The following is a 228,076-nucleotide window of genomic DNA, read 5'->3' as shown; positions in this document are numbered from 1 at the left end:
TGGGATTGATACGTCGAAGTATATTTTTGTGCTGCATGGGGTTGATGCGGCGGAGCAGGTGGTGCTGCGCAAGAAGCTGTCGCGCAAACAAGTGCTGGAGTTCTTCGCCAAATTGCCGCCGACTGTGATCGGGATGGAGGCCTGCGGGGCTTCGCAACATTGGGCGCGTCAGCTTTCCAAGCTCGGTCACGAGGTGAAGCTGATGGCACCGCAATTGGTCAAACCCTACGTGATGCGGAACAAGAATGACGGGCGGGATGCAGAAGGCCTGTGTGAAGCGATGAGCCGGCCGAGCATGCGCTTCGTGCCGGTGAAGACGGCCGAGCAGCAGGCCGCGCTGATGCTGATGGGTGTCCGCGACGGATTGATCGTCCGGCGCACCCAGCTGACCAATACGATACGCGGCCACGCGGCGGAGTATGGCCTGATCGCCCCCAAGGGACTGGACGCGATCGAACCCCTGCTGGTGCGGATTGCGCAGGACGAGACGCTTCCGGTTCTGGCGCGCGAGCTGTTTGTGGTGCTGGGCCGGGAGCGCGTCAGGCTCGAGGGTGAGTTGGAGGCGGTTGAGGCCAAGCTGATGGCCTGGCACCGCGCCGATGCCACGGGCCGGCGCTTGGCTCAGATCCCCTCGGTCGGTCCGATCGTTGCAACCGCGCTGGTGATGAAGACACCTGATCCGCGCACGTTCCGTTCTGGTCGTCATTTTGCGGCCTGGCTGGGATTGACACCCAAGGACCACTCCACCGCTGGCAAGACCAGGCTTGGCAAGATCACGCGGGCTGGCGATGAGAACTTGCGCCGTCTGCTGGTGGTCGGGGCCACAGCGGTGATCCAGCAGGCCAGGCGGGGACGCGGTCATCACTCGCGCTGGCTGCTGGCCCTGATCAAGCGCAAGCCGCCGAAGCTTGCGGCCGTGGCGCTCGCCAACAAAGTGGCCCGTATCGCCTGGAAGCTGATGGCAACGGGCGAGAGTTACGAGGCGGCACGGATGAATCCCATGACAGCCGCCGCCTAATCGATTAGCCGGCGGGCTCGCTCGCCGGCCGACCGGAGCTGCAAGAGCAGATGGAGCGATCGATCGAGCAACGATGCGAGACAGTCCGCAGGACCCATCGGCCGCCAACAGGCCGCGTGGTTGTTTGGAACTCGCATCGCGCAAACCATCTTGGCCAGCGATCCATTCGATCGCACCCAACAGGCCGGACATATGGATGCAAGCGATCCGATCTCACCAAACAGCTCTTGTGCCACGGGGGCCGTCCACATATGGGTCCTGGCTTTCGCCAGGACGACATTGGTGAATGCGGCGCAGCTGGCGGTCGGTCGCGAGCGATACCCCTTGTCACTCACCCCGCGACCCCGAAGCGCGCGCTTCGGGCTACCCATTGCTGGTCCGATCTTCTATGGTGAACCGTTCGGGTCGCATGGAGCGAACTCGATAATTCCATGATATCAAAGGCTTAAGGCTCGGATCGAAGCCTTTGGAGGGCGGTTTGACGCGGTATATTTCGACCAGGGGTGAGGCCCCGGTGCTTGGCTTCTGCGATGTGATGCTGACCGGGCTTGCCCGTGACGGCGGGCTCTACGTGCCCGAGACCTGGCCGCAGCTGTCGCCCGAGACCATCGCTACCTTCTTCGGCCGTCCCTATTGGGAGGTCGCGGTCGAGATCATCCGTCCGTTTGTCGCCGGCGAGATTTCCGACGCCGAGCTCGGCCGCATGGCCAACGAGGCCTATGCCACCTTCCGCCATCCCGCGGTGGTGCCGCTCGACCAGGCCGGGCCGAACCAGTTCCTGCTCGAGCTGTTCCACGGGCCGACGCTGGCGTTCAAGGACGTCGCGATGCAGCTGATCTCGCGGCTGATGGATCACGTGCTGGCCAAGCGCGCGCAGCGCACCACCATTGTGGTCGCGACCTCGGGCGATACCGGTGGCGCCGCGGTCGAGGCTTTTGCCAATCTCGACAATGTCGACCTCGTCGTGCTGTTCCCGAACGGCCGCATCTCCGAGGTGCAGCGCCGCATGATGACGACGACCGGCGCCGCCAACGTCCACGCGCTCGCGATCGAAGGCACCTTCGACGATTGCCAGGCGCTGGTGAAGGCGATGTTCAACAACCATCGCTTCCGCGACCAGGTGGCGCTGTCGGGCGTCAACTCGATCAACTGGGCGCGCATCGTCGCGCAGGTGGTCTATTACTTCACCTCGGCGGTCGCGCTCGGCTCGCCGCAGCGCACCGTCGACTTCACGGTGCCGACCGGCAATTTCGGCGACATCTTCGCGGGCTATGTCGCCAAGCGGATGGGGCTGCCGATCCGGAACTTGCGCATCGCCGCCAACGTCAACGACATCCTGGCGCGCACGCTGAAGACCGGCATCTACGAGGTGCGCGAGGTACACGCCACGACGTCGCCGTCGATGGACATCCAGGTGTCGTCGAACTTCGAGCGGCTGCTGTTCGAGGCGAGCGGCCGCGACGCCGATCAGGTCCGCCGCCTGATGGCCTCGCTGAAGCAGTCCGGCCGTTTCGTGCTGCCGGATGCGACGCTGGCCGCCGTGCGCCGTGAGTTCGACGCCGGCCGCGCCGACGAGACCGAGACGGCGGCCGCGATCCGCGCCGCCTGGCGCGAGGCGGGCGATCTGGTCGATCCCCACACCGCGGTGGCGCTCGCGGTCGCCGACCGCGACACCTCGGATTCCAGGATCCCGAACATCGTGCTGTCGACCGCGCACGCGGCCAAATTCCCCGACGCGGTGGAAGCCGCCTGCGGGGTGCGTCCGCAGCTGCCGGTCTGGCTCGGAGGCCTGATGAGCAAATCCGAACACATCACGGTCATGAAGAATGATTCCGCCGAGGTCGAGCGCTTCGTGCTGTCGGTCAGCCGTGCTGCCAAGCAGGGAGTTGCCTGATGGGCGTTGAAATCACCAAGCTGCCGAGCGGACTGACAATCGTCACCGACACCATGCCGCATCTGGAAACCGCGGCGCTCGGGGTCTGGGCCGGCGTCGGCGGGCGCGACGAGAAGCCGAACGAGCACGGCATCTCGCATCTGCTCGAACACATGGCGTTCAAGGGCACGGCGCGGCGCTCCTCGCGCGAGATCGTCGAGGAGATCGAGGCGGTCGGCGGCGACCTCAATGCCGGGACCTCGACCGAGACCACGGCCTATTATGCGCGGGTGATGAAGGCCGACGTGCCGCTGGCGCTCGACGTGCTGTCCGACATCCTCGCCAACCCGTCCTTCGTGCCGGACGAGCTGGAGCGCGAGAAGAGCGTCATCGTGCAGGAGATCGGCGCGGCGCAGGATACGCCCGACGACGTCGTGTTCGAGCATCTCAACGAGCTCTGCTATCCGGAGCAGCCGATGGGGCGCTCGCTGCTCGGCACCGCCAAGACGCTGAAGGTCTTCGATCGCGACATGCTGCGCGGCTATCTCTCGACGCATTACCGCGCCCCCGACATGGTGGTCGCGGCCGCCGGCGCGGTCGATCACGCGCGGATCGTCGAGGACGTCACGCAGAAGTTTGCGAGCTTCGACGCCACCCCGGCGCCGAAGCCGCAGGTTGCGATGTTCGGCAAGGGCGGCTCGCGGGTGGTGCATCGCGATCTCGAGCAGGCGCATCTGACGCTGGCGCTCGAAGGCGTGCCGCAGACCGACCCGTCGCTGTTCTCGCTGCAGGTCTTCACCAACACGCTCGGCGGCGGGATGTCGTCGCGGCTGTTCCAGGAGGTGCGCGAGAAGCGCGGGCTGTGCTACTCGATCTATACCTTCCACGCGCCCTACACCGACACCGGCTTCTTCGGCCTGTACACCGGGACCGATCCGGCCGATGCGCCGGAAATGATGGAAGTCATCGTCGACGTCATCAACGACGCGGTCGAAACCCTGACCGAGGCCGAGGTCGCCCGCGCCAAGGCGCAGATGAAGGCCGGCCTGTTGATGGCGCTGGAAAGCTGTTCATCGCGGGCCGAACAATTGGCACGCCATGTGCTAGCCTATGGCCGGCCGCAGACGGTGGAAGAACTGGTGGCCCGAATCGACGCGGTCAGCGTCGAATCGAGCCGCAACGCCGCCCGTGCCCTGCTGGCGCGCAGCCGGCCCGCCGTTGTCGCGCTCGGCAGCGGCAGGGGTCTGGACACGGCGGTGGCTTTTGCGGAAGGATTGACGAATTCGAAGGCAAAGACGCTGCTGCATTAAGAATTCTGCTTACCTCGCCCCGCGCTTGCGGGGAGAGCATAGGCCGCCTACCGGCGGCCGTTGACGGACATACGCCGAGGCGGAGCCTCAGCTATGGCCGAAGGCTTCGGGTGAGGGTAGAGCCGCAAGACCGAATCTGCGGTAAGACCCCTCACCCCGACCCTCTCCCCGCAAGGGCGGGGCGAGGGAGAAGTGGCGGGGAGTGTTGGGCCATGGCCCTGTTTCGTTTGCCGTCCAATGGACCCGCTGCACTGATGCCGCGCGGTCACGGGCTCTTGCTGCGCGCGCCGCAGATGTCGGATTTCCCGCAATGGGCGCAATTGCGCGAATTCAGCCGCGCCTATCTCACGCCATGGGAACCGATTTGGCCCTCCGACGACCTGACCCGCGCCGGCTTCCGCCGGAGGCTGCGCCGCTACACCGAGGATATCGCCGCCGACCGCTCCTATCCGTTCATCATCTTCCGCGAATCGGACGGGGTGATGATCGGCGGCATCACGCTCGCCAATGTGCGGCGCGGCATCGTGCAGGCCGGCACGATCGGCTACTGGGTCGGGCTGCCGCATGCCCATCGCGGCTACATGACGACGGCGCTGCGGGTGCTGCTGCCCTCGCTGTTCGGCGAGCTCAATCTGCACCGCATCGAGGCGGCCTGCATTCCCTCCAATGCCTCGTCGATCCGCGTGCTGGAGAAGTGCGGCTTCACCCGCGAGGGCCTGGCGCGGCGCTATCTCTGCATCAACGGGATCTGGCAAGACCATCTGCTGTTCGGCCTGCTGCACGAGGATTTCCGCGGCTGATCCGTAAGCCTTTTTGTGGATGGCGGTGCCACCCTCGATGCCTTGGGTTCGCCGCCATTGCCTTGCTATAACGGCCGCAACACAGGGAACCCCGGTTGGGAAATTTGAGGATATTGATGGGTGAAAGGGTGATCAGGTTCGCGCTCGCAGCGGCGGTATCGATCGGTCTCGGTGCCACTTTGTTGCCTTCGGCAGCTCCTGCGCAGTCGCTGAGCGACCGCTTCAAGAGCCTGTTCGGCGGCGGCTCGTCCGACCAGGACAAGCCGGCGACGCCCGCAGCGCCGCAGCAGCTCAACGATGCCGACGCCGAACTGACCTGCCCGCCGGTGCAGATCCGCTCCGGAGCCTCGACCTATTCGGTGGCCGCGAACGGCAAGGAAGCGGTCGGCAACGACGTCAAGTTCCTGGCCTCGATCACGCGCACGGCGCGGCAATGCAATCTGAACAGCGGCCAGATCACGGCCAAGATCGGTATTCAGGGGCGGATCATTGTCGGTCCCCAGGGCGCGCCACCGAGCATTCAGGTGCCGCTGCGCGTTGCCGTGGTGCAGGGCGGCGTCGGCGAGAAGACCATCATGACCAAGGCCTACACCACCACGGTGCAGATGGACGAAAGCGGCAGCGTGCCATTCAGCTTGGTCGCCGAGGACGTCGTCTATCCGGCGCCGTCTCCGGCCGACAACGACAATTACATCTTCTATATCGGCTTCGACCCGCAGGCCCTGAAGCCGGAGCCCAAGGCCCGCGCGCCACACAAGAAGAAGTAACAGCGCGTTTTCGAGCGAAGTGGACGCCGGTTCGCGTGAAGAAAACGCGTCAAACGGACGAATTTGGACAAAACAAAAGGCCGGCGCGATGAGCTCGCGCCGGCCTTTTTTAAGGAGTTCAGATCGCGTCAGTTCAGCTTGGAGCGGACTTCGGCGATGCCCTTGCCGACGAGGTCGTCGGCAACCGAGCCCTTGACCGACTGCGACAGGATGGTCGAGGCGGCCGTCACCGCGGCGTTGGCCGCGGCGGCGCGGACATCGGCCACGGCCTGGGCCTCGGCCTGGGCGATCTTGCTCTCGGCGGTCTTGGTCCGCCGCGCGACAAAATCTTCCATCTTGGTCTTGGCCTCGGCCGCGATCCGCTCGGCTTCGGCCTTGGCGTTGGAGATGATCTCCTCGGCCTCGCGCTCCGCGCTGGCGCGGCGCGCCTTGTACTCGCCGAGCAGCTTGTTGGCCTCGTCCTTCAGACGGCGGGCGTCTTCCAGCTCGGCCTTGATGCGCTCGGCGCGGTGGTCGAGCGCCGTCAGCAGGGTGCGATGAACGCCGAGATAGCCGAACACGACCAGCAGAAGGACGAAGGCGATCGCAACCCAGGTTTCCGGTTCGTAAAACATCGTCTATCCCTTCAACGACGCGTCGACGGCGCTGTTGACCGCATTGGCGTCCGGCGTGACGCCGGCAAGTTGCTGGACGATGGCGCCGGCCGCATCCGCCGCGATGCCGCGGACGTTGCTCATGGCGTTGGTCCTTGTCGTTGCGATCTGCTTCTCGGCGTCGGCGAGCTTTGCCGCCAACTTCTCTTCCAGCGCCTTGCGCTCGGCTTCCGAGGCCGCGTTCAGCTTCTCGCGGGTCTCGATGCCGATCGCCTGCGCGTTGGCGCGCGCATTCGCCAGTTCGCTCTCGTAGGCCTTCAGCGCCGCGTCGGACTCGTCCTTCAGCTTCTGCGCCTCGGCCAGATCGCCCTCGATCTTGTTCTGACGTGCATCGATCGTCCCGCCGACGCGCGGCAGGGCGATACGCGACACGATCAGGTAGAGCGCGACAAATGCAATCGCCAGCGACACCAGCTGCGAGGCGAAGTTGGACGAATCGAACGGCGGAAAGGCTCCGCCGTGATGTCCGCCGTCGGTCTCGGTGTGGGCGCCGGCTTTCTGGCCTTTTGCCTCGCCATGACTCTCAGCCATGGTGTTCTCCTGTTGCTGTCATGCGCGCCGCCCTTGGAACGAACCTTGGGCGGCGCGAAGGGGTTACCGCAAAGCGGAACCGGGTTACCGCAGAGCGGAACCGGCGTGCCGCTCAGAGCGGAACGAACAGCAGGAGCAGCGCGATCAGCAGCGAGAAGATGCCGAGCGCTTCGGTCACGGCGAAGCCGAAGATCAGGTTGCCGAACTGGCCCTGAGCGGCCGACGGGTTACGCACCGCAGCGGCGAGGTAATTGCCGAAGATGATGCCCACGCCGACGCCCGCGCCGCCCATGCCGATGCACGCGATGCCCGCGCCGATAAGTTTTGCTGCTGCCGGTTCCATATGTAGCTCCTTGAGAAAGATAGACAGATTGGTGGGTGGAGATTCCCCGGACCGCTTAGTGTCCCGGATGAATGGCGTCGTTGAGGTAGATGCAGGTCAGGATCGCGAACACGTAGGCCTGCAGGAACGCGACCAGCAGTTCGAGGGCATACAGCGCAATCGTGAGCGCCAGCGGTAGCACGCCGCCAACCCAGCCGAGCGCGCCCAGCGAGAAGCCGAGCATCGCGACGAAGCCCGCGAACACCTTCAATGCGATGTGGCCGGCCAGCATGTTGGCGAACAGACGAACGCTGTGCGAGACCGGCCGCAGGAAGAACGACAGGATCTCGATGAACATGACCAGCGGCAGGATGTAGATCGGAACGCCGTGGGGGACGAAGATGCTGAAGAATTTCAGGCCGTTCTTGTAGACGCCGTAGATCAGGACGGTGAAGAACACCAAAAGCGCAAGCGCCGCGGTGACGATCAGGTGGCTCGCGATCGTGAAGGTGTAGGGGATGACGCCGACCAGGTTCGAGACGCAGAGGAACATGAAGAGCGAGAAGATCAGCGGGAAGAACTTCATGCCTTCCGCGCCGGCCGTGCTGCGAATCGTGGTGGCGACGAACTCGTAGGAGATCTCGGCGACCGACTGCAGCCGTCCCGGAACCAGTTCCCGGCCGCTCGCCAGCATCAGCAGCGCAATCAGCAGCACCGCGATGAGCATGAAGAGCGAGGAATTGGTGAAGGCGATCGTGTGATTGCCGATGTGGCCGAGCGTGAAGAGGGGCTCGATATTGAACTGGTGGATCGGGTCGATTTTCATCCGCGCGGCTCTTGGTCCACCGGCTATCGTGCCGGTAATCGAATTTCAAATGTCGTGACTTCCCGCCAGCGCTCAGCGCTTGCCCGAGGCCACGCCCGCGGACCTCACCACGTTGACCACCCCGGCGACGAAGCCGAGCAGCGTTAACACGATGAAGCCGAATGGCGACGTCGACAGCAAACGGTCGAACCCCCAGCCAATCGCCGCTCCGACGGCAACGCCCGCGATCAGCTCCGAGGAAAGACGAAAACCGAGCGCCATAGCCGAAGCTCTGGCCGCACTGTCCCCGCTTTCATTACCGGATTGATCAGTCTTGCTCCTGCGGCTGTCGCGAATTTCTGACAACCGATGATCGAGACTTCCGAGCCTTGCGGAAAGCGCAGCTTCGTCAGGAGGCGATTGATCGCGACTTCCATTTGCGCCGTCGTTGGTGTTCTCAGCCATGCTGGAAACACTAACCGATGCCGCGGATGATGGAAATTGCGCCCGTCCCCGTCAAAAGCCGCGCGGACCATACTTACCGCGTCTAATCAAGTCAAGATTGCGTCGTAACCAGTTATTGCTTTGATTCTGCTGGTTTTATTTGGAGATATTCAAGGTCAGAGTGACGCAGTGATCGCAGTGCAACAGCTTGCGTGGCATTGAGCGATATTGCGTGGCTATTCCCGCTCTGCTGGGATCGCCGAAAGTCCCGTCCTCTCACGCAGTCAGGTTCCGCATGTCGCGCCAGATCGATTACTACTTCTCGCTGCAATCCCCCTGGGCCTATATCGGCCACAAGCCCTTCGTTCGACTCGTAAGCACTTACGATCTCAAGGTAAATTACCGGCCTGTGCTGCTGGTCGATCTGTTCTCCGAGACCGGCGGACTGCCGCTCGCCAAGCGCCATCCGGTGCGGCAGCGCTATCGGATGATCGAGTTGCAGCGCTGGCGCGACAAGCGCGGGCTGAATTTTCATCTGCAGCCGGCCAACTGGCCGTTCAACGGGCGCCTTGCCGATGGCGTGGTGATCGCGATGCTCGAGGCCGGCCTCGACCCCGAGCCGTTCCTGCAACGGGCCTATCCCGCGGTGTGGGAGCAGCAGCTTAATCTTGCTGATCCTGCGACGCTGGTGAAGCTCGCCGACGATGCCGGTTTGCCCGGCCGGCAGCTGGTGGAGCGCTCCGGCACTGAAGCGATCAGCGCGGCCTATGAGCAGAATCGCCAGAATGCATTGGACGCCGACGTGTTCGGCTCGCCCGGATATGTGCTCGATGGCGAGGTGTTCTGGGGCCAGGACCGGATCGAATTGCTTGAAGACGCGTTGAAGTCGGGCCGCAAGCCCTATAGCTCTGTGGTCTAGGGCAGGAATCAGGTTGAGGCGGAGCAAGCCATGCCCATCGCGATGTCGCCGTCGAAATTGTCCATCGCAATTGCTGCTATCCTGATCGCAAGCGGCGGCGCGGCGATCGCGCAAACCGCGCCGGACACCGAAAATGGCCGCTACGCCTTATCACCCGCCGGCGATGGTTTCCTGCGGCTCGACACGCGCACCGGCGCGGTGTCGACCTGCACCAATTCCAGCGCCGGCTGGGCCTGTTACATGGTGCCGGACGAACGGGCGGCGCTGGACGCCGAGGTCGGGCGCCTGCAAGCCGACAATGACAGGCTCAAGGGTGAGCTCGCCGCGCGCGCACCGTCCGCCAAGACCGACGAAGCGTTGCCGAAATCCGATCAGCTGAAGAAGCCGGAGCCCAAGAGCGAGCCCAAGGTCGCCGAGGGCGAGCGCAAGATCGAGATCCCGCTGCCGAGCGACCGCGACATGGATCGCATGATGTCGTTCCTGGAACGGGCCTGGCGGCGGCTGATCGAGATGGCCAACCGCGTGCAGCGCGACGTCAATGGCGGCAAGATTTGATGTTGTGCTGGCGCTGTCTCTCCAGCGTCGTCCCGGCGAAAGCCGGGACCCATACGCCGTAGCCTCTCGATTTCGACGACTCGGAGTTGATATCTCGCGTAACCAATGAACATCGGTGGTTATGGGTCCCGGCTTTCGCCGGGACGACGGTCTAGAGGTAAGATGAGTTCATCGAAGCAAATGTCGCACTCGGCGCCATCCTCCGTCGCGGCAACCAGCATCGTGTCGTCGCGCCTGGCGGTCGAAACGTCGGGCGCCGGCTTTACCGACATCACGCGCGAGGTCGCCAAATTCCTGCGCGAGGCGCGTGCCGGCGAGGGTGCGGTCACGCTGTTCATCCGCCACACCTCGGCCTCGCTGACAATCCAGGAGAATGCCGATCCGACCGTGCTGGTCGATCTGAAGACGGCGCTCGACCGCGCAGCGCCCGAAGACGGCGGCTGGCGTCACGACACCGAAGGCCCTGACGACATGCCGGCGCACATCAAGACCATGCTGACGGCGACCTCGCTGCAGGTCCCCGTGCTCGACGGCGAGATGGCGCTCGGCACCTGGCAGGGCATCTATCTGATCGAGCATCGCGCCCGTCCGCACCGGCGCGAGATCGTGCTGCAATTCATCGGCGCCACGCGCTGACGCGCGCGACCTGTCTTTCAAGACGTGGCCTCCAAATGACATCGGCCGCGGATCGCTCCGCGGCCGATGCAGTTTGATTTGATCGCGATGTCGACGGTCAGGTCTTGGTGATGTCGACGTCCTTGGTTTCCGGAATGAACAGCGCGCCGACCACGACGGTGATTGCGGCGAAGATGACCGGATACCAGAGACCGGAGTAGATATCGCCGGTCGAGGCGGTGATCGCGAACGCGGTCGCCGGGAGCAGGCCGCCGAACCAGCCGTTGCCGATATGATAGGGCAGCGACATCGAGGTGTAGCGGATGCGGGTCGGGAACAGTTCGACCAGCATGGCGGCGATCGGGCCGTAGACCATGGTGACATAGAGCACCAGGATGAACAGCAGGCCGATGACCGAGGCCACCTGCGGACGGAAGACATCGAACGGGTGCGACATCTTCACGATGCCGGCGTCACCCGGCTTCGGGTAGCCCGCCGCCTGCACCGCCGCGAGGATTGCGGGGTTCGACGTCTTGGCGTCGGTGTACGGCACTTCCTTGTCGTTGATCAGGATCTTTACCGGCGAGCCGGCCGGGCCCGGCACCGTCGAATATTTCACCGACGATTGGGCAAGGAAGGCGCGGGCGGTGTCGCAAGGCGCGCTGAAGACGCGGGTGCCGACCGGGTTGAACAGATCGCCGCAGCCGGCCGGATCCGCAACCACCTGCACCTTGACCGTCTCATAGGCCTTCTCCAGCGCCGGATTGGCGTTGGTCGTGATCATCTTGAAGATCGGGAACAGCGTGAGTGCGCCGATCAGGCAGCCGGCCAGGATGATCGGCTTGCGGCCGATCTTGTCCGACAGCGCGCCGAACACCAGGAAGAAGCCGGTGCCGAGCAACAGAGACCAGGCGATCAGCAGGTTGGCGGTGTAGCCGTCGACCTTCAGGATCGATTGCAGGAAGAACAGCGCGTAGAACTGGCCCGTGTACCAGATCACCGCCTGGCCCATGGTCAGGCCGAGCAGCGCGAGGATCACGATCTTGGCGTTGCTCCAGGTCGCGAAGGCCTCGGTCAGCGGCGCTTTGGAGGTCTTGCCCTCCTCCTTCATCCGCTGGAACACCGGCGATTCGTTCAGCCGCAGCCGGATCCAGACCGAGATGCCGAGCAGCAGCACCGACACCAGGAATGGAATGCGCCAGCCCCAGTCGGCGAAGTCCTTTTCGCCGGTGAGGGTTCGCGTGAACAGGATCACCAGCAGCGACAGGAACAGTCCAAGCGTTGCCGTGGTCTGGATGAACGAGGTGTAGTAGCCGCGCTTGCCGGGCGGGGCATGCTCAGCGACATAGGTCGCGGCACCGCCATATTCGCCGCCGAGCGCGAGGCCCTGCAGCAGACGCAGCGAGATCAGGATGATCGGCGCCGCGATGCCGATGGTCTTGGCGTTGGGCAACAGGCCGACGATGAAGGTCGACAGACCCATGATCAGGATGGTGACGAGGAAGGTGTATTTGCGGCCGACGATGTCGCCGACCCGGCCGAACACGATCGCGCCGAACGGGCGCACCAGGAAGCCCGCGGCGAATGCCAGCAACGCGAAGATGTCGCGGGTCGCCGGCGGATAGTCCGAGAAGAACTGCGCGCCGATGATGCCGGCCAGCGAACCGTAGAGATAGAAGTCGTACCACTCGAACACGGTACCGAGCGACGACGCGAGGATGACGAAACGCTCATCCTTTGTCATGCCGGCGGGCCGCGCCGAAGTTGCAGTCATAGTGGACATCTGGATTGCTCCCCCCGAAATATTGCTGCCATGCTCGCCCCCGGCTGGCGGGTGAGGCCCGAATAGGCCCTCGGCTTGAGATGAAGGTAACATCGCAGTGAAACCCGCCCCAATAAGACTTTTGGCCTTTTCAGGATCGAACCTATCTTCTGAAGGAAGAGCAGGATGGAACGCCTCCGCAGGCGTCTATTGCGGCGCACAAGCTGCGCGGGTTAACCGCGTTGGCATCTGGTATTATCAAGCGCTTGCGTGATACTGCCGCGCGGGCGAAAACCGAGCGACGCGGGTTTGCCTAAAGCCCGCTTGTGGGACTGAGATGACTGCTGCTGCCAATACTCATCTTGTCATCGCCGACGACCATCCGCTGTTCCGCGATGCGTTGCGTCAGGCGGTGTCGAGCGTCGTGAGTTCGGCCACGATCAGCGAGGCCGGATCGTTCGAGGATCTGACCGCGCTGCTGGAACGGGACTCCGAGGTCGACCTGATCCTGCTGGACCTGAGCATGCCGGGGATCAGCGGTTTCTCCGGCCTGATCTATCTGCGGGCGCAGTATCCGGCGATCCCGGTGGTGATCGTATCCGCCAGTGACGATGCCGGGACCATCCGCCGCTCGCTCGACTTTGGCGCTTCCGGTTTCATCCCCAAGCGCTTCGGCGTCGAGACGCTGCGGGATGCCATCATGAAGGTGATGGAGGGCGACGTCTGGGTGCCGCCGGACACCGATCTGTCGGCGGCCGGCGATCCCGACATGACGCGGCTGCGCGACCGGCTGGTGACGCTGACCCCGCAGCAGGTGCGGGTGCTGATGATGCTGTCCGAGGGGCTGCTCAACAAGCAGATCGCCTATGAGCTCGGCGTCTCAGAAGCCACCATCAAGGCCCATGTCTCGGCGATCCTGCAGAAGCTCGGCGTCGAAAGCCGCACCCAAGCCGTGATCGCCGCCGCCAAGATCGCCGGCGGCCAGTGGCGCCAGGGCACGCCGCCGACGTAGTCCCGAGCAACTCCAGCTGTGATCGCCGGGCTCGGGCCACGGCATTGAAAAAAGGGGCGCGAAAGCGCCCGATGGCACGCTTTCGCGAAGCCATCCAGATCCCATTCAAACTGCGCATCGGTCGAAAACCGAGTATCCTGTCCGGCATCGGCCCGTGAGAGGCCGCGTGCTTTTGGGGAGAACGCCATGATTTCCGTCACTCGCGTCGCCGGACTATCTCTGGCTGCGGCAATCCTTCTCGGTACCAGCTCTTTCAATTGCGCTCAGGCCAAGCCCTTCATGATCGTCGGCCTGGACGAGAAGCTGTTGTGGGACGACGACGGCAAGCCGGTGCTGTCAGCGCCCGGCAAGGATCAAGTGCTGATCATCGATCTCGCCGATCCCGAGAACCCGAAGATTGCGGCTTCTCTCCCATTGAAGAACTCGGTAGTCGGCCCCCCGGTCAACGTCGCTATCGATCCGACCGGAACGGTGGCGCTGGTCGCTGATTCGGTCGACGTGGTGAAGGAAGGCGACGCTCTGAAGCAGGTGCCGGATAACAAGATCTATGTGATCGATCTCAAGGCGACCCCGCCCAAGCTGGCAGCGACCATTGCCGGCGGAAAGCAGCCATCAGGGTTGAGCTTCAGTCCCGATGGCAAGATGGCGTTGGTTGCCAACCGCGGGGACAATTCGATCAGCGTGCTTTCGGTCAACGGCACTGACGTCAAGATCACCGACACGATATCGATGCCAGACAGTGTCGCACATGTCGCGTTCGCGCCAGACGGCAAGCACGCGCTGGTCGCGCGTTTTCCCGGGCACAAGATATCGGTGCTCGATATCGCCGGCGACAAAGTCACCTACGCCAAGATAGACCTGCCGGCCGGCCAATGGCCTTACAACGTCGCGGTGACCCCGAACAGCAAGATCGCGTTGACGTCGGACAATGGCAACTCAGGCGCGTCGGACGGCAGCGTCGACACGGCCAGCGTCATCGATCTCGAAGCGAAGCCGCCGCGCATCATCGATCGCGTGGTGGTCGGCGATGGACCGGAGGGGCTTGGCGTCAGTCCGAAGGGGGATCTCGCAGTCTCGGTGATCCTGCGCGGCTCGAACATGAAGAATGCGTTCTTCCATGAGAAGAACGGCAGCGTCTCGGTCCTGAAGATCGACGGCAAGAAAGTGACCAAGACCGGAGATATCGAAGTCGGCGGACTGCCTGAGGCCGCGGTCTTCACGCCTGACGGAAAATACATCCTGGTCGGGAACTACCTCAGCCAGGATTTCTCGATCCTCAAGGTCGACGGAACCAACGTCACCGACACAGGCAAGCGCTTTCAGGTGCCAGGGCACCCGGCGTCGGCCGGAATGGGACCGAACTGAACCGACGCTTGGCGATCTTGCTGGAGCATGTGATTTTCAGTTGAGCCGGCCACTGCGCAGGCTCGCTTCACCTCACGCGCTTGCGGGAGGGAGCGCCGTGTCTTTGCCGTGCCTTCATGATGCGATTCGATCCAGTCGCATCATGATCCAATGCGAGATGCGCGCCCGGATTGCGCCGCCGCGCGCTACTCCGCCGCCACCATCTGCTGGGTGCGCCATTGTCCGAGCAGGGCGCGGAGCGAGGCGGGTTTCACCGGCTTGTTCAGCACCGCGATGTTTTCCTCGCGCGCGGCGGCGCGCACCGCAGGGCTGCGGTCGGCGGTGATCAGGATCGCCGGAATGCCGTCGCCGAAGCGGCGGCGGATCTCGCGGATCGCGGCGACGCCGTTGCCGCGGTCGAGATGGTAGTCGACCAGGACGCCGGTGACGCGGCCACCGGCGGCCTCGATCGCGCTGATCGCGCCGTCGGCGTCGAGCACCGCGATCACCTCGGCGTCCCACGCCGTCAGCAGCGTCTTCATGCCGTCGAGGATGGCGGGATCGTTCTCGATGCAGACAATCAGCGAGCCGCTCATCGGCGTCTTCGACAGGGGCGTGGCGGTGGTGACGGCCGCAGTATGGTTGACCGCGGTCGCGACCGGCACGGTGACCGAGAACGCCGAGCCGCCGCTGACATTGGCCGAGATCGCGATGCGGTGGTTGAGCACCCGCGCCAGCCGCTCGACGATCGACAGGCCGAGGCCGAGGCCGCGGGCGATCCGGGCGCCCTGCTCGAGGCGGTGGAACTCCTTGAAGATCTCGCCGCGCTTCTGCACGGGAATGCCGACGCCGGTGTCGAAGATGCTGATCTGGAGCGTGGTGCCGCGGCGGCGGCAGCCGATCAAGACGCGGCCGCGCGGGGTATATTTGATCGCGTTGGAGATGAAGTTCTGCAGCAGCCGGCGCAGCAGCGAGCGGTCGGATTCGACCGGCAGCGAGCACGGCACGAAGCGCAGGTCGAGGCCCTTGTCGCGGGCGATCGGCATGAACTCGATCTCCAGCGAGCGCATCAGGTCGGCCATCCGGAAGCTCGTGATCGCCGGCGTCATGGCGCCGGCATCGAGCCTGGAAATGTCGAGCAGCGCGCCCAGGATGTCCTCGATCGCCTCGAGCGAGTCGTCGATGTTCTCGACCAGGCGGGAATCCTCGCCGCCGTTCTGGCGCTCGACCAGGCTCGTGACGTAGAGGCGCGCCGCATTGAGCGGCTGCAGGATGTCGTGGCTGGCGGCCGCCAGGAACCGCGTCTTGGAGGCGTTGGCGTCTTCCGCGATGCCCTTGGCGAGCGCGAGCTCCGAGTTCAGCCGCGTCAGCTCCTCGGTGCGGTCGCGCACCCGCTTTTCCAGCGTCGCGTTGGCGCGCTCCAGCGCCTCCGCCGCCTCGAAGCTCGGCGTGACGTCGGAGAAGGTGATGACGAGCCCGCCGCCCGGCATGCGGTTGGCACGCACCTCGATCACCAGATGGCGGTCGGTGAAGCGTTCCAGATAAGGCTCGCCCTCAGTGGTGTAGGCGCGCAGGCGGGCCTGCAGCAGGCTGTCGCCGTCGCCGGACGCAGGCGGACTGATCGCGCCCATGAATTCGAGGATTTCGGACAGCGGGATGCCGAGCTGCACCAGATGCTGCGGCAGCCCCAGCAATTCGGAGAACTGGCGGTTGGAACAGATCAGCTGCAGATCGGCGTCGAACACCGCGATGCCCTGGCGCACGTGATTGAGCGCGGTCTGCAGGATCTCGCGGTTGAAGTGCAGGGCGGCGTGGGAGTCGTCGAGCAGTTTCAGCGCGGCCTTGGCCGACACCGTGCGCCGTTGCAGCAGCAGCGACATCACAAGGCGCGAGGACGCGGCCCCGATCGAGGAGGCGATCAACCGCTCGGCATGCTGCAGCAACTCGAAATCGGCCGGAGCCGACGCCAGCAGCACGATGTTGCGGTCGACGGCGAAGGAGGCGAAGGCCTCGCGGGTGCGGTCGGGGCCGAGATATTGCGTCACCGTGCTCTGGATATCCTCCACCGTCACCGTGGTGCGCCAGCGCCGGAAGCTGGGCGCGATCGGGGCCAGCGCGTTGGGCACGAACACGTCGGCCTGCAACAACTCGATCGAGGACGGCGCGCGCGCCAGCGAGAACAGCACATAGGTGAGGATGTTGAGCGCAAGGCTCCACAGCACGCCGTGCAGCAGCGGCGGCAGGTCGGCGCCGAACAGCGCCTGCGGCCGCAACGCCTCGATCCCGAACGGCCCGTGCTGCAGCAGCATCAGGCCGGCGGTCGAGGTTTCCAGGAAGCTCGGGATGAACAGCGTGTAGAGCCACGTCGCGAAGCCGACCAGCATGCCCGCCATGGCGCCGCGTGCGGTGGCTCTGCGCCAGAACAGGCCGCCGAAGAACGCCGGCGCCAGCTGGGTGATCGCGGCAAACGACAGCAGGCCGATCGCGACCAGCTGGGTGTTGCCGAGCGCGCGATAGTAGAAATACGCCAGCACCATGATGGCGAAGATCGAGAAGCGGCGCGCCTTCAGCAGGAAATCGCCAAAGTCCTTCTGGCCGGCGCTGGCGTCGTCGCTGCGCGGCAATACCAGCGGCAGCACGATGTCGTTGGAGACCATGATCGACAGCGCGACGCATTCGACGATCACCATCGCGGTCGCCGCCGACAGCCCGCCGACGAACACGGCGAGGCTGAGCAATTGCGAATTGCCCTCGATCGGCAGCGCCAGCACGAACATGTCGGCATCGACCGCGCCGAACGGGAAGATGACGAGGCCTGCGATCGCGATCGGAATCACGAACAGGTTGATGGCGATGAGGTAGAGCGGGAACAGCCAGCGCGCCCGGGTGACTTCGGCGGGCGTCGAATTCTCCACCACGCTGACATGGAACTGGCGCGGCAGCAGCATGACCGCGCAGAACGACAGCAGCGTCATGATCAGGAAATTGCCGATCGACGGGACATATTCGATCGCGCGCACCGCCTCCGGCGTCTTCAGGGCGCGCTCGTAGAGCTCGACCGGCGAGAACATCCAGAAGGTGACGAAAGCGCCGGCGGCGATGAAGGCGACCAGCTTGACGATGGACTCGGCCGCTATCGCGAGGATCAGGCCGTGCTGGTGCTCGGTCGCGTCGGTGTGGCGGGTGCCGAACAGCACCGCGAACACCGCCATCGCCAGCGTGACCATCAGCGCGATGTCGCCGATCACGGGGATTTTCGAGAACGCCTGGTCCTCGCTCAGGATGGTCTCCAGCGACGCCGCCACCGCCTTGAGCTGCAGCGCGATGTAGGGCACCGAGCCGATGATCGCGATCAGTGCCACGGTCGCCGCCACCGCCTGGCTCTTGCCGTAGCGCGCGGCGATGAAGTCGGCGATCGAGGTGATGTTCTGCGACTTGGCGAGCGCGATCACCCGACGCAGCAGCGGCGTGCAAAGCCCGACCATCACGATCGGGCCGACATAGATCGCCAGGAAGTCGATGCTGGTGCGGGTGGCAAAGCCCACTGAGCCGAAGAAGGTCCAGGAGGTGCAGTAGATTGCCATCGACAGCGGGTAGATCCACTGGCTGGCGCGGCCGCGCTCGCCCGGCGAGCTGCGGTCGCCGCGGCTGGCAATGAAGAACAACAATCCGATGTAGGCGAACGCCGTGGCGATTACGCCCCAGTCGTGCAGCATCGCTGCTCATCTCCTGTCCCGGCCGCTGGGGAAGGGCCGGTTGTCAGGATTATAACGCAAAGGGCCGGCCGCGCGATGCACGGCCGGCCCAAATTCGGGGTCGGAAACGGATAGGGTTACTCGGCGGCCAGCGACTTCTGGTGCAGGGGCAGGCCGAGCCGGTCCCAGACCTGGAGCAGCGCCTCGGCCAGCGCGTCGATCAGGCCGTCGTCATGGTAGGGCGAGGGCGTGATGCGCAGGCGCTCGGTGCCCTTGGCGACCGTCGGATAGTTGATCGGCTGGATGTAGATGCCGTGGTCCTCGAGCAGCAGGTCGGAGGCCCGCTTGCACTTCTCGGGATCGCCGACGAACAGCGGCACGATATGGGTGTCGCTCGACATGACCGGCAGGCCGGCGGCGGTCAGGATCGCCTTGGTGCGGGCGGCACGGTCCTGGTGGCGCTCGCGCTCCCAGTTCGAGGTCTTCAGGTGCCGGATCGCAGCCGTCGCGGCCGAGCAGATTGCCGGCGGCAGCGCGGTCGTGAAGATGAAGCCCGGCGCATAGGAGCGCACCGCGTCGATGACCTCGGCGCGGCCTGCAATGTAGCCGCCGAGGCAGCCGAAGGCTTTTGCCAGCGTGCCCTCGACGATATCGATCCGGTGCATCACGCCGTCGCGCTCGGCGATGCCGCCGCCACGCGGGCCGTACATGCCGACCGCATGCACTTCGTCGAGATAGGTCATGGCGCCGTATTGCTCGGCGAGATCGCAGATCTTGCCGAGCGGTGCGACGTCGCCGTCCATCGAATAAAGGCTCTCGCAGACGATCAGCTTCGGCCGGTCGGGACCGGCGGCGATCAAGAGCTCCTCGAGATGCGCGACGTCGTTGTGGCGGAATATCTGGCGTTCGCAGCCGGCCTGGCGCACGCCTTCGATCATCGAATTGTGGTTCAGCGCGTCCGACAGGATCAGGCAGTTCGGGATCAGCTTGGCGAGCGTCGAGATGCCGGTCTGGTTCGAGACATAGCCCGAGGTAAACAGCAGCGAGGCTTCCTTGCCGTGGAGGTCGGCGAGTTCCGCCTCGAGCTGCACCAGCGGATGATGGGTGCCCGCGATGTTGCGGGTGCCGCCGGCGCCGGTGCCGACCCGGGTCGCGGTCTCGACCATGGCACCGACCACCTTGGGGTGCTGGCCCATGCCGAGATAGTCGTTGGAGCACCAGATCACGACGTTGCGGCTGCCCTTCGGCGAATGCCAGGTGGCGTGCGGGAAGCGGCCCGCGATCCGTTCGAGGTCGGCGAACACCCGGTAGCGCCGCTCGTCGTGCAGGCGGTTGAGGGCGGTATTGAAGAACTGGCTGTAATCCATCGGCAAACCCAGAAAGCGGAACCTGACCGGAATGACTGCTTCTTCTTAGAGCTTTTCCAGCTCTAATGTCCATGCATTGACCCACATCTGGGCATGCGTCGCAGTTGGGCAAATTGCCCTAGCCGGGGCCGTTCGGCTCGATTTCGGTCAAATCGCCGGGCGCCGCTTGCCGCCCGGCCGGGTTCAGGTGGTCCTGAAGCGCAGCATGCCGTCGGCGTGCATCTCGGCCGTCAGGCGGCCCTCGACCAGCATGTAGTTGACATGGGCGACCAGCTCGCCGGCGGCGAAGCCCATCTGGTGCTCGTCCAGCACGTGCTTGTGGAACACCACGGGCACCAGCTCCTTGGAGGTCTGCGGCACCTCGCGGCAGGCTTCGGCGATCAGCCGGCAGCGCTCCTCATGGTGATCGGCGAGCTGCTTGATCCGGGTCTTCAGCCCGTAGAACGGCACGCCGTGGCCCGGCAGCACCATCACGTCGTAGGGCAGGGTGGTGGTCAGGATTGCCAGCGACGCCAGATATTCGCCGAGCGAATTCTGCTCGGGCTCGACCGCCCAGACGCTGACATTGGGCGAGATCTTGCTCAGCACCTGGTCGGCGGACAGGAACAGCTTGTCGGCCGCGCAATACAGCATCACCTGGTCGAGCGCGTGGCCGCCGCCGGTGATCACCTTGAAGCGCCGCGTGCCGATCACGACCTCATCGCCATGGGTGAGGCGATGATAGGACGGCGGCAGCACCGACACGCGCTTCAGATAGTCCTGGCCACGGCCGAGCAGCTTCTCGGTGAGGTCCTCGTCCATGCCGTGGCGGCGGAAGAACAGCCGCTGCGCGTTGCGTCGCTCCTCGGTGCCGCGGTTCTGGTGATAGACCGACTGCAGATATTCCACCTGCGACATGAACAGCGGACAGCCGAAGCGCTCGGTGATCCAGCCGGCGAGACCGACATGGTCGGGATGCGAATGCGTCACGATCAGGCGGGTGACCTTGACGTGCTTCAGCGGCCCCTCGAACAGCGTGGTCCAGGCCGCGATCGATTCCTCGTTGCCGAAGCCGGCATCCACCATGGTCCAGCCGTCGCCATCGGCGAGCAGATAGATGTTCACATGGTTGAGGCGGAACGGCAGCTTCAGCCGCGCCCACAGCACGCCGGGAGCCACCTCCACGACCTGGTCGTGGCCGGGATGATTCTCCCAGGGGTATCGCAGTGCCTCCGCCGAGGAGTGCACGGGGTCGGTCTTCGTATGCATGCTACCGGCTTAGCGGCACACGGGCCGCCGCGCCAGCCGAAAAATCAGATAGTCGTCCGGAGAATGGGACGGGTAGTCCGAGAATTCCGTAACCCGTATGATATGAACGGGCGCGCGAACAAACTTCCGTCATTCCGGGGCGCCTCGAAGAGGCGAACCCGGAATCTCGAGATTCCGGGTTCGGTCCTGCGGACCGCCCCGGAATGACGATGGCACCTCAGGCCGCGCGGATGTTCGACAGGAAGCCGTCGATCTCCGAGCGCAGCACGTCGGCCTCGCGGCGCAGTGCGTCGGAGGCGCTCAGCACCTCGCCGGCGGCGGTGCCCGCCTCGGCCGAGGCGGTCGAGACGCCGACGATGTTGCTCGACACCTCGCTGGTGCCGCCCGCCGCGTGCTGGATGTTGCGGGCGATCTCGCGGGTCGCCGCGCCCTGCTGCTCGACCGCGGCGGCGATCGCGGTGGTGACGTCGTTGATCTCGCCGATCGTGCTCGAGATGTTGCGGATGGCGGAGACCGCCGTCGTCGTCACCTCCTGCATGCTGACGATCTGCTGGCGGATTTCCTCGGTCGCCTTCGCGGTCTGGCTCGCGAGGTTCTTCACCTCGGAGGCGACCACGGCAAAGCCGCGGCCGGCCTCGCCGGCGCGCGCCGCCTCGATGGTGGCGTTGAGCGCGAGCAGATTGGTTTGCGAGGCGATGGTCTGGATCAGGTCGACCACGACGCTGATGCGTGCGGCATTGTCGGCGAGCCCCTGCATCGTGCTGTCGGTGGCGCTGGCTTCCTCCACCGCCTTGCGGGCGATCTCCGCCGAGGTGACGACCTGGCGGCCGATCTCCTGGATCGAGGACGACAGCTCCTCGGTGCCGGCCGACACCGTCTGCACGTTGACCGAGGTTTCCTCGGCGGCCGACGCGACGGCGTTGACCAGCGCGCTCGACTGGTCCGCGGTCGCCGACATGCTCTGCGCGGTCGACTGCATCGAGTTTGCCGCGGTCTGCAGGCTGTCGAGCGCGCTGCGGACGTTGGATTCGAACGTGACGATCTGCGCTTCCATGCGCGAGGCGCGCTCCGCCTTGGCGCTGCGGTCCTTGTTCTGGTTTTCGGTGAGCTCGCGGCTCTCGACCATGCTCTCGCGGAACACCTGCAGCGCGTCGGCCATGACGGCGATCTCGTCGCGCTGGCGGCTCTGCGGGATCTCGGTGTCGAGGTCGCCGTCGGACAGCAGCTGCATCGAGCGCTGCAGGCCGCGGATGCGGCGCAGGATGTTGCGTCCGACATAGAGCCAGACGAACAGGAACGAGCCGACCAGCGTCAGGGCGCCGAGGCCGATCATCACCATGGTGGCAAGCGAGATCTGCTGCCGCGCCTGGAAGGTCGAACTGTCGGTCTCCTTCTGCACCGCGTCGACCAGCTGCTGGACGCTGATGCCGAGCCCGACATTGAGCTTGCGCGTCTCTTCCAGGATGGTCTGGCCGTAGTCGATCGCGTCGAGCTCCTTCTGGCGAATCTTGAACACGCCGGTCTTGCCTTCGCCGAGCACGAGCAGCCTCGAGGCGGTGTCGCGCACCGCGACGATCGCGAGATTGTTCGGCAGGTCCTCGAGGTTGGACTTGACGCGTTCACGCGCGGCCTTGAACTCGGCCTCGATCGCATCGAGCGTTTCGCTGGAATTGGCCGACAGCGCCGCGGTCATGTCGGCGGCCATCAGATTGCCGGCGGCGAGCACGTTGCTGATCTGGCCGACGGTGCGGGCCGCTTCAGTGGCGTCGTCTGCGGACACCTCGGCCGCGGCGAGGATGGCGTTGAGCCGGGTCTGCGCGTCGAGCATCGCGGGACTTGCGGCGGAGACGAACGCCGCCTGCGCCTTGCGCAGCGCGTTGTACTGCTTGTCGCGCAGCGCGCCGACCTCGAGCCGCTCGCGCGCCGCCGAGATCAGGCTCTTGGTGGCCTCGTCGGTGTTCTTGACGTTCTCCTGCAATGCGCTGACCACGGATTTGTCGGCGCCGAGCTCGATGATCTCGCCAAGCTTGGCGTTGGTGAGCCGTGCGACGTCCTGCACCTTCTTGGTGCGATCGTTCAGCGCGTCGTCGCTCTGCACGGCGAGCAGGCCGGGACCTTGCGCCGCAAGCGAAGCGCTTTGCGCGGCAAGTTGCAGGCTCGCGGCAAGCCGCGGAATGTCGCGGCCGGAGAGATCGGTCATGGTGCCGCCGAGCTGATGCAGCACGATGCCGGCGCCTGCGCTGATCACCAGCGCCATGCCTGCGATCACAGCGAATGCCGCGAACAGGCTGCCCCTGACGCCCATCTGCGGCAGATGGATACGCTTGAGATTTGGTTTGCCGAGCTTGAACCGAAACGCCATTGCCCCTGTGCCCCCTGGCCCACTACGCTTGGCCACTATCCTTGGCCACTACTCTTGGATGTTTCCCCGGCGCGGGAGTATCGGTGCGGCCGGTTAACAAAATCGGGAAAATTGCGACGATCTGCGGGATTTTTCAGGGCTGCCGCGCAGTGGCGACGTCTCGGTTCGCCGTGCGGAATCGATGCACGCGATCGGATGCAAAAAGGCCGGCTTGCGCCGGCCTTTTCCACTGTTGGTTGTGGGCGTGCTCTCAGTAGCGGCCGTAAGCAGGGCCGCCGAGGTTGCCGAGATTGAAGCGGTAGTTGAGGCCCGCCTTCACCGTGTGCTCGTCATTGTGGAAGCTGCCGACCGGCACCAGCGCGCCCGGCGCGGTGAAGCGGCTGTCGCCGAAGTCGTAGTACTGGTACTCGACCTTGGCCGACCAGTTCGGCGCGAACATGTATTCGGCGCCGCCGCCGATGGTCCAGCCGTTGTTGTGGTTGTCGCTGAGCGTGAAGCCGACCGGCGCGCCGCCGAGCGTCACCGTTTCGTTGTTGTCGGAATAGGCATAACCGCCCTTCACATAGATCAGGCCCGGACCCCAGGTGTAGCCGACGCGGCCGGTGATCGAGCCGATGCCGCGCTGGTTGTTGTTGTAGACGTAGCCGCCCGGGAAGATCGCGTTGAGCTGATGGCCGCCGACCCAGGAATACTGGCCTTCGAGGCCGATCACCCACATCGGCGACAGCTGCCAGTCGTAACCGGCCTGCACGCCGCCCATGAAGCGGGCGTCGGAGTCGGACAGCGCGAGGCCGTTGAAATTGTTGTTCTGGGAGAAAACGCCGCCGAGATGGCCGCCGAGATAGAAGCCGGTCCAGTTGTAGAGCGGAGCGGCGTAAACAGGCGCGGGCGCCTTCTGATAGTAGCCACGGTTGAAATCGGCGGCGTTGGCGGTCGCGCCAAAGGCAGCGACGGCCGCCGCGACGGCGGCGGTTGCGAGCAGGAACTTCTTCATGGGGGCAGTCTCCGGACAAGTCATGAGGCGCAGCGTGAATGGCGCCATCCACGGCGATGGGTTAGACCGCATTTGAATAAAATGCAGTCACCGGAACGCTGCGCGGAGCGTTAAGTCGCAGCCTTTGCGGCGAAACGTTTTGTTGTGCCTAACGAACGCTTAAGCCGAAATGAAGCAAGGCTTAACGCGGTGCGCGTGGCGCGCGTTTCCTGTTAACCAAGCCGTCGGCTAGAGCATGATCCGGAAAAGTGCAAACCGGTTTTCCCTCGCGACAAACGCGGAACGCGTTTGCGCGGAGATCATGCTCAAACAAAGAGATTGGATCGTGATGCGATTCTGTGGAATCGCATCACGATCTAGCCAGTCGCTTGCGCACGTCGTCGCGCATCTGCTCGCGGAATGCCTCGCGGCGCGCGGCGCGATCCCTGACCGGAACGTCGTGGCGGTCGAACACGTCGAACTTCTCCAGGATCGGATAGTGCTCGCTCGCCATCGCCAGCACGCGCAGCACGGCGGCGACCTTCGGGGTCGGGCCGCTGACTTCCCATCTGCGCAGCTTCTCGGCGCCGCCGGCGGCCGATAGCCCGCACAGCTTTGCCATGTCAGCCGCCGTCAGCTCGCGGCCCAGCGCCTCGCCGAGATGTTCGCGCAGTTTCTTCAGTTCTGGGCCGGTCACGCTTGGTCCGCTCCGCGATGGCAAAATGTGAAGTGAGTCACATGACGTGCTCGAGGCGCGGGTTATACGCCACGCAGGCGAGTTCTAAAGGAAACCATCATGCACGGCATCATCGAAAGCCTCAGCCCCGAACACGATCAGATCGATTGGAAATGGGTCGGCAGTGTGTTCGCCTTCTACGTCGTGCTGACGATCGGCGGGATGGGTGTGCTGCTGGCGCGTTGATTCCAGCGCACGCGGGCGCACCGCGTGCCTGCGACTGCCATCGTTTGCGAAGATCCTGGTGCTGCCAGACAGGATTGAACTGTCGACCTCTCCATTACCAATGGAGTGCTCTACCGTTGCTAGGTGTATGTCTCGTCACGATTATTTTGGACTTGAGCACTACATCTGCACGGATCTTGCCCCGAATAGGGGAGCGCTCATGAGTTGACTTAATGATCTGAAATCATTGTTATATTTGGCGGCTATTCCACGCTGATTCGGTTAAGCAAATCTTAGAGCGCGCGCCGCCATCCTTGGATTTTGAGAATGGTGAGCACTGCCATTGCGTGTTTCGTTGATATCTGTGCCCCGGATGGATTTGGGGCCCGTTGTCGCCATCCCATCCGATGGAGGGGAATGAACCTTGGTCAGTAGGAAGTTGAAAGAGCCGGTAGAAGAAGCTCTGAACGCCATTAATCAAGCCCTCAAGATAGCTGACGGCGACGAGCGTCGTGAACAAGCAAAGCTCATGCTTGATGTCACCGCTATTTTTACAGAAGCGGGATGGGAAGTTTTGCAACTACCGGCGAAGGGTCGAACAGCGTTTTCGGCTGACTTAATCGTTTCGCGGATCGATCTTGGGCAGGAACGACGGTACGGAATTGAGTGCACTCCTACGATTGACAAAGGGAAGATCGAAGAACATCGCAGGCGTTTTCGGAAGTGGGTGCGCGAGGTGACGTATCCGCGCCAGATGTTCGATGACTATTGGTTGGTTGGATATGAGTACGCCGATGCTGTAAACCGACGTAACCCTGATAACGATAGACACTTTCGAACCTTTGATCTGCGAGAGTTGCGCGCGCTTGTCGCGACGCCACGCAAGAAGGCAATTAAATCGCGCACAAAGATTGGGAAGGCAGTAGAAGCAAACACAAAGGCGATCCAAGTAGCTATTGCCGCGCTAATGCTTCAAATCGAAGGGAAGCTCGTAGTTTTGCGCGATGATCGTCCCAACTCCCTTGAGGCCGTCGCAACGCGAGACGCGCAAATTGCTGAATATGATGCCATGCGCGTTGAGTTGGAGAACATCCGAATAGCGGTTATTGAGTACGTTAAAGGCAAGGGGAAAGAGACGGAGGTTGTAAAGTCGGTTGTGACCTTCAAGCAGGGGTTGCAAAGCTGGTGGTCGAAGCGGCACGATAATATCTGCGATAATGCATCCGCTGGTGGCCTCTTCTTGGGATCGGCAGGTCTGCTTCACCTAATGAACGCCGACTCAACTATTGCACTTGCAATTGCGGGCACAATCATTGGAGGCGAAGCGGTAGTTAAGGCACTAAAGGCGCTCCCAAGGAGGTTGTTTTAAGTCAGGCAGCCTGGCTGCATTGTGTGGAGTGGCCCTAAGTGGAGCGTTGGATACAGAAATTCACGAATGCGCTGCATGCAACGATCATGAATTTTGCTTCTGCCTCATCGAGGTCCTTTGCCTCCAACAAGGAATGGCGGATTCCACCTTCATCGCTAGTGTAACCGTAGAGCTTGCTCATTGCGTCGCGCAACGCGGAATGAATAGGCATCTTCTCGTTTATTGATTTGAGTGCATCCCCTAGCGTCGCCTTGGGATTGCCTGTGATAACACGCGCGACGGACTCGACCGCGCTGATAGATTCTTTGACTGAGTTGCGGTAATCAGGTTGTGGTTTGCGCGAGAATAGCTCGATGGCGGCCCGAATGTGTTCCCTTGCGCCTGAATATTTATTCGATGCCACAGCAGCTTCTGCGACGGCAGCTGTTTCGTTCGGATCGGTGATGGGTACAAGGCGATTATCGACCACCCGGTAGCCGGACTTTTCACGCTCTAGAAAAAATGTAACGCGCTTAACGAAATCCTTGGACTTATAATTTTCAATGAGAAACTCGATGAAGTTGTAGACTTGATACCAAGGCGCCCCGAAGAATATACTCCGCAGCTCTTCAATCGGTGCCTCATGCCCATAGGGAATGGTGTCCGCCGGCACCTTTAGGAAATCGACGTAGATCGTGAATACGTAGGTCTGAAAAACATGATCGTCACTGTAGTGCCGATCAAACTTTCGCAGATACCACTCAATGCAGGCTTGCCAGAGGCCGTTGCGTAGGTCTTTGTCCATCGACTCGACCTGCAATATTGATCTCGGCTGCGTAATGCCGAGGCGATCCGAAAAACTCATTGTGCATCTCAAACTGTTGGTCGGAAATAGCGTCGCTCCGAATTTCTATCTACCATGAGTCGTTTGAGCGGCGCGGTAGCGAATTCCGTTGAGCGTCGGAATTACGGTGACAGTGCACTCAACTAAGACGCTTCTCGCTACCAAAAAGCGCGGCCAGCCAGGCCCAAAGCAACTTGGTTGATCGAAATACTTCGGCGCAGGTCGATTCCTACCAACTCCCGCCAGTGCAGCATCGCATCGGCCGGTACGGTTTCGGCCAATTCGGGAACTGGGATTCCTGCGGCAATTTCGCGGACCCGATTTTCCCGGCATTACCCCGATAGGGTGCCGGCGCTACTTTGCATGGGGTTGTTTTTCGATTTTTGGTTTGGAGAGACCACGCCGGTCTCGACCGATGCTGGCCACCGGACGGCATGCTAAGCCGTGGCTCGCGAGTCCAGTTCTTTGCGCTGGGGCTGCGCCACGGGCAGTCTGAAAGGGGGAATGCTTCCTGGTGCTGCCAGACAGGATTGAACTGTCGACCTCTCCATTACCAATGGAGTGCTCTACCACTGAGCTACGGCAGCATGCCCGGGAAAAATTGAATCGGCCCCGAGGGCCCGTCCAAGCGGGCGGTTCTTGCCACAGGCCTCCCTTTGGCGCAAGCGAAACAGCGCCCTTGTCGCCCTTGAAATCGGCAGAAATCGACCGCCTCGCCGTTGATTCCGGCCAATCTGGCCGATTTCGGCCGGATTGGGTTCCCGATCGCGCCGAAACTATCCCGATCCGCGCTTGCCGCCGAATCATATCGCCGCAACTGGCCGACCGGGCAGGGTGCGCGGGCACCCGCCATTGGCTATGCTCGCCTCGCGCGCAGGGCGGCGGCGGTTCGAGAGTTTTGCAATGACAGGCGATCAGGACAGAGGCGGCGGGCAGGCCGGAGCCGGCGTGAAGGATTCACGACAGGATCGTCTCAAGCTCGCGCTGCGCGAAAACCTGAAGCGGCGGAAATCGCAGGCGCGCGGTCGCGAGGATGTGGCTTCCGAACCAGCCGATGGCTCGCTAGATGACGCCGGCGGAAACGAGCCGCGCCGTTAACCCGGTTCGTGCTGTCATAAGGAAGCGGGTCGCCGAGATGGCTGTAGATGAGACGACGATCGATCGGCTGAGCGCAACCGCCTACGCCTTCCCGCGCCATGAGCAGACCTTTCCGACCCTGACCGCGCACGAGATCGAGCGGATGCGCCGCTTCGGCGAGCCGCGCGCATACCAGGACGGCGAGGCGCTGTTCGAGACCGGCAAGCCCGGGCCGGGCATGTTCGTGGTGCTGTCGGGCAATGTCTCGATCACCCAGCGCGACGGCCTCGGCCATGTCGCGCCGATCATCGACCAGGGACCGGGCCAGTTTCTCGCCGAGATCGGCCAGCTCTCCGGCCGCCCGGCGCTGGTCGACGGCCATGCCGATGGGGTGGTCGAGACGCTGCTGCTGCCGCCCGACCGGCTGCGCGCGCTCTTGGTTGCGGAGGCCGATCTCGGCGAGCGCATCATGCGCGCGCTGATCCTGCGCCGCGTCAGCCTGATCCAGGGCGGCGCCGGCGGGCCGGTGCTGATCGGCCCCGCCTCGGTCGGCAACATGGCGTCGCTGCAGAATTTTTTGGCGCGCAACGGCCAGCCGCACCACCTCCTCGACCCCGCGACCGACAAGGATGCCGCCGACCTCGTCGCGCGCTATTCGCCGACGCGCGCCGAGCTGCCGCTGGTGGTCTGTCCCAACGGCACGGTGCTGCGCAATCCGTCCGAGACCGCGCTTGCGATGGCGCTCGGCATGATCGGCAACAGCGCGCATGAAAAACTCTACGATGTTGCCGTGGTCGGCAGCGGCCCGGCCGGGCTTGCCACCGCGGTCTATGCGGCGTCGGAAGGCCTGTCGGTTGCGGTGTTCGATTCCCGCGCCTTCGGCGGCCAGGCCGGCGCCAGCATGCGCATCGAAAACTATCTGGGCTTTCCGACCGGCATCTCCGGCCAGGCGCTGGCCGGGCGCGCCTTCAACCAGGCGCAGAAATTCGGCGCCGAGATGCTGATCCCGGTCTCGATCAAATCGCTCGACTGCACGAAAGCGTCCGGCGCATTCGTGCTCGACACCGCCTGCGGGCATACGCTGCGCGCGAAATCCGTGGTGGTCGCCAGCGGGGCGCGCTATCGCCGGCCCGAGATCGACAATCTCGATGCGTTTGAAGGCCGCGGCGTCTGGTACTGGGCCTCGCCGATCGAGGCGCGGCTCTGCGCCAACCAGGACGTCGTGCTGGTCGGCGGCGGCAACTCCGCGGGACAGGCGGCGGTGTTCCTGTCGGCGCATGCCCGCAAGGTCAACATGATGATCCGCGGCGGCGGGCTCGGAGCCAGCATGTCGCGCTATTTGATCGAGCGCATCGAGGCGACGCCGAACATCGAATTGATGTTCAACACCGAGGTGATCGGGCTCGACGGCGCGGAGACGCTGCAGCGGGTGCGCTGGCGCAGCCGGCTCGCGCCCGACGAGTTCACCATGGATATCCGTAATCTCTTTTTGTTTGTCGGCGCCGATCCCGCGACCGGCTGGCTCGAGGGCTGCGGCGTGCAGGTCGACCGCGGCGGCTTCGTGATGACCGGCGTGCAGACCGGCGAAGGCGCGCGCGCCGTGCCGCTGCTCGAGACCACGGTGCCCGGCGTGTTCGCGGTCGGCGACGTCCGCTCCGGATCGGTCAAGCGCGTCGGCGGCGCGATCGGCGAGGGCGCGCAGGTCGTCGCCGCGCTGCACGGCTATCTCGCTGACGCGGGCAGTCCGACGCTGTAGCTTTTCCCCCGTCATCCTGAGGAGCCGCGAAGCGGCGTCTCGAAGGATGAATCGGCCACAGTGCGGGCCGTGCATCCTTCGAGGCTCGCTCCGCTCGCACCTCCAGCGACAAAGGCGAAGCTTTGCGCGGGGATAACGGGTTAAAAGAGACGCACAAGTAAGGAAGCCAGAATGACAAAAGGCTGCACCCATATCGCCGACATCCAGGATGTCACGCCGAGCGCGCTCGGCTGCGAGGAATGCCTGAAGAGCGGCAGCCGCTGGCTGCATTTGCGCATCTGCCGCACTTGCGGCCATGTCGGCTGCTGCGACGATTCGCCGAACCGGCATGCGACGGCGCATTTCCACGCCACCGGCCATCCCGTGATCGAGGGCTACGATCCGCCGGAAGGCTGGGGCTGGTGCTATGTCGACGAGGTGCTGTTCGACCTGTCGAAGCGCAAGACACCGCATAACGGACCGATCCCGCGCTATTATTGATTCAGCTTCTTACACGGCGCACGTGCCGCATCGTGTGACATGCGTGCGAAAATTTTCAGCAGTCGCCGGCGCCGGCAATTTTTGATGGGATGTCGGCCGTCCTGCCATCGAAGCATGTAGCAATTTTCCGTCACGCATCGTAACCTCGCACGCGGGTCTCAACGGGGAGTGCGCCACATGACGACATTGGTGCTTGTGCACGTCATTATAAGCCTCATTGCAATCGTCGCCGGCGTGCTCGTGATGTTCGGGCTGCTCGGCTCGCGCGCGATGCCGGGGCTGACCGCGACCTTCCTCGCGCTCACGATCCTGACCAGCGCCACCGGCTTCGTGATCCCGCCTTTGGTGACCGAGAAGCTGTTGCCGTCGCACATCATCGGCGGGCTTTCGCTGGTGCTGCTCGCGATCGCCTGCATTGCGCTCTATGCGATGCAGCTCAAGGGTGTCTGGCGTCCGATCTATATCGTGACCGCGATGGTCTCGCTCTATCTCAACGTCTTCGTGCTGGTCATCCAGAGCTTCCTCAAGGTGCCGGCGTTGCAGGCGCTGGCGCCAGCCGTGCCGCCGAACCCGCCATCCGGGCCGGTCTTTGCCGTGGTGCAGGGCATCGTGCTGGTGTTCTTCGTCCTGGTGACCATCGGTGCCTGGCGCCGGTTCAGGCCGGTCACGTTCGCCTGATCTGACAACACCTCGTCATTCCGGGGCGACGCGCAGCGTCGAACCCGGAATCTCGCAATCTAATCTCTAGATTCCGGGTTCACGCTTCGCGTGCCCCGGAATGACGCATTGGCAACAAGAGGAGCAATTCAAATGCCCACCATCACCACCAAAGACGGCGTCGAGATCTTCTACAAGGATTGGGGCTCGGGCCAGCCGATCGTGTTCAGCCATGGCTGGCCGCTGTCGTCGGACGACTGGGACGCGCAGATGCTGTTCTTCGTGGGGCACGGCTTTCGCGTCGTCGCCCATGACCGCCGCGGCCACGGCCGCTCCGCCCAGGTCGCCGACGGTCATGACATGGATCACTATGCCGACGACCTCGCTTCCGTCACCGCGCATCTCGATCTGAAGAACGCCGTCCATGTCGGCCATTCCACCGGCGGCGGCGAGGTGGTGCACTACATCGCCCGCCACGGCGAGAGCCGGGTGGCGAAGGCGGCGATCCTGAGCGCGGTGCCGCCGTTGATGGTGCAGACGGCGAACAATCCCGGCGGCTTGCCGAAGTCGGTGTTCGACGGACTGCAGGCCCAGCTCGCCGCCAACCGCTCGCAATTCTACCGCGACCTGCCGGCCGGGCCGTTCTATGGCTACAACCGGCCCGGCGCAAAACCGTCGGAAGCCGTGATCCAGAACTGGTGGCGGCAGGGCATGATGGGCGGCGCCAAGGCGCATTACGACGGCATCGTCGCGTTCTCGCAGACCGACTTCACCGAGGATCTGAAGAAGATCAACGTGCCGGTGCTGGTGATGCATGGCGACGACGACCAGATCGTGCCCTACGCCGACTCCGCGCCGCTCTCGGCCAAGCTTCTGAAGAACGGCACGCTGAAGACCTATAAAGGTTTTCCGCACGGCATGCCGACGACGGAGGCCGCGACGATCAACGCCGACCTGCTGGCGTTCATCAAGGGCTGAAGGTGAGAGCGGCTGCGCTCTGCGCCGCGCGTCTCAACATTGCGCAGCCTCAATCCACCTCGCCCGGTGGCTTACTCCTCTCCCCACAAGGGGCAGGGCAATCGCATATGGAATGAACCGATTCTTCCGCGCCGTCATGGCCGGGCTTGTTGTTTAGTCCGGAGACATGGCTGACACCTGTTCGGACACATCACTGACAGGTTGGCCATTGGTCAAGTCGATCGATGCGACCTGCCAGCTGGCGAAGAAGATTCCGTAGTGACCGTCGCGATCCAGCGGCCGGATGGCAAGCTGTTCGCGCGCGAAGGCCTGTGGAACCTTCCAGAAGCGTCCCTTGAAGGAGATGTAGGGTCTCGTCGATGAGACCCTGCGCACGATCTCGCCGCTGTCGTATTCGACGTTCGGGACGCGGGCCGGCATGGCACGGATACTCGGTCGGAAGCGATCGGCGGGAACGTGCATATCGAGGCCCTGGTGGGGACGCTGCAGATTGTAGACCGGCCGCCAGGCATCGAAGGCACGCTGGACTTCCGGGAGGGTGCGGAAGCGGCGCATTGCAAAGACCTCGGCCTTCAGGGTGCGATGGAAGCGTTCGTTCTTGCCGCGGGCCTGCGGGTGGCAAGGCCTGGCATGCACGACCCTGACGCCCAGCTTGAGCAGCCACACCTTCAGTCCGGTCCAGCGAATGCCGGACGTATCGCCCCAGGGTGAGCCGTTGTCGGTGTAGAACGCCTCCGGCAGGCCGTAGCAGCGGAACGTCGTCGTCAGGTGGTCCTGCACGGTGAGACGCTGCTCGTCGGCGCAGGCCTTCAGGCACAGCACATAGCGCGAGTGATCGTCGACGACCGTCAGCGGATGACACCGCGTCCCGTTGGCGAGCGGCAGGTGGCCCTTGAAGTCCATCTGCCACAGCAGATTGGGAGCCTCCTTCTCGAAGCGATGCCCTGGATTTGGCGGTGCATTCTCGCTCGGTTTGACCCGCCCGTTCCGGCACAGGATCCGGTGCACCGTCGACGGCACAGGCACCGTCTGCCCGCTCCGCTTCAGGCAGTGGGCGATCTTGCGTGCTCCCCAAGCCGGATGCTTGTCGCGCACAGCCAGGACCCCTGCCTCGACCGCGGCCTCGCTGCGCTTGGGCATCGCATGCGGGCACCGGGAACGGTCGGCCAGCTCCCGATCGCCGGCCTGCCAGCGCCGCAGCCACTTGTAGCCGACGTCAGGGCTGATGTTGAACCGACGGCAGAGCTCGCGCCGGTTGGCCCCCTCTTGCAAAGCAAGCCGCACAAACTCATGGCGCTGATCCATCACTGACACCTCACTCCAAGGCATGGACGGCCTCCCGAATCGGACCAATCCAGCCAATGTTGATGTGTCAGCTATGTCTCCGAACACCCGTCAGTGATCTGTCCGGGCTAAACACTTGTCCCGGCCATCCACGTCTTCTCTTCGCGTGGAAATGAAGACGTGGATGCCCGGGACAAGCCCGGGCATGACGAGTTTGTGGGAACTCCGATCGCCTCAAACGGCCATATGCGATTGCCCTACCACAAGGGGGAGGAGTCCGAAGCATGTGCTCGCCTTACGGAGACGATGTTTCGGAAGCGCCGTGATCGGCTGGCTCACTCGAAAATCGCGCGGATCGCTGCGAACAGGCGCTTGGCGACCAGGTCCGGCTTCTCGCGGGCGCCATCGTCGGCCCAGAGCTCGCTGCCGACGCGCATCGCGCCGGTCGTGATCATCGCGACCAGCCGGGCTTTCATCCGGTCATTCTTGTGGTTGGCGCGCTTGAGCAACGCGTTGGCGAGTTCGCGCTCAAGCCCTTCATATTTGGCCTGATCGCGCGCCTGCAGCGCTGGATTGTCGCGCTTCAGCCGCGCCAGCGCGACCGCCTCGCGCGGGTCGATCTGCTTGACCATGTCGGCGATGGCGTTCTCGGCGGCCTGCAGCATGGATTCAGTGGCCGGGCGCGCCGCAACGGCTGCGATCAGTGCCGCGGTACCGTCCTCCTGCCAGGCCAGCACCACGTCTTCCTTCGAGGCGAAATAGTGAAAGAAGGTGCGGCGCGAGACGTCGGCGGCGGCGACGATGTCGTCGAGCGTGGTCGCCTCGAAGCCGCGCTCGAGAAACAGCATCATCGCCGCCTTGGTCAGCCGTTCCCGGGTCTCCTGCCGCTTGCGTGCGCGCAGGCCCGCCGCCGGCGGCGCCGGATTCGCTTTGGATTGCACCGACTTGACCGGTCTTTTGATCGATTTCCTGGCCGGTTTTCGCGCGGGCGCCGGACGTTGCAATTTTTCACCCCTTGCAAAAATGCACTTAGTGCACATTTCGTCGGATGCGGCTGGACCCGCAGGAACCCGACGAGAAACCCGAATCGTGTTGCAAGGAGATATAAGCATGACCGGCTGGAGCACTGCAGACATTCCGCGGCAGGGCGGCAGGACCGCCGTGATCACGGGCGCTACCGGCGGACTCGGCTACGAGACCGCGCTGGAACTGGCGCGCGTCGGCGCCAATGTCGTGCTCACCGGCCGCAACGGCGCCAAGGGGCAGGACGCGCTGGCGCGGATCCGCGCGCAGCTTCCCGATGCCGCGGTGACCTATGAAACGCTCGACCTCGCGAACCTCGCATCGGTCGCCGATTTCGCCGGGCGCTTCGCCGCCACGCATACCGCGCTCGATCTCCTGATCAACAATGCCGCGGTGATGTCGCTGCCGAAGCGGCAGGTCACCGCTGACGAGTTCGAGATGCAGTTCGGCACCAACTATCTCGGCCACTATGCGTTGACCGCGCTGCTGTTGCCGCAGCTCCGCCGCGGCCACCAGACCCGCGTCGTCAATCTTTCCAGCCTTGCGCATCGCTCCGGCGTCATCAATTTCGACGATCTGCAGGCCCGCCGTTCCTACGCGCCGTGGCGCGCCTACTGCCAGTCGAAGCTTGCGATGCTGATGTTCGCGCTCGAATTGCAGCGTCGCAGTGCGATCAACGGCTGGGGACTGATGAGCAATGCCGCGCATCCCGGCTACGCGCGCACCGAGCTGATCCCGAACGGTCCCGGCACCGACAGCCTGTCGTGGCGGTTCGGTCGATATTTGCAGCCGATCATGAGCCACTCCGCGGCGGCGGGCGCATTGCCGACGCTGTTTGCGGCGACGTCAGCCGCGGCCCAGCCGGGCGGCTACTACGGCCCCAACGGGTTTTACGAGTTGAAGGGCCCACCTGCGCCGGCGCGCTTCATGCCGCACGCCAGGGACACCGCGGTAGCGCAGCGGCTATGGGATATCTCGGCGGCGCTGACCGGTGTATCGTTTGACCAGGTCGCAACCGCCGCCTGAACGGATCGGGCGACAGCGGGGCAATCGAGATGAAGGTCATCCTGTTCGGCGCGACCGGCATGGTCGGGCAGGGCGTGCTGCGCGAATGCCTGCTCGATCCCGGTGTCGAGCGCGTGCTCGCGGTTGGGCGCAGCCCGACCGGGCAGCGCGACGCCAAGCTTGTCGAGTTGATCCACGACAATTTCGTCGATTACAGCGCGATCGAGCCGCAGCTTGCCGGCTACGACGCCTGCTTCTTCTGCCTCGGCGTCTCCTCGATCGGCATGGACGAGGCACGCTACCGCCATCTCACCTACGACATCACGCTGGCCGCGGCGACGGTGCTGGCGCGGCTCAATCCCGGCATAGTGTTCACCTATGTCACGGGGCGCAGCACCGATTCCACCGAGCGCGGCCCGTTGATGTGGGCCCGGGTGAAGGGCAAGACCGAGAACGATTTGCTCAAGCTGCCGTTCAAGGCCGCCTACATGTTCCGGCCCGCCGGGATCCAGCCGCTGCATGGCGTCCGCTCCAAGACCGGCTGGGTGCAGGCGATCTATCTCGCGACCTCGCCGCTGCTTTCCTTTCTGGTGCGGGTCGCCCCGAGCTACATGACGACGTCGGAACAACTGGGCCGCGCCATGCTGAAGGTCGCCCGCGACGGCTACCCCAGGCCGGTGCTGGAGAGCGAGGACATCAATCGCCTCTGAAGCGCGGTGGCCGGTTCCCTCGATCGGCGATTTCGCTAGGTCTCTTGGTACCTCCCGGGCCGCGAGGCGTTATAACCACCGTCATGTCCCCACCCGCGCCGCTGAAGCTGATTGCCCTCGATGCCGATGACCTCGCGGTCATCTCGACCCATGTGCAGGACGCCCACGTCCAGCCCTCCGACATCGTCTGGCGCCAGGACGAGAAGCGGCTCGTGGTCGGCCTGAACCGGCTGGACTGGGAGCAGACCCTGTCGGGCGGCACCTGCTCGCGCCGGCTGATCGCCGCGCTCAGGTTCGACCGGGTGCTGGCATGCAAGTCGCGCAATATCGACCTGGAGGCCCCGGAAGCCACCCTGGAACTGCTCGGGATCGAGTTCTATGCCTCCGACCCGCCGGGCGGCAGCGCGCTCCTGATGTTCGGCCATGGCGGGGCGCTGCGGCTGGATGTCGAGTGCCTGGAGTGCGAATTGACCGATCTGGGCATCGACGATCTCGGCGTGGCGCCGGGGTGATTGGGCACGTCATTCCGGGGCGGTCCCAACGGGTCAGCGCAAAGCGCGGCCCGATGACAGGCTCCGGACCGAACCCGGAATCTCGAGATTCCGGGTCTGGTCCTTGGGACCATCCCGGAATGACATCCCCCAAGGGTTGACGGCCATTATCCGTCGCGCCATTGAGCAGGGACCCGAATTCCTCCTAAGAAAGCCGTCATGCCCGTTCGCCTGGACCGACAGAGCGCCGATTTCGAGCAGCGATTCCGCGATTTCCTGGCGGCCAAGCGCGAGGTGTCGGCCGACGTCGAGCGCGCCACCCGCACGATCGTCGACGACGTGGCGGCCCGCGGCGACGCGGCGCTGCTCGAGGCGACCAAAAAGTTCGACCGCCTCGATATCGAGGCGGCCGGCCTGCGCATTACCGCAGCCGAGATCGACGCCGCGGTTGCGGCCTGCGACCCCAAGACCGTCGAGGCCCTGAGGTTCGCGCGCGACCGGATCGAGACCTTCCACCGCCGCCAGTTGCCGAAGGACGAGCGCTTCACCGATGCCGCCGGCGTCGAGCTCGGCTGGCGCTGGAGCGCGGTCGATGCGGTCGGGCTCTATGTGCCCGGCGGCACCGCGGCCTATCCGTCCTCGGTGCTGATGAACGCGGTGCCGGCCAAGGTCGCCGGCGTGCCGCGGGTGGTGATGGTGGTTCCGGCGCCGGACGGCAAGCTCAACCCGCTGGTGCTCGCCGCCGCCCATCTCGGCGGCGTGTCGGAAATCTACCGGGTCGGCGGCGCCCAGGCGGTGGCCGCGCTGGCCTACGGCACCGCGACGATCGCGCCGGTCGCCAAGATCGTCGGCCCCGGCAACGCCTATGTCGCCGCGGCAAAGCGGCTGGTGTTCGGCAAGGTCGGCATCGACATGATCGCCGGCCCCTCCGAGGTGCTGGTCATCGCCGACGACACCGGTAATGCCGACTGGATCGCGGCCGATCTCCTGGCGCAGGCCGAGCATGACGTCAGCGCGCAGTCGATCCTGATCACCGACAGTGCACGGCTTGCCGCCGACGTCGAGCGCGCAGTCGAGGCGCAGCTTGCGACGCTGCCGCGCGCCGAGATCGCCCGCACCTCGTGGAACGACTTCGGTGCCGTGATCAAGGTGGCAAAACTCGACGACGCCGTCGAGCTCGCCAATGCGATCGCGGCCGAGCATCTCGAGATCATGACCGCGGATGCCGAGGGCCTGTCGAACAAGGTCCGCAACGCCGGGGCGATCTTCCTCGGGGCCCATACCCCGGAGGCGATCGGCGACTATGTCGGCGGCTCCAACCATGTGCTGCCGACCGCGCGCTCGGCGCGGTTCTCCTCGGGCCTCGGGGTGCTTGACTTCATGAAGCGAACCTCGATCCTGCGGTGCGGGCCGGATCAGCTGCGTGCGCTCGGGCCCGCCGCGATGACGCTCGGCCAGGCCGAGGGTCTCGATGCCCATTCACGTTCCGTCGGATTGCGCCTCAACCTCTCATGAACAAGCCACTAGACGACGAGGATTCCAACAATCGCATCGTCGCGGTGACGCTCGACGAGGAATCGATCGGCCGTTCCGGGCCCGATATCGAGCATGAGCGGGCGATCGCGATCTACGATTTGATCGAGCAGAACCTGTTCGCGCCCGAGGGCGCCGCCGGGCCGGGGCCTTACACCCTGCATATCGCGATCACCGGCAACCGGCTGATGTTCGATATCCGCAAGGAGGACGGCGCGCCGGTGGTCGCACATCTGTTGTCGCTGACCCCGTTCCGCCGCGTCGTGAAGGACTACTTCATGATTTGCGACAGCTACTATCAGGCGATCCGGACCGCGACGCCGGACAAGATCGAGGCGATCGACATGGGCCGCCGCGGCATCCATGACGAGGGCTCGCGCACGCTGCAGGAGCGGCTCAAGGGCAAGGTGCGCGTCGATTTCGAGACCGCGCGGCGGCTGTTCACGCTGATCACTGTGCTGCACTGGAAGGGTGAAGGCGCATGATCCCGAGAAGTGGATACCGGTTTTCGGATCAGATTATGCGCCAATCGAAGTGGCGCATGATCGGTGAAGCGGTGATTGACGGGGGCGTACCCCGATCGAAAAAAGCCTGATCGCATGGAAGCGCCGCGCGCGCGCAACCCCCAGGCCGTGCTGTTCGCATGCGGCCTGAACAGCGTGCGGTCGCCGATGGCCGAAAGCCTGCTGCAGCAGATGTTTCCGCAAGGCCTCTATGTCCGCTCGGCCGGCGTCAAGAAGGGTGAGCTCGACCCGTTCGCCGTCTCGGTGATGGCCGAACTCGGCCAGGACATTTCCAGCCACAAGCCGCAAACCTTCGAGGAGCTCGAGGACTGGGAGGGGCTGAACTTCGATCTCATCATCACGCTGTCGCCGGAGGCGCACCACAGGGCGCTGGATCTCACCCGCACGCTCGCCGCCGATGTCGAATACTGGCCGACGCAGGATCCGACCGGCACCAGCGGCAACCGCGAGCAGAAGCTCGCCGCCTACCGCGAAGTCTGCGACGGCCTGTTGCTGCGCATCCGCCGCCGCTTTGCCAAGGCCGGCGCGGCAAACCTGTGAGGCTCGGCGAGGCGAGGGGACCAGCTTGTTCCGATTCGCAGAACCGCCGCCTGTCGCCAGACTGACAAACAGCTGTGCTTATGGGGCCTGGTCTCCAGGCGGGGCGCGATTCGCGGCCGGTTCCAAGGTTGTGCATCCATGCCCCATCCGATAGGTTCCGCCCGCGTCTGTCCCCCCGATTCAGCCCAAAAGCCCGCATGCTAGGCCGTCCCAAATTCGTTCTTGCTTCCGGTTCGCCGCGACGGCTGGCCCTGCTCAACCAGGCCGGCATCGAGCCCGATGCGCTGCGCCCGGCCGATGTCGACGAGACCCCGCGGCGGGGCGAGTTGCCGCGCGCCTGCGCCAACCGCCTGGCGCGTGCCAAGGCCGACGCGGCGCTGAAATCGGTGCATCTTGACGACGACCTGCGCGGATCCTTCATCATTGCCGCCGACACCGTGGTCGCGGTCGGCCGCCGCATCCTGCCCAAGGCCAATCTGGTCGACGAGGCCGCGCAGTGCCTGCGGCTGCTGTCGGGCCGCAATCACCGCGTCTACACCGCGATCTGCGTGGTGACGCCGCGCGAGGCATTCCGTCAGCGCCTCGTCGAAACGCGCGTACGCTTCAAACGGCTCAGCGAGGACGACATCCAAGCCTATATCGGCTCCGGCGAATGGCGCGGCAAGGCCGGCGGCTACGCGGTGCAGGGCATTGCCGGATCGTTCGTGGTCAAGATGGTCGGCTCCTACACCAATGTGGTCGGCCTGCCGCTCTACGAGACGGTGACCTTGCTCGGCGGCGAGGGCTTTCCGATCCGCCACGGCTGGCTCAACTCCGTCGCGGTGTGAGATATCCACTGAGGTCGTATCGCATCGAAGATGCGATACGGGTGGGCTCTTTCCTCCTGAACGACTCGCGGTGAGACCCTCCACCCCAACTGCTCCACATCGTCATGGCCGGGCTATGGAACGAGGCCGATAGCCGGACGCGATAGCTTGCCGCAGGGGGGCGCTGCCAAAATATCGAAAACAACCCCATGCAAAGGAGCGGGCTTCCAACAGCGCTCGATTGACGGTGTCCGTAGCGGGTGAAGATGTCGTGTTTTTGTAGCTCGTGATCTGTCGCCTTCGTTTCTGATTTGCAGGGGAGCCGGAAGGCGGGGACGGCTTTCCCTGATTGATCATGCCACGGCTGTTGTGGCGGTTTTAGCCCTGTGGGTGAGTTTCTTTGTTCGACTTGAAGCCCGTTTCTCCGTCCCGCCCCGCGCTTTCTCGACGGCGGCGCGCGCAGGAGCGGTCAAGGACGCGCGCTTGCGCGCCCGCCAGGGCTTGTCCTTGACGGCTCCGAGCACGCCGCCAGGCTGAAGCGCGTCGGGGCTGATCTGCTGTCCGTCAGGCGCAAACCTCGCCAATCGATGCGGTCCAAGGAACACGCTGACGGTGCCATCGGGATACTCATGTAGCCGCACCAAGGCCTTGACGAAGTGAGGTCTTAGCCGGCTCTCCGGCAACTGCAGCCGCCGACCGTTCCATGCAACGGTATTGTCGTTGGCGACGGTTCGCTCCTCGATCACGCACAGCGCCTCGCGCCAGGCCTCATGCCGGTCGGCCACGAATGCCGAGCCTTCCTGTTCGGGCTTGATCGCAAACGCGGCGTTGTGCCCGGGGATGTAATGCGCCTTCAGCCACGCGTTGGCAGCCTCAACCGTCGTGATCCCGGCAAGCCGCAGCTCCTTCGGCAGCCGATCCTGCAAGGTGCCGAATACCCGCTCGGAGCGCCCGCGCGCCTGCGGCGAATAGGCTGCGATATGCTCGATCCCAAGATGCGACAAAGCCCGTCCCACCTGGGTTTGTTGCGTCTTCGAGACCTTCTCGCCAGCTTTTGGGGTCAGGAAATAATGGCTGCCGCGGTCGGTGTAGAGCGCGCAGAACAGGCCATGCTCGCCAATCACTTCGCGCAAGGCCTGGAAGGTCGAGGCCGTTCCTTCTTCCTCGACCAGCACCATCGAGTAGATCTCGCTCGTCGCATCGTCCATCGTGACGATCAGGTCCCTCGCGGGCAGGCCTTCGATCCAAACGTGGCGCGATCCGTCCTGGTGCAGCAGCATGCCCCGAAGCGGCCGCCGCGGCCGCTTCTTGCGGTGCGCCGAACGCTTCGGAGCCTTCCGCACCAGCCCTGCCGCGTGCAGCGCCAGCTTCGTCACCGTATAGCCCAGCACATAATCATGCCGCTTTTGCATCTGCTCGTGGAAGTGCTTCACCGTGAAGTCCGCGTACTTGTCCCGGTACAGCGCAAGCATCCGTTCCAGCTCCTCCTCCGGCGCCCGCCGTGGCGAACGACGCCCCAGCCGGCGGTCGACAAGCCCGTCGTCGCCCTCCGCCTCATAGCGCTCCGCCCAGCGTTGAAACGTCCGAACACTGATCCCAAGAACCTCCGAAGCTGCCTCCTGCGTCAGTTCCTTCGCCTCCGTCCGATCCAGCAAATCTGAAAACCGCATCCGTCGTACACCCTCGTGAATGGATGCCGTGCCCATCGTGCCCCCCTTGTTCCGGAGCACCGAAAACACGACACTTCACGAGCTACAAACAGGCGACAGATCACGAGCTACTGACACGTTCGACACGACAACTTGACTCGTCGGGCAAATCAGCGGCATTCTTCCATTATCCAGAAATCGCGGAGACGCCCCTCGCTCCGAGGCTATCGCCCTGCGCTTGCGGGCGAGGTCGCCGTCTCGAGCCACGAGGCCAAGCACCTGCGCGGCCGGCGAAGACGCATATGCGATTGCCCTACCCGCAAGCAGAGGGGGAGCGCAGCGGAACATGCGGCAGATGATGTAAACTCCGGCCCAGCCATGACCGACCAAGCCCGAACGCCCAAGGCCATACCCTCTGCCACCCCGCGCGCCTGCCCGATCTGCGGCAAGCCCGTCGAGCAGGCCTTCCGCCCGTTCTGCTCGGCGCGCTGCCGCGACGTCGACCTCAACCGCTGGCTGACCGGCCGCTATGTCGTCCCGGGCCGCGAGGACGACGCTGAGGACCCGGAATAGCCAAGATTTCCCAACAAGTTGGGGAAAGAGTGCCGGTCGGGCTCGCCGCGCCGAAGCCTTTGGCGAAGGCGGGTGGACACGGCGCTCCGACCTCTCTATAAACCGCCCGCTCGCTCCGGCCTTTCGGCCCCGCGGGTATGCCCAGGTAGCTCAGTTGGTAGAGCATGCGACTGAAAATCGCAGTGTCGGTGGTTCGATCCCGCCCCTGGGCACCACTCCTGAACAGATTTATGAAACCAGGTTTGGGTTGACCCTTTCGGCCGAAAACGGACCGGATGTTGTCATTTGAGCCGACGGTCCTCCGACGCGATGATCGCGTCGACCACGCTTGCGAGATAGGCCTTCCGAGCAGCGACGTCGCCCGACACGAGTTGCTGACGCATCGGGCGGGTGAACCGATCGATAGCGAGCCACAACGGCCCTACCCCGGCTTGCCATCAACGCGGCGATCCGGTTCTTGAGGGATCCGGATCCATCGGTACCATCGATAGCGCCGGTCTCAATGGCCGCATAAAGGCGCTCCAGCCGTTCCTCGGCCTCGGAAGCTTGGCGTGCTAGCTAGGCCTATCGCGCGAAAGGATCTTCATAAAGAGTCCGTCCAGCTGTCTCCGGCATGAAGCGCAGCGCGATCAGCCCAACAACGCATGTAGCCATCATGTAATAGGCCGGCATCAGCTCGTTCCCGGTAACAGAGATAAGGCCGCTGTTGATTGCCGGCGCCGTGCCGCCAAAAATGGATGTCGAAATGTTGTAAGCGCCGGCGAAGCCGGCGAAGCGCACATGGGTGGGAAACATGGCCGGGAAAGTCGCCGAAATGGTCGCGAGTTGCGGTACGTAGAGCAGCCCGAGCAGAATGAAGCCGACACAGGCGCCGACGAGGCCCGTGCCCATGAGCATGTAGAGAGGGGCCACCAGCAGAAACAACCCGATCAGGGAGAAGCTCCACATCGGACGGCGCCCGATTCGGTCCGAGAGCCGGCCAGCAAATGGCAGGAACAGCATCATGAACAGCATGCCGAGGAGCGGCACCGCAAGCGCCTCATCCGGCGACAGGCCGATGCGGCTCTGAAGATAGGTTGGCATGTAGCTGAGCAGCGTATAATTGACGACATTGAGCGCAACCACCAGGCCGCCGACGACGAGCATAGGACGCCGGTGACGTGCCAGAAGGGCGATCAGGCCTGGTGAGGATCGTGCCTGGCTTGCGGTTTCGTGGGCACGGAAGACCGGCGTATCTTCCATTCTCGCGCGCAGATACGCGCCGACGAGGCCCATTGGCGCGGCGACCAGAAACGGAACGCGCCATCCCCAGTCGTGCATCGCCTGATCACCCAGAAAGAGCGAGAAGGATAACATCAGGAATGCGCCCAGCGAGAAGCCGGCCAGCGTTCCGAACTCCAGGAAACTCCCATAAAAGCCGCGTCGGTCATCGGGAGCGTACTCGGCCATGAACGTCGCGGCGCCGCCGTATTCGCCACCGGTCGAAAAGCCCTGTACGATGCGGAGAAGAACGAGCGACAGTGGCGCCCAGAAGCCGACGCTGTTGTAGGGGGGAATAAGCCCGACGCACAGCGTCGCGCCCGACATCAGCAGTATCGTTAGCGCCAACACGGATTTTCGGCCCACCCGGTCTCCCAGCGATCCCCAGAATATCCCGCCTAGCGGCCGTATGAGGAAGGAGATCGCGAACGTGGCCAACGCAAAAAGCACCGCTTCCCCGACGTCGCCGGGAAACAGTGCCGCGGAAATGTACGTCACGCCATACGCATAAATGCCGTAGTCGAACCATTCCGTCGCATTGCCGACGGCAGAGGCGGCAATCGCACGGCGCAACGTGGCGCGATCAGCAGTTGGATCAGGTGCGGAAACGGGGGCATTCACGATTGCTGTTCTCCGATCACCGCTGCGTCGGGCGTATTGGGGTCAAGCAGCGATGCAATCGGCGTCGTGCGTGGAAGAATCTGAAAGTCCTGCTGCTCGGGTGCAGGAACAGGTGGGGTTGCCGTCTGCCGCCACATGCCGAACGCGGCCGCGCCGCCGGCGCAAAGGGCGATGAAAAGGAAAAGCCCGCCGCTGCTCCAGCCTGTCATGAATATCGCTCCACCGATCGGCCCGAGCGCGGCGCCGACGGAATACAGCAGCACCAGCCGTCCACTTGCGGCGATACGTTGTGCGGCGTGCAGACGGTCGTTGCAATGGGCCACGCAGAGTGGATAGAGCGCAAAGCTGAGGCCACCAAACATTGTTCCGAGAATCAGCAGCCACGGGCCGACCGACGAGAGAAAGGAGATGACCAAGCTGATACACAGGGTTGCCGTGAAACTGAGCACGATGACCTGGCGACGATCATAGCGGTCGGAAATGCGTCCGAGCGGCCATTGCAGGATCACGCCGCCAAGAATCACGATCATCATGAAGTGGGCTGTCTGCGATAAATCGAACCCTAGGCGTCGAACCTGCACTGCGGCCAATCCGTAAAATGCCCCTAACATCAAGCCGGTCGTCATTACTCCGACAGCACCGAGGGGAGATGCGGCAAAGAGTGTTCGGGTTCCGAACGCCGCGGCTTCGGCAGGCGGCGGCGCCGAGTTGCGTGTGAGACAAAGTGGAATGATCGCGAGCGAGATTAGCATTGAGGCTAGTTGAAACGGAACAGCAGGCAAATCACCGCTGGCTCCTAGCAGCAACTGTCCCACCGCCTGTCCGCAATATAGTGCAACCATGTAGGCCGCTAGAATGCTGCCGCGCGAGGCCGCGTCAGCGCGTTCGTTTAGCCAGCTCTCGAGACAGACGAAGACGCCGGCGACGCAGAAGCCGTCGATCAGCCGCAGTCCCGACCAGAGCAGAGGATGGATGATTTGCGCGTAGCCGAGCGTGCTCGCGGAGAGAAGCGCAACGAACGCCGCAAAGGCGCGGATATGTCCCACGCGCCGGACGATACGCCCCGAGCGCAGGGCTCCGACGACCAGCCCGGCAAAATAGGCGGTCGCCACCGCGCCGATCACGATCGTGCCCTGTCCCGCCCGCTCGAGCCGCAAACTCAGGAGCGTCGCCATAAACCCGCTTCCCGCCATGAGCATAAAGATGGCGAGCAGCAGGCTACGAACCGGGGAGATTGCCGCAAGCATGACGATTGCGACGCGCGCCGTCAGGCCGCGCGCCGGCCTTCCGCTTCCCCGTCGGCCTCCACCGGGACACGATCCAGAACCCTAGCGCTAGCATCGAAGTGGCAAACGGTCACGACGAACTGAACGTCAGCATTGCGAATCTGATGCCGCGTCGCAATCACGTCGATTCGTGCGTTATCGAGGGCTCGCAGCGCATCGAACACCAAGCCTGGCCAAGCGATGTCGCTGTCGGCCATCGCTTGACGCCATCCGTCCGCGCCGTCATCGGCAACAAAGCGTGCATGGATACCAGGCTCGCAGGTTTTCTTGTGCTCCAGCAGCACGTCAGTCATCCCGGCATAGGCGGAGACGACAAAGGCGCGATTGTAAAGGTCCTCGTCCTTGCGCTCCGCGATCGGAACGTCGTCGAATAGCGTGCCAGTCGCGGCCATCGATGTGCCGCCGATCTTCTCGACACTATGAAAACCGCTCATGCGAGAGCATCCTCCATCAACGGGCCGTGCTGAGGCACGAGAGCTTTCGGGTCGCTGCGCGCGGCAACGAAGCTCGGCCGCGGTTTTTTGACGCCGAATGGCGCCTGCAGCCGGTTGCTCACGGCGTTATAGACGAAGAACGCGTTAGCGCGTGGAAATGGCGTGATGTTGCCGTTCGATCCGTGCATCGTGTTGCAATCGAAGATCACCACCGTGCCCGCCTTACCGGTCGGCGCCACGATGCCGTGGCGGTGCGCCAACTCGGTCAGACTTTGCCGGTCGGGCACGCCATACTCCTGCTTCTTCAGTGACGTGCGATAGTGGTCTTCCGGCGTCGCGCCAATACAGGTCAGGAAGACGCGGTGCGATCCGGGCATCAGCATCAGGGGGCCATTGTCCGGCGTATTTTCCGCCAGCAGGACTGACATGGAGAGTGCTCGCATGCGCGGCATGCCGTCTTCCACGTGCCAAGTCTCGAAGTCGGAGTGCCAGTAGAACTCCTTGCCTTCGAAGCCGGGCTTGTGGTTCAGGCGTGACTGATGGATGTAGACCTTGTCGTTCAGCAGGAACTGAGCGATGCCTGCCAAGCGTGCGTCGGCGGCGAGGCGCCCGATCACTCTACTCTGAGAGTGGATCTCGAAGACCGAACGGATTTCTTGGCTGTCCGGCTCGGCGATGATCGTTTCCGGATTGAGGCCGTTAGGGCTCGATAGCAGTTTCTTTGCCTGCGTCTGCAGGTGGTCGACTTCCTCGGGAGAGAGGACATCCTTGAGCACGAGGAAGCCATCGCGATCGAACTGCTCGGCCTGCTGCCGCGTTAGCGGTGCGCTCTCGCTCCAGTCGCTATGAATAACGGGATCGAGACGCGGAAGCATCTGGGCCTCCGAGGTGAGACGGGATGGGTAAATGTCTGTCAATGCCTTTCCCTCTTTCAGTTGTTTCAGGAGTTAACGGCCGCCTCGCGTGGCGCTTCGACATCAGTCGGATAGGCACCAGTCTCGTCGTGCACTTCCTGGCCGGTGACCGGCGGGTTGAACACGCAGGCCGTCAGGAGGTCGGTGTCCGGGCGAACGATATGCTGGTCGTTCTTGTTGAGTGCGTACATGATGCCCGGTGCGAGCTTGTGCGTTTCGCCGGTCCCGAGGTCTTCGATGGTCCCGGTTCCCTTCAGTATGAAAACCGCCTCGAGATGGTTCTGGTAGTGCATCTTGAGTTCTTCGCCCGCGTACATCGTCGTAATGTGGAAAGAGAAGCCCATGCCGTCGCTCTTGAGCAGAAGGCGGGCACTGTCCCAGCCCTTCGATTTGACGAGACGATCGGTCTTTCGAATGTCGCGGAGTTGACGAACGATCATTGTTCTTTCCCTTCGTTATTCGGCTGCAATGCCGTAGCTGCCGGTCCGCACCGCGCGGACCGACTCCTCGATGATGTCGAGGCCGGCCGAGAGAGCGGCGTCGTCGATAATGAGAGGTGCAAGCACCTTGACGATTTCGTCGTGTGCGCCGCTCGTTTCGATGATGAGTCCGGCGGCAAAACAGGCGCTGGTGATGGCATCGGCAGTTTCACCGGACCCGACGTCGATGCCACGCATCATGCCGCGGCCCCGTGTCGAAAGGCCGAATCCAGAAGCGATGGCATCCAGGCGTCGTGCGAGCAATCGTCCCTTGCGCTGGACGTCCTGCTCGAACTCATCATCCTGCCAGAAGTTCCGCAGAGACGCGGTTGCCGTGATGAAGGCGTGATTGTTGCCCCGGAACGTGCCGTTGTGTTCGCCGGGCAACCATTGATCCAACTCGGGTCGGAACAGTGTCAGCGCGAAGGGAAGCCCCATGCCGGACAGCGATTTTGCCATGGTGACGACGTCGGGCGTAAAACCCATGCCTTCAAAGCTGAAAAACGGACCGGTGCGCCCGCATCCGGCTTGAATATCGTCGACGATAAGGAGTGCGCCGTGGCGTTTTGCGATATCGGCGATTGCACGCAGCCAATCCGGCGATGCGGTGTTGAGACCGCCTTCGCCCTGAACCGTCTCGACTAGAATCGCGGCCGGCGCATCGAGCCCGCTGGAAGGGTCGGACAGCCGCCGTTCCAGTAGCGCGGCGGTGTCGAGATCCGGGCCGTGATAGCCATCGTAAGGCTCGTGGCTGACATGGCTGAGTGGTACGCCCGCGCCGGTGCGCTTGGCGGCATTGCCGGTGCAGGCCAGCGCACCGAGGGTCATGCCGTGGAAACCGTTCGTGAAAGCGATCACCAGTCCACGGCCGGTCACCTTGCGGGCCAGTTTGATGGCGGCCTCGACCGCGTTAGTGCCGGTCGGTCCGGTGAACATGACGCGGTAGTCCAGCCCGCGTGACTTCAGAATCAGCGACTCGAATGTTTCGAGGAACTCCGCCTTGGCGTCGGTATGCAGGTCAAGCCCGTGCGTGATGCCGTCAGTCGAGATGTAGTCGATCAGCGCTTGCTTCAGCGCGGGATGATTGTGTCCGTAATTAAGCGTCGAGCATCCCGACAGGAAGTCCAGATAGCGTCCGCCCTGATTATCATACATCCAGACATTGTCAGCTCGGCTGAACTGGCGCGGCATGGTGCGCGCATAGCTCCGCACGACCGACTCCCGGCGTTCGTAAATGGATCGGTCCGGGATATGGCTGGTCGGCCTGGGTCGTGTATGGCGACCAAGTGTGGTTGTTGTGGTCATGTCGTCAGTTCTCCTGATCTCTGGCTCCGGGCTGTCGGTTTGGCAGGGGGCCAATGCGGGCCAGCCACTCTGTGGCGTGCTTACCGGCGAAATGCGCGTCGCACTCGAACATCACACTGCGGATCAGCGGAGCGCCCCACGCGCGGGCCAGTCCGTTGAACAATGCCCAGGATGGAGCGTTGTCGTCGGTCACTGTGGTGAGGAGATACTTGGCACTTTCGGCGGAAGGGCGATCCAGCAGCGCGTTGATCATGCGCTGAGCAAGGCCTTTGCCGCGCGCCGCCTTCGCGACCGCGACCTGCCAGACGAAGAAGCTGTTCGGTTCCGAAGGCGGGCGATAACCTGAAACCCATCCTAGAATTTGCGCGTGACGTTCCGCAACGAGGCAGGAGTCCGTGAAGTGCGTGCACTGGAGGAGGTTGCAATAGGCGGAATTGGAGTCCAGCGGCGCGCAGGCTGCGACCAGGCGGGTAACCGCGGGGCCGTCAGCGGGCGACGGCTTTCTCAACTGGAACGCTTCGCTGACATCCGGAGCGGCGTCGAAAGCCACTGGCGAGAATCCACCGAAAGCGTCGACCCGACGGCCGGCTATTGTTTCAGATTTCGAATTAATCGCTTCATTCTCCGAAATATATAGCGCTTTACCTTATAGGAAAATAAGTGGCGAAATCTTGAAAATTGGCTTGAGATCTCACATCAAAAGCTTCGTAGATATTTCGTTATACGAATAAAATTTGAAGGGCTGACTTGGAACCGGTTACGATTCGCCTCGGCGCGGCCGTAGCTATAAGAAAAGCCACATGAAATCAGAGATCGCCTCACTGACGCTGCGCGCCCTGCGAAGAGTGCTGCGGGCAACTGAGATCGGCAGTCGCCAGCTGGCCATTGCGACCGGCCTTACGACATCGCAATGGCTCGTGTTGCGAGAGATCGACGCGCGCGAGAAAACCACGCCGGGTGTCATTGCGCAGGCGCTTCAGTTCGGTCAGGCAACGATCACGACGATCGTCGATCGGCTTGTGGCGCTCGATCTAGTGCAGCGCCAGCGTAACGCAAACGACAAGCGCCAGTTCCTTCTGACGGCGACGCCGGCAGGCAGGGACATCGTGGCCAACGCACCCGACTTGCTTCACCTGACGTTTACAGATCGCTTCGTCCAGTTGCCGCAATGGGAGCAAGCCATGATCCTTGCTGCAGTAGAGCGGCTGGCCATGCTGATGGACGCGCACAACATCGATGCCGCGCCATTGCTGGACAGCGGGGCCATCGATCGATCCCAACCCAGATAGGTCGATTGCCTCGACTGCGTGGACGGCTCGACAGAGCCGGATCTTCCCGCGCAGGTCACTTCCCCGGCTGAAGCAATTGCCGGGTGCGGGCGTGAATCTCCGTGGCACCTTCCTCGCTTGTCGAGCTTCTTGCCGCGCGGCAGCGGAGGCGCCATCGTCAATATCGGCTCGTTGGCAGGGCTGGGTGGCATTCCGGTTCCAACGGGTACGGCGCTTCTAGGGCAGCGATCGCGCATCTGACGCGAAATCTTGCCTGCGAGTGGGCCGCGAAAGGCATTCGGGTCAGTTGCGTTGCACCTGGCTATATCGAGGCGCCGATGTCGGCGGAGATGTTCGCCGATTCACGCGTCGAACCGCGGCCGGATCGAGCAGCGATTGCCAATGCGGCGGCTTGGCGCCGCGGATGAAATCGCGGCTGCCGTCGCTTTTCTCGTGTCCGATGATGCGTCCCACGTGGGTCGGGCGTCGTGCTCCCGGTTGACGGGGGGTACTTATGGCGGGCCGTAGGAGTTGCCGGCTGGTAGTGGCTACAGGCATCTTTTGACGGCGAGTCAAGCGCCAGGCGTGGCGGCCTTGGAAACTACATGGATATTTCAATGACATACGAGTTCGCAGGTTTGTTCTGAATGGCGCACCATTTCCGTTTGACAAGCGCCCGGTGCTCCCCGCTGCGCATCAACTCGCGTACAGATAGTTCGGCAGCCACAGCGTCATGCCCGGCCAGAGATACATGATCACCATGCACAGGATCACGATCAGCATGTAGGGCATCATGCCGGCGAAGATCTGGTTCAGCGTAACGTGCTTCGGGGCGACGCCCTTGAGATAGAACGCCGACATCGCGACCGGCGGCGACAGGAACGCGGCCTGCAAGTTCACGAACACCAGCGTGCCCCAAAGGATCGGATCGATGTTGAAGTGCTTCAGCATCGGCAGGAAGATCGGCACGAAGATGATGATAATCTCGGTCCATTCGAGCGGCCAGCCCAGCACGAAGATGATCGCCTGCGACAAGATCATGAACTGCACGGGCGTCATGTTGAGCGACAGCACCCAGCTTTCCAGCAGCGCCTGACCGCCGAGAATGGCGAACACCGCCGAGAACAGCGCCGAGCCGACGAACAGCCAGCACACCATCGCGGTCGTCTTTGCGGTCAGGAACACCGCTTCCTTGGTGCGCTTCCAGTCGAGCGTGCGGGCGTGGAAAGCGAGGATGAAGGCGCCGGCGGCGCCGACGCCGGCGGACTCGGTCGCGGTCGTGATGCCGAACAGGATCACCCCTAGTACCACGACGGTGAGGATGCCGAGCGGCATCACCGACGACGTCAAGAGCTTCAACACTTCGAAGCGTTCGCCGTCCATGCGCAAGTAAGAGCGCGCCGTCCACGCAGCCAGCACGGCGGCTGATATCGCGAACCAGACGTAGAACTGGGTGTCCGGTCCCTTTTCAGCGGGCGACAGCTCCTTCGGCTCGACCGGGCTGCCGAGCTGCTGCAGGCCTTCGACGGCTCCGCTCGCGGCGCCGGGCTGCTGGTGGATCACGACGTACCACCAGACCGTGCCGAGCGCGGCTGCGGTCGTCAGGAACGGCACCAGCGAAATGAGGAAGTTCTGCACGATCGCGCCATAGCCCATCGGCTTGCCGTCGATCCGGAGCGTCTTCGCCTTTGCGGGCGAGAGCAGTGCCTTGAACAGGCCGACGAACAGGTTCGGCGAATACAGCGACGCGAAATTCCTGATCCATTCGGGCACGTTGACGCGGGTCTGTTCCTCCGGCAGCGGCGGGGCGATCTTCGGGTTGATCATCGCCCAGCCCACGACATAGACGAGGTAGAGGAACGCCAGGAAGAAGCCGGGAAGCATCGCCGCCGCATAGAGCTTGACCACGGACTGGCCGGCGACCGCGGCATAGACGATAATCATCACCGAAGGCGGGATCAGGATGCCGAGCGTGCCGCCCGCGGTGATGACGCCGGAGGCGAGCTTCACGTCATAGCCGGCGCGCAGCATCGGGTTGAAGGCGATCACGCCCATCAGCACCACCACCGCGCCGACGAGCCCGGAGGCGATGCCCCAGAACGTGCACACGATCAGGGTCGCGACCGCGAGCGAGGCGGGCAGGCGGCGGAAGGCGAGCTGGATCGAATAGAACATCTTGTCGACGAGGGCGCCGCGCTCCATCACATAGCCCATCAGCACGAACAACGGGATGGAGATCAGCACGTCGTTGGTCATCGCGCCGTAGGTGCGCTGGACCATCAGCTCGAAAACCTTGTTGTGCGTCCAGTTCTGCGACGGATCGTAGAACGCGATGAAGCCGAAGAACATGCCGAGGCCCATCAGCGTAAACGCCGTGGCAAAGCCCATCATGATGACGACGACGATGAGCGCCAGCATCAACAGGCCGAGCGCGGGATCGCTCATGTGTTCAGGTCCCCGCCCATGCCGCGCTGCCGCGCCATTTCATCGATGCGCGCCGCGCCCTCGATGGCGAGCTTGCGCGATTCCTCGTCCACGAATTCAGAGTGCGCGAGCTGCTCCCCGATAACGTCGGTCTCGGCGACGTCGGCAAGCCTGCTCGGCCATTCGCCGGTCTTCAGGCAAACGATGCAGCGGATGATCTCGCCGATCCCCTGCAGCATGATCAGCGCGCCCGCGATCGGGATGACGGTCTTGAAGTGGTAGACCGGCGGGCCGTCCGCCGTAACGTTGGAATGCTCGTTGATGTGCCAGGAATCCGCGGCGTAGAAATAGCCTGCATAGATCAGCGCGGCGATGCCCGGGATGAAGAAGACGAAGTAGAGAACGAGATCGAGCGTGGCCTGCGTGCGCGGCCGCATCGAGGAGTACAGGAAGTCGCCGCGGACATGGGCGTTCTGCGCCAGCGTATAGGCGCCGCACAGCATGAACAGCGACCCGTACAGCATGTTCTCGGCGTCGAAGATCCATGCCGTCGGCATGTTGACGGCATAGCGCTTGAACACTTCGATGCAGACAACGCTCATCAGGAGGATCATCAGCCAGGCGGTCGCCTTGCCGACCCAGGTCGAGATGCCGTCGATCTTGTACAGTAAACTCTGGACGCTCATATGATATGGTTCGGCATAAAAACGATCCCAACGTAACACAAGGCACCGTCCGGAGGGTGGTCCGGACGGCGCCCGTGCCGGGTTTATTTCGGCATCAGAGTTTCTTGGCCGCGGCGTTGGGCCCGAAATAGTGGTCGTAGGCCATGCGGCGGTTCACCACCGTGTCCTGCTCCCATTGTGTCGCACGCTTGGCGAACGCGATCTGCGACTGCACGATCTCCTTGAACAGCGGGTTCTCGGCCGCCTTCTTCTGCACCACGCCGTCATAGATCTCGAGCTGCTGCTTCAGGATGGTATCGGGGGTCTTGTAGAACTTGACGTTGTCCTTGGTCTGCAGCTCCACATAGTCCTTGGAATAGCGGTCAATCGCCTTCCAGGACATATCTGCCGAGGCTGCGTCCACCGCGTTGGCGATGATCGCCTTCATCTTGTCCGGCAGCGCGTTGTACTTGTCCTTGTTGAAGGTGATCTCGAACTGCTCGGCGTTCTGATGATAGCTCTGCAGCATGCAGACCTTGGAGACGTCGGGGAAGCCGAGCACGCGGTCGGAGGTGGCATTGTTGAACTCCGCCGCGTCCAGAAGACCGCGGTCCATGGCAGCCACGATTTCGCCGCCGGGCAGCGCGTTCACGGCAGCGCCCATCCCCGAATACACATCGATCGAGATGCCGACGGTGCGGAATTTCAGACCCTTGATATCCTCGGGCTTGGTGATCGGCTTCTTGAACCAGCCAAACGGCTGGGTCGGCATCGGACCGTAGGGGAACGAGACGACATTGGCGCCGATCGATTCATAAAGTTTTGCGAGCAATTCCTTGCCGCCGCCATAGCGGTGCCAGGCCAGCAGCATGTTGGCGTCCATCGCAAAGCCCGGTCCCGAGCCCCAGAGCGCCAGCGCGGTCTGCTTGCCGTAGTGATAGACCAGCACGCCATGGCCGCCGTCGAGCACGCCCTTGGAGACGGCGTCGAGCAGGCCGAAGGCGGGCACGACAGCGCCTGCCGGCAGCACTTCGATCTTGAGCTCGCCGCCGGTCATGTCGTTGACCTTCTTGGCGTAGTCGAGGGCGTATTCGTGGAAAATGTCCTTTGACGGCCAGGTGCTTTGCCAGCGCATGCTGATCGGCCCCTGGGCGCTGACGACGCTCGGCGCGGCTACCGTCGCGGCGGCCCCCGCAGCAGCGACCTTGAGAAAGCCGCGGCGGCTCGAAGTTCTGCCCCTGTTTGATTTGGTCATGGCTGCCTCCTCCCCCTGGAATAGCGATCCTTTGCGGATCGGCCTTTTTTATTGGGACAAGTCAAAGTCTTGCGCCGGGGTTTGGCAAGAATGTTCCGAATGATGCGACGCTACGACGCGGACTGCAGTGATGACGCGCCGCAAGACGACCAGACCACGGAAGCGTAGCCGCCTTTCGGAAGAGCAGATCATCGGAATTTTGAAAGAGCATGAGGCCGACGTTTCGGCCCGCCGATCTGCCGCAAGCATGGCGTCAGCGACGCCAGCATCTACAAATGAAGAGCGAAGTTCGGCGGGATGGAGGTGTCGGAGCCAAGCGGCTGAAGACGCTGGAGGACGAGAACACGGCTGAAGCTGTTGCTGGTCGACGCCATGGTCTGGTCGGCATGTGTGGTCCACCCCGTCCATGCATGGTGTCGTGACGTCGTCGGTGACGCGACCTGCAGCGGCGCCCGACGCTGCCGCTAGCGACAGGGCAAGAGAAGCAGGCGGCCCCTGCGGGCCGCCTGGGTAGATTAGCCTGAGGGCAGAAGAGCCCTATTGGCAGGGGTGCTGGAGTCCGTCGGATCCCTTGAAAAAGGTGCCGGGCCTGCAGACGATGCCGTTGTGCGACGCGTAACTGTTCCAGTCGCCGTTCCACGCATAGTAGTCGCCATACGCGGCGGGCCGATCGTAGGTGCCGTATGCGGCGTAGGAATTGCGCCAGCCGCCGAAGGGAGCGGTCGCGATCGCCGCGGCGGTTCCGACGGCAGCGCCGGCCACGCCGGCAGCGGCCCCCACCGGCCCCACGGGTTCGCGATAGGCGGTTCGCCGCTGATAATAGCCCCTCCTGCTGTCGTACGGGCTCCCGGCTCCTCGGTTGAGGCAGTTGGCGCTGGCGAATTGAGATGAACAGGCGGCCGGGTTGGAGAAGACCGCTTGCGCCGATGCGGGGCTCGAAACTGCCGACGCCACTATCACAGCCGCGCCAAGAACTCTTAGACTCATCATGGCTTGCTCCCTGGATTTGGTTTGCTTGCGAGCCTTGCGAAGCTTGGCAATGACCGAATGCCAGGTCTGCAAGTTCCCGTTTTCTCGCACCTAACCAAATGCAACCTCCGGAAGTGGTTCCTGTGCATCTCGTGCGCGGCATCAAATCGACGTGACTTGCCGATCGATTTGGAATGCCGACTTCAGCAGAGGCGGCATGGGTGCGGCAGGGAGTCGCGGCGAGCAAGGATGCCGCCGGCAATTCCATTCGTCAGGCGACCCCGGAGGGAGAAGCGAGAATGCAAATTGATGAAAGGTTGCGTCATCGCGGAACTGCCCGATGACTACGCCGAGATGCGTCGGACGTGCGCGCGACGTTTGGCACGAACTGCACAAGTTGTGTGATGCGAAAGCATCAACTGCCAACAAACGGCAGCACGCGTTTCGGATCGCCACATTCGAGTTTGATCTTCGTCCTGATAGTCGGATGATGATTTGCGATCTTGAATTGTAGCCGCTCCTGCTTTTTGCACCGCGACCCAGCAACCCGTTCTTTTCAATTTGACGTTGTTGAGAACGACAGGTTTGGAAGGCGGCGCAAATGAAGTGCTTTACCGGCTCGACTCTCCTTGGATCTTGCGCGCGCAATCGCATGGAACAGGCGTCGGCGCGCGCCGCCCTGCAATCATTGGTCCAGTTCTTCAGGAATAAGCCGAGACCATGTGTCGCGGCCTGTCGGAGCCGGTTCCGGCTCGCCGCGCTTGCCTTGATTGCGTCGGCCGCTCTGGTTGATGCGGCCTCGGCTCAGTCCTGCACCGTCGCGCCGGATTCGACTGTCTCAGCAACGAGTGGGAAGCTGCTCGATCGACGCGAATACGACGTTGACCGGAACGCCTGCCGTTCACGCAAGTACGAGCGCTCAGATCACGACCAACAACGTCAACATCAACCCATTCAATGGCGGCAGTATCGGCGGTTTGGCGGACGCTGCAGGTACGATCATCTTCAGTTCCGGGGCGAGCATCAACGGCAACTGGAGCACTGCCGCGTCGGCACAAAGCGGCGGCCAGATCATCTTTCAGTCGGGTTCGATCATCAATCCGGCCTTCGGCGGCGGAGGAACTGCGCTGAGCGCTGATGGAACGGGCAGTCAGATCAGCGCGACGGGACTCACCGTCAGTCTCAACGGCGCCGGCAACAACGTCGCTGCGAAGGCGACCAACACGGCGACGGTCAGTCTGCTCAACAGCTCAATCGCCTATGCGGTCGGCGGTGGCGGCAACACAGGCCTGTGGGCAACGGGCACCGGCAGCCAGATTAGCTCGACGGGTACAACCATTTCGATGCCCGGCGGCGGCGGCAACGACGTTGGCGCGCGCGCGGACACCGGTGGTGCGGTCACGCTGACCGGCGGCACCGTCAACGTTGAGGGGAACGGCGGCGGCGAAACCGGCCTCTTGGCGCAATCGTCCGGAAGCACTGTCACGGCAAACGGCGTTGCGGTCACGGTTTCCGGCGGCGGTGGAGATGTCGGCGCCAAGGCGCTCGACGTCGGCGCGATCATCTTGAGGGGAGGCAGCGTCGCCGCGACGGGCAGCGGCGGGGGCGGGATCGGCCTGCAGGCGAGCGGTGCCGGAAGCACGCTCACCGCGAGCGGTGTGACGATAACGGTTCCGAACAGCAGCGGAGGCCGCGGAGTGCAGGCCGACAATTCGGGCAGCGTCACGCTCGACGGCAGCTCGACGGTCACCACCTCAGGCGCAGGCACCCATGCGGCCGGCGTGACAAGCGCCGGTACGCTGAGCATGACCGGTGGCTCACTGACGGCCAATGGAGCCGATGCCAACGCGCTCAACATAAGTGGCGGTGCAGCGACGCTCTCCGGAGTCACCATGACCAGTCCGAACGGTGCGTCGATCGCCGCCCGGGCGGCACCAGCAGCGTCAACCTGACCGGCGTGACTGCGGTCGTGAACAACAATCAGTGGCTGAACGTCAGCGGCGGCTCCACGCTCAACCTCGTCGCGGACAGTTCGACCCTGCAGGGCGTTGCGCTCACCGACTCCGGCAGCACCTCCAGCGTCGCGCTGAGAAACAATTCGCTCTGGACCATGACCGGCAACTCGAACGTCACCAATTTGATCAACGCTTCGAGCATGATCCAGTTCACATCTCCTATCGGCGATCCGACGCAGCTGTCGAGCTACAAGACGCTGACGGCAGTGAATTATGTCGGCCAGGGCGGCACCATCGGGCTCAATACATATCTCGGCACGGACGGTTCGCCGTCGGACAAGCTCGTCATCAATGGCGGCACCGCAGGCGGCAACACGTTCCTGAAGATCAGCAACACCACGGGCGGCGGCGCGCTCACCACCGGCAACGGCATCCTCGTCGTCGACGCGATCAATAGTGCGACGACGACGCCTGGTGCCTTCAGCCTGTCTCACCCGGTCTTGGCCGGCCCTTACCAATATTCGCTGTTCCGTTCGAGCGTAGACTCCAGCAACCCGCAAGCCTGGTATCTGCGCGACACCCTCGACTGTGTCGCGCATCCCAATCTGCGTGCCTGCGGCGGTGGCGGTCTTGTCAACTGCTCCAATCTGCCCAACGTGCCTAGGTGCGGCGGCGGAGGTGGAGGCGGTGGAGGCGGCGGCGGTGGAGGAGGCGGCGGCGGTGGCGGTGGTGGAGGCGGCGGCGGCGGCGGCGGCGGTGGCGGTGGAGGCGGAGCCGACGGTGGCGGCGGCGATATTCCCGACTACCGCGAGGAGACTTCGCTCTATGCGGCAATTCCGTCGATGACGCTATTATACGGACGCAGCCTGCTCGACACGCTGCATGAACGCGTGGGCGAGGAAGAGGACGAACGCTTCCGCGCCAATCCCGAGAACGCCAGGGTCGGATGGGGCCGCGTGCTTGGAGTCAACGGCGTGCATCAGGGCGACAGCTTCGGCGTGTTGGGCGGCGAAGCCGGACCGCACTTCAGCTATGATTTCCTGGCGCTGCAGGCGGGCATGGATGTCTATCGACACGACAGTCCCGACGGTTCGCGCGACCAGGCTGGGGCGTATTTCGCGATCGGCGGCGCGCGCGGGCGGGTCACCCATTTCGATGGCAGCCAGGGTGACAACACCTTCTCCGCCTACACGCTCGGTGGCTACTGGACGCATTTCGGGCCGACCGGCTGGTACATCGACTCGATCCTGCAAGGCACGTTCTACGACATCACGAGCAGCGCAAATCGCGGCATTCCGGCGCTGAAGACCGGCGCTCAGGGTGGGGCTGCGTCGGTGGAGGGCGGTTATCCCTTCAAGTTCGCTGGCGGCTTCTTCATCGAGCCGCAGGCGCAACTGGTGTATCAGAACATCCACATCAACGACGCCAGCGACGTCGCGGCGCAAATCCGCTTTGCGGACGTGGATTCGCTCGCAACCCGGATCGGTGCCCGATTTGGCCGAACATGGGCGGTCGATGACAGTCCGCGTACGCTGACCGCCTGGATCCGTCCGAGCCTGTGGAACGAATTCTTCGGCAACCCGAAAACGTTGTTCTCGTCGGACACCGGCTTCGTTCCATTTCAGGCCAGCCTCGGCGGCCTGTGGGGCGAGATCAATGCCGGCATCAGCGGACAGGTCACGTCGACCACGTCGCTTTATGCCAACGCTTCCTATCAGAGCCGGTTCGACGGTGGCGGCTTCTCTTACAGCGGAAAAGCCGGACTGCGCGTTAACTGGTAGCGCGCGAGAGCGTGAGGCCGGCCCAGACGGGGTCGGCGAAACGCACTCGCGCAGGCATAGCGGACGAGGAAGTGCCTAACAGACCCTCACGCTTTGCTGAACATACGCGTAACCGTTCCACACGTTTCGCGTCTGATAGCAGGAGTTGTAGGCCGTCGCGGCTCCGATGGCTGCACCGGTCGCCAAACCGGCTGCGGCAGCTCCGGCGCCCCAACCGCCTCGATAGTAACCGCCACCGCGATAATAGCCGCCGCCGGCCCAACGTGCGCGGCCGCCGTGCCAACCGCCGGCATGCCATCGCGTGCCGCCGCCGTGCCAACCAGGCCGCATTCCTCCGCCGTGGAAGTGAGCCGATCGAGCGCCGGCTCCTCCGCGCCGGGCTTGGGCGTCATAAGGAAGTATCATTGCTGCAGATGCGATGAAGCTGAGAACCAGCAAAGCCTTGGTTGGTCGCATATCCGGACTCCTTGCAAGGGTGTCCCGATCAATCCCGCCGCACGAGCTTCGTTCCGTTGGTTCAACTACGTGTCACGCTGGCACAAACTGCATGTTCAGAACCGAATGCACGTCCAAAGCAGCGCGTCGCGGCTTCGGAGGCAAGCGCAGCGAGCGGTAATGCCGAGCTCGATCCTTCGGACCTCGGCTGCGCAAGGCAGGTACGCAAGGCAGGTACGAACGTGTTCGTACCTTGATGACCTCCCCGCGTGAAACGATGCTGATGCTCACGTGCCGGCGCAGCAGGATTGGCGGGCCGGTACGGCAGCTGGTCCACTACAGGGAGACGACCATGTGGAAGACAGGAGTGCTTGGCGCGCTGGTTTTACTCGTCGCGGTTCCGGCAAATGCGGCTCCGAAGAATAGTGGCAAGAATGTCGATTCAATTCGTGCTGAATGCTTCAGGCAGGCGAATGAAGCCGCTGCCGCCGGCGGTGCGAACATGACAAGCGGGGCGACTGCCGCCCGAAACTCGGCGGGCTATTCCGCCTATCGGGATTGCGCGCGAAAGAACGGCATTCGCCCGTAAGCATCGCTTTGGTTTCCGCTAACCCATGGAAGGCCGCCTTCGGGCGGTCTATTCCATGCGCAGTGAAAAACGGCGACGGCGGGATGGCGTCGAAAGCCGAAGATGCCGGCTGAGCGGCGCCGAAACTGCAGGGAAGGTCAGCTTGCGACGAGAGCCTGGGCTTTGCGCAATCCGGTCATGAGAGTGTCGACAACTTGATCGGCGGCTCCGTTGCGGCGCAAGAAGCCGGCCGGATCATCGGTCAACGCTTTGTACCGCGACATTCCTTTCAAGGCCGTTTGGGTCGCATCGCGGCGCCCCAGCTCTGTATTCGCTATCGCAATCAACAGTTGGCTGAATCCGGAATCGCGCAACGATGCCGTCTCGGCCACGTCGAGCATCTGCTTGTATTCACCCTTCAAGTAAAGGTCGACCGCGATGAAATGAAGATACCAGGCTGGCGGATGCAACGTGCGCTCGATCGCGCGTTTGAGCATCGGCACGCCTTCCGAGAAGTTCCCGCGGATGGCAAGACGCCAGCCGAATTGGGCAAGTATGTCGGGATCGTTGGGGTTGAGGTCGATCGCCAGATGGCTGATGCGATCACTATCGGCGTAACGTCCCGTGAAATGGTAGGCCGCAGCCAGGGCCTTCAGCGCCAGGGGACTGTTCGGCTGCAGGGCGATGGCGCGCGACGTTGCTCCAAGGGCCTTGTCATACTCCGTTTGCGGATTGCCGTCGGCCGAATAGCCCAACCGTCCGGCGTCGAGATGCAGCCAACCAAGCATGGCCCATGAATCGCTATACTGCGGATCCCGCTGAACGGTTTGCTGAAGACACTGCATGGCCGGATCGAAGTCGACGCGCCGGAAAGTGCTGCGATAGGCCTGAGCGCGCAGGACGCAGAGATAGCTTTCCATATTCCTCGGTGGATCCGCGCGAATGTCGTTTCTGACCACGCCGTAGGATTGGCCGACGACGGTTGCGATTTCGCTTGCGAGCTCGCGCTGGACATTCATGAGCGACTGAGGATCGAACGGTCGAGCATATGTCCGCATCCATACGATCTCGTCGTTCTCGGCGTTGAAGACAGTCGTTGTGACTTGCACTTCTTCGGCACTCGTTTGAACGCTTCCACGGACGACATAGGAAGCACCGAGAGGGCGACCGGGTTGGGGCGCTTCGTCGCCTTTTGCGGAGGACCCGTTCGGGGGCGACGTGTAGAGCCGCAATCCTCCGAATCGAAACAGATTGCTGGTCAGTTCCTGTCCCATGCCGATGGCGAAGAGCCGCGTGTTCTCCCCAGGAGTTAGCGGCTCGAATGGCATCACCAGGACCGCGGGTTCGCGTGGCGTCATTGGGGACGGAGGCGGTCTTGCTGCAAGCCATATCCAAGCCACCACGCCGGCTGCCAGCGCGGCAGCGACGGGCGCATAGCGCCTGATGCCAGGCTTGGTCGTCCAATTCGCACGTGTAGCAGCAGCAGTTGTCGAACGATCGTGCAGTTCGAGGGCAGGTTCGCGAGGGGAAGCGTCGGCAATATGCATTTTGTGCCACTCAAAATGAGGCACATAGGAGCCTTTTGGAATTGTGATGCGTACCGGATCATCCCGGCCCGAATCCACGTAGTAGCTATCGAGGTCGCGGCGCAATCGTCGAGCTTCAAGACGGACGACAGGGTCAGCCTGGGGATCGAAAGAATGGTCGCGCCGAAACACGGCCAAGGCAATTGTGTAGCCTTTCAGGCTTTCAGCGCGACCTGCAAGCGTCTCGTCGACAATGAAACGAAGGAAAGCTTGCCGCCGTTCGCTCGCCTGGAAATGCGGACTCGAGAGGATGCGGTCCAGCTCTTTCGCTACATGCGCCGGCGGCACCGCGGAATCATCACAACGCGGGATATCGGATGAGCCGCTGACGGCATCGTGAGCGAAGGGTACATCAGGCATCAACCGGCAACCCCAATCGTCGGTCGACGGTAGGCCTTCCTAGTACATGTTGCAACTCGTAAGCGAAACAAGCAGCCGGCGCTGACGCGACAGCTTTCAATCATCGGAACAACGAGTTCCCGACTGCAGCGACAGCTGGTCGCATCGGCCTTGAAGCCGTCGCGCCCGAGACGACGCGCTCAACGAGCGTCGCGCCGTGTACGAACATGTTCGTACCTTGAAGCCTCGATGAACCAGCAGCAAAGGTCACGTTGGCCACAAGCGAGTTCATCATGGAGGAGTTCCGCGCGATTGTGACCCGCTTTCCGCTGCGCGAACTTGACATTCGGCGCTGCTTCAATCGCGACGCGCAGTTTAGAGCCATTTGCGCAGATTATGACGAAGCTGTGAAAGCGCTTCGTCGTTGGCAACAAGCGGCAAAGCAAGGAGACCGCGAAGGAAGTCGGAAGGCCGCGGATTACGAACGGCTCGTTGCCGAACTGGAAGCCGAGGCTCTGGTTCACCTGAACCGGCCGTGATCGAGGGGCGTTCGCACAACTGGAGCAGTGCGTGAACAATACGATTCTTATCAACCTTTCGATATCAGGCGTGCTTGCCGCGGACATGATGCGTGGTGCGATCGGTCAGACGCAGAACCTGCGCAGCGAGGCCGCCGAACCGACCAAGCACGCAATCGGCCGCAACGAGTAACTGGAGGCAACCTTCTTGAATATTGCCGAGAGACCGGTCGCGAACGTGGACGAAACCGGCGCGTCAGACAGCATCTTCATTCCCGGCGGCACGTTTCGCATGGGATCGGATCGGCATTATCCGGAAGAAGCGCCGTCCCACATGGTGAGCGTCGACGGGTTCTGGATGGACCGCACGCCGGTGACGAACCGGCAATTCAAGCAGTTCGTGCGTGCCGCGGGCCACGTCACCTTCGCCGAGGTCGCGCCGGATCCCAAGGACTATCCGGATGCGCTCCCGCACATGCTCTTCACCGGATCGCTGGTCTTCACGCCCCCGGATTATCCGGTCGATCTGCGCGACTACAGCCAATGGTGGACGCTGCTCAAGGGCGCGAATTGGCGCCATCCCTATGGCCCGAAAAGCAACATCAAGTCGCTGGACGACCATCCCGTGGTGCACGTCACCCATGCCGACGCGTTGGCCTACGCCCGATGGGCCGGCAAGGACCTGCCGACCGAAGCGGAGTGGGAGTTTGCTGCGCGCGGCGGCCTCGATGGTGCCGAGTATGCCTGGGGCGATGAATTCGTGCCAGGCGGCGTGCATCAAGCCAATACGTGGCAAGGTCACTTTTCGTTCGAGAACCGGTGCGAGGATGGCCATGCGCGCACCTCGCCGGTGACGACCTATCCGCCGAACGGCTATGGCGTTTTCGACATGATCGGCAATGTCTGGGAGTGGACCAGCGACTGGTGGGCTCCGAAACACCGCGCCGATGCAAGGAAGGCCTGCTGCATTCCCCAGAACCCGCGGGGTGGCTGCGAGCATGACAGCCACGATCCGACGCTGCCGCTCAGCAGGATACCGCGAAAGGTGATCAAGGGCGGCTCGCATCTCTGCGCGCCGAACTATTGCCGGCGCTATCGACCGGCGGCGCGCCATGCCGAGCCGATCGATACGTCGACCAGCCATCTCGGATTTCGCTGCATTACACGTTCAGGGAGAAAGTGATGACTGAGAAGACAACGACAGACACCTTCAGCCGCCGCAACCTGCTCGCGGCCTCGAGTTCGCTCGCCACCATCGCCGCCTTCTCGGCGATGGCGCCCATCCAGACCGCCCAGGCGCAAGGGACCACGCAACCCTCGAGCGCGGCCGGCGGCGCAAAGCCGAACATCATCCTGATCCTGTCGGATGATTTTGGCTACGGCGATTCCGGGCCCTATGGCGGCGGCGAAAATCGCGGCATGCCAACACCGAACATCGATCGCCTCGCGAATGAAGGACTGCAATTCATGTCCTTCTACGCGCAGCCGAGCTGCACGCCTGGACGTGCCGCGGTGCAAACCGGCCGGATTCCAAATCGCAGCGGCATGACGACCGTCGCGTTCCAGGGCCAGGGCGGCGGCATGCCGGCGGCGGAATGGACGCTTGCCTCGGTTTTGAAGACCGGCGGTTACAAAACATTCTTCACGGGCAAATGGCACCTCGGCGAGGCCGACTATGCGCTGCCGAGCGCGCAAGGCTACGACGAGATGAAGTATGCCGGCCTTTATCATCTCAATGCCTACACCTACGCCGATCCGACGTGGTTTCCCGACATGGATCCCGAACTCCGGGCGATGTTCGAGAAGGTCACAAAAGGCGCGCTCTCCGGAAATGCCGGGCAGCCGGCGAAGGAGGATTTCAAGATCAACGGCCAGTACGTCAACACGCCGGACAAGGGCGTGGTCGGCATTCCCTTCTTCGACGACTACGTCGAGAAGGCCTCGCTCGAGTATCTGGACCGCAACAAGTCATCGGGCCCGTTCTTCATGAGCATCAACTTCATGAAGGTGCACCAGCCCAACATGCCGGCGCCCGAGTTCCAGGGCAAGTCGATGTCCAAGAGCAAGTACGCCGACTCCGTGGTCGAGAACGACACGCGTATCGGCCGGATCATGGACAAGGTGCGGTCTCTCGGGCTCGACAAGAACACCTATGTGTTCTGGACGACGGACAACGGCGCCTGGCAGGACGTCTATCCGGACGCCGGCTACACACCGTTCCGCGGCACCAAGGGCACGGTTCGCGAGGGCGGCAACCGCGTCCCGTCCCTTGCATGGGGCCCAGGCATCAAGGCCGGCACGAAGAATTCCGACATCGTCGGCGGCCTCGATTACATGGCAACCTTCGCAAAGCTCGCGGGCGTGAAGCTGCCGGAGAACGATCGCGAGGGTAAGCCTATCATCTTCGACAGCATCGACATGTCGCCGATCCTGTTCGGAACCGGCAAGTCCGAGCGCAAGAACTGGTTCTATTTCACGGAGTCCGAACTCTCGCCTGGCGCCGCCCGTGTCGGCAACTACAAGGCGGTGTTCAATCTGCGCGGCGACAACGGCGCAAAGACCGGCGGTCTGGCGGTCGACAGCAACCTCGGCTGGAAGGGACCGGAGTCCTACGTGGCGACCGTTCCGCAGGTCTTCGATCTCTGGCAGGACCCGCAGGAGCGCTACGACATCTTCATGAACAACTACACCGAGCATACCTGGTCCTTGGTTTCGATCAATGCCGCGATCAAGGACCTGATGCAGACCTACGTGAAGTATCCGCCACGGAAGATTCAGAGCGAGACCTACGCGGGACCGATCACCATTCAGCAGTACGAGCGGTTTGCGTTCTTCAGGGATCAACTTGCCAAGGACGGCTTCCAGATCGGCTTGCCGACAGGCAACTGATCGATGCAAATGGAGCGGCCCCCACTCTCGGGGGTCGTTCCTCTCTGAATGGCTGAACTGGAGGACGGAGATTCGTGAACGGAAGCTTGGTTGACCGCCGTACGATTCTGGCCGGTCTGCTGGTGTCGGCGGCCACGCTGTCGGTCTCCGGCCGTATCGCACGCGCGCAGAGTGATCCTCTTCCTTCCTGGAATGACGGCCGGGCGAAGCAGTCGATCCTGGACTTCGTCGCCGCGGTGACCAAGGAAGGAGCGCCGGATTTCGTGCCGGCGCCGGAACGCATCGCGACATTCGACAACGACGGCACGCTCTGGTGCGAGCAGCCGATGTATGTGCAGCTTGCGTTTGCGCTCGACCGGGTGAAGGCCCTCGCCCCCAAACATCCGGAGTGGAAGCAGAAGCAGCCGTTCAGGGCGGTTCTCGACAACGACATCGCAGCGCTGGCCAAGGCCGGCGAGAAGGGCCTGGTCGAACTGGTCATGGCGACCCATGCCGGCATGACAACGGCCGAGTTCGCGCAGATCGCCGGCGACTGGATCAAGTCGGCACGTCACCCGAAGTTCAACCGGCCTTATACCGATCTCGTCTACCAGCCGATGCTGGAACTGCTCGCCTGTCTGCGGGCCAATGGCTTCAAGACCTTCATTGTCTCGGGCGGCGGCATCGAGTTCATGCGGCCATGGAGCGAGCGGGTCTATGGCATCCCGCCGGAGCAGGTCGTCGGATCGAGCATCAAGACGAAGTTCGAGATCGACAAGGGGAAGCCGACACTGATCCGGCTGCCGGCGATCGATCTCGTCGACGACGGACCCGGCAAGCCGGTCGGCATCAACTCGCATATCGGCCGCCGGCCGATCGCGGCCTTCGGCAATTCGGACGGCGACTTCCAGATGCTGCAATGGGCGACGCAATCATCGGGGAAACGCTTCGGCCTGATCGTGCATCACACCGATGCCGAACGAGAATATGCATACGATCGGAAGTCCTCATTCGGCAAACTCGACAAGGCGCTCGACGCGGCGAACTCCAATGGCTGGATCGTTGTCAGCATGAAGGACGACTGGAAACGCATGTTCCGTTTTGAATAGAGGCCGAAAGATTGCGTAGGCATCGCTGACGCCCGGCGCCGCGGAGCACGGCAGCGCCGCCGGTGATGCAAAGCGAGAGGAAGAACGAGGAGGCATCATGACAAAACTTCTTCCGGGAATGCGCCGGGTTACCTTCGCGAGCGCGGCGCTGGCGGTTGGTCTGATGCTGGGGGGCCCGGCATACGCGCAGACACCCGCGGACCAGAAGCCAGCCCAGGACCAGGCCGCCGCGCCGCCGCCGGCCCCGACAGCCAGCAAGCTTCCGAACGGACAGATCGAGCAACTGGTGGCGCCGATCGCGCTCTATCCGGACGCGCTGCTGTCGCAGATCCTGATGGCGTCGACCTATCCGTTGGAAGTCGTCGAGGCGGCGCGCTGGTCGCAAGACAACAAGACCGTCACCGGCAAGGCGCTCGAAGACGCCATGCAGAAGCAGTCGTGGGATCCGAGCGTCAAGGCCCTCGCGGCGGTGCCGCAGGTTCTTCAGATGATGAACGACAAACTCGACTGGACCCAGCAGCTTGGCGATGCCTTCCTCGCGCAGGAGCAGGACGTGATGAGCGCCGTGCAGACCCTGCGCCAGCGTGCCGAGGCCGCGGGCAATCTCAAGTCGACGCCGCAGCAGAAGGTGATAAAGAGCGCGCCTCCCGCCGGTGTGACCGCGCCCTCCGGCATGCAGCAGGCGATCTCGATCGAGCCGGTCGATCCCGACCAGTATTACGTCCCGGTCTACGATCCCGGCGTCGTCTACGGGGCCTGGGATTATCCCGACTACCAGCCGTTCTATTGGTCTCCGCCGGGCTATGTCGCCGCGGGCGTGATCGGCTTCACCGCCAGCGTGGCCGTCGGCGCTGCGATCTGGGGCGGCTGCAACTGGTGGGGCCGCAACGTCTACGTCAACGTCAACCGATATAACCAGTTCAACCGCACCAACATCAGAAACGCCAATTGGGCCCACAATCCGGCGCATCGCGGCGGTGTTGCCTATCGCGATGCCGGCGTGGCGAGGCGGTTCGGCAGCGGCAATACCCCCGCCGCGCGCGAGGCTCTGCGCAATCGCACCGGTGGTCCCGGCGGCAGGATCTCGAATGCGGGTGCCGGCCGAGCCAGGACCGCGGTCTCGCAACGCGCCGGCAATCGCGGCGCAAGCGTATCCCGCCGGGCCAGCAGCCGTAACGTCACCCGCGCCCATACGCGCGCGGGTAATCGCGCTGCGGTCTCGCACAGGAGCGTCACGCGCTCGCGCGTCAGCGGACGTGTTCACGCAGGCGGCCGGCCGGCCGCGATGCGCGGCGGCATGCAGGCCGGCGGCTTCCACGGAGGCGGCCGCGTGGGCGGTTTCCGCGGAGGTGGCGGTTTCCATGGAGGTGGCCGGCGGCGCTGATCAGAGTGCCTGGGCTCGCGCGTCGACATCTGCGAGCCCAGGTTGCTGCATAATTACAATACATCTTCCACGAAGAGAGGTAACGTCCAGGCAGATTTCAGCGGCACGTTTCAAATGATTGGTTGGATCAATGATTTTTTCATCGACCTACGCAAGTCCCAGGTTATTCGCCATGGCCTTCGCAACCGCCGCCGCCGTCGTCGTGGCAGAAAAATCAGCCAGGGCCGATCCACAGGTCCTGGCGCTGCCGTCCCTTAAGGTCTGGGAGGGCGACTTCGATGGCATGCTGAAGCGCAAACTCGTGCGCATTCTCGTGCCGACCGACAGGACATCGTTCTTCGTCGACAAGGGCGAGACACTCGGCTTCGAAGCCGAACTCGGCGTCGAGTTCGAGGGCTGGCTGAACAAGCGGTACGGCAGGAAGAAGCAGAGGATCTATGTCGGCTTCGTACCCACCAGGCGCGACAGACTGCTGGGTGACTTGATCGCCGGAAAGGGCGATATCGCCGCCGGCCTGCTCACGGTCACGCCGGATCGGAGCAAGTTGGTTGACTTCGCTGATCCTTGGGCATCCGGCGTTCGCGAAGTGCTCGTGACGGGATCTGCGGCGCCGAGCATCGGCTCGCTGAACGAGCTCGGTGGAAAGACGATTTTCGTCCGGGAAGCCAGCAGCCATTTCGAGCACCTGAACGCGCTCAATGCGGACCGGGCAGCCAAGGGGCTGGAACGCATCGTCGTCAAGCCAGCCGACAAGAACCTCGAGGACGAGGACTTGCTGGAGATGGTGAGCACCGGCCTGTTGCCCTGGGCCGTCGTCGACCGCTTCAAGGCGCAGGCGTGGGCGGGCCTCCTGAACGGGCTGACGGTGCGCGACGATATTGCGATCAACGAAGGCGGCGACATCGCCTGGGCGATCCGGAAGGACAGTCCGGCGCTCAGGAAGGAGCTCGCTGAATTCGTCAGTACTCACAAAATCGGAACTGAATTCGGCAACGACCTGCGTGCACGCTATTTCAAGACGGCGAAGCCTCTGAAGAACGCCCTCGCGCACACCGAGGCGGAGAAGTTCAAGACGCTGCGCGGATCTTTCGAAAAGTACGGGGTGCAATACTCCATCGACCCCGTCCTGCTCGCTGCACAGGGCTATCAGGAGTCAGAGCTCGACCAGGCCTGCCACAATGCCTCCGGCGCCACCGGCATCATGCAGATCAAGCCCAGTACCGCGAAGGAGAAGCCGATCGAGATCACCGGCGTCGCGGCCAGTGCCGACACCAATATCCACGCCGGCTCCAAATACCTGCGCTACCTGGCGGATACCTATGTCGACGCTTCGGTCACCGATCCGCGCGAGCGCGTGTTCATGGCCCTGGCGGCGTATGATGCAGGCCCGGGAAACCTGAAGCGTTTCCGGGACTATGCGAGCAAGCACGGCTTCGACTCGACCGTCTGGTTCGACAATGTCGAGAACGGCGCGGCTGCGATCGTCGGGCAGGAGACGGTTCAGTACGTCGGCAAGATCTACAAGTACTACATCTCCTACGAGTCGCTTCGCTCGCCCGCTCCGGCGAGCGCAACGGCCGACCCATCGCAGAAATGATCGGTTTGTTCAAAGTGTTCGCTGGCTTGGGTGGTGGACCAAAATCAAGAGGAGACTAATCATGAAACGCAAATCCTTCATGAACCAGATTGGGCTCAGCCTTGGCGCCCTCGTCATCTCGATTGCTTCTGTTCATGCCCAGGTCCCGCTCTCGACCTACATGGACTCGAAAGGGTTCATTGATGTGCAGGCTTTGACCTGCGCGCAACTCGCCAACACTTATCAGGAGGACGCCGACTTTCTCGCGATTTGGTACAGCGGCTGGTACAACGGCCTCGCGAAGAAGCATTTTGCCCATATTACGCGGACCAAATCTGGCGAGCACGAAGTCATTGTGTATTGCAAGGCCCACCCGGAACTCAAGGTGGTGATCCAGGCCATCGACGTTCTCTTCAAGAACGAGAAATGATCGGCGGCTCCCCGAGGCAACCGGTGCGGCGAGACCGGGATGTCTCGCCGCACTGCCCGTTCACTCGCCAAGCATCGCAATGATCCGCATCAGGACGCGATGGTTGTGGCGACGTGGGCGGTCTGTTGACGCTCGATGCGCCATGGCCGTTCTTGTCGATCCGGGCGAGTTCTTTCGGCTGTTGGCGAAAGGCGCGGTTTCAAACGGCGTGTGCAAATGGAGAGGCCGTGGCAATGAAGGAGTTTTTGAAAACGACTTTAATCGGAGGCGCACTGTTTCTCCTGCCCGTCGCTCTTGTACTGGCGATTCTCAGCCACGCGATGCGTCTGGCGGTGAAGGCCGCGCTTCCGGTGTCTCATGCCCTTCATTTCGACCAGATCGGAAAGGTCGCAGGCATTGGAATTGTTACAGTCGTGGCAGTGGCTTTATTGATCCTGGTGTCGTTCCTCGCCGGCATCGTCGCGCGAACCAAAACCGGCTCTCGGATTAGCGCGTGGGTCGAAAAATCATTTCTTGGCAGCCTTCCGCAGTACCAGATGGTGAAGAGTATGGCTCAAGGCCTTGCTCAGGCCGAAGGCGCCAGCGATGAGTTCAAGCCAGTGCTGGTGAACGTCGAGGGTGGCTGGCAGCTCGGATATCTCCTCGAGACACTCGAGAATGGCTGGGTGGCTGTCTTCGTCCCGCAGGCGCCGACGCCGTTGGTCGGCATTGTCAGATATTGCTCGGTCGATCGCATTCGTCCTCTGAGCATGTCGATGTTGCAGGCGAGGGCAATCGTGACCAATGTCGGCATTGGATCCGCGGCGGCCCTCAAAGGAGAAGATCTGAGCAGGGCAGCAACTTGATTCCGCGGATCCACGTAAGTGACGAGGGAATCTGACCGAGCTTTCCGTTAGGCTTGCGCGTTGAGCCATATAACTTGTGACTTGCTGTATCCGTTGCCGGTATCGCTTCGTCAATCAATCCCGCTATCGAATTCGGGACGGCGGCGGCAAGCTTCCGGGATGCCGCAACCAGACCATCAATTTGCGGGTGAACCCCCAATGCGAGGCAGGAACTTGGCCGGCTGTGAGCTCGTTTGCTCCGGCGGGCTTTTTTAGTCCCGTGCCGTCGATTGGCGGCGTATCGTACGATCAATTTCGCGTCTGAAGGAGCCTGCAACGATGGCCAGGAAATTCAAGGTCGGCGATCACGTCAGCTGGAATTCCGAGGCCGGCCGCGTCTCGGGCACCATCATCGCGGTTCACACCAGCGATTTCGACTACAAGGGGCACACCCACCGCGCCTCGGAGGCCGATCCGCAGTACGAGATCAAGAGCGACAAGACCGATCATGTCGCGGCCCACAAGGGTAGCGCGCTGCATCATGCCTAGCAAAGACGTGGCGCTTCCGTTCTTCACGATCGGTCATTCCACCCGCAGCCTCGAGGATTTCATCGCTCTCCTCGGCGCGGCCACGATCGAGCGTATCGTTGACATCCGAACGGTGCCGCGGTCGCGAACCAATCCGCAGTTCAACAAGGATACGCTGCCCAAGCCGCTTAAGGCCGCGGGCATCTCGTATGAGCATCTGGCCGATCTCGGCGGGCTCCGCGGCAAGGCGCGAAGCGTGGCGCCGTCCGTCAACGGGTTCTGGAGCAACGAGAGTTTTCACAACTACGCCGACTATGCGCTGTCGCCGCAGTTTCATGCGGCGCTCCAGCATCTGCGCGACGAGGGGCGCCGGCAACGCTGTGCGATGATGTGCTCGGAAGCCGTGTGGTGGCGCTGCCACCGCCGCATCGTCGCCGACTACCTCATCGCGTCCGGCGAGACGGTCGTCCACATCATGGGGGAGGGGCGCCTCGAGCCCGCCCGTCTTACCGAAGGCGCCGTCGTCCAGGGCGACGGCACGGTGGTCTATCCGGCTACGGGTGAACTGGATTTATGAAAGGAGTGAGGCTTGCGGCTGCACCGTCGCGCCGCGCCCACTCACTCCACACTGCGCTTCCAATAGCCGGTGCCGAGCTTGCCGGTGATCACGGCAATGGTGTCGCGGACCTCGTAGGAGCCGCCGTCGCTGTAGTTCCTCAGTCCTCTCAGCGCATGCAGTGTCCAGCGGCCGTTGGCAAAGCTGACGGTGCCTTCGTGCGGGCGCGCGGCGCGGGAGGGCTCGGCGTGGAATTGGTAGGTGCCGTCGGCCATGATCCGCCAGATCCAGCGCGACTGGCCGCGACCACCCGGCACCATGATCTCCCAGGTGCCGACCAGCGCGGGATCGATCGCGCCGGCTGCTGTCGCCGATGGCGCTGACAATGCGGCGGCTGCCGGCGCAGCGTTCGCCTGTTTCGTGGCGGCGGCGTCGGCGGGCGGAGAGGCCACGAGATAGATCGCCTTGCGTGACAGCGAGCCGTACACAAACGGCTGCTGCGCGTTGCGCGTCGCCTCCATCACATCGTCCCGGACGTTGCGGAACATGAAGGTGACCTCGACGCCCGGCGTCTCGATGTTGTGGAGCAGCGCCGCGGCGAACGGGCTGTTGCGGCCGTCGCCGTCGAGCGCAATGGTGCCGTCGCGTGCGGCATAGGCGACCAGCACATTGCCGACCGGCTCGATGCGGCCGAGCCCGCTGCCGGCGGCGGCGCGGGTGGCGAGCGAGCGGCTCATCTTCGCCGCGAACGGATTGTTGCGACAGGCATCGAGGATGACGAGGCCGAGGCTTGTGGTGTTGGAGACCTGCAGCATCACGCTTTGCAGGCTGATCGCTTCATTGGCGGCGTCGGTATCGCGCTTCAGCTCGGCATCGACCGGGATAAGCCAGTTGTCGCCGTTGATCTCCATGCCGTGGCCGGCGAAGTACACTGCCGCCATGTCGGCGCCGGCGGCATTGCGTCCGAAGGCGATCAGGCCGCGCCGCATCTCGTCGAAGCCGGCATTGGTGATCAGCGTCACGGCAAAGCCGAGGCGCTGCAGCGCGGCGGCGATATCACTGGCGTCGGTCGGGGGATTGGACAGCGCCGGCACGCTCTTGTAGGCGCCGTTGCCGATCACCAGCGCCACCCGCCTGCCGTCGGCCGCAGCCGGCGCGGCGAAGCCCGCCAGCGCCGCGGCAACGGCCAGTCCCGAGACAAACGCGCGGCGATTCATGCTGGCCCCGATCGGAGGTGACGGGTGCATGGTAGCGCAGCCGGCGCGAGCCAGCCACGGAAATGGCGCGCGATCAGGCCGCCTGCTTCGGCGTCCAGACGCCGGCTGGCACCGGCTCGGCCGGCAACAAACTGGCGCCGGCGGCGCCCGCGATCGACATCGTGATCTCGTGGATGTCCTGCACCGACCGCTGCATCGAGAAGCGCGGATAAAGCTCGCGCAAGGTGGTCGCGGCCGCCGCCTGCGCTGCCGAGGGATCGGCAAGCACGGCCTCGACGGCGGCGGCGATGCTCATCGCGTCCTGGCCGAAGCTGAAGCGGGCGAGATGCGGCATCTCCGCGGCCGAGAAGCGGTTGGCGTCGAACACCGGCACGGTGCCGGCGCCGAGCGCGAAGAACACCCGGTCATGCACCGACAGGTCGATATTGGGATTGAGCGAGACCGCGGCAAGGTAGCTGCCGAGGCCTTCGCGCATCGCATCGAAGGTCATCGCGCCGAGCACGCGGGCCGGACGCCCGCTGACGTCGAGATCGCTCCAGCCGCCGCCGATGAAGTCGACCGGATAGTCGGCGAGCACCGCACCCACCTCGCGGGTGCGCACGCCTCGTGTGTAGTTGTCGAGCCGGGTCAGGATCACGTTGAACAGGTCGCCGCCGGGCTTCAGATAAACCAGGTGCTGCTCGGCGACGTCGACGATGATCTTCGGAAATGCGCCGCAGGTCTTGCCGCGCGCCTCGGCGATCGCGTCGAACAGCAGCGCGAACAGCTTTGGCGGCATCGTCTTGCGCCAGCCGCGCTCGAGCGCCACCGGATTCCAGCCGGACTTGGCGAAGATCAGCCGGCCGTTGCGCTGCTCGGGCGGCAGGCCGCCGAAGAAGCCGGGATCGGGAATGCCCATATGGGTTGCGAACACGGCGTCGTTGGCCCCCAGATGATCGCGGTTGAATGCGGCGTGGTCCGGAAACACGTAGCCATGCGCGGTGTAGCGGCTCTCGAGCCCGTGACGCCTGGCGAAGTAGCAGGGGTGATCGCAGAACCAGGTGAAGACGGGAATCTCGGCGACGTCCCAGAACAGCCTGCCGTCCTTGGTGTGGATATCGAGCCCGATGCCGGAGAAGCCGAGCGCCATGGTCTCGGCGCGCCGCGGCAGCAGGGCGTTGAGCCGGGCCGAGAAATCCGGCGCCAGCAGATCGAGCATCCTGACCTCGTGCCCGAGCCGGTCGAGCTCGGCGGCAGCCATCGCCAGGATGCCGCGCAGCGAATCATAGGTGGTGTTGCTGGAATACAGGACGCAGATCACGGACATGGGACCTCCGCGCTTGACGGTGTTGCTGCTCGCGCGGGCATTTCCGTCGCCTTGCATGCTGTCAGTTGAACGGCCGAGCCGGCCGTTCCGGGCTCGGAATTATCCTGATGGGCGGATTTATTTCGCCGGAAACGGTCGTGCCGGCACGTTGAAGCTGCGTCGGGCGCCGTCGCGATCCGACATGAGGGCGAGAGCGCATGCAGCTTGATGGCTTCGACGTCGTCGTGGTGGGGGCGGGCTTCTTCGGCGCTGTGATCGCCGAGCAGGTGGCGAGCAGGCTCGGCCGCTCCGTCTGCGTGCTCGACCGCCGTCCGCATATCGGCGGCAACGCCTATTCGGAGCTCGACCCCGACAGCGGCGTCGAGGTGCATCGCTACGGCACGCATATCTTCCACACCAATTCCGAGACCGTCTGGCGCTATCTGCACCGCTTCACCGAGTTCACCGGCTACCGTCACCGCGTCTTCACGGTGGCGAAGGGCCGCGTCTATTCGATGCCGATCAACCTTGCGACCGTGTGCGCGGCGTTCGGGCGCGCCATGACGCCGGACGAGGCCCGGGCCGTGATCGCGGCGGAGGCAGCCGCGCATGGCGCCGCGGGGATCGGCAATCTCGAGGACAAGGCAATCGCCTCGGTCGGCCGCACGCTCTACGATCTCCTGATCCGCGGCTATACGCAGAAGCAGTGGCAGACCGATCCGCGTGAGCTTTCGGCCGACATCATCGGCCGCCTGCCGGTCCGCTTCACCTTCGACGATCGCTACTTCGCCGATCGCTATGAGGGCATGCCGCTCGACGGCTACACCGCGATCTTCCGCCGAATGCTCGATCATCCCGCGATCGACGTCCGGCTCGGCGTCGACTATTTCGACGTCGCCGACCACATCAATCCGTGGCAGCTCGTGGTCTATACCGGTCCGATCGACCGCTTCTTCGGCTATGCCTGCGGCCATCTCGGCTGGCGCACCGTCGACTTCGCGCGCGAGGTGCACGACGTCGCCGACTACCAGGGCGCCGCAGTCATCAACTATGCCGACGCGGAGGTGCCGTACACCCGGATCCACGAGTTCAGGCATCTGCATCCGGAGCGCGCGCATGCGCAAGGCCGGACGACGATCTACCGCGAATATTCCCGCTTCGCGGGCCGCAGCGACGAGCCGTATTATCCGATCAACACCGCCGCCGACCGCGCCATGCTCGCCTCCTATCACGCCATGACGGCGTCGCGGCCGAATGTCATTTTCGGCGGCCGGCTCGGCTCCTACAAATATCTCGACATGCACCAGGCGATCGGCGCGGCGCTGAAGACGTTCGAGCTCGAGGTCGAGCCGTTCTTCGGCCGGCAAGGCATGCACCCGCGTGATGCGGCCGCGCGCCGCGAAGTCTTGTCGCCCTTGCCGGCGTGATCTAATCCTGCGAGCTGCGGGCAACGAACGCCATAACAAATCGCCCGCGGTCCCCGGTGAGGAAACAATGAGAAAAACCGTTATTGCCGCGGCTGCCGCCGCCACTAGCCTTGCTTTCAGCATCGCCCACGCCGCGCCGCTTCCGGAAACGTCGGCGCACCAGGCCGGTTTCTCGGAGCAGGGGCTGGCGCGGCTCGACGACTTCTTCGCGCGCGAGATCGCGGCCAAGCGCGTGCCCGGCGCGGTGGTGGCGATCGCGCGCGACGGCAAGCTCGTGCATTACAAGGCGTATGGCCAGCTCGATCCGGTGAAGGGCACGCCGATGCCGATCGACGCGGTGTTCGCGCTGGCGTCGATGACCAAGCCGATGGCGGCGGTTGCAGGACTGACGCTGATGGAGCAAGGCAAGCTGCCGCTGCAGGCCAGGGTCGCCGAGTTCTATCCGGCGTTCGCCGACATGAAGGTCGGCGTGCAGCAGGCCGACGGCTCGCTGAAGATGGAGCCGCAGACGCAGCCGATCTTCATCCACGATCTCTATCGCCACACCTCCGGCCTGATGTATGGCGGCCGGCCCGACAGTTCGAGCGTGCTGGCGCGGCTCTATCCCGACGGCACCGCGCCGGCGGTCGAGGGCGATACCCAGGCCTTCATCGACCGCATCACCCAGCTGCCTCTGGTGCATCAGCCCGGCACTGAGTTCGAATACGGCTTCTCGATCGACGTGCTCGGCGCCGTCGTCGAGAAGGTCTCCGGCCAGCGGCTTGGCGATTATCTCGCGGCCAATGTCTGGAAGCCGCTCGGCATGAAGGATGCGACGTTCCACCCGGCCGAGGCGCAGCGCGCGCGGCTGGCGCGTCCGTTCCCGAACGATCCGCTCACCGGCAAGCCGCAAGCCATCAAGCTGCTCGATACGCCGACCAGGTTCGATTGCGGCGGCGCCTGCTCGTTCGCCACCGTCGGCGACTATCTGCGCTTCGGGCAGATGCTGCTCAATGGCGGCGAGCTCGACGGCAAGCGCATCCTCAGCCCCAAGACGGTGCATCACATGACGTCGAACCATCTCGGGCCCGAGATCAAGAACAACGTCGCCGCGGTCGAACCGCATCGCGGCGGCTTCGGCTTCGGGCTGTCGGTCGCGGTGCGGACCAGCGAGGGGCTGTCGTCGGTGCCGGGCAATCCCGGCGAGTTCACCTGGAACGGCGCTTACGGCACCCAGTTTTTCTGCGATCCGAAGGAGCGCCTTGTCGTCGTTGTGGGAACCGCAGCTCCGGGCGAGCTGCGCAAATATTATCGCGAGAATGTGCAGGACATCGTCTACGGCGCGATGGTGAAGTAACGCCTCAGCAGAAAAATCGGACCTCACGTTGCCACGTTTGCATACGTGGAACGTGGAACAGCAAAAAGGCCCGTCGCTCAAGCCGAGCGACGGGCCTCAAATTCGCGGGCCTACCAGCGCCTGTACACGCCGGTCAGCGTACCGTTGTTGTTCCCTTCAGGACCCACGTCGCCCTGGGTCGAGCTCGGCGTCGGGTGGTTGGTGCCGTTGAATGAACCGTACCAGCCCGGCTCCGCTGGAGAGTACATCACGTCAGGCTGCACGGCCTGATAGCGGGGGCCGCCGTAATATCTCGGACCAGGGTTCCCGTAAGGATAGTAGCCTTGTGCGAACGCGCCTGCCGTTGTTGCGATCAGGGACGCCGCGGCGAGGGACAATATCTTGGTCTTTCGTTGCATTCACACTCTCCTTGCTGGTGTCCCGACCAACGACCGCCATGGAGCGGCGTTCCTGATCTGCCATGCATCTCGCAAAGGCAAATCTGCGCGAGCGTGGGATCAGGTTCTTGTGAAGGGGCTTGTGTTCCGGGAGGGCACTGCCGGGCTCTGCCCGGCAGGATGCATCTGTCGCCGGCCCGTTATGCTTCTATGGCTATAACGGCGGATGCGCGAGCGGCGCCTCGAAAAGCCGGGGCGGTTCGTAAAAGGAAGCCCGCCACTGCGGCGGGCAAGGTCTCAGGGAGGAAAGCGCCCTGACAAGGGAGCGTGCAGCCAGTCTCCCCGATTCGTGCGCGGCTGCGAAGATCGTATAACTACTGTCATCAGGGCCGGCATTATGCGAATGCTGCTGCGGGCCGCGGCCGGTCGGCAAGGGAATGACAAGGCGCGCTAACACTGCGCAATTACAGGGGAAGTTTCATGAGCACGTCTGGAGTTTTTGCCCGCGTCGTCGCGGCGATCGGGGCCGGCGCCCTGGCGTGGCGGCGGATGCAGGGCACGCAGCCCGCGCCCGCCTGGGGTAGCGCGCCAGAAATCCCGCAGGCCAAACCGCAGGGCGCGATCCCGACGCTCAAGATGCCGACGGCGCGGGGCTGGGACAACGACCAGAAGCCAGTCGCCGCGCCCGGGCTCAAGGTCAACGCCTTTGCCGCCGGGCTCGATCATCCGCGCTGGATCAATGTGCTGCCCAATGGCGATGTGCTGATCGCGGAGGCGACGCAGATCGCAGGAAAGCCGCGCAGCGTCTTCCACTACGCGATGCAGGCGACGATGCGGCGCGCCGCGGCGCTCGGCGTCAGCGCCAATCGCATCACGCTGCTGCGCGACCGTGACGGCGACGGCGTCGCCGAAAGTCGCGGCGCCTTCATGGAGGGGTTGAGTCAGCCGTTCGGCATGGCGCTGGTCGGCGACACCTTCTATGTCGGCAACACCGACGGCGTGGTGGCTTTTCCCTACATTGCGGGCGCCGATCGCATCACCGCGCCGGGGCGCAAGCTCGTCAGCTTCAAGCCCGACGGACACTGGACGCGCAGCCTGCTGCCGAGCGCCGACGGCAAGAAGCTTTATGCCGGCGTCGGCTCGCTCAGCAACATCGCTGAAGGCGGCTTTGCGGTCGAGGAAGGCCGCGCCGCGATCTATGAGCTCGATCTCGCAGGTGGCACCAGCCGCATCTTCGCCGGCGGCCTGCGCAACCCGGTGGGCATCGCATGGGAGCCGACCACCAATGTGCTGTGGACGGTCGTCAATGAGCGCGACGGTCTCGGCGACGAGACGCCGCCGGACTATCTGACCTCGGTGCGCGACGGCGGCTTCTACGGCTGGCCCTATTGCTACTGGGGCAAGACCGTCGACGATCGCGTGCCGCAGGATCCGGCGATGGTCGCCAAGGCGATCCAGCCGGACTACGCGCTCGGCGGCCACACCGCCTCGCTCGGCCTGTGCTGGATGCCGCAGGGCACGCTGCCGGGATTCCCCGACGGCATGGTGATCGGCCAGCACGGCTCGTGGAATCGCTCGACACTGTCGGGCTACAAGGTGGTGTTGGTGCCGTTCGCGGACGGCCGTCCCGCGGGACCGGCGCGCGACGTCCTGTCGGGCTTCCTCGCGCCCGACGAGAAGGTGTCGTACGGCCGCCCGGTCGGCGTCGCGCTCGGCCCCGACGGCTCGCTGCTGGTGGCCGACGACGTTGGCAACGTGATCTGGCGCGTGACGGCGGCGTAAGCGCCTGCACTTGCGGCAAGACGACTTGAACGGCGCGGCTTCGATCGGAGCCGCGCCGTTTCATTTGGAACAGAGCGTTAGCCTTGACTTACCGTAAGTGTAGTTACTTACGTTAAATCCGACAACGGACGATACGATCATGATCAGCGCCGAACGCGCGCTCGACGCGCTGGGAGACCCGACCCGTCGCATGGTGTTCAAGCGGCTGCGTGAGGGCAATCGATCGGTGCAGGAGATCGCGGACGGCCTCAAGGTGAGCCGTCCGGCAGTGTCGCAGCATCTTCGGGTGCTGAAGGACGCCGGCCTTGCCGTGGTGCGGATCGAAGGCACGCGGCGGCTCTATGCCATCGACACCCGCGGACTGGAGAGCCTGCGCGGCTGGCTCGACGGATTCTGGGACAAGACACTGACCGCCTTCAAGCACGCGGCCGAACGCGAAGCCGCCAAAGAGAGGAGATCCCGATGACGATGCAAGCGACCTCCGACAATTACGATCCCTACAGCGTCCGCAAGGTGATGAATGTCGAGGCGCCGCCGGCGGTGGCCTGGCGCGTCTTCACCGAGCAGATGGGCACGTGGTGGCCGCTCGCGCATTACAAGATCGGCAAGACCAATGCGATCGATGCAATCATCGAGCCGCGCGTCGGCGGCCGCTGGTACGAACGCGGCGACGACGGCAGTACCTGCGACTGGGGCAGCGTGCTGCTCTGGGAGCCCCCGTCGCGCCTCGTGCTGTCGTGGGACATCACCGCGGACTGGCAATACGATCCAAACCTGAAGACCGAGATCGAGGTGCGCTTCATCGCCGACGGCAAGGACGCCACCCGCGTCGAGCTCGAGCACCGCAAGCTCGACCGTTACGGCGCCCGCGCCGCCGAGATGCGCCGCATCTTCGATACCGAAGGCGATTGGGGCCGGCTGCTCGCGATGTTCGCGGCACGCGCCGCGCAGGGGCCGAAGGGATGACCGCGCGCGGATCGGCAACAGCGCGGCGACCTCACACGGTCCTGATCTCGCCGCCATCCATGCGCAGCACGGTGCCGGTCATCCAGCGCGCCGGCGGCGACACGGCATAGGCGACGAGGTCGGCGATCTCCTCCGGCGTGCCGAACCGCCTGATGCCGGCCTGCCTGAGGAAGCCGGCCTTGGCGGTGTCGACATCGACTTGCCTGGTTGCCGCGGCCTTCTCCAGCATCGCGAGGCGGCGTCCGGTCATCACGGCGCCCGGCGACACGCAGTTCACCTGCACGCCGTCGTCGATGCCGCGCTCGGCGAAGGCTTTTGCAAGTGCCTCGATCGCGGCGTTGATCGTGCCCACCGCGGCGGTGCCGGCGCGGGGCAGCACGGCGGCATTGCCTGAGGTGAAGATGACAGCGCCTCGCGACGCTTTCAGCGCGTCCCAGGCGCGGATCGTCAGCCGCCTGGCGCCGTGTAACTTGAGCGCGAGGCCGGCGTCCCATTGCGTATCAGTCATCTCGAACAGATCGAGCCCGGGCACTGAGCCTGCGACATTGACCAGCCGTCGATGCGGCCGAATCGATCCAGCGTGGCCTTGACGATTTCATCAGCGGCATCAGGCGCGGCGAGATCGAGCTCGAGCGCCAGCGGCGTGCTGCCGCGTCTTTCGATCTCCTGAGCGGCCTCGCGCAGCCTCTCGCCGCTGCGCGCGACGAGGACGATGGCGGAAAAATCCCGCGCGAGCCGCAGCGCGGCGGCGCGTCCGATGCCGGAGCTGGCGCCGGTCACGATGGCGACGGATGTAGTCATGTGTACTTCCTTGCAGTGGTCGGCGCGACTGAGTGGATGTGAGCCCGTCATTGCGAGGAGCGACAGCGACGAAGCAATCCATCCTTCCGTTGTGCGGAGCTATGGATTGCTTCGCTTCGCTCGCAATGACGCGGCTGGAGTTGTGGGTGCCGACATCCTTGAGTCAGCGGCTCAGGAATTCGCGGATGGCCTGCGCGATTTCGGCGGCATGCGTTTCCAGCGCAAAATGGCCGGTGTCGAAAAATTTGACCACCGCCTTCGGATTGTCGCGCTTGAACGCCTCGGCGCCCGGCGGCAGGAAGAACGGATCGTTCTTGCCCCATACCGCGAGGAACGGCGGCTGGTGGGTGCGGAAGTAAGTCTGGAAGGTGGGGTAGAGCGCAACGTTGCTCTTGTAGTCGCCGAACAGATCGAGCTGCACGTCGTGCGCGCCGGGCCGCGCCATGTAGTAGTTGTCGAGGTTCTGGCCGTCCGGCGACACCGCCGCCGGATCCGAAGTGCCGTGGGTGTACTGCCAGCGCGTGGTGTCCGGCGTCAGCAACGCACGCAGGGCGTCGCGGTTCGCCGGCGAGGGATCCTGCCAATAGGCCTTGATCGGGGTCCAGCCGTCGCTGAGGCCTTCTTCATAGGCGTTGCCGTTCTGGGAGATGATCGCCGTGATCCGCTCCGGATGCTTGACCGCCAGGCGGAAGCCGGTCGGCGCGCCATAATCGAACACATAGACCGCGAAGCGATCGAAGCCGATCACCTCGGTAAAGCGATCGATGACGCCGGCGATGCTGTCGAAAGTGTAGTTGAACTTGTCGCGCGGCGGCATGTCCGTCTGGCCGAAGCCGGGCAAATCCGGCGCCACGATGTGGAATTTGTCCGCGAGCTGCGGGATCAGATCGCGGAACATGTGGCCGGCGCTCGGGAAGCCGTGCAGCAGCAGCAGCTTTGGCGCGCCGGGCGAACCGGCTTCGCGAAAGAAGATGTTAAAGCCGTCGACATCGACGGTGCGGTATTTGACCTGAGACATCTGTCGCTCCTTGTGGTCGTGCGTTGGTGAGTTCCGGGACTTAGGATTTGATTTGCTTCGCGAGCCCGCTGATCGCTTCGGGACGCAGATAGAGCAGCAGGGCGCAGCACACCGTGGCAAAGCCCAGCAGCGGCATGAACGGCGCGATGGCGGCGCCGGCCGCGAACACCAGCACGGCGAGCAAGGTGCGACGCTGCGTCCATGTCCGCACGCGCTCGGAGATCAGGCTCTGGTCGGCCTGCGCCAGCACCGCGCGCTCGAAGGCGAGGTAGGCGAGGTCGATCAGCAGGAAGATCACCGCATAGACCACCACCGGCGCGGCGGCCATGTGCGATCGCGCGACCCATGCGGTGGCAAACGGCAGCAGCGAGACCGCGAACAGATGCACGAAGTTCAGCCAGATCAGCCGCGGCGTCGGCTGCCGCACCAGATGCAGCAGATGGTGATGATTGACCCAGATCACCGCGATGAACAGATAGCTCGCGGCGTAGCTGATCGCGGTCGGCCACAGCGGCAGCAGGTCGGCGAACCGCGAGCCCTCCGGCGCCTTCAACTCGAGCACCATCACCGTGATGATGACGGCGATCACCGCATCGGAAAACGCGCCGAGCCGGTCGGCCGAGAGACGTTTCTCCTGCATGGCAGCTCTCCTGTCCGAAATCGTGGGAAGAGGTCAGTGCTCTGTAACGTTCTCGACCGCTTCCCGGATGATGTCGGTGACGAGCTTCGGTGCGGTGACGATCGGGGTGTGATCGACGGGATGTGAGCGCATGGTCGCCTGCATCCGCGCCGCCATGCTGCGCTGGGTCTCGGGCGCGATCATCCGGTCGTCCTCGGCAATCAGGAACCAGCTCGGGACGTCCTTCCAGAGCGGGCGGCCGACCGGCACGGTGATGCAGGCCGGCGAGATCGGCCGCTGCACCGCGGCGAGCACCGCGAGGTCCTCGGACCGCGCGCCTTGCGCAAAGGCCGCTGCGAAAGCGGACTCCGGGAGCCAGATCAGGCCATTGGCGTCGGGCGCGAGCTTCGGCGCGAACGGATGCGGCGGCAGGCGGTAGAATACGTCGGCGACCGTCTCGCCTTCATCCGGCGCCAGCGCCGCGACATAGACCAGCGCCTTGACGCGCGGCGAGCGGGTCTCGGCGATCACGGCGCCGGCATAGGCATGGCCAACCAGCACCACCGGGCCCGCGAGGCGGTCCAGGGTGCCGTTCAGCGCGGCGACGTCGTCGGCGAGCGAGGTGAGGGGCAGCGGCGCCGCCACCGCCGTGATGCCCTCGGCATCGAGCGCCGTGATCACGCGCGCCCAGCTCGAGCCATCGGCCCACGCGCCATGCGCAAGCACCACGCTGACATCCTTGTTCGACATTGTCCGCTCCCTCGTTTCAGGCCGGTTTTGGCTGTAACCGCTAAAATGCATTTAGTTAGGTTACTGCGGTTATGATCCGGTGCACGTAACTTGTCAAATGGATTTTAACAGGTTACTATTTTGCGACTGAGGAAGCCGTCAGAAAGCCGCCAGGAGGGCGTCACCGTGCAATCCCATCCGCCCGCGATGTTCATCGCAGACAGCCTGGGCATCGATTTCATCAATTCGATTGCGACCCCGGTCGATACGCCGGTCGACTGGATCGGCGATGGCGACGGCCTGCTGCGCTGGCTCGCGCAGGCGCAGCTGGTGCCGCCCGATGTGCTCGACGAGCTCAAGGCGCGCGCGACGCCGGGCGAGCTCGACGACGTCGCCGGTCAGGCCCGCGATTTGCGCGAGTGGTTCCGCGGCTTCGTGCGCAAGCATATGGGCCGGCCGCTGGCGCCGCGTGCGCTCAAGGAGATCGAGCCGCTGAACCGGCTGCTGGAAAGCGATCAGGCGTTCAGCCGGATCGTGGCGCATCGCCACAAGGACGGCGATGGCGGCCATGACGGTTTCGCGCTGGAGCGGACGCGGCGCTGGCGTTCGGCCGAAACATTGCTGCTGCCGATCGGGGAAGCGATGGCCAGGGTCGTCTGCGAGGAAAGCTTCTCCGACATCAAGGCGTGCGAAGGCCCGGCCTGCACGCTGATGTTCGCCGACCACACGCGGGCGCGGGCGCGCCGATGGTGCAGCATGGCGATCTGCGGCAACCGCGCCAAGCAGGCCGCGCACCGCAGCCGGATGAAGGACAGGGGCTGAGAACCAAACCCAACCAAACGGAGAAAAAAATGGCACTTCCCTTGATCGTGTTCGACGTCAACGAAACCCTGCTCGACCTCGAGACCATGGAGCCAGTGTTCGCGCGCATCTTCAACGACAAAAGCGCGATGCGGCTGTGGTTCGCCAACTTCATCATGTACTCGGCCTCGCTCACCGTCGCGGGGTGTTACGTGCCGTTCACCGATATCGGCGCCGCGGTCATGAAGATGCTGGCCGACACCCGCGGCATCAGGATCGACGATGCCGACAAGCAGGAGCTGACCGAGAAATTCTCCACCATGCCGCCGCACGGCGAGGTGCCCGGCGCGCTGCGCAGGCTGCGCGCGGCGGGTTTCCGCCTGTTCACGCTGACCGACAATCTGCTCGAGGTGCAGACCCGGCAGCTGACCCATGGCGGCATCGTCGATCTGTTCGAGCGGCGCTTCTCCGCCGACGGCGTCAAGCATCACAAGCCGTCGCGGCAGGCCTATGGCTATGTCGAGAAGGAGCTCGGGGCAAAGCCCTCGGAGTTCTGCCTGATCGCCTGCCACACCTGGGACACGCTGGGCGCGGTCGCGGCCGGCTGGGAGGCCGCGCTGATCAAGCGTCCCGGCAACGATGTCCTCGGCGTCGGCCCGCAGCCGCAGGTCGTCGGCAATGATCTCGACGATGTCGCCAATCAGTTGATCCGCCGCTACGGCGCCAAAGGGTAACGACGCCTGACGGATTCCCGCGCGGAGAAGAGGGCAAAACTCCCCTCCAGGCCCGATCGCTCGGAAGCGCATAAAACCGGAATGAAATCCATAGCGGTTTTCAACCATGCCCCTTGAGCTTTCCTCAACTTCCCCGGCCGATGCTGCATCCGCCGCAGGGATCGAAGGAGCTCACAGCATGCCGGCCAAGGGACGAGCGACCGCAACCAACGCCACCGCGCAAGGGCGCGAGGACATCCTTAACGCGCGCGCCATCAGTACGCTGGGCGCCGGCGTCGTCAGCGCGATGAGCGCGGTCGGCGCCGCCGTCATCAAGAAGAACAAGCCGGCACTCGGCAAGAATGCCGATTGGTTCTGGCACATGTTCGCGAAATGCGAGGCCAGGGCCGCGCGCATCGCCGAGCAGGCCGCGCGCGATCCGGAGGCCTGCGGCGATGCCACCTTCATCGAAATCTATGCCGCGCAATTGCCGAAGCTGATGACAGCGGCGCTCGAGAGCCACGAGAAGGCGCTCAAGGCGAAGTGATGCCGCGTCCAGGGAGTCCCGCAACGGTGCTCGTCCCGTTCTCGTCCCTCTTGACCTCTCAAATGCGCCAAGGCGGCAAGTAGCGGCGGCTTTCGCCGATCGGAGGGTCTTGCGGATCAGGCGAAGCCGTCACCCGCCATCGCGCTGACCGGCCCTACGGCCCCGATCGGGCAGCCTGCCTGATCCGGGCGCCAGCTTTTCTGCGACGGGGGCATGGCGATTTGGCGCTTCTTGGCGTAAAGCACCCCAAATCGTCATGCGGCTGTGCCGCCTGCCGGGTACGCAGCTCCAGGTCGTCCCGCTCGACGTTCTGCGCCCGGACCAATCAAGGTTTCCCATCTCGTGCCGTTCCCGACCACAAGTTCGCCGCTCGCCCGCGCCTTGGCCGAGCGCAACTACGATCAGCCAACCCCTGTCCAGCTCGCCGTGCTCGCGGCCGACGCTGTCGACCGTGACCTCCTGGTTTCGGCCCAGACCGGCTCGGGCAAGACCGTTGCCTACGGCCTGGCGATGGCAAAGGACCTGCTCGACGGCGCCGAGCGGTTCGAGCCGGCCGCCGCCCCGCTGGCCCTGATCGTCGCGCCGACCCGCGAGCTCGCCTTGCAGGTCCAGCGCGAGCTTGCTTGGCTCTATGAACACGCCGACGGCCGCGTCGTCTCCTGTGTCGGCGGCATGGACCCGCGCCGCGAGCAGCGCGAGCTTGCCGAGGGCGCCCACATCGTGGTCGGGACGCCCGGCCGGTTGTGCGACCATTTGCGGCGCGGCCGTCTCGACATTTCGGAACTCAAGGTCGTCGTGCTCGACGAGGCCGATGAAATGCTCAATCTCGGTTTCCGCGAGGATATGGAATTCATCCTCGAGACCACGCCGGACACCCGCCGCACCCTGCTGTTCTCGGCGACGTTTCCGCGCGGCATCGTCGCGCTTGCCAAGCAGTATCAGGAGCAGGCGTTCCGGATCGAGGTCGCGGGTGACGAAGGCGGCCATGCCGATATCGAGTACCGCGCCATCCGGGTGGCCGCCGACGATGTCGAGCACGCCGTCGTCAACGTGCTGCGTTTCCACGAGGCGCCGAGCGCGCTGGTGTTTTGCAACACCCGCGAGGCCGTCAGGCATTTGCAGGCGGCGCTGCTCGAGCGCGGGTTCTCCGTCGCCGCGCTGTCGGGCGAAATGACCCAGAACGAGCGGACCCAGGCGCTGCAGGCGTTGCGCGACGGGCGGTCGCGGGTTTGCGTCGCGACCGACGTCGCGGCGCGCGGCATCGACCTGCCGAGCCTCGATCTCGTCATTCACGCGGATCTGCCGAAAGACCCGGAGGTCATGCAGCATCGCTCGGGCCGCACCGGCCGCGCCGGCCGCAAGGGCGTCAGCATCCTGCTGGTGCCGCCGGCACGGCGGCGGCGCGCCGAATTGCTGCTGGATCTCGCCGGCATCGACGTGGTCTGGGGCTCCGCGCCGCAGGCGGAGGAGATCCGCAAGCTCGACCATGATCGCCTGCTGCAGGATGCAGTGTTCTCCGAAGAGGCGACATCAGACGATCTGGCACTGGCGCAGGTTTTGCTCGCCGAACGCGCGCCCGAGGCGATTGCCGCAGCGCTCGCCCGGCTCTACCGCGCGCGGCTGCCTGCGCCCGAAGACATCCTCGATCCCGGCGAGGGACGCGGTCGGGATCGCGACGATCGCCGCGGCGAGCGCGCCTCGCGCCGCGATGATCGTGCCGCCGGGCCGCGATCGAAGACCGGCAAGTCCTCCGCGCGTCACGGCATGGAGGAGGCGACCGTCTGGTTCCGGGCCGCGATCGGACGCCGGAAGAACGCCGAAGCCCGCTGGCTGCTGCCGATGATTTGCCGCCGTGGCGGCATCGACAAGCGCGACATCGGCGCGATCAAGATCATGGACACGACCACCGAGTTCGAAATCGCCGCGCGGGTCGCGGATTCCTTCGCGGTCAAGATCAAGCGTCCGGACAAGGAAGACAGCATCCGCATCGAGCCGTTGGCGGGCGCGCCGCAGGGAGAGGTGCGCGAGAAGCCGGCGCGCAAGCCCTGGCGCGACGATGGCGACGGCGGATACGGCGCGCCGCGCGCCGAGGGGGCGGGAAAGCGGCGCGGCAAACCGGATCGAGAGGCCAGAGCATTTTCGAGCGAAGGCGCGAGCGGTTCGCGTCAGGAATACGCGTCAAAAAAGGAATCCAGGGATTCGTTCCGATCCGATCGGGACGGAAAAGGCTTCAGGCCGAAATCCGGCGACGAGCCGCGGTTCGGAAAGAAAAAGAAGCACCCGGGCAAGTCCAGCCACGCCGGACCCACGCAGTGGCCGGACGTGTCGGCGAAGCCGAAGTTCGGCAAGAAGCCGAAGAAGAAGCGGCGGGGCTGAGGCGGCGGCAGCGGCGGGGCAGCGTTCAGAATGCCGATGTATGAGTTTCGACGCCGCAACAAACTCAGTGTCGTCCCGGCGAAGGCCGGGACCCATTACCCCAAATGCTCATTGTTGCGCGGCGCTGGGGCCGCAGCTCGCTTCGACGACGAGGGCCTGTGGTTATGGGTCCCGGCCTTCGCCGGAACGACGATGCGGAGAGGGCTTCGCGTCTAACTGATTGCCCGTGAAGCCCGGCATTTTGCAGCCGCTTGGCCCCTCACGCCACCAGCGCGATCTTCGGCACGGTTGCGAGCACCGACTGGTCGCGGCCGTTGGCCTTGGCGGCGTAGAGCGCCTTGTCGGCGGCCTCGATCAGATCGGACCATTGCTGGCCCGCGGTCGGCCGCATGCTGGCGACGCCGATGCTGACTGTCGTGATCAGTTCGCCCGCGCACCATTGCTGGACCTTGCGGCGGATGGTCTCGGCCAGGTTGAAGGCCTCGAGCGCGGTCATGTTGGGCAGCAGCACGGCGAACTCCTCGCCGCCGAAACGAGCCGGGCAATCGCCGGCGCGGCGCACCGCGTCCGAAATGCAGATCGCGATCCCGACCAGCACCTGGTCGCCGGCCTGATGCCCATAGGTGTCGTTGTAGGCCTTGAAATGATCGGCATCGATCATCAAGAGCGCGACCGGCTGGCCGTAGCGGCCGGCACGGCGCCATTCGCGCTCGATCTCGCCGTCGAACTTGCGCCGGTTCTTCAGGCCGGTGAGGGCGTCGGTGGTCGCCATCTCCTCGAGCTTGTCCTCGGCGTCGGCCCGGCGGACGATCTCGCGGGCGAGCACCAGCGTTGCGCTGAGCACGAACAGGATCAGAAACGCCATGATCGCGCCGATGCGAATGGCCTCGGTGCGCCAGAGGTTGAAGACGGCTTCGAGCGGCTTGCCGACCACCACGTAAAGCGGCCCGGAGCTGCTGCGCCTGACATAGAGCCGCGGTATGTCGTCGACCGGGCCCTTACCGGAGAAGGCGCCGCCCATCTTCAGGTTCTCGGCCTTCCAGTCCAGCTGCTCCGCGAGGTTCTTGCCGATCACGTCGAGATCGAACGGCGTCCGCATGATGATGGTGCGGTCGTTGCGCAGCACGGTGATGGTGTCGCCCGGCATGAGGTTCAGCCGCCCGAACAGATCGTGGAAATAGCTGAAGCGGATCGAGCCGACCACGACGCCGAGGAAGCGGCCCTCGTCGTCGACGATGCGCCGGCTCAGCACGATGGCGTAGGCGCCGCGATGCAGCATCGGCCGGCTGATGTAAAGGCCGGCATCGGGATTGTCGCGCTGGACCGTGAAATACTCCTCGTCGCTGCGGTTCTCCGGCCGTGGATCGAGGCTCGCCGCGTCGATGGTCAAATTGCCCTTGGTGTCGAACACCTGGATCGCGCCGAAATGTTTTGCGGTCGCGGCGTGATCGAACAGGATCAGCTGGCGCAGTTCCTTGCTGATATTGCGGATCTCCGGCATCTCGAGATTGCTGGCGACCGCGCGCAGCGACAGGTCGTAGAGCTCGATGTTGCGGCTGATGTCGGCCTCGATGCCCGACGCCAGATTCTCCAGGGTGCGGCGGGCCAGTTGCTCCTCGCCGCGGCGCATGTCGAACATCACGCCGGCGCAGACCGCGGAGAAGCCGAGGACGGTCGCAACCGACGCCGCGATCAGCAGCTTTGCCGATAGCCGCCAGCGCCGCCTTGCGTCGTTTCCCCGTCGAAATGACATGTCCCGCTCCAATGCGCCGTCATGCAACGGGAAATCTTGTTGTCGCCTTAAATGGCGACAGCAGCCGCCGAATGGGTTAACGGGTGGTTGCCGGACTTTTGTCATCGAGGACGTTGTGAACGACTACGACGCATTGCGGGATTATCTGAAGAAGCAGCATCTGCCCGAATTCGTGCTGACCTTCGAGGAGATCGAGGCGATCATCGATGCGGCGCTGCCGCGCGCCGCGCACCGGGCGTCGTGGTGGGAGACGTTGCGCAGCCCGCAGGAGAAGATGCCGCAGCGCGAGGCCTGCCTCGAGGCCGGCTACATCGCCACCCGCCAGGCCGACGGCAAAAGCGTCAGGTTCAAGCGCATGCCCAACCGTCGTCCCGGCGAACGCCGGGACCCATAACCACAGGGCGTTGTTGTTACGAAGGCAACCGGCCCCAGCGCGTCATGGATGGGCCGCGGCGTATGGGTCCCGGCTCCGGTGCGCAATTGCGCACGAGGCCGGGACGACAAGAGTTAGCTCGCGGCTTCCAGCCGTTCCTCGGTGAGCAGCCGGGTCGCCGCATCGGCGTCCATCGGCTCGCCGAAGGCAAAGCCCTGGGCGTATTCGCAGCCGAGCTGGTAGAGCTCGACGGCATCCGAATCCGTCTCGGCGCCTTCCGCCACCACCTCCATCCCGAGATCGTGGGCCAGCGCGATGATCGATTTCAGGATCACCGGGCGGGTGCCGCGGCTGGTGGTGCGGACGAAGGACTGGTCGATCTTGATGGTGTCGAACGGGAAGCGCTGCAGATAGGACAGCGAGGAGTGGCCGGTGCCGAAATCGTCGAGTGACAGCCCGGTGCCAAGCTCGCGGATCCGCGCCAGCATCTGGGCGGCGTGCTCCGGATTCTCCATGACCAGCGATTCCGTCAGCTCAAGCTTCAGCGTGCCGCGCGCCACCGAGGAGCGCGACAGCACGGTGCGGATATCGTGGATCAGATCGTGGCGCAGCAGCTGCCGCGACGACACGTTGACCGAGGCGAAGATCGGCTCGCGGGCGCGCATCGCGCGCTGCCACACCGCGAGCTGGCGCGCGGTCTGGTCCATCACGAACATGCCGAGATCGACGATCAGGCCGGTCTCCTCGGCGACGTTGATGAACTCCGACGGCGACATCCGGCCGAGCTTGGGATGATCCCAGCGCGCCAGCGCCTCGAAGCCGGCGATCGCGCGATCCTCCAGCCGCACGATCGGCTGGTACAGGATCGTGATCTCCTGCCGCTCGATGGCGCGGCGCAGGTCGCTCTCCAGCGTCAGGCGGTCGGTCTTGCGCGCCCGCATCGCCGGCTTGTAGACGTCGATGCGGTCGCCGCCGATCCGCTTGGAATGATACATCGCAAGCTCGGCGTCCTTGATGATCTCGTCGGTCAGCGGCGCCGCCGGGTCGGACAGCGCAAGGCCGATCGATGCGGTCAGGAAGATCTCGCGGTCGTTGAACGCGATCGGGGCGCGGATGGTCTTGCGGATGGTCTCGGCGAAATTGGTGATCCGCGCCGGGTCCTGCTCCGACAGCAGGATCAGGCCGAACTGGTCGCCGGCCATGCGGGCCAGCGTGTCCTGCGGCTTGAGGATGCGGGTCAGCCGCCGCGCCAGCGTCAGCAAAATGGAATCGCCGACCGCGATCCCGACGGAATCGTTGACCTGCTTGAAGCGGTCGAGGTCGATCACCATCAAGGTCGGCCGCAGGTTCGGCATGGTCTTGGCGAGATTCGCCACCGCGCCGAGGCGGTCCATGAACAGCCGGCGGTTCGGCAGGCCGGTCAGGTTGTCATGGACGGAGTCATGCAGCATCCGCTCTTCGGAGTTCTTGAACTCGGTGACATCAGTGAGGGTGCCGACCACGCGCGAGACCTCGCCGTCGGAGCCGACCACCGGCCGCGCTTTCAGCGCGAACCACATGAAGTGGCCGTCGGGCGTACGCAGCCGGAAATCCTGCACCAGGCGGCCGCGGCGCTGGTCGAGCACGCTGTCGAGCGCAGCGCGGAAGCGGTCCTGGTCGAGCGGGTGCAGTACCTCGAGCCATTTCGCCGCCGGGCCTTCCAGCGTGCCGCGCTTGAGGCCGAGCAGGGCCTCGGTCTCGGGGCTGGTGAACACCTTGTCGGCGGACACGTCCCAATCCCAGATCAGATCGCCGGAGCCGGTCAGCGCCAGCGCCCGGCGCTCGACATCGGAGACGACGCCGGTGGTGGCGCCGCCGCCGGCGAAGGCATGCTGCATCACCGTGAATCCGATCAGCATCACGATCAGCACCAGGCCGCCCAGCAGCGCCGGGCCGACGATGTCGTTGGTGACGGAGCCTGCGACCGTCATGCCGGCCGCGACCACCCAGACCACCAGCAGGAACCAGGTCGGTATCAACAGCACCGCGCGGTCGAAGCCGTGGGTCGAGAGATAGACGATCAGCGCGAAGCCGGCGAAGGCGATCATCACCAGCGACATGCGCGCGATGCCGGAGGCGACCGCGGGGTCGAACAGCGCCAGCGCGACCAGCGAGCCGAGGAAGACCAGCCAGCCGATCGTGATGTGCGAGTAGCGGACGTGCCAGCGACTGAGATTGAGATATGCGAACAGGAACACCAGCAGCGTCGCCGCGAGGATCGCCTCGCCCGCCGCGCGCCAGACGCGCTCGGCGTTGTTCGACATGTCGAGCACCTTGCCCCAGAAGCCGAAGTCGACGCCGATATAGACCAGCACCGCCCAGGCCAGCGCCGCGGCGGCCGGGAACATGATACTGCCCTTGACCACAAACAAGATCGTGAGCACGAGCGCGAGCAGGCCCGAGATGCCGATCACGATGCCCTGGTACAGCGTGAACGAGTTGACCTTGTCCTTGTAGGCGTCGGGTTCCCACAGATACAGCTGCGGCAGCTTGTCCGTGCGCAGTTCCGCGACATAGGTGACGACGGCGCCGGGATCGAGCGTGATGCGGAACACGTCGGCGGTCGGGCTCTCCTGCCGCTCCGGACGATCGCCGACCGACGGCGTGATGGTGGCGATGCGCGACAGGCCGAGGTCGGGCCACAGCAGGCCGGACGACACGATGCGGTAGTGCGGCGCAACGATCAGGCGGTCGAGCTGGTCGTCGGTGTTGTTGGCGAGCGCGAACACCACCCAGTTCTGGCCGCCTTCGCGGGCGCGAACCTCGATGCGGCGCACGATGCCGTCGGTTCCGGGTGCGGTGGAGACCTGGATGCGGTCGGCTTCACTTCGCTGATGGTCGAGAACCGCCGTCAAATCGATCGCCGGCGCATCGCTGCGCACGCTGACCGCGTCGATCGCATACGCGGCAGGCGCGGCGGCAAACATCATGAGGCCCAGCGCGAGCAGCGCAAGGCACCTGATCAGACGCAATGTCAGTACTCCGCGATCGACAAACTGACCGGACCCGGCGACCGGCCCGGCGGTGGCGCGATAAATGACACGAAAGCGAAGGGAATCAAAGGGTTTCCGCCCCTGCTTCCGTCGCGAGGGTTAAACCGCCAACACAATTTTGCCAATATGTTCGCTGGTCTCCATGCGCCGGTGCGCGTCGGCGGCCTTTTCCAGCGGGAATGTGCTGTCCATCAGCGGTTTGACGCGGCCTTCGCGCAGCAAGGGCAGCACCTTTGCCTCGATCGCGGCGACCATCGCCGCCTTGTCCGCATTACTACGGGGGCGCAGGGTCGAGCCGGTGTGGTGCAGCCGCTTGACCATCAGCTTGGCGAAATTGGCCGTGGCCTTCGGTGTTCCCGACAGGAACGCGATCTGGACGATGCGGCCCTCGACCGCGGCGGCGTCATAGTTCCGGTCGATATAATCGCCGCCCACCATGTCGAGGATGACATTGGCGCCGTTGCCGCCGGTGGCCTTCTTCACCGCCTCGACGAAATCCTCGGTCTTGTAATTGACCGCGTGATCGGCGCCGAGCTTGAGGCAGGCATCGGCCTTGTCCTGCGAGCCGACGGTGACGATCACCTTGGCGCCGAACGCCTTGGCAAGCTGGATCGCCATCGTGCCGATACCGGACGAGCCGCCGTGGATCAGCAGCGTCTCCCCGGCCTGGAGCGCGCCGCGCTCGAACACATTGTGCCACACCGTCATCAGCGTTTCCGGAATCGCGCCGGCTTCCTGCATCGACAGCGAGGGCGGCACGGTCATCGCCTGCGCGTCCTGCGCGATGCAATATTGCGCGTAGCCGCCGCCGGCGACCAGCGACATCACCTTGTCGCCGATCTTGTGCTTTGCGCCTTCGCCGAGCGCGACCACTTCGCCCGCGATTTCGAGGCCGGGCAGGTCGCTGGCGCCGGGCGGCGGCGGATAGGAGCCGGAGCGCTGCGCGACGTCGGGACGATTGACACCGGCGGCCGCGACCTTGACCAAAATCTCGCCGGCCTTCGGCACCGGCACCGCGCGGGTCTCCGGCACCAGCACCTCAGGGCCACCCGGCTTGCTGATGGCAACGACGGTCATTTGCGCGGGCAGATTTGGCATGGCTGGTCCCTGGTCAGTGGAGAGGATCGGCGGATGGCATACCGCCTTTTCCACCGAAGCGAAACGCCATTAAGCCCCGAACCGCGCCGTGAGCTGGCTGGCTCTCTCAGGCGTGATTTTCTCGACCAGCGGGCCGAGCCTTGCGACCGGCGTGCCCGCGCCACGATCGAGCAGCGGAACGAGTGGGCCAGTGGGCCAGCGCGGTACGGCATCGCTCTGACCGAGCGCGCCGAGCACGCGCGCCGCGAGGTGAGGCACGATGCTCCACGCCAGCGTGGCGCTGAGCGCGACAAGATTGAGCCCGGTGCGGGTGATGACTGCCGCGCGTGCCGGATCGGACTTGATCGCTGTCCAGGGTGCCGCGTGTTGCAGATAAGCGTTCGCGGTGTCCCAGATCGCGCGGGTCGTGGCCGCCGCTGCGCGAAATTCCAGCGCCGTGTGATGGCGGTGCAGCGCTGCGATGCGCTGCTCTAGTTCAAGCGCGAGTTGTCGCTCGGCATCGCCGGGAGCGCCACCATCCGGGATGCGGCCGTCGAAGGCGCGATGCGCGAAGCTGATGATGCGGTTGGCGAGATTGCCGAAGACATCGGCGAGATCCTTGTTCACGTCGGCGACGAATCTGGCGACGCCAAAATCGGTGTCGGCGCTATCCGGCGCGTTGGCGATCAGCCACCAGCGCCAGAGATCGGCAGGCAATTCCGCCAGCGCCGCATCGGTGAAGATGCCGCGCTTCCTGCTGGTCGAGAACTTGCCGCCCTCGTAATTCAGCCAGTGGAATCCCTTGATCACATCGGCGGTCTTCCACGGTTCACCCGAGCCGATCAGCGTCGCCGGAAAGCTCACGGTGTGGAACGGGATGTTGTCCTTGCCGAGAAACTGGATGTAGCTGACGTCATCGGCCTGCCACCACCATTGCCGCCAGTCGCGGCCTGGCGCGGCGTCGGCCCATTCCTGCGTCGCCGCGATGTAGCCGATCGGCGCGTCGAACCAGACATAGAACACCTTGCCGTCGAAGCCGTCGCGCGGCACCGCGATGCCCCAGGCGAGATCGCGCGTGATGCAGCGGTCGCGCAGCTCCGCATTGAGCCAGCCCTTCGCGGTCGACACCACGAAGGGTGGCCATCCGCTCCGGCTGTCGATCCATGCGTCGATCTTCTCGACTAGTTGCGACTGGCGCAGATAGAGATGACGGCTGTCGCGGATCTCGAGCGCGCGGTCGCCTGATAGTGCCGAGCGGGGATCGATGAGGTCCGGCGGGTCGAGCAGTGTGCCGCAATGGTCGCATTGATCGCCGCGCGCGCCAGCGTCGCCGCAATGCGGACAGGTGCCGAGCACATAACGGTCGGGCAGGAAGCGGCGGTCGGCCGGCGAGAACACCTGCCGCGAGGTGCGTGCTTCGATCAGCCCGGCGTCATCGAGCCGGCGATAGAAGTGCTGCGTCAGCGCATGGTTGTACGGCGAGCTGGTGCGGCCGAAATGATCGAAGGACAAGCCGAAGCGCCGGTAGATGTCGGCCTGGACGGCGTGCTGTGCGTCGCAGAACGCCCGGACATCCAGTCCGGCCTCGATGGCGCCGAGCTCGGCCGGTGTGCCGTGCTCGTCGGTCGCGCAGATGAAGAGCACGTCGCAGCCGGTCTGCCGGCGGAAGCGGGCGTGGACGTCGGCGGGCAGCAGCGAGCCGACGAGGTTGCCGAGATGCTTGACGCCGTTGACGTAGGGCAGCGCGCTGGTGATGAGAATCTTGGTCATGGGTTAAGGTCTTTCGCGTTCGGTGATGCCGACCCCGCAAGAATCAAAGCGGAAAATCAAAAAGCCCTCCCGCATGATCGGAAGGGCTTGGGGTCGGCTCATGCCTCGCGCGCAGGCGCGCAACTATCCCGTCCGGTCAGACTCCTTGCGGTCGGGCCGGGGCATTCGCGTCAGCTGTTGCGCGCACACGAAAGTCACTGCAAAATTCTCCTCTGGACGGATATCTATCATCGCTGGACGCAGGGCGCCAGATCAGCATCGCGGGGAGGACACATGCCGATTGAGGATGAGGACCGGCCGCGGAAGAAAATCAGCCATGAGATCGGCCAGGATCTCTCGCTGCTGTCGGTCGAGGAGTTGACGGAGCGCATCGCGCTGCTCAACGCCGAAGTCGATCGCCTGAAAGAGGCGATGACGAAGAAGCGCGCGTCGAAGGATGCCGCCAACGCGTTCTTCAAGTCGTAGCTCGGCGATCTCATTGCTGTCGTGGCCCGGATGAAGCGCAGCGCAATCCGGGGCAGTGTTATCCGCGGATGGGCGTTTCCCGGATTTCGCTGCGCTCCATCCGGGCTACGCGGCTCCACCTCCCCTTGAAAAGGGGAGGTCGCTTTGCTCGCCAGAGCAAAGCGGGTGGGGATCAGCTCTCTCCACATACGCCGTCGCCTGCGGTTGACCCCCATCCCGACCTTCCCCCTTTCAGGGGGAAGGAGAAGAGGCCTGTCCCAAACTAGGTCAATGGCCGACATGGCAAACAAAGCCTGAAGAAATCCGTTCATTTACGATCGGTTAAGCTTTCTCGATTATGACTGCATTGTCCTCGTTTGGACACCGAGTGGCTCCTGTCCACTCTGTTTGACGCCTCCCTGTTATCAACTTCAAAGCCGCCGGAAACGGCGGCTCTTTTTTGTGCGTCCTATCGGCTGGAAACCATAAATCCGGTTGCGGCTGGACTCTTCGGCGCGCCCGCGCAATGATTTGTTCATCATAAGCTGGCGCGTCAGATGCCAGCGGGCGTTACGATGGTGTGAGGGCGTTAACCATGGCCGATCGTTCCCAGAGCGAAGCCGGGCTTGTGCTGTTCAGTGAACGGCTGACCAATTCTGCGGCATTCGGCGTGCTGTTCCGGGAAGGCATGGACCTGGTCGAGCAGACCGCCGCCTATCTCGACGGTGACGGACGTGCCGAAGCCAAGGCGCTCGAACGGTCCGTGAGCCTGACCTATGCCACCGAAAGCATGCGCCTGACCACGCGGCTGATGCAGCTCGCGTCCTGGCTGCTGCTGCATCGCGCGGTCAAGGAAGGCGAGATGACGCTGACCCAGGCCAATCGCGAAAAGACCAAGGTCAAGCTGTCGGCCGCCGATCCCGGCCCGGCCGACATGGTGACCAAGCTGCCCGAGCAATTGCAGCAGTTGATCGCCCGTTCGATGGATCTGCAGGCGCGCGTCCGCCGCCTCGACACCACGATCCACGCGCCGGCGCCGGATCGCTCGACGATCGGCAACCCGCTGGTGCCGCAGCTCAACCGCCTCAAGGCGGCGTTCGAGCAGTAATCCGGGCAATCAGTGTGACGCGTCCGCGCGGCGTGGCTTGGTCCGCCGCGGCGACGTGTGCTGATCCATCACGCGCCGCAGCCTGATCGCCGCCGCCTCCAACTCTTCCGGTTCGAAACCGCCGAAGCCGAGCATCAGGCCGGCGCGTGGTGCGGCCTTGTACATCGGTGAAATCGGCCGCACGACGATGCCGGCGGCAAGCGCTGATTTTGCCAGTTGCACATCGTCGAGGCCGTGGGGCAGCCACAACAACAGATGCATGCCCTGGTCGCTCGGCTGCAGCGTGACGTCACTAGGCATGTGACGCGTCAGCGCCGCGATCAGCGTCGCACGCCGTGCGGCGTAGACGCCGCGGATGCGCCTGATATGTGCTTCGAACAAGCCCTCGCGCATATAGGCCGCCAAGACGTGCTGATCGGCGGTCGGCGAATGCCGGTCGAGCAGTGCCCGCGCGCCGGCGAAGGCGTCGATCAGCGGCGCGGGCGCCACGACATAGCCGAGCCGCAGCGAGGGAAACAGCACCTTGCTCAGCGTGCCGAGATAAATCACCCGCGATGGCGCGAGGCCCTGCATCGACGGGAAGGGATGCCCGGCATAGCGCAGCTCGCTGTCGTAATCGTCCTCGACGATCCACGCATTGCTTCGTTGCGCCCACGCCACCAGCGCATTGCGGCGGGCCATGCTCATCGGCATGCCCAGCGGATATTGATGCGACGGCGTCACGAAAGCCGCGCGTGCGTGCGGGCACGCGGCGATCGCGGCATCGACGTCGATGCCCTGCGCATCGACGCCAACGCGCGTGGTGAAGAGATCGAGATCGTCGAGCACGGCGGTCATGCCGGGGTAGGCGGGATCCTCGGCCCAGACGCGATCGCCTGACGACAGCAGCACGCGGCCGGCGAGATAGAGGCCTTGCTGGGTGCCGGCCGTGATCACGACCTGCTCGGGCTCGCAATGCACCGCGCGGGATTTGCGCACATAGTCGGCGATCGCTTGCCGCAGCTCGATCAGGCCGCGCGGATTGCCATAGCTCGCAGGCGCCGCGGCGCGCGATGCGCGCACGCGGTTGCCGAGGCGGCGCCAATGGTCGTCGGGCGCGACCGCGCCGCCGGGGACCGCGATTGCAAACGGGACTTCCGGCATCGGCATGAAGGCTGCCGCCACCTTGGCAAGCCACGCCGCGCGCGGCGGCAACTGAATCGGCGCCGATTTGCTCGGTTTGCGATCGACCATGACGGGCCGCGCCTGCTCGGCAAGCGTCGGCGCGACGCGGGTGCCAGCACCGACCTGCGATTCCAGATAGCCCTCGGCCAGCAGCTGCTCGAAAGCTTCCGTGACCGTGCCGCGCGCAACGCCGAGCGAGGCCGACAGCGCGCGCGTTGACGGCAGGAATTCCCCGGCCTTCAGTTCGCCGCTCGCAATCGCGGCGCGCAGGGCCTGCGCGATCTGCCGCCCGACCTGTCCGGCGGCGCGGTCGACCGCCCGGAGCGAAGGGATGCTGATCGTGGCGCGCAGGCGGGGCATAGTGGACCAATCAAGATGATCGAAAGTGGCTCTTACCATAGGCCACTTCGGCGCTATGGTGGAGCAGCAATTGATGAGGCCTGCCAAAGGTCTGCCGAGAGGTTCGCAATGTACCTGCCGCCGCATTTCAAGATCGATGAGCTCGGTCCGATCCACGCCGCGATGCGGGCCTCAAAGCTCGCGACGCTGGTCACCGCAACCGCCGATGGCCTGATCGGCACGCCGCTGCCGCTGATCCTCAATGAGAACGAGGGCGACTACGGCACGCTGTACGGTCACGTCGCGCGGCCCAATCCGCAGTGGAGGCTGCCGGCGGTCGGCGAAGCGATGGCGATCTTCATGGGGCCCGACGCCTATGTGACGCCGTCTTGGTATGCGACCAAGGCCGAGCACGGCAAGGTGGTGCCGACCTGGAATTACGTCGCCGTCCACGCCTATGGTCCGGCCGAGTTCTTCGAGGATGCCGACCGCCTGCTCGATATCGTGACCCGGTTGACCGAGCTGCACGAGAATTCGCGCCCGGAAGTCTGGCAGGTGAGCGATGCGCCTGACGATTTCATCAAGGCGCAGCTGCGCGGGATCGTCGGCTTCCGGATGCCGATCACGCGGATCGACGCCAAGAAGAAGATGAGCCAGAACCGCAAGCTCGAGGATCGTGCCGGCGTCATCGCGGGGCTTGAGGCCAGCGACAATCCGACTGATCGCGAGGTCGCGGCAATGATTCCGGCGAGCTGAGACGCCTTGAACAAATTCCAGACCGTCATTGCGAGGAGCGATAGCGACGAAGCAATCCATCCATCGGCATATGCGGGCAGTTGGATTGCTTCGCTTCGCTCGCAATGACGGCGGAGGAAGTTGCGCCCGCTCAACCCCTTCAGAGATTGACGCACACACATGGAATTGTACGTTGCCTTCGCGGTCACGACCGCGACCTTCGCGCTGATCCCGGGTCCCGCCATGCTGTACGCCGCGGCCCGCACGCTGGCGGGCGGCCGGTGCGCGGGGCTGATGGCCTCGCTCGGGCTGCATCTCGGCGGCTATGTCCATGTCGTCGCCGCGGCGGCCGGCCTCGCTCTGCTGTTTCATGCGGTGCCGCCGTTGTTCATGGCGATGAAGCTTGCCGGTGCGGCCTATCTGGTCTGGCTCGGGCTGTCGCTGTTCCGCGACCGCGACAATGCAAAGCGCCCCACACTTGCGCCGCTCTCCGCGGAGCGCGCCTTCGCGCAAAGCATCGTCGTCGAGGTGCTCAATCCGAAGACGGCGATCTTCTTCCTGGCGTTCCTGCCGCAATTCGTCGATGCGTCGGCCGGCCTGCCAGTCTGGGCCCAGCTATTTCTGCTCGGCACAACGGTAAATCTGACCTTCTCGGCGGTCGACATCGTCTGCGTGTTTTTCGCCAGCGCCGTGATGTCGAGGCTGCAGCGCTCGAAGCGGTCGCAGCGCATCATGCAGCGGATCGGCGGCAGCATCCTGGTCGCGCTCGGCGCGCGGCTGGCCTTCCAGGATCGCTAGCAGCAGTCATGTCCATCAGCGGCGATGGTGCGGATCAACGCTTCGCCAAGCTGCGCGACGAGCTGCTTCTGCAATGGCGCGACCGGTCAATTTCTGCGCGAGGCTTCAGTCGTGTTCGACGTCATGGGCGCGCCGGATGATCGTGGTGGTCGCGGCGGCGCAAGATCGTGGATAAAATCTCTCAGTGCGTCGGTATCGAACGGCTTGCGGAGTATTTTTAGACTTGGCGGAGCTGCTTTTGCGGCATCGCTGTAGCCGGTTGTAAGGGCGATCGGCAAACCGGGGTATCGCGACCGGACTTCTCTCGCGAGCCCGACGCCATCGATGGTCCCGGGCATGACGATATCGCTGAAGACGAGATCGATCTTTGTACCGGCGTCGAGCAATTTCAGCGCCGCTTCGGCCGAATCTCGATAGATCGTGTCATAACCCAGATGCTCGAACAGCGAGGAAGTCACATCCGCCACTTCGGGGCTGTCGTCGACAACGAGAACCGTCTGCCGCTGCGGCTGCCTTGCTCTTGTTCTGGCAGCGGCCAGCTCTTTACTGGTGGTCTGCTCGTCCGCGCAGGACGGCAAGTAGATGGTAATCGTTGTTCCCTGTCCAACCTTGCTGTCCGCCGTCACCGTTCCGCCGGCCTGGTGCGCGAAACCATAGACTTGGGACAAGCCGAGCCCGGTCCCCTTGCCGACCTCTTTGGTCGTGAAGAACGGGTCGAACATCTTGGACAGCAGGTTTGGCGGAATGCCGGTGCCGGTATCGCCAAGCGCGATCGCAAAGAAAGCCTTTGCGCGGCGATCGCCGCCGGTTTCCTGGTTCGCGGTCACCGCATGCACGGATAAGGTGAACGTGCCGCCGCTTGGCATTGCATCGCGCGCATTAACGGCGATGTTGACGATCGCAAGTTCCAGCTCGGCGAGGTCCACCTTGACCGACGCTACGCCCTCGCCGACGTTCTCATTGTACACGATGTTCCCGCGCAGCGAGCTCTCGATCATGGTCCGCATGTTCTTGATGGACGCATTCAGATCGACGACCGTCGGGCTGAGATGCTGATGACGAGAGAATGTCAACAATTGGCGGGTGAGGCTTTCGCCACGTTTGGCCGCGGTCTGTATGGCTTCAATTGCCTTGGGCAGTTTTGGATCAAGCAGGCGTGTGAAGATCTGGGCACTGCCTCCGATGATCATCAATAGATTGTTGAAGTCGTGTGCAATCCCGCCGGTCAGCTTGCCGATTGCCTCCATTTTCTGCGACATCGCGAGCTGTTCGCGTGCCTGAACCAGCTTCTCCTCCGCGTCGCGTCGCTCGGTTGCGTCCCGCAGAATACTGATAAAGCCGATCAGATTTCCTGAGTCATCATGGCTCGACGAGACCGAGCCCGTGATGAAGAACGGCGTACCATTCTTTCTGATGCGCCAACCCTCTACGTCGTACTTGCCTCTTTCGATTGCCGTCTCCAGCGCGTGTGTCGGCGAACCCGCGCGGCGTTCATCCGGCCGATAGAATATTCCAAAATGCTTGCCGATGATTTCTTCCGAGGTGTAGCCGATGATCTTTTGAGCGGTGCTATTCCAACTCGTAACGTGTCCTTCTCGATCAAGCGCAAAAATCGCATAGTCGACGACGCCTTCGATGAGGGTCTGGAAGTGCCGTCTGATGCTGTCGAGCGCCAAGGCGTTCCGTTCAAGTTGACCGTTCAGTTGGTCCTGCACGGAAAGCAGATGGGCTTCCGTGGTCTGACGCGTGGCAATTGCCGCTCCCAGGGCAAGAGAGGGCGCCGATACGCTGATCGAAAGCACGAGCAGTGACAACAATGCTCCGTTCGGATCCGTTTTCGGAAACGGATCATTACCGAACGCGAACCCCCAGACTGCCATTCCGGTGAAAATGAGCGCAGCCGTAGCCGCGGTGCATCGATTGCCGCGCAGGCCAGCCCAGATCAACGGGAGCAAAGCCAGAAAGCCCAGCAGGCTGCGATGCGGCAACGCAACGTTGAGATCGTCGCTGACGAGGTCACTGCCGATGAGCGGGCTATAGGCCACGATCCCAATGAGACCAGCGAGGGCGATAACTGCGATCGATTCCAACAGATCCCACCTGGAGGAAATCCGTAAGGGCATCATCGCCCAGAGCACGATGACCGGAGCAATCACCAGGGTCGCGGCTGCGTCGGCAAGCCACCAGGTCAGCCCGGCGGCGACGGAATCGGGAAAGCTCGGTTCGTTGACGAAGATGGATCCGGCCAGGGCGGTGAATGAACTGATCATCGCGGTCGGCGCAAAGGAGATGCCTGCAAACTTTGCGACACCGGATGGTGTGGCAAACGTCTGGCAACCGTTCGACCAGCGTCCGATCAGCCATGTCCCGGCCAGTGCAGCAAGGAGGGTGCCGATCCCGGCGGCGGCAAGCTCCAGGAGCGATCGGTCGGTCATCAGGTAAGGCGCGACGGCGCCCAGCAGGATCGCGGGCCAGATCCGGTAGCCACGCAGCAGCATCAGCGCGAGCGCAACCCCGGTTGGCGGCCACAGCGGTGTCGCGGTCGGATTGATAGCGGGAAGGAAATGTGCGGAGGCCGCAAGGCTCCCGTAGATCGCGGTGACGATAAAAAGTTCGATCGAGTAGGTCACAGCGCTCCGAGCATCGCCAAAAGCGAACATCCCGGCCTTATCGAACCTTGCCCGTTCCATCACAAGCCTTTGCGGTGGGCACCTCAAGAATGCGGTAGGGAACGACCTGGCACCCGGTTCCATGTCACCCGAAGGAGGGCGATCGTATTTTCGCCAAGTCGATGACCCCTGCCAAACACTCAACGCAGTTTTGACCAAAGCATGGCCGCTGGATCGAGAGTAGGGGGCGCCAGCAACTTCTGAACAAGAGACCATGGGGCAGAACCGCTGACCTAACGGCGTGGGCCTGCAAAATCGATCCGATGCCACCGCGTGTCGGTGTCGCTTAAGTAACCGCTTCGGGTCTTGGTCGTGTAAAAACGCCAGTCCCGAGGCAGTCGGGACTGGATTGGTGTCATGCCGCGATCGCAGCCATCAGCGGCTTGATCCCGACGATGTTCATGACCCGTGTCAGATTGTAGGCCAGGACGGAGAGCGCCATTTCGGCCGCCACTTTCGGAAGCGTTTTGGTGAGGAAGTGTGTCGCTCCCATGCGGGCCTTCATGGTGCCGAACGGATGCTCGACAGTTTCGCGGCGCTGACGCATGGCGTGCGGGCTTGCATCAAGGCGCTGCTGCACAGCCTCGAGCAGATGCTCATGCTCCCATCGCGTAATCCGCCGTTCTGACCCAGGCGTGCATTGGGTCTTGAGCGAACAGCTTTGACAGGCCGTGGTCCAGTAGCGCCGCAGCACCTTGCTGTCTTCTTCATTCGTATAGCGATATGATAGCCGCTCCCCGGCCGGGCAGCGATAGACGTCCTCCTCTGGCAAATAGGCAAAGTCCTGTTTACCGAAGCGTCCGTCTGCCTTAGCGCCGGACGTTAGCGGTTTGGGCAGAGTTACCGTGATGCCCGCTTCGTGGCACGCAAGGATCTCTGGGCTGTTGAAGTAGCCGCGATCGGCTACAGCTTCGAGCGTCTCAGTCTTCAGAACAGCCTTCGCCCGCTTGGCCATATTGGCAAGTTGTGCCCGATCCGAGCCGCTGTTCGTCACCTCGTGCGTCACAATCAGATGGTGTTCGGTGTCTACGGCGACCTGTACGTTGTAGCCGACAACACCAGAGCCGCGCCCGCTCGTCGCCATCGAGCGGCTGTCGGGGTCGGTCAGGGAGATTTGCTGGTCGGGTGACGCAAGCATCTGCTTCTCGTAGACGGCAAGCTTGCCCATTTCCTCCTTCAGTTTCGTCAGCTTCTCGGTAAGCCTCGTCACCTTCGTGGCCAGGGCCTCGGTCGGCTCCTGGCGGTCGGCCGTGTCAAGTTGGCTCAGATAGCGCGCGACGCTCTCCTCCAACTGAGCACGCCGTCGCTCCATCTTCGCGCGCGTGAAGTTCCTGTCCCGGTTGTTCACGGCCTTGAACTTGCTGCCATCGATGGCGACGCTCGCCGTCGCCAGCAGACCCATCTCTCGGCAGAGTTCGACGAAGCGCGCACATACCCTGCGCAGCGCCAGGCCGTTGTCCTTGCGGAAGTCCGCAATCGTCTTGTGATCGGGAGCGAGCCGACCCAGCAGCCACATCACCTCGACGTTGCGCCCGGCCTCTCGTTCCAGCCGCCGGCTCGACTGTACCCGGTTCAGATAACCGTAAATGTAAAGCTTCAGGAGCACCGAGGGATGGTACGACGGCCGACCGGTGGCCGCCGGCTCCACACCCTCAAAGCCCATCTCAGCCAAACCGAGCGCATCGACAAATACGTCGATCACGCGAACAGGGTTGCTCTCGTCAATGAAGTCATCGAGGCATTCGGGCAACAGCGACCGCTGTCCACGATCCGCCTCTTCAACGAAGCGCCTCATCGATTCCCCCAAAGAATCACAGGAGAATCATAACAGCAGCCCAGCATTTTCACACAGCCAGGGTCAAAAGGCGAATATCGGCAAGAGCCGTTCGAGCTCAGCTTTGGGCCGGGGAGCAGACGCCGGAACGGTGCGAGCGGTCGGCGTTCTCTCGCCGCCATGTCGACGTCGATCGTGAGACACTGGGAGATTTATCTTCAACCCTAGGTAGCCAAACTCGGGCTGTATGGTACCGTGCCCTCGTCGGGACGGCATTTCCGTCCCGGATTTGGGAGGGCTATGTCATGAGATTGCCGTCGAGCCTTGTCGCGCCTTCAGCCGTCGCCGTGTTGTCAACTGTCTGGCTGTGCGGCCCGGCAGCGTCGCAAACAGACCCCGCCAAGCCGCTTCCCTCCATCACGGTCGAGGCGCCGAAGCCGGTGGCAAGGCCAAATCGTCCGACACAGGTGGTGACCACGGGGGCATCTCACCGGAGATCGAGAACCACCCAGACGTTGTCGTCAACCGCTCGAGCGCCGTCGCCGGCGCCGGATTCAGTGCTGGGCAGGATTGCCGCGCTGGAGAAAGTCGCCAGCAATTGCAACGGTGGCTGCGAATCGAGCCTCCCGCATGGCAAGGACCCTTGGGTCGGGTGCAGCGAGTCGACGGGCGGACAAACCCACGGACCGTTCTCGTCGACGTGCCGAGACAACCTCACCTACAAATCCTACGTCGATTGCGTCGAGACCAAATGGTTCCTGGGCGAGTACCGAAACAGGGCCTGGTGGCTTTGCAGCAGCCTGCAGGCCGCGGGGAAGTTCAAGGTCGCCGAACTCAAGCGACCGAAGCGTCCGCGCTAGACCGCTCGAACGTCGGCAAGCCGCTTGATTGCGTACGCGTCGTCCCAGCAGACGGCGGCCTCCCACGCAGCCGACGCTTGCGCGGCGATGTCGTGCGCGCCGCCCGTCGAGACCGGCGGCGTTGTGGGGCAGCACCAAGTCAAGATCGGGGACGTCGACATGCGACTCGTCCCAGTCGATCAGCGCGACCCGATCTGCGGTCACGCGGATGTTGCGCGGGTTGGGGTCGCCGTGGACGACGCAGTTCTGACGACCGACGAGCCGCGCCCACGCGGCTCGGCATCGGGCAACGCCCTCAGGCGGCATCGCGGCGAGGTCGATCTTCGTCCCGGTTTCGGCGTGCAGGAGGTCGGTCGACGATCGCCAACCCGGGCGCTGCGGCCAGCGCGCCGTCAACCGATGCAGCCGGCGGAGCGTGTCGGCTGCGCGACGCCAGTCGGCCTCAGTCTCGGGCGGTTCGCCCTCCATATACGTCATCACCACCAGACCGTCCGCGAACAAACGGCCGTCTATCGTCGGGATCGGTACCGGCACGGTCAGACCCTCACGATCGAGGTATTGGAGGAGCGCGGTCTCCCAAGCGAGATCAGCGTCGCTCCTCGTACCGAGACGACCGACCGCGCGGTGCCCCTGGACGCGCACGCTCCACACGTCGTTCGCGACTCCGCCAGTGAGCGGTTCGATGCGAGTTACGTCTTCACCCCACTGCCGGAGTGCCTCCCATCCCGCTGACGACATCAAAGGCATTCCTCATCGCGTTGGCCGGCAAAAGACATTAAGCGGACGTCACCTGGCCGATTTTGTTGCAAAAGTCGGCTGCTCGCGATGGATTGTTCGGCCATCTCGCCAAGGACGACCGGCTTTGGTTTGCCGGCCCTGACGCTCTCTACGCAACTCTACGCGGTGTACACCGTGTGTGCCGGTGGCGGCCGCGCGACCAGGCTCGCAAGCCGCCGTAGGTTCTGAGCGATGGCGGCCAGAACAAACTCATCCTGGGCGCCTCGTGGGCCACGCAGTCGCAGTCGGCCGAGCCTCAGGATGCGCTTCAGGTGTGCGAACCGCATCTCAATCTTCTTTCGCTCACGTCGCGACTGTTCAAAGGCCTCGGTGCCAGCGAAGGAGCGTGCAACGTCTCGGGCGCGCTCATGGACGTCGCGCGGGATCTTGCGTGAGGGCTCCTTTGGGCAGCACTGCGGTTTGAGCGGGCAAACATCGCAGTCGAGCTTGCTTGCGCGGTACAAGAGCGTCTTGCCCTCGTGTGCTGTGCCGCTTGTCCCGAGCCGCTTTCCGCCTGGGCAGTGGTAGACGTCGCCGGCCGGATCATATCGAAAGTCGTTGCGCGAGAAGGTGCCATCCTCGCGCTTTGACTTGTCGATGACCGGAATGTGTGGCGCGATGTCCTTCTCTACCAGCCAGTTCAGCATCGGCGCCGATCCATAAGCGGTATCGGCCGCGAGCCGCTCCGGCTTGAGGCCAAAACGTTCCTCTGTTCGTTCGATCATTGTCTTTGCGGTACCGACTTCGGCTTGCCGAATGGCACGAGACGCCTCGACGTCCAAGATGACGCCGAACTTCATGTCGATGAGATAGTTGTCAGAGTAGGCGAAGAATGCCGCCCCTTTGTGTGCGCCGGTCCACTGCGCCGCGGGATCGGATGGCGAGACGAACTTCGGCACAACCTCCGTAGCGGCACCCCATGCCGTGTCTTCGAGAGTCGCCAGATACTCCTTCACGGCGCGGCTGGACCTCGCCGGATCGCGATCCCTGCGCCAATCCTGACCCGCGATCGAGCGCCGCTTGTTGGCGTCGGCCGCAATCAGGCTCGCATCAACTGCAAAGCCTTCACCACCAACCAGACCGGCCGCAATACACGCCTCGACGACCCGCTCAAACACATGGCGAAAAACATCTCCCTCGCGGAAACGCTCGTTGCGGGCACGCGAGAACGCTGAATGGTCGGGAATAGCATCTTCGATGCCAAGCCTGCAGAACCAGCGATAGGCGAGGTTCACCTGTACTTCGCGGCAGATCAATCGCTCCGAGCGGATCGCAAAGACATACCCCACCACCAGCATCCGGATCATCAGTTCAGGGTCGATCGACGGACGACCCATGGACGCATAATGGGACGCAAGCTCGCCGCGAAGCCACGACAGATCGAGAGCAGCATCGATCGTCCGCACCAAATGATCTTCGGGGACCGCATCGCCAAGACGAAACTCGTAGAACAGTTGACCTTGGTCACTCTTCAGACGGCCCATCATGGATCGACCTCGCCGAGAATCGCGTCAACACAACGGAATCATCGTTCGAGGCCTCACTCAACCGACTTTTGCAACAAAATCGGCCCAAAGCAATTCGAACTTGCCGATATTCGCCTTTGACCCAAATCGGACGTCGTTGATCTGAATCAATCGGCTTTCATCTGCGCGATGTTGGATGAATTTGCTTCGGCTGCTCAGCGGAGCCGATTACCGGCGCCGACCATCGCATCGGACAAAAAGCAAAGAGGTGGAATTCATGAACGTGATCAATCGACGTTCTCTTCTCGCCGTTACCCTCGCCATATCGACGTGCCTCACAGCGACCGCACCGGCAAACGCCCAATCCGTATCGCCCACGCAAGCCCAGCAAATCGCCGTCGATGCTTACGTCTACGGTTATTCGTTGATTACGACGGAAGTAACCCGCGTGCAGATGAGCAACGTGCCCAAGGTCGAGGGCTTCACAAGTCCCACCGGTCAGTTCGTCAACGTTCCTCGCTATCCGCCTGCGGACTATCGTGGTATTTCCGCGCCCAATGCCGATACGCTGTATTCCGTTGCCTGGCTCGACCTAACCGAGCCGCAGGTATTCAGTCATCCGGATATGGGCGATCGCTTCTATCTCTTTGAGATCACCGATCTGTGGATGTCGGATTCCGAGCACTCGCCGAGCAAGCGGACGGCCGGCGGCAAGGCCGCCAACTACCTCTTCACCGGCCCGGGCTGGAAGGGCGAGGTGCCGGCGGATATGAAGCATTTCCCGATGGCGACGCGCAACATGGTCATTCTCGGTCGCACCTATGCAGACGGCACCGAGGCTGACTACAAGACCGTCAACGCGCTGCAGGCGCAATACAAGATCACGCCGCTTTCGTCGTGGGGCAAGCCATACACGCCGGTCGCGCCCCCGGTGAATCCCAATCCGGGCTTCAGCATGACCGACAAGCCGCAGACGGTCATTCTCGCCATGGGAACGCAGGGGTACTTCAATCTGATGGCCAAGCTCATGGCTTCCACGGCACCTGCCGCCGCGGCAGATGCACCGATGCTCGCAAGCATGGCGAAGATCGGCATCGTGCCCGGCAAGCCGTTCGAGATGGGCAAGCTCGATCCGGCAGTACAGGAAGCGCTGAAAGACATCCCCAATATCGCTCTGAAAAAAATCGAGGCCAACAAGGACAACCTGGGTGGGATCGTCGACGGCTGGTCGATCACGAAGGGTCTCGGCACCTACGGTCCCTCGGATTACATGAAGCGCGCAGTGGTGGCGGCCTTCGGTTGGCCCGCAAATCAGGAGCGTGATGCGGTCTATCCGAATACCGAGAAGGACTCGACAGGACAGAAGCTGAGCGGTGCAAACAAATACACATTGACGTTTGCAAAAGATGCGACACCACCCGTCAACGGCTTCTGGTCGTTCACCATGTACATGATCGATCAGGGCTGGTGGTTCGTTCCCAATCCGCTGAACAGGTTCACCGTCAGCATGCGCGACAATCCGAAGTTCAATCCGGACGGCTCGCTGACCCTCTACTTCCAGAACGAGTCGCCGGGTACTGACAAGGAGTCGAACTGGCTGCCGGCGCCCAAGGGCGATTTTGTCCTGATGCTGCGAATGTACTGGCCCAAGGACACTGCCCCTTCGATCATCGACGGAAGCTGGAAAGTGCCGCAAGTGGTCAAGGTTGGCCCATAGCCACGAATAGGCGATTGCCTTGCGCACGAAATGACTCCGGTCGGCGGGAAGCTGCGTGCGTCAGCAAAGCTCGGACAGATCATGTCGCGAGAGCGCGGATGTGTGACTCACTGGCCGTGCCGCAAACTCGCCGTCGTCTCGGCGAAGGCCGGGACCCATAGTGCCTGTTCGGCCCGCCAATCCGCAGCGGACCGCAATAAACAAAAACGCCCCCGAGACGGGGGCGTTTTGCGTGTGGTCGCCGGGGCGATCCCGAAGCGGACTTTAGTCCTTCTTGAGAAAGCCCGAAAATTTCTTCTGGAAGCGCGAGACGCGGCCGCCGCGATCCATCAGCTGCTGGGTGCCGCCGGTCCAGGCCGGGTGCGACTTGGGGTCGATGTCGAGGTTCAGCGTGTCGCCTTCCTTGCCCCAGGTCGAGCGGGTCAGGTACTCGGTGCCGTCGGTCATGACGACCTTAATCGTATGATAATTCGGATGAATATCGGCTTTCATGACAGTTCCTTCGGCGCGCCGGCGCCCGTCTCAAGATGTCTGGAATACGGGATTTGCGCGGGTCTATAACCCATGGAGCCCGCCAAAACAAGCCAAGAAAGGGCCTAAGCCCATCACCGGATTGGGACTTTACCGGATTTGCCAGCCGGGGGTCGGCGGGCCTATGTGGGGGGCGATAGAACCGGTCTAGATTGATGAGCGTAGCCGAACAGCTTGAGACCCCGCGCGGCGCCCCGCAGCCCCCGCGCGACGCGTTGCTCGATGAGGAAGCCTTCATCGAGAGCCAGATCACGGAGCCGGCGAAGAGCCGTGCCCGGTTGCGGCCGTTGCTTGCGCTCGCGCCCTATGTGGCGCGCTACAAGGGCCGGGCGATCCTCGCGCTGATCTCGCTGACGATCGCCGCGATCACCACGCTGATCGTGCCGGTCGCGGTGCGGCGGATGATCGACATGGGCTTCACGCCCGAAGGCATCGCGATGATCAACAGCTATTTCAGCGTGATGATCGCGGTCGTCGCGGTGCTCGCCTGCGCCAGCGCCTCGCGCTATTACCTCGTGATGACGATCGGCGAACGCATCGTCGCCGATCTCCGGCGCGACGTGTTCGCGCATCTGATCTCGCTGTCGCCCTCGTTCTTCGATTCCGCACGATCAGGCGAATTGGTGTCGCGGCTCACCGCCGACACCACGCAGATCAAGTCCGCGGTCGGCGCGTCGGTGTCGATCGCGCTGCGCAATCTGATGCTGTTCTTCGGCGCCGCCGCGATGATGGTGATCACCAGCCCGCGGCTGTCCGGCTTCGTGCTGCTCGCGATCCCGATCATCGTGATTCCGCTGGTGGCGTTCGGCCGCTGGGTGCGACGGCTGTCGCGCACCGCCCAGGATACGCTGGCCGATGCCAGTGCCTATGCCTCCGAGCTGGTCAATGCGATCCGCACCGTGCAGGCCTATACCGGCGAACGGCTCGCCAGGACGCGCTTTGCCGGCGAGGTCGAGCAGGCCTATCAAGCCGCGCGCAGCTCGACCAAGGCGCGCGCGGTGCTGACGCTGATCGTCATCTTCATCGTGTTCGCCAGCGTCGTCGTGATCCTCTGGGTCGGCTCGCACGACGTGCTGGTCGGAACCATCAGCCCGGGCCGGCTCGGCCAGTTCGTGCTCTATACGGCGTTCGCCGCGAGCGGCCTCGGCCAGCTCAGCGAGGTCTGGGGCGAGGTCTCGGCCGCGTCCGGCGCCGCCGAGCGGCTGTTCGAGATCTTGCGCGTCAGGCCGCAGATCGCGGCGCCCGCTTCGCCGCGTGCGCTGCCGCAGCCGGCGCGCGGCGATGTCGGCTTCGACAATGTCAGCTTCGCCTATCCGACCCGGCCCAATGCGCTGGCGGTCGACGGCGTGTCGCTAGCGGTGCGATCAGGTGAGAAGGTCGCGATCGTCGGCCCGTCCGGCGCCGGTAAGAGCACGCTGTTCCATCTGCTGCTGCGCTTCTACGATCCGAAGTCCGGCACCATCTCGCTCGACGGTGTGCCGATCCGGCAGGCCGATCCGGCCGAGGTGCGCGCGCGCATCGCGCTGGTGCCGCAGGATTCCGTGGTGTTCGCCGCCAGCGCCCGCGAGAACATCCGGTTCGGCCGGCCCGATGCGACCGACGCCGAGGTCGAGCGTGCCGCCGATCTCGCCCATGCCAGCGAATTCCTGCGCCGCCTGCCCGAAGGCTTCGACGCCCAGCTTGGCGAGCGTGGCGTGACGCTGTCAGGCGGCCAGCGCCAGCGCATCGCGATCGCGCGCGCGATCCTGCGCGATGCGCCGCTGCTGCTGCTCGACGAGGCGACCTCGGCGCTCGACGCCGAGAGCGAGACGCTGGTGCAGACCGCGCTGGAGGAACTGATGCGCCACCGCACCACGCTGGTGATCGCGCATCGGCTGGCGACCGTTCTGTCCTGCGACCGCATCCTGGTGATGGACCAGGGCAGGATCGTCGAGCAGGGCACCCACGCCGAACTAGTCGCCGCGGGCGGCCTCTACGCCCGGCTGGCCCGGCTGCAATTCGAGGGAATCTGAACGAACTCGGCCTCGGCGCGCTCCGCCTATGCGATTCCTATGCGATCAGGCGCGCGCTCCCCTCGAAAACCTATTCCCGCGCAAGGATAGTCGCGCCGCGTCCGACCTCGCTCGACAGCCGAAGGAAGTCAGGCGCGCGGGGTGTTCGACTGATGCGCGAGAATGCGACCGAACCGGAGAGCAAGCTGCTCCGTGCCTGGCAGCTTGCCATGCTGCGCTTCGCAGTGACGCTCGACGACGATGATCGGATGCACGCGCTCGGTGTGGCCGGCGAGGTCGACCGGCTGGGCGGCGCGGCCGATGACGCCTTCCACTTCTTCCGCAGGACGACCGCGGAGCTGTGCGCGGCGATCTCCGGTCAGGGCGCAGATCAGGATGCCGTCATCCGGCGGTTCCTGGCGCAGATCGACAATGTCAGGCTCAAGCGTGCGGTCGAAGCGGCGATCGCCAGGGACCGCACGCCGCCGAAACTCGTGGCGAGCCGCGTGAAGCCCGGCCCCGATCTCTGGCGCGGGCTGCCGTCGCGGCGCGCAACCGGAACGTAGGAAGGGCCTCACTCTGCAATCGCCGTCGCAGCGCGGCGGATATTCCGTCACAGCATGTCGCCACAACCCTGGCCGGCTTGCTGCGATCGGTGCGATGCGCTTCTCTGTGCTCGACAGGAGACCGGTCGGTTTCGGAATGCGGGGAGTGGCGAGATGGGTGGCTTGGTGATCAGCGGCGGCCGGGTGGTGGATCCGGCCAGCGGGATGGACGCGATCGGCGATGTCGCCGTCGTCGACGGCAAGATCGCCGCGGTCGGCACCGGCCTCGGCGGTTCCGAACGGCAGATCGACGCGACCGGGCTCGTGGTGGCGCCGGGCTTCATCGACCTGCACGCGCATGGCCAGACCATACCGGCCGACCGCATGCAGGCGTTCGACGGGGTGACGACCTCGCTCGACCTCGAGGCCGGCGTGTTGCCGGTCGCGTCCTGGTACAAGCGCCAGGCCGAGAAGGGCAGGGTGCTGAACTACGGCGCCGCCGCCAACTGGGCCTTCGCGCGCATCGGCGCGATGACCGGTTCGAATTCGGAAAGCTCGCTGGAATCGTTTGGTGCCGCGATGCGCGATCGCCGCTGGATCGAAAACGTGGCGACCGAAGGCGAGGTCGGCGGCATCCTGGAGCGCCTCGCGATCGGCCTGAACGAGGGCGGTATCGGCATCGGCATTCTCAACGCCTATGCGCCGGGTGCCGGCGTGCAGGAATTGACCGCGGTGTGCCAGCTCGCGGCGGATCATGCGGTGCCGACCTTTACCCACGTCGCCTACATGTCGCGGATCGATCCCGAGAGCGCGGCCGAGGCCTATATCCGCCTGATCGGCTACGCGGGCGCCACCGGCGCGCATATGCACATCTGCCACTTCAACTCGTCGAGCAAGACCGATATCGAACGCTGTGTTGGGCTGATCGCGAAAGCGCAGGCGCAGGGCCTGCCGATCACGGTGGAGGCCTATCCCTACGGCACCGGCTCGACCGTGCTGGCGGCGACCTTCTTCAGCGATCCGAAATTCGAGGAGCGCAACGGCCTCGGTTATGATTCGGTGCAGCGCGTGACCGACGGTCACCGTTTCGGCAGTCGCGAGGAGCTGCTGGCGGCACAGGCCGAAGAGCCCTCGACCTTGGTACTGTGGCATGTGCTCGACATCGAGAACAACGCGCATCATCGCGATCTGCTCGACATGGCGGTGCTGTATCCGGGCGGCGCAATCGCCTCCGACGCGATGCCGTGGACGCTGTCGGACGGCCGTCCCTACAGCGGCGACGCCTGGCCGCTGCCGGACGATGCCACCTCGCATCCGCGCTCGGCCGGCTGCTTCACCCGCTTCATCCGTGAATGGGTGCGCGAGCGCAAGAAAGTGTCGCTGCTGGAGGGCATCCGCAAATGCGCGCTGATCCCGGCCGAGATCCTGTCGGCGAGCACGCCGGCGATGCGGGCCAAGGGCAGGCTGCAGGTCGGCGCCGACGCCGATGTCGTGGTGTTCGACTACGAGACGCTGAGCGATCGCGCGACCTTCTCGGCGATGAATCGTCCGGCGGAGGGCGTGCGGCATCTCGTGGTCAGCGGCCAGCCGCTGATCAGCGATGGTGTCCTCGATGTCGCGGCGCGTCCCGGCCGGCCGGTGCGCCGGCCTATCACGGGGGGCTGAGGTGCCGGTCCCGATCCTGCTGGTCGCGGGCTTCCTCGGGGCGGGCAAGACCACGGTCGTCAACCATCTGCTGGCGCATGCGCAAGGACGGCGCATCGCCGCGGTGGTCAACGATTTCGGTGCGATCAATATCGACGCCGAGCTGATCGCCGGCGCCGGCGACGGCGTGGTCAGCCTGAGCAATGGCTGCATCTGCTGTACGCTGGAGGGCGACCTGCTGCGCACACTCGCCACGTTGCTGCGGCGTGATCCGCGTCCCGAATTCATCGTGATCGAGACCAGCGGAATCGCCGATCCCGCCGACATCGTGCGCAACCTGATGGATCCCGTGATCTGGAAGGAGGCGCCGCTGGAGACGGTGCTGTGCGTGGTCGACGCGACGCAACCTGCGGCGATGCTGAACGATGCGCTGCTGCGCTCGCAGCTCCGGGCGGCGGACGTGGTGGCGCTGAGCAAGGTCGATCTGGCCGACGCCGCCGCGTGCGCCGCGATCCGCGACGCCGTGCGTGCGGTGCGCCCGGCGGCCGTGGTGGTCGATGCCTTGCATGGCGAGGTGCCGGCCGCGCTGCTGTTCCCGACGGACCTCGATCATGTGCCGGCTCCGCGCGAGACCGCGCCGCGACGGCCGGCGTCCGATCGCTTCGAGACGCTGAGCTGGACCTCGGAGCGGCCCGTCGTGCTGCCGCGCTTGCAGCAGGCGATCGGCAGACTGGCGCCGAAGCTGGCGCGGGCGAAGGGATTGTTCGAGACGGTGGAGCAGCCCGGGCGGCTGACCGTGCTTCAACTCGCCGGCGGCCGCGCGACCTTGGCTGCGGGCGGCGTGCCGTCGCCCGGCGTGCCGCGCACGCGCATCGTGTTCATCGCCGAGATGGGTGCGCTGTCGCGCGCGGAGATTGATGAGGTGATGCAGGGATGTGTCGAGGCTCAGTGACGCGAACCTACGTTTCCCGTCATCTTGAGGAGCCGCGAAGCAGCGTCTCGAAGGATGAATCGGCCACCAGCCGGGCCGTGCATCCTTCGAGACGCGCGTGCCGCGCTCCTCAGGATGACGGGTTGCCTTTCGGCGTCAGCCCTCGACGTCGCTGTGTCATCGCCGCAGCAGCATCTCGCAAAGCATGTGTGCGACAATCGCATCGAATTGACAGCCCTGCAGCCAGCACCTATCGTTTTTGCCGACGGTTCCCTTCGGGGATCAAAAGGGAATGCGGTGCGAGGGTAACCCCAATGCCGCAGCTGTCCCCGCAACTGTAAACGGCGAGCCTTTCGTCAAATTGCCACTGGGCCATCGGCCCGGGAAGGCGTCGACAGGCGATGACCCGTGAGCCAGGAGACCTGCCGTCAGTCGTGGTCACACGCGAGCACATCGGGCGGGGGCGTCCTGGTGGGATCGGAGCACTGCCTTTTGGGCAATGCGCCAGTCCGCGTTCGCGGTGACGTGCCACGTTACCGCGAGTCCTTTTCATGTCTCCGTCCTCTCCCGTTGCGCGCAAATGGCGCCTCGGTCTTCTCTGCTCCCTGTCATCGCTGCTGTTGCCGGCCGAAGGCTCGGCACAAACGCCTCCACCAACCAGGCTCGATCCGATTGAGGTCGCGCCTTCCGCTGTGGCAAGGCCGAAGCCCGCGGCGCGAAGCCGTGCCGTGGCCGCCGCGGCGCGGCCGAGGCCCGCGACGATCGCAACAACCGGCAACGCGCCGCGCGTCGCAGCGTCGGGCGTACCGGGATCGGCATCGCCGACGCTCAATGCCACCACGCAGGGCGGCACCGGCAGTCGTCTCAATCTGACGCCGCTGCAGACGCCGGCCAGCGTCGAGATCATCACGGCGCAGACCATCGCTGAACGCGGCCAGCATAATGTGCTCGATGCCGTCACCCAGGACGCGGCTGGCTTCATCGCAACGCCGGCACCCGGCAATGGCGGCCTGTCGTTCAGCACCCGCGGCTTTGCCGGCAGCAACTCGGTGATGACGCTGTATGACGGCACGCGCTTCTATATCGGCTCCGGCACGCTGACGTTCCCCTACGACACCTGGTCGACGCAGCGCATCGAAGTGCTGCGCGGCCCGGCCTCGGTGCTGTACGGCGAAGGCGCGATCGGCGGCGTCATCAACGTGATCCCGAAGAAACCGCTCAATACGCCCTACAACGAGGCCGAAGTTTCGCTCGACAGCAACATGACCCGGCGGCTCTCGGTGGACAGCACCGGTCCGATCAATCCCAATGTGTCGTACCGCATCAACGCCACCGGCAACATGTCGGACGGCTGGGTCGATCGCGACAAGACCTCGAACGCGGTGGTCTCCGCTGCCGTGCGGGTGCAGGCGTCGGACAATCTGGCCTTCACGCTGTCGGAGGACTACGGCGACCGCAGCCCGTCGCGCTATTTCGGCACGCCGCTGATCAACGGTTCGATCCAGGATGCGCTGCGCTTCAAGAACTACAACGCATTGGACAGCGCGATCCGCTATCAGGACAGCTGGACCCAGTTCAAGACCGAGTGGGACGTCGCCGACGGCATCAAGGTCAACAACACGCTGTATTACCTGACCAGCGAGCGGCACTGGCGCGACATCGAAAACTATACCTGGAATCCGAAGACCCGGCTGATCGATCGCGCGAGCTACATCGAGATCTTCCACGACCAGAAGCAGCTCGGCAACCGGATGGATGCGACCTTCAGCGGTCACGTGTTCGGCCTTGCGAACCAGGTCGTCGCTGGCTTCGACGTCAACCGGATCGACTTCACCCACACCAACAACTCGCCCTATGGCGGCGCGTCGTCGGTCAATCCTTACGTGTTCGATCCGGGATCGTTCTTCGCGACGACGACGGCGACCACGCCGGGCTTCAATGCGATCGTCAATCAATACGCGCTGTTCGCCGAGGATCGTCTCTTGCTGACCGATCAGTTGTCGCTGGTGACCGGTGTCAGGTATGACCGTCCCGAGGTGGATCGCACCGACTACAAGACGCCGGCGAACAGTTTCGAGACGGCGCTATCGGGCACCAGCTGGCGCGCGGGGCTCGTTTACGAGCCGATCAAGAACCTCGCGTTCTATGGCCAGTACGCGGTCGGCGTCGATCCGGTCAGCAATCTGATCTCACTGTCGACCACGCAGAAAACGTTCCAGCTTGCGACCGGCAAGCAGACCGAGATCGGGGTCAAGCAATCGTTCTGGGGCGGCCGCGGCGAGTGGACGCTGGCTGCCTACGAGATCGTCAAGACCGGGCTCACGATTCCCGATCCCGGCAATCCCACCGGCGGCCTGGCATTGCAGATCGGCCAGCAATCATCCCGCGGGGTCGAAGGATCGATCGGGCTCGCACTGAGCGACGGCTGGCGCGTCGACGCCAATCTTGCACTGCTGCGCGCCAGATACGACAACAACAGCCAGGTGGCCGGCGGCAAGATCGTCAGCTTCAACGGCAATGTCCCGGTCAACGTGCCGCAGCAGGTCTCGAACGTCTGGCTGACCTGGGACTTCGCGCCCAACTGGTCGGCCTATGGCGGCGTGCAGATCGTCGGTGCGATGTACTCCGATCTTGCCAACACCCAGCTGCGGCCAGGCTACAACGTGGTCAATGGCGGCGTCAGGTGGAAGCCGGATGACCGCACCACGGTCGCGTTCCGCCTCTACAATCTGTTCGACAAGGCCTACGCGGTGACCTCGAACGGCACCGGGCAGTGGCTGCTCGGCATGCCGCGTACCGCCGAATTGTCCGTCAGCGTGAAGTTCTGACCATGCGCAACGCTCTGATCCGGCGCGGGCGGCGGTGGCTCTATATCGTCCATCGCTGGATCGGCATTGCGACGTGTCTCCTGTTCGCGATGTGGTTCATCTCCGGCCTTGTCATGATGTACGTGGCCTTTCCGCGCCTTACCGACAGCGAGCGCCTCGCCGCGCTTCCTGTCATTCCCTGGAGCAAGGTGCAGCTCGCACCCGATCGCGCGATGGCGATCGCAGGTGTCGAGCGTTATCCGCGTGATTTGCGGCTTTCGATGATGGACGACACGCCCGTCTATCGGGTGACCGGCTGGAAGGCAGGGGCGATCACGATTTCGGCGACCGACGGCAGCGTGATCGACCGGATCACGCCGGACCAGGCGCTGGCCATTGCCGCTCATCATCCGCATGCCGTGCGGCCTCGCTTGATCGAAACGATCACGCGCGACCAATGGTCGGTGACCGCGCGCTTCGATCCGTTGCGGCCGCTCCATCTGATCGACCTCGGGGACGCCGATGGCACCGAATTCTACGTTTCCTCGCGCAGCGGCGAGATCGCGCTCGACACCACGCGTTGCGAGCGGATCTGGAATTGGCTCGGCTCGATCCCGCACTGGATCTATCCGACCGTGTTGCGCAAGGACGGCCCGCTGTGGCGGGATGTGGTGCTGTGGATCTCGGGTGTCTGTCTTGTCGTCGCGATCACCGGCTTCTGGATCGGCGTCCTCCGCCTGCGGCTGATGCGCCGCTACGCTGATGGCGCCGTCTCGCCCTATCGCGGCTGGATGGCCTGGCATCACATCGCCGGCCTGATCGGCGGCATCTGCGTCTTGACCTGGATGTTCAGCGGCTGGCTGTCGCTCAATCCCGGCGGCGCGTTCTCGGCACGCGGCATCACCCGCGAGATTACAATCGGCTACAGCGGCCATGAGACGCCCGACATCGTCGCCGGCTTCCAGTCGTCGCCATCGATGCCGGCGGTGGAGGCCCGCTTCGTCTGGATCGGCGGACACCGGTTAATGTTGCTCGACGACGGTAACGGCGGCCGCAGCATCGCCGATCCTGTGACCGGTTCGCGGATGACCCTCTCGCGCGACGAGATCATCGCTGCCGCCAGACACGCAATGCCCGGCGCTGCGATGACATCAGCGCGGCAGCTCGATGAACCCGACGCCTACTGGTACACGCTGCACCAGACGCGCGAGCTTCCCGTATTGCGGATCGGCTTCGACGATCCCGCCCACACCTGGCTGCACATCTCCCCCGTCACCGGCGAGATCCTCGACCGCAGCGACGACAGCCGCCGGTCCTACCGCTGGCTGTTCAACGCGCTGCACAGCCTCGATTTCCCGCTGCTGCTGCGCATCTGGCCGGCGCGCGACGTCGTGGTGTGGCTGCTGTCGGCGGCTGGTACGATTATCTCGATCAGCGGGATCGTGATCGGCTGGCGCCGGTTGCGGCGGCGGAAGGTACGAGGCAGGCGCGTGTCGGCGAGCCTCGTGCGCACACCCCCGTAAGCCGCGATTACTTGGCGGTCAGGTGCACGTCCGGCGCCGGCCGATCGGGTGCCCATTCCAGTGCGAACCGCTGTCCGGCAATGATCTCATAGGTCGAAAGCTTGGATGCGACCGCATCGCGGAACCGGAGATAGGCATCGCGCTGCCGCCCGTTCGAGCGGGCCGCGGCCAGATTGAGCCATTTGTAGGCCAGCACGAAATCCGTCGGAACGCCGTGACCCTTGTCGTACATCAGGCCGAGCTGGGCCTGCGCGAACGGGTCGCCCTGCACGGCGCCGCGATAGTAGCAGTCGGCGGCGGCTGCGTAGGCCTGCGGCACGCCGAAGCCGTGCTCATACAAGAAGCCGAGCATGCCGAGGGCGCGCGCATTGCCGCGCTCGGCGGCCGGCGCGAGCTCCCGAGCCGCCCGGACATAGTCGCCGCGATGGAAGGCGGCCGATCCGCGCGCCACGCTGTCGGCGCTCGCGACAGAGGCGGTCATCGCCCAAAGCACGATCGCAAGCGAGACCGAGAGGCCTGTCCGTTGTGCGAGAACGCGGCGCATCCTGCTGTCCGGCTCAGTGATAGCTGGTGGTGATCGGTGCATTGGTCGATGTCGTGGCGATGCTGCCGCGCAATTTCGATCGAAGCTCCTCGGCCACGGTCTGGGCGTCGGAACCATTGCGGATGATCTGCGGGCGGATGAAGATGATCAGCTCGGTACGCTGGGTGCCGTTGCTCTGATGTCCGAAGGCGTCACCGAGGCCCGGAATCTGGTCGAGCACCGGAAGCGCATTGCGGGCGCCGCTCTGCTGCTCGCTGATCAGGCCCGCCAGCAGCACGGTCTGACCGTTGGCCACCGAGATCTGGCTCTTGACCCGTCGTTCCGAAACGGTCGGCGTCAGGTTGACCGTGCTGCCGCTGCTTTGGGGAACATTGCTGATCTCCTGCTCGACGTCGAGCCGCACGGTGCCGTTCACGCTGACGCGTGGCGAGACCTTCAGGATGATGCCGGTGTTGCGATAGTCGATGGTGTTGACCACCGTGTTGCTCGTGGTCAGCACCGTCGCGCTGCCGGTCGAGACCGGGACGACGTCGCCGACCTGCAGGGTCGCGACCTGGTTGTTGATCACGACCAGTGAGGGATTGGACAGCACCTTGACGCTGGTGACGGCGTGCAGCGCATCCAGGATCAGGCTCGGCTGCGTTGCATTTCCGATCAGGAAGTTGAAGCCCGGGAAGCTCTGGTTGATGAAGGCATTGGTGAGCGATCCCGCGACCGAGACCGCACCGGTGGTTGCGTCCGTGGTGGTCGCGGGCGCGGAAGTGGCCTGGGTTCCGAGGATCGAGCCGGTGTTCGGCTTCAGGCCGAGGTTCTGGCTGGTGAGATAGGTCTGTACGCCATAGGACAAGGTGTTGTTGAGCGTGACCTCGGCGATCGTCGCGTCGATCGCGACCTGGAGCTGCGGCTCATCGATCTGCAGCAGGGTCGACTCGATGATGCGGTAGTTGGCCTGGTCGGCATAGATCAGGAGATTGTTGTTCACGACATCGGGCGTGATCCGGACGTCCTGCATGACGGGCTGCCCGTTGCCGCCGCCGGCACCGCGTCCGGCGTCCAGCGCGGCATTGTTGCCCTGGCCCGGATTGTTGGGATTGTTCGCTTGCCCGCCGGCGCCAAATCCCTGGCCAAGGCCCTGGCCGGTTGCGCCCGTCCCCGACGTGCCGCGGGATGCGAAGCCGCTCATGCCTGAATTCGCGCCGTTGTTGTTGTTGAGCGACAGACGGTCGGCGACGCTTGAGGTCGACGAGGTGCCGGAGCCGGGCGCGAGCTGGCTGTCGGCACTGTCGAGCAGGTTGCCGGACGATCCGCCAAGGAACATGTCGGTCAGGACCCGCGCAATCTGGCGCGCATCGCCGTATTTGACGCGGTAGACATGGACCGAGGTGCGCGCCGTGTCGTTGCGGTCGAGGCGCTTGATCCAGGTCGCGGCCGTGTGCAGCATGTCGGGCTTCTTGGTCACCACCAAAATCGCGTTCAGGCGCGCGATCGGCATGAACTTGATGACATTCTGGCTGAGGCCGTTCTCGCCGGAATCGACGATCTTCTCCAGCTCGGCAATAACAGGCGCGGGCGAGCCGCTCGAGATCGGGAAGATGCCGACGGATTGGCCGCGCATCCAGTCGACGTCGAAGCTGAGCACGGTATCGACCGCGGTGCGGCGCTCGGCGCCGGTGCCCTGGATCAGCAGCAGGTTGCGCGTCGTGTCGGCGCGGATCGCGCCGGCCCTGGTGGCAAAACTGTCGGTCAGCTTCATGAGGGTCTGCGCCGACACATATTGCAGGGGGACCACCGAGATGCCGAATCCGGGTTCCGGATTGGCCGCCGCGGCATCGACGCGGCCGCCGCCGACGGCGTCGCCGAGCGGCGTCAGGCGATAGCCTGCCGTATCCTTGAGCAGCACAACGCCGCTCAGGCGGAGTGCGTTTTCAAGCACGAACACCATGTCGGACTTCGGCACCGGGCGGACCGAGACCAGGCTGACCGTGCCCTGCACCCGCGGGTCGATGGTGTAGCCGACATGCAGGATGTCGCCGAGCACCACCTTGGCGACGGTCGCCACCGGCGTGCTCTCGAAATTCAGATCGAAGCCGTTGCCGTTCGACGCCGGTTGCGGCCGCGCGTCCGCGACGGCCGTCACTTCGCTTCCGTCATACATCGCCGCGCGGACGCTGCCGCTCTGGCTGCCGCCCGTCGCCGCCTGTGCGTTCACCGGTTGCGGCTGGCGCTGCGCCAGATCCAGCGAGCGCACCTTGTCGGTGACGTCGAGTTGGGATGCGTCCACGCTCTCGCCGACCGTCGCGGAATTGCAGGACGCCAACAACCCCAGTGACGTCAAGGCAAAAATGGCTGCGAGGCCGCCACGGATCGTCGGGCAGCGGCCCACTGTGCCTACGCGTTGCATGAAGGCCCTTCGCTTTGACTAACTGAAATTTCGATTGCTTGCGACGATCGGTCCTACCCCGGAGGGACTCTTAGCGATCGAACATGACAGAAATAAATTGGTTACATGATTGTCGTTCGCGACCTGCCCATCGCATCGCACCGAAATCGTGCTGCCGGCGCGCTGCTTGTGTCCGCGATGCCACCCTCAAAGTTTCTTGAGCGGGACGAATGATGTGACTTCGCACAGCTGTCACACTTCGGATCGATAACCGCACAATTGCCGGGAGCCGAACGCGACGGCACGCAGTGGCACTTGGCACGAACTGATCCGGGATAGTGTGGCGGGATATCGAGAATGGCCAACGACCTGTCCGTTCGGTTCGTGGATTATCTGCGTCAGAACAATCACCTGGCGCCGAGCGATGGACCGGCTGAGCGGACCGGGCAGGGCGCCGACGTCAGGCAGTTGAAGCTGTGGGAGGTTACCAGCCTCTCGCCGACCGACTTCGCCGACGAAGCCGCGCGCTTCTTTGCGCTCGGCCGGCTGACGCTTCAGGAGATGACGTCGGCCGAACCGCTGGTCGGGTCGTTCTCGCCGCGCTTCCTGCGCGAGACCATGGTCTATCCGTGCCGCGCGGTCGACGGGACCACGGTGCTCGCCGTCGTCGACCCGACCGATCAGGCGACGCTGCGGGCGGCACAGATCGTGCTTGGCGCCGGCATCCATGTGAAGGTGGCTTCGTCGGAAGACGTCGCCATCTCGCTGAACAACTCGTCCAGCACTGAAGAGGCCGAGGCCGCCGATAGCGCCGCGGCGCTGCCCCGCGAAGACGACATCGAGAGCCTGCGCGATCTCGCCAGCGGCGCGCCGGTGGTGCGCGCAGTCAACGATCTCATTGAGAAGGCGGTCGAGCTTCGCGCCAGCGACATCCATATCGAGCCGTTTTCCGGCGGGCTCATGGTGCGCTTACGGATCGATGGTCTGCTCCGGCCGGTCGCCGCGCTGTCGGGCGTGCTGCCCCAGGCGGTGGTCTCCCGCATCAAGATCATCGCCAACCTCAATATCGCCGAGCGCCGCCTGCCGCAGGACGGCGCGGCGCGGCTGCGGGCCGGTCGCACCGACATCGATATCCGCGTCGCGATCATGCCGACGCAGCACGGCGAATCCTGTGTCATCCGCATCCTGCCCAAGGATCGCGGCTTGTTGGTGGTCGAAAAGCTCGGATTCTCCGAGCCTGACGAAGCCAAGCTGCGGCGGCTCTTGAAGCTGCCGCACGGCATGGTCGTGATCACGGGGCCGACCGGCAGCGGCAAGACCACGACGCTGGCGACGATCCTGTCGATCCTCAATGAGCCCAGCCGCAAGATCCTGACCATCGAGGATCCGGTCGAATACGAGCTTCCCGGGGTCAACCAGTCCCAGATCAAGCCCGCGATCGGCCTGACCTTCGCCACCGCCCTGCGGTCCTTCGTTCGCCAGGACCCGGATGTGATCATGGTCGGCGAAATCCGCGATTCCGAGACCGCGCATGTCGCGGTGCATGCGGCGCTGACCGGGCATCTGGTGCTGACGACGCTGCACACCGAGACCGCGGCTGCCGCGGTGCCGCGTCTGCTCGACCTCGAGGTCGAAGGCTATCTGTTGCGTTCGGTGCTGCGCGGCGTGATCGCGCAGCGTCTGGTCCGGCAACTCTGCGAGCGCTGCAAGACGGCGCGGCCGCTTGCAACAGCCGATTTCGCCGAGGACCCCCGGCTCGCCGCGCTCGGCTTCAAGGCCGACGAGATCATTCAGGAGCCATGCGGCTGCGAGCGCTGCGGCGGGACCGGCTATCGAGGCCGCCTCGGCGTGTTCGAACTGCTCGAACTGTCCAATGAACTGCGCGAACTGATCGGGGAGCGAACCGACGGGCTGAAGATCGATACGATGGCGATCCGCTCGGGCATGACCACGATGCTCGACGACGGGGTCGCGAAATGCCGCGCCGGATTGACCTCGCCCGCCGAGATCCTCCGCGTCGCAACGGTGCGGTGACGCCGTGCCGAATTATCGCTATCGCGCTCTGACCCAGGCCGGCGAGATCGTGAACGGCACGATCTCCGCCCCGACGGCGGCCGAGGTGGCGCGGCGGATCGAATATCTCAAGCTGCTGCCGATCGAAACCACCGAGGACAAGCGCGCATCCGGCGGCACCGGTGGCCGCAGCCTGTTCGGCGGGCCGAGCGCGGCCGAGGTCACTACGTTCACGCGTGATCTCGCACTGCTGCTCAAGGCCGGTGCGCGTCTCGACGATGCCTTGGAGTTGCTGTCGGGCGACGCGGACGTGGGCCGGATGCGTCCGGTGGTGGCGAAAATTCGCGCCGCCCTGCTCACCGGCGAGAGCTTTGCCGACGCGGTCGCCGATCATCCAACCCTGTTCCAGCCGATGTACATCGCCCTGGTCCGGGTGGGAGAGATCTCCGGCACGCTCGATTCCGTGCTGGAGATGCTGGGCACCGAGCGCGCGCGTTCCGAGCAGATGCGGCGCAAGCTGACCGACGCCATGCAATATCCGGCCTTCGTGCTGGTCGCGGCGTCCGGCGTGATGCTGTTCTTCCTGCTGTTCGTGCTGCCGCAATTCTCGACCGTGCTCGGCGATTTCGGCGGCAAGTCGGACACGGCGCTCGCCAGCTTCATTGCGGTATCGGATTTCCTGCGCGCCAATGCCACCGCGGCAAGCCTGATCAGCGCGGCAACGATTGCGCTCGCATGGTGGCTGCTGCGGCAGGCGCGCGTCCGCGCCGCGCTGGTCAACGCCATCTCGCGGGTGCCGGGCATCAGCAGCGCTTTCCAGTTCTATCGCGCCAGCCTGTTCTGCCGCAATCTCGGCGTCCTGCTCGGCAGCGGTGTCAACCTCACCGCCGCGTTGCGCATCCTGGTCGACATCATGTCAGTGACCGGAAGCGAGGCGAACTGGACCGCCGCCGCCGACCGCGTCCGCCATGGCGGCAAATTGTCGGAAGCACTCGCCGTGGCGGACAGTCTGCCGCCGATGGCGGTCCGCATGCTGCGGCTCGGTGAAGAGACCGGGCAGCTGCCGGTGCTGGCCGGGCGGGTCGCGGAATTCTACGAAGCAAAATTGCAGCGCAGCCTGGACCGGGTCGTCGGCATCGTCGGTCCGCTAGCGATCATCACGATCAGCACCGTCGTCGGCGGATTGATCGTGTCGGTCATGACGGCGCTGCTCTCGGTCACACAGCTAGTCGGTTAGAGCAGGGGTCATCGGCCATGATATCGCGCAACATCATCATAAAGGCATTCGCCACGCGAGCGGAACGCGCTCGCACGCCGTCGCAAAGCCAGAGGCGTTCGGGGCAGGAGGGCTTCACGCTGGTCGAGATGCTGGTGGTGATCGCGATCATCGGCCTGATCATGGGGCTGATCGGCCCGCGCGTGCTCAACTATCTCAGCGAATCCAAGGTCAAGACCGCGCGCATTCAGTTGCAGAGCTTCTCCAGCGCGCTCGACCTGTTCTACCTCGACGCCGGGCGCTTCCCGTCGACGGCTGAGGGGCTTGCCGCCCTGGTGCGGCGCACGCCGGGGGTCGCGGCCTGGAACGGCCCGTATCTGAAGGGCGGCAACGTGCCGAACGATCCCTGGAACCATCCTTATCTCTATCGCTCGCCCGGCGAGCACGGACCGTATGACATCGTCTCCTACGGCTCCGATGGTCAGGAGGGCGGCAGCGGCACCTCGGCCGATATCTCGCTCGAGAAGACCACCGCCGCCAACAACGACCAGTAAGGATGCATGGCAAGCATGAGTGACGCGACGCAGCGCGGTTTCACCCTGCTCGAGATGGTGTGCGTGCTCGCCATCATCGCGCTGCTGGCGGCCGTGCTGCTTCCGTTCATTCCGCACCAGACCTCGCGATCGCGCCTGCAGGCCTATGCATTGCAGACCGCGACGCTGCTGAAGGCCGATCGGAATGCCGCCATCGAGCGCAGCACCAGTGTTGCGACGCTGGTCGATGCGCCGAGCCGGGTGATCCACTCCGGCGCATCGCGCATGACGGTGCGGATCCCCGAAGACGTGCGGTTCGATGCCGTGCTGCCGCAGAGCTGTCAGCGCCGCGCCGCACTGTCGACCATCCGCTTCTTCGCCAATGGCGGGTCCTGCGGCGGCTCCATCGCGCTGACGCGGCTCGATGCGGGATATGAGGTCCGCGTCAACTGGCTTACCGGAAGGGTTGAAATCGTTGCTCGCGACGTCGCCGCCAACTGACCGCGCTGATGCGGGGTTCACCATCATCGAGGTGCTGGTGGCGCTGGCGCTGGTGGCTGTCTCGATCGTTGCGATCGGCGCCGTCATGGGCGTCAAGACGCGCGGCGTGCGAGCGCTGGAGCAGCACGTGGCGCTGATGCAGGCGGTGCGCACCTTGATGACGGTCGGCATCCCGCCCCGCGCGGAATTGCAGTCGGGCACCTCGACGGGGCAGGCGGAGGGCTACCGCTGGACGATTGATGTCAGTCCGCTCGGTGGCGACTGGAAGGTGCCCGAGGGCAATGTGCCATGGGCTCCGGAGCTGGTGCGGATTCGCGTCAAATCTCCGGGCGGTGCGCTGTCCGACATTCGCACCGTGCGCCTGATGCCGAGGGCGTCGGAATGACCCGGGCATGGGCAGACCAGCGAACGGGCGAGCGCGGCTTCACGCTGATCGAGACCATCGTCGCGCTGGCGCTGATGGGGCTGTTGCTGTCGGCGCTCGCCAGCATCACGGCGCAGTGGCTGCCGAGCTGGAACAGGGGCCTCGACCGGATCCAGCGCAGCGAATTGATCGGGATCGCGCTGGAGCGGATCGGCGCCGATCTTGCCGCCGCGGAGTTCGTTGCCGCCAACCGCGACAGCCACAAGCCGCTGTTCGACGGATCGGAGTTGTCCGTGATGTTCGTGCGCACGTCGGTGGGGCCGAATGCCGGGCCGGGGCTCGACGTGGTGCGCCTTGGCGAGACGCGCGATCGCGGCGAGTTCGTCACGGTTCGCACGCAGACGCGGTTCACGCCGCTGGCTGACGGGGTGTCGCTGTCGGAGCAGGTCCATCTCGGCAGCCCGGTGGTGCTGCTGCGCGCGCCCTATCGGCTGTCGTTCGCCTATGCCGGTGCTGACCGGGCCTGGAAGAGCGCGTGGAAGGACGCGGACAGACTGCCGGCGATGATCCGGCTGACCGTGCGCGACGCGGCGAGCCAGCGCGTCCTGTCGGTTTCGACCATCGCGCCGGTCCATGTCCAGATTCCGAGCGACTGCACCAAGCCGGACGGCAATTGCGGCGACAAGCAGAGTTCCGGAAGTGCCACCGATCAGGGGAAGACGTGATGGGCGCGTCCGGCAATGTCGGCCGATCGCCGGCCAATCGCGGCTTCGTCATCGTTGCGGTGCTCTGGATCCTGCTGGCGCTGTCGTCGCTGGCGATCATTTTCTCGGCCTATCTGGCCGCGTCGGCGCGCGCGCTGGCGGCCAGCGACCTGTCGTTGCAGAGCGAGGCGCTGGTGTCGGCCGGGCTCGAGCTCACCGCCTATCAGCTGACGCTGACGGACGAGAAGACGAGACCACAGTACGGGGCGTTTCATTTCGGGCTGGACGATGCCAGCGTCGGCATCACCTTCACGTCGGAGGCCGGCCGCCTTGATCTGAACTACGCGTCGAAGGAGATGCTGATCGGCCTGTTCGTCGTGCTCGGCGCCCGCAAGGACGCCGCCGCCGAATATGCCGACCGGATCGTCGGCTGGCGAACCCGGCCCGCGCCGGGCAGCGAGAATGTGGAGGCGGCGCGCTACAACGCGCTTGGCTATTCGCCGCGGCAGGGGCTGTTCACCCATGTCAACGAGCTGGCGCTGGTCGCCGGCATCCCCGAAGCGTTTGTCGATCGCGTGTTGCCGTTCGTGACGGTGTTCAACGGCGGTCCGGATGTTGATCCGACCATCGCCGCGCCGGAAGTCGCTCTCGCCGTCGATAAGGCGTCGGGGAAGGACCAGGACGGCTTCGGGGCGCGCCCGGCTTCGCCGAACGGAATCGCTGCCGGAACGCAGGCCCCAAGCCAGCAGAGCGCGGCATCGACGGCGCAGAGCCCGTGCTACCGGATCGCAATCTCGATCCGCTTCCGCAACGGTCACCGGACCACATCCGAGGCGGTGATCGCACTCGGTGACAAGGTCGAGCCCTATCGGGTGTTGTCCTGGCAAAACGACGTCGAGGCGCGAATTACGGCTCTGCCGCGCAGGAGAGGTTGATGGCAATGCTTGCCGAGGCACGGCAATGGTTCGAGCAATGGATCGCCGCGGTCGCGACCGCCGTCGACGGCGTCGCCGGCAAGTTCATGCGCCGGCGCAGCATCGGGCTCGACGAGAATGGCGATGGTATGTTCACCGCCCGCCTCGCGGTCTCGAAGGATGGCTCGCCTTCGATGCCGGTTTCGTTCCGGCTCGATCACGATGCGCCGCAGCCTCCGCTGCCGGCGGAGTGGAAGACCGCGTTCGACGGCAGCCGCATCGAGGTGCGTTTGCGATCAGATCAAATCGTCAGCCGCGTGCTCGATTTCCCGAGCCAGGCAAGCGACTTCCTCGACGGCATGATCCGCGCACAGGTCGACCGGCTGACACCATGGAGCGCTGCCGATGCCGTGTTTGGCTGGAGTTCGCCGCAACCGATCGCCAATGACCGCATCGAAGTCGCGTTCGGCGCGACCGCGGCGGCGAAGGTCGATCCGTTGATCCGGATGGCGAGGATGCTCGGCGCCGCCTCCGTCGCGGTCTTCGCGCCGGCGGTTGGCGGCGACGGCGCCGCGCAGCAGGTGACGCTGCTCGACAAGTCGCTGCGCGGCCTTGCCGGGCCTTCGGTTCCGCGCCTGTTGCGCGTCGGCCTGGTCTCGACAGCGGCCGCGGCCGCGGGCTCGCTGCTGCTGAACATCTATCTCGGCGGGTGGCTGCAATCCGAGCAGGACGATCTGCAACACCGGATCGCGCAGCGCCGCGCCGCGCTGCGTCTCGATGCCAATGGCGACTCGTCCGGGCTCGGCCTGGTGGCCAAGCGCAAGCAGACGACGCCGTCGAGCGTCATGGTCCTGGAAGCGGTCTCGCGCGTACTGCCCGACACGACCTATGTGACGGAGCTTCGCATCGAGGGCAACAAGGTGCAGGTGGTGGGACTGACCCAGGATGCGCCGTCCCTGATCCGGCTGCTGGAGCAGTCGCCGCAATTCACCCGCGCGACGTTCTTCGCGCCGACGACGCGTGCGGCGAACGAATCGGCCGAGCGGTTCCACGTCGAGGCCAACATCACTGCCTATTTTGGGTCCGGCTCATGAGCGAAGCATCCCGATCGCTGACAGCTGTCAGCACCTCGCCAATGGTCGCGACCGCGAGCTATCTCGGCCTGTTCGTGCTGCTGCTCTTTGTCGTCATCTCCTCGCTCTCGGACATCATCGGCCTGCGCAGTGATGTCGCGGCAGCGGCCGGAATGCTCGAGCAACTGGAGGGGAGATCCAGGGCGAATGCCGCGCCCGGTCAACCGGCGATGCCGACCGGCTCGGCCTATCTCGAGGGGGCGACCGTCACGGTGGCCGGCGCCACGTTGCTGCAACGGGTGTCGGGTGCGGTGATCAAGGCCGGCGGCAACGTGCTGTCGACGCAGCTCGATGTTCCCAACGCGCCGGCCAAGGCCGGCTTCATCAGCATGGTCGCGAGCAGCGAGATCGAGCAGGCGCAATTACAGCAGGTGCTCTACGATCTGGAAGCCGGCATGCCGTTTTTGTTCATCGACCAACTGGTCGTGCAACCCGTCGCCGACGAGGCCGCCAAGGGCGCCGATCCCGGCAAGCTGCGCGTGCTGCTCGGCGTCTCCGGACAATGGCGAGGAGCCAAATGATGCGACGCTTCGCAGCGACCATCGTGCTGTTGGCAGTGTCGGCCTATTCGGCGCCGGCTGCGGTGCCTGCCCCGTCCGGCGATGCATTGGACGCCGGGATGCTCGATGATACCCGTCTCGGCGGACCGGTGCTGAGTTCACCGCCACCGTCCGAACCGGTGACGTCGGTCCGGGTGACACCGTCGCAGGCACCGACACCCCGGCCGCTCAGCGCCAATCCGTTGTGGGGCATCCCGCTCAAGACGCTGTCCAACACGCGCGACCGGCCGGTGTTCTCGCCGTCGCGGCGACCGCCGCCTGCCGTCGTTGCGGAACCGGAGGTCAGCAAGCCGGCGCCGCCGCCGCCGCGCAAGGTCGCGATCGAGCCACCGCCGCTGTCGCTGGTCGGCACGATTGCGGGGGATGACGAAAGCTTCGGGATATTTCTCGATCAATCGACCAAGACGGCGCTGCGGCTGAAGATCGGCGACGACTTCCAGGGATGGAAGCTGCGGTCCATCAACGGCCGCGAAGTCACGATGCAGAAGGACGATCAGGGGGCCGTGCTCACATTGCCCCAGCCCGGCGGCGACGAGAGCGGCGATGTCCGCCTGGTTCCGGTCAGCACGGAAAGGAAGCCCTTGGCCGCGCGGCGCCAGATGTGATTGCGCGTCGGACCGGGATGCTAGTTCAACGCGAGCCAGCTCTGAAGGGCCGGCGTCACGAGAAGCCCGAGCGCCAGAAACGGGCCGAACGGGATCGAGGTCTGGCGCTTCATCTCGTGACCTGCGAGTTGCAGGCCGCCGGCAACACCGAGCGCTGCGAGTGCCGCGATCAGCAGCAAGGTCGGAACGCCTGTCGCGCCGACCCAGATCGCCGCGGCGGCAAGAAACTTGACGTCGCCAAGTCCCAATCCGTCGACATGCCGCAAGGCGAAGTAAAGACGCTGCAGTAGAAGGAACACGATGCCGACCAGGACCGCAATCGCCATGGCGGTGAAGGCGGCCATCGTGCCTTCGGTGACGACGACGTTGGCGAGACCGAGCGCCGCGATCGCAAGGTTCAGCCAATTCGGGATGATGCCGTGGCGAAGATCGATCAGCGCGACCGCGCAGCAAAGCATGCAAAGCGCACCGTAAGATCCGATAAAATAAAGGGCTTCGCGATCAATCTGCATGGCGACGGACAAGTGTGACAGATGCGGACGTTGTGTTGCAACAACTCACGCGCGTTGAACAGTCCAATTTCAATCCGTCTGCAGCAGCGCGAACGAGTTTGCAAAATTGTGATCGTCATCGACGATCGCGAAGCAGAAAAGATGCGACAAAAAGTCTGCGCTGTCACAAATCCGCATAGGATACCGACAATAGTTCGCCCCGCTACATGCCGCGAGCCCTTCGTGGCAGACGAGTGGGTTGACTATGCACAAGATGCAAGTGGCGGCGTGCCTTGCTTTGCTGGCAGCGTTCGCAGGCGTGCGCGCCGCGAATGCCGGCGCTCTCGAGGAGGGCGCCGAGCGCTACCGGCCATATTTGATCGAGGGCGTCGCCAGTGCGCTGACAGGCGCGCGTGCGCTTCGCGAGCGCGCCGCGGCGGCGGATTTGCCTGGAGCGAAGAAGGCCTGGCTGTCGGCGCGCGCCGGCTGGGAGCGCTCGGAGGTGTTCACCGCGGGGTTCGTGCCTGAGCTCGACGCGCAGATCGACGCCTGGCCCAACGCGGACAGCGGGTTCCACGCCATCGAGGCGAAACTGTTCGGAGCTGCCAGCACCGACGTGGCCACCGATGCGACCGGGCTTGTCGAGCATCTGAACGATCTCCACGGCAAGCTCAAGGATATCAAGCTGACGCCGCAGGGCCTTCTGGATGGCACGGTGCGGCTCGCCTACGAAGTCGGAGAGAGCAAGGCCGATGGCGGCGAGTCGCGCATCAGCGGCACCTCGCTGGACGACATGCGCAACAACATCGCCGGCATCGATTTCGCCTACCACACGATCTTCTCGGCCGCGCTCAACACGGTCGACGGCAAGCTCGACGAGATGGTGACCAACCGGATCGAGCAGCTCGAAGCGATTGTCGCCACGCCCGACCTGCCGCATGTCAACATTGCCGAACTGCGCCAGACCAGCGAGGAACTGGTGGTTGCGTTGCAGAGCGCCTCGGCAAAGCTCGGGCTGCAGCGGCCGACCCTGGAGGCCCAGGCGCGATGACATCGCTTCACCTGCGTCTGGCTGCGCTGCTCTCCGGTGTGATCGCCCTGGCACTGTTCGGGCGTGCGGTGGCGTTTCCGGTCGACGGTGACAAGACCGTGCTGCCTGTCGCGACCGAGCTGAACGAGGATGCGCTCGACAAGCCGCGCGAGGTGTTCCAGTCCGAGCGGACCGGGGCCAAGTCCTATCTGGTGAATCTCGGCGATCTCGCGTTCAATTCGCCGGGGCTGCTCGGTGACGTGGCGCGGCAGGCCGGCGTGAGCTGCGGCACCTGCCATGTCAATGGCGCGAACAACGCCAAATTCTTCATGCCGAAGATGTCGAGCCGGCCCGGCACGTTCGACACCACCGGTCCGCTGTTCAATCCGAAGGCCAACAATCTGGCGTTCGATCCAGTGCGGATCCCGAGCCTGCGCGGCGCCCGTTATCTAGCGCCCTACGGCGCCGACGGCCGATTCGCCTCGCTGCGCGACTTCGTCCACAACGTCATCACCAACGAGTTCGCAGGTCCCGAGCCGTCGCCGGCAACGCTCGATGCGATCGTGGCGTATATTCACGACATCGACTTCCTGCCCAATCCGAGCCTTGGTCCCGCCGGACGGCTGGCCGGCAAGATCAGCGACGCGGAGCGCCGCGGCGAGGTGCTGTTCGCAAAGCCGTTCCTGCACGATCCCGCGCTGAGCTGCGCGGGCTGCCACGTTCCGTCGTCCGGCTTTGTCGATCACCAGCAGCACGACGTAGGTTCGGGCGGCCTGTTCAAGACGCCGACGCTGCGCAACGCCGATTTCAACGCGCCGTACTTTCACGACGGCCGCTTCGACAATTACGACCAGGTCGTCGATTATTTCGACCGGACCTTTCAGCTCGAGCTCTCGGCGCAGGACAAGGGCGACCTCGTCGCCTATCTCACGGCAGTCGGCGATGGCGTTCAGCCCTATGAGCGCGACGGCGCCGGGGCAACGCTGAAGGAGATCAACGATTTCTCGACGGTGCTCGCGACCGCGATTCCGTCCGGTGACAAGGACATCGTCGCGCTGGCCGTCGATACGATCGGCCGCGAGTTGCGCGAGTTAACCGAGCAATATCCCGACCGCAAGAACACCAGCGTCTCGGGCGGCGAGCAGCAGCGCGTACTTGCGCGCAACGGCCTCAAGGAGCTCGTGCTCACGTTGCGGCGAATCGAGATGGCGGTTGCGGCAGGGCGCAACGCGGATGCCGCAACCGAGTTCAGGAATTATCGCAATCTGATGGCTGCTGCAGTGCCTGCGCTGTTGGCCAGCGCCGAGCCATGGTCGCTATTCAATCAAGGCGTGCATGACCAGCATTATGCTGCGCTTCGCCAGGTGATGCGCTCCAAGCACCTTTCGCATTGATTGCGTTGTATTGAAGTGATTTTGCGATCTGCGCTGCGGCGCGGATGCGTGATCAATTTTCGATCATTGGTTGCATGGTTGAATCGTGGAGATGCACCGCGCGGCGGCAGATGTCTCCTCAGAAAATATTTGAACGTTTCGAAATTTCTTGCGCGCTTTCATGTAAGCGAAAACGATGCGTCATATTGTCGCACTAAGCAGTGTGTGTTGCTAACCGCAAACACCCTGAGGTCGACAATGAGTTTGAATTACAAAAAACACTGGCGAACCAGCACCGCGCTCTGCATCGCGTCAACGGTGCTCGTCGCAACAGCCGCATATGCCGCTCACTATCCGGGCGGTCGCAGTGATTGGGACAAGCGTCCGCATCACAACCACCAGGCGCACGAAGAGGGCGATCGTGCGAACCATGAGAACCATGGCCATCATGGTGACGGCGATCACGGCGTGAAGACCGCGTCGCCGATCAAGCACGTCATCATTCTGATCGGTGAGAACCGCGGCCTCGATCACACCTTCGGTATCTACAAGCCGAAGGGCAAGGGGCAGACCATCTCCAACCTGTTGTCGAAGGGCATCGTCAACGAGGATGGAACGCCGGGACCGAACTTTGCGCAGGCGCAGCAGTCCTCGGTCGCGGGCCAGCCCTTGTACTATGTCGGCGCGCCGACGATCGCGAAGTCGCCCTACAACGCGACCAACCCGATGCCGCAGCCGAACACGGCCGGCACGCCGACCGCGCAGAGCGACACCGCGCCCCCGTTCAAGACGATCACTGAGGCCAGCGTCGAGAAGGACATGGACCCGGCCGATCTCGATATCCTCACCACCGGCTTCAGCGGCCTGCCGACCGGTGTGCTGGATACCCGCATTCCCGGCGCTGGCGGTCTGAACGGACCGTTCCAGTTGCAGGGTGAGCAGATCAGCGACGACGACTACACCGGCGACTCGACGCATCGCTTCTACCAGGATTGGCAGCAGGAAGACTGCAGCGCCGCCAACGCCACCAAGAAGAACAATTCGGGCTGCCTGAACGATCTGTTCCCGTTCGTGATGGCGACCTATTCGGCGTCCAACAAGAGCATGGCCAACTCGATGGGCTACTACAACGCCCAGCAGGGTCAGGCTCCGGTCCTGAAGATGCTGGCCGACCGCTTCACCCTGAGCGACAACTTCCACCAGTCGTTCCATGGCGGCACCGGCGCGAACCACTTCATGCTCGGTACCGGTGACGCGGCCTTCTGGAGCGACGGCAAGGGCAATCCGGTGACGCCGCCGGCCAACCTGATCGCCAATCCGAATCCGGTCGCGGGTTCGGTCAACCGCTACACCGTCGATGGCAATTGGAGCAATTGCTCTGATGTCTTCCAGCCCGGCGTCAAGCCGATCGTCACCTACCTCAACAATCTGCCATACGCGGCGGAGCCGAACTGCAAGCCCAACCACTACTACATGCTCAACAACGTCAACCCGGGCTATCTGCCGAACGGCGCGCTGTCGGGTGGCAACAACGTGCCGCCGTCGTCGGTTCGCACGATCGGCGATGCGCTCATGGAGAAGAACGTCTCCTGGGCGTTCTACGGTGGCGCGTTCAACGACGCCGTGGCGCTTTCCAACGCCGCAGTTGCCGCCAATCCGTCGAACCCCAACCTCAGCGCCGCTGCGGTCGCCGATCCGGCGCACGCGCTCGGCGTTGCCTACTGCCAGATCTGCAATCCGTTCCAGTATGCGACCTCGATCATGGCCAACCCGGCCGTGCGTCAGGCTCACATGAAGGACACTGCCGATCTGATCACGGCGATCCAGAACAACACGCTGCCTGCGGTGTCTTTCGGCAAGCCGGACGGCCTGCTCGACGGTCATCCGCAGAGCTCGAAGGTTGACCTGTTCGAGGCCTATGTCCTGAACGTGCTCAACTCGCTGGACAACAACCCGGAGCTGAAGGCTGAAACCGCTGTCTTCATCACCTGGGACGAGGCCGGCGGCTATTGGGACTCCGGCTACCAGCAGTCCATCGACTTCTTCGGCGACGGACCGCGCATTCCGACCCTGATCCTTTCGCCCTATTCGACGGGCGGCAAGGTCAACCACAACTACGCCGACCACGTTTCGCTGCTGAAGTTCATCGAGCGCAACTGGGCTCTCCAGCCGCTCACGAACCGCAGCCGCGACAACCTGCCGAACCCGACCTACTCGAAGAACAACGAGTATGTTCCGACCAACAGCCCGGCATTGTCTGATATGTTCGACGCGTTCGACTTCAGCAAGCCGGTCACGTTGTCCTACACCGAGTGATCAAGCTCTCGCCCACGGCGAGGTCTTGACTGCATCCAAGGGCGGCGCCGATCGAACCAATGGTTCGGTCGGCGCCGTCATGTTCCGTCCCTGCCACCTGATCGACCGGAGACATGCGATGAAACGCAATAAGACGTGCGCGATCAGCAGCAGCGTCGTGGCCGGCCTGCTTGCCGTCGCCATCCTGGCCGGCGCGGCGATCCCGGCCATGGCGCAGCAGTTTTCCGCCGACCTCGTCGCGAACAAGGACGACACGGCAACCGCCATGGGAGCCTTGCGGGTCTCGGGCGGAAGAGCACGGATCGAGACAAGCACGCTGTCCGACGGCTTCTTCCTGATCGATACGGGTAAGCCCGCAGCCTATTTCGTCCGTCCGGCGGCACGGGTTTACATGGACGCGCGGCAATCGAGTCCGCTCACCCGGATGTTCATTCCGGTCGATCCGGATGATCCCTGCCGGCAATGGCTGGCGATGGCGCAGCTGTCCGCGCCGATCGACCTCGCGACGTGGCACTGCCAGCGCGATGGAGCGGAAAGGATCGGGGGGCACGACACCGACGTCTTTCGAATCGCCGCGCCGTCCGGTTTGAGCTTTGTCGGCTGGATCGACCGCGCGCGCAGATTTCCGGTACGGATCAGGACCGCGGATGGGACGGTGATCGCTGCCGATCACATCCGCGACGAGCCGCAGCCGGCGCAGACGTTTGAAATCCCCGCAGGCTTGCGCAAGTTCGACCCGCAAGCGCTGATCCGTCGGATCCAGCAGAGTGACGTATGGGTTGAGCCGCCGGCTTCGGACTGAGCACGCCGTCCGTTACTGCGACTGCTGGCTTGTTACCGGCAGGATCCGGCCGAGCGCAGTGTAGTGCGACTGATGCACGTTGCTGTTGAACAGCGACCAGGGTTCGGCCTTTTTCAGAGCGACGGGTACGTCGAAGTGCACCAGCTGCGCAAAGTTGCGATATTCGGCCATCGCATCGTCGATACGGCCGGCGGCGACGTCGAGATCGATGCGGCGCAGGGTGAGAACGAGGTCCTTCAGGATCGCGCGCGCCGCCAGCCGCTCGTCCTTGCCACCGATCGAGGTGTTCCTGATGTCCGGGATGCGCTCGGTCAGTTCGCGCAGTTCGGCCCCGACCCCGGTCACGGCCAGTGACACCACCGCGGTGTCGGCAGCCGGGATCGCGACCTCGAGGACGCTCGAGAGCTCGAGCACCTCTTTCATCCGGAGCATGACGCCGTCCTTGTCGAACGGGCGTTCGCCGTCGCCGACCGCATTCAGATAGGCCACGAGGTCCTGGGTGTCCTGGGTCGACAGTTCGAGGTCGAACACACGATCGAAATGATCGACCACCTGTTCATAGCTGTCGTAGCGGCCATCGTGGAAATACGGGGCGTTGAAGTTGGCGTTCAGCAAAGTCGGGGTCTTGACCAGTCCACCGGATCCGACGTCGTGGCGCATCTGGTCGTTGAAGGTACCACCCGGAACATGACAACCGGCGCAGCTCAGCTCGGCCTGCTTCGGGAACGGCTTGAAGAACAGCGCCTCGCCGCGGCGCTCGGCCAGGCTCGCCTGCGCGGCAAGCCTGCCGCCGGGTGCAATCTTCGGATTGGGGAGAAAATCGATATCGTTGATATAGGCGACGAGGCCGTCGAGAACCTCGTCGCGCGGCCTCGGACCGGAAAATTCATTGACGATGACATTATAGACGAAGTCGCGCAGCGAGGTGATGCGCCCGTCATGTCCGTAGGGGGCGAGGAAGCGGGCGCCGCGCAGGCTCGGAATCCTGACCGGATCGAGGATGCTGTTGAACGTCTTCGCGTTGAAGGCAAGGCTGGTCGTATCGAAGGTGCCGGGGCGGGAGGATGCGCCCGGAACGAACAGTTTCGGGTTCGATGCGCCGTTGACGTGACAGGTGCCGCAGCTCATCTCGGCCTGACGCGCCTTGCCGCCCAGGATGGAAGGCGAGTTGAACGCGAGATCGCCGAGATTGACCAAAAAGGACTTTCGCCCGCCGACGGCTTCGGAATGAAAGAGTTCGCGCGGCCGCGCCAGCGCCTCCTCGGAAAATTCAGTGCCGGCCGGCAGCACGGTCTGGTCGCCGCCGAGCGGGAACGCCGTCGCGCGCAACGGGAGCAGGGCAACGACGAGCGCCAGCCACGCGACCCGTGCCGGTCTGACGCCGCGATCGGCGGCTGTCGCACGATGTTTTCCGGAGCCGGACGCCAGAATATCCCAAGCCATCGCGCGAAAACGCCCCTGTCACAAATGCATATGCGCTGCCGTGCGTCGGAAGATGTCACGGAGGTGACAGTTTCCTGTCGGCAGGATCAACGACGATCTGACTGGATAGACGAATTTTGATTGCGGTTTGATGACGCGCGATCAGCGAAGCGCAACGCAGTCTGCGCTTGACACGATGAAAGTCTGTTGGTGCGCGAGCATCTTTCCGCGCGTTTGCGCGCGCGTCGAAAAACAGTCATCCCAGCGAAATGTGTTTTGCATAGCGTGTAGCTCCATTTCTATTTCTTTCTAAATCAGGAGAGCACTATGCGGCTTTGGGGAGCCATTCCGGCGCTCGCGGTTGTTGCTGGCGCCGTTGCCATCTCGCCGGTAGCAAACGCAGAGAATTTGGTCGAAAAGATCGTTGATGAGTTCAAGCACGAGATCAAGGACGAGCTGCGCGACCTGCGGGATCGTGGCCATGAAGGCGTGCACCAGTACAAGCACATCGTCGTCATCTATCAGGAGAACCACAGCTTCGATAACCTCTACGGTCACTGGGGCGACGTCGGCCGCGACCGGATCAACGGCACATCCTATGCCGATCAGGCGCACACCCTGCAGGTTCGGCAGGACAACCAGACCGTCTATGCTTGTCTGCTGCAGAACGACGTCAACCTGACTTCTCCGTCGCCGCAACCGACGAGCTGCACCGACAATACGGGCACGGTCGCGATCCTGAGCGCCTTCAAGAACAAGCCGTTCGAGATCAATGAATTCATTCCGACCTCGGCCACGACCTGCCCGAAGCCGCTCGGCGCTTTCGCGGCTCACGGTTTCCTCAACGGCACCGGCGCGCCCGGCGGCTGCACGGCGGACATCGTGCACCGCTTCTACAGCGAGCAGTACCAGCTCAACGGCGGCCGGCAAAACCGCTACATGACCGGCAGTGATGCGGCCGGTCTGGTGATGGGCTATTACGACACCAAGAAGCTGCCCATCTACACCTATCTCCACGGCAACGGCGCGCCGAACTACGTCATTGCCGACAGCTTCTTCCAGGGTGCCTTCGGCGGTTCGTTCCTCAACCACCAGTTCCTGGTCGCCGCCGCGGCGCCCCAGTTCGTCGGTGCCCTGAATGACGGCAGCGCCAACGACTTCCACTCGATCGTCGATGCCAACGGCATGCCGACCAGCACGCCGCTCTACACGCCGCTCTCGACCGTGAAGGATGCGCAGCTGACGGCGAAGTGCAATCAGGCCGGCCTGCCGGCGGGCCTCGCCTGCGGCGACTACGCGGTCAACACCACGCAGCCGTTCTATCAGCCCTATTCCCCGGGCACCGCCGACATCAAGCGCCTGCCGCCGCTGCACACGCCGAACATCGGCGATCGGCTGTCGGCAAAGCGCGTCGATTGGGCCTGGTATTCGGGCGGCTGGTCGAACGCCAACGGCGACGTCGGCGCTTCGGGCTGGACCAACGGCAACGGTACGACCTGCACCGACCCGAACCATGTTTCCACGGCGGTGTTCCCGAACTGCCCGGACGTGGATTTCCAGTACCACCATCAGGCGTTCAACTACTTCGCCAACTACGCGCCCGGAACGCAGGCCCGCAAGGATCGCCTGAAGGACGAGGCGGAGTTCATCCAGGCGGCGAAGACCGGCCGGCTGAAGCAGGTCAGCTTCATCAAGCCGATCGGCGAGGAAAACGAGCATCCGGGCTACACCAGCGAGTCCGAAGGCAGCCAGCATCTCGTCGATCTCGTCAAGGCGATCGTCGAGGGGCCGGATGGCAAGGACACGCTGATCGTCATCACCTATGACGAGTTCGGCGGGCAGTGGGATCACGTTCCCCCGCCGCCGTTCAACCGCCATGGTGCCGAAGCCAAGGCTGCGGACCAGTGGGGCCCGGGCACCCGCATTCCGGCGCTCCTGATCGCCAAGCGCTTCAACAAGTCGGGCGTCGCGCACGAGGACTTCGACACCACGTCGATCCTCAAGATGCTTGAAAAGCGCTTCGACCTCGACCCGCTGGTGACGCGCCCGGTGCGCAGCCTCTCGGCGGCGCTGAAGGCCGGCGAGGGCTGGCACTGACACGAGAAACGCTGCCGGCCCGCGTCAACGTCCGACGCGGGCCGGAGTGCCGGCCACGCGCCCAAGGGATCGCTAGACGAAGGGATCGCTACAAGAAGCGATCGCTACATGATCAGATCGTGTAGCGGATGGGTCACGACGGCGTCCGGCGTATGGTCCGGGAAGAAATCTGTTTGGTGCTCCGGGACAGCCGGCCCCATTGCCGGCGTTCCACCAGTTGCAACTCCTTGCGCCAGCTGAAATCCGGCGGAATCGTCGTGGCGGCCGAACCACGCGAGGCTTTGATCAAACTGTGGAGGGGACGAAGCTCCCTGCTGTTCAAGGCTCGAAGGCTCCGCGAAATGAAAGGACTGCTCGGTCGTTCCCGACGTTCCGCCGTCTACAAAGGGCAAGATTGCCTGAGACAACGCCGCGTCCTCGTGGCTACTCGTTGACATCGGACTAACATCGGGTGCGGGAGCGCCGGCGCCGACCGGCGGCGCGGGGCTGTCCTGGCTGGCGGCGAATATGAAGGTGTCCATCCCCGCCGTGTGGCACTGAATATCGACCTGAAGGCTGCTCGTGGCCGAATCGCCGTCCGCATCGACCGCCGTCACATCGAACAGCAGATCCGCATTGATGCTCGTCTTTTCGGTATAGCTGATGTTGTTGATCGCGAAGGTGGGACACCCGGCTTCCACCCGATCGTAGTCGACCTGGACTTGATCGAACGACCTGTCAACGTAAAGCGTATACGTCGTCGTCGTGGCATCAAAGGTGTAGGTGTCGATCAGCGAAGCATCCGATGTCTCCTGCACCACGAAGCCGGCACTGCCGCAGAGCGGCCTGGGAACATCGATGCAGAAGTCGTGAACGTCGGCGCTGCCATCAAGAACCTTGAGGATCACACCGGCGGTGCCGTAGCCCTGCCATTCCGTGAGATTGAAGCCGACCTGCGACTGCTTCTCGGTGAACGCGAGATTCAACTGCTCGGCCGGGTCCATCTGCAGTCCACTGTCGCCGACCGCAATACCGCAGTCCGATGCCTTGACATCGAGCGGCTGGCCGGCGCAGTCCGACCCGGTAATAACCAGTTGTCCGTCCGGAGCCGTCAATGACGGCGTGCCGCAGATCGGGGCATCAAAATCGGAGCCATGGACGGTGACGTCCTTCGACGGCCCGGCGTGCTCGAGATCAAAGCAGAATGTTCCATCCGGATTGATCAGCAACTTGAAATAAGGATCGTCCAACCTACCGCCGCAATCGGTAAGATACGCGTCGAGCTCGACGCCGCCGCCCACCTCATGGGTCGTATAGTAGAAGTTGTAATCATCGCCATGTCCGGTGACGTGCACCGCGGTGATGCCGTTGCCCAGGCATGATGTGGCCAGATCATATCCCGTGCAGCCGACCGGACCGTTGTGGACGGCAACGAACATCGCGGCATCGCCATCCGCGCCGAAATTGATATCGTAGGTACCTGTCGCAGTCTGATGATCCTGAGCGGCGACGAAGGTCTCCGGGAAGCCGCAAATGGTCGGGTGATCGTCCGTGATCGTCAGTTGCTTGCCGAGGTCGACGCACGCGCTCTGGAAGTCGCCGTCCTTGTCCGTGATGGTGGCAACCAGGCTTACGACGCCGGCGGTCAGCGACACGGCTTCGCCGCTGTCAGGGCCGGCGCAGGCCGGATGCGTCACCGCGCGATATTCGGTGAAGGTGACGCATCCCGTGGCCGGATCAACCGCGATGGTGAATGCCAGCGCGCCACTTGCTGTGCCGACATGGCCTTCGATGGTGTTGCCGTTCAGAACCAGCACGTCGGAGCAGCCGGTATGCGAATCGATCAGACCGGATGGGGTGCAGTCACCTCCGTTGATCGACAGTGCATAGTGAGTCGTCGCGCCGTCGGCGCCCTGGAGCGAGGTGAACGCCGTCGAGAAATCGGCAGAAATTTTCGTCAGCGCGGCGTCCGGTGCCGAGCCCGCGACATGGTCGTCCAGTGCCGTTGCCGTCAGGTGCGTCTCGCTCAGCGTCAGCGACGGAGCGGTGCAATTGGCCCGGATGCAGGGGCCATCGTCGCTGATGGTCAGCCTGCTGCCGAGGTCGAGGCCGGCGCTCTGGAAGTCGCCGTCCTTGTCCGTGATCGTGGCAGTCAGGCCCACGATGCCCGCGGCCAGCGATACGGCTTCGCCGCTGTCCGGGCTGGTGCCGAGCGGTTGCTCCACCGGCCGGTAGTCGTTGAAGGTCACGCGTCCCGTGGCCGGATCGAGCGTGATGGTGAAGGCCAGCGTGCCGTTGGTCGCGCCGACGCGGCCTTCGATCGTGTTGCCGTTCAGAACCAGCAGGTCAGCGAGGCCGGTATGCGAGTCGATCAGCCCCGATGCCGTGCCGTTGCCGCCGGTGATCGTCAGCGCGTAGCGGATGGTCGCGCCATCGGCGCCTTGCACCGAAGTGAACGCGGTCGAGAAATCGGCGGAAGTCGTCGTCAGCGCCGCGTCCGGGGCCGAGCCGGCGATGTGGTCGTCCAGCGCCGTTGCCGTCAGATGCGTCTCACTCAGCGTCAGCGATGGGGCTGTGCCCGCCGCCTCGATGCGCGGGCCGTCGTCCGTGATTGTCAGCTGCTTGCCGAGATCGATGCTTAGATCCTGGTACTGGCCGTCGCTCTCCGTGACCGTCGCGATCAGGTTGACGAGGCCGGTCCCCAGCGCGATCCCTTCGCCGCTGTCAGGGCTGGTGCCCGACGATTGTTCGACCGCGCGGTGCTCGACGAAGGTCACGCGGCCCGTCGCCGGGTCAACCGTGATGGTAAACGCGAGCGCCCCGCTTGCCGTGCCGACATGGCCTTCGATGGTGTTGCCGTTCAGAACCAGCAGGTCAGCGAGGCCGGTATGCGAATCGATCAGTCCTGACGCCGTACCGTTGCCGCCGGTGATCGACAGTGCGTAGCTGACGGTCAGACCCGGTTCGGTGACGAATGCCGCCGAGAACTCGCCCGATGTCGTCGTCAGCGCGGCGTCCGGTGCCGAGCCGGCGATATTGTCGTCCAGCGTCGTCGCTGTCAGATGGGTCTCGCTCAACGTCAGCGATGGCGCGGTTCCAACCTCGATCAGCGGGCCGTGGATGGTGAGTGTCACCGTCTGCGGGGTTCCGCCGATCGTGGTCACCGTGAAGCTGTCGGTCAGCGTGTTGCCGACATGGAGGGCTTGCACGGAGCTGTTGGCGTTGTCGAGCGTATAGGTCCACACGCCGGCCGTTGTGAGCGTGAATGAGCCGTAGCCACCAACGCTCGTCGTCGGCGCGTTCACGGCGGTGAAGGTATTGGCGGGATCGTCGACATCGGTGTCGGTGAGCGTGCCCTTTGCGATGAGCAGGCCGGGCGAGGCATGACTGACGCCGACCGCACCCACCACCGAGCCGGCCATGGTGCCGGAGATGATGGAGGCGTCGTCGGCGCCCAGGATGCTGATGTCGAAGCTCTCGCTGGCCGAAAGCGCGCCGTCCGAGACCGTGATCACGAAGCTCTGGGTCGTGTTGGCCTTCAGCGCGTTGATTGCGGTATTGTTCGGAACGAAGGTGTAGTTTCCGGTCGCGCTGTTGAGATAGAGCGTGCCAAATGTACCGACGCTCGACACGTCGTATGTCGCCTGTCCCAGCACCGTATCGCCTGTGGCGCCTCCGCTGATGCCGAATTTCAGTGCGCCGCCCTTGATGCTGCTCGCGGAAAAGGTCCCGCTCGCCGCATTGAAGTCGTCAAATATCACCGTATCGATTTCAGTCGGCCCCGCTCCGAGGTTCAGCTTCGGCGGAACCGGCGGCAGCTTGAAGAGATCATTTTTCGCGAAGGTCGCCACCGGCAGCGGCCCGAGCGTATCTTGCACCGGCGACAGCGGGGACTGCTGAATAAAATTGATCGGCAGCAGCAGTTGGCCGCCTTCGAGGGCAGGCATGCCGGACCCTTTCGATGCCGGTCCTTTCTCGAAATAGGCAAGGGTCTCCTGTTGGGCCTCCCGTAATTCCTCCATGTGCGAAGGGGAATTCGTGGCATGGTTCACGCCGACGGAGGAGCCTCTTCTGCTCAGGATGATCGTCTCTTCGGGATCCTCGACGATGATGTGACGAGGGATCGCCTCCTTGGTGACGAGTTCGAACACGCCGTGGTGGAGGTCCTTGTATTTGATGTTGTCGTCGTCCAGGAACGTGACGTTCGGCTCCGCGGCCCGGGCGTCCTCCAGCAGCGAGAAGGTCAGGGCGGCCAACGACAGCATGCCGAGGCCGCTGGCGCTGATGGTGCCAACCGGTGTGTCCGCCGTCAGGACGCCAGACCCTGCGAGTCGGCTGCCGATGAGGCGGAAGAGGCTTCTGGTTTTCGCGAACAGGCCCGGCCGCAAGCCCTCGCCGGGGTCTTGCGCGATGTCCAACTCCAGCCGGGTGCCGGCCGGCAAATTGAGCACTCTGCCATCGACCAGGCGGATTTCGATCCGCCCGCCGGCTCCGACCTCGATGACGTCACCCTGGCGAACGGGATCGCCAGCTACGATTTGAATCGGTATGCCGCGGGCACGCGCGATCGTGCCGCAGCCGATCGCCGTCCGAACAGTGCCAACTACACGGGGCGGCTGGCCCAAAACGGCCATGCACGCGTCCCCGAACTCTACGCCGGACGCAACTGACATTGGCTTTTTGCCTGTTAGGCAGTTCGAGCGGAAAGTGGCGCCGCAGTTTTTTTATTTTGGCTTGGTTCGGCCACGCGGCGAAAAACCCCGCGCCGTCAGCCATAGGCTTGTCCGCTGAAACGTCCTGATTGAAACCAAATTCGGCAGTAAAAATGGAATTCCAATACTGCGGGGGAGCCTTACGAAAAGGTCAGAACAGCTGTCCTTTATCGCGCGTGCAGCCCCGCAAAATTAATAGTATGATTACCATGCAAATTGTCCACTTATTAATTTTTAGTCGAACTGCGTCAGGCATTTAGGCCTGTCTGCGACAACTCGTTTGGCACTCAAGGTCCTGCGGTCTCGGCCCGGTGGTCCCGATCACCATCGAGCCACGGCCCGACAAGACCTTTTCGAGGAGGGGATCGTGCGCATCCATTTGATTGTTCAATTGCTTGCAAGCTTCGTCCTGGCGCTCGCAACGCTCACGCCCGGCCAGGTGCAGGCGCAAACCGAACCGGACAATATCCAATTGAAATTCATCGGAAGGGTCGTAGCCGCCACTGGTTCGGTCACGATCGAGCATCCGAATGCAGTCGTCGTTCAGGCAGGGCTGCCCGGCAAACTGCCTCAGGCGCAGGTTGGCGACCCCGTTTATCTGGGCGACGTGGTGCAAACTGGAGCTGACGGACGCGTCGGGATCAATTTCTCCGACGGCACTTCGTTCAATCTGTCGAGCAACGCCAAGATGGCGATGACCGAGTTCGTGTACGACCCGAACGGCAAGTCGAACTCGACCTTGCTCAAACTGACCAATGGGACGTTCACCTTCGTTGCCGGCAACATTGCGAAGACCGGCGACATGAAGATCGACACCCCCGTGGCAACGATGGGCATTCGAGGCACCACGCCACGCATCGAGATATCGGACGATGGAACGGTGAGGTTCGCCACGCTCGTTGAAGAGGGCAAGAGCAAGGTCAGGAAGGTCGGGACACGAACGCCGCAGCAACCTGAGCAAAACACCCTCCACAAGTTCAATCCCAACATCTGTCGAGGGTGCTAGGCCAGGCGCAGCCCGTTTCGTGCAAGCAAGGCCCGATATGAAACTTCGTGCAAGCGCCGGCGCAATTGTCAGCCTGATATCGCTTCTCGTTGCGACGCTCCCCGTGTTGCCGGCGGTCGCGCAGAACGCGAAGAAGGACAGCTATCTCCGCACTATCGGATTGTGCAGCGGCCTCGATCGCACACCGGCCGACGCGCGCATTGCTGCCTGCACGGCGCTGATCGATGCGGGGCAGGACATGACCCAGGCTGGCCTCGCGATCGCCTATAACAACCGTGGTAACGCCTACGCCGCCAAGGGAGACTATGACGGCGCCATCCGGGATTTCGATCGATCGATCGAGCTCAATCCGACCTACACCAAGCCGTTCAACAACCGCGGCGTGGCCTATCTCAGGAAGCGCGAATATGATCGCGCGACCGACGCCTTCGATCAGGCGATCAAGCTCAACCCGAACTACGGCGAGGCCTTCGCCAACCGCGCCGGCGCCTATTTGAAGAAGAACGATTATGCACGCGCGGCGCAGGACTACGATGAGGCAATTCGCCTCGAGCCGAAGCTCGATGGGGTGTGGAACGGACGCTGCTGGAGCCGGGCCATCCTCGGCGAATTGCAGGCGGCGCTGGAAGATTGCAACAAGGCCCTTCAATTGGCGTCAACCAACGCCGCGACGTATGACTCGCGTGCCCTTATCTATCTGAAGACCGGCGAGCTGGGCGCGGCGATCGCCGACTACAGCTCCGCACTTCGCATCGATCCCAAGCTCGCAAGCGCACTTTATGGCCGCGGCCTGGCGAAGTTGAAGCAGGGTGACAAGGCCGGCGGCAATACCGACATGGCGGCGGCCAAGGCGATCCAGGGCAGCATCGGCGACGATTTCACACGCTACGGCGTGCGATAGGCGAGTGGTCGACGAGCCGCAGTAAGGTGCACCGGCTCGATGCTGTCGCCGCGGATGCGCCCCGGCCAGCCGGCTAGTCCATGATCTCGACCGTCGCCGAGCGGCCGGCGACCAGCGCGATGCGATCCGGCAGGTGGTCCAGCGCGATGCGCACGGGGATGCGCTGTGCGAGCCGAACCCAGCTGAAGGTCGGGTTGACATTTGCGAGCAGGCTCGCGCCTGCCGCGCGGTCGCGATCCTCGATGCCGGCCGCAATGCTCTCGACATGTCCGGTGAGCCGCACCGGCTCGCCCATCAGCCGGATCTGCGCCTTGTCGCCGACGCGAATGCGCGCGAGCTTGGTCTCCTCGAAATAGCCTTCCACATGCAGCGTGTCGGTGTCGACCAGCGCCATCACGCCCTTGCCTGCGGTGACGTAGGCGCCCGGCCGCAGGTCCATATTGGTGATGGTGCCGTTCACCGAAGCGTGCACCTCGCTGCGATCCAGATTGAGCTGCGCGACGGCGCGGTCGGCGACCGCCTGGTCATAGGCCGCCTTGGCCTGCAGCTGCGTCGCCAGAACCTGCTCCTGCTTCTGCTGCGACACCGCATCGGTGGTCAGCGAGCTGTAGCGTTTGAGGTCGGCGTCGGCCTGATCCAGCGTCGCGCGATGGCCGGCGACCGCTGCATCGGCCTGCTTCAGTGCCAGGGCAAAGCGTGCGCGATCGATCCGGAACAGGATGTCGCCACGATGCACCGGCTGATTGTCCTTGACCAGCACGTCGGTGACGAAGCCGGAGACGTCGGGAGCCACCTGGATCACGTCGGCGCGGACCCTGCCGTCGCGAGTCCATGGCGATTCCATATAGTAGACCCAGAGCGCGCGAGCGACAGCGAGTGCGGCGACGACGGCGACCGCGGTCAGCGCAACCCGGCCGAGCCAGGCGAAATTCGCTTTCATGGCAGAAACTCCGAAAGATAAACCACGACGCCGAGTAGGCATACGTACAGGGCGAAATTGAACAGCGCGCGATGCCAGACCAACCGGTAGAATCCGAAGCGCTGCATGATCCGGCTCACCACTGCGCTCAGCGCATAGGCGACGATGAGCCACAGCAGCAGCGCCGGAACGAGCACGCCGTAAATGTCGAGCTCATATCTCATGCGGCGAAACTCGCTTCGGGCTGCGATCGATACACGGGTGCATCCGGAAACAGGCCGCGGCGGATGCCGACGAGGCCGAGCAGTGCATCGTCCCGCGCGCGCTCATTGGGGTCCTTGACGACCGCGGTCAGCGCCGCATCGATGCATGACAACAGTTCGGCCGGCATTGCCCGGTCCGCACGGGCGCGAAACGCCGCCGCGAGGTCGTCGAGCATATCGTCGATGGCACGCACGGTCACTGCGGCGAGGCCGTAGCGGGCCCGCCTGAGGTCGATGATGTTGAGCCCGATGCGGAGCTGGACCAGGCTGTCGGCATCGCGGCGGTCGCTCTCGGAGATGAAGGCGATCCGCTGGACCAATAGTCCGAGCCGATGCAGCATCAGGCCGGCAAACTGCGCGCGATCACCGTGGCCGCGCCGCTCGGCCGCGACCGCGAGCGCCTGCCAACTCGACGTCATCAACCGCTTGGCGATCCATTCGGCGCCGACGCCGCGCGCGATCCGCGTCACGATCTCCGCGATCACAACACCGAGGAAGAAGGCGACCGACGTGTTGGCGAAACTGGCGAAATCCGCGCTGTAGGTCGATTGCAGCGCGAGCAGCGTCGCGGTGTTGGCGGCGAGCGCCATGCCGATCGGCGCGGTCTTGGGTCGTGCGATCAAAAAGCCGTACAGGAGGAAGGTCGGCGCCAGTGCCGCGATCAGGACCTCGACATGGGAGATGCCGGGCACCAGCGCGAACTGATAGATTGCGACGATGACGATCGCGACCAGTGAAAACAGGCCGAAGGCCCGGATGCTGCGCGCAGGCTCGTCCTGTGCGGCGAAGAAGGAGCAGGCGACCGCCGCCATCATCGGCGCCGAGGCGCCATCGGCCCAGCCGGTCGCAATCCACAGGCCGCAGCAGATCAGGATGGCGACCGCCGCGCCCGCGGCCGACCACAGCGCCATGCCGTGGTCGCGATGACGGACCGGTGCGGCCCCCGACTCCGGGTGGAACGCCAGCTGGACGCTGGAGATATCCCGGCCCGCGGTGATCGCATCGCCCAGCGCGCGGCAGTCGGCCGAAATATCGGCAAGCTCGCGCAGCCGGAGCAGCAGGCTGATCGTGATGATGCGTTCCCGCGGCGCGATGCCGTCGAGCGCAGATTGCCGCTCGGCGATTGCGGTGCGGATCTGCTCGCCGGATTGCCGCTGGCGGTCCTCGTCCACGATCCATGCGGCGAGATCGCCGATCAGGCGTTGCAGCTCCGGTTGCCGTTGCAGCGCCGCTTCGCCAAGTGCGGTAAGCCGGTCTTCGATCGACGTGATGATCGGCAACAGCATCAGCATGCGCAGCCGGACCTCGCCGAGGCCACGCACGGTGCCGGCGTCGGCCAGCCGGTCATAGGCGACATGGGTCGCCAGCGTATCGATCTCGACAATGTCGGTCGCAAGACGGAGGCGTTGGGCCCGGCGCGTCTCGCCGGTCCCGCGGTCAAGCAGCACGTCGCGGGACAGACGGCGCGCATCCGACAGCCAACTCCTGATGCGGCCGCCGACCGCCGGCGCGACGCTGCGGGGAAACACCACCGTCGACACCAGGCTCGCACAGATGATGCCGAGCGAGATCTCCTCGACTCGTGCCAGCGCTACATCGAAGATGCTGCCCGGTTCGGCCACCGACGGAAAGCCGATCAGCGCGACGGTATATCCGCCCAGCATGAAGACATAGCTGCGCGGCGTGCCGTCGAGCAGCGATAAATAGAGACAGAGCCCGACCCAGAGCGCGATCGCGAGGCACAGTAGCTCCGGTGCATTGACCAGGTTCGGCACCAGGGCGACCGTGACGCTCGCGCCGACCAGCGTACCGATCACGCGGAAGAACGCCTTCGAGCTGGTCGCGCCGGCCAGCGGCTGCGAGGTGATGTAGACCGTCGCCATCGCCCAATAGGGACGCGGCAGATCGATCGCCAGGGCGATGACAAGCGCCAGCATCGACGCCGCGAACGTCTTCAACGCGAAAATGAGATCCGCGTGGCGGACCAGGAACGGCTCTTCCGCGCGCATGACTATTTCGCCTCTGGAGCAGTCCTGGCTGGCGCAGTCCTGGCGTCCTGCAGGCGGCTCGCCCGCTGCTCGATGAGCTGCAGCGTCTCGAAGGTTACCGCAAGTTCCGCGCTGCCGATATCCTTCAGCAGGCTGGCCCGTACGCGACGCAGCACCCGATTGATCTCCTCGACCTTGGCTCCGCCGGCCGCGGTGAGATGCAGCGTCTTGGCGCGCCGGTCGGTCGGGTCCTCGCGACGCTCGACCAGGCCTTCGGACTGGAGCAGATCGATCAGCCGCACCAGTGAAGGCCCTTCGATCCCCAGTTCATCGGCCAGCACGCCTTGCCGGACGTTCTCTCCCTGGCGTGACAACACCAGCAGCGGAATCGCCGTCGCGTAGGACAGTCCGTGGTCGGACAAGGCCTGATCCGACTCGCGACGCCAGATCCGGGCCAGCCTGGTCACCAGGCGGCCGATCTCGGCGTGGATATGGGGCTGCGAAGGCGGCATGCAAATTAGATAGGATGCGAACTATTAGGATGCAATGATATACTGCGAACATCGCGGACGATCACGCGAATGCGATCCTGCGTGAGGAAGCGTCAATACTGCTGCGGGATCGACCTCGATGCGCTGGTTATGCTCGGTTGCGGGCGGACCTTGAGCGCGGCGGGTTAGGAACACATCGGGATACAGATGCTTCTGTTCTTGAGGAGATTGTGATGAACAGAAAGCCGGTAACGCAGGATTCTGGGCGCTCGAGCGACTGGGGTTCCCACGCGCAAACCGACAAGCCGTGGAAGGGAAACCCGGAGAAGGAGCAGCGCTCTGGGGATGCGAAGCGCTCAGGAGACGAGAAGCCGGACCTGGAAAAGTGGCATGAATCGAACACGCATTGATGCGCGGAGATAGTGAATGTCCGCCTTTCACTTCGCGATCGTGAATGATGAGCGTGTGATCGATGCAACCGGTCAGCCGGTTACCGACCGCGATGAAGCCATTGCCGTCGCCAAGCGGCTCGCCATCGACCTTGCCGAGACGCGACAGGAATATCTGGGACGCGGCTACTTCATCTCGGTGATCGGCAGCGACGCGCGCGAAATTCACCGCGAAAGCATCGACAGCGCCGCGAAGAGCGGATGAACGATGCCGCCCCGGCGGGCGGCAAGAGAGCAAGGCTTTAAGAGCAAGGCTTTGAGAACAAGGCTTGGAGAGACCGAATGGATATGGGCCTTGAAATCATCTACGGCATCGGAGCGCTCGTGCTGCTGACCGCTTTGATCTTCGGCGTGCTTCAACACCATTTTCGCAGCAGGCGCGCGGTGCAGGCCGGCGAGGATGTCGTCCGCGAAAGATACAAGCGGAACGAGACCTGACGCGGCGCCGCCAGCGTAAGGAGGAGACGATGGGATTGGCTCAATATGCGGTGATTGCAGCCGGCAAGGAATGGGGCGTCCTGCACGACGGCAATCTCAACGGCGGATACGCCACCAAGGAGGCTGCATTCGAATCGGCGGCGGCCGCCGCGGCATTGGCGATCAGGATGGGGCACGAGGTTCACGTCAGCGTTCCCGGACGCGAGGAGGGGGAAGCGGCCCTCACCAAGCGACCCGCCTGATCCAAATCACAGCAGTACGGCTTGCATTCGGTGGAAGGACGGCGCGCGCCAGCGCGCTCTACGGATCGAGCTCAGTATCCCAGTAGAGATAATCGAGCCAGCTCTCGTGCAGATAGTTCGGCGGAAACAGCCGGCCGTTGCGATGCAGCTGATGCACGGTCGGGGCGTAGGGCGTCTGCTTCGGAAACATCTTGGCCTGCTGCGGCGTCAGATTGCCTTTGCGCAAATTGCAGGGCGAGCAGGCGGCGACGACGTTTTCCCAGGTGGTCTGGCCACCCTTGCTGCGCGGAATGATGTGATCGAAGGTGAGATCGTCGCCCGACAGGCAATACTGGCAGCTGAATCGGTCGCGCAGGAAAACGTTGAACCGGGTGAAGGCGGGGTGGGTGGTCGGCTTGACGAAGGACTTGAGGGATACGACGCTCGGCAGCTGGATTTCGAAGGAAGGACTTCGTACCGCCCGGTCGTAATATTCGACGATGTTGACACGATCGAGGAACACCGCCTTGATCGCGTCCTGCCAGGACCAGAGCGACAGCGGGTAATAACTCAGCGGCCGGAAGTCCGCATTCAAGACCAGCACCGGCCAACCGCCTTGCGAGACATGTGCGTTCAAATAACGCTCCTGACTCCCATTAGCTGCGAAGCAGCATGCACTCACATACTACAGGCAGCGTGACGGGATTGTGAAGAGCAATGAGCGGCTTATCCGCCGCGCCCTGCCATGTTCCTGCCCCGATTGCCTCCCGCCCGCGAGGTCCGTAAAGGGAGCCGCAAGGCCCTGTCGGCCAGTGACGGACCCTGCCGATGACCACGACCTCAAGCTATCTCGAGGCGCCGCGCCGGTTGCGCGCGTTCGTGCGCGCGCACGAGACGAGCCTTGTGGTGCTGGCGGTGCTGATCGGCGCCATTGGCGGCCTGGTGGTGGCGGTCATGAGCGGCCTCGTCACGGTGCTGCATTCGGTGCTGTTCAATCTGCCGCTCGGCGACCGGTTGTCGAGCCAGCCCAGCATCGATCCCGTGCGCGCGCTCCTGGTTCCCACGGTCGGCGGCCTGCTGTTGGGATTTGCGTTCCTGCTGCTGCTGCGGGTCCGGCCGGCCCGCGAGATCGACCCGATCGAGGCCAACGCGCTCTATGGCGGGCGGATGTCGTTCCGTGGCAGCGTGATCGTGGCACTGCAGACGATCTGGTCGAGCGGCGTCGGCGGCTCGGTCGGGCTCGAGGCCGGCTATACCCAGCTCTCCAGCGGCCTCGCCGCCTCGCTCGGCCGCGGCTTTCACCTCCGCCGCAACGACCAGCGAATCATGGTCGGCTGCGGCGCGGCGGCGGCGATCGCCGGCGCCTTCAGCGCGCCACTCGCGGGTGCGTTCTACGCTTTTGAACTTGTGATCGGCGGCTATACGCCGGCCAGCCTGACCCCGGTCGGCGTGGCGGCGGTGACCGGCTACTTCGTCGCCCATGCCTTCGAGCCGCTGCCGCTCGGTGTCGGCGTCGGAACCGTCGGCGATGTGCTCGGACGGGATCTTGCGATTGCCGCGCTGCTCGGCATGGTCGCGGCCCTGACCGGCATTGCGATCATGCGCGGGGTGACGCTGTGCGAGGCGCTGCTGACCAGGATCCGGCTCTGGCCGCCGCTGCGGCCGGCGCTCGGCGGGCTTGCGGTTGGCGCGATGGCGCTATTGACGCCGCAGGTGATGTCGTCGGGCCACGGCGCGCTACGCTTCGCGGGCATCGTGGCGATGCCGCTTGCCTTCATCGCCGGCGTGTTCGCGCTGAAGGCGGTGGCTTCGATCGTTTCGCTCGGCTCCGGCTTCCGCGGCGGATTGTTCTTCGCCACGCTGTTCATGGGCGCGCTCGGCGGCCGGCTGTTCGCCGCCGGCGTCGACATCGTGTGGCCGGGTCTGAACCTCGACCCCAACGCCTATGCGGTGATCGGCATGAGCGCGCTGTCGGCCTCGGTGATCGGCGGTCCGCTCACGATGTCGTTCATCGCGCTGGAATCCACCGGCAACCTCTGGCTCACGACCGCGGTGCTGGTCGCGGTCATCATCTCGACCACGATCACGCGCGAGCTGTTCGGCTATTCGTTCGCGACCTGGCGTTTGCATCTGCGCGGCGAGACCATCCGCAGCGCCGCCGATATCGGCTGGATCCGCGATCTCACGGTCGGCAAGATGATGCGGCAGGACATGACGACGGTGAACGCCGCGATGCCGATCGAGGCGTTCCGCGAGGAATTCCCGCCGGGCTCGAAGACCCAGGTCGTCGCGGTCGACGGCGAGGGGCATTACGCCGGGCTCGCGCTGGTCGCGGAAGCGCACGCGCCGGATCTCGAGGCCGACAAGGGGCTTGCTGCCATCTTGCGCTACGCCGACGTGGTGCTGCATCCCGGCATGAACGTGCAGGAGGCGATCGCGGTGTTCGACGCGGCCGAAGCGGAATCGCTCGCCGTGGTCGAAGGCGACGGCGACCGGCGGCCGATCGGCCTGCTCACCGAAGCGCACGCCATGCGGCGCTATGCGGAAGAATCCGAGCAGCGCCGCCGCGAGGTGATCGGCGAGATTTGATTGCGCGGGCGATAGCCAAGGCGTCGGGCAGCAAACGGGATTGATCTTAGTCGCGGCGCTCGCTGCCTGATCCGTCATCCTGAGGAGCGCGGAACGCGCGTCTCGAAGGATGCACGGCCACCGGCCGGGCCGTCGACCCTTCGAGACGCGCGCGATGCGCGCTCCTCGGGGTGACGGTGATGGAGTGACGGTGGGAGACTGAATCTAAACCTTCTCCAGCTTCTGCAGGCATCGCGTCACGCGCACCGCGGCCGGCATCTCGGTGTCCGGAAAGCTGGTCTTCCAGTCGGTGACGCCGACTTCGCCGACATAGATGTCGCCGCGGGAATCCAGCGCGATGCCGTGCGGCGCCAGGAATTTTCCGGTCTCGACGCCGGGGCCTTGCTCGCCGCCGAGGCGCGCGATGCGCTTTCCGGTGTGATCCACGATCGACAGCCGCGGGCCGAGATTAGGCACCTTGCGATTCACCGCCATGCCAGGGCCGAGCTCGCCGATCACGAAGTTCGGCTGCTTGCCGCCGCCGCAGCAGCAGCACAGCGCGCAGGGCCGGTGCAGGTTGTTCCACTGCGTTTCGTATTTGCCGTTGCCGTCGAACACCTGGACGCGGTGGTTCTCGCGGTCGGCGACATAGACCCAGCCATCGGCGTCGGTCGCGATGTTGTGCACGATGTTGAACTGGCCGGGATCGGTGCCGGGCTCGCCCCAGGTTTTGATCAGCTTGCCATCCGGCGTGTATTTGTGGACGCAGGCATTGCCGTAGCCATCGGAGACATAGATCTCGCCCTTCGGCGACAGCGCGGTATGGGTGCAGCGGTGGAACGGCTCGCCGCTCATGAACGGCGCCGGCTTGTTCGGGATGCCGATCGTCAGCAGCACCTTGCCGTCGGTCGAGCATTTGCGCACGGTGTGGTCGCCGTCATCGGTGCAATAGAGATTGTCGTCGGCGTCGATATGCAGGCCGTGGGCACGCGATAACACGCCTTCGCCCCAGCTCTTGATGAAATTCCCCGCGCGGTCGAGCACCACCATCGGATGGTCGCCGCGGTTGAAAACGTAGACGCGGTCCTTGCTGTCGACCGCGACGGAGGCAACATCGGTCAGGCTCCAGCCGTCGGGGAGTTTTGCGAAATTCTCCACCACGCGATAGCGGTGTTCGCCGGTGCCGAGGGTGGTTGGCATAAGATGTCTCCCCAAGATCGTCATTCCGGGGCGATGCGCAGCATCGAACCCGGAATCTCGAGGTTCCGGGTCTGCGCTTCGCGCATCCCGGAACGACGGCAGGCTTCTACGAAAAATCCGCCCGTGGCCCGACGTTGCGCGGCATCAGGCTTTCCTCGATCGCCTTGATCTGCAATGCGAGATAGCGCGAGTTGATGCGGCATTGCGCGAGGCTGCCGGCGATGAACCAGAGGCCGGGCTGCGGCGTGCGGCTGTACATGTTGCGCAGCTCCTGGCCGTCGCCAAAGCCCCAGATCGGGCCGACGCGCGCGGCCATCGCCTCGCCGAACAGCTTCTTCACCAGCTCTTCCTGCGGCCGGTAGCCGGTCGCGAGTACGATCAGGTCGGCCTCAACCGTCTCGCCGTTCTTCAGCCGCGCGCCCTCGCTCACGAAGGTCTCGATGTCGGCGAATTGCTGCAGGGCGACCGCGCCGCTCGCGACCAGATCGGAGCAGCCGACGTTGAAGTAATAGCCGCCGCCGCGGGTCAGGTATTTGAACTGCCAGCCGGTGCCGCCATCGCCGAAATCAAGCTTGAAGCCCTTGCGCGCAAGGCCGTCGAGCAGCGGCTTGTCGAGTTGCTTCGACTGCTCGGTCATCAGCACATGACTGCGTTTGGCGAGCGCGAGCGGCATCGAGGTCGTGATCAGATCATTATCCTCGAGCGTACCTTCATTGTAGGCGGCATAGGCAAGCTGCGCCGACGGCTCGATATTGGTGATCAGCGTCGAGGAGCGCTGTACCAGCGTGACCTCGGCGCCCGAGGAATGCAGGTCCTGCGCGATGTCGTGGCCGCTGTTGCCGGTGCCGATCACGAGCGCGCGCTTGCCGGTCCAGTTCTCGCCGTCCTCGTAGCGGCTGGAATGCATGACTTTGCCGGAAAAATTCTTCAAACCGGGGATATCGGGCAGATTGGGGATGCCGCTGACGCCGGTTGCCATCACCACATGGCGCGGCTGCATCTTGCGGGTCGTGCCGTCGGCGCGGCGCAACTCGACGGTCCAACGCCCCGTTGCGTCGTCATAGCTGCCGCCGACAAATTCCGTGCCGGTCCAGAAGTTCAGCTCCATCGCATCAACATAGGATTCGAACCAGTTGGCGAGCTTGTCCTTCGGGATGTAGGTCGGCCAGTTCGGCGGGAATGGCATGTAGGGCAGGTGATTGACCTGTACCTGGTTGTGCAGGGTCAGCGCGTGATAGCGCTTGCGCCAATTGTCGCCGACGCGCGCCTCGCGGTCGACGATCAGCGCGTCGATCTTGAGCTGCTGCAGCCGCGCGGCGATCGCAAGCCCGGCCTGTCCGCCGCCGACCACCAGCACATCAGGGTTGCGGTCGGCATATTCGGCGGATGCCTTGCGCAGGTCGAGCCAGTTGGGGCCGCGGAAGTCGCGCGAATAGGACTTCCCGCGCGGCCTGGTGTGGCCCTGCTGCTCCTCAAAACCCTTCAGCTCCTCGAGCGCCGTCAGCAAGGTCCAGGCCTTCAGGCGATCGTCGTCGGCGGCATCAGGGATCAGCCGCACGATGCCATGGCCGCGGCCAACCGCCGTCTCGAATTTGAAGATCGCCTCGATGGCGTTGGTGCCGGCGCGCGTCACCCGGCGCGGCGCCGCGCGCTCGGCATCGATGCGGAAGTCATGCGGCGCGCTGTGACGCGCATGCGCCGGCAGCTCCTCGATGATTGCGAAGGCCCGGTTGACGGTCTGGATGTTCCAGCTCAGCGCCAGCACGTCGCGCCAGTAGCTGTCGGGATGGAACAGTGGCTTCAGCAGCACATCGTCCGGGCTCGCCAGCGCATCTTCGAACTGCACAAGCCAATTGTCGGCGGCGACCGAAATATCGTCCGTCTTGTCGAGCATTGAGCGTTTCTCGCCATCGGCCGCCTTGCTGATATTTTCTTGGCGGCGTTCCCTTTCCGCAAAGCCTATACCCATTCGAAGGCACGCAGAAAGGGCGCGACGGGATAGCGCCTATTCGGCCAGCGACAGGATCAGGCCTTGATCCGGCGGAACGCGGCCTTGCAGGGTATCGAGATAGGCCTCGCGCACCGCGGCCGGGCCGCGCCGCTCAACCACGTCAAGCCAATTCGGCAGATGCGGCACGAGCTCGGCCCAGGCGGCGCCAAAACGCTGGTCGATGCCGCCCGGTCCCCATTCCTTGGCGCGCTTGCGGATCTGGTCCGGGGCGAAGAACCAGACCGGCTTGGCGCCGGGCAGCGTCGGCTCCTCCGGCTCGCTGGCACGGTGCGTCAGCCCGACCCGGCCGGAATAGACCATCTGCGCGCCGAAGTGCCGGTGCAGACTTCCGCGCAGCGCGCTGTTGCCGGCCATGTCGACATAGGCGACAGGCTCGGCCGACGGGATCGCGGTGACCTGGTCATAGGTGACGACCTCGTCGTAGCAGCCGAGCGAGCTGACGAAATCGACATTGCCCCTGGAGGTCAGCCCGATCACCGGGACACCCCGCTTGTGCACGAGATGGGCGAGCCCGAACGCGGTCTTGCTCGAGGCCGACGACAGGATGACGCGGCGTGCGCCGTAGAACGCGTTTTCGGCCAGGAAGTCGTCGACCAGGAAGGATAGCATGAACAGCGGCAGCATCAGCGCCCGGTAGTCACCTTGCCGGCCGGCATAGGTCGGATCGCCGGAGACCCGGGCATAGGCGTTGTAGACCGGCGAGACCTCCTGCCGGTGCGCGGCGCCGTCGCGCAGGCCGCGCTTGCTGACGTCGGTAGCCTTGATCACCAGATGGGTCGCCATCGGGAAATAGCCGAACAGCGTTTCGCCGGCCGCGATCATCGGATGTTTCGAGACCAGCACCTCGCCAAAGCCCCACACCGGGACGATGCCGTAGCCTTCGGGCGCCGGGAACAGCTGCCAGTATTTCAGCTGCTCGCCGATCACGGCGTAGGTGATGTTGTTGGCGGTGAAGGCGAAGCGGGTCACCTTCACCAGCAGCGCATCGGCCGGCAGCGCCGCGGCATCGGGCAACTGCGTCTCGATCACCTTGCACTGCTGCAGATCGTTGCGGATGACGATGAAGTCGGTCGAGTTCATGGCGGTGATCCGGGCTCAGGATGTGCCGGCATCGTTGCGTCGATTGCCGGCCGTTTGCAACAGCAACTAAGTTTCAAACGCCGTTCGCTTCGCCGTCACATCGTTCAGCCGAGCCGTCCTTCGCGGTAGAGGTCGCGCAGCTTGCGCTTGAAGATCTTGCCGGTGGCTTCCCGCGGCAGCGCGTCCATGAAGCGGATCTCCTTCGGCACCTTGAAATTGGCCAGCTTGTCGCGGAGGAAATCCTGGATCGCCGCAACCGAAAGCGTGCTGCCGGCTTCCGGCTCGACGCAGGCGAACAGCCGCTCGCCATATTCGTCGTCGGGAACGCCGAACACCGCGCAGTCGCGGACGCCTGCCATGCCGATCAGGGCATTCTCGATCTCGGCGGGATAGATGTTGACGCCGCCCGAGATCACCATGTCGCGCTTGCGGTCGCACAGGAACAGATAGCCGTCCGCGTCGAGATAGCCGACATCGCCGACGCTGATCAGGCCGTCGTGATCGGCCTCGGCGCGCGCCTTGGCATTGCCGTGATAGTCGAAATCCGAGGTCGCGGTCTGACGCATGAAGATCTCGCCGGGCTCGCCGACGTCGCATGGCGTCCCGTCGGGCCGGAAGATCTTGACGATGCCGCCCTCGATCGCGCGGCCAACGGTGCCGGGCTTGGCCAGCGCTTCGGCTGACGAATGCCAGACCGGGATGCCGGTCTCGGTCGAGCCGAGATATTCGTTGATGACCGGTCCCCACCACTCGATCATCGCGCGCTTGACGTCGACAGGGCAGGGCGCCGCGCCATGGACGATGAAGCGCAGCGACGACAGGTCGTAGCGGCGCCGCGTCTCCTCGGGCAGGCGCAGCAGCCGCACGAACATGGTCGGCACCATATGCATGTGGGTGACATGGTGGCGCTCGATCAGTTGCAGCAGATCCTCCGGATCGAAGCGCGGCTCGAGCACGATCACGCAGCCGTTGCGGAACGCGAGCATCCCGTAGGAGTGCGGCGCCGAATGATACATCGGGCCGTTCATCAGGATCACCTGATCCTCGTTCGGCTTGACGCCGTAGGTGATGGCACCGACCCGCGCGGCTGCCGCCTGCTGCTCGGGCCGCATCGGCTTGCGCTTGACGCCCTTCGGCAGTCCGGTGGTGCCCGACGTGTAGAACATCGGCGCCGCGCCGATCGGTGCGTCGGTCAGCGGTTGGTGCGTCTCCCGCCAGACGTCCCAGTCGGTCATGCCGGCGGGCACGCGCATGGCCGTAGGCGCGACACCATAGGCCGCCGCGATCTCCGGCGGCGTCGTCACCACCAGCAGCTTGATTGCCGGCGGCAGCCCGTCGCGGATCTGTGGCAACAGATCGGCGTGGCAGACCAGCGTGTCGGCGCCGCTGTCGGACAGGATGTAGCCGACCTCGTCGGCCTTCAGATGCCAGTTGATCGGCACCACCGGGCTGCCGAGCGCGGCCGAAGCCGCGACCACCTCGAACAGCGCGAAATCGTTGCGCAGCATCATGCCGACCGGCTTGCCGCCCTGCACGCCGAGCGCCCGGAAGCCGCTGGCCGCCCGCGCGATGCGGGCGTGAATGTCGCCGTAGCTGATCTGTCTGTCGCCGCTGATGATCATGTCGCGCCTCGTCTCCTAGCGATCGTCCAGGATCTCGCCGAAGCTGATCCAGCTCTTGCCGTTGAACCGGCGCAGCCGCAACTGCTGGAACGGCAGGTAGTCGTCCGGCCCGGTCGACACCGTCATGCCCGGCAACAATAGCGGCAGCGGAACGTCGCGCAATGACGCCGCCTGGCGCATGATGTTTTCGCGGCTGAAATCGTTCTTGCAGGCCTTCAGCACGGCCATCAGCAGCGTCGCATAATGATAGCCCGCCGAGTAGTTCGAGTTGCTGAGGTCCGCATTGGGCAGGTACTGCTTCATGAAGGCAAGATAGTCCTTCACGGCGGGATCATCGGCCCATTGCGCGTCCATCGTGTCCTTCTGGTTGCTGGACGAGATCAGGCCGACCGCGTTCTCGAGCCCGGCGGGCTCCAGGAACGAGATCGACGACGCGGAGGTCGGCACGAAGAACAGGTCCGGCTTCCAGCCGATCTCGGCCACGCCCTTGATCATCTGCGGCGTGAACTTGCCGAGCACGACACCGAACAGCACATCGGCACCGGACGCCTTCAGGGTCGCGAGCTGCGAGCTGATGGTGGGCGCTGAGGTCTCGTAGCTCGCTTCCGCGACGATCATGCTCGCGGCCTTGCCGCCGAGCGCACGCTTGAAGCCGGCGACATAGTCGCGGCCGAAATCGTCGTTCTGCGCAAGGATCGCGATCTTTGCGTCGGGCTTGGCCTGCAGCACATATTTGGCATAGACCACGCCCTCAGATTCGTAGGACGCCATGCCTGGCATGGTCCACGGATAGGTCTTCGGGTCGGCCCATTTGGTCGCGCCGCTCAGCACGAACAATTGCGGGATCTTCTTGCTGTTGAGATAGCGGTGCACGGCGTTGTTGGTGGCGGTTCCGAGCGAGCCGAACATCATCAGCACCTCCTCCTGCTCCACCAGCTTGCGGGTCTGCTCGACGGTCTTCGGCGGCGAATAGGCGTCGTCCAACGTGATGAATTTCACCTGCCGGCCGTTGATGCCGCCCTCCGCGTTGACCTTCGCGAAAAACGCTTCCTGGGCGCGGCCGATGGTGCCGAAGCCGGAGACCGGTCCGCTATAGGGCAGCGTCTGGCCGATTCGGATCGCTTCGTTGCCGTTGTCGGCGGCGGCCGTGCCGGCGATCGCGCAGACCGCAAGCGCGGCTGCCAGCGCGTGTTGCGCTCGTTTCATGGTTCACTCCCGGACTTTGTGAAACAGCGTCAGGCGCTGGTGCGCAGAAAGTCGCTGCGCGCCGCGGCGAACTCGGACTTGAGCCGCGCCACCAGTTCGGCGACCGGCGGGGCGTCGGTGATCTGGCCGATGCCCTGGCCCGAGCCCCAGATGTCGCGCCAAGCCTTGGCCTTCATGTTGCCGCCGGAGCCGAAGTTCATGCTGGATTTGTCGGCGACCGGCAGGTTGCCCGGATCGAGGCCTGCCGCCGCGATCGACGGTCCGAGATAGTTGCCGTGCACGCCGGTGAACAGGTTCGAATAGATGATGTCGTGCGCGGCGTATTCGGTCAGCGCCTGCTTGTACCTGATATCCGCGTTGGCTTCCGCGGTCGCGATGAAGCGGGTGCCGATATAGGCGAGGTCGGCGCCGAGCGCGAGCGCGGATGCGATGCTCCAGCCGTCGGAGATCGCGCCCGACAGCAGGATCGTGCCCTTGAACCATTGCTTGACCTCGCGCACCAGCGCGAACGGCGACAGCGTGCCGGCATGGCCGCCCGCGCCGGCGCAGACTAGGATCAGGCCGTCGACGCCCTGCTCGGCGGCCTTGCGCGCGTGCTTTACATTGATGACGTCGTGGAACACCACGCCGCCATAGGAGTGCGCGGCCTCGACGATTTCGGACGGCGGGCGCAGCGAGGTGATGATCACGGGCACCTTGTGCTTCACGCAGGTTTCCATGTCGCGCATCAGGCGGTCGTTGGAGGCGTGGCAGATTTGGTTGACGGCGTAGGGCGCGACCTTCGTCTCCGGATGCAGCGCCTGGTACTCGCCGAGCTCGTTCTCGATCTGGGTCAGCCATTCGTCGAGCTTTTCGGCCGGGCGGGCGTTCAGCGCCGGGAACGAGCCGACGATGCCGGCCTTGCACTGTGCGATCACGAGCTCGGGCCCCGAGACGATGAACAGCGGGGAGCCGACGACCGGCAGTTCAAGCCTGTTGGCGAGCGAAACGGGCAGCGACATTTTCGGATCCTCCATGCGCGTCGCCCGGCCGGCAGCCGGGGCGGATCGCGATTTATTGTGATGGCTGGAGCGGTGGCGCTCTTGGCGCGGCAATATAAGGCTGGACGGTTCGGTCATGGCGTTCAATATTGAACATCAGTTCGACCAGAAATGAACGATGTCGCAGGAAGGGGGAGCGGCATGGACTGGGAGCTTTGCAAGACATTCGTCGCGGTGGCGGAGACACGCAGCCTCGCCGGGGCGGCACGGCGGCTGCGCATCAGCCACCCCACCGTCGGTCGCAACGTCGCGGCGCTCGAGCAGCAACTCGGGACCCGCCTGTTCGCGCGTTCCAATGACGGTCTGTCGCTGACATCGCAGGGCCGCAAATTCCGCGAGCATGCCGAAGCGATGGCCGCGGCGGCTTTGCGCGCGGAGGCGGCCGCGTCCGCTACCGGCGGGCAGGCGCGCGGCGTCGTGAAGCTGTCGATCGGCGCGACGCTGGCCGCGCATTGGCTGATGCCGCGCCTCGGCCCGTTCCTGCGCGATCACGCCAACATCCAGCTCGAGATCATCACCCACCCGTTCCCGGCCAGCGTGCGCCGCCGCGAGGCCGACGTGGTGCTAAGGCCGGTCGATGCGGGCGAGGAGAACCTGATCGGGCGCAAGATCGGGCGGCTCGGCACCGGCTTCTACGCTTCCCGCGACTATGCGGCAGGCCGCAAGCTGCCGGAGCGGCGGGACGAGTGGCGGGGCCACCATGTGATCGGCTTTGCCGACCAGGCCTCGAACGCGCATCTGGCGCGCTGGAGCGACGTCATCACCCGACAGGGCACGCTGGTGATGCGCTGTTCATCGCAGGGCGACATGCTCGCGGCGGCGCGGGCCGGGCTCGGGATTTGCGCGCTGTCCTGCCTGGTCGGGGCCGACTACCCCGATCTGGTGCGGGTCGCGCCGCAAAAGCTCTCGAGCCTTTCCGATCTCTGGCTGCTCGCCCATCCCGATCTGGTCGAGCTTCCCGCGGTGCGCGCCGTCATCGGCTTCGTCACCGACTGCGCGCGCGAGGATCGCGTCAGGCTGCGCGGCTAGAGCGTTTTCGAGCGAAGTGGATACCGGTTCGCGTGAAGAAAACGCGTCAAAACAAGAATCTAGAGCGCCGTTCCGATTCCATCGGAACGGGAAACGCTCTAGGTCGCGTTGTCAAGCACGCGCCCGCAACAACGTCACCGCGAGCAGGACAAAGGCCGCGCAGGTCCATAGCGACTGCCAGTTCTCCGCCCCTTCGTTGAATCCTGTGTAGATCGCCGTTGCAATGAAAATGCCGGCAAAGATCGACTCCGCCAGTGGTCGGATTCCCTTCGTGGGAGGATTGAGCAGCGTCACGGCAGCAAAGGGCACCGCCGCCATGGTGAGAGGCGCGAAGGGAAAGTCAATGAAGCGCGGGTCGAACACGAGGCCGATTGCGGTCGCCGTGCCGATCACGACGGTGATCATCAAGGCCAGTCCGTGCAGGGTCGCCAGCACCGATTCAGTGTGATGGCCCTTCGGACCCAACACTTCGAAAAAGCTGGGCGGTGCGCGGCCCGACATCAGGGCGTTGGCGCTCAACACGGGCGAAGCCGTGGCCGCCACCAGCAGCGAGCCCCAGACCAGCCAGCCTCCCGTTCCGTAGCTTTCATAGACCAATCTCTGCTCGGCGACGCCAAACAGGATTCCAGCCGTGGTCGCCGATAGCGCGACTGCAGGCCATGACACGAATGCGGGTTTTCTCGGCTTGCGGCGCAAGGTCAGCCATGCCGCGCCGAATACCAGGATCGCCAGCGCCATTCCGCTGCACATTTGCAGCTTCCAGAGCGGAAAATTGCTGACCGGCTGGCCCGGCGGATATTTCGGCATGCGCTGCTCGGAATCGAACAGGCCCCAGGAGCCGCCGACCGTGCCCTCGATCTCCCGCTTCCATCCTTCGTCATAGGCCTCGAACAGGTTAACGCGGAAATGCTCGCGCCGGGCAAGGTCGAGGACCTCCGAAACCACTCGCGCCTGATTGATACGCGACGGCAGCGCGGACTCGCGCATGCGCCCCTCGCTGGGCCAGCCGATTTCTCCGATAAAGATTTCCTTGCCCGGAAAAGCCGCCGCGATCTGCCGGCGCATCTCGTCGGCATGAGCAGCGGCATCTTCCGCCCGGATTGGAACATTTTCCCAATAGGGCAGGATGTGAACCGTGACGAAGTCGACGGCGTCGGAAAGCTCGCGATTGCTCAGCCAGAATTCCCAGACGTCGGCGTAGGTGACGGGCACGGAGACCTGCGCCTTGATCGAGCGGATCGTGGCGGCAAGGTCGGAAGCCGACATTTCCTTGCGCAGCAAGACCTCGTTGCCGACCACGAGCGCGATGATGGTTTCCGGATATTCCTGGGCGAGGCGGATCGCGGTGGCGACCTGCGTTGCATTCTTCTTGCGGTCCCGATCGAGGAAGATGCCCTGGATGACCTTCAGCCCCGCCTTGGCCGCGAGTGCGGGAATCTGATCGAGACCGAGATCGGTCGCATAGGTGCGGATGCAGTCGGATATCTTCGCGAGTTGCGCGAGGTCTTCCGCGATCTGTTCCGGCGAGACCTGTGTCGCCGGCGAAAGCGATGTCTGATTGTTACGGAACGGCGCGTACGAGATGCATTGCACCTTGTCGTTCGGATCGATCGGCGCGCGCGGCAGGTTGACCGGGATGCCGAGCCACCACCACGCCGCGGCGATCGCGCCCAGGGATAACGAGAGAAGCGTCAGCGGGATACGGAGAGAAATCAGGTCCGTCTCCTTGCAATAAGGACGTGCTGCGCGTGCAAAATGGGCGAGGCCGGCAAATTGAAAAACTATATGTCTGCTGATTCTATATCACGCGATCACGCAGTTGGTGTGTTTTTCTCCACGACTACTTTGCACCGGCGATCACGCCCTCGCGATTTCTGAGCACGCGATAATATGCCCACCACAGATGCGCTGCGGCGCCGCGCAGCGGACGCCACGGCTCCGCAAGCGGCGCCATCTGCTTCGGCGTCGGCCGATCCTTCAAGCCGAGCCCGACCTTGACCGCTTCCTGCACGGCGAGGTCGCCCGCGGGCCAGGCATCGCCATGGCCGAGGCAGAACAGCAGATAGACATCGGCGGTCCACGGGCCGATCCCGGGCAGCGCCGTCAGCGTGTTGTGCGCCGCATCGGCCTCCTCATTGGCAAGGACGTCGAGGTTCAGCCGCTCCTCGGCGAGCTCGCGCGCGATGTGCTTCAGCGTCTTGATCTTGGCCGCCGACAGCCCGAGCCGGCCGAGCCGGTCGGCCCGCGCCTTGCGGATCGCGTCATGGTGGAACGGGTCGAACGCCGTGCTGACGCGCCCCCAGATCGCCGCCGCACTCGCGGTCGAGAGCTGCTGGCCGCAGATGATCGCGGCAAGCCCGGCAAATCCGGGCTCGCGCTGCCGGATCGCCGGCATGCCGGTCAGCTCCAGGATCGGGCGCAGGCGGCGGTCCTGGTCGACCAGTTTGTGGATCGCGTCGTCGAGGTCGGCCTGGGTTTCGAGGTGAATCAGCATTTGCGGGGTCTGCACCGGCTTGTCAGGCGCAGGCTTGACCCGCGCATCGATCTCCTATCGTAACAGAGTCTTGTCCGGGCGCATGAACCAGAGACGCCGGGCAAGCCCGGCAATGATGCGTGACCGATGACCATGCCACCCGTTTTCCGCTTCGCGCCGAGTCCGAACGGCTACCTGCATCTCGGCCACGCCTATTCGGCGCTGCTCAACCACGACCTCGCGCGGCAGTCGGGCGGACGCTTGCTGCTGCGGATCGAGGACATCGACGCGACGCGCTGCCGGCCGGAATTCGAGCAGGCGATTTATGAGGATCTGGCCTGGCTCGGCATCGCCTGGGAGACCCCGGTGCGGCGGCAGTCCGAGCATTTCGGCGCCTATGGCGCGGCGCTCGACCGCCTGTCGGCCCAGCGGCTGGTCTACCCGAGCTTCGAAAGCCGGGCCGAGATCGCGCGGCTGGTCGCGGAGCGCGAGGCCGGCGGCGCGTGGCCGCGCGATCCGGACGGCGCGCCGCTTTATCCGGGGCTGGCCAAATCGCTGTCGGCCGCGGCGCGCGACCGGCTGATCGGGCAGGGCGTGCCGTTCGCGTTGCGGCTCGACATGGCCTCAGCCCGCGCGCGCGCCGGTGAGCTGCGTTGGCTGGAAGCGGGCGAGGGGCCGGCTGGCGAGAGCGGAGACGTCGTGGCCCGGCCAGAGGCCTGGGGCGACGTGATCCTGGCGCGCAAGGAGACCCCAACCAGCTACCATCTCTCGGTCGTGATCGATGACGCCCTGCAGGGCGTTACCGATGTCGTCAGGGGCGTTGACCTGTTCTGGTCGACCAGCGTGCATCGGCTGTTGCAGGAACTGCTCGGCCTGCCCGTGCCAAACTACCGGCACCACCGGCTGATCCGAAACGCAGCCGGCCAAAAGCTGTCGAAATCGACCCAGGCGACCGGACTGCGCGAATTGCGGGTGGCTGGGGCGAGTCCGGCCGATATCCGCCGCCTGGTCGGCTTGCCGTAGATCTTGCAGTAGATTTTGGCCATTTGATCGCATCATCGCGTTTTGCGCGGGCGCGCCGTAAACGTCGCCGTGACTCCGGCCCGCTTGGCATGCCATGTTGTTGACCGGGGCGGGGATCACGGAGACCATGGCGTCAAAATCGCGCGCACGGCGCAGCAAGCGGCCATCCAAAAGGACGCCGCCGAAGGCGCGCGCCGCCAAACCGCGTGCTGCCAAGACACGAACTGCCAAAACACGAACTGCCAAGACAGGTGCCGCCAAGACGCGAACGGCCAAGGCCCGCGCCGCCAAGGTGGCCGCCAGGCCGCGCCGCAAGCGGGCCGTGCCGAAGCCGGCCCCGAAGGCCGGTCCCGGCATGGTCGATACTGCACTTGCCGCCTTTGCCCATGAGGTGCGGACGCCGCTCACCGGAATCCTTGCGATCAGCAATCTGCTCGCGACATCCGATCTCGGCGAGCGCGAGCGGCGCTGGGTCGATACCATCAAGGCCGGCGCCGAGCATCTGGCGAGCCTTGCGACCCTGTTCGTCGACGCCGCCCGGAGCGAGGGGCCGGGGCTCGAGATCCGGCAGGATTTCTTCGACCTGCGCACGCTGGCGCGTCACGCAGCGGATTCGCTCGCCGGCCGCGCGGCGGCCAAGGGGCTGCAGGCTTCCGTCGAGGTCTCCGACCAGTTGCCTGCCTTCGCGGTCGGCGATCCCGTCCGCCTGCGCGCGGCGCTGGAAAATCTGATCGACAACGCGGTGAAGTTCACCGAGCAGGGCAGCATTGAGCTGCGTATCGTGCCGGTGGGCGCGGTGAAGAGAAGGTCCGGCGACAAGATCGGCGTCGCGTTCGCGATCTCCGACAGCGGGATCGGCCTGACGCTATCGGAGGTCAAGCGCCTGTTCCGGCCGTTCTCGCAGGCCAACGTCTCGATCGCCGCGCGGTTCGGCGGCGCCGGGCTCGGCCTGTCGTCCGTCAGGCAGCTCGCGCGCGCCATGGGCGGCGACATCGTCGCGGACCGGCGCGCCGGCGGGGGCACCACCTTCACGCTCAAGGTGGAACTGGCGCCCGCCGAAGGGCCGGCCGGCACCGCCTCCGGCGAGAGCGCGGCGGCGCTGCTGTCGCAAGGGCTGCGGCTGCTCAGTGTCGAGGACAATCCGTTCGGCCGCGTCGTGCTCAACACGATCCTGACCGAACTCGGTCACCACGCCGAATTCGTCGGTCAGGGCGAGGCCGCGCCCGACCGGCTCGTGCAGGGCGCCTTCGACGCCGTGCTGATGGACATGGTGCTGCCCGGCATCGGCGGCATCGAGGCGATCAAGCGCATCCGCGCGCTGCCGCCGCCGCACGGCCGCATCGTGATTGTCGGGATTTCCGGCCGGGCCGAGGACGAGGCCGCAGCGCGCGCTGCCGGCGCCGACGGCTTCCTGGTCAAGCCTGTGTCCCCGCGGGCGCTCGCGACTGCGCTGCATGAAGCGACACGCCGTGCGGCAACCGCGACTTGATGATCGCCGCGTTCAACTCGCCGCCGAACACGAAGATCGCGGCGATGAAATACAGGAACACCAGTGCGATCACCACCGAGGCCAGCCCCGCATACATCGTGACGTAGTTGTTGGCGAAGCGTGCGAGGTACATGCCGAAGCCGATGCCCGAGAGCAGCGAGGCCACCATGGTGAAGATGATGCCGGGCAGGATTTGCGTGAAGCTGCGACGGCCCGCCGGCAGCCAGGCGTGCAGGATGAAAAGCGCGACGACCAGCGCCAGGATCGTGACGCCGTAACGGGCGGTGTTGAGCAGGCTCTCGTTCGATTCGACGAAGAACGGGATATAGCGCCGCGCCGCCTCGATGATCAGCGGTCCGAGCACGATCAGGAAAGCCATCGCGAGCGAGGTGAACGCCGCGACCAGCGTGTAGCCGATCGACTCCAGTCGCAGCCAGTACCAGCGCCGCGGCTCGATCACGGCGTAGGCACGGTTCAGCGCCACCCGCAGCGCCTCGACGCCGTTGGAGGCGAAGTAGACCGCGAGCACCGCGCCGATGGTCAGGATATCGCCGCGGGTGTTGGTCAGCACGTCGTGGATCTGGCCGGACAGCGCCTCGGCGACCTGCTGCGGCCAGACCTGCAGCATCAGCCCGACCGCCTGGTCGGCGAGTTGCTTGGAGCCGAAGAAGCCGGCCACCGAGGTCAGCACGATCAGGAACGGAAACAGTGCCATCAGCGTCGACAGCGCGATGTGGCTCGCGATCGCCCAGCCGTCGTCGGCGAGGAACGTGTAAAACGCATCCATCACGACGTGGGTGACGTAACGAAGCTGCTTCACATTCCACCCGGCATTGTCGAAAACCGCTCGGCCCGAGAACGGACCCAGCATCTGATATTACGCGCTGAAAAGCCAGTTGGTTGCATGGCCGGGCTGTGTGGAAGTCCGCGTCCTGCGGTGTTATGTACCGCAAATGACATCTCTCCTCAGCACGATCATTCTTCCCATCGCCGTCGGCGCCGTCGCGCTGGTGCTCCTGCTCGGCCTCATCAACATGATGAAGGGCGGCCCGCCGAACACGTCGCAGAAGCTGATGCGGCTGCGCGTGCTGCTGCAGTTCGTCGCCATCGTCATCGCAATGCTCGCGGTCTGGGCGATGGGGCGTTAGGTGAGGTAGATTTGTCGGGCTATTCTCCACCTCTCCCGATCGGAGTGGTGGACTCGAACATCGAACATCGAACACCGGAGCCTGCCATGGTTGTTCTCAATCGGATCTACACGCGCACCGGCGATGACGGCACCACCGCGCTCGGCTCCGGCGAGCGGCGGCCGAAATACGATCTGCGCATTGCCGCCTATGGCACGGTCGACGAGACCAATGCCGCGATCGGCGTGGTGCGGCTGCATCTTGCCGGCAGCCCCGCGGTCGATGCGATGCTCGGCCGGATCCAGAACGATCTGTTCGATCTCGGCGCCGACCTCGCGGTGCCCGAGCGCGAGGGCAAGGCCGAACGTCTGCGGATGCTGGCAAGCCAGGTCGAGCGGCTCGAGCGCGATATCGACAGCCTGAACGACCAGCTCGCGCCGCTGACCTCGTTCGTGCTGCCCGGCGGCACGCCTGCCTCTGCCTATCTGCATCTCGCCCGGACGATATGTCGCCGCGCGGAACGGATGATGGTGGAACTCGCCGCCCAACCCGACGAGCCGGTCAATCAGGCTGGCATCCAGTATATGAACCGCCTGTCGGATTTCCTGTTCGTTGCCAGCCGCTTCCAGAACAGTAAGGGAGCGGGAGACGTGTTGTGGGTGCCGGGCCAGAACCGCTAAACTGGTTCAAAACCGGGGGACGGTTTTTTGGCTTTGGCGCGTTGACCGGGAGAAACGGGACCTTTAGGTTCCGCGCCAGCCAACCGAAACCCATAAAATCAAAGCGAAAGAGGATCGATGAAGGTTCTTGTGCCGGTAAAGCGGGTCGTCGACTACAACGTCAAGGTCCGCGTCAAGAGTGACGGGACGGGCGTGGAGCTCGCCAACGTCAAGATGTCGATGAACCCGTTCGACGAAATCGCCGTCGAGGAAGCGCTGCGGCTGAAGGAAGCCGGCAAGGCGACCGAAGTGGTGGTGGTGTCGATCGGACCCGCGCAGGCCTCCGAGACCATTCGCACCGGACTGGCGATGGGCGCCGACCGCGGCATCCTGGTCAAGGCCGAAGGCAATGTCGAACCGCTCGCGGTTGCCAAGATCCTGAAGGCGGTGGTCGAGGCGGAGCAGCCCGGCCTCGTCATTCTCGGCAAGCAGGCGATCGACGACGACTCGAACCAGACCGGCCAGATGCTGGCCGCGCTGCTCGGCTGGTCGCAGGCGACCTTCGCCTCCAAGCTCGAGGTCGAAGGATCCGACTTCAAGGTCACCCGCGAAGTCGACGGCGGACTGCAGACCATCAAGCTCAAGGGCCCGGCGATCGTCACCACCGACCTGCGCCTGAACGAGCCGCGCTATGCGTCGCTGCCCAACATCATGAAGGCGAAGAAGAAGCCGATCGACGACAAGAGCGTCGCTGACTACGGCGTCGATGTGACGCCGCGTCTGGAAGTGCTGAAGACCGCGGAACCGGCAGGCCGCAAGGCGGGCGTCAAGGTCAAGGACGTCGCCGAACTCGTGAACAAGCTCAAGACCGAAGCCGGGGTTCTCTGATGACGACGCTGTTGATTGCTGAACACGACCACGAGACGCTGAAGGACGCGACCAACAAGGCGCTGACCGCGGCGAGCCAGCTCGGCGGCGACGTCCATGTGCTGGTTGCCGGTGGCGGCCAGGGCACCAAGGCGGCGGCGGAAGCAGCCGCCAAGCTTGCCGGCGTCACCAAGGTGCTGGTGGCCGAAGGCCCGGCCTATGAGCACGACCTTGCCGAGCCGCTGGCCGCGCTGATCGTCGCGCTGGCTCCTGGCTATGACGCGTTCGTCGCGCCCGCGACCTCGCGCTTCAAGAATGTGATGCCGCGCGTCGCGGCCTTGCTCGACGTCATGCAGGTCTCCGAGATCATCAAGGTCGTCGCCCCCGACACCTTCGAGCGGCCGATCTATGCCGGCAACGCGATCCAGACCGTGAAGTCGAAGGACGCCAAGAAGGTGATTACGGTGCGCACCTCGACCTTCGCCGCCGCCGGCGAAGGCGGCAGCGCTGCGATCGATAACGCCGCTGCGGCCGCCGATCCCGGCCTGTCGACGTTCGTCGGCGAGGAAGTCGCCAAGAGCGACCGTCCCGAGCTGACCTCGGCCAAGATCATCGTCTCGGGCGGCCGCGCCATGCAGAGCCGCGAGAACTTCGCCAAGTACATCGAGCCGCTCGCCGACAAGCTCGGCGCCGGCGTCGGCGCCTCGCGCGCCGCGGTCGATGCCGGCTATGCGCCGAACGACTGGCAGGTCGGCCAGACCGGCAAGGTGGTGGCTCCGGAACTTTATGTCGCGGTCGGCATCTCCGGCGCGATCCAGCATCTGGCCGGCATGAAGGACTCCAAGGTGATCGTCGCCATCAACAAGGATGAGGACGCGCCGATCTTCCAGGTCGCCGATTACGGCCTGGTCGCCGACCTCTACCAGGCGGTTCCGGAGCTAACCGAAGCGCTCGGCAAGCTCGGAAAGTAAGCGACAAGACACCGGCCGGATGGGTAAGCTCCGGCCGGTGTTATTATTTTCGAGGCAATGATCCGGAAACGTTTTTCCGAAAGGATCATGCTCGACAGGGGAAATGGGACCCGGATGTGATGACCTGTCATCACATCATGGTCCCGGGAAACGTTTTCCGGCGGATTGGGCAACCCGGAAGGCTTTACTTCGGGTATCGTTGGAATTGGGCAGGCGCGATGTACGCGCCGTTCCGGTGGATGACAAGATGACGGTGGCAATCAAAAAGGTCGGCGTGATCGGTTCGGGTCAGATGGGCAATGGCATTGCCCATGTGGCGGCGCTGGCCGGCTTCGACGTGGTGCTCAATGACGTGTCCGGCGACCGGCTGAAGTCGGCGCTGGCGACCATCAACGGCAATCTGACCCGGCAGGTCGCGAAGAAGGCGATCAGCGAGAGCGACCGCAAGCAGGCGCTCGACCGCATCGCCTCCGCCGAGTCGCTCGACGCGCTCGCCGATTGCGATCTCGTGATCGAGACCGCGATCGAGAAGGAAGAGACCAAGCGCAAGATCTTCCACGAGGTCTGTGCGGTACTGAAGCCGGAGGCGATCGTCGCGACCAACTCGTCGTCGATCTCGATCACAAGGCTCGCCGCCTCGACCGACCGCCCGGAGAAGTTCATCGGCATTCATTTCATGAATCCGGTGCCGGCGATGGAACTGGTCGAGTTGATCCGCGGCATCGCCACCGACGACATGACCTTCGACACCGCCAAGGCGTTCGTCGCCAAGCTCGGCAAACAGGTCGCGGTGTCGGAAGATTTCCCCGCCTTCATCGTCAACCGCATCCTGTTGCCGATGATCAACGAGGCGATCTACACGCTGTATGAAGGCGTCGGTAACGTCGAGGCGATCGATGCCGCGATGAAGCTCGGCGCGCACCATCCGATGGGCCCGCTCGAGCTCGCCGATTTCATCGGCCTCGACACCTGCCTGTCGATCATGCAGGTGCTGCACGAGGGGCTGGCCGACTCCAAGTACCGGCCGTGTCCGCTGCTGGTGAAGTATGTCGAGGCCGGCTGGCTCGGACGCAAGAGCCAGCGTGGGTTCTACGACTATCGCGGCGACAAGCCGATCCCGACGCGGTAATCCGCATCGCGTCAGATCAGTGCCCGCAGCAGTGCAAGCGTCGCGGGCACCAGACCGACAATCATCGTCACACCCGTTCCAAGTCCGAGCAGATGTGCTGTCAGCGCGAGGCGCGGGCTCCGTCCGTGAGGCGTCATTGCAGTGCCGCGCAGGCGCACTTCAGCCGCCTTGCGGCCTCCTCGATGGTCGATGACGGGTTGGCGAAGCTGAGGCGGATATAGGGCGACAGCCCGAGATCCTCGCCGGGAAACACTGCCACGTCGGCCGCCTCGAGCAGATAGGCCGAGAAATCGCGGTCGGTCCGGATCACTCTGCCGTCGGGCGCGCGCTTGCCGATTATGCCGGCGCAGGCGACCAGCAGATAGAACGTGCCTTCCGGCGGTGTGCAGGACAGCCCGGCGCATTCGTTCACGAGTTCGGCAAAGCGGTCACGCTTGGCGCGCAGGATGGCGGCACGCGCAAGCAGCACATCCTGCGCGCCGTCGAGCGCGGCAATTGCCGCGGCCTGGCTGATCGACGACGCGCCGGACGTGGTCTGCGACTGGATCGTGATCATCGCGCGGATCAGCGCCGCGGGTCCGGCGGCATAGCCGATGCGCCATCCCATCATGGCGTAGCTCTTGGCGAGGCCACTGACGGTCAGCGTCCGCGGCTTCAGGCGCGGCTCGATTTCCGCAAGCGTCGGCGCGGGTGCGCCATTGAACACGATGTGCTCGTAGAGCCCGTCGGCCAGCACCCGGATGTCCGGATGCCGCAGCAGGACCGTGGCGATCTCGGACAGATCATCACGCGAATACAGCGCGCCGGATGGGTTGACCGGATTGTTGACGATGATCCAGCGGGTTCGCGCCGAGATCGCCGCCTGCAAATCCTCCGCGCGCAGCTTGAAGCCGTTGTTCTGCGCACACGGCACCACCACCGGCGCCGCGCCGGCCAGCCGCACCTGATCGAGATAGGGCGCCCAATACGGCGCGGGGATGATCACCTCGTCTTCGGGCGCCAGGGTCGCCAGCAGCGCGTTGAACAGCGCCTGCGTCGAGCCGTTGGTGATGACGATCTCGTCCAGACCATAGTCGAGATGATGGTCGCGCAGCAGCGCGGCCCGCACCGCCCGCTTCAGTTCCGGCGTGCCGTCGACATCGGTGTAACGGGTCTCGCCGCGCAATGCCGCTGCATGCGCCGCCGCGATCACATGGTCCGGTGTCGGGAAGTCCAGATTGCCCGACGACAGCTCGATGATGTCGCGCCCGGCAGCTCGCAGTTCGCGGGCGCGGCGGCGCAGCACTGATGCGGGCGATGCCGTGATGCCGCTCATGCGCGGCGAGAGGGTCGGTGCAGCGGTCATCGGACGTACTGCGCCTCGCCGTTGCCGAACGACCAGTTCTCGGGGAGCACCTCGACCAGGTTGATGAAGATGTCCTCGGCGCGCAGGCCGGGGCTTTCGGTCAGCCGTTCGGCGATCCGTCGATAGAGCTTCTGCTTCTGCGCCACCGGGCGGGTGTTGCTGACCGTGATCTGAATGATGATCAGGTCAGCGCTGCGCCTGATGCCGAGATAGTCGGCGCCATAGATGAAATCGCCGTCGTCGTGCTCGGAGATCGTCATGAAACGATCGCCTTCCGGCACGTCGAAGGTCTCGCGCATGGCGCGATAAAGGCTTTCGAGAACGGCCTTGCGGTAGGCGGCGGGCTTGCCCCGTCGCAATGAAACGCGGGTCAGCGGCATGATGGTGGCTCTCCTGGTGGCGTCACGGGCCGCCGATCCTAGGGGCTCCTTGTTCATTGAAAAACGGTATGATAAAGCATTTCAATGATTTCATATTTAAATGAATGACCATGAAGGCGCTCGACCTCGAGGCGGTCCAGGCGTTCGTCCTGGTAGCCGATCTCAGCAGCTTCACGCGCGCGGCGCAGGCGATGGAGACCACACAGTCCGCGGTCAGCCTGAAGATCAGGCGTCTGGAAGACGGCCTCGGCCGGCGGTTGCTGGAGCGAACGCCGCGGCTGGTTCGGCTGTCAGCTGAAGGTGCCGCCTTCCTCGGCGCCGCGCGCAATCTGGTGGCCGCGCATCAATCGGCGATCAACTCGTTTGCCGTCGAGCATCGGCGGCTGGTCGTCGGCATCAGCCACCACATCGTCGGCTCGGAACTCGCCTCGCTGCTGAAGCGGATGAACAGCACCGATCCCGGGCTGGTGATCCAGCTGCACGTCGACACGTCGCGTTCGGTGCTTAGCGCATTCGACGACGGCAGGCTCGATGCTGCGATCGTGCTCCGCCACGACGCCAAGCGCCGCGATGGCGACGTGCTGTTCGAAGAGCCGTTCGGCTGGATGGCCGCACCCGATTTTCACCATCGACCGGGCGAGCCGTTGCGCCTCGCGACGCAAGCCGAGCCGTGCAGCGTGCGTGCCATGGCGGTCGAAGCGCTCGACGCCGCCGGCATCGCCTGGACCGAGGCATTCGTCGGCGGCGGGTTGTCGACGATCGGAGCTGCGATCTCCGCAGGCCTTGCGGTCGCAGCGCTGGCGCGCCGCGTCGCGCCCGCGGATACCGTCGACCTCGGGCCAAAGCTTGGCCTGCCGCCACTGCCGTCTCGCGACGTCATGCTTCACTCAAAACTGTCCGATGCGCGGACACGGCAAGCGCTGCGCACCCTCGGCGCGGCCTTCGCGGCGAACACGGCCTGAGCGGCTGTTCATTCTGTCAGACGGCAGCCGGCGCGCTTGAGCATGTCGCGGATGATCAGCGGCGTTGCCGGTGTCTCGGTCGCTGCGGTGGTTGCCGCGCCGGCGATCGCGTCACGGGCCTGCTGGGCGTCGAGCGTCAGCCGTCGGGCGCAGGGTGGCACGCCGTGCGCTGCATCGAGCAGCCAGCCGGTGGTTTCGCCGGCGCCGGCCAGATAGGCCGTCAGGGCCTGCCGCGCGGTCGGATTGGTGGCGGCCTGATTCAGCATGGCTCTGACTTGCGCGACGGAGATTTGCCCACGCGATGTCGAGGGTTGAGCGTGCGCGGCTGTCGTCAACAGGAGGAGGGCGCAGATGGCGCGGCTCGGGCGGTTCAGCATGAATTGGCCTTTCGATATATGTTGACTTGCAGATATTAATTATCATAAAACAATAATATCAGGTCAACAACCATCAAGGTCGAGCATGTCCGCGTCCCTCTCGTCAGAGCTTTCCCGATCCGCACGGCCAACGCGCCTCGAACGCATCCGCGCGGTCAGCCGCGTGCTCGCCTACGCCTGCATCGGCATTTCGCTCCTGCTTGCTGTTGGATTGCTGGCCTATTGGGTGGCGAGCCCGGATCAAGCGATCCTGCGCGACGCCGGGCTGACCGGCATCGCGTTCCATCCTGTCGGCTGGCTGGTGCGGCTGATGGGCCTCGCGGTCTCGGCGTTGCCGCTCGCCGGTCTGATCTGGGGATTGTCGCGCGTGCGCGGCTGCTTCAATGCGTTCGCGCAGGGGCGCTTCTTCACGGCCGACAACGTGGCGAGGTTGCGCGACCTTGCGATCGCGATGCTGGTTTCGACCTTGCTCAAGCCGTTGATCGGCGCGCTGCTCTCGATCCTGCTGAGCTGGCAAACCTACGCGCAGGGCAAATCCATCGTCGTCGCGTTCGGGTCCGACACGCTGCTCGCGTTGCTGTTCGCCGGCCTGGTCGCGGTCACGGCCTGGGTGATGGCCGAGGCCAATGCGATCGCCGATGAGCACGCGCAATTCGTCTGAGGCATTCGCGATGCCGATCCGGGTCAGGCTGAATGTGATGCTCGCCGAGCGCAACGTGAAATCGAAGGAGCTTGCCGAATATGTCGGGATCACCGAGGCCAACCTGTCCCTGCTCAAGCAGGGCAAGGTGAAGGGTGTCCGCTTCGATACGCTGGAGCGGATCTGCACTTACCTGAAGTGCCAGCCCGGCGACCTCTTGCGCCATGAAGCGGACGATGCGTCAGCCTGACGCGGCCATCGATTACCCAAGCATTAACTTTCGCGCGTTACCTCAAACCCCAGTTTTGGGAGTGCCGCGTATGGACATGATGAGCATGGTCACCAGCATCCTGTCGATGCAGCAGGGCAATCTGCAGGGTGAGATCGCGACCCGCGTGACCAAGCAGAACCTCGACGCCGAGAAGTTCGCGGTTCAGACCCTGCTCGGCACGCCCTCCACCGCGAATTTGTCGCCTGGCATCGGCGACAACCTCAACGCCGTCGCCTGATCAGAACCCGGCTGCGGCTGGCTGCAGCGCGGCCTTCACCAGCTTGATCGCGTCGTCGCTCGCCCATTCGGCGGGACCGGCGATATTGGCGATTTCGCAGCCCTTGCCGTCGACCAGCACCGAGGTCGGCATGCCCAGCGCCTTGCCTATGTTCTTAAGATCTTGAAAAACCTTGGCTTTCTGATCCGAAAAATAGCCGAGATTGGTCAGATTGGCCTCTTTCAGGAAGTTTTTCGGCTTGTCCGGGTCGCGGGTGTCGATGTTGATCGCGACCACCTCGAAATCCTTGCCGCCGAGCTTGGTCTGCAGGCTGTCGAGCGCTGGCATTTCCTTGCGGCAGGGCACGCACCAGGTCGCCCACAAATTGACCAGCACGGTCTTGCCGCGCCAGTCCGAGAGCTTCTTCGGCTGGCCGTTGGCGTCCTCGAAGGTCAGGTCGGGCAGCATCAAGGGAGTGGTTGCCATGGTCAGCGCCGCGACCTCGCCATGGGCGAGCGGGGCGATCTTCTTCGCCAGAGCCACCGCGCTGTTGCAGGCGATATCGCCGCCCGCGGGATGCTTGAGGCTGGAGACCCCGACATAGCCGATCACGGCCCCGGCCAGCACGGCGCCGATCACCAGCGGGATACGCCACTTGGCGGTCGGCCTGGCGGTCGGATTGGATGGGGTCGTCTCGGGCATATCGTTTGTCATCCTGGGTCGATGTGGCTAAGCAGTGCCGGGAATACGACCGGAACTGCGGTGCTGTTTCGCCGCCTCCGGCCATGAAACCGCAAGGCTGAAATACGAATTCGTGAGCGAGATGTCATGAGCAACAAGATGTGGGGCGGCCGGTTCTCGGAACGTCCCGACGCGATCATGGAGGAAATCAACGTCTCCATCGACGTCGATCGTCACCTTTATGCCCAGGACATTGCCGCGTCCAAGGCCCATGCCGCGATGCTCGCCGCGCAGGGCATCATCACGTCCGCTGATGCGAAAAATATCGGCAAAGGTCTAGACACGATTTTGTCAGAGATCGGCAAGGGCGATTTCGATTTCAAGCGCGCGCTCGAGGACATTCATATGAATGTCGAGTCGCGGTTGTCCGAATTGATCGGGCCCGCGGCGGGCCGGCTGCACACCGCGCGCTCCCGCAACGACCAGGTCGCGACCGATTTCCGGCTTTATGTCCGCGACACCATCGATGAGACCAATGCGGCGCTGGCCGCGTTCCAGCAGGCGCTGGTCGCCCGCGCGCTGGAGCATGCCGGCACGGTGATGCCGGGCTTCACCCATCTGCAGACCGCGCAGCCCGTGACCTTCGGTCATCATCTCCTAGCCTATGTCGAGATGGCCAGCCGCGACCGCGGCCGCTTCGCCGACGCGCGCAAGCGGTTGAACGAATCGCCGCTGGGCGCGGCCGCGCTCGCCGGGACCTCGTTTCCGATCGACCGCGCCGCGACCGCAAAGGCGCTCGGCTTCGACCGTCCGATGGCCAATTCGCTCGACGCGGTATCCGACCGCGATTTCGTGCTGGAGACGCTGTCGGCGGCCGCGATCTGCGCAGTGCATATGTCGCGCTTCGCCGAGGAGATCGTGATCTGGACCTCGCCCTTGGTCGGCCTCGTCAAGCTCAGCGACAAGTTCACCACCGGCTCGTCGATCATGCCGCAGAAGCGCAATCCGGACGCGGCCGAGCTGGTCCGTGCCAAGACCGGCCGCGTGATCGGCGCGCTCACCGCGCTGCTGATCGTGATGAAGGGCCTGCCGCTCGCCTATCAAAAGGACATGCAGGAGGACAAGCAGGGCGCGATGGAGGCTTTCGAGGCGCTGTCACTGGCAATTCGCGCCATGACAGGCATGGTCGAGGACCTGGTGCCGGACGAAGCAAAGATGAAGGCCGCCGCCGGCGAGGGCTACGCCACCGCCACCGATCTTGCCGACTGGCTGGTGCGCACCCTGAAAATGCCGTTCCGTGACGCCCACCACGTTACCGGGCGCATCGTCGGCCTGGCATCGAAGCAGGGTGTGGCGCTGCACGAGCTGTCGCTCAAGGCCATGCAGGAGGTCGAGCCGAAGATCACGGCCGACGCGCTGAGGGTGCTCAGCGTCGAATCCTCTGTGCAGAGCCGGACCTCGTTTGGCGGCACGGCGCCGAAGAATGTGATGGCGCAGGCCAAGGCCTGGGCCAAGCGGCTGGAAAAAGAGCGAAAATTGGGCTGAACCGGAAAATTTGGCCGTGATTTCATGGCGCTCCGCCTCTCGCCAGAGCACGCCAATGTTTGTATGGTGCCGCCCGAATTGGGGAATTCGTCGTGATTAGCAAGAACCGCCTGACCCCCTCGGGATGGGCCATCATTGTGCTGGGCGTATCAGCGCTGGCGCTCGGCGGCTGCGGCCGCAAGGGACCGCTCGACCTGCCGCCGACCGCGAACGTCGCGCCGGGCGCGGCACCGAGCGACACCGAGAGCGAGCGGGCAGCGCAGCCCAGCGTGTTCAATCCGACCTACGGCTCGGAGGCCGCGCCGGCCGCGCCGCGAGGCAATAAACGGCCCTTCCTCCTCGATCCGCTGCTCGGCAATTAGTATTTAAAAGCGTGTCATGAACCATTTCGACTATCGCAACGGCGTGCTGCATGCCGAGGCGGTCAATCTCATTGAGCTGGCGGAGGCCGTCGGCACGCCGTTCTATTGCTATTCGACCGCGACGCTGGAGCGCCACTACCGCGTCTTCACCGAAGCCTTCGCCGGCGAGAAGGCGCTGGTCTGCTACGCCATGAAGGCGAACTCCAACCAGTCGGTGCTGCGCACGCTGGCCAAGCTCGGCGCAGGCGCCGACGTGGTGTCCGGCGGCGAGTTGAAGCGGGCTCTGGCGGCCGGGATTCCGCCCTCGAAGATCGTGTTCTCCGGGGTCGGCAAGACCGAGGGCGAGCTGCGTGCCGCGCTTGCCACGGACATCCTCTGCATCAATATCGAGTCGGAGCCGGAGCTCGAGATGCTGTCGCGTCTCGCGGTCGAAATGAAGAAGACGGCCCGCATCTCGGTGCGGGTCAATCCCGATGTCGATGCCGGCACCCACGCCAAGATCTCGACCGGCAAGTCGGAGAACAAGTTCGGCATTCCGATCGCTCGCGCCCGCGAGGTCTATGCCCGCGCGGCAAAGCTGCCGGGCGTCAAGGTCACTGGTACCGACGTGCATATCGGCAGCCAGATCACCGATCTCGGCCCGCTGGAGGTCGCTTTCCGGCTGCTCGCCGAATTCGTGCAGACGCTGCGCGCCGACGGCCACGACATCTCGCATATCGATTTCGGCGGCGGCCTCGGCATCCCCTATTACATGGATCGCGCCGCGCCGCCGGCGCCGGATGCCTATGCGGCGATGGTCAAGCGCGTCACGCACAATCTCGGCTGCACGCTGATGTTCGAGCCGGGCCGCATGATCGTCGGCAATGCCGGCATCCTCGTCACCCGCGTGATCCATGTGAAGCCGGGCGATGCCAAGAACTTCGTTATCATCGACGCCGCGATGAACGACCTGATCCGGCCGACCCTGTATGAAGCGCATCACGACATTCTGCCGGTGCGCCAGCCTGCGCCCGGCACCCCGACCATGGTCGCGGATGTGGTCGGCCCGGTCTGCGAGACCGGCGACTATCTCGCGCTCGACCGCTCGCTGCCGCAGCCGAAGGCCGGCGATCTGCTGGCGATCATGACCGCCGGCGCCTACGGCGCGGTGCAGTCCGGCACCTACAACACGCGGCCTCTGGTGCCCGAAGTGCTGGTCAAGGACGACCAGTACGCCGTGGTCCGCCCGCGCATCGACGTCGACGCCCTGATCGCGATGGACAGGCCCGCGCCGTGGCTGTGATGGCCGGTGTCGCGCCTCACTAACGGTGTCGTCCCTGCCTAGTGCGCAATTGCGCACGGGAGCAGGGACCCCTAACCACCGCTCTTGATTGTTGTCCTGAGCCGGGGCCGCAGCTCAGCTAAACCACGAAGTCCTGTGGTGATGGGTCCCGGGTCGCGCGGAGCCTGTCATCGGGCGGCGCTTCGCGCCGACCCGTTGGCTTGCCCGGGACGACAGCGTTTATTTCGGCGAGAGCGTTACTTCGCGGCGTGACTGCCGCCTTTACCGCCGCCGACGATCACGCCCGCGGCCTTCTCGATCGGCTTGATCGCCGCGGTGAAGTCCGACTCCGGTCCCTCGTCGCGGATGATGACTTCCCAGAGCCGGCCGACCGCTTCGGCGACTTCCATCGACAGCCCGAGCGCGCGCATTTCCTCGACCGCAAGCCGCACGTCCTTCACCATCAGACCGGTAGCGAAGCCGAAGTCGAAGCTGCGCGGCAAGACCGAGCGCGGAAACTTGTCGCGGCTCGCGGTGTTCAGCCCGGAGCCGGCATTGATGACGTCGATCATCACGGCCGGATCGAGCCCGGACTTGACGCCCATCACAACAGCCTCCGAGGTCGCCACCATCGCGGTCGCCGACAGGAAGTTGTTGGCGAGCTTCATGGTCTGGCCGGAGCCCGGCTTGGTGCCGATGAAGAACACCTTGCCGATGACGTCGAGCGCGCCCTTCACCAGTTCGAAATCGGCGCGCGGGCCCGACACCATCACTGCCAGCGTGCCCTTCTCGGCGCCGGCGACGCCGCCGGAGACCGGGCTGTCGATCTGCACGATGTTCTTCTTGGCCAACAGCTCGTGGATCTTCACCGCCATCCGCGAGCCGACGGTGGAGAGGTCGATGAAGCGTTTGACGCGCGTGCCCTCGATCACGCCGCCCGCGCCGGTCGCGACCTCGAGTGAGGCCTGCAGCGAGGGCAGGCTCGCCATCACGGTCTCGACGCGGTCGGCGATGTCCTTGGGCGAGGTTGCGGCCACCGCGCCGAGTGCGACCAGCCTGTCGAGCGCGTCCTTGCTGGTGTCGAACACGGTGAGCTTGTGGCCGGCCTCGATCAGCCGGCGCGCCATCGGGAAGCCCATCTTCCCGAGGCCGATGAATCCGATTTCCATGAGTCGTTTCCTCTATGTCGTTATGTGCGGAGCCGCGCACCCCACATTCGCTGTCGTCCCGGCGAAGGCCGGGACCCATTACGACCGCGGTTGATTGCTGTGCTCCGCTGGAGCCCCAGCGTGTTCCCACCACGAAGGCCTGTGGTTATGGGTCCTGGCTTTCGCCAGGACGACATTGCGTGTGAGGCAGCAGCGTCTCACGCCTTGTTGTCGAGTTCGGCGAACACCTCGCGCGCGATGCGGAAGCTGTCGACGCCGGCGGGGATGCCGGCATAGATCGAGACCTGCATGAAGATCTCGCGGATTTCGTCGCGGGATACGCCGTTGGTCAGCGCGCCCTTGATGTGGGCCTTCAATTCGTGCGGCCGGTTCAGGATCGAGATCATGGCGAGGTTGAGCATGCTGCGGGTCTTGCGCGGCAGTTCCTCGCGGCCCCAGACCGCGCCCCAGCAATATTCGGTGACGAGTTCCTGGAATGGCTTGTTGAAGCTGTCCGAATTCTTCAGCGCATTGTTGACATAGGCTTCGCCCAGCACCGCCTTGCGGATTTCGAGCCCCTTGTCGTGCGTTTTTTGGTCCATATCGCGTTCCTCATGCGTTAATGCGATGGTTCGGCCAGGACGTTACGGGGTCGAACCGCCGCAGTCACGCCTTCGTGTTATGCGTATTTCCCGGTGTGGGTTACTGCCTGGAACGGGTGCCTCAAAGCCGCCGCCGTGCTAGGCTGACCTGCCGGCTACCCCGGAGATTTTATTGAGCGGAGCCAACATCGACCCCTCTGACCCGTCACGCGCCGTCCGCGACAGCGATGCGATCGCGCGGCTGAAACTGACAGAGGCTCTGCAGCGGGCAAGGTTCGCGATTGGGTGGGAACGGGCCTGGCCGCATCTGGCCCGGTTCCTGACGGTCGCAGGATTGTTCTTGGTCGCGTCCTGGGCCGGGCTGTGGCTGGTGCTGCCGTTTGTCGCACGCGTGGCCGGCGCCGGCCTGTTCGCGATTGCCGCGCTCGCGGCGCTGTCGCCGCTGGTGCGCTTCCGCTGGCCGAGCCGCGAGGAGGGCCTGAGCCGGCTCGACCGCGGCGCCGGCATTCGCCATCGTCCGGCGACCACGCTCTCCGACACGCTCACCAACAAGGACCCGTTTGCGCTGGCGCTGTGGCAGGCGCAGCGCGAGCGCACGCTGGCCTCGATCAAGCGCATCCGCGCCGGGCTGCCGCGGCCGCGCGTGTCGCTGCATGATCCCTGGGCGCTGCGCGCGCTGGTCATCGTGATGCTGGTCGCGAGCTATGTCGCCGCCGGCGACGAGCGCGGCCTGCGGGTCGCCTCCGCATTCGACTGGAACGGCATCATGGCGCCGGCCAATGTCCGGGTCGATGCCTGGGTGACGCCGCCCAACTACACCGGCAAGCCGCCGATCATTCTGTCCAACGCCAACAAGGACGCCAACGCGGCGGACACCACCCCGCTCGCGGTTCCGGCCGGCAGCACGCTCCTGGTGCGCTCCAGCGGCGGCAGCATCGACGTCGTCGTCGGTGGCGGTGTTACCGAGGTCGCGCCGGACGGGCAGGCGCCCAAGGGCACCAACGAGCGGCATTTCAAGATCACCGGCGACGGCACCGCGCATGTCCGTGCGCCGGCCGGCCAGCCGCAGTGGAAATTCACCGCGACGCCGGACCGCCCGCCGTCGATTGCGCTCGCCAAGGATCCGGAGCGGCAGGCGCGCGGCGCGCTGCAGATGTCCTACCGGCTCGAGGACGATTACGGCGTCAGCGAAGCGCGCGCGCAATTCGCGGTGCGGCCGACCGATGCGCCGAAGGAGGCCGACGGCAAGAAGGATGCCGACGGCAAGGCGGCGCAGCCGCGACCGCTGTTCGAGCCGCCGCAATTCGCGCTGGTGCTGCCGAATGCGCGCACCCGCAACGGCGTCGGCCAGACCGTGAAGGACCTCAGTGAGGATCCCTATGCCGGCGCCGACGTGACCTTGACGCTGACGGCCAAGGACGAGGCCGGCAATGAGGGCAAGAGCGAGCCGTTCAACATGCGGCTGCCGGAGCGCCTGTTCACCAAGCCGCTGGCGCGCGCGCTGATCGAGCAGCGCCGTATCCTGGCGCTCGACGCCAATCAGAACGGCCAGGTGTTCGCCGCGCTCGAGGCGCTGATGATCGCGCCCGAAATGTTCATGCCGGAGACCGGCTATTACCTTGGCCTGCACACCGTGAGCCGGCAGCTCGAGGCGGCGCGCACCGACGACCAATTGCGCGAGGTGGTCGCCAGCCTGTGGTCGCTCGCCGTCACCATCGAGGACGGCAACATCTCGGACGTCGACAAGGCGCTGCGTGCGGCGCAGGACGCGCTCAAGCAGGCGCTCGAGCGCGGCGCGACCGACGAGGAGATCAAGAAGCTCACCGACAATCTGCGCGCCGCGCTGGACAATTTCCTCCGCCAGATGGTCGAGCAGTTCCGCAACAATCCGCAGCAGCTCGCCCGGCCGCTCGATCCCAATGCCAAGGTGCTGAGCCAGCAGGATCTCAAGAACATGCTCGATCGCATGGAGCGGCTGTCACGCTCCGGCGACAAGGATGCGGCGCGGCAGCTGCTCGAGCAGATGCAGCAGATGCTGGAAAACCTGCAAATGGCGCAGCCCAATCAGGGCGACGACGACATGCAGCAGTCGCTCAACGAGCTCGGCGACATGATCCGCAAGCAGCAGCAATTGCGCGACAAGACCTTCAAGCAGGGCCAGGATTCCCGCCGCGACCGCATGCGCGGCAAGCAGGGCGAGCAGTCGATGGGCGACCTGCAGCAGGACCAGCAGGCGCTGCGCGATCGCCTGAAGAAGCTGCAGGAAGAGCTCGCCAAGCGCGGCATGGGACCGGACCAGCGCGGCCAGAAGGGCCAGAAAGGCCAGGGTCAGAAGGGCGACCAGGCGCAGCCGGGCGATCAAGGCGGCGACCAGGGCGATGACGGCGATGACGGGCTCGACCAGGCCGATTCCGCGATGGGCGATGCCTCCGGGCGGCTCGGCGAGGGCAATGCCGACGGCGCGGTGGATTCGCAGGGCCGTGCGCTGGATGCGCTGCGCAAGGGCGCCCAGAGCCTCGCCGACGCGATGCAGCAGGGCGATGGCGACCAGCCGGGCGACAGCCCCGGCAACCGCGCCGGCCGCCAGCAGAGCGGCGGCAACCAGACCGATCCGCTCGGCCGCCCGTTGCACGGCCGGGAATTCGGCGACGACTACACGGTGAAGATCCCCGGCGAGATCGACGTGCAGCGCGTCCGCCGCATCCTCGAAGAGCTGCGCCGCCGCCTCGCCGATCCGTCGCGGCCGCAGATCGAGCTCGACTACATCGAGCGGCTGCTGAAGGATTATTGAGCGCCTCGTCCTTCGACTGTCGTCATCCGTGAAAGCTCGTGCCTACTCACGAGACATCGGCGCTTGAATCGAACGGCCACGGCGACCTGTATGCCGCGCTTCCACTGGAATGACGCGGAATATGCACGACGGTCGTAAGCCTGCAGACGTCAGCTTCTGCGGGCTACGCGCCCCGCGTTCCAATCGGGTGCGATCGGGACCGGGTGTCGTCCGCCCGTTTCGCACAATTTTCCTAAAATTGTCGGGTTCCCGTTGGTGCGCATTTAAGTCGCTTGCGTCACCTTACTTCGGAAAATTGGCAAGCGTCTCAGGAGAGCACATGAGGCACAGCCGTTTATTCATTGCATCGTCATACCGGCCATTGGGTATTACTCGCCGGCACCAACATCAGACCAGCTTGGTTCGACAATTCGTTCGAGACCAGTCGGGCAGCTATGTGATCATTTCAGCGCTGCTCATGCCGGTCCTGGTCGGCACGGCAGGGCTCGGTACCGAAGTGGGATGGTGGTACTACAAACATAAGAACATGCAGAGTGCCGCCGACTCCGGCGCGGTGAGCGCCGCAACGGCGGCAAGTGCAGGCGCCGACCTTTTGTCCGAAGCCAATGCGGTCACGGCAAACTACGGTTACGCGAACGGGGCGAACAACGTCACGGTCACGGTGAATCAACCGCCGAAGACCGGCAGTCAGACGTCGAACCTGCAGGCGGTCGAAGTCATCGTGAGCCAACCGCAACAGCGGTTGCTATCAGCCTTGTTCGGCTCGGCCCCGGTGCCGGTCACCGCGCGCGCGGTCGCCCTGCCGAATTCCGGGACGGGCTGCGTGCTTGCGCTCAACGCCAGCGCCAGTCCCGCGGTCAACGTGAGCGGCGGCAACCAGCTCAACCTGATCAAGTGCAACCTTTACAGCAACTCGGGTGCAAGCCCATCGCTCAACGTGGCCGGCAGCGCGACGGTCGCCGCCAATCAGGTCGGCGTCGTCGGCGACGTCTCCGGCACCAGCAACATCACCGCCACCAACGGCGTCAAGACGCATGTGAAGCCAATGGCTGACCCGTATGCGAACGTCTCTCCGCCGTCGAAGCCGAGCTGCACGAACGCCAAGATTACGGTCAATTCCAACGGAAAGACGAATTCTCTCAGCCCCGGCTGCTACTCGGGCAGCATTACGGTGAACGCCGGCGCAACGCTGAACCTCGATCCGGGCATCTATTACCTGGACGGCTCGAACTTGAGCGTCGCGGGCAACGCCACCATCACGGGCAGCGGCGTGACCCTGGTCTTTACGGGCTCGGGAAGCAAGTGGGGCACGGCTTCGATCGGCAGCAACGCCATCGTCGATCTGACGGCGCCGACCTCCGGCTCCACGAAGGGCATCGTCATGTATGGCGACCGCAACATGCCGGCCGGGACTACCTTTAATCTCACGGGTGGTGCCACCCAGAACTTCGGCGGCGCCATCTACCTGCCGAAGGCCGACCTCAGCTTCGGCGGTGGTAACGGCACAAGCACATCATGCACCAAGATCATCGCGGACACGCTGACGTTCAGCGGCACGTCGAACCTTCAGGTCAATTGTTCGGCGCTCGGCACCGCGACGATAGGCACGCAAACCGCGCAACTCATCGAGTGAGGTTGGCCCCGATGCAAATCCAGAGATCCTCATCCAACAGCCGTGGTCGATTGGTTTTCTCTCTGATGCAGCTTGTACGCACCGCCGTTCACGACAGGGGCGGCGTCGCGGCCATCGAATTCGGCATCATGATCCCGTTGCTGTCCCTGATGGTCGTCTCGGTAACCGACATCGGACTCGCGCTCTATCGCAAGATGCAGGTCGAGAATGCCGCGCAGGCGGGAGCGCAATACGCCATCGTGCGCGGCTTTGACGAGACTGGCGTCACCAGCGCCGTAACAGCCGCCACGAATTCCACAGCCATCAATGCTTCGCCCAAGCCGTACCAGTTTTGCGGGTGCCCGACCAGTTCGGGGGTCAGCACCGTCAGTTGCGGTGCGGTCTGCCCCAGCGGCGCGCAGGCCGGAACATATGCCATGGTTTCGGCGCAAGGGACCTACTACACGCTGATCAATTATCAGATTGTGGCGGCCACCTACACCTATAGCGCCCAGTCCACTGCGAGGCTGCAGTGAAACTCACACCGCTATGGCGGGACAATCGAGGAGCCTCCGCGCTGGAATTCGCCCTGACCGCTCCCGTGTTCTTCCTGTTCATATTTGGCATCATCGAATTCGGACTGCTGTTCTGGACTCAGCTCGGGCTGCAGCACGGCACCGAAATGGCGGCGCGTTGCGCGACCGTCAACAGCACGCTCTGTCCAAGCGGCAGCGCCATCACGAATTACGCCGCGCAGCAGGCGTTCGGCCTCACGCTCCCGGCGCAGACATTCACCTATTCCACGTCAGCCTGCGGCAACGTGGTCAGCGCGAGTTATGCATTTCAATTTGCGCAATTTCTCAATCTGTCCCCGGTGACGCTGACCGCCCGGGCATGCTTTCCGAGTTGAGCTCGTAACCCTAGTTTCCCGAATCCGAAGTTTGCATCATTGGCCGCACCTTCGGGGCGAACTTCGGATTCGATAAGGACACTAGCAAACTTATGATTCTAGTGTGCTTTATGAATGCGAAGTTCGTGAAAGTGGCTGCCGCGAAATCGCACGAACTTCGCATTCAGCACACTAGCCGGCCTTCCGCGCCGCCAGCGCGTCCGCGACTGCGGTGCGGATATCGGCCACCGAGAACGGTTTCGTCACCACGTCATGCACGATCGCCTCGAGGCCGGAGGCGCGTTCGCGCTGATGGGCGAAGCCGGTCATCAGCAGGATCTTCAGCGCAGGGAAGTCGCGCGCCGCGGTCAGCGCCAGCGCGATGCCATCCATCACGGGCATCTGGATGTCGGTGAGCAGAAGGTCGAACGCGCCTTCGTCGCGCGTCAGCACCTCCAGCGCCTCGGCGCCGTCCTGCGCGGTCACGGTTTCGTGGCCGTCCATGGCGATGGCGCGCGCCACCAGCGAGCGCATCGAGTCTTCGTCGTCGGCGATCAGAACACGCGTCATGGTGATTGGTCGGTTCCCGATGGAGTTGGCCGGCGGCTCACGCGCGGCCGCCGGTGAGATCACGCTTGTTGAAGAAGCGTACGTCGATATTGCGGCCTTCGGGCGGCGGCGAGGCGAGGCGCGACTTGAAGAAGGCCCGCTCGCCGGGATTGAGCACCGGCTGCTCCAGCACGGCGTTCCAGGCATAGATTTCGGCGCCCTGGGCGTCGCGGACCGAGAAGCGCAGCCGAGGCAATTCGACCGGCTTCCTGGTCTGGCCGACGATCATGCCCTCGATCACCAGCACCGGCTTGCCGTCCACGGTCTCGTTGGTGATCTTGAGATCCTTGAAGGCGAGCCCGCGCAAATTCACGTCGAGCCCGGCCATCTTGTAGAACAGCGCGGTCTGCGGCAGCAGCCGCACCACATCGTTGCGCCAGACGAACAGCGCGATGATCAGCGCGGCCATGGCGCCGCAGGTGGTCGGCAGGGTGCCGATCACCGGCATGAACGGAATTCGGGGCAGGGCGGGCAGGCGGAATAGGCGGGGAAACCGGGGCAGGCGGAAGCGGCCCCTGGTTCCCGCGTCCCCGGCGTCGGCATGGGCCGCGGCATCCGCCTCGGCCAGCGCCGGCCATTCCGTGGCGGCGTCGCTGCCCTCGGCGGGCAAATCGGCCGAAATCGAGGGGCTCTCGACCATCGGGGTCGCGTCAGCCTCCTCCCGGCCCATGGCCTCCCATTCGGCGGCGAGGTCGGATCCGGCGGACTGATAGGCCAGAGTGGGCGCGGTCGCCCCGATGGCGTCCTCCGGCCGGGCCAGCCAGACCTCCCGGCAGCGGGAACAACGGACAGTACGTCCGGCCTCGCCAAGGGTGGCCGGATTGATGGCGTAGGATGTTGTACAATGCGGGCAAACAATATGCATGGAGGCCGAATCTCCACCGTGTGGATGCCCGGATGCTACTTAGCGACCGTTAACGAATCGGAAACCATAACCGAAGCACAAGCTTTCTGTGCGGTTCGCGGGCGCTCGGCCGGGGTTCGGGCCGTCTTCGCCGTCGGTGTGGGGTATTGGGCCATCGGCCCTCTCGAACGGAGCTAGCGCATTGGTTCGGTTCGAAAATGTCGGTCTGCGCTACGGGCTCGGCCCGGAGATTTTGCGCGACCTCTCGTTCATGATCCCGGCGCACTCGTTCCAGTTCCTCACCGGGCCGTCGGGCGCGGGCAAGACCTCGCTGCTGCGGCTGTTGTTCCTGTCGTTGCGGCCGACCCGCGGGCTGGTCAATCTGTTCGGCAAGGACGTCTCGCTGCTGAGCAAGGATCAGATCGCGGACCTGCGCAAGCGGATCGGCATCGTGCTGCAGGATTTTCGCCTGCTCGATCACATGACCACCTATGAGAACGTCGCGCTGCCGTTCCGCGTGATGGGCCGCGAGGAATCGAGCTATCGCCGCGAGGTGATCGATCTCTTGAAATGGGTCGGCCTCGGCGAGCGCATGGATGCGCTGCCGCCGATCCTGTCGGGCGGCGAGAAGCAGCGCGCCGCGATCGCGCGCGCGGTGATCTCGCGGCCGCAACTGCTGTTGGCGGACGAGCCGACCGGCAGCGTCGATCCGACGCTCGGGCGCCGCCTGCTGCGGCTGTTCATCGAGCTCAACAAATCCGGCACCGCGGTCATCATAGCGACCCACGACATCACGCTGATGGATCAATACGAGGCGAGGCGGCTGGTGCTGCATCAGGGACGGCTGCACATCTATGAATAGAGGCGGCGACGAGAAAGTATCGTTGGTCGATCTCGGGCGCGAACGCCCGCAGGTCCCGGCCACCGCGCGCAACATGTCGCCGATTGTGCCGCGTGCCTCGATCTCGGGCCGTGCGCTGGTCGCGGTCGTCGCGATCATGACCTTCCTCGCCTCGCTGACGACAGGCACCGTGCTGCTGGTCAGCGCGTCAGCCGCCGAATGGCAGTCGGAAGTATCGAGCGAGATCACCATCCAGGTGCGCCCCTCGCCGGGCCGCGACCTCGATCGCGACGCGCAGGCCGCGGTGGACGCGATGCGGGCGCAGCCCGGCATTCTCGAGGTCCGTCCGTTCAGCAGGGAGGAATCCGCCAAGCTGCTGGAGCCGTGGCTCGGCAGCGGGCTCTCGATCGACGAACTGCCGGTGCCGCGCGTCATCGTGGCGCGGGTGCAGCCCGGCACCACGCTCGATCTCGCCGGCTTACGCGCGCGGGTGACGCAGGCGGCGCCGACCGCAAGCGTCGACGATCACCGCGCCTGGATCGAGCGCATGCGCTCGATGACCGGCGCCACGACGTTCGCCGGCGTCGGCATCCTCATCCTCGTGATCATCGCAACCATCATCTCGGTGTCGTTCGCGACCCGCGGCGCGATGGCCGCCAACCGCCCGATCGTCGAGGTGCTGCATTTCGTCGGCGCCGGCGACAGCTTCATCGCCAACCGCTTCCTGCGGCATTTCCTTCGGCTCGGCCTCGAAGGCGGGCTGATCGGCGGCGGTGCGGCGATGTTGGCGTTCGGCTTCTCCGAGTCGATCGCCAACTGGTTCTCCGGCACGCCGGTAGGCGACCAGTTCGCGGCCCTGCTCGGCACGTTCTCGCTGCGCCCGTCCGGCTATCTGGTGCTGGCGATGCAGGCAGTGCTGATCGCGGCGATCACCGCGTGGGCATCGCGCCGCACCCTGTTTGCCACGCTCGATGACATCGACTGACGGCGCCGCGAAACTCGAAATCACGGCGCCGCCTCGTGATTGCATTTCGTCGCCCAAGTGTGAATTCGCGCGCATGCACGCGGCCCTGGTCCCGGGGAAAACCGGTTTCCACTTTTCCGGATCATGCTTTAAAATCGCCCGGGGGGAAGGATAACCGCATCACATGAGTTTGCAGTCCGACGATACGTCGCCGAATGGCTTTGCCGCGCGCCCGCGCGGCTGGCTGCGCGCCGTCATCGTCGCGCCGCTGGCGCTTGCCTTCGTCGCCGCGGCGGTCGGCTTTGTCGGCTTCCTCTCGCAATTGCGCGGCGTCGAGACCGACCCGCCACAAAATGCCGACGGCATCGTGGTGCTGACCGGCGGCTCGTCGCGGGTGTCCGACGCCATGGAACTGTTGGCTGCCGGCTACGGCAAGCGTTTGCTGATCTCGGGCGTGCATCCGACCAACGACGCCAGCGACATTTCCCGCTCTGTGCCGGACAGCAAGGGGCTGATGAGCTGCTGCGTCGATCTCGACCGCTCGGCGCTGAACACCCGCAGCAACGCGGCGGAGACGCGGCGCTGGGCGCGCGAGCGCGGCTTCAAGTCGCTGATCGTCGTGACCTCGAACTACCATATGCCGCGGGCGATCGTGGAACTGTCACATGCGATGCCCGACGTGACGCTGATCCCGTTCGCCGTGGTCGGCGACAAATGGCGCGATGAGCCGTGGTGGACGAGTGGCGCGACGTTCCGTCTCTTGCTATCGGAATACGCCAAATATGTCGCCGCGGAGATGCGGGTGCGGCTGGCCGGTCTCGGCCTCGACCTGACCTCCGATCTCGCCGAGCCGGCTGCCGCGCCGCGCCGCCCGGCGACGGCGCTGGCGAATTGATGTATCAGGCACCGTCATTCCGGAATGGTGCGCCAGCACCATATCCGGAATCTCGAGATTCCGGGTTCGCTTCGCGCCCCGGAATGACTGATGATTTCACAGAGGATAGTCGTTGAGCATGACTTCGATCTTCCTGCGCTCGCTGATCTTCAACGTGCTGTTCTATCTCGTGCTGGTGGCGATCTGCATCATCGCGCTGCCGGCGCTGCTGCTGCCGCGGGGGGCGTTGATGGCGCTTGAAGCCGCGTGGGCCAACATCAGCCTGTTCCTGATGCGCGTGATCTGCAACATCAGGATCGAGTTTCGCGGGATCGAGAAGATTCCGAGCGGGCCGCTGGTGGTCGCCTCGAAGCACCAGTCGTTCTGGGAGACCTTCGCGCTGGTGCGCTTCTTCGAGCATCCGCTGTTCATCCTGAAGCGCGAGCTGATGATGATCCCGGTGTTCGGCTGGTACCTCAAGAAGGTCGGCATGATCTCGGTCGAGCGCGGCGGCGGCCCGCGCTCGCTGATCAAGACGCTGAAGCGCGCAGCGGCCGAGGTGAAGCTCGGCCGCCAACTTGTGATCTTTCCCGAGGGCACCCGCACCGCGCCCGGTGCCGCGCCGAACTACAAGGCCGGCGTCGCGCAGATCTATGCCGAGAGCGGCGTGCCGTGCCTGCCGATCGCGCTCAATTCCGGGCTGTTCTGGCCGCGCCGCACCTTCATGCGCTATCCGGGGACGCTGGTGGTCGAATTCCTCGATCCGCTGCCGCCGGGATTGCCGCGCGACGAGTTCATGGCTCGCCTGCGCGACCAGATCGAAACCGCCACCACCCGCATCATCGAGGCCGGCCGCGCCGAGCAGGCGAAATTGTTCGGCGGTGTGCCGAACGCGGCGAAAGGGTAGGGCGCAGCACAAGCCCTGGTGCGGTTGCTGCCGGGAATTTCGTGCCCGCGGTTTCGTCGGTCCCTTCAGAAATCGTCATGCCCGGGCTTGTCCCGGGCATCCTCGTTTTTGGTTCGGCCTGAAGCAAGACGGTGGATGGCCGGGCACAGGCAAGCCGAAGCGATGCCGTCCTTCGGGCGGCTGCCCGGCTCATGACGATGCGGAGAGTTACCGTATCGCGAAAGGCGTCGCCATCACTGACCGGCCGCCGCGTCGGTGTTGAAGGTCTCGCCTTGCGGCACCCAACTCTTGCCGTCGAACGTTGCGATCTGCATCTGCGTGAACGGCGCATAGCGGTCCGGCCGCGTCGAGATAGCGATGCCGGGCAGCAGCAACGGCGCAACCACCTTGTTGAGGTTGGTTGCCTGCTTCAGCAAATTCTCGCGCGTCAGATCATCGCCGCACATCTCGATGACCTTCACCGTCATATAGGCCGAGATGTAGCCGGTGACGTTGCTGCCGTCGGCGATGTCGCCTTGCGGGTACCACTTTGCCAGGAACTCCTTGAACTCCTTCACGTCGGCCGCGCTCTCCCAGGTGGGATCGGTCGGCGTCTTGAACGCGAGCGCGGTCAACAATCCCTTCGAAGCTTCGATGCCGGCCGGCTCCATGACGCCCTTGATCGATGAGGAGACGCTGACCACGTAGTTCAGCGGTTTCCATCCGAGCTCGTAGACCTTGCGTATAGCCTGCGCGCCGAACTTGGGCGTCGCCATCGTGAACAGCGTGTCGGCGCCGGAGGCTTTCAGGGAGACGATCTGCGAATCGACCGTCGGATCGGAAACCTCGTAGGTCACTTCCTTCACGATCATCGTCTTCGCCTTGTCGCCGAGGCCATCCTTCAGCCCCTTGACGTAATCCTTTCCGGCATCATCGTTCTGGGAGAACACGCCGAGCTTCGCGTCGGGCTTGTTCTTCAACAGATATTTGGCGAAGATCATGCCCTCCATCTGGTAGGGTGGATAAAGCTGGGTGGTCCACGGGAAGTTCTTCGGGTCGTCCCATTTTGCCGCGCCCGTCGAAATGAAGATCTGCGGGACCTTCTTCTGGTTCAGATACTTCTGGATCGCTGAATTGGTCGGTGTGCCGATGGTACCGATGATTGCCAGCACCTCGTCCTGTTCGACGAGGCGTCGCGTCTGCTCCACGGTCTTCGGCGGCGAATAGGCGTCGTCCAGTGAAATCAGCTTGATCTTTCGGCCGTTCACGCCGCCCTTCGCGTTGATCATCGCGTAGTAGGCCTCTTCGAGACGCCCCTGGGTGCCGTAGGCGGACGCCGGGCCGCTATAGGGCATGGTCTGGCCGATCTTCACCTCGGTATCGGTGACACCGGGGCCGTATTTCTTGTCGGCGAGGGCAGGTTGGGCGGTGGCGAGCATCAGCGCGCAGAACACTGCGCGTGAGTAACGAAACGTCATGGCGAATCTCCCCAAGTATCGGCCACGCTCTTCGGCGTGTGCCGTGGGGCTGATGATCGCTGCTCCACCCTGCACGTCAAGTGCGACAGCTCGGCGCGCGGGTGCCGTCGTACCGCTGTCCGTCCGGGAGCGGTGAAGCAAGCGATGTCAGTGCGGAAAACTCACCGCATCACGAACGGATTGGCCGGCACGTCCGTCGCGGTCGAGATCCAGACGCTCTTGGTCTCCTGATATTCGCGGACCGCGTCGATGCCGCTTTCGCGGCCGACGCCGGAGTGCTTCATGCCGCCGAACGGCATCATGTAGCTGATGGCCCGGTAGGTGTTCACCCACACGGTGCCGGCGCGCAGTTGCTTCGGCACGCGGATGGCGCGCGCGAGATCCTTGGTCCAGATCCCGGCGGCAAGGCCGTAGATCGTGTCGTTGGCGATCCGGATGGCATCCTCCTCGGTGTCGAAGGAGATGATCGACAGCACCGGCCCGAACACCTCCTCGCGCGCGATCCGCATGGTGTTGTCGACGTCGGTGAAGATGGTCGGCTCGACGAACTGGCCGCCCTTGATGCCGTCGCCGGAGGCCGGCTTGCCGCCGAGCAGGCAGCGCGCGCCCTCGGCTTTCGCGATGTCGATATAGTCGAGCACCTTCTTGTACTGCGCCGGCGTCGTGATCGGGCCGACATTGGTGTCTGACTGCATGGGATCGCCGATCTTGGCGGACTTTGCCAGCTCCAGCACCCGCGCGACGAACTTCTCCTTGATCGAGCTCTGCACCAGAAGGCGCGATCCAGCGATGCAGGTCTGCCCCGTGGCGGCGAAGATGCCGGAGATCGCGCCGGCCGCGGCGGCGGTGAGGTCGGCGTCCTCGAACACGATGTTGGGCGACTTGCCGCCGAGCTCGAGCGAGACGCGCTTCAGGCTCTTGGCCGCGGTCTCGTAGACCTTTGCGCCGGTCGTGTCCGATCCGGTGAAGGTGATCTTGGCGACGCCCGGATGGGCGATCAGCGCGGAGCCGGCCTCGGGACCGAAGCCGGTCACCACGTTGAAGATGCCGTCGGGAATTCCGGCCTCCTTGGTCAGCGCGGCGAATTCCAGCGTGCTGGCCGAGGTGAATTCCGACGGCTTGACGACCACGGCGCAACCGGCGGCGAGCGCGGCGGCGCATTTCCAGGCGACGAACAGCAGCGGCGAATTCCAGGCGGTCAGCGCCGCGACGACGCCGACCGGCTCATGGGTCGTGTAGGCGAAGGTCTCCGCCTTGTCGATCGGCACCAGGCCGCCCTCGAGCTTGTCGACGAGCCCGCCGAAATACCACCACCACTCCGGATGGTAGCGCAGCTGGCCGAGCATCTCGGCCATCAGCTTGCCGTTGTCGCGCACCTCGATCTCGGCAAGGCGCTCGGCATTGGCCGCGACGAGGTCGCCGAGCTTGCGCATCACCTTGCCGCGCGCGGAGGCCGTCATCTTCGCCCAGGGGCCGCGCCACATCGCCTCATTGGCGGCCTTCACCGCCTTGTCGGCGTCGGCGGCGGTGCCGCGCGGAATCTTTGCCCAGGCCTCGCCGCGATAGGGATCGATGCTGTCGAACCATTCGCCATTGGCGGGGTCGACATACTGGCCGTTGATGTAAAGCTGATAGGTTTTCATGACATCCTCCCGCAAGGCGATGGTTCTGGTTGGCGGAACGCTATCACGCATTGCGCGACGCCGTCATAACGCAGTCGCGTGAGCCGGGTTGCAGCCGGGGCGGGCCGCTATCGGCCATGCGGCGCGGCAAGCTCGGCCGCGATGATCGCGCCGAGCGCCATGTCGCTCTGCTGTCCGAAGCCATGATGCACGATGTTGCCGTCGCGGCCGATCAGGATGCTGGTCGGCGTTCCCTGCATGCCGTAGCGCTGCATGGTGACCGGGATCGGCGTGCCTTCGCCGGCCTCGTCGACGCCGATCGGGAAGGTCAGCCGGTACTCGTGGATGAAGGCTTCCAGCGACACCTCCGTCATCGCCGCGTGGTGCTCGAATACGGTGTGCAGCCCGATCACCTGCAGGTCGGAATGCTTGAACAGCTCGAACGCGCGCTGGGTCTGCGGCGTGCCGTGCGCGACGCAGCCGGGGCACAGCATCTGGAACGCGTGCAGCAGGACCGGCCGGCCGCGCAGCCCAGCCAGGGTCAGCGACTCGCTGGTGTTGAACCAGCGCGACGCGGCGATATCAGGTGCGAGAGTCACAGATCGGTTCCTTGCGTCCGCTCACGGCGCAAGGTTGGCAACATCGATACCGGTCTGTCAACGACCGGCGGCGCTTGATGCCGCTGCCCGGCGTGCGCGGCGCGCGGCGCGGCGGCGCTGGGTCCACAGCCTCGCGCGGTCGAGATAGAGATAGACCACCGGCGTCGTGTAGAGCGTCAGGATCTGGCTCAGGATCAACCCGCCGAAGATCGCGATGCCAAGCGGCTGACGCAGCTCGCTGCCTTCGCCGAGACCGATCATCAGCGGCACCGCGCCGAACAAGGCGGCGAGGGTCGTCATCATGATCGGGCGGAACCGCATCAGGCAGGCTTCGTAGATCGCATCGCGCGACGACAGCCCGCGCTGGCGCTCGGCATCGAGCGCGAAGTCGATCATCATGATGGCGTTCTTCTTCACGATGCCGACCAAGAGGATCACCCCGATCATGCCGATGACGTCGAAATCGGTGTGCGACAGCATCAAGGCCGCCACCGCGCCGACGCCTGCCGAGGGCAAAGTGGAGAGGATGGTCAGCGGGTGGATGTAGCTCTCGTAGAGCATGCCGAGCGAGATGTAGATCGTCGCCAGCGCGGCGAGGATCAGGAACAGCTCGTTCGCCAGCGCCTGCTGGAAGATTTTCGCGGAGCCCGCAAACCCGCCGGAAATGCCCGCGGGCATGCCGAGCGCGTGCATCGCGTTCTCGATCGTGGTGGTGGCCGTGCTCAGCGAGACGCCCGGCGGCAGGTTGAACGAGATGGTGCTGGAGACCAGGAGATCCTGATGATTGACGGAGAGCGGCGTCTCGCCGTGCTCGAAGCGCGCGACGCTCGACAGCGGGATCATGGTCTCCGCGCTGGTGGAGACCGCGGTACCGGTCGAGGCGACGCCCTTGCCGGTGGCACCGATCGAATTGGTGGCCTGGTTGCGCACCACATTGGCGGCGACCGCGCTGACCGAGCTTTTTTGCGAGGACGAGGCCACCGTGCCAGCCACCGCATTGGTGCTCTGCGTGCCGCTCGCCGAGCCGCCCGAGGTCGAGATATAGACCTCCTTCAGGGTTTGCGGGTCCTGCGAGAAGCGCGGCGCGACCTCCATGATCACATGATACTGGTTGCGCGCGACGAAGATGGTCGAGACCTGGCGCTGCCCGAACGCGTCATAGAGCGTGTTGTCGAGCTGGCTGACCGTGATGCCGAGCCGGGAGGCGGCGTCGCGATCGATGATCAGATTGGCTTGCAGCGCCTTGTTCTGCTGGTCGCTGTTGACGTCGGCGAGCGTCGGCTCCTTCTGCAATGCCGCGACGAGCTTTGGTGTCCACTCGTTCAGCTCCTCGAAGGTCGAGCCCTTCAGCGTGTACTGGTACGCCGCGTTGCCCGAGCGCCCGCCGGCGCCGAGGTCGCCGATCGATTGCAGGAACAGCGTGGCGCCCGCGACGCTTGCCAGCGGTCCGCGCAGCCGCTCGATCACCTTGTCGGCGCGCAGCCGGCGCTCGTCCATCGGCTTCAGCGAGGCGAACACGGTGCCGGTGTTGGTGCCGCCGGGACCGACGCCGCCGCCGCCGGTGAAGCCGACCGCGGTGTCGACCGCCGGATCCGACTTCACGATGTCGATGAACTGGGTCAGCTTCTGCTGCATCAGCTGGAACGAGGTGCTCTGGTCGGCCTGGATCGAGCCGACCAGCAATCCGGTGTCCTGCTGCGGCACGAAGCCCTTGGGCACCACCTTGTAGAGATGGAAGTTCAAATAGAGCGTCGAGCCGAGGATCAGCATCACCAGGAGCGGATGGCGCAGCGCGAGTCCGAGCGTCGCGCGGTAGCCGTTCAGCATCAGCTCGAAGATGCGCTCGCTGATCCGGTAGATCCGGCCGTGCGGCCGGCCCTCCTCCTTGCGCAGCAGCACCGCGCACATCATCGGCGTCGTGGTCAGCGAGACCACCAGCGAGATCACGATCGCGATCGTGATGGTCATGGCGAATTCGCGGAACAGGCGGCCGACCAGCCCGCCCATCAGCAGGATCGGCACGAACACCGCGATCAGCGACACGCTCATCGACAGCACCGTGAAGCCGACCTCGCGGGTGCCGACCAGCGTGGCCTCGAGCCGCGACAGCCCGGCGTCCATGTGGCGGGTGATGTTCTCCAGCACCACGATGGCGTCGTCGACCACGAAGCCGGTCGCCACCGTCAGCGCCATCAGCGAGAAGATGTCGAGCGTGTAGCCGAGCAAATACATCACGGCGAAGGTCGCGATCAGCGACACGCCGACCGCCACCACCGGGACCAGCGTCGCCCGCGCATTGCGCAGGAAGGCGAACACCACCAGGATCACCAGGGCCACCGCGATCAACAGCGTGATCTCGACGTCGTGCAGCGAGGCCCGGATCGTCTTCGAGCGGTCCATCGCGAGGGTGATGTCGACCGCGGGCGAGACCGAGGCCTTCAGCTGCGGCATCAGCCCTTTCACGGTGTCGACCATCTTGATGATGTTGGCGCCCGGCTGCCGGTACACGATCATCACGACGGCCGGCTTGCCGTTGGAAAGGCCGAGCGTGCGCACATTCTCGACGGAATCGATCACGTCGCCGACATCGGTCAGGCGCACCGCCGCGCCGTTGCGGTAGGCGACGACCAGCGGCCTGTAGTCGGCCGCCTTGCGGGCCTGGTCGTTGGCGTAGATCTGGTAGCGCTGGTTGCCGACGTCGATGCCGCCCTTCGGGCTGTGCGCATTGGCGCTACTGAGCGCGGCGCGGACGTCCTCGAGCCCGATGCCGTATTTGTACAGCGCCGGCGGGATCAGCTCGACGCGCACCGCCGGCAGCGAGCCGCCGCCGACCGAGACTTCGCCGACGCCTTCGACCTGCGACAGCTTCTGCGCCAGCACGGTGGAGGCGGCGTCATAGAGCTCGGCCGGCGTCAACGTGTCCGAGGTCAAGGTGTAGATCAGGATCGGCGCCGAGGCCGGGTTGAACTTGCGGTAGGTCGGATTGGCGCGCAGATTGGTCGGCAGGTCGGCGCGCGCCGCGTTGATCGCCGCCTGCACGTCGCGCGCGGCGCCGTTGATGTCGCGGTCGATGTCGAACTGCAGCGTGATGCGCGCGGAGCCGAGCGAGGACACCGACGTCATTTCGGTGACGCTGGCGATCTGGCCGAGATGGCGCTCGAGCGGGCTTGCCACCGTGGAGGCGACGTCGGCCGGGCTGGCGCCGGGCAGCGTCGCCTGCACCATGATGGTCGGGATGTCGACGTCGGGCAGCGGCGACACCGGCAGCTTGAAGAACGCAATGATGCCCGCCACCACGAGGCCAAGCGACAGCAGCGTGGTGCCGACCGGCCGTCGGACAAAGGGGGCGGAGAGGTTCATCGAATTTGCGAGCGCTGTTTGCGGATCAGCTTCTATCCGTCCGCGCCGCGATGCAAAAGCCTAAATGTCACAGGGCGCCGCCATACCGCCGCCGCGATTTGCCGGATGCACCGCGCCGCACACCGAAAAACGCGGATCTGGCAACAACCCGTTTACAAAGGCTGATCGATGATGGTGGCGAAGCGCAGTCGCAAGCACTGCGCAAAGGCCAAATGAAGAAGCTCAAGGCATTCCGCAAGTCGCCGGATAGTCCGCTCGGCGAGGTCGTTAAACGACGGCTGGCCAAGCGAACTAAGTAGAGCCTCGCGACGCAGCCTTACGCATCCCGGGCATCCTGCAGCGGGTGACGCGCCGCGTGGGCATCATGCAGCATCGTCGCTAGCTGGTGCAGCTGCGTGTCGCGAAAGCCCTGCTTCTCGATCGAGGCCACTGTCGAGAGCACATAGTCGCGGTTGTTGCCGGAGCGGCCGTGGCCCTGCAGCACCAGCCGCTGCTGCTCGGCGAGCGACAGCCGCCCGGCATATTGCACATGGCCGCGATCGACCACATAGGCCAGCGCAGAGATGCGCTCGCGCGCCGCATTCTCCAGCCACACCGAGCGCATCACCTCGCGATAGACGTTGGTGGTCTGCTCGCGTCCGCGCAAATAGGCGATGGTGTCGTGGCGCAGGCGGGCGGCGACGCGGAACGCGATGCCGCGGCAGGCGCCGCCGCGGTCGAGCCCGAGCACCAGGCCCGGCTTCTCCGGCGTGCCGCGGTGGTCGAACGAATAAACGCAGAGCGCGCGATGCTCGCCGATCAGCCGCGCCGGCACCTGTTCCAGGAACTCGAAGCCCGGCTTCCACATCAGTGAGCCATAGCCGAACACCCAGAGGTCGCCGTCGGTTTCGGAATGGGGAGGATTTGCTGACATCGCGCTGATGGGCTAGCAGAACGGGCCGTCGAAGCGAAGCGGATTCCGTGATGTTTCCAAGGCTTGCTGAAGGCTCGCTCAAAGGTTGCTCGGGGCTTGTTCAAGGCCCGCGGCCGCTTAGATTTTGACAAATTCGCCCGCCAAAGGACCTGCATGTCGGATCAGACCTCCGCCCCCCGCCGCCGCTCGCGCTTCGGCCTTTATGCCGTCCCCGTCGCGGTCCTGATCGCCGCGGTCGCATGGAGCGGCTTCTGGTTCTTCGCCGCCTCGCAGGTCGGCGTGCAGGCCGATGCCTGGCGCGCGCAGGAGGCGAAGGCCGGACGGGTCTACGATTGCGGCGACCGTTCGGTGGCGGGCTACCCGTTCCGGTTCGAAGTCCGCTGCACCGATCCGAGCGTGATGCTGGTCTCGCAGACCGCCGCGCCGCAGATGGCGTTCGTGGCGCGGCTCGCCGAGATCCTGGTCGTGGCGCAGGTCTACGATCCCAAGCTCGTGATCGCGGAGTTCAAGGGACCGGCCACGATCGCCGAGCGCGGCGCGCAGCCGACGCTGTCGGTGAGCTGGAGCAAGGCACGCAGCAGCGTGGTCGGCCTGCCGGCGCCGCCGCAGCGCGCCTCGCTGGTGTTCGACGATCTCGCCATCGACCGCACCGGCGGCGCGGCGCCGGCGCCGCTGGCGCGGGTCAATCACATCGAGCTGCACGGCAGGCAGGTCGATGGCTCGGCGCCGGACAGTCCGGCGATCGAGGCCGTGCTGCAGATTGCCGGCGGCACCTTGCAGGAGGTGCATCCGCTGCTCGCCCAGCCGTTCAACGCCGACATCCATGCGCGGCTCAATGGCCTGAAGGATTTCTCGCCGAAACCCTGGCCGGATCGCTTCCGCGAGATCCAGGCCGCCGGCGGCAGCGTCGAGATCCAGCAGTCGCGGATCGAGCAGGGCGATGTGCTGTCGGTCGCGGCCGGCACGCTGCGCCTCAACGCGCAGGGGCGCATCGAGGGCGAATTGCAGATGACGGTCGCCGGCCTCGAGCGCGTCATCCCCGCGCTCGGCATCGACAAGATGCTGGAGGAGGGCGTGCCGCAGTCAACGCTTGATCGCGTCGCGCCCGGCGTGAAGAGCCAGGACCTCAGCAATCTCTTCGGCGCGCTGGATCGCGCCATCCCCGGCCTCGGCAAGGTGATCAAGCAGAACGCCAATGCCGGCATTTCCGCCGGCATCAATTCGCTCGGCACTGAGGCTATCCTCGAAGGCAAGAAGGCGCGCAGCTTCCCGCTGCGCTTCGCCGACGGCGCGGTGTTCTTGGGGCCGCTGAAAGTCGCGCAGATTCCGCCGCTGTTCTGAGCCGCGGCGGATTGCGCTGGCGCGAGCTCGCCCACGTACTGTCAGGCGTGCTCAAACGGGCCGATCTCGCGGATCACCTTGCAGATCTGCAGGAAGCCGCTGGCGTAGAACTCGGCATGTCCTCGCCTCATGGTTTCAACATGGTCGGGATGATTGCGCCAGGCTTCGAGCGCCTCCTCCGAAGCAAAGCGAAACAGGGTGAGCTCCTCGCCATCCGCCGCCCTGAATGATTTCACCGACAGGAATCCCGGAAGGCGGCTGACAATGTCGTACATGCGTTCGCCGAGCCGGTTGTATTCGTCGAGCGGGGCGTTCTCCCGTAACTTCAAGTCTCCAACGACAATGACTTCACCGATCATGTTGCAGTCCTCCGTCGATCCAATGTCCGTGGCAGGTTGAAAACCTTCGCCCGAACACAATTCGAAATCGCGGCCGGTGTTGTTACGCCTCCACCCAGGGCGTTCCTCGCGCGCGATATCGTCCGTCGCGGCAATCTATTCCCGCCGCCGCGATGAGAAAAACGTGACCGGAATAATGCGCCCCGGCGCGAATATCACTCCCCGAGTACCGCTCTCTCTCGCCTGAGGAAGCAACCTCGTGTGGAGGAGAAGCGATGCGAATTCTCGGGGGAATTCTGCTCGGCAGCATGCTGCTGTCGGCAGGTCCGGCGTTGGCGGAGGACGATGCGTCCGAGCTGCGTGCGCTGAAGGCACGGCTCAAGCAGCTCGAGCAGAAAATGGAGACGCAGGCGCGCAAGGAGGAGGCGCTGGCCGCAAGACAGAACGCAATTCAGAACGCGCAGATGACGGCGAAGGCGCCGGTGCCGTTCGATCCCTGCGCATCGGGCAAGCTCTGCTACAAGGGCGTCACCTTCACCTTCGGCGGCTGGGTCGATCTCACCGGCATCTATCGCAGCCGCAACCTCGCCTCCGATTCGGGCTCGGTCTACAACTTCATCCCGTTCCCGCAGAGCAAGAACTACAACACCGGCGAGTCGCGCTTCACCGCGCGCCAGACCCGCTTCTCGGTGCTCGCCGAAGCCAACGCCACGGAGAACATTCACGTCGCCGGCTATGGCGAGCTCGATTTCGAGGGCGCGGCGCAGACCGCCAATTCGGTCGCGACCAATTCGTTCAATCCGCGGCTGCGGCAGGCCAGCATCGAGATCGACCGCAGCGATCTCGGCTTGCATGTCCTCGCCGGCCAATCATGGTCGCTGAACACGCCGAGCAAGGCGGGCATCGATCCGCGAGGCGCCGATACGCCGGGCGTGATCGATTTCGAACTGGTGCCGGGCTTCCTCGGCGCGCGTCAACCGGGCGTCCGGGTCTGGCAGGACATCGGGCCGGAGTTCAAGCTCGCGGTCTCGGCGGAGAACCCGCAGACATCCTTTTTCGGCGGCAACAACCCGCTGGTCGGCACGCCGGCGGTTGGCCCGCAGGGCGTGCTCAATCCGAATCTGCTGGTCAATCTCACCGGTCCGGGCGGCAGCTTCTTCAACAGCCTGAACAATGTCAGCCTCAACCACGTTCCGGATTTCACCGTGAAGGGCGCGTGGGATCCGCGGCTCGGGCCCTACAAGCTGCATGTCGAGGCGTGGGCGCTCTACCGCGACTTCTATGATCGCTTCAACTTCGCCAATCACGACGTCAACACGGTCAGCTTCGGCGGCCACCTCTCGGCCGAGATCGTGCCGAAGCTGCTCGAGGTGCAGGCCTCCGCCTCCTACGGTGCGCTGGGCCGCTTCACCGCAACGCCATTCCCGGATGCAACCGTGCGCCAGGACGGATCGATCCAGCCGCTGCCGATCACGGCCTTCCTGGTCGGCTCGGTCTGGCACACGACGCCGTCGCTCGATCTCTACGCCTATGCCGGGCTCGAAAAGACCACGGCGACCTTCTCCAATGTCGGCACGGTGCCGTTCGGCTACGGCAATCCGCTCTACAACAACCTCGGCTGCAACATCGAGAACTCGCCGGCCGCGACCTGCAACGGCAACACTTCGGAGGTGAGGCAGTACACCGCGGGCTTCTACGACACGATCTTCAAGGGCTCCTACGGCACCATCAAGGCCGGCGCGCAATATTCCTACACCCAGCGCTTCGCCTTCCAGGGTGTTGGCGGCGCGCCGAAGACCGACGACCACATCGTCATGACCCAGATCCGCTACTACCCGTTCTAGGGCGCGACGAGATCAGGTTGAGCTGGAGCGACAACGGCAGTTCACCTCTCCCCGGTGGGGAGAGGTGAATCGAGTTCGCGGTGCCGTCTCAGTCTAGATTCATCACCAGTGATGAAGGAGAGGTCAGATGAGGATCGTGACCAGACCGAAGCAGAGGGCCGTGATCGCGCGCGAATTGATGATGGTCAGCCGCGCCGCGCATGTGCTGCAGCGAACTGGCCTCGCGATGGCCGGTGCCATGGCCGGCACCTTCGTCGCCGCCCAGCTCGCCAAGGGCCATGTCGCTGTCTTCGGCACGCTGATCTTCATCGCTACGACGATCGTGATCGGCGCCGCCGGCTTCTATCTCGGAATCGATATTCCCAAGCCCGCGATGCGCGGCACGGGTCGCATCGATGCCGTCGAACTGATGAGCGCGGGCGGCATCTTCCTCGCCGCGCTGGCTGCGCTGGTGTCGGTCTACGGCATCGTGTTCGACGAGATTCCGCCGCGCGCCTGGGAGTTCGTGATCGGCTCGTGGTGGTTCGGCGGCGGCGTCATGCTGGCGACCGCCGGCCTCGTCGGCCGTCAGCGGCCGGCGCAGAAGGCCGCCGCGCTATCGGCGGGGCCGATCCGGGATCAACGGCTGCGGCGGTGAGCGCCGTCGCGATTCGAACGATCGCCCTCTCACTCCGTCACCCTGAGGTGGCCGCCTCTTCGGCGGCCCTCGAAGGGCGGCGGCCCGGCTGCGGCCGTGCATCCTTCGAGGCTCGCGTAGCGGCGAAGTTGCGCCGCTGTGCTCGCACCTTAGAGCCTGACTGAAAAATGGGTGAGTGATCTCAGTGGGGTGTGATTCCATCGGATTTGCAAAGATTCGAGGGAGAGCACGATGCCCTGGACCAAGATCACTCGGGAGCAATATCGGCGGGACGATCTGCGTTATGCAAGCGATATGACCGATGCGGAGTGGGCGCTGATCAGACGCCTGTTGCCGCGAGCGAACCGGCGCGGCCGGCCGCGTAAGACGGAGCTGCGTCGTGTGATCGAAGCGATCCTCTATATCGTTTCGACCGGCTGCCAGTGGCGGGCGTTGCCGCAGGAGTTCCCGCCCTATTCGACGGTGCAGGGCTATTTTTATAGATGGCGGGATACAGGCCGGTGGCAGAGGATTGTCAGCGTGCTTGTCCGACGGGCGCGAAAAAAGCTTGGACGGACACCGAAGCCGACGGCAGCCGTGATCGACAGTCAAAGTGCGCCGACCACGCAAGCTGGCGGACCGCGCGGCTACGATGCAGGCAAGCGCATCTACGGCCGCAAGCGGCATATCGTGACGGATACCAATGGCCTCCTCCTCGGGGTTCATGTTCATCCGGCCAACGTTCAGGACTGCCATGGCGCCGTACCGCTGCTGAAGAACGTGCGGATGAACTTCCCCCGGCTGCGCCACGTCTTTGCCGACCGGGTCTACCGCGGAAATCAACTCCTCGACGCGCTCTCAGACTGCGGTCCATGGACTGTCGAGATCGTCGAGCGGCCTCAAGGCGTCAAAGGCTTCCAGCTTCTGCCGAAGCGGTGGGTGGTTGAACGCACATTCGCTTGGTTCGGCAGATGCCGCCGCCTCGCCAAGGACTTCGAGGCGACGGTGGCAACCGAAGCTGCCTGGCTGCTGATTGCACACATCAGGCTCCTGACCCGCAGACTCGCGGCTGCAGCTAAGGTTGGGTGATTTATGAGTCAGACTCTTAGGATGACGGGGCTGACACCATTGCGCGCCTTGCCTCGATCAATGCGTCGCAGCCTTCCGCTGCCACATTTCCCCGCTGCGCCAATCTGTCCCGTAGCTGCGATCGGCCGATGCGATACCCTCACCAAAAAATCGGGGAGGGACTTCAATGCCAGCGAAATTCAGTCGCCGTCACGTCATCGCTGCCGGAGCGGCGGCCGCCGCGATGCCCTTCCTGCCGCGCGGCGCCTCGGCGCAAGCCGCCTGGCCCTCGCGGCAAATCCGCATGATCTGCAGCTATCCCGCCGGCGGGCAGACCGATCTTTTGGCGCGGGCCTTCGGCGAATTCATCGCAAGGCAAGTCGGGCAAACCGTCGTCATCGAGAACAAGGCGGGTGCCTCGGGCTCGATCGGCGCCGCCGAGGTGGCGCGCGCCGCGCCTGACGGTCACACCATCCTGTGCTCGATCTCGACCACTTACGTGATGAACCGCGCGATGATGAAGAACCCCGGCTACGACATGGACAAGGATCTGACGCTGGTCAGCGTGATCCCGGGCGCCGGGCTGCTGCTGGTCGCGAGCCCGAAATTGGGCGTCAAGACACTGGCGGAATTCGTCGCCTATGCGCGCAGTAGCGGCAAGGTGAATTTCGGCACCTACAGCGCGGGCTCCGCGCCGCACATGACGATCAACGAGCTCAACAAGCAGTATGGCCTCACCATCGAGCCGATCCACTATCGCGGCGAGGCACCGATGTGGACCGGGCTCGCGGAAGGCACGCTCGATGTCGCGATGGGCAGCTACACCGCCGCGCAAACCGTCCTGCAGAGCAACCGGGGTGTCGCGTTCGCCGTGCATTCGAAGAAGGTCGACGCGATTCCCGAGATCACGACGCTGCCCGAGCAGGGCGCGACGTCGAAGTTCTTCACCGTGAGCGGCTTCTCGGGCTGGGCGCTGCCGAAGGCGACGCCGCAGCCGATCGTCGATCGGCTGTCGGAGATTTGCGTCGCCGCCAATAGCGATCCGAAGGTGAAGGAGGTGCTCGCGACCTTCGTGCTGGAGCCCGCGATCGGCTTCAAGGACAGCAATGCGCTGTATCAGCGCGAATTGCCGGTCTGGATGGAGGCCGCGCAGTCACTCGGCCTGCCGCCGGCTTGAAGCGATCCGGAACTGAAGGATGGCTGGATCGGCGGTCACCATTCGTCGTAGAACCACTCCCTCGGAATTCGAGGCCGCGCTCTTGCGTAGGGCGGGATAGACGTCCGCTCGGGCTTGCGCGCGGCCGGAGCCGGCTGTGCCGGAGGCGGTGACGCCTTCGGCTCGGAAACCTTCGCGAGCGCCCGTTTCATTTCTTCCTGGCTCGCCTTGAGTTCCTCAATGGCCTTGGAGCTCTCGCGGGCCATCTGTTGCTGGTTCGCCTTTAGTTGCTCAATATTTCGCTCAACATTCGCGAGGTCGCGCGCGATCGTTTGCAACAGCTGCGTCTGATCGGGCAGGGCTGTGTTGGCTGTCGGCGCGGCGTCCTGCGGTGGTGCGGTCTGAGCCGACGGCGTCGCTTGGGGCGGAGCGGCGTCTGCCGCGGCGACCTGAACGGCAGGTGGAGCGGACTGCGCCGGAAGCTGCGGATCATCGGGCGGCGATGATGGAGTTGAAACGAGCTGCGGCGCCCAACGAGCGACAAGCAGCTTGGCTTCCCCGCCATATGACGATTGCAAAGCCAGGGCAGCGACCACGATACATGCTGCCGCCGACAAGGCGGTGAGCGCTCGGAATACCGGTCTTCCGGGCGGCGATTGCGAGCCAGGTACGGAAGAAGCAGGGCTCGGCCCGGAAGAAGCAGGGTTAGGTCCGACCGAGGGCGGGTTTGGCTGCGCCGAAGGGGGAGACGCGGCATCGCGCTCCATTCTCGCGAGCTGTTCACTCAAGCGCGTGAGTTCTTCATCGGCGCGCGCAATCTGCTTTTGGGCTTCCGCGAGTCTTTCGTCGGCGCGCGCGCTCGGGCTATCGTTCGATCCAACTGGGTTCGGAGTGGGCGTGGAGTTCATTGACGTTTCCCTTTCCGTCCAATGTCACCCAAGAGTGCCGACTCGGCTATCCGTCAGGGGCGATCAGCCTCCAGCACTCCCTTCAGTCTTGTCTAAAGAATGGCCGGATGATAGCGCGCCCGAGGTCTCGTGATAATGGGGCGGGATATTGGCCCGGGCTAGCCGAAGATCGGGTCCGCTCGGGTCAAAAGCCGACATCATTCCGCGCCGCTTGGGGCAATGCAAACGGCCCTGGCCAGCGTAGTCTCAGGCGTCCCGCTGGACCAACTCGAAGGTGATGCCCTCTGGGCCCTCGAACAGCCGGAGCTTCCGGCTGATGTAGTCCATCTCCTCGCTTAGCATGGTGACACCGTTGGCCGCCAGGTGCGCGGTGGCTGCCTCGATGTCGTCGACGCGGAAGGCGAGGTGATTGAAGCCCAGCTTTCGCAGATTGGTCGAGTGCACCCCCGGATCGGTCCCCGGGGGCGGGTCGAACTGAAGCAGCTGGATTTCGAAATCCGCTCCCTCGAGTGCGAGGGTGATGTGCTGCGCCTTCATGGCCGGCATGCCCATGTACCGGGCGGGAACGCCGCCGTCGATGGTCGCGACGTGAGTCTTCTTGAAGCCGAGCAGTGCGAAGAATTCGATCGCCGGGCCGGCATCTGCCACTGCGATAGTCACATGATCCGGACTGAGTATCATCTGATCGCTCCCTGTCATCAGCGCCGCGCCGGCTTTCCTGCTGGAGGCTATCAGCTCGCTCCGTCCGCCGGTAGGTGGGTCGGCCCTGCGGCGACACAATCCGACGGGCAATCAGCGATTCATGTCGCGAGAATGCGGACGTGTGACCCACAAGCAGCGCAACACACTCGGTGTCGTCCCGGCGAAAGCCGGGACCCATAACCACAGCTGGTCATTGTTGCGCGATGCTGGGACGACGAGTCCCGTCAACCACACCCGCCGCGGAGTATGGGTCCCGGCTTTCGCCGGGACGACGAATGGAGAGAAGTCGTCCCGCTTACGTCTTCAAATTCGCATGCGGCCGGCCGAAGTCGGGTGCGGCGGAGTCCTGGCCGGTCTCGACGATGCCGCGGCGGATGGCCCGGGTGCGGGTGAAGTGGTCGAACAGCGCTTCGCCGTCGCCGCGCCGGATCGCGCGGGTCAGCTTCGACAGATCCTCGTTGAAGGTGCCGAGCATCTCGAGCACGGCGTCCTTGTTGGCGAGGAACACGTCGCGCCACATCGTCGGGTCCGAGGCAGCGATGCGGGTGAAGTCGCGGAAGCCGCCGGCGGAGAATTTGATGACCTCGGATTCCGTCACCTGCGCCAGCTCGTCGGCGGTGCCGACGATGGTGTAGGCGATCAGATGCGGCAGATGGCTGGTGATCGCGAGCACGAGGTCATGATGGTCGGGCGTCATGATCTCGACCTTGGCGCCGAGCGCGGCCCAGAACGTGCGCAATCGGTCGGTCGCCGCGGGATCGGTGCCTTCGGGCGGGGTGAGGATGCACCAGCGGTTGATGAACAGCTCGGCGAAGCCGGAATCCGGCCCCGAATGCTCGGTGCCGGCCACCGGATGCGCCGGGACGAAGTGGACGCCGTCAGGCAGATGCGGCGCCATGTCCTTGACGACGGCGCCCTTCACCGAGCCGACGTCGGAGATGATGGCGCCGGGCTTCAGATGCGGGGCGATCTCGGCGGCGACCGGACCGCAGGCGCCGACCGGGATGCAAAGGATGACGAGGTCGGCGTCCTTCACCGCCTCGATGTTGGTCTCGACGACGCGATCGACGATCCCGAGCTCGGCGACGCGCGCACGCGTCTTCTCCGAGCGCGCGGTGGTCACGATCTCGCCGACCAGCCCCTGCGCGCGCGCGCCGCGCGCGATCGAGCCGCCGATCAGACCGAAGCCGATCAGCGCGATGCGTTTGAAGAGCGGAGCGGTGGTCACGATGTCACTTTCCGGCCAGGAAGTCGCGCAGCCCCTCGACCACGAGGCGGTTGGCCTCCTCGGTGCCAATGGTCATGCGCAGCGCATGCGGCAGCTTGTAATTGTTGAGTGCGCGCAGCACGAGGCCGCGCCGCGTGAGATAGGCGTCGGCTTCCGCCGCGGTCTTGCCCGTGTCGGTCGGGAAATGGATGAGCACGAAATTGGCGACGCTCGGCGTCACCTTCAGCCCGAGCTTGCCGATCTCCTCGGTCAGCCAGTTGCGCCATTGTTCGGTGTGGGTCCGCGACTTCTGCACATGCGCGGTGTCCTCGATCGCCGCCACCGCCGCCAGCATCGCCGGCGTCGTGACGTTGAACGGACCGCGGATGCGGTTGCAGGCATCGACGATATGCGCCGGCCCGAACATCCAGCCGATCCGCAGCGCCGCAAGGCCGTGGATCTTCGAGAAGGTGTGCGTCACCACCGTGTTGTCTGTGGTCGCGACCAGCTCGATGCCGAGCTCGTAGTCGTTGCGCGAGACATAGTCGGCATAGGCGGCATCGAGCACCAGCAGCACATGCGAGGGCAGCGCGGCGCGCAGCCGCTTGACCTCGTCGAACGGGATATAGGTGCCGGTCGGATTGTTCGGGTTGGCGAGCCACACCAGCTTGGTCTTCGGCGTCACCACCTTGAGAATGGCGTCGACGTCGGCGGTAAAGTTGGTCTCGGCCGCGATCACGTTCCTGGCGCCGTTCGCCATGGTGGCGATCGGGTAGACCAGGAAGCCGTGGGTGGTCGAGATCGCCTCGTCGCCGGGGGCGAGATAGGTGTGCGCCAGCAGGTTGAGGATTTCGTCGGAGCCGGCGCCGCAGATGATGCGGTCGGGATCAAGCCCGTAGGCGCGGCCGATCGCCTCGCGCAGCACGCGCGAGGTGCCCTCCGGATAGTCCTCGAGATGGTCAGCCGCGGCCTTGTAGGCCGCGATCGCCTTCGGAGATGGCCCGAACGGCGTCTCGTTGGCGGACAGCTTGAACACCTTGCGGCCCGGTTCCGGCACCGGGCTCTTGCCGGGCGTGTAGGGCGCAATATCGAGGATGCCGGGGTTCGGCACGGGGCGGGACATCATCAACTCCGAACAGAGCGTTTTCGAGCGAAGTGGATACCGGTTCGCGTGAAGAAAACGCGTCAAAACAAAAGTCTGGACGGGCGGCTGGCTCTTGCTTCAGGTCCTGGCCGATCCGTTAGAGGGCACCGTATAGCGCGTTGCGTGGCTGCCGACGAGGGCCGACGAGCGAACCGAGGCGCCGGCCTTGATCAGGGCGAGCTTGATGGCCTCGAAATCGTGGCCGGTGACCGAGATCAGGAGCGCCGCGCCGTCGAAAGCGGTGTCGGGGACCGCGACGATCTCGGCGAGCGGCGCAAGCGCCCGGGCGACATCGGCGTTCCAGCCGGAGACGCGCACGCTCCAGGTCTGCACTTCGGTGACCATGGCGTCGTCGGCGACCCGCGAGATCACGAACACCGGCAGCGCGGCGGGATGGTCGGCGCGTTCGAGGAACGGCAGCCGCGCGATGATCTTCGGCGCGCCATCGGCCTCGAGCGCATTCCACCACGGCGTGCGGCTCGCGATCGCGGAGACCAGCGCGAGGTCGCCCTTCGATTTCGCCACCGCCTCGACCGCGGCCTGCGCGCTGAAATGCGACACGTAGGGCACCACGAAGCCGAAGTGAAACCGCGCCGAGTCGCGCATGGCCGATTCGCCGACGGAAACATCGGCATGCACCGCGAATGGCGCCTGCACATAGGTGAAGGTCGAGATGATGACGCGCCAGATGCTCTCGATGGTGTCGAGCGGCAGGATGCCGCGATGACGCCGCACCAGCTCGCGCATCATGCTGGCCTCGCGCGCCGGGCGGAATGCCGAGCCGACCTCCTGGGTCTTCTTGACCTGGATCAGGCGGTCGATGATGTCGCCGCGCGCCATCAACAGGCGGTGAACCTGCTCGTCGATCGCATCGATCTCCTTGCGCAGATCCTGCAGCGAGGGCGGCGACGGGGGTGGGTTGGACATGCTCTCAAACCTTGTCGTCGGGGCGGCCCGGTGCCGCGTCGGACAGGGTCCCTGATTAGGAAAGACGGGCAGCGAAAGCAAAGAGAAACGTCGCAGGCGTGCCTTGCGCATTCGGTTAACCAATTGGCCGTGGGCAGGGCTGTCTTGACGGCGGGGGGCGTGGGGACTACGTTCCCTGCGTCCCGTGGTCATTTGAGCCGGCCGGCTTGCAGCCACGTTAAACAACTCGCTAAACAGGCCGGGGACCTTATCAGCTCCCGGCCGAACCTTTGTTCAGGCCGGGTTTTTTATTGGCCTGAGGTCCGTCGAGCCCTCCCGCGCGGAGGCAGGGTCGCCTAGATGAGCAACGTGCGTCCGATACCGAGCCCACAAACCCCGAGCGATGATCGCGCCCATGAGGCCGACCATCCGTCGTCATTGGTGGCGAAGTTCGGGATGGACCAGCCGCTCAAGCTCGATTGCGGCGTCGATCTCGCACCATTCCAGATCGCCTACCAGACCTATGGCGAGCTCAATGCCGACCGCTCCAACGCGATCCTGGTCTGCCACGCGCTGACCGGCGATCAGCATGTCAACAACATCCATCCCGTCACCGGCAAGCCCGGCTGGTGGGAGACCATGGTCGGCGCCGGTCGGCCGATCGATCCCGAAAAATACTTCATCATTTGCTCCAATGTGATCGGCGGCTGCATGGGCTCGACCGGCCCCGCGTCGTTGAACCCCGCGACCGGCAAGGTGTGGGGACTCGATTTCCCGATCATCACCATCCCCGACATGGTGCGCGCGCAGGCGATGCTGATCGATCGCCTCGGCATCAATACGCTGTTCTGCGTGGTCGGCGGTTCGATGGGCGGCATGCAGGTGCTGCAATGGACCGCGGCCTATCCGGAGCGCGTATTCTCGACGCTCGCGATCGCCTGCTCGACGCGCCACTCGGCGCAGAACATCGCGTTCCACGAGCTCGGCCGCCAGGCCGTGATGGCTGATCCGGACTGGCGCGGCGGCCGCTATGTCGACGAGGACACCCATCCGCACCGTGGATTGGCGGTGGCGCGGATGGCCGCGCACATCACCTATCTCTCGGACGCCGCGCTGCACCGCAAGTTCGGACGGCGGATGCAGGACCGCGAGCTGCCGACCTTCTCGTTCGATGCGGACTTCCAGGTCGAGAGCTACCTGCGCTATCAGGGCTCGTCCTTTGTCGAGCGCTTCGACGCCAACTCCTATCTCTATTTGACCCGCGCGATGGACTATTTCGACATCGCCGCCGACCACAACGGTGTGCTGGCGAAGGCGTTCGCTGGCATCCAGACCCGGTTCTGCGTGGTGTCCTTCACCAGCGACTGGCTGTTTCCGACCTCGGAATCGCGCGCGCTGGTGCATGCGCTGAACGCGTCGAGCGCACGGGTGTCGTTCGCCGAGATCGAGACCGACAAGGGCCACGACGCCTTCCTGCTCGATGTGCCGGAATTCCTCGAGATCTCCCGTGCCTTCCTGCTGGCCGCAGGCAAGGCGCGCGGCCTGAAGGACGGCGGCCGGTCATGAGCATGCAGCAGACATTGCCCTTGCCGGGTATCGCGCCGGAGCGGACCGGCGGCTATCGCACCGATCATCTGCTGGTCGCCGACATGGTGCGGCCGGGCTCGCGCGTGCTCGATGTCGGCTGCGGCGACGGCGAGTTGTTGCAGCTGCTGGAAAGCCGCGGCATCGACGGCCGCGGCATCGAGCTGTCACGCGAGGGCGTCAATGGCTGCGTCGCCAAGGGGCTCGCCGTGGTGCAGGGCGATGCCGACACCGATCTCGTCAACTATCCCGACGATGCGTTCGACTACGTGATCCTGTCGCAGACCTTGCAGGCGACGCGACAGCCCAAGGTGGTGCTGGAAAATCTGCTGCGCATCGGCCAGCGCGCCATCGTCTCGTTCCCGAATTTCGGGTTCTGGAAGATGCGGCTGCAGCTGTTGATCGGGGGCCACATGCCGCGCACCGAGAATTTGCCGGCGAGCTGGTACGACACCTCGAACATCCACTTCTGCACCATCAAGGATTTCGTGCAGCTCTGCGAGGAGATCAACGTCAAGATGGAGCGCGCGGTGGCGCTCGATCTCTACGGCCGTCCGGTGCCGCTCAACCTGCCGTGGTGGGTGTGGAACATGTTCGGCGAGCAGGGTGTGTTCCTGCTCAGCAGGGGTGGGCAGGGGAAGTGACGTCATGGCGTCATTCCGGGGCACGCGAAGCGTGAACCCGGAATCTCGAGATTCCGGGTTCGATGCTGCGCATCGCCCCGGAATGACAGGACTACACCGGCGCCGCCACCAGCGACCTCGGATCGCGCACCGGCCAGCGGCCGGCCTCGACCAGCGCGATGAAGCGCCCGACCATCTCGTTGAACAGCGCCGGCTCCTCGAGGTTGAGCACGTGACCCGACTTCGGGAAGAACGAGAGGCCGGCCGCCGGCAGATGCTGCTTCAGAAACATGCTGGGCGCAATGCAATTGTCGTCCTCGTCGCCGCACAGAATCAGCGCCGGCGTCGCGGCGCGCTTGATGGCGTCGGTCATGGTGTAGATCGAGGGCCGACCGCCCTGGAAGCTGCGCATCGTGTTGGCTGAGCCTCTGGCGTCGTGGCGGGCGAGCGCGGCGTAGAAATCGGCGTGGCCGCGCGGATCCTTGACCAGGAACGGAATCCGGCTCGGCGCTTCGCGCGTCACCTTGGCGACCTCAACCGCGCCGATGCTCTCGTATTGCGCGGCATTGGCGCGGCACTGCGCGCGGAAGGCGTCGAGATTCTCGAGGCTCGAGCCGGAGCCGACCGCGGCCAGCGTCATCGACAGCGCGCGCTCCGGCGCGTTGAGGGCGACCTGCAGCGACGAATAGGAGCCCATCGAGAGTCCGACGAAATGCGCCCTGGCGATGCCGAGATGGTCGAGCACGGCGAGCGCGTCGGTATAGAAGTGCTGGTAGGTGTAGACGTCGGCACTCGCAGGCACGTCGGACGGCGTGTAGCCGCGCGCCGAATAGGCGATGCAGCGGTGGCCGCGCGCGAAATAGCGCATCTGCGGCTCCCAATTGGTGTGATCCGCGGCGAACTCGTGCAGGAAGATGATCGGGGTTCCGCTGCCGGCCTCTTCGAAATGGAGGCGGACATGATCTTTCGTCGTGGCGTAGGGCATTGAAATTCTCCTCTCGTTGGCCGCCCCCAGATTTGCAGTTAATTTTCAAGGCCGCAATGCGGCAGTTCCGGTTCCTTTCTCGTCATCGAATCATCGCGGAATGACCCAGAAATTGTTCCCGCAGTGCCGCATGAAATCTTCCTCGCGCCATCCCGATTTTCAAAACCACCGCCGTGTTCCCTTGAGTGTTTCCTTGGGAACGCGACGGGGAATTGGGGGGTGTTACAGAGGATCTAGTGAAGTATGGTTCAGTTGCTTGCGTGTCGCCGGTCGCTTCGTGTTTTGGCGCTGGCTCTGTGTTCGCTCACTCTCGCCGTGATCTCCGCCGCACCGGCATCCGCCCGTCCGCATCATTCACGTCACGCGCATTCGGCCCATGCCGGCCATCACGCGCGTCATTATGCCCGTCATCACTATCGGCCCGCAGCGCGGCTGTCGCGCGCCGAGCGCCGCGCACTCGCGCAGCCGGGCGGGATCATCGAAACCAACGCAGCGCCGTTGCCCGGCAGCGCTGACCCCGTGCCCAACACGGGCGGCGTGATTGCGGCAAACGGCTTCGGCTCGTCCGGCATCGTGGCCGAGGCGCGCCGCTATCTCGGCGGCAATCCGACCGGCCGCTCCAGCCTGTGGTGCGCCCGCTTCATGAACATGGTGCTGCAGCACACCGGCCATCGCGGCACCGGCTCCGACATGGCGAGCTCGTTCGCCAAATACGGCACGCGCGTTTCGGGACCGCAGGTCGGCGCCATCGCCGTGATGAGCCGCCGCGGCGGCGGCCATGTCGGCATCATCACCGGCGTCGATGCCAAGGGCAATCCGATCATGATCTCGGGCAACAGCGGCCACCGCGTCCGCGAGACGCGGGTCTCGCGCGGCCGCATCTACGCCTATGTGATGCCGACCAACTGATCGCTCGAAAGCGGGGCAGGGCGCGCACGCGCCTTGCCCGGCCTACGACGCTACAGGTCCCTCAGCGGCAATCGTGTCGCCGACGGCGGCGCCGCCATCGCTGATGATCTCGGCATAGATGCCGCACTCATTGTTGCCGAAACGCTGCATCAGCGTGTTCGGCACCGAGAGGTCGCGCGCGCCGGTATCGGGATCGACATTGACCGCGGCGCAGCGGGTGATGCGCTTCACCACCCTGGCCCGGGCGCTGCCGATCGCGATGGTCTGGTCGAGCAGGCTGGCTTCATGCCAGGCCGGCCAGCCTTCGACATAGAGGTTGGCGCGGAAGCGCAGCGGATGGACCGGCGCCTGCACCATCTGCTCGATCGCCCGCAGGCTGGCCAGATTGATGATCGAGACCACCTTGCGCGGCACGTCGGAGAAGCTGTGCCCGGGGCTGACCAGCACCTTGGGCGGGCCCTTGATCTGGCCGGTATGACGGTCAGCGAAATAGCGTTCGATCGCCGCGCGGCCTTCCGCGGTCTCGAGGTCGCCCTGGGCCACCATCGCGCCATCCCGACGCAGCGTCAGCACGTGGCTGTCATCGTCGAAATGGGCGCGCAGCGGCGCCAGCCACTCGTCCCGCTGCAGCATCAGGAAATGCGGCTTCGGCAGCCATTTCGGCACCGAGGGATCGAAACCGCTCGGGCCGTTCTCGATCGCATAGCGGCGATCGGAGCGGAGCGTCTCGCCGGCCTTGAGCTCTGCGTGCGGCAGCGGCTCGGGCGTGAGACCCTTGACGGGATAGCGATAGATGCCGGCGATCCGGGCAGAGGAAGCGTGCGTGTTGTCCATTCGCCCGCTCTAGCCTGTTTGGCGTGCGAGGAGAACTGCCACCCGCGGGAAGGTACTAGTCGGCGCGCGCCGCTCCAGGAGCGTCCAGCAGGCGCTGCATGAACACGAGATCGAGCCAGCGGCCGAACTTGCGTCCGACCTCCGGCATCCGGGCGACCTCGACGAAGCCGGCCTGCGCGTGCAGCCGGAGCGAGGCGGGATTGCCGCCGTCGATGCCGGCGATCATGACGTGCTTGCCGAGCGCGGTGGCCGCGGCGATCAGCTCGTCGACGACGATCCGGCCGAGGCCGCGGCCGCGATGATCGGCATGCATATAGACGCTGTGCTCGACGCTGTAGCGGTAACCCGGGAAGGCCCGGAAGTCGCCGAATGTGCCATAGCCGAGCACCGTCGCTCCCTCGACGGCTACTAGCACGGGATAGCCCAGAGCCTGCCGGGCCGTCATCCAGGCCAGCCTCTCGGCCTCGGAATCCTGCTTCTCCGTCCAGATCGCGTTCGAGTTGGCGACCGCCTCGTTGAAGATCGCGGTAATCGCAGGGATGTCCTGCTCGGTGGCGGGGCGGATAATCATCGCTGGTTCCTTGACGCGCCTCTTGAATGGACCCCATCGTCTACTATATAAGACAATATGTCAATTATAGAGGACAAGGCCGATGAGGCTCTCGGGCGGCGGGTTCGCGCCGAACGGGAGGGCCGCGGCTGGTCGCTGGCGGACCTCGCCGGGCGGGCCGGCGTGTCCAAGGCCATGCTGAGCAAGATCGAGCGGGCGGAGGCAAGCCCGACGGCGGCGACGCTGTCGCGGATCGCCACGGCCTACGGTCTGACCATGGCCGCGTTGTTCGAGGTTGCCTCACACAATTCCCGCCTGCAGCGGGCCAAGGATCAGCCGGTGTGGCGCGATCCGAAGGCGGCCTATCTGCGGCGGCAGGTGTTCCTGCATCCGGCCAATCCGCTGGAGCTGGTGGAGATCGAGCTGCCTGCGAGGCAGGAAGCCGGCTTCCCCGCCAGCGCCTATCACCTGGTCCGCCAGGTGGTCTGGGTGATCAGCGGCCGCCTCACCTTGATGGAAGGGGCGGAGCGCCATGAGCTCGCTGCGGGCGACCGCGTCGAGCTCGGTCCGCCGTCGGACATCGTCTTCCGTAACGAAACGGCTCAGCCCTGCCGCTACCTTGTCGCCATCGTGCGGCGCTGAGCTTCATCGGGCGAAATCGCAGACCGTGGCTCTTCCGTTTTGGAACCAAGTGCCCACATCTGCGGCAAGCCTGAAAAATGATGGCGACGACCAGAGGCTGGTTGAGGAACGTCAACGCGGCCCGCGGAAAACCCAATGAAGATGCCGTTGTCATGCCTGAATGGGTGACGATGGCAGGCCGAGGGAAAACGAATGAACATTGAGAAGTACACCGAGCGCTCGCGCGGATTCATCCAGTCTGCCCAGTCGCTCGCAATGCGCGACGGTCACCAGCAGTTCTCGCCGTTGCATCTGTTGAAGGTGCTGCTGGACGACAATGAGGGACTCGCGGGCGGTCTGATCGACCGTGCGGGCGGCAATTCCAGAGCAATCCTGAAAGCGACCGAAGAGGCGCTGAACAAGCTGCCGAAGGTCTCGGGCAATGGTGCCGGGCAGGTCTACCTGTCGCCGGAGCTGGCGCGCGCCTTCGATGCGGCGGAAAAGGCCGCCGACAAGGCCGGCGACAGTTTTGTCACCGTCGAGCGGCTGCTGCTCGGGCTCACGCTCGAGAAGGGCAGCGAGGCGGCCTCCATCCTGAACAAGGGCGGCGTGACGGCGCAGAACCTGAATGCGGCGATCGAAGCGCTGCGCAAGGGCCGCACCGCCGACAGTGCGACCGCCGAGAACGCTTACGACGCGCTGAAGAAATATGCCCGCGACCTGACCCAGGCTGCGCGCGACGGCAAGCTCGACCCGGTGATCGGCCGCGACGAGGAGATCCGCCGCACGATTCAAGTTCTGTCGCGGCGGACCAAGAACAATCCCGTCCTGATCGGTGAACCCGGCGTCGGCAAGACCGCCATCGTCGAGGGCCTGGCGCTGCGCATCCTCAACGGCGACGTGCCGGAGAGCCTGAAGGACAAGAAGCTGCTGTCGCTCGACATGGGCGCCCTGATCGCCGGCGCGAAATATCGCGGCGAGTTCGAGGAGCGGCTGAAGTCGGTCCTGCAGGAGGTCTCGACCGCCGAGAGCGGCATCATCCTGTTCATCGACGAGATGCACACGCTGATCGGCGCCGGCAAGACCGACGGCGCGATGGACGCGTCCAACCTGTTGAAGCCTGCGCTCGCGCGCGGCGAGCTGCACTGTATCGGCGCGACCACGCTCGACGAGTACCGCAAGCATGTCGAGAAGGATGCGGCGCTGGCCCGCCGGTTCCAGCCGATCTATGTCAGCGAGCCGACGGTCGAGGACACCATCTCGATCCTGCGCGGCCTGAAGGACAAGTACGAGCAGCATCACGGCGTGCGCATCACCGATTCCGCGCTGGTGGCCGCGACCACGCTGTCGAACCGCTATATCACCGACCGCTTCCTGCCGGACAAGGCCATCGACCTGATGGACGAGGCGGCGGCGCGGCTGAAGATGCAGGTCGATTCGAAGCCGGAAGAGCTCGATTCGCTGGATCGCGACATCATCCGGCTGAAGATCGAGCAGGAGGCGCTGAAGAAGGAGAACGATGCCGGCTCCAAGAGCCGCTTGCAGACCCTGGAGAAGGAGCTCGCAGGGCTGGAGGAGCGATCGACGGCGCTGACGGCACGCTGGAGCGCGGAGAAGAACAAGCTCTCCAATGCCCAGAAGCTGAAGAGCGAGCTCGATGCGCTCCGCGTCGAGTTGGCCAATGCGCAGCGTCGCGGCGAATTCCAGAAGGCGGGCGAACTGGCCTATGGCCGGATTCCCGAGCTGGAAAAGAAGCTCGCCGACATAGAGGCGCAAGCGAACAGCAGGCCGAACGGCGGCGAGATGATGGAGGAGGCGGTCACCGCCAACCACATCGCGCAGGTCGTCTCGCGCTGGACCGGCGTGCCGGTCGACAAGATGCTCGAGGGCGAAAAGGACAAGCTCCTGAAAATGGAGGACAGTCTCGCCAAGCGCGTCGTCGGCCAGGCTGAAGCCGTGCGTGCGGTGGCAACCGCCGTGCGCCGTGCCCGCGCGGGCCTGCAGGATCCGAACCGGCCGACCGGCTCGTTCATGTTCTTGGGCCCCACCGGCGTCGGCAAGACCGAGCTGACCAAGGCGCTCGCCGCTGACCTGTTCAACGACGAGACCGCGATGGTCCGCCTCGACATGTCCGAATTCATGGAGAAGCACTCGGTCTCGCGGCTGATCGGCGCGCCTCCCGGCTATGTCGGCTACGACGAGGGCGGTGCCCTGACCGAAGCGGTGCGGCGGCGGCCTTATCAAGTGGTGCTGTTCGACGAGATCGAGAAGGCGCATCCCGACGTCTTCAACGTGCTGTTGCAGGTGCTCGACGACGGCCGCCTGACCGATGGTCAGGGCCGCACCGTCGACTTCCGCAACACGCTGATCATCATGACCTCGAACCTCGGTTCGGAATCCCTGGTGAATCAGCCGGAGGGCGAGGACACCGCGGCGGTCCGCGATCAGGTGATGGGCGTCGTGCGGGCGCATTTCAGGCCGGAATTCCTGAACCGCATCGACGAGATCATCCTGTTCCACCGCCTGCAGAAGAGCGAGATGGGCCGCATCGTCGAGATCCAGTTCGCGCGGCTGACCAAGCTGCTCGAGGATCGCAAGATCGAGCTCACGCTGGACGCCAAGGCGCGGGACTGGCTCGCCGAGAAGGGCTGGGATCCGGCTTACGGCGCCCGCCCGCTGAAGCGGGTGATCCAGCGCAGCGTGCAGGATCCGCTGGCCGAGATGATCCTCGCCGGCGAGGTCAAGGACGGCGATCACGTGGTGATCTCGGAGAAGGGCAACGTGCTGACCTTCAACGGTCAGGTGCCCAAAACCGCCGAGATCGTGCAGTTCGAGGCCCCGGTCTCGAAGCGCAAGCTGAACTGAGCGTTTCGATAGCGAAACTGGATGCGGCCTGGCGACAGGCCGCATCCGCGACAATCGACGGGCCGCCCGTGACGGAGTTCCTGTCTGGCGGCCCGTTTTGTGGGCCCGAATTAATGAAACCGCCTCGGGACGGCGTTCGTTTTCATCCTGAATGATCGGCTGGCGTGGCAAACGTCCCGCGCAGCTCCAAAGGGAAGTATTCGGCTCGAATCACATCGCTGATTCGCGCGCCGCCTTGCATCATCCTGCAAAAGCCACGCCGCCGGTCGCCCTCAGCAGAAGGCGAATTGTATGAGTAGAGACCTCATTGCCCATAACCGGCCCGTCTATGACGATCTTCATCCCCGCGTCTACGGCGTAGCCGCCGGCCTCGTCGCGTGGTTCGCGGTGGCGGCATGGATATTGTTCGACCGCCAGGACGACGTCGAGCTGTCGCTGATGTTCGTCAGCGTATTGCTGTTCGTCGCGGTGCTGTTGCCGTGGGTGCTATCGCTGATCTGGCGGAAATACGACGATCGGCACGACCTGCATCAGCGGTCGATTCCCTTCCGGGAGTGGCGGACCGGCGAATTCGCGGTCTGGGGCAGCACGATCAACAGCACCCATGCCACCATCGACATGCTGCTCCCGCTCGCGTCCGTGGCATTCGGGCTGACCGCGATCGGAATCGTGTTCCTGATCTGCGCCAGCCTCGCGCCGTAAATCTTGCCGACCCGTCATTCCTGCGGGGCGATGGGCGGTGACGGCTCGTCGTCCTCGCCGGGCTCGAGTTCGGACAGGATATCGACCAGCTCGCGGGCGCGGCCGGTGGCCAGCGGCTTGCCGGCATTGATCAGCGGCTCGTCATTGGCGAGCCAGGCCTGCGCCTCGGCAAGCTCGGTGATCGTCGCCCCGGACGCGATAATCCTCGCGATCGTGACGTCGTCGGCGGAGCCGACGGCTTTCAGCACGTCGTCGCGGGTGAGGCTTGCCATGCGCGCCTCCTCTGCAAGGTTTGCCCAAGCGGACAAAGCTTGACCGGTGCGGATGGTTCCGGATGGAACGGCTTCCTGAGCGAGGTTTCCGCCGTCAGCGGTTGGTGGTGGAGCGCGTCTGCGACGTGGAACTGGTGGCGTCCGAGACGATTCGCGAGCTGCCGCGGCTGGACATCTGGGCCTCGATCCGGTCGCGCTCCTTCTCGAAGTTCGCCAGCATCGGGCCCTCGAGCGAACGGCCGCGCGGCAGCTTCACGCGCATCGGGTCGACGAATCGGCCGTTGACCAGGATTTCGTAGTGGACGTGCGGGCCGGTCGACTGGCCGGTCGAGCCGACGAAGCCGATCACCTGGCCCTGCCGCACCTTCTTGCCGATCTCCATGCCCTTGGCGAAGGCCGACATGTGGCCGTAGGCGGTCTCGTAGCCATTGGCATGCTTCATGCGGATATATTTGCCGTAACCGCCCTCGTATCCGACCTTCTCGAGCACGCCGTTGCCGGAAGCGAAGATCGGCGTGCCGTAGGCGGTGGCCCAGTCGACGCCGGTGTGCATCTTCACATAGCCGAGGATCGGGTGGCGGCGGCCGCCGAAGCCCGAACGCATGATCGCGTTGTTGACCGGCTTGCGCACCAGGAACTTCTTCGCGCTCTTGCCGGTCTCGTCATAGTAGTCGACGAGGCCGTCGTCCGAGCTCTGGAATCGGTAGTATTTCTTGGTTTCGCCGCCCACGGTCAGCGCGGCGTAGAGCACTTCGGTCTTTTCGGTGCTGGTGACGCCCTCGTCCTCGCCGGCAAAGAACACGTCGAACGAGTCGCCCGGCTGGACCTTGCGCTGGAAATCGACGTCGTAGGAGTAGATCTTGACCATGTCTTCGATGACGGTCGGCGGCACCTTGTTGCGCAGCGCGGTCTCGTAAATGCTCTGGTAGAGCCGCACGCCGCTGCCATCATCCTCATCATCGTCGCTGGAATTGTCGGCGGTCTCGGTGACAGTGTTCATGCTCTGCACGTCGACGGCGACGTATTTGCCGAGATCGGACAGCGCGGCGACGGCTTCGATGACGGATTCGTTGGCGACGATCACGCGATAGGGCTGCAGCCTGACATTCGGTCCGGGCGCCGCCGGCGCCATCAGGATTCGTACCTTCTGGCCCTCCTTCAGGCCGCCGTCGCGGCCGCGCGGGCCGAGCGTTGCGGCGATCGCCTTCGCCTCGTCGGGTGTCGCGCCCTGATCGCGCAGGATCGAGGTGATGCTGTCGCCCTTCCTGACGACATGAACCCGTTCGCCGACCGGATTGCCGCCGGTGACCTGCTCTTTGGTCTTCGGCAGCAGGGTGACGTTCTCAGGCACTACGCGCGTCTCGAAGCCGGCATAGGGATCGGAGGTGTTGCCCTCGGTGGCGTAGGCCATCCTCATGTCGGGGCCGGCGCCGCTCGCGTCAGCCGCGGCATTGGCGAGTGAAGCGTAGCGCACCGAGCCGCCGGAGCCGCGCCAGTTGGCTGCGTCGCGGACCCGCATCAGCACGTCGTCGAGCGCGACGACGGCGGCGAGCTTGGCCTTCGGCAGCACTGAGCCGAGATCCTTGGTGACGAACGAGACCTCGGCGTCGGGCTCGGCCGCGGCATTCGGATCCTCGGCCGCCGCCGGCGTGTCGGAGCCGACATCGGTCAGCAGACGCTGCGCATTGAACGCAGGGATTTTTGCCGACAGATCGCTCGTGGTCATCGAGAGATTGCCGGAAATTCGGATGAAGGGCCGCACCCGCATCACGTCGCGATTGCCGACGCGGGTCACGGTCGACACGCGCACCAGACTGCGGGAGGCGGAGGATTCGCTGGGCGGCGGCAGGCGGTCGCCCTTGTGCAGGCTGACGACGCGATCGTTGCCGGTGAACGCGCCGCGGAGCGCGCCTTCAACGCGCTCCGGCACCTTGGCGAAGGTCATCTCGCCGTCGAGCGACGCAAAAACGGCGCCGCCGATCAGGGCCGCGCCACATAGTCCAGTCAGAATGGTGCCGCTAAACCATTGAACGGAGACACGGCGGCGGTCGATCACCGCGGCCTCGGTGCCGTCGACTGAAAGCGGCGGTTCGTGACCGAGATCGATCATCCCGGTCTCGCGCCCAATGCCGCTTCCGCGTGACGCCCGTTGGCTCAACCCGATATCCCCCCAAATTCCAGCAACTGCGATCGACCTCAGCTCGTCCTCGTCCCCACCTTGATCCCCCGAAGAGGAATCTCGGCAGTGTGGCGAGCCACACGCATCGAATTCGAGAAGCCGATGGCCATTAGCTAGCCGCACTCTCGAACGTCAATGGTGTGCAGATCTCTCGATGTTGCTCGGCCGCGAAGGGAAGAGGCGACGGATTCTTGGAGAAAATCGCCTGGTCCCCCAGAAAAACCGCCCCAGCCCCCACAGGTTACGAGCGGTTCAATGCATTCGTTATAGCCAGAACGTCGCAGGATTGTGGCTCAAGTGCGGCATTTGAGGTGGAAAAGCTTCCCTGAAAGCAGGTCGATGCCCGCCGCCCCCCCCCCCCCGGGGCGGTCGGAACCCGTTTTGGAGGGCCTCACGGGCTCCCCGGCGACGAACTTTTTTTAAAGTTTTTTGCCGCGAGGGCTGGGTGGCGAATTTTTACCTCCGACCTAAGCCACGGAAAGCACGAGAATTTCTTCGCACTGCACAAGCGATTTGGGCGTGCGACGATTTGTTGACAATGGCCGTTGACAATCCCGAGGGGTGCGGACTATAAACCAACCACTGAGCGCGGCGCCGCCGGGTCACTGACCAAGGCGAGCGAACGCGCCACTGATGCTCCTCACTTCGATGAGTGACACAACAGCCGACATAAATCGGTTGAAGTTCACCGTCGGCCGGTGAAGGGTAGAACCACCCTCTAAGGGTGTGGGGTCATCGGATCCCGGGCTGTTTGACAAGTGAAGATGAAGAAAGAGAAACGTGGACGGCGGAGTCCTTGCGTCTCTCGGAATACTTGAAGGCTTCGGCTTTTGACTTCTGAGAGTGGACGAAAGACTTCGGCGGTACACGTTTTAAAGGTTACACCATCGCTGCCAACGATGTGAATCGCAGGCGGCTCGTTGACTTCGGTCGACGAAGAATGGTGGGACCTCGTCAAACGTTGTGATCAGCCGGTTCAAGGTTTCAAGTCCAACTTGAGAGTTTGATCCTGGCTCAGAGCGAACGCTGGCGGCAGGCTTAACACATGCAAGTCGAGCGGGCATAGCAATATGTCAGCGGCAGACGGGTGAGTAACGCGTGGGAACGTACCTTTTGGTTCGGAACAACTGAGGGAAACTTCAGCTAATACCGGATAAGCCCTTACGGGGAAAGATTTATCGCCGAAAGATCGGCCCGCGTCTGATTAGCTAGTTGGTGAGGTAATGGCTCACCAAGGCGACGATCAGTAGCTGGTCTGAGAGGATGATCAGCCACATTGGGACTGAGACACGGCCCAAACTCCTACGGGAGGCAGCAGTGGGGAATATTGGACAATGGGCGCAAGCCTGATCCAGCCATGCCGCGTGAGTGATGAAGGCCCTAGGGTTGTAAAGCTCTTTTGTGCGGGAAGATAATGACGGTACCGCAAGAATAAGCCCCGGCTAACTTCGTGCCAGCAGCCGCGGTAATACGAAGGGGGCTAGCGTTGCTCGGAATCACTGGGCGTAAAGGGTGCGTAGGCGGGTCTTTAAGTCAGGGGTGAAATCCTGGAGCTCAACTCCAGAACTGCCTTTGATACTGAAGATCTTGAGTTCGGGAGAGGTGAGTGGAACTGCGAGTGTAGAGGTGAAATTCGTAGATATTCGCAAGAACACCAGTGGCGAAGGCGGCTCACTGGCCCGATACTGACGCTGAGGCACGAAAGCGTGGGGAGCAAACAGGATTAGATACCCTGGTAGTCCACGCCGTAAACGATGAATGCCAGCCGTTAGTGGGTTTACTCACTAGTGGCGCAGCTAACGCTTTAAGCATTCCGCCTGGGGAGTACGGTCGCAAGATTAAAACTCAAAGGAATTGACGGGGGCCCGCACAAGCGGTGGAGCATGTGGTTTAATTCGACGCAACGCGCAGAACCTTACCAGCCCTTGACATCCCGGTCGCGGACTCCAGAGACGGAGTTCTTCAGTTCGGCTGGACCGGAGACAGGTGCTGCATGGCTGTCGTCAGCTCGTGTCGTGAGATGTTGGGTTAAGTCCCGCAACGAGCGCAACCCCCGTCCTTAGTTGCTACCATTTAGTTGAGCACTCTAAGGAGACTGCCGGTGATAAGCCGCGAGGAAGGTGGGGATGACGTCAAGTCCTCATGGCCCTTACGGGCTGGGCTACACACGTGCTACAATGGCGGTGACAATGGGATGCTAAGGGGCGACCCTTCGCAAATCTCAAAAAGCCGTCTCAGTTCGGATTGGGCTCTGCAACTCGAGCCCATGAAGTTGGAATCGCTAGTAATCGTGGATCAGCACGCCACGGTGAATACGTTCCCGGGCCTTGTACACACCGCCCGTCACACCATGGGAGTTGGTTTTACCTGAAGACGGTGCGCTAACCGAAAGGGGGCAGCCGGCCACGGTAGGGTCAGCGACTGGGGTGAAGTCGTAACAAGGTAGCCGTAGGGGAACCTGCGGCTGGATCACCTCCTTTCTAAGGATGATCCTTCAGATCAGCTCACGCTATCTATCGGATCGTTTTAGAAACATTCAGGGGCCAACAGTTTCAGGATTGTTGAGCTCCATTGGCGGGATTTCGCCGTCTTCGTTTCTCTTTCTTCGCGGACGAACACGCGCCAGGGGCTGAGCGCTGTGCGATGCACCGACTTCAGGTCGGGTGCGCGCCGGCATGTCTCTCGTGTTAGGGGCTTGTAGCTCAGTTGGTTAGAGCGCGCGCTTGATAAGCGTGAGGTCGGAAGTTCAAGTCTTCCCAGGCCCACCATTTTGATCGAGTGCGGAGCATTCGTCTTCTGGTACGGGGCCATAGCTCAGCTGGGAGAGCGCGTGCTTTGCAAGCATGAGGTCGTCGGTTCGATCCCGTCTGGCTCCACCAGATGGAATTGAAGCTCGAGAATGCGTCTTTGCAGGAAGCTCTGTTCATATCGTCCGCGAAACATCACTTCGCACTCATTGGTCCGGATGGACGGTGACGTGCGTGTTTTCTGACATCGTAAAGAGGAGATCGATCCGAGTTTGGATCAAGCGAAGCAATTCGCCTGAGCCATTCATTATCTCCGGGATCATTTCGGCG

At 64.4% G+C, this 228,076-nt stretch carries 205 protein-coding genes, 4 tRNA genes, 1 rRNA gene, 3 pseudogenes and 2 riboswitches (1 of these 215 cut by a window edge); of the genes and pseudogenes, 124 read left to right on the top strand and 89 right to left on the bottom strand.

Going from position 1 to position 228,076, the window contains the following annotated elements:
* The 5 genes from ACVIHF_RS31335 to ACVIHF_RS31315 all read left to right on the top strand — a co-directional run.
* Positions 1-1,018, top strand: partial view of an IS110 family RNA-guided transposase gene (locus ACVIHF_RS31335; protein ID WP_253605065.1) — the 3' portion only. It extends 20 nt beyond the left edge of the window; the window shows 1,018 of its 1,038 coding nt (coding positions 21-1,038); the start codon falls outside the window, past its left edge; it ends in the stop codon at positions 1,016-1,018.
* A gap of 478 nt (positions 1,019-1,496) precedes the next feature.
* Positions 1,497-2,912 carry a threonine synthase gene (gene thrC, locus ACVIHF_RS31330; RefSeq protein ID WP_253606437.1) on the top strand — a complete coding sequence of 472 codons (1,416 nt, stop codon included), beginning with the start codon at positions 1,497-1,499 and terminating at the stop codon, positions 2,910-2,912.
* Positions 2,912-4,201 carry a M16 family metallopeptidase gene (locus ACVIHF_RS31325; protein WP_076830951.1) on the top strand — a complete coding sequence of 430 codons (1,290 nt, stop codon included), beginning with the start codon at positions 2,912-2,914 and terminating at the stop codon, positions 4,199-4,201. Before thrC ends, ACVIHF_RS31325 begins: the two co-directional genes overlap by 1 nt.
* Positions 4,202-4,413: 212 nt before the next feature.
* The gene (locus tag ACVIHF_RS31320) at positions 4,414-5,001 is read left to right on the top strand and encodes a GNAT family N-acetyltransferase (protein WP_026191927.1); all 588 of its coding nucleotides are present in this window, start codon (positions 4,414-4,416) and stop codon (positions 4,999-5,001) included.
* Positions 5,002-5,117: 116 nt separating this feature from the next.
* The gene (locus ACVIHF_RS31315; protein WP_057019442.1) at positions 5,118-5,768 is read left to right on the top strand and encodes a hypothetical protein; all 651 of its coding nucleotides are present in this window, start codon (positions 5,118-5,120) and stop codon (positions 5,766-5,768) included.
* A 128-nt stretch (positions 5,769-5,896) separates the two neighbouring features.
* Here ACVIHF_RS31315 and ACVIHF_RS31310 read toward each other — a convergent pair whose 3' ends face one another.
* The 5 genes from ACVIHF_RS31310 to ACVIHF_RS31290 form a co-directional block, all read right to left on the bottom strand.
* Positions 5,897-6,382 (bottom strand): F0F1 ATP synthase subunit B family protein, encoded by a 486-nt coding sequence (locus ACVIHF_RS31310; RefSeq protein ID WP_057019441.1) that lies wholly within the window; start codon positions 6,380-6,382, stop codon positions 5,897-5,899.
* Positions 6,383-6,385: 3 nt separating this feature from the next.
* Complete coding sequence (locus ACVIHF_RS31305; protein WP_456793055.1) at positions 6,386-6,952, bottom strand: F0F1 ATP synthase subunit B; 567 nt, start codon at positions 6,950-6,952, stop codon at positions 6,386-6,388.
* A 112-nt stretch (positions 6,953-7,064) separates the two neighbouring features.
* Positions 7,065-7,295 carry a F0F1 ATP synthase subunit C gene (locus tag ACVIHF_RS31300; protein WP_016847054.1) on the bottom strand — a complete coding sequence of 77 codons (231 nt, stop codon included), beginning with the start codon at positions 7,293-7,295 and terminating at the stop codon, positions 7,065-7,067.
* Between the two features lie 55 nt (positions 7,296-7,350).
* Complete coding sequence (locus ACVIHF_RS31295; RefSeq protein ID WP_016847053.1) at positions 7,351-8,100, bottom strand: F0F1 ATP synthase subunit A; 750 nt, start codon at positions 8,098-8,100, stop codon at positions 7,351-7,353.
* Positions 8,101-8,172: 72 nt separating this feature from the next.
* Positions 8,173-8,544, bottom strand: coding sequence for an AtpZ/AtpI family protein (locus tag ACVIHF_RS31290; protein ID WP_028338953.1), 372 nt, complete (start codon positions 8,542-8,544; stop codon positions 8,173-8,175).
* A 274-nt stretch (positions 8,545-8,818) separates the two neighbouring features.
* Here ACVIHF_RS31290 and ACVIHF_RS31285 point away from each other — a divergent pair, with 274 nt between their 5' ends.
* The 3 genes from ACVIHF_RS31285 (at position 8,819) to ACVIHF_RS31275 (ending at position 10,633) form a co-directional block, all read left to right on the top strand.
* A complete protein-coding gene (locus tag ACVIHF_RS31285; protein ID WP_092080173.1) occupies positions 8,819-9,442 on the top strand; it encodes a 2-hydroxychromene-2-carboxylate isomerase in 624 nt (207 codons plus the stop codon).
* Positions 9,443-9,472: 30 nt separating this feature from the next.
* A complete protein-coding gene (locus ACVIHF_RS31280; protein WP_456793054.1) occupies positions 9,473-9,997 on the top strand; it encodes a hypothetical protein in 525 nt (174 codons plus the stop codon).
* A 162-nt stretch (positions 9,998-10,159) separates the two neighbouring features.
* Complete coding sequence (locus ACVIHF_RS31275) at positions 10,160-10,633, top strand: secondary thiamine-phosphate synthase enzyme YjbQ (protein ID WP_253638526.1); 474 nt, start codon at positions 10,160-10,162, stop codon at positions 10,631-10,633.
* A 97-nt stretch (positions 10,634-10,730) separates the two neighbouring features.
* Here ACVIHF_RS31275 and ACVIHF_RS31270 read toward each other — a convergent pair whose 3' ends face one another.
* Positions 10,731-12,395, bottom strand: a complete 1,665-nt coding sequence (locus tag ACVIHF_RS31270) for an MFS transporter (protein ID WP_038384431.1) — start codon at positions 12,393-12,395, stop codon at positions 10,731-10,733.
* A gap of 316 nt (positions 12,396-12,711) precedes the next feature.
* Between ACVIHF_RS31270 and ACVIHF_RS31265 the strand changes: the two genes are divergently transcribed.
* Both ACVIHF_RS31265 and ACVIHF_RS31260 read left to right on the top strand, forming a co-directional pair.
* Positions 12,712-13,386 (top strand): response regulator, encoded by a 675-nt coding sequence (locus ACVIHF_RS31265; protein WP_057019436.1) that lies wholly within the window; start codon positions 12,712-12,714, stop codon positions 13,384-13,386.
* 186 nt (positions 13,387-13,572) lie between these two features.
* Entirely contained in the window at positions 13,573-14,751 is a 1,179-nt protein-coding gene (locus ACVIHF_RS31260; protein WP_456793053.1) for a YncE family protein, read from the top strand.
* A 185-nt stretch (positions 14,752-14,936) separates the two neighbouring features.
* Here ACVIHF_RS31260 and ACVIHF_RS31255 read toward each other — a convergent pair whose 3' ends face one another.
* The 6 genes from ACVIHF_RS31255 to ACVIHF_RS31230 all read right to left on the bottom strand — a co-directional run bounded on the left by ACVIHF_RS31255 (position 14,937) and on the right by ACVIHF_RS31230 (position 25,072).
* Positions 14,937-18,446, bottom strand: a complete 3,510-nt coding sequence (locus ACVIHF_RS31255) for a PAS domain-containing hybrid sensor histidine kinase/response regulator (protein ID WP_310883236.1) — start codon at positions 18,444-18,446, stop codon at positions 14,937-14,939.
* A gap of 116 nt (positions 18,447-18,562) precedes the next feature.
* Positions 18,563-19,792 (bottom strand): 5-aminolevulinate synthase, encoded by a 1,230-nt coding sequence (gene hemA / locus ACVIHF_RS31250; protein ID WP_057019433.1) that lies wholly within the window; start codon positions 19,790-19,792, stop codon positions 18,563-18,565.
* Between the two features lie 183 nt (positions 19,793-19,975).
* On the bottom strand, positions 19,976-21,040 hold the full coding sequence (locus ACVIHF_RS31245) for an MBL fold metallo-hydrolase (RefSeq protein WP_456793052.1): 1,065 nt from the start codon (positions 21,038-21,040) through the stop codon (positions 19,976-19,978).
* Between the two features lie 217 nt (positions 21,041-21,257).
* Positions 21,258-23,402, bottom strand: a complete 2,145-nt coding sequence (locus ACVIHF_RS31240) for a methyl-accepting chemotaxis protein (protein ID WP_456793051.1) — start codon at positions 23,400-23,402, stop codon at positions 21,258-21,260.
* Positions 23,403-23,652: 250 nt separating this feature from the next.
* Positions 23,653-24,396: an outer membrane protein gene (locus ACVIHF_RS31235; RefSeq protein WP_456793050.1), complete on the bottom strand. Its 744-nt coding sequence runs from the start codon at positions 24,394-24,396 to the stop codon at positions 23,653-23,655.
* A 349-nt stretch (positions 24,397-24,745) separates the two neighbouring features.
* Positions 24,746-25,072: a hypothetical protein gene (locus ACVIHF_RS31230; RefSeq protein WP_456793049.1), complete on the bottom strand. Its 327-nt coding sequence runs from the start codon at positions 25,070-25,072 to the stop codon at positions 24,746-24,748.
* A 99-nt stretch (positions 25,073-25,171) separates the two neighbouring features.
* On the opposite strand from ACVIHF_RS31230, the gene ACVIHF_RS31225 reads away from it, so the two are divergent.
* Together ACVIHF_RS31225 and ACVIHF_RS31220 are read left to right on the top strand one after the other, a co-directional pair.
* A complete protein-coding gene (locus tag ACVIHF_RS31225) occupies positions 25,172-25,297 on the top strand; it encodes a hypothetical protein (protein WP_256527829.1) in 126 nt (41 codons plus the stop codon).
* 403 nt (positions 25,298-25,700) lie between these two features.
* Complete coding sequence (locus ACVIHF_RS31220) at positions 25,701-26,645, top strand: hypothetical protein (RefSeq protein WP_456793048.1); 945 nt, start codon at positions 25,701-25,703, stop codon at positions 26,643-26,645.
* A 34-nt stretch (positions 26,646-26,679) separates the two neighbouring features.
* Here the strand turns inward: ACVIHF_RS31220 and ACVIHF_RS31215 are convergent, their stop codons facing one another.
* Together ACVIHF_RS31215 and ACVIHF_RS31210 are read right to left on the bottom strand one after the other, a co-directional pair.
* Positions 26,680-27,489, bottom strand: coding sequence for an AbiJ-NTD4 domain-containing protein (locus ACVIHF_RS31215; protein ID WP_456793047.1), 810 nt, complete (start codon positions 27,487-27,489; stop codon positions 26,680-26,682).
* A 491-nt stretch (positions 27,490-27,980) separates the two neighbouring features.
* A tRNA-Thr gene (locus tag ACVIHF_RS31210) sits at positions 27,981-28,055 on the bottom strand.
* A gap of 548 nt (positions 28,056-28,603) precedes the next feature.
* Between ACVIHF_RS31210 and ACVIHF_RS31205 the strand changes: the two genes are divergently transcribed.
* The 4 genes from ACVIHF_RS31205 (at position 28,604) to ACVIHF_RS31190 (ending at position 32,416) form a co-directional block, all read left to right on the top strand.
* Complete coding sequence (locus ACVIHF_RS31205) at positions 28,604-30,301, top strand: FAD-dependent oxidoreductase (RefSeq protein ID WP_456793046.1); 1,698 nt, start codon at positions 28,604-28,606, stop codon at positions 30,299-30,301.
* 171 nt (positions 30,302-30,472) lie between these two features.
* Entirely contained in the window at positions 30,473-30,781 is a 309-nt protein-coding gene (locus ACVIHF_RS31200) for a UBP-type zinc finger domain-containing protein (protein ID WP_456793045.1), read from the top strand.
* 177 nt (positions 30,782-30,958) lie between these two features.
* Positions 30,959-31,459, top strand: coding sequence for a hypothetical protein (locus tag ACVIHF_RS31195; RefSeq protein WP_076830922.1), 501 nt, complete (start codon positions 30,959-30,961; stop codon positions 31,457-31,459).
* A 132-nt stretch (positions 31,460-31,591) separates the two neighbouring features.
* On the top strand, positions 31,592-32,416 hold the full coding sequence (locus tag ACVIHF_RS31190) for an alpha/beta fold hydrolase (RefSeq protein WP_456793044.1): 825 nt from the start codon (positions 31,592-31,594) through the stop codon (positions 32,414-32,416).
* A gap of 153 nt (positions 32,417-32,569) precedes the next feature.
* On the opposite strand, the gene ACVIHF_RS31185 is transcribed toward ACVIHF_RS31190, so the two are convergent.
* Both ACVIHF_RS31185 and ACVIHF_RS31180 read right to left on the bottom strand, forming a co-directional pair.
* On the bottom strand, positions 32,570-33,745 hold the full coding sequence (locus ACVIHF_RS31185) for an IS481 family transposase (protein ID WP_310883542.1): 1,176 nt from the start codon (positions 33,743-33,745) through the stop codon (positions 32,570-32,572).
* Between the two features lie 290 nt (positions 33,746-34,035).
* Positions 34,036-34,641: a TetR family transcriptional regulator gene (locus tag ACVIHF_RS31180; protein ID WP_456778710.1), complete on the bottom strand. Its 606-nt coding sequence runs from the start codon at positions 34,639-34,641 to the stop codon at positions 34,036-34,038.
* A 169-nt stretch (positions 34,642-34,810) separates the two neighbouring features.
* Between ACVIHF_RS31180 and ACVIHF_RS31175 the strand changes: the two genes are divergently transcribed.
* The 7 genes from ACVIHF_RS31175 to ACVIHF_RS31145 all read left to right on the top strand — a co-directional run bounded on the left by ACVIHF_RS31175 (position 34,811) and on the right by ACVIHF_RS31145 (position 40,353).
* The gene (locus ACVIHF_RS31175; protein ID WP_456793043.1) at positions 34,811-35,749 is read left to right on the top strand and encodes an SDR family oxidoreductase; all 939 of its coding nucleotides are present in this window, start codon (positions 34,811-34,813) and stop codon (positions 35,747-35,749) included.
* A gap of 29 nt (positions 35,750-35,778) precedes the next feature.
* A complete protein-coding gene (locus ACVIHF_RS31170; RefSeq protein WP_310883229.1) occupies positions 35,779-36,438 on the top strand; it encodes a Rossmann-fold NAD(P)-binding domain-containing protein in 660 nt (219 codons plus the stop codon).
* 83 nt (positions 36,439-36,521) lie between these two features.
* Positions 36,522-36,950: a DUF2948 family protein gene (locus ACVIHF_RS31165; protein WP_225648340.1), complete on the top strand. Its 429-nt coding sequence runs from the start codon at positions 36,522-36,524 to the stop codon at positions 36,948-36,950.
* A 198-nt stretch (positions 36,951-37,148) separates the two neighbouring features.
* The gene (hisD, locus tag ACVIHF_RS31160) at positions 37,149-38,444 is read left to right on the top strand and encodes a histidinol dehydrogenase (protein ID WP_310883228.1); all 1,296 of its coding nucleotides are present in this window, start codon (positions 37,149-37,151) and stop codon (positions 38,442-38,444) included.
* Positions 38,441-38,947 (top strand): UPF0262 family protein, encoded by a 507-nt coding sequence (locus ACVIHF_RS31155; protein WP_456793042.1) that lies wholly within the window; start codon positions 38,441-38,443, stop codon positions 38,945-38,947. Before hisD ends, ACVIHF_RS31155 begins: the two co-directional genes overlap by 4 nt.
* A 114-nt stretch (positions 38,948-39,061) precedes the next feature.
* Positions 39,062-39,526: an arsenate-mycothiol transferase ArsC gene (locus ACVIHF_RS31150; protein ID WP_141342973.1), complete on the top strand. Its 465-nt coding sequence runs from the start codon at positions 39,062-39,064 to the stop codon at positions 39,524-39,526.
* Positions 39,527-39,723: 197 nt separating this feature from the next.
* Positions 39,724-40,353, top strand: a complete 630-nt coding sequence (locus ACVIHF_RS31145) for a Maf-like protein (protein ID WP_018269043.1) — start codon at positions 39,724-39,726, stop codon at positions 40,351-40,353.
* 332 nt (positions 40,354-40,685) lie between these two features.
* Here the strand turns inward: ACVIHF_RS31145 and ACVIHF_RS31140 are convergent, their stop codons facing one another.
* Positions 40,686-42,002, bottom strand: a complete 1,317-nt coding sequence (locus ACVIHF_RS31140; RefSeq protein ID WP_456793041.1) for an ISNCY family transposase — start codon at positions 42,000-42,002, stop codon at positions 40,686-40,688.
* 357 nt (positions 42,003-42,359) lie between these two features.
* Here ACVIHF_RS31140 and yacG point away from each other — a divergent pair, with 357 nt between their 5' ends.
* On the top strand, positions 42,360-42,554 hold the full coding sequence (gene yacG / locus ACVIHF_RS31135) for a DNA gyrase inhibitor YacG (protein WP_057018155.1): 195 nt from the start codon (positions 42,360-42,362) through the stop codon (positions 42,552-42,554).
* Between the two features lie 139 nt (positions 42,555-42,693).
* Positions 42,694-42,769, top strand: a tRNA-Phe gene (locus ACVIHF_RS31130).
* A 349-nt stretch (positions 42,770-43,118) separates the two neighbouring features.
* Here ACVIHF_RS31130 and ACVIHF_RS31125 read toward each other — a convergent pair.
* From ACVIHF_RS31125 to ectA, 7 genes are all read right to left on the bottom strand, one after another.
* Positions 43,119-44,435: an MFS transporter gene (locus ACVIHF_RS31125; protein ID WP_199805256.1), complete on the bottom strand. Its 1,317-nt coding sequence runs from the start codon at positions 44,433-44,435 to the stop codon at positions 43,119-43,121.
* Positions 44,432-45,682, bottom strand: a complete 1,251-nt coding sequence (locus ACVIHF_RS31120; protein ID WP_310882928.1) for an MFS transporter — start codon at positions 45,680-45,682, stop codon at positions 44,432-44,434. Before ACVIHF_RS31120 ends, ACVIHF_RS31125 begins: the two co-directional genes overlap by 4 nt.
* Before the next feature lie 20 nt (positions 45,683-45,702).
* Complete coding sequence (locus ACVIHF_RS31115; RefSeq protein WP_310882927.1) at positions 45,703-46,155, bottom strand: hypothetical protein; 453 nt, start codon at positions 46,153-46,155, stop codon at positions 45,703-45,705.
* On the bottom strand, positions 46,152-47,030 hold the full coding sequence (gene thpD / locus ACVIHF_RS31110; RefSeq protein ID WP_456778767.1) for an ectoine hydroxylase: 879 nt from the start codon (positions 47,028-47,030) through the stop codon (positions 46,152-46,154). Before thpD ends, ACVIHF_RS31115 begins: the two co-directional genes overlap by 4 nt.
* 65 nt (positions 47,031-47,095) lie before the next feature.
* The gene (locus ACVIHF_RS31105) at positions 47,096-47,509 is read right to left on the bottom strand and encodes an ectoine synthase (RefSeq protein ID WP_253606495.1); all 414 of its coding nucleotides are present in this window, start codon (positions 47,507-47,509) and stop codon (positions 47,096-47,098) included.
* Positions 47,510-47,524: 15 nt separating this feature from the next.
* Positions 47,525-48,853, bottom strand: a complete 1,329-nt coding sequence (gene ectB, locus ACVIHF_RS31100) for a diaminobutyrate--2-oxoglutarate transaminase (protein WP_310882925.1) — start codon at positions 48,851-48,853, stop codon at positions 47,525-47,527.
* Between the two features lie 4 nt (positions 48,854-48,857).
* On the bottom strand, positions 48,858-49,403 hold the full coding sequence (gene ectA / locus ACVIHF_RS31095; protein WP_225648356.1) for a diaminobutyrate acetyltransferase: 546 nt from the start codon (positions 49,401-49,403) through the stop codon (positions 48,858-48,860).
* 250 nt (positions 49,404-49,653) lie between these two features.
* On the opposite strand from ectA, the gene ACVIHF_RS31090 reads away from it, so the two are divergent.
* The gene (locus ACVIHF_RS31090; RefSeq protein ID WP_057017678.1) at positions 49,654-50,142 is read left to right on the top strand and encodes a MarR family winged helix-turn-helix transcriptional regulator; all 489 of its coding nucleotides are present in this window, start codon (positions 49,654-49,656) and stop codon (positions 50,140-50,142) included.
* A 101-nt stretch (positions 50,143-50,243) separates the two neighbouring features.
* Entirely contained in the window at positions 50,244-50,549 is a 306-nt protein-coding gene (locus ACVIHF_RS31085; RefSeq protein WP_253606499.1) for an SDR family oxidoreductase, read from the top strand.
* A gap of 268 nt (positions 50,550-50,817) precedes the next feature.
* Here ACVIHF_RS31085 and ACVIHF_RS31080 read toward each other — a convergent pair whose 3' ends face one another.
* The 3 genes from ACVIHF_RS31080 to ACVIHF_RS31070 all read right to left on the bottom strand — a co-directional run bounded on the left by ACVIHF_RS31080 (position 50,818) and on the right by ACVIHF_RS31070 (position 54,465).
* The gene (locus ACVIHF_RS31080; protein WP_456793040.1) at positions 50,818-52,566 is read right to left on the bottom strand and encodes a TRAP transporter large permease; all 1,749 of its coding nucleotides are present in this window, start codon (positions 52,564-52,566) and stop codon (positions 50,818-50,820) included.
* Complete coding sequence (locus ACVIHF_RS31075; protein WP_092080286.1) at positions 52,563-53,231, bottom strand: TRAP transporter small permease subunit; 669 nt, start codon at positions 53,229-53,231, stop codon at positions 52,563-52,565. The genes ACVIHF_RS31080 and ACVIHF_RS31075 overlap by 4 nt, the downstream gene beginning before the upstream one ends.
* A gap of 94 nt (positions 53,232-53,325) precedes the next feature.
* Positions 53,326-54,465 carry a TRAP transporter substrate-binding protein gene (locus tag ACVIHF_RS31070; protein ID WP_092080289.1) on the bottom strand — a complete coding sequence of 380 codons (1,140 nt, stop codon included), beginning with the start codon at positions 54,463-54,465 and terminating at the stop codon, positions 53,326-53,328.
* 130 nt (positions 54,466-54,595) lie between these two features.
* Between ACVIHF_RS31070 and ACVIHF_RS31065 the strand changes: the two are divergent.
* Positions 54,596-54,858, top strand: a pseudogene (locus ACVIHF_RS31065) (transposase); the annotation flags it as partial.
* A 144-nt stretch (positions 54,859-55,002) separates the two neighbouring features.
* Here ACVIHF_RS31065 and ACVIHF_RS31060 read toward each other — a convergent pair.
* A complete protein-coding gene (locus ACVIHF_RS31060; RefSeq protein ID WP_375166779.1) occupies positions 55,003-55,527 on the bottom strand; it encodes a hypothetical protein in 525 nt (174 codons plus the stop codon).
* Positions 55,528-56,315: 788 nt separating this feature from the next.
* Here ACVIHF_RS31060 and ACVIHF_RS31055 point away from each other — a divergent pair.
* The 3 genes from ACVIHF_RS31055 (at position 56,316) to ACVIHF_RS31045 (ending at position 60,194) form a co-directional block, all read left to right on the top strand.
* Complete coding sequence (locus ACVIHF_RS31055; protein ID WP_456793039.1) at positions 56,316-57,386, top strand: beta strand repeat-containing protein; 1,071 nt, start codon at positions 56,316-56,318, stop codon at positions 57,384-57,386.
* A 17-nt stretch (positions 57,387-57,403) separates the two neighbouring features.
* Positions 57,404-59,170, top strand: coding sequence for an autotransporter family protein (locus tag ACVIHF_RS31050; RefSeq protein WP_456793038.1), 1,767 nt, complete (start codon positions 57,404-57,406; stop codon positions 59,168-59,170).
* A 787-nt stretch (positions 59,171-59,957) separates the two neighbouring features.
* Entirely contained in the window at positions 59,958-60,194 is a 237-nt protein-coding gene (locus ACVIHF_RS31045; RefSeq protein ID WP_456793037.1) for a hypothetical protein, read from the top strand.
* 137 nt (positions 60,195-60,331) lie between these two features.
* Here ACVIHF_RS31045 and ACVIHF_RS31040 read toward each other — a convergent pair whose 3' ends face one another.
* On the bottom strand, positions 60,332-62,119 hold the full coding sequence (locus ACVIHF_RS31040; RefSeq protein WP_456793036.1) for a tetratricopeptide repeat protein: 1,788 nt from the start codon (positions 62,117-62,119) through the stop codon (positions 60,332-60,334).
* 272 nt (positions 62,120-62,391) lie between these two features.
* On the opposite strand from ACVIHF_RS31040, the gene ACVIHF_RS31035 reads away from it, so the two are divergent.
* From ACVIHF_RS31035 to ACVIHF_RS30985, 11 genes are all read left to right on the top strand, one after another.
* Positions 62,392-62,637 (top strand): hypothetical protein, encoded by a 246-nt coding sequence (locus ACVIHF_RS31035; RefSeq protein ID WP_229192917.1) that lies wholly within the window; start codon positions 62,392-62,394, stop codon positions 62,635-62,637.
* A gap of 31 nt (positions 62,638-62,668) precedes the next feature.
* Positions 62,669-62,809: a hypothetical protein gene (locus ACVIHF_RS31030; RefSeq protein ID WP_253606506.1), complete on the top strand. Its 141-nt coding sequence runs from the start codon at positions 62,669-62,671 to the stop codon at positions 62,807-62,809.
* Positions 62,810-62,824: 15 nt separating this feature from the next.
* A complete protein-coding gene (locus ACVIHF_RS31025; RefSeq protein WP_456793035.1) occupies positions 62,825-63,799 on the top strand; it encodes a formylglycine-generating enzyme family protein in 975 nt (324 codons plus the stop codon).
* A complete protein-coding gene (locus ACVIHF_RS31020; RefSeq protein WP_168857742.1) occupies positions 63,799-65,505 on the top strand; it encodes an arylsulfatase in 1,707 nt (568 codons plus the stop codon). The genes ACVIHF_RS31025 and ACVIHF_RS31020 overlap by 1 nt, the downstream gene beginning before the upstream one ends.
* Before the next feature lie 74 nt (positions 65,506-65,579).
* Positions 65,580-66,593: an HAD family hydrolase gene (locus tag ACVIHF_RS31015; protein ID WP_229192918.1), complete on the top strand. Its 1,014-nt coding sequence runs from the start codon at positions 65,580-65,582 to the stop codon at positions 66,591-66,593.
* Positions 66,594-66,690: 97 nt separating this feature from the next.
* Positions 66,691-67,977 (top strand): DUF3300 domain-containing protein, encoded by a 1,287-nt coding sequence (locus ACVIHF_RS31010; RefSeq protein ID WP_456793034.1) that lies wholly within the window; start codon positions 66,691-66,693, stop codon positions 67,975-67,977.
* Positions 67,978-68,149: 172 nt separating this feature from the next.
* Positions 68,150-69,574 (top strand): MltF family protein, encoded by a 1,425-nt coding sequence (locus tag ACVIHF_RS31005; RefSeq protein ID WP_253606519.1) that lies wholly within the window; start codon positions 68,150-68,152, stop codon positions 69,572-69,574.
* A gap of 61 nt (positions 69,575-69,635) precedes the next feature.
* Positions 69,636-69,983 (top strand): HdeA/HdeB family chaperone, encoded by a 348-nt coding sequence (locus tag ACVIHF_RS31000; RefSeq protein WP_253606521.1) that lies wholly within the window; start codon positions 69,636-69,638, stop codon positions 69,981-69,983.
* 233 nt (positions 69,984-70,216) lie between these two features.
* A complete protein-coding gene (locus ACVIHF_RS30995; RefSeq protein ID WP_456794138.1) occupies positions 70,217-70,828 on the top strand; it encodes a DUF502 domain-containing protein in 612 nt (203 codons plus the stop codon).
* Positions 70,829-71,146: 318 nt separating this feature from the next.
* Complete coding sequence (locus ACVIHF_RS30990) at positions 71,147-71,356, top strand: hypervirulence associated TUDOR domain-containing protein (RefSeq protein ID WP_028338922.1); 210 nt, start codon at positions 71,147-71,149, stop codon at positions 71,354-71,356.
* Positions 71,349-71,912 (top strand): DUF488 domain-containing protein, encoded by a 564-nt coding sequence (locus tag ACVIHF_RS30985; protein WP_168857746.1) that lies wholly within the window; start codon positions 71,349-71,351, stop codon positions 71,910-71,912. Before ACVIHF_RS30990 ends, ACVIHF_RS30985 begins: the two co-directional genes overlap by 8 nt.
* A gap of 41 nt (positions 71,913-71,953) precedes the next feature.
* Here ACVIHF_RS30985 and ACVIHF_RS30980 read toward each other — a convergent pair whose 3' ends face one another.
* Together ACVIHF_RS30980 and ACVIHF_RS30975 are read right to left on the bottom strand one after the other, a co-directional pair.
* Positions 71,954-73,108 carry a caspase family protein gene (locus tag ACVIHF_RS30980; RefSeq protein ID WP_456793033.1) on the bottom strand — a complete coding sequence of 385 codons (1,155 nt, stop codon included), beginning with the start codon at positions 73,106-73,108 and terminating at the stop codon, positions 71,954-71,956.
* Positions 73,109-73,181: 73 nt separating this feature from the next.
* Positions 73,182-74,414: a hypothetical protein gene (locus ACVIHF_RS30975; RefSeq protein ID WP_456793032.1), complete on the bottom strand. Its 1,233-nt coding sequence runs from the start codon at positions 74,412-74,414 to the stop codon at positions 73,182-73,184.
* 197 nt (positions 74,415-74,611) lie between these two features.
* Between ACVIHF_RS30975 and glf the strand changes: the two genes are divergently transcribed.
* A complete protein-coding gene (glf, locus tag ACVIHF_RS30970) occupies positions 74,612-75,820 on the top strand; it encodes a UDP-galactopyranose mutase (protein ID WP_456793031.1) in 1,209 nt (402 codons plus the stop codon).
* Positions 75,821-75,887: 67 nt separating this feature from the next.
* Complete coding sequence (locus ACVIHF_RS30965) at positions 75,888-77,156, top strand: serine hydrolase domain-containing protein (RefSeq protein ID WP_456793030.1); 1,269 nt, start codon at positions 75,888-75,890, stop codon at positions 77,154-77,156.
* A 110-nt stretch (positions 77,157-77,266) separates the two neighbouring features.
* Here the strand turns inward: ACVIHF_RS30965 and ACVIHF_RS30960 are convergent, their stop codons facing one another.
* Positions 77,267-77,554, bottom strand: coding sequence for a hypothetical protein (locus tag ACVIHF_RS30960; RefSeq protein WP_075969423.1), 288 nt, complete (start codon positions 77,552-77,554; stop codon positions 77,267-77,269).
* A 459-nt stretch (positions 77,555-78,013) separates the two neighbouring features.
* Here ACVIHF_RS30960 and ACVIHF_RS30955 point away from each other — a divergent pair, with 459 nt between their 5' ends.
* The 3 genes from ACVIHF_RS30955 to ACVIHF_RS30945 all read left to right on the top strand — a co-directional run bounded on the left by ACVIHF_RS30955 (position 78,014) and on the right by ACVIHF_RS30945 (position 80,281).
* Positions 78,014-79,315, top strand: a complete 1,302-nt coding sequence (locus tag ACVIHF_RS30955; RefSeq protein WP_456793029.1) for a PQQ-dependent sugar dehydrogenase — start codon at positions 78,014-78,016, stop codon at positions 79,313-79,315.
* 139 nt (positions 79,316-79,454) lie between these two features.
* Entirely contained in the window at positions 79,455-79,781 is a 327-nt protein-coding gene (locus tag ACVIHF_RS30950; protein ID WP_456793028.1) for an ArsR/SmtB family transcription factor, read from the top strand.
* Complete coding sequence (locus tag ACVIHF_RS30945) at positions 79,778-80,281, top strand: SRPBCC family protein (RefSeq protein ID WP_456793027.1); 504 nt, start codon at positions 79,778-79,780, stop codon at positions 80,279-80,281. The genes ACVIHF_RS30950 and ACVIHF_RS30945 overlap by 4 nt, the downstream gene beginning before the upstream one ends.
* 31 nt (positions 80,282-80,312) lie before the next feature.
* On the opposite strand, the pseudogene ACVIHF_RS30940 reads toward ACVIHF_RS30945, so the two are convergent.
* The 4 genes and pseudogenes from ACVIHF_RS30940 to ACVIHF_RS30925 form a co-directional block, all read right to left on the bottom strand.
* A pseudogene (locus tag ACVIHF_RS30940) lies at positions 80,313-81,082 on the bottom strand (SDR family oxidoreductase).
* Positions 81,083-81,245: 163 nt separating this feature from the next.
* Positions 81,246-82,100, bottom strand: a complete 855-nt coding sequence (locus tag ACVIHF_RS30935; RefSeq protein WP_456793026.1) for an alpha/beta fold hydrolase — start codon at positions 82,098-82,100, stop codon at positions 81,246-81,248.
* Between the two features lie 40 nt (positions 82,101-82,140).
* On the bottom strand, positions 82,141-82,740 hold the full coding sequence (locus ACVIHF_RS30930; protein ID WP_456793025.1) for a TMEM175 family protein: 600 nt from the start codon (positions 82,738-82,740) through the stop codon (positions 82,141-82,143).
* Positions 82,741-82,773: 33 nt separating this feature from the next.
* Positions 82,774-83,469: an alpha/beta fold hydrolase gene (locus ACVIHF_RS30925; protein WP_456793024.1), complete on the bottom strand. Its 696-nt coding sequence runs from the start codon at positions 83,467-83,469 to the stop codon at positions 82,774-82,776.
* Between the two features lie 186 nt (positions 83,470-83,655).
* On the opposite strand from ACVIHF_RS30925, the gene ACVIHF_RS30920 reads away from it, so the two are divergent.
* The 4 genes from ACVIHF_RS30920 (at position 83,656) to ACVIHF_RS30905 (ending at position 87,885) form a co-directional block, all read left to right on the top strand.
* Complete coding sequence (locus tag ACVIHF_RS30920; protein WP_456781817.1) at positions 83,656-84,270, top strand: CGNR zinc finger domain-containing protein; 615 nt, start codon at positions 83,656-83,658, stop codon at positions 84,268-84,270.
* A gap of 29 nt (positions 84,271-84,299) precedes the next feature.
* Positions 84,300-84,983: a haloacid dehalogenase type II gene (locus ACVIHF_RS30915; RefSeq protein WP_456778788.1), complete on the top strand. Its 684-nt coding sequence runs from the start codon at positions 84,300-84,302 to the stop codon at positions 84,981-84,983.
* A 178-nt stretch (positions 84,984-85,161) separates the two neighbouring features.
* The gene (locus ACVIHF_RS30910; protein WP_456778789.1) at positions 85,162-85,509 is read left to right on the top strand and encodes a hypothetical protein; all 348 of its coding nucleotides are present in this window, start codon (positions 85,162-85,164) and stop codon (positions 85,507-85,509) included.
* Positions 85,510-85,851: 342 nt separating this feature from the next.
* A complete protein-coding gene (locus ACVIHF_RS30905) occupies positions 85,852-87,885 on the top strand; it encodes a DEAD/DEAH box helicase (protein WP_456793023.1) in 2,034 nt (677 codons plus the stop codon).
* A 259-nt stretch (positions 87,886-88,144) separates the two neighbouring features.
* Here the strand turns inward: ACVIHF_RS30905 and ACVIHF_RS30900 are convergent, their stop codons facing one another.
* Positions 88,145-89,638 (bottom strand): sensor domain-containing diguanylate cyclase, encoded by a 1,494-nt coding sequence (locus ACVIHF_RS30900; protein WP_456793022.1) that lies wholly within the window; start codon positions 89,636-89,638, stop codon positions 88,145-88,147.
* Positions 89,639-89,753: 115 nt separating this feature from the next.
* On the opposite strand from ACVIHF_RS30900, the gene ACVIHF_RS30895 reads away from it, so the two are divergent.
* Positions 89,754-90,032, top strand: coding sequence for a DUF7662 domain-containing protein (locus tag ACVIHF_RS30895; protein WP_057017704.1), 279 nt, complete (start codon positions 89,754-89,756; stop codon positions 90,030-90,032).
* A 113-nt stretch (positions 90,033-90,145) separates the two neighbouring features.
* On the opposite strand, the gene ACVIHF_RS30890 is transcribed toward ACVIHF_RS30895, so the two are convergent.
* The 3 genes from ACVIHF_RS30890 to metG all read right to left on the bottom strand — a co-directional run bounded on the left by ACVIHF_RS30890 (position 90,146) and on the right by metG (position 95,890).
* Positions 90,146-93,022, bottom strand: a complete 2,877-nt coding sequence (locus tag ACVIHF_RS30890) for an EAL domain-containing protein (RefSeq protein WP_076827342.1) — start codon at positions 93,020-93,022, stop codon at positions 90,146-90,148.
* Positions 93,023-93,142: 120 nt separating this feature from the next.
* Positions 93,143-94,141: an NAD(P)H-quinone oxidoreductase gene (locus tag ACVIHF_RS30885; protein WP_057017706.1), complete on the bottom strand. Its 999-nt coding sequence runs from the start codon at positions 94,139-94,141 to the stop codon at positions 93,143-93,145.
* Between the two features lie 69 nt (positions 94,142-94,210).
* On the bottom strand, positions 94,211-95,890 hold the full coding sequence (gene metG, locus ACVIHF_RS30880; protein WP_253606551.1) for a methionine--tRNA ligase: 1,680 nt from the start codon (positions 95,888-95,890) through the stop codon (positions 94,211-94,213).
* Between the two features lie 273 nt (positions 95,891-96,163).
* On the opposite strand from metG, the gene ACVIHF_RS30875 reads away from it, so the two are divergent.
* Both ACVIHF_RS30875 and rcdA read left to right on the top strand, forming a co-directional pair.
* Positions 96,164-96,355, top strand: coding sequence for a DUF1192 domain-containing protein (locus tag ACVIHF_RS30875; RefSeq protein ID WP_016845225.1), 192 nt, complete (start codon positions 96,164-96,166; stop codon positions 96,353-96,355).
* A gap of 574 nt (positions 96,356-96,929) precedes the next feature.
* Positions 96,930-97,442, top strand: a complete 513-nt coding sequence (gene rcdA / locus ACVIHF_RS30870) for a protease adaptor protein RcdA (RefSeq protein WP_028333674.1) — start codon at positions 96,930-96,932, stop codon at positions 97,440-97,442.
* Between the two features lie 9 nt (positions 97,443-97,451).
* On the opposite strand, the gene pdxR is transcribed toward rcdA, so the two are convergent.
* The gene (gene pdxR / locus ACVIHF_RS30865; protein ID WP_456793021.1) at positions 97,452-98,966 is read right to left on the bottom strand and encodes a MocR-like pyridoxine biosynthesis transcription factor PdxR; all 1,515 of its coding nucleotides are present in this window, start codon (positions 98,964-98,966) and stop codon (positions 97,452-97,454) included.
* Positions 98,967-99,074: 108 nt separating this feature from the next.
* Between pdxR and ACVIHF_RS30860 the strand changes: the two genes are divergently transcribed.
* Complete coding sequence (locus ACVIHF_RS30860) at positions 99,075-99,701, top strand: FMN-binding negative transcriptional regulator (RefSeq protein WP_456793020.1); 627 nt, start codon at positions 99,075-99,077, stop codon at positions 99,699-99,701.
* 159 nt (positions 99,702-99,860) lie between these two features.
* Complete coding sequence (locus ACVIHF_RS30855) at positions 99,861-100,478, top strand: LysE family translocator (RefSeq protein ID WP_456793019.1); 618 nt, start codon at positions 99,861-99,863, stop codon at positions 100,476-100,478.
* A gap of 86 nt (positions 100,479-100,564) precedes the next feature.
* Here the strand turns inward: ACVIHF_RS30855 and ACVIHF_RS30850 are convergent, their stop codons facing one another.
* Positions 100,565-103,108, bottom strand: a complete 2,544-nt coding sequence (locus ACVIHF_RS30850; protein ID WP_456793018.1) for an MASE1 domain-containing protein — start codon at positions 103,106-103,108, stop codon at positions 100,565-100,567.
* A gap of 394 nt (positions 103,109-103,502) precedes the next feature.
* Complete coding sequence (locus ACVIHF_RS30845) at positions 103,503-104,942, bottom strand: IS1182 family transposase (protein WP_253607763.1); 1,440 nt, start codon at positions 104,940-104,942, stop codon at positions 103,503-103,505.
* 284 nt (positions 104,943-105,226) lie between these two features.
* Here ACVIHF_RS30845 and ACVIHF_RS30840 point away from each other — a divergent pair, with 284 nt between their 5' ends.
* Positions 105,227-105,781 (top strand): hypothetical protein, encoded by a 555-nt coding sequence (locus ACVIHF_RS30840; protein WP_456793017.1) that lies wholly within the window; start codon positions 105,227-105,229, stop codon positions 105,779-105,781.
* On the opposite strand, the pseudogene ACVIHF_RS30835 reads toward ACVIHF_RS30840, so the two are convergent.
* Both ACVIHF_RS30835 and ACVIHF_RS30830 read right to left on the bottom strand, forming a co-directional pair.
* A pseudogene (locus ACVIHF_RS30835) lies at positions 105,778-106,519 on the bottom strand (phosphotransferase enzyme family protein). The gene ACVIHF_RS30840 and the pseudogene ACVIHF_RS30835 sit on opposite strands and share 4 nt — an antisense overlap.
* Before the next feature lie 158 nt (positions 106,520-106,677).
* Positions 106,678-108,045, bottom strand: a complete 1,368-nt coding sequence (locus ACVIHF_RS30830) for an IS1182 family transposase (RefSeq protein ID WP_310883540.1) — start codon at positions 108,043-108,045, stop codon at positions 106,678-106,680.
* A 256-nt stretch (positions 108,046-108,301) separates the two neighbouring features.
* Between ACVIHF_RS30830 and ACVIHF_RS30825 the strand changes: the two genes are divergently transcribed.
* Positions 108,302-109,741 (top strand): DUF1254 domain-containing protein, encoded by a 1,440-nt coding sequence (locus ACVIHF_RS30825; RefSeq protein WP_253606566.1) that lies wholly within the window; start codon positions 108,302-108,304, stop codon positions 109,739-109,741.
* 264 nt (positions 109,742-110,005) lie between these two features.
* Here ACVIHF_RS30825 and rpmE read toward each other — a convergent pair whose 3' ends face one another.
* Positions 110,006-110,233, bottom strand: a complete 228-nt coding sequence (gene rpmE / locus ACVIHF_RS30820) for a 50S ribosomal protein L31 (RefSeq protein WP_016845230.1) — start codon at positions 110,231-110,233, stop codon at positions 110,006-110,008.
* Positions 110,234-110,427: 194 nt separating this feature from the next.
* Between rpmE and ACVIHF_RS30815 the strand changes: the two genes are divergently transcribed.
* The 6 genes from ACVIHF_RS30815 (at position 110,428) to ACVIHF_RS30790 (ending at position 119,713) form a co-directional block, all read left to right on the top strand.
* A complete protein-coding gene (locus tag ACVIHF_RS30815) occupies positions 110,428-112,284 on the top strand; it encodes an ABC transporter ATP-binding protein/permease (protein WP_310881235.1) in 1,857 nt (618 codons plus the stop codon).
* 152 nt (positions 112,285-112,436) lie between these two features.
* Positions 112,437-112,829 carry a hypothetical protein gene (locus ACVIHF_RS30810; protein ID WP_310881236.1) on the top strand — a complete coding sequence of 131 codons (393 nt, stop codon included), beginning with the start codon at positions 112,437-112,439 and terminating at the stop codon, positions 112,827-112,829.
* A gap of 153 nt (positions 112,830-112,982) precedes the next feature.
* Positions 112,983-114,473, top strand: coding sequence for an amidohydrolase family protein (locus tag ACVIHF_RS30805; protein ID WP_225646583.1), 1,491 nt, complete (start codon positions 112,983-112,985; stop codon positions 114,471-114,473).
* Between the two features lies 1 nt (position 114,474).
* Positions 114,475-115,404, top strand: a complete 930-nt coding sequence (locus ACVIHF_RS30800; RefSeq protein WP_456793016.1) for a CobW family GTP-binding protein — start codon at positions 114,475-114,477, stop codon at positions 115,402-115,404.
* A 228-nt stretch (positions 115,405-115,632) separates the two neighbouring features.
* Positions 115,633-115,827: riboswitch (cobalamin riboswitch) on the top strand.
* Positions 115,828-115,934: 107 nt separating this feature from the next.
* Positions 115,935-118,211, top strand: coding sequence for a TonB-dependent receptor (locus ACVIHF_RS30795; RefSeq protein ID WP_456793015.1), 2,277 nt, complete (start codon positions 115,935-115,937; stop codon positions 118,209-118,211).
* A 2-nt stretch (positions 118,212-118,213) separates the two neighbouring features.
* Positions 118,214-119,713, top strand: a complete 1,500-nt coding sequence (locus ACVIHF_RS30790; RefSeq protein WP_456793014.1) for a PepSY domain-containing protein — start codon at positions 118,214-118,216, stop codon at positions 119,711-119,713.
* 7 nt (positions 119,714-119,720) lie between these two features.
* Here the strand turns inward: ACVIHF_RS30790 and ACVIHF_RS30785 are convergent, their stop codons facing one another.
* Positions 119,721-120,194 carry a tetratricopeptide repeat protein gene (locus ACVIHF_RS30785; RefSeq protein WP_057017771.1) on the bottom strand — a complete coding sequence of 158 codons (474 nt, stop codon included), beginning with the start codon at positions 120,192-120,194 and terminating at the stop codon, positions 119,721-119,723.
* Between the two features lie 76 nt (positions 120,195-120,270).
* A complete protein-coding gene (gene gspD, locus ACVIHF_RS30780; protein ID WP_253606577.1) occupies positions 120,271-122,658 on the bottom strand; it encodes a type II secretion system secretin GspD in 2,388 nt (795 codons plus the stop codon).
* Between the two features lie 336 nt (positions 122,659-122,994).
* Here gspD and ACVIHF_RS30775 point away from each other — a divergent pair, with 336 nt between their 5' ends.
* Genes ACVIHF_RS30775 through ACVIHF_RS30730 form a run of 10 tightly spaced genes read left to right on the top strand, consistent with a single transcriptional unit; the run spans position 122,995 to position 131,180 of the window.
* Positions 122,995-124,671: a GspE/PulE family protein gene (locus tag ACVIHF_RS30775; protein WP_456793013.1), complete on the top strand. Its 1,677-nt coding sequence runs from the start codon at positions 122,995-122,997 to the stop codon at positions 124,669-124,671.
* A 4-nt stretch (positions 124,672-124,675) separates the two neighbouring features.
* Positions 124,676-125,887, top strand: a complete 1,212-nt coding sequence (locus ACVIHF_RS30770) for a type II secretion system F family protein (RefSeq protein WP_253606581.1) — start codon at positions 124,676-124,678, stop codon at positions 125,885-125,887.
* Between the two features lie 17 nt (positions 125,888-125,904).
* On the top strand, positions 125,905-126,420 hold the full coding sequence (gene gspG, locus ACVIHF_RS30765; protein ID WP_050386312.1) for a type II secretion system major pseudopilin GspG: 516 nt from the start codon (positions 125,905-125,907) through the stop codon (positions 126,418-126,420).
* Positions 126,421-126,435: 15 nt separating this feature from the next.
* Positions 126,436-126,900 (top strand): type II secretion system protein, encoded by a 465-nt coding sequence (locus tag ACVIHF_RS30760; RefSeq protein ID WP_050386340.1) that lies wholly within the window; start codon positions 126,436-126,438, stop codon positions 126,898-126,900.
* A complete protein-coding gene (locus tag ACVIHF_RS30755) occupies positions 126,866-127,285 on the top strand; it encodes a prepilin-type N-terminal cleavage/methylation domain-containing protein (RefSeq protein WP_229160390.1) in 420 nt (139 codons plus the stop codon). The genes ACVIHF_RS30760 and ACVIHF_RS30755 overlap by 35 nt, the downstream gene beginning before the upstream one ends.
* On the top strand, positions 127,282-127,989 hold the full coding sequence (locus tag ACVIHF_RS30750) for a PulJ/GspJ family protein (protein ID WP_253606584.1): 708 nt from the start codon (positions 127,282-127,284) through the stop codon (positions 127,987-127,989). Before ACVIHF_RS30755 ends, ACVIHF_RS30750 begins: the two co-directional genes overlap by 4 nt.
* Positions 127,989-128,903: a general secretion pathway protein GspK gene (locus ACVIHF_RS30745; RefSeq protein WP_456793012.1), complete on the top strand. Its 915-nt coding sequence runs from the start codon at positions 127,989-127,991 to the stop codon at positions 128,901-128,903. Before ACVIHF_RS30750 ends, ACVIHF_RS30745 begins: the two co-directional genes overlap by 1 nt.
* Positions 128,903-129,976 carry a PilN domain-containing protein gene (locus tag ACVIHF_RS30740; protein ID WP_456793011.1) on the top strand — a complete coding sequence of 358 codons (1,074 nt, stop codon included), beginning with the start codon at positions 128,903-128,905 and terminating at the stop codon, positions 129,974-129,976. Before ACVIHF_RS30745 ends, ACVIHF_RS30740 begins: the two co-directional genes overlap by 1 nt.
* Positions 129,973-130,536: a type II secretion system protein GspM gene (gene gspM, locus ACVIHF_RS30735; protein WP_310881241.1), complete on the top strand. Its 564-nt coding sequence runs from the start codon at positions 129,973-129,975 to the stop codon at positions 130,534-130,536. Before ACVIHF_RS30740 ends, gspM begins: the two co-directional genes overlap by 4 nt.
* Complete coding sequence (locus ACVIHF_RS30730; protein WP_310881242.1) at positions 130,536-131,180, top strand: hypothetical protein; 645 nt, start codon at positions 130,536-130,538, stop codon at positions 131,178-131,180. Before gspM ends, ACVIHF_RS30730 begins: the two co-directional genes overlap by 1 nt.
* A 20-nt stretch (positions 131,181-131,200) precedes the next feature.
* Here the strand turns inward: ACVIHF_RS30730 and ACVIHF_RS30725 are convergent, their stop codons facing one another.
* Positions 131,201-131,638, bottom strand: coding sequence for a prepilin peptidase (locus tag ACVIHF_RS30725; RefSeq protein WP_063790104.1), 438 nt, complete (start codon positions 131,636-131,638; stop codon positions 131,201-131,203).
* Positions 131,639-131,936: 298 nt separating this feature from the next.
* Between ACVIHF_RS30725 and ACVIHF_RS30720 the strand changes: the two genes are divergently transcribed.
* The 4 genes from ACVIHF_RS30720 to ACVIHF_RS30705 all read left to right on the top strand — a co-directional run bounded on the left by ACVIHF_RS30720 (position 131,937) and on the right by ACVIHF_RS30705 (position 137,192).
* Positions 131,937-132,722 carry an EfeM/EfeO family lipoprotein gene (locus tag ACVIHF_RS30720; RefSeq protein ID WP_092080432.1) on the top strand — a complete coding sequence of 262 codons (786 nt, stop codon included), beginning with the start codon at positions 131,937-131,939 and terminating at the stop codon, positions 132,720-132,722.
* Complete coding sequence (locus ACVIHF_RS30715) at positions 132,719-134,095, top strand: cytochrome c peroxidase (protein WP_310881243.1); 1,377 nt, start codon at positions 132,719-132,721, stop codon at positions 134,093-134,095. Before ACVIHF_RS30720 ends, ACVIHF_RS30715 begins: the two co-directional genes overlap by 4 nt.
* A gap of 243 nt (positions 134,096-134,338) precedes the next feature.
* Positions 134,339-136,390, top strand: coding sequence for an alkaline phosphatase family protein (locus tag ACVIHF_RS30710; protein ID WP_456794137.1), 2,052 nt, complete (start codon positions 134,339-134,341; stop codon positions 136,388-136,390).
* Between the two features lie 118 nt (positions 136,391-136,508).
* Entirely contained in the window at positions 136,509-137,192 is a 684-nt protein-coding gene (locus ACVIHF_RS30705) for a hypothetical protein (RefSeq protein WP_456793010.1), read from the top strand.
* A gap of 12 nt (positions 137,193-137,204) precedes the next feature.
* Here ACVIHF_RS30705 and ACVIHF_RS30700 read toward each other — a convergent pair whose 3' ends face one another.
* A complete protein-coding gene (locus ACVIHF_RS30700) occupies positions 137,205-138,635 on the bottom strand; it encodes a cytochrome c peroxidase (RefSeq protein WP_456793009.1) in 1,431 nt (476 codons plus the stop codon).
* Between the two features lie 306 nt (positions 138,636-138,941).
* Here ACVIHF_RS30700 and ACVIHF_RS30695 point away from each other — a divergent pair, with 306 nt between their 5' ends.
* Positions 138,942-140,711, top strand: coding sequence for an alkaline phosphatase family protein (locus tag ACVIHF_RS30695; protein WP_456793008.1), 1,770 nt, complete (start codon positions 138,942-138,944; stop codon positions 140,709-140,711).
* 104 nt (positions 140,712-140,815) lie between these two features.
* Here ACVIHF_RS30695 and ACVIHF_RS30690 read toward each other — a convergent pair whose 3' ends face one another.
* Positions 140,816-145,324 (bottom strand): DUF5801 repeats-in-toxin domain-containing protein, encoded by a 4,509-nt coding sequence (locus ACVIHF_RS30690; protein WP_456793007.1) that lies wholly within the window; start codon positions 145,322-145,324, stop codon positions 140,816-140,818.
* Positions 145,325-145,769: 445 nt separating this feature from the next.
* Here ACVIHF_RS30690 and ACVIHF_RS30685 point away from each other — a divergent pair, with 445 nt between their 5' ends.
* Positions 145,770-146,408 carry a FecR family protein gene (locus ACVIHF_RS30685; protein WP_194295347.1) on the top strand — a complete coding sequence of 213 codons (639 nt, stop codon included), beginning with the start codon at positions 145,770-145,772 and terminating at the stop codon, positions 146,406-146,408.
* 37 nt (positions 146,409-146,445) lie between these two features.
* Positions 146,446-147,309 (top strand): tetratricopeptide repeat protein, encoded by an 864-nt coding sequence (locus ACVIHF_RS30680; RefSeq protein ID WP_076827396.1) that lies wholly within the window; start codon positions 146,446-146,448, stop codon positions 147,307-147,309.
* Between the two features lie 73 nt (positions 147,310-147,382).
* On the opposite strand, the gene ACVIHF_RS30675 is transcribed toward ACVIHF_RS30680, so the two are convergent.
* From ACVIHF_RS30675 to ACVIHF_RS30660, 4 genes are read right to left on the bottom strand one after another with little or no spacing between them, the layout of a single operon-like run.
* Positions 147,383-148,249, bottom strand: a complete 867-nt coding sequence (locus ACVIHF_RS30675; protein ID WP_253606601.1) for an efflux RND transporter periplasmic adaptor subunit — start codon at positions 148,247-148,249, stop codon at positions 147,383-147,385.
* Positions 148,246-148,452, bottom strand: a complete 207-nt coding sequence (locus tag ACVIHF_RS30670; protein ID WP_028333641.1) for a DUF1656 domain-containing protein — start codon at positions 148,450-148,452, stop codon at positions 148,246-148,248. Before ACVIHF_RS30670 ends, ACVIHF_RS30675 begins: the two co-directional genes overlap by 4 nt.
* A complete protein-coding gene (locus ACVIHF_RS30665) occupies positions 148,449-150,500 on the bottom strand; it encodes an FUSC family protein (RefSeq protein ID WP_456793006.1) in 2,052 nt (683 codons plus the stop codon). The genes ACVIHF_RS30670 and ACVIHF_RS30665 overlap by 4 nt, the downstream gene beginning before the upstream one ends.
* 2 nt (positions 150,501-150,502) lie before the next feature.
* Complete coding sequence (locus ACVIHF_RS30660; RefSeq protein WP_253606605.1) at positions 150,503-150,991, bottom strand: MarR family winged helix-turn-helix transcriptional regulator; 489 nt, start codon at positions 150,989-150,991, stop codon at positions 150,503-150,505.
* Between the two features lie 212 nt (positions 150,992-151,203).
* On the opposite strand from ACVIHF_RS30660, the gene ACVIHF_RS30655 reads away from it, so the two are divergent.
* From ACVIHF_RS30655 to ACVIHF_RS30640, 4 genes are all read left to right on the top strand, one after another.
* Positions 151,204-151,380 (top strand): hypothetical protein, encoded by a 177-nt coding sequence (locus ACVIHF_RS30655; protein WP_253606607.1) that lies wholly within the window; start codon positions 151,204-151,206, stop codon positions 151,378-151,380.
* Positions 151,381-151,396: 16 nt separating this feature from the next.
* Complete coding sequence (locus tag ACVIHF_RS30650; protein WP_092080482.1) at positions 151,397-151,624, top strand: DUF6894 family protein; 228 nt, start codon at positions 151,397-151,399, stop codon at positions 151,622-151,624.
* Positions 151,625-151,701: 77 nt separating this feature from the next.
* A complete protein-coding gene (locus tag ACVIHF_RS30645) occupies positions 151,702-151,857 on the top strand; it encodes a hypothetical protein (protein WP_176936779.1) in 156 nt (51 codons plus the stop codon).
* A gap of 29 nt (positions 151,858-151,886) precedes the next feature.
* Entirely contained in the window at positions 151,887-152,099 is a 213-nt protein-coding gene (locus ACVIHF_RS30640; protein WP_456793005.1) for a hypothetical protein, read from the top strand.
* A 58-nt stretch (positions 152,100-152,157) separates the two neighbouring features.
* Here ACVIHF_RS30640 and ACVIHF_RS30635 read toward each other — a convergent pair whose 3' ends face one another.
* Positions 152,158-152,715 carry an HNH endonuclease gene (locus tag ACVIHF_RS30635; RefSeq protein ID WP_016845270.1) on the bottom strand — a complete coding sequence of 186 codons (558 nt, stop codon included), beginning with the start codon at positions 152,713-152,715 and terminating at the stop codon, positions 152,158-152,160.
* Positions 152,716-152,906: 191 nt separating this feature from the next.
* Between ACVIHF_RS30635 and ACVIHF_RS30630 the strand changes: the two genes are divergently transcribed.
* On the top strand, positions 152,907-154,667 hold the full coding sequence (locus ACVIHF_RS30630; RefSeq protein WP_456793004.1) for a chloride channel protein: 1,761 nt from the start codon (positions 152,907-152,909) through the stop codon (positions 154,665-154,667).
* A 204-nt stretch (positions 154,668-154,871) separates the two neighbouring features.
* Here ACVIHF_RS30630 and ACVIHF_RS30625 read toward each other — a convergent pair whose 3' ends face one another.
* From ACVIHF_RS30625 to ACVIHF_RS30600, 6 genes are all read right to left on the bottom strand, one after another.
* A complete protein-coding gene (locus tag ACVIHF_RS30625; RefSeq protein ID WP_310881254.1) occupies positions 154,872-155,846 on the bottom strand; it encodes a peptidyl-alpha-hydroxyglycine alpha-amidating lyase family protein in 975 nt (324 codons plus the stop codon).
* Positions 155,847-155,952: 106 nt separating this feature from the next.
* Positions 155,953-157,740 (bottom strand): flavin-containing monooxygenase, encoded by a 1,788-nt coding sequence (locus ACVIHF_RS30620; RefSeq protein WP_253606618.1) that lies wholly within the window; start codon positions 157,738-157,740, stop codon positions 155,953-155,955.
* Between the two features lie 111 nt (positions 157,741-157,851).
* Positions 157,852-158,937, bottom strand: a complete 1,086-nt coding sequence (locus ACVIHF_RS30615; protein WP_253606620.1) for a DUF2855 family protein — start codon at positions 158,935-158,937, stop codon at positions 157,852-157,854.
* 104 nt (positions 158,938-159,041) lie between these two features.
* Entirely contained in the window at positions 159,042-160,559 is a 1,518-nt protein-coding gene (locus ACVIHF_RS30610) for an acyl-CoA synthetase (protein ID WP_456793002.1), read from the bottom strand.
* A 15-nt stretch (positions 160,560-160,574) separates the two neighbouring features.
* On the bottom strand, positions 160,575-161,765 hold the full coding sequence (locus ACVIHF_RS30605) for an ABC transporter substrate-binding protein (RefSeq protein WP_229190368.1): 1,191 nt from the start codon (positions 161,763-161,765) through the stop codon (positions 160,575-160,577).
* 29 nt (positions 161,766-161,794) lie between these two features.
* Complete coding sequence (locus ACVIHF_RS30600) at positions 161,795-162,766, bottom strand: NAD(P)H-dependent flavin oxidoreductase (protein ID WP_456793000.1); 972 nt, start codon at positions 162,764-162,766, stop codon at positions 161,795-161,797.
* Positions 162,767-162,946: 180 nt separating this feature from the next.
* Between ACVIHF_RS30600 and ACVIHF_RS30595 the strand changes: the two genes are divergently transcribed.
* On the top strand, positions 162,947-163,834 hold the full coding sequence (locus ACVIHF_RS30595) for a LysR family transcriptional regulator (protein WP_092080497.1): 888 nt from the start codon (positions 162,947-162,949) through the stop codon (positions 163,832-163,834).
* A 111-nt stretch (positions 163,835-163,945) separates the two neighbouring features.
* On the opposite strand, the gene ACVIHF_RS30590 is transcribed toward ACVIHF_RS30595, so the two are convergent.
* Positions 163,946-165,508, bottom strand: a complete 1,563-nt coding sequence (locus ACVIHF_RS30590; protein ID WP_456794136.1) for a glycoside hydrolase family 17 protein — start codon at positions 165,506-165,508, stop codon at positions 163,946-163,948.
* Between the two features lie 166 nt (positions 165,509-165,674).
* On the bottom strand, positions 165,675-166,328 hold the full coding sequence (locus ACVIHF_RS30585) for a DNA-3-methyladenine glycosylase family protein (protein ID WP_229193514.1): 654 nt from the start codon (positions 166,326-166,328) through the stop codon (positions 165,675-165,677).
* Positions 166,329-166,460: 132 nt separating this feature from the next.
* On the opposite strand from ACVIHF_RS30585, the gene gluQRS reads away from it, so the two are divergent.
* Together gluQRS and ACVIHF_RS30575 are read left to right on the top strand one after the other, a co-directional pair.
* Positions 166,461-167,330 (top strand): tRNA glutamyl-Q(34) synthetase GluQRS, encoded by an 870-nt coding sequence (gene gluQRS / locus ACVIHF_RS30580; RefSeq protein ID WP_456794135.1) that lies wholly within the window; start codon positions 166,461-166,463, stop codon positions 167,328-167,330.
* 127 nt (positions 167,331-167,457) lie between these two features.
* The gene (locus tag ACVIHF_RS30575; RefSeq protein WP_456792999.1) at positions 167,458-168,819 is read left to right on the top strand and encodes an ATP-binding protein; all 1,362 of its coding nucleotides are present in this window, start codon (positions 167,458-167,460) and stop codon (positions 168,817-168,819) included.
* Here the strand turns inward: ACVIHF_RS30575 and ACVIHF_RS30570 are convergent.
* Positions 168,746-169,606 (bottom strand): YihY/virulence factor BrkB family protein, encoded by an 861-nt coding sequence (locus ACVIHF_RS30570; RefSeq protein ID WP_370143883.1) that lies wholly within the window; start codon positions 169,604-169,606, stop codon positions 168,746-168,748. The genes ACVIHF_RS30575 and ACVIHF_RS30570 overlap by 74 nt on opposite strands.
* Before the next feature lie 166 nt (positions 169,607-169,772).
* Between ACVIHF_RS30570 and ACVIHF_RS30565 the strand changes: the two genes are divergently transcribed.
* The 5 genes from ACVIHF_RS30565 (at position 169,773) to ACVIHF_RS30545 (ending at position 173,572) form a co-directional block, all read left to right on the top strand.
* A complete protein-coding gene (locus tag ACVIHF_RS30565) occupies positions 169,773-169,967 on the top strand; it encodes a twin transmembrane helix small protein (RefSeq protein ID WP_456778833.1) in 195 nt (64 codons plus the stop codon).
* Between the two features lie 86 nt (positions 169,968-170,053).
* A complete protein-coding gene (locus tag ACVIHF_RS30560) occupies positions 170,054-170,626 on the top strand; it encodes a cob(I)yrinic acid a,c-diamide adenosyltransferase (protein WP_168857829.1) in 573 nt (190 codons plus the stop codon).
* Between the two features lie 117 nt (positions 170,627-170,743).
* Complete coding sequence (locus ACVIHF_RS30555; RefSeq protein ID WP_016845285.1) at positions 170,744-171,493, top strand: electron transfer flavoprotein subunit beta/FixA family protein; 750 nt, start codon at positions 170,744-170,746, stop codon at positions 171,491-171,493.
* Positions 171,493-172,443: an electron transfer flavoprotein subunit alpha/FixB family protein gene (locus tag ACVIHF_RS30550; protein ID WP_057017750.1), complete on the top strand. Its 951-nt coding sequence runs from the start codon at positions 171,493-171,495 to the stop codon at positions 172,441-172,443. The genes ACVIHF_RS30555 and ACVIHF_RS30550 overlap by 1 nt, the downstream gene beginning before the upstream one ends.
* A 247-nt stretch (positions 172,444-172,690) precedes the next feature.
* Positions 172,691-173,572: a 3-hydroxybutyryl-CoA dehydrogenase gene (locus ACVIHF_RS30545; protein WP_076827506.1), complete on the top strand. Its 882-nt coding sequence runs from the start codon at positions 172,691-172,693 to the stop codon at positions 173,570-173,572.
* Positions 173,573-173,705: 133 nt separating this feature from the next.
* Here ACVIHF_RS30545 and ACVIHF_RS30540 read toward each other — a convergent pair whose 3' ends face one another.
* Entirely contained in the window at positions 173,706-174,917 is a 1,212-nt protein-coding gene (locus ACVIHF_RS30540; RefSeq protein WP_456792998.1) for a pyridoxal phosphate-dependent aminotransferase, read from the bottom strand.
* Positions 174,914-175,297: a tautomerase family protein gene (locus tag ACVIHF_RS30535; RefSeq protein ID WP_438075198.1), complete on the bottom strand. Its 384-nt coding sequence runs from the start codon at positions 175,295-175,297 to the stop codon at positions 174,914-174,916. Before ACVIHF_RS30535 ends, ACVIHF_RS30540 begins: the two co-directional genes overlap by 4 nt.
* A 110-nt stretch (positions 175,298-175,407) precedes the next feature.
* On the opposite strand from ACVIHF_RS30535, the gene ACVIHF_RS30530 reads away from it, so the two are divergent.
* Positions 175,408-176,259 carry a LysR substrate-binding domain-containing protein gene (locus ACVIHF_RS30530; RefSeq protein ID WP_456778836.1) on the top strand — a complete coding sequence of 284 codons (852 nt, stop codon included), beginning with the start codon at positions 175,408-175,410 and terminating at the stop codon, positions 176,257-176,259.
* Between the two features lie 8 nt (positions 176,260-176,267).
* Here ACVIHF_RS30530 and ACVIHF_RS30525 read toward each other — a convergent pair whose 3' ends face one another.
* Positions 176,268-176,525, bottom strand: coding sequence for a hypothetical protein (locus ACVIHF_RS30525; RefSeq protein WP_456778837.1), 258 nt, complete (start codon positions 176,523-176,525; stop codon positions 176,268-176,270).
* Between the two features lie 196 nt (positions 176,526-176,721).
* Here ACVIHF_RS30525 and ACVIHF_RS30520 point away from each other — a divergent pair, with 196 nt between their 5' ends.
* The 3 genes from ACVIHF_RS30520 (at position 176,722) to ACVIHF_RS30510 (ending at position 177,785) form a co-directional block, all read left to right on the top strand.
* Positions 176,722-177,297 carry a DUF2975 domain-containing protein gene (locus tag ACVIHF_RS30520; RefSeq protein ID WP_063790103.1) on the top strand — a complete coding sequence of 192 codons (576 nt, stop codon included), beginning with the start codon at positions 176,722-176,724 and terminating at the stop codon, positions 177,295-177,297.
* A gap of 10 nt (positions 177,298-177,307) precedes the next feature.
* Positions 177,308-177,526, top strand: a complete 219-nt coding sequence (locus tag ACVIHF_RS30515) for a helix-turn-helix domain-containing protein (protein ID WP_057017783.1) — start codon at positions 177,308-177,310, stop codon at positions 177,524-177,526.
* A gap of 70 nt (positions 177,527-177,596) precedes the next feature.
* The gene (locus tag ACVIHF_RS30510) at positions 177,597-177,785 is read left to right on the top strand and encodes a putative motility protein (RefSeq protein ID WP_069280209.1); all 189 of its coding nucleotides are present in this window, start codon (positions 177,597-177,599) and stop codon (positions 177,783-177,785) included.
* Here ACVIHF_RS30510 and tlpA read toward each other — a convergent pair whose 3' ends face one another.
* Entirely contained in the window at positions 177,786-178,466 is a 681-nt protein-coding gene (gene tlpA / locus ACVIHF_RS30505; RefSeq protein ID WP_225162776.1) for a thiol:disulfide interchange protein TlpA, read from the bottom strand. It abuts the gene before it with no gap.
* A gap of 126 nt (positions 178,467-178,592) precedes the next feature.
* Between tlpA and argH the strand changes: the two genes are divergently transcribed.
* The 3 genes from argH (at position 178,593) to lysA (ending at position 181,634) form a co-directional block, all read left to right on the top strand.
* Positions 178,593-179,990, top strand: a complete 1,398-nt coding sequence (gene argH / locus ACVIHF_RS30500; protein ID WP_456778839.1) for an argininosuccinate lyase — start codon at positions 178,593-178,595, stop codon at positions 179,988-179,990.
* A gap of 92 nt (positions 179,991-180,082) precedes the next feature.
* Positions 180,083-180,352, top strand: a complete 270-nt coding sequence (lptM, locus tag ACVIHF_RS30495) for an LPS translocon maturation chaperone LptM (protein WP_057017758.1) — start codon at positions 180,083-180,085, stop codon at positions 180,350-180,352.
* Positions 180,353-180,368: 16 nt separating this feature from the next.
* Positions 180,369-181,634: a diaminopimelate decarboxylase gene (gene lysA / locus ACVIHF_RS30490; RefSeq protein WP_253606645.1), complete on the top strand. Its 1,266-nt coding sequence runs from the start codon at positions 180,369-180,371 to the stop codon at positions 181,632-181,634.
* A 236-nt stretch (positions 181,635-181,870) separates the two neighbouring features.
* Here lysA and ACVIHF_RS30485 read toward each other — a convergent pair whose 3' ends face one another.
* Together ACVIHF_RS30485 and ACVIHF_RS30480 are read right to left on the bottom strand one after the other, a co-directional pair.
* Positions 181,871-182,782 (bottom strand): NAD(P)-dependent oxidoreductase, encoded by a 912-nt coding sequence (locus ACVIHF_RS30485; RefSeq protein ID WP_456778840.1) that lies wholly within the window; start codon positions 182,780-182,782, stop codon positions 181,871-181,873.
* A gap of 197 nt (positions 182,783-182,979) precedes the next feature.
* Positions 182,980-183,363: a carboxymuconolactone decarboxylase family protein gene (locus tag ACVIHF_RS30480; protein ID WP_018268955.1), complete on the bottom strand. Its 384-nt coding sequence runs from the start codon at positions 183,361-183,363 to the stop codon at positions 182,980-182,982.
* A gap of 172 nt (positions 183,364-183,535) precedes the next feature.
* On the opposite strand from ACVIHF_RS30480, the gene ACVIHF_RS30475 reads away from it, so the two are divergent.
* The 4 genes from ACVIHF_RS30475 (at position 183,536) to ACVIHF_RS30460 (ending at position 188,676) form a co-directional block, all read left to right on the top strand.
* Positions 183,536-186,154, top strand: coding sequence for a TIGR02302 family protein (locus ACVIHF_RS30475; RefSeq protein ID WP_168857835.1), 2,619 nt, complete (start codon positions 183,536-183,538; stop codon positions 186,152-186,154).
* Positions 186,155-186,551: 397 nt separating this feature from the next.
* Entirely contained in the window at positions 186,552-187,787 is a 1,236-nt protein-coding gene (locus ACVIHF_RS30470) for a pilus assembly protein TadG-related protein (protein ID WP_456792997.1), read from the top strand.
* 65 nt (positions 187,788-187,852) lie between these two features.
* A complete protein-coding gene (locus tag ACVIHF_RS30465) occupies positions 187,853-188,302 on the top strand; it encodes a TadE/TadG family type IV pilus assembly protein (protein WP_456778842.1) in 450 nt (149 codons plus the stop codon).
* Complete coding sequence (locus ACVIHF_RS30460) at positions 188,299-188,676, top strand: TadE/TadG family type IV pilus assembly protein (protein WP_225164603.1); 378 nt, start codon at positions 188,299-188,301, stop codon at positions 188,674-188,676. Before ACVIHF_RS30465 ends, ACVIHF_RS30460 begins: the two co-directional genes overlap by 4 nt.
* A gap of 171 nt (positions 188,677-188,847) precedes the next feature.
* Here ACVIHF_RS30460 and ACVIHF_RS30455 read toward each other — a convergent pair whose 3' ends face one another.
* Both ACVIHF_RS30455 and ACVIHF_RS30450 read right to left on the bottom strand, forming a co-directional pair.
* A complete protein-coding gene (locus ACVIHF_RS30455) occupies positions 188,848-189,225 on the bottom strand; it encodes a response regulator (protein WP_016845302.1) in 378 nt (125 codons plus the stop codon).
* Positions 189,226-189,262: 37 nt separating this feature from the next.
* Positions 189,263-190,129: an MJ0042-type zinc finger domain-containing protein gene (locus ACVIHF_RS30450; RefSeq protein WP_456792996.1), complete on the bottom strand. Its 867-nt coding sequence runs from the start codon at positions 190,127-190,129 to the stop codon at positions 189,263-189,265.
* Positions 190,130-190,310: 181 nt separating this feature from the next.
* On the opposite strand from ACVIHF_RS30450, the gene ftsE reads away from it, so the two are divergent.
* The 4 genes from ftsE (at position 190,311) to ACVIHF_RS30430 (ending at position 193,694) form a co-directional block, all read left to right on the top strand.
* The gene (gene ftsE, locus ACVIHF_RS30445; RefSeq protein ID WP_076865300.1) at positions 190,311-190,970 is read left to right on the top strand and encodes a cell division ATP-binding protein FtsE; all 660 of its coding nucleotides are present in this window, start codon (positions 190,311-190,313) and stop codon (positions 190,968-190,970) included.
* Positions 190,963-191,934 carry a cell division protein FtsX gene (locus tag ACVIHF_RS30440; RefSeq protein ID WP_456778844.1) on the top strand — a complete coding sequence of 324 codons (972 nt, stop codon included), beginning with the start codon at positions 190,963-190,965 and terminating at the stop codon, positions 191,932-191,934. Before ftsE ends, ACVIHF_RS30440 begins: the two co-directional genes overlap by 8 nt.
* Before the next feature lie 163 nt (positions 191,935-192,097).
* A complete protein-coding gene (locus ACVIHF_RS30435) occupies positions 192,098-192,808 on the top strand; it encodes an ElyC/SanA/YdcF family protein (RefSeq protein WP_438075177.1) in 711 nt (236 codons plus the stop codon).
* Positions 192,809-192,926: 118 nt separating this feature from the next.
* Positions 192,927-193,694 carry a lysophospholipid acyltransferase family protein gene (locus tag ACVIHF_RS30430; RefSeq protein WP_456792995.1) on the top strand — a complete coding sequence of 256 codons (768 nt, stop codon included), beginning with the start codon at positions 192,927-192,929 and terminating at the stop codon, positions 193,692-193,694.
* A gap of 233 nt (positions 193,695-193,927) precedes the next feature.
* Here the strand turns inward: ACVIHF_RS30430 and ACVIHF_RS30425 are convergent, their stop codons facing one another.
* From ACVIHF_RS30425 to ACVIHF_RS30410, 4 genes are all read right to left on the bottom strand, one after another.
* Entirely contained in the window at positions 193,928-195,151 is a 1,224-nt protein-coding gene (locus ACVIHF_RS30425) for an ABC transporter substrate-binding protein (protein ID WP_316398642.1), read from the bottom strand.
* Between the two features lie 161 nt (positions 195,152-195,312).
* Positions 195,313-196,794, bottom strand: a complete 1,482-nt coding sequence (locus tag ACVIHF_RS30420) for an aldehyde dehydrogenase (RefSeq protein WP_456778848.1) — start codon at positions 196,792-196,794, stop codon at positions 195,313-195,315.
* Positions 196,795-196,901: 107 nt separating this feature from the next.
* Positions 196,902-197,372 carry a peroxiredoxin family protein gene (locus ACVIHF_RS30415; RefSeq protein ID WP_456778849.1) on the bottom strand — a complete coding sequence of 157 codons (471 nt, stop codon included), beginning with the start codon at positions 197,370-197,372 and terminating at the stop codon, positions 196,902-196,904.
* A 57-nt stretch (positions 197,373-197,429) separates the two neighbouring features.
* Entirely contained in the window at positions 197,430-200,732 is a 3,303-nt protein-coding gene (locus ACVIHF_RS30410; protein ID WP_456778850.1) for an efflux RND transporter permease subunit, read from the bottom strand.
* Positions 200,733-200,737: 5 nt separating this feature from the next.
* Here ACVIHF_RS30410 and ACVIHF_RS30405 point away from each other — a divergent pair, with 5 nt between their 5' ends.
* Positions 200,738-201,031, top strand: a complete 294-nt coding sequence (locus ACVIHF_RS30405) for a hypothetical protein (RefSeq protein ID WP_168857839.1) — start codon at positions 200,738-200,740, stop codon at positions 201,029-201,031.
* A gap of 17 nt (positions 201,032-201,048) precedes the next feature.
* Here ACVIHF_RS30405 and ACVIHF_RS30400 read toward each other — a convergent pair whose 3' ends face one another.
* Positions 201,049-201,645, bottom strand: a complete 597-nt coding sequence (locus ACVIHF_RS30400) for a gamma-glutamylcyclotransferase (RefSeq protein ID WP_456792994.1) — start codon at positions 201,643-201,645, stop codon at positions 201,049-201,051.
* Between the two features lie 153 nt (positions 201,646-201,798).
* Between ACVIHF_RS30400 and ACVIHF_RS30395 the strand changes: the two genes are divergently transcribed.
* Entirely contained in the window at positions 201,799-202,986 is a 1,188-nt protein-coding gene (locus ACVIHF_RS30395) for a DUF2125 domain-containing protein (RefSeq protein WP_456778851.1), read from the top strand.
* Positions 202,987-203,027: 41 nt separating this feature from the next.
* On the opposite strand, the gene ACVIHF_RS30390 is transcribed toward ACVIHF_RS30395, so the two are convergent.
* Positions 203,028-203,345, bottom strand: a complete 318-nt coding sequence (locus ACVIHF_RS30390; protein ID WP_456778852.1) for an antibiotic biosynthesis monooxygenase family protein — start codon at positions 203,343-203,345, stop codon at positions 203,028-203,030.
* A gap of 254 nt (positions 203,346-203,599) precedes the next feature.
* On the opposite strand from ACVIHF_RS30390, the gene ACVIHF_RS30385 reads away from it, so the two are divergent.
* The 4 genes from ACVIHF_RS30385 to ACVIHF_RS30370 all read left to right on the top strand — a co-directional run bounded on the left by ACVIHF_RS30385 (position 203,600) and on the right by ACVIHF_RS30370 (position 208,029).
* Positions 203,600-205,168, top strand: a complete 1,569-nt coding sequence (locus tag ACVIHF_RS30385) for a hypothetical protein (RefSeq protein ID WP_456778853.1) — start codon at positions 203,600-203,602, stop codon at positions 205,166-205,168.
* Between the two features lie 127 nt (positions 205,169-205,295).
* The gene (locus ACVIHF_RS30380) at positions 205,296-205,805 is read left to right on the top strand and encodes a hypothetical protein (RefSeq protein WP_310881271.1); all 510 of its coding nucleotides are present in this window, start codon (positions 205,296-205,298) and stop codon (positions 205,803-205,805) included.
* A 231-nt stretch (positions 205,806-206,036) separates the two neighbouring features.
* Positions 206,037-206,873: an IS5 family transposase gene (locus tag ACVIHF_RS30375; protein WP_456779300.1), complete on the top strand. Its 837-nt coding sequence runs from the start codon at positions 206,037-206,039 to the stop codon at positions 206,871-206,873.
* 166 nt (positions 206,874-207,039) lie between these two features.
* Positions 207,040-208,029 carry a Bug family tripartite tricarboxylate transporter substrate binding protein gene (locus ACVIHF_RS30370; RefSeq protein ID WP_456778854.1) on the top strand — a complete coding sequence of 330 codons (990 nt, stop codon included), beginning with the start codon at positions 207,040-207,042 and terminating at the stop codon, positions 208,027-208,029.
* A gap of 35 nt (positions 208,030-208,064) precedes the next feature.
* Here the strand turns inward: ACVIHF_RS30370 and ACVIHF_RS30365 are convergent, their stop codons facing one another.
* The 5 genes from ACVIHF_RS30365 to ACVIHF_RS30345 form a co-directional block, all read right to left on the bottom strand.
* Positions 208,065-208,916 (bottom strand): hypothetical protein, encoded by an 852-nt coding sequence (locus tag ACVIHF_RS30365; RefSeq protein ID WP_456792993.1) that lies wholly within the window; start codon positions 208,914-208,916, stop codon positions 208,065-208,067.
* 246 nt (positions 208,917-209,162) lie between these two features.
* Complete coding sequence (locus ACVIHF_RS30360; protein ID WP_456792992.1) at positions 209,163-209,597, bottom strand: VOC family protein; 435 nt, start codon at positions 209,595-209,597, stop codon at positions 209,163-209,165.
* Between the two features lie 316 nt (positions 209,598-209,913).
* On the bottom strand, positions 209,914-210,846 hold the full coding sequence (locus tag ACVIHF_RS30355) for a prephenate/arogenate dehydrogenase family protein (protein WP_310881274.1): 933 nt from the start codon (positions 210,844-210,846) through the stop codon (positions 209,914-209,916).
* 4 nt (positions 210,847-210,850) lie between these two features.
* Complete coding sequence (hisC, locus tag ACVIHF_RS30350) at positions 210,851-211,948, bottom strand: histidinol-phosphate transaminase (RefSeq protein ID WP_456778856.1); 1,098 nt, start codon at positions 211,946-211,948, stop codon at positions 210,851-210,853.
* Positions 211,949-212,047: 99 nt separating this feature from the next.
* Entirely contained in the window at positions 212,048-212,896 is an 849-nt protein-coding gene (locus ACVIHF_RS30345) for a chorismate mutase (RefSeq protein ID WP_225645326.1), read from the bottom strand.
* Positions 212,897-213,070: 174 nt separating this feature from the next.
* A riboswitch (SAM riboswitch) is annotated at positions 213,071-213,150 on the top strand.
* 85 nt (positions 213,151-213,235) lie between these two features.
* Here ACVIHF_RS30345 and metX point away from each other — a divergent pair.
* Together metX and metW are read left to right on the top strand one after the other, a co-directional pair.
* The gene (gene metX, locus ACVIHF_RS30340; protein WP_456778857.1) at positions 213,236-214,441 is read left to right on the top strand and encodes a homoserine O-acetyltransferase MetX; all 1,206 of its coding nucleotides are present in this window, start codon (positions 213,236-213,238) and stop codon (positions 214,439-214,441) included.
* On the top strand, positions 214,438-215,103 hold the full coding sequence (gene metW / locus ACVIHF_RS30335; protein WP_057017864.1) for a methionine biosynthesis protein MetW: 666 nt from the start codon (positions 214,438-214,440) through the stop codon (positions 215,101-215,103). The genes metX and metW overlap by 4 nt, the downstream gene beginning before the upstream one ends.
* A 91-nt stretch (positions 215,104-215,194) precedes the next feature.
* Here the strand turns inward: metW and ACVIHF_RS30330 are convergent, their stop codons facing one another.
* Positions 215,195-216,067, bottom strand: coding sequence for an alpha/beta fold hydrolase (locus tag ACVIHF_RS30330; RefSeq protein WP_456778858.1), 873 nt, complete (start codon positions 216,065-216,067; stop codon positions 215,195-215,197).
* A 243-nt stretch (positions 216,068-216,310) separates the two neighbouring features.
* Between ACVIHF_RS30330 and ACVIHF_RS30325 the strand changes: the two genes are divergently transcribed.
* Entirely contained in the window at positions 216,311-216,976 is a 666-nt protein-coding gene (locus tag ACVIHF_RS30325) for a TIGR02594 family protein (protein ID WP_456778859.1), read from the top strand.
* 42 nt (positions 216,977-217,018) lie between these two features.
* On the opposite strand, the gene ACVIHF_RS30320 is transcribed toward ACVIHF_RS30325, so the two are convergent.
* Both ACVIHF_RS30320 and ACVIHF_RS30315 read right to left on the bottom strand, forming a co-directional pair.
* Entirely contained in the window at positions 217,019-217,810 is a 792-nt protein-coding gene (locus ACVIHF_RS30320) for an MOSC domain-containing protein (RefSeq protein ID WP_253606691.1), read from the bottom strand.
* 55 nt (positions 217,811-217,865) lie between these two features.
* A complete protein-coding gene (locus tag ACVIHF_RS30315) occupies positions 217,866-218,381 on the bottom strand; it encodes an N-acetyltransferase family protein (RefSeq protein WP_456778860.1) in 516 nt (171 codons plus the stop codon).
* 57 nt (positions 218,382-218,438) lie between these two features.
* Between ACVIHF_RS30315 and ACVIHF_RS30310 the strand changes: the two genes are divergently transcribed.
* The 3 genes from ACVIHF_RS30310 to ACVIHF_RS30300 all read left to right on the top strand — a co-directional run bounded on the left by ACVIHF_RS30310 (position 218,439) and on the right by ACVIHF_RS30300 (position 222,548).
* On the top strand, positions 218,439-219,002 hold the full coding sequence (locus tag ACVIHF_RS30310) for a helix-turn-helix domain-containing protein (protein WP_168858416.1): 564 nt from the start codon (positions 218,439-218,441) through the stop codon (positions 219,000-219,002).
* A gap of 192 nt (positions 219,003-219,194) precedes the next feature.
* On the top strand, positions 219,195-221,846 hold the full coding sequence (gene clpB / locus ACVIHF_RS30305; RefSeq protein WP_456778861.1) for an ATP-dependent chaperone ClpB: 2,652 nt from the start codon (positions 219,195-219,197) through the stop codon (positions 221,844-221,846).
* A 291-nt stretch (positions 221,847-222,137) separates the two neighbouring features.
* Positions 222,138-222,548 carry a hypothetical protein gene (locus ACVIHF_RS30300; protein WP_092080634.1) on the top strand — a complete coding sequence of 137 codons (411 nt, stop codon included), beginning with the start codon at positions 222,138-222,140 and terminating at the stop codon, positions 222,546-222,548.
* Positions 222,549-222,562: 14 nt separating this feature from the next.
* Here ACVIHF_RS30300 and ACVIHF_RS30295 read toward each other — a convergent pair whose 3' ends face one another.
* On the bottom strand, positions 222,563-222,820 hold the full coding sequence (locus tag ACVIHF_RS30295) for a hypothetical protein (protein ID WP_225645335.1): 258 nt from the start codon (positions 222,818-222,820) through the stop codon (positions 222,563-222,565).
* Positions 222,821-222,914: 94 nt separating this feature from the next.
* A complete protein-coding gene (locus tag ACVIHF_RS30290) occupies positions 222,915-224,978 on the bottom strand; it encodes a M23 family metallopeptidase (protein WP_456778862.1) in 2,064 nt (687 codons plus the stop codon).
* 1,012 nt (positions 224,979-225,990) lie between these two features.
* Between ACVIHF_RS30290 and ACVIHF_RS30285 the strand changes: the two genes are divergently transcribed.
* The 3 genes from ACVIHF_RS30285 to ACVIHF_RS30275 all read left to right on the top strand — a co-directional run bounded on the left by ACVIHF_RS30285 (position 225,991) and on the right by ACVIHF_RS30275 (position 227,878).
* Positions 225,991-227,479: ribosomal RNA gene (locus tag ACVIHF_RS30285) — 16S ribosomal RNA — on the top strand.
* A gap of 211 nt (positions 227,480-227,690) precedes the next feature.
* Positions 227,691-227,767, top strand: a tRNA-Ile gene (locus ACVIHF_RS30280).
* Positions 227,768-227,802: 35 nt separating this feature from the next.
* Positions 227,803-227,878: transfer RNA gene (locus ACVIHF_RS30275), tRNA-Ala, on the top strand.
* The last annotated feature ends 198 nt before the right edge of the window (positions 227,879-228,076 follow it).

The sequence above is a fragment of the Bradyrhizobium sp. USDA 4506 genome, from assembly GCF_054058795.1.
This window is presented reverse-complemented; position numbering and strand designations above follow the sequence as displayed.

Coding starts and splice junctions, on each gene's coding strand:
- ACVIHF_RS30510 (WP_069280209.1), top strand. CDS start 177,597: ATGGACATGATGAGCATGGTCACCAGCATCCTGTCGATGCAGCAGGGC.
- ACVIHF_RS30825 (WP_253606566.1), top strand. CDS start 108,302: ATGAACGTGATCAATCGACGTTCTCTTCTCGCCGTTACCCTCGCCATA.
- ACVIHF_RS31040 (WP_456793036.1), bottom strand. CDS start 62,119: ATGCCTGATGTACCCTTCGCTCACGATGCCGTCAGCGGCTCATCCGAT.
- ACVIHF_RS30925 (WP_456793024.1), bottom strand. CDS start 83,469: ATGTCGAACAAGGATGTCAGCGTGGTGCTTGCGCATGGCGCGTGGGCC.
- rcdA (WP_028333674.1), top strand. CDS start 96,930: ATGGCCGATCGTTCCCAGAGCGAAGCCGGGCTTGTGCTGTTCAGTGAA.
- ACVIHF_RS30345 (WP_225645326.1), bottom strand. CDS start 212,896: ATGTCCAACCCACCCCCGTCGCCGCCCTCGCTGCAGGATCTGCGCAAG.
- ACVIHF_RS31300 (WP_016847054.1), bottom strand. CDS start 7,295: ATGGAACCGGCAGCAGCAAAACTTATCGGCGCGGGCATCGCGTGCATC.
- ACVIHF_RS30595 (WP_092080497.1), top strand. CDS start 162,947: ATGGACTGGGAGCTTTGCAAGACATTCGTCGCGGTGGCGGAGACACGC.
- ACVIHF_RS30540 (WP_456792998.1), bottom strand. CDS start 174,917: ATGACCGCTGCACCGACCCTCTCGCCGCGCATGAGCGGCATCACGGCA.
- ACVIHF_RS30980 (WP_456793033.1), bottom strand. CDS start 73,108: ATGAATCGCCGCGCGTTTGTCTCGGGACTGGCCGTTGCCGCGGCGCTG.
- ACVIHF_RS30950 (WP_456793028.1), top strand. CDS start 79,455: ATGATCAGCGCCGAACGCGCGCTCGACGCGCTGGGAGACCCGACCCGT.
- ACVIHF_RS30485 (WP_456778840.1), bottom strand. CDS start 182,782: ATGGAAATCGGATTCATCGGCCTCGGGAAGATGGGCTTCCCGATGGCG.
- gspM (WP_310881241.1), top strand. CDS start 129,973: ATGAGCGAAGCATCCCGATCGCTGACAGCTGTCAGCACCTCGCCAATG.
- ACVIHF_RS31195 (WP_076830922.1), top strand. CDS start 30,959: ATGACGACATTGGTGCTTGTGCACGTCATTATAAGCCTCATTGCAATC.
- ACVIHF_RS30750 (WP_253606584.1), top strand. CDS start 127,282: ATGACCCGGGCATGGGCAGACCAGCGAACGGGCGAGCGCGGCTTCACG.
- ACVIHF_RS31205 (WP_456793046.1), top strand. CDS start 28,604: ATGGCTGTAGATGAGACGACGATCGATCGGCTGAGCGCAACCGCCTAC.
- ACVIHF_RS30300 (WP_092080634.1), top strand. CDS start 222,138: ATGAGTAGAGACCTCATTGCCCATAACCGGCCCGTCTATGACGATCTT.
- ACVIHF_RS30910 (WP_456778789.1), top strand. CDS start 85,162: ATGCCGGCCAAGGGACGAGCGACCGCAACCAACGCCACCGCGCAAGGG.
- ACVIHF_RS30530 (WP_456778836.1), top strand. CDS start 175,408: ATGAAGGCGCTCGACCTCGAGGCGGTCCAGGCGTTCGTCCTGGTAGCC.
- ACVIHF_RS30610 (WP_456793002.1), bottom strand. CDS start 160,559: ATGATCATCAGCGGCGACAGACAGATCAGCTACGGCGACATTCACGCC.
- ACVIHF_RS30385 (WP_456778853.1), top strand. CDS start 203,600: ATGCGAATTCTCGGGGGAATTCTGCTCGGCAGCATGCTGCTGTCGGCA.
- metX (WP_456778857.1), top strand. CDS start 213,236: ATGAGCAACGTGCGTCCGATACCGAGCCCACAAACCCCGAGCGATGAT.
- ACVIHF_RS30655 (WP_253606607.1), top strand. CDS start 151,204: ATGAACAGAAAGCCGGTAACGCAGGATTCTGGGCGCTCGAGCGACTGG.
- yacG (WP_057018155.1), top strand. CDS start 42,360: ATGACCGACCAAGCCCGAACGCCCAAGGCCATACCCTCTGCCACCCCG.
- hemA (WP_057019433.1), bottom strand. CDS start 19,792: ATGGATTACAGCCAGTTCTTCAATACCGCCCTCAACCGCCTGCACGAC.
- ACVIHF_RS30315 (WP_456778860.1), bottom strand. CDS start 218,381: ATGATTATCCGCCCCGCCACCGAGCAGGACATCCCTGCGATTACCGCG.
- ACVIHF_RS31235 (WP_456793050.1), bottom strand. CDS start 24,396: ATGAAGAAGTTCCTGCTCGCAACCGCCGCCGTCGCGGCGGCCGTCGCT.
- ACVIHF_RS30715 (WP_310881243.1), top strand. CDS start 132,719: ATGACATCGCTTCACCTGCGTCTGGCTGCGCTGCTCTCCGGTGTGATC.
- ACVIHF_RS30550 (WP_057017750.1), top strand. CDS start 171,493: ATGACGACGCTGTTGATTGCTGAACACGACCACGAGACGCTGAAGGAC.
- hisD (WP_310883228.1), top strand. CDS start 37,149: ATGCCCGTTCGCCTGGACCGACAGAGCGCCGATTTCGAGCAGCGATTC.
- ACVIHF_RS30885 (WP_057017706.1), bottom strand. CDS start 94,141: ATGCCAAATCTGCCCGCGCAAATGACCGTCGTTGCCATCAGCAAGCCG.
- ACVIHF_RS30430 (WP_456792995.1), top strand. CDS start 192,927: ATGACTTCGATCTTCCTGCGCTCGCTGATCTTCAACGTGCTGTTCTAT.
- ACVIHF_RS30995 (WP_456794138.1), top strand. CDS start 70,217: ATGAAGGAGTTTTTGAAAACGACTTTAATCGGAGGCGCACTGTTTCTC.
- ACVIHF_RS30625 (WP_310881254.1), bottom strand. CDS start 155,846: ATGCCAACCACCCTCGGCACCGGCGAACACCGCTATCGCGTGGTGGAG.
- ACVIHF_RS31155 (WP_456793042.1), top strand. CDS start 38,441: ATGAACAAGCCACTAGACGACGAGGATTCCAACAATCGCATCGTCGCG.
- ACVIHF_RS31080 (WP_456793040.1), bottom strand. CDS start 52,566: ATGAGCGATCCCGCGCTCGGCCTGTTGATGCTGGCGCTCATCGTCGTC.
- ACVIHF_RS31290 (WP_028338953.1), bottom strand. CDS start 8,544: ATGGCTGAGAACACCAACGACGGCGCAAATGGAAGTCGCGATCAATCG.
- ACVIHF_RS30325 (WP_456778859.1), top strand. CDS start 216,311: ATGGTTCAGTTGCTTGCGTGTCGCCGGTCGCTTCGTGTTTTGGCGCTG.
- ACVIHF_RS30375 (WP_456779300.1), top strand. CDS start 206,037: ATGCCCTGGACCAAGATCACTCGGGAGCAATATCGGCGGGACGATCTG.
- ACVIHF_RS30295 (WP_225645335.1), bottom strand. CDS start 222,820: ATGGCAAGCCTCACCCGCGACGACGTGCTGAAAGCCGTCGGCTCCGCC.
- ACVIHF_RS31000 (WP_253606521.1), top strand. CDS start 69,636: ATGAAACGCAAATCCTTCATGAACCAGATTGGGCTCAGCCTTGGCGCC.
- ACVIHF_RS31070 (WP_092080289.1), bottom strand. CDS start 54,465: ATGACCAAATCAAACAGGGGCAGAACTTCGAGCCGCCGCGGCTTTCTC.
- ACVIHF_RS30945 (WP_456793027.1), top strand. CDS start 79,778: ATGACGATGCAAGCGACCTCCGACAATTACGATCCCTACAGCGTCCGC.
- ACVIHF_RS30705 (WP_456793010.1), top strand. CDS start 136,509: ATGAAACGCAATAAGACGTGCGCGATCAGCAGCAGCGTCGTGGCCGGC.
- ACVIHF_RS30545 (WP_076827506.1), top strand. CDS start 172,691: ATGACGGTGGCAATCAAAAAGGTCGGCGTGATCGGTTCGGGTCAGATG.
- gluQRS (WP_456794135.1), top strand. CDS start 166,461: ATGCCACCCGTTTTCCGCTTCGCGCCGAGTCCGAACGGCTACCTGCAT.
- ACVIHF_RS30555 (WP_016845285.1), top strand. CDS start 170,744: ATGAAGGTTCTTGTGCCGGTAAAGCGGGTCGTCGACTACAACGTCAAG.
- ACVIHF_RS30855 (WP_456793019.1), top strand. CDS start 99,861: ATGGAATTGTACGTTGCCTTCGCGGTCACGACCGCGACCTTCGCGCTG.
- ACVIHF_RS30920 (WP_456781817.1), top strand. CDS start 83,656: ATGTTCATCGCAGACAGCCTGGGCATCGATTTCATCAATTCGATTGCG.
- ACVIHF_RS30840 (WP_456793017.1), top strand. CDS start 105,227: ATGAGATTGCCGTCGAGCCTTGTCGCGCCTTCAGCCGTCGCCGTGTTG.
- ACVIHF_RS31200 (WP_456793045.1), top strand. CDS start 30,473: ATGACAAAAGGCTGCACCCATATCGCCGACATCCAGGATGTCACGCCG.
- ACVIHF_RS31245 (WP_456793052.1), bottom strand. CDS start 21,040: ATGCATACGAAGACCGACCCCGTGCACTCCTCGGCGGAGGCACTGCGA.
- ACVIHF_RS31285 (WP_092080173.1), top strand. CDS start 8,819: ATGTCGCGCCAGATCGATTACTACTTCTCGCTGCAATCCCCCTGGGCC.
- ACVIHF_RS30525 (WP_456778837.1), bottom strand. CDS start 176,525: ATGCTGAATCAGGCCGCCACCAATCCGACCGCGCGGCAGGCCCTGACG.
- ACVIHF_RS31105 (WP_253606495.1), bottom strand. CDS start 47,509: ATGATCGTTCGTCAACTCCGCGACATTCGAAAGACCGATCGTCTCGTC.
- ACVIHF_RS30965 (WP_456793030.1), top strand. CDS start 75,888: ATGAGAAAAACCGTTATTGCCGCGGCTGCCGCCGCCACTAGCCTTGCT.
- ACVIHF_RS30615 (WP_253606620.1), bottom strand. CDS start 158,937: ATGAACTCGACCGACTTCATCGTCATCCGCAACGATCTGCAGCAGTGC.
- ACVIHF_RS30370 (WP_456778854.1), top strand. CDS start 207,040: ATGCCAGCGAAATTCAGTCGCCGTCACGTCATCGCTGCCGGAGCGGCG.
- ACVIHF_RS30425 (WP_316398642.1), bottom strand. CDS start 195,151: ATGACGTTTCGTTACTCACGCGCAGTGTTCTGCGCGCTGATGCTCGCC.
- ACVIHF_RS30520 (WP_063790103.1), top strand. CDS start 176,722: ATGTCCGCGTCCCTCTCGTCAGAGCTTTCCCGATCCGCACGGCCAACG.
- glf (WP_456793031.1), top strand. CDS start 74,612: ATGCAGCTTGATGGCTTCGACGTCGTCGTGGTGGGGGCGGGCTTCTTC.
- ACVIHF_RS31005 (WP_253606519.1), top strand. CDS start 68,150: ATGGCCTTCGCAACCGCCGCCGCCGTCGTCGTGGCAGAAAAATCAGCC.
- ACVIHF_RS31175 (WP_456793043.1), top strand. CDS start 34,811: ATGACCGGCTGGAGCACTGCAGACATTCCGCGGCAGGGCGGCAGGACC.
- ACVIHF_RS30795 (WP_456793015.1), top strand. CDS start 115,935: ATGTCTCCGTCCTCTCCCGTTGCGCGCAAATGGCGCCTCGGTCTTCTC.
- ACVIHF_RS31120 (WP_310882928.1), bottom strand. CDS start 45,682: ATGCTTGCGGCAATCTCCCCGGTTCGTAGCCTGCTGCTCGCCATCTTT.
- ACVIHF_RS30860 (WP_456793020.1), top strand. CDS start 99,075: ATGTACCTGCCGCCGCATTTCAAGATCGATGAGCTCGGTCCGATCCAC.
- ACVIHF_RS30440 (WP_456778844.1), top strand. CDS start 190,963: ATGAATAGAGGCGGCGACGAGAAAGTATCGTTGGTCGATCTCGGGCGC.
- ACVIHF_RS31165 (WP_225648340.1), top strand. CDS start 36,522: ATGTCCCCACCCGCGCCGCTGAAGCTGATTGCCCTCGATGCCGATGAC.
- ACVIHF_RS31305 (WP_456793055.1), bottom strand. CDS start 6,952: ATGGCTGAGAGTCATGGCGAGGCAAAAGGCCAGAAAGCCGGCGCCCAC.
- ACVIHF_RS30410 (WP_456778850.1), bottom strand. CDS start 200,732: ATGAACCTCTCCGCCCCCTTTGTCCGACGGCCGGTCGGCACCACGCTG.
- ACVIHF_RS30435 (WP_438075177.1), top strand. CDS start 192,098: ATGAGTTTGCAGTCCGACGATACGTCGCCGAATGGCTTTGCCGCGCGC.
- hisC (WP_456778856.1), bottom strand. CDS start 211,948: ATGTCCCGCCCCGTGCCGAACCCCGGCATCCTCGATATTGCGCCCTAC.
- ACVIHF_RS30680 (WP_076827396.1), top strand. CDS start 146,446: ATGAAACTTCGTGCAAGCGCCGGCGCAATTGTCAGCCTGATATCGCTT.
- ACVIHF_RS30730 (WP_310881242.1), top strand. CDS start 130,536: ATGCGACGCTTCGCAGCGACCATCGTGCTGTTGGCAGTGTCGGCCTAT.
- ACVIHF_RS30670 (WP_028333641.1), bottom strand. CDS start 148,452: ATGAGATATGAGCTCGACATTTACGGCGTGCTCGTTCCGGCGCTGCTG.
- ACVIHF_RS30620 (WP_253606618.1), bottom strand. CDS start 157,740: ATGCTCGACAAGACGGACGATATTTCGGTCGCCGCCGACAATTGGCTT.
- ACVIHF_RS30650 (WP_092080482.1), top strand. CDS start 151,397: ATGTCCGCCTTTCACTTCGCGATCGTGAATGATGAGCGTGTGATCGAT.
- pdxR (WP_456793021.1), bottom strand. CDS start 98,966: ATGCCCCGCCTGCGCGCCACGATCAGCATCCCTTCGCTCCGGGCGGTC.
- ACVIHF_RS30675 (WP_253606601.1), bottom strand. CDS start 148,249: ATGAAAGCGAATTTCGCCTGGCTCGGCCGGGTTGCGCTGACCGCGGTC.
- ACVIHF_RS31215 (WP_456793047.1), bottom strand. CDS start 27,489: ATGAGTTTTTCGGATCGCCTCGGCATTACGCAGCCGAGATCAATATTG.
- ACVIHF_RS30720 (WP_092080432.1), top strand. CDS start 131,937: ATGCACAAGATGCAAGTGGCGGCGTGCCTTGCTTTGCTGGCAGCGTTC.
- ACVIHF_RS30775 (WP_456793013.1), top strand. CDS start 122,995: ATGGCCAACGACCTGTCCGTTCGGTTCGTGGATTATCTGCGTCAGAAC.
- metG (WP_253606551.1), bottom strand. CDS start 95,890: ATGACCAAGATTCTCATCACCAGCGCGCTGCCCTACGTCAACGGCGTC.
- ACVIHF_RS30390 (WP_456778852.1), bottom strand. CDS start 203,345: ATGATCGGTGAAGTCATTGTCGTTGGAGACTTGAAGTTACGGGAGAAC.
- ACVIHF_RS31145 (WP_018269043.1), top strand. CDS start 39,724: ATGCTAGGCCGTCCCAAATTCGTTCTTGCTTCCGGTTCGCCGCGACGG.
- ACVIHF_RS31140 (WP_456793041.1), bottom strand. CDS start 42,002: ATGCGGTTTTCAGATTTGCTGGATCGGACGGAGGCGAAGGAACTGACG.
- ACVIHF_RS30310 (WP_168858416.1), top strand. CDS start 218,439: ATGTCAATTATAGAGGACAAGGCCGATGAGGCTCTCGGGCGGCGGGTT.
- ACVIHF_RS31090 (WP_057017678.1), top strand. CDS start 49,654: ATGAAATCAGAGATCGCCTCACTGACGCTGCGCGCCCTGCGAAGAGTG.
- ACVIHF_RS31010 (WP_456793034.1), top strand. CDS start 66,691: ATGACAAAACTTCTTCCGGGAATGCGCCGGGTTACCTTCGCGAGCGCG.
- ACVIHF_RS30515 (WP_057017783.1), top strand. CDS start 177,308: ATGCCGATCCGGGTCAGGCTGAATGTGATGCTCGCCGAGCGCAACGTG.
- ACVIHF_RS30845 (WP_253607763.1), bottom strand. CDS start 104,942: ATGAGGCGCTTCGTTGAAGAGGCGGATCGTGGACAGCGGTCGCTGTTG.
- ACVIHF_RS31325 (WP_076830951.1), top strand. CDS start 2,912: ATGGGCGTTGAAATCACCAAGCTGCCGAGCGGACTGACAATCGTCACC.
- ACVIHF_RS31310 (WP_057019441.1), bottom strand. CDS start 6,382: ATGTTTTACGAACCGGAAACCTGGGTTGCGATCGCCTTCGTCCTTCTG.
- ACVIHF_RS30570 (WP_370143883.1), bottom strand. CDS start 169,606: ATGGATGCGTTTTACACGTTCCTCGCCGACGACGGCTGGGCGATCGCG.
- ACVIHF_RS30575 (WP_456792999.1), top strand. CDS start 167,458: ATGGCGTCAAAATCGCGCGCACGGCGCAGCAAGCGGCCATCCAAAAGG.
- ACVIHF_RS30815 (WP_310881235.1), top strand. CDS start 110,428: ATGAGCGTAGCCGAACAGCTTGAGACCCCGCGCGGCGCCCCGCAGCCC.
- tlpA (WP_225162776.1), bottom strand. CDS start 178,466: ATGCCCGAGACGACCCCATCCAATCCGACCGCCAGGCCGACCGCCAAG.
- ACVIHF_RS30535 (WP_438075198.1), bottom strand. CDS start 175,297: ATGCCGCTGACCCGCGTTTCATTGCGACGGGGCAAGCCCGCCGCCTAC.
- ACVIHF_RS30665 (WP_456793006.1), bottom strand. CDS start 150,500: ATGCGCGCGGAAGAGCCGTTCCTGGTCCGCCACGCGGATCTCATTTTC.
- ACVIHF_RS31185 (WP_310883542.1), bottom strand. CDS start 33,745: ATGCCTTGGAGTGAGGTGTCAGTGATGGATCAGCGCCATGAGTTTGTG.
- ACVIHF_RS30985 (WP_168857746.1), top strand. CDS start 71,349: ATGCCTAGCAAAGACGTGGCGCTTCCGTTCTTCACGATCGGTCATTCC.
- ACVIHF_RS31225 (WP_256527829.1), top strand. CDS start 25,172: ATGCACGGCATCATCGAAAGCCTCAGCCCCGAACACGATCAGATCGAT.
- ACVIHF_RS30480 (WP_018268955.1), bottom strand. CDS start 183,363: ATGGACCAAAAAACGCACGACAAGGGGCTCGAAATCCGCAAGGCGGTG.
- ACVIHF_RS30695 (WP_456793008.1), top strand. CDS start 138,942: ATGCGGCTTTGGGGAGCCATTCCGGCGCTCGCGGTTGTTGCTGGCGCC.
- ACVIHF_RS31315 (WP_057019442.1), top strand. CDS start 5,118: ATGGGTGAAAGGGTGATCAGGTTCGCGCTCGCAGCGGCGGTATCGATC.
- ACVIHF_RS31260 (WP_456793053.1), top strand. CDS start 13,573: ATGATTTCCGTCACTCGCGTCGCCGGACTATCTCTGGCTGCGGCAATC.
- ACVIHF_RS30745 (WP_456793012.1), top strand. CDS start 127,989: ATGGGCGCGTCCGGCAATGTCGGCCGATCGCCGGCCAATCGCGGCTTC.
- ACVIHF_RS30640 (WP_456793005.1), top strand. CDS start 151,887: ATGGGATTGGCTCAATATGCGGTGATTGCAGCCGGCAAGGAATGGGGC.
- ACVIHF_RS30990 (WP_028338922.1), top strand. CDS start 71,147: ATGGCCAGGAAATTCAAGGTCGGCGATCACGTCAGCTGGAATTCCGAG.
- ACVIHF_RS31265 (WP_057019436.1), top strand. CDS start 12,712: ATGACTGCTGCTGCCAATACTCATCTTGTCATCGCCGACGACCATCCG.
- ACVIHF_RS31150 (WP_141342973.1), top strand. CDS start 39,062: ATGGAAGCGCCGCGCGCGCGCAACCCCCAGGCCGTGCTGTTCGCATGC.
- ACVIHF_RS30740 (WP_456793011.1), top strand. CDS start 128,903: ATGGCAATGCTTGCCGAGGCACGGCAATGGTTCGAGCAATGGATCGCC.
- rpmE (WP_016845230.1), bottom strand. CDS start 110,233: ATGAAAGCCGATATTCATCCGAATTATCATACGATTAAGGTCGTCATG.
- argH (WP_456778839.1), top strand. CDS start 178,593: ATGAGCAACAAGATGTGGGGCGGCCGGTTCTCGGAACGTCCCGACGCG.
- ACVIHF_RS31280 (WP_456793054.1), top strand. CDS start 9,473: ATGCCCATCGCGATGTCGCCGTCGAAATTGTCCATCGCAATTGCTGCT.
- ACVIHF_RS30560 (WP_168857829.1), top strand. CDS start 170,054: ATGGTTGTTCTCAATCGGATCTACACGCGCACCGGCGATGACGGCACC.
- ACVIHF_RS30465 (WP_456778842.1), top strand. CDS start 187,853: ATGCAGCTTGTACGCACCGCCGTTCACGACAGGGGCGGCGTCGCGGCC.
- ACVIHF_RS30690 (WP_456793007.1), bottom strand. CDS start 145,324: ATGGCCGTTTTGGGCCAGCCGCCCCGTGTAGTTGGCACTGTTCGGACG.
- ACVIHF_RS31115 (WP_310882927.1), bottom strand. CDS start 46,155: ATGAGCGGTTTTCATAGTGTCGAGAAGATCGGCGGCACATCGATGGCC.
- ACVIHF_RS31320 (WP_026191927.1), top strand. CDS start 4,414: ATGGCCCTGTTTCGTTTGCCGTCCAATGGACCCGCTGCACTGATGCCG.
- ACVIHF_RS30400 (WP_456792994.1), bottom strand. CDS start 201,645: ATGTCAGCAAATCCTCCCCATTCCGAAACCGACGGCGACCTCTGGGTG.
- ACVIHF_RS31045 (WP_456793037.1), top strand. CDS start 59,958: ATGTGGAAGACAGGAGTGCTTGGCGCGCTGGTTTTACTCGTCGCGGTT.
- ACVIHF_RS30585 (WP_229193514.1), bottom strand. CDS start 166,328: ATGCTGATTCACCTCGAAACCCAGGCCGACCTCGACGACGCGATCCAC.
- ACVIHF_RS30565 (WP_456778833.1), top strand. CDS start 169,773: ATGACATCTCTCCTCAGCACGATCATTCTTCCCATCGCCGTCGGCGCC.
- ACVIHF_RS30420 (WP_456778848.1), bottom strand. CDS start 196,794: ATGAAAACCTATCAGCTTTACATCAACGGCCAGTATGTCGACCCCGCC.
- ACVIHF_RS31020 (WP_168857742.1), top strand. CDS start 63,799: ATGACTGAGAAGACAACGACAGACACCTTCAGCCGCCGCAACCTGCTC.
- ACVIHF_RS31035 (WP_229192917.1), top strand. CDS start 62,392: ATGGAGGAGTTCCGCGCGATTGTGACCCGCTTTCCGCTGCGCGAACTT.
- gspG (WP_050386312.1), top strand. CDS start 125,905: ATGATATCGCGCAACATCATCATAAAGGCATTCGCCACGCGAGCGGAA.
- ACVIHF_RS31190 (WP_456793044.1), top strand. CDS start 31,592: ATGCCCACCATCACCACCAAAGACGGCGTCGAGATCTTCTACAAGGAT.
- ACVIHF_RS30805 (WP_225646583.1), top strand. CDS start 112,983: ATGGGTGGCTTGGTGATCAGCGGCGGCCGGGTGGTGGATCCGGCCAGC.
- thpD (WP_456778767.1), bottom strand. CDS start 47,030: ATGCTTCCGCGTCTCGATCCCGTTATTCATAGCGACTGGAGCGAGAGC.
- ACVIHF_RS30960 (WP_075969423.1), bottom strand. CDS start 77,554: ATGCAACGAAAGACCAAGATATTGTCCCTCGCCGCGGCGTCCCTGATC.
- ACVIHF_RS30660 (WP_253606605.1), bottom strand. CDS start 150,991: ATGCCGCCTTCGCAGCCCCATATCCACGCCGAGATCGGCCGCCTGGTG.
- ACVIHF_RS30700 (WP_456793009.1), bottom strand. CDS start 138,635: ATGGCTTGGGATATTCTGGCGTCCGGCTCCGGAAAACATCGTGCGACA.
- metW (WP_057017864.1), top strand. CDS start 214,438: ATGAGCATGCAGCAGACATTGCCCTTGCCGGGTATCGCGCCGGAGCGG.
- ACVIHF_RS30395 (WP_456778851.1), top strand. CDS start 201,799: ATGTCGGATCAGACCTCCGCCCCCCGCCGCCGCTCGCGCTTCGGCCTT.
- ACVIHF_RS30360 (WP_456792992.1), bottom strand. CDS start 209,597: ATGATACTCAGTCCGGATCATGTGACTATCGCAGTGGCAGATGCCGGC.
- ACVIHF_RS30450 (WP_456792996.1), bottom strand. CDS start 190,129: ATGCATATTGTTTGCCCGCATTGTACAACATCCTACGCCATCAATCCG.
- ACVIHF_RS30900 (WP_456793022.1), bottom strand. CDS start 89,638: ATGTCATTTCGACGGGGAAACGACGCAAGGCGGCGCTGGCGGCTATCG.
- ACVIHF_RS30875 (WP_016845225.1), top strand. CDS start 96,164: ATGCCGATTGAGGATGAGGACCGGCCGCGGAAGAAAATCAGCCATGAG.
- ACVIHF_RS30725 (WP_063790104.1), bottom strand. CDS start 131,638: ATGCTTTGCTGCGCGGTCGCGCTGATCGATCTTCGCCACGGCATCATC.
- ACVIHF_RS30320 (WP_253606691.1), bottom strand. CDS start 217,810: ATGGACAACACGCACGCTTCCTCTGCCCGGATCGCCGGCATCTATCGC.
- ACVIHF_RS30785 (WP_057017771.1), bottom strand. CDS start 120,194: ATGACCGCCTCTGTCGCGAGCGCCGACAGCGTGGCGCGCGGATCGGCC.
- clpB (WP_456778861.1), top strand. CDS start 219,195: ATGAACATTGAGAAGTACACCGAGCGCTCGCGCGGATTCATCCAGTCT.
- ACVIHF_RS30760 (WP_050386340.1), top strand. CDS start 126,436: ATGAGTGACGCGACGCAGCGCGGTTTCACCCTGCTCGAGATGGTGTGC.
- ACVIHF_RS31270 (WP_038384431.1), bottom strand. CDS start 12,395: ATGTCCACTATGACTGCAACTTCGGCGCGGCCCGCCGGCATGACAAAG.
- ACVIHF_RS31170 (WP_310883229.1), top strand. CDS start 35,779: ATGAAGGTCATCCTGTTCGGCGCGACCGGCATGGTCGGGCAGGGCGTG.
- ACVIHF_RS31275 (WP_253638526.1), top strand. CDS start 10,160: ATGAGTTCATCGAAGCAAATGTCGCACTCGGCGCCATCCTCCGTCGCG.
- ACVIHF_RS30330 (WP_456778858.1), bottom strand. CDS start 216,067: ATGCCCTACGCCACGACGAAAGATCATGTCCGCCTCCATTTCGAAGAG.
- ACVIHF_RS30365 (WP_456792993.1), bottom strand. CDS start 208,916: ATGAACTCCACGCCCACTCCGAACCCAGTTGGATCGAACGATAGCCCG.
- ACVIHF_RS30810 (WP_310881236.1), top strand. CDS start 112,437: ATGCGCGAGAATGCGACCGAACCGGAGAGCAAGCTGCTCCGTGCCTGG.
- ACVIHF_RS31240 (WP_456793051.1), bottom strand. CDS start 23,402: ATGGCGTTTCGGTTCAAGCTCGGCAAACCAAATCTCAAGCGTATCCAT.
- ACVIHF_RS30830 (WP_310883540.1), bottom strand. CDS start 108,045: ATGATGGGCCGTCTGAAGAGTGACCAAGGTCAACTGTTCTACGAGTTT.
- ACVIHF_RS30380 (WP_310881271.1), top strand. CDS start 205,296: ATGAGGATCGTGACCAGACCGAAGCAGAGGGCCGTGATCGCGCGCGAA.
- ACVIHF_RS30935 (WP_456793026.1), bottom strand. CDS start 82,100: ATGTCTCAGGTCAAATACCGCACCGTCGATGTCGACGGCTTTAACATC.
- ACVIHF_RS30645 (WP_176936779.1), top strand. CDS start 151,702: ATGGATATGGGCCTTGAAATCATCTACGGCATCGGAGCGCTCGTGCTG.
- ACVIHF_RS30975 (WP_456793032.1), bottom strand. CDS start 74,414: ATGTCCGTGATCTGCGTCCTGTATTCCAGCAACACCACCTATGATTCG.
- ACVIHF_RS30930 (WP_456793025.1), bottom strand. CDS start 82,740: ATGCAGGAGAAACGTCTCTCGGCCGACCGGCTCGGCGCGTTTTCCGAT.
- ACVIHF_RS31255 (WP_310883236.1), bottom strand. CDS start 18,446: ATGCTGCACGACTGGGGCGTAATCGCCACGGCGTTCGCCTACATCGGA.
- ACVIHF_RS30605 (WP_229190368.1), bottom strand. CDS start 161,765: ATGAAACGAGCGCAACACGCGCTGGCAGCCGCGCTTGCGGTCTGCGCG.
- ACVIHF_RS30455 (WP_016845302.1), bottom strand. CDS start 189,225: ATGACGCGTGTTCTGATCGCCGACGACGAAGACTCGATGCGCTCGCTG.
- ACVIHF_RS30955 (WP_456793029.1), top strand. CDS start 78,014: ATGAGCACGTCTGGAGTTTTTGCCCGCGTCGTCGCGGCGATCGGGGCC.
- lysA (WP_253606645.1), top strand. CDS start 180,369: ATGAACCATTTCGACTATCGCAACGGCGTGCTGCATGCCGAGGCGGTC.
- ACVIHF_RS30600 (WP_456793000.1), bottom strand. CDS start 162,766: ATGTCGCTGCCCGTTTCGCTCGCCAACAGGCTTGAACTGCCGGTCGTC.
- ACVIHF_RS31075 (WP_092080286.1), bottom strand. CDS start 53,231: ATGAGCGTCCAGAGTTTACTGTACAAGATCGACGGCATCTCGACCTGG.
- ACVIHF_RS30630 (WP_456793004.1), top strand. CDS start 152,907: ATGACCACGACCTCAAGCTATCTCGAGGCGCCGCGCCGGTTGCGCGCG.
- ACVIHF_RS30790 (WP_456793014.1), top strand. CDS start 118,214: ATGCGCAACGCTCTGATCCGGCGCGGGCGGCGGTGGCTCTATATCGTC.
- gspD (WP_253606577.1), bottom strand. CDS start 122,658: ATGCAACGCGTAGGCACAGTGGGCCGCTGCCCGACGATCCGTGGCGGC.
- ACVIHF_RS30915 (WP_456778788.1), top strand. CDS start 84,300: ATGGCACTTCCCTTGATCGTGTTCGACGTCAACGAAACCCTGCTCGAC.
- ACVIHF_RS31295 (WP_016847053.1), bottom strand. CDS start 8,100: ATGAAAATCGACCCGATCCACCAGTTCAATATCGAGCCCCTCTTCACG.
- ectB (WP_310882925.1), bottom strand. CDS start 48,853: ATGACCACAACAACCACACTTGGTCGCCATACACGACCCAGGCCGACC.